Raw genomic sequence first — 230,686 nt, forward strand, 5'->3', positions numbered from 1 at the left:
GCTGGTAGATGCACAAGTTCGACTTCGTCCTCTGTAATCACAGTTGTATGAGCCTCTCGCCACATATGCAAAAGAAGTAATAAAGCTACCACTAATGTGAGAAAGGATAAACTGACTAATATTACCACGGTAATGGGAGGAAGGTGTTTAAAGGAGGAGCTCCCTTAATCCCCCACCATACCAGACCAACGGTTAACATTATGAAAATAAAAATAAGTGAATTGACAAATCTTTTGCTCAATCTCAAACGTCGTGAAGGATGAAGTTCAGTTCGAGTGGGTAAAGAACCCGCTTCGGTAACTGTGCTTTCCTTCTGGTTTGCCGTTTTCTTGGAGCGACTAGGCGCTCGTTCCGGTAATACCGGACTTTCCAGTGCGGATGCACTCGACCCACGTTGTGATCTTGGTAAAGAAATTGAAGTAATTGGTGGAAGCCCCACTGTTTCGGCAGCAACTGCCGTTTCAGCAACGAAACTTGTCTGTGAAGCCGAGTTTCGCCCGGTTTTCTCTTTATTGTCCGAGTGACGCTGACGTTGGCTGCCATATGTTTTCACCCTGCTTAATGGCTGACTCATGATCCCCTCCGAAAACGTATCGCTAATCCAGATACTAGGTCAATGATAAAATGACACAGAATCGGTGCCCATAATGTGCCTGATTGCAAATAAATATAGCCCAATCCATAGCTCGACACAAACACCCATCCTGTAGGAATCCAGTGGCGCAGATAACGAATATGAATAACTGCAAATAAGATACTTGTCCAGTATGGACCAATTGCGTGTTGAATTGCGCCGCGGAAAAGCAACTCCTCACATACAGCCACCAAGGCTGCTATACATACAATATGCCAGATTGGACGTCCGCGAAACAACAGCTCGTTAATGCCACCATCATCCATACTTTCCTGAGGTATGACATAGGACAGTACCAAATCCATGACTAGCATAATCGCAGCGAGCCCAAGACCCCACCATAAAAACTGAAGATGATCAGGCAAGGCCAGAACTTCGAATAGATTTCTTTTCTGCAACAAAATCCATACGATCCCTACGATTAAAGTTAGCCCTTGGGTAAAGTAAAGGTTGATCAAGAGCAGACGTTCTGTTAATTGCTGCGGCTCGGCCTTCTGAATTTTAAACTTCGGAAATTTCTTTTTTTTCATTGCATGCGTCTGTCCTCTTAAGTTATTTGATAAAAATTTCATTGACCAATCCGATAGTATACTAAATGATAGCCAAAAAACCAATCCGGTTCAAGACCTGTCCCAAGTCCCGGTTGATCACATCAAAACGTTACTTCATCAATGCAGTGAACTTTCTTTCACGAAACAGTATGTTCAAGCATATAAATCTCAATAAAAATGATTCTAAGTAGATAGATTACACTCTCAGAAGGTCCGGAAATCACAGCCTTCAACGTCAGGAATTAAAACATTTAAGCCTATTGACATGCTCATGTAAGCCATGATACATTATGAAAAATTAGTTACGTCAAACACGATGATGGAAAAAAGACGTTGCTTTGTCTTTCAGAGAGCCGATGGTTGGTGTAAATCGGTGGCAGGCAGATGATCTTGAGCGCTCCTGAGTTATTGCATTGAAATTGGAGTAGGTGCAATCGGTTTAGACCCGTTATCCTCTTCGGTCTTCATTGACCGCTAAGACTGTCGTTGCGAAACGGCGGTGAATTAGGGTGGTACCACGACAACTCTCGTCCCTTATTGCGCAAGCAGTATGTGGATTGAGAGTTTTTTTGATTGTTTTTGATAAAAGAATCCTGTGGAATCACCCTGTTAGTTTACCCTCCTCCTCTGCTACGACACCGCGTTGTTGGAGGGAAGAATTACTTTGGTTTTAAGGAACGTCTCCTGCCGGAGAACAAACCTTGACGATTATAGATATACAAACCTAAGGAGGAAGAAACCATGTACAAAGTGTTAGTGTCAGATCCAATCAGTGATCTGGGAATTCAGCAGCTGGTGGATGCAAGTGATGTCGTTGTCGAGAAGAAAACCGGACTTAGTGAAGATGAGCTTGTTGCCATTATCGGAGATTATGATGCCCTACTCGTTCGTAGCCAGACCCGTGTTACTGAACGTATTATGACGGCTGGCACCAATCTTAAAGTGATTGGACGCGCAGGAGTTGGCGTAGATAATATTGAACTGGAACCTGCTACACAACGCGGTATCATTGTCATTAATGCACCTGACGGTAATACCATTACGACTTGTGAGCACACTTTTGCCATGATGATGGCACTGGCACGACATATTCCGCAGGCATATGCCAAAACGATTCAGGGTACATGGGATCGTAAAACGTTCCTCGGTGTGGAGTTAAGAAATAAAACACTCGGTGTACTCGGTATGGGAAGAATCGGTAGCGAAGTAGCCAAACGCGCCAAAGCATTCGGAATGGACATTCTCGCTTATGACCCGTTCCTCACAGAGGAGCGTGCCGAGAAACTGCAAGTCAAGCTGGCAAGTGTGGATGATATTATCCGTAATGCAGATTTTATGACTGTGCACACTCCACTCACACCAGAGACACGTCATATGATTTCCCGCCCGCAATTTGAAGTCATGAAAAAAGGCATGCGTATTATTAACTGTGCACGCGGCGGTGTAGTTGACGAAATGGCGCTTGTAGAAGCGATTGATGAAGGAATTGTTGCTGGAGCAGCATTCGACGTATTCGAAAGCGAGCCACCTGCAGCAGATCATCCATTCCTGAATCATCCAAGCATTATCGTTACACCTCACTTGGGCGCATCAACCGTAGAGGCTCAAGAGAACGTTGCGATTGACGTATCTGAACAAGTTCTTCACATTCTTCGCAATGAACCATTTAAAAATGCGGTTAATATGCCAGCTGTCGCACCAACCGTCATGAACAAACTGCAACCCTACTTTAAATTGGGTGAAACATTGGGAAGTTTTGCAGCACAAATTACTCAAAATGCAGTCCAAGAGATTCGCATTGACTATGCGGGTGATCTGTCAGAAGTGGATACATCACCGCTCACTCGTTACATTGTGAAAGGCATTCTAGCAAGACATCTGGGCGGAGAAGCCAATATTGTCAACTCCATGCACTTGGCCAAAATTCGTGATCTGAATGTGGTTGTGAGCCAAACCTCTGCTACAAAAGGATTCACAAACCTAATCACCGTAACACTTGTAACAACACAAGATGCTGAAGAACGCCGCGTGGCAGGTACGCTTCTTGCAGGATACGGCGAACGTATTGTTCGTCTTGATAAATTCCCTGTAGATATTGCGCCGGAAAGCCATCAAATTTTGATCTCGCACAACGATAAACCGGGTATCATTGGACGTGTAGGTACTTTGCTTGGTCAAAATGACGTAAACATCGCATCCATGCAGGTTGGACGTAAAATTATTGGTGGTGCTGCGATCATGATCCTCACCGTTGATAAAGAAGTGCCAAAAGATGTGTTGGTTCAGCTTACATCTCTGCCTGAATTAAATACAGCTGTTGAGATTGTGCTCGGTTAATACAAAGGACTCATTAAATGAAAAAAAGAGACGGGAACATATTGCTCCCGTCTTTTTTGCGTTCTGTGAGATTAAGGACAGTTAACTTAATTGAATAATCGTTAATGTTGCACCTGGTGGTGCAAGTACAGCCGTGGCCACAAGGCCGAAAAGCTGAAGTTGGATTGTCGAACCGGCTGTAGCCGAGACGATAAATTCTGTTTGCAATTGACTCAAGGAAAGCGCGGGCGAGACAACACTGGCTGGAATCGCTGTGCCATTAAGCAACACCCGGGACTGTATCAGGGCTGCAGCTGTTAAACTGATTTTGTAAGAAATAAAGTATCTTCCTGTGTTAGCCAAAGTAAACGTATCGCTAGAGCCATTGACCGTAATACCTGTTCCAATGTTTTGATTGTTTGTCAATGGAATCAATGTACCACCCAAAAGAACAAGGATCGTACCACTCGTATTTTCAGCAAAAGCTGAGGTTGCTGTTACGGACGTACCTGTGGCTCCTGTGGCTCCGGTATCCCCCGTTGCCCCTGTACCCGTAGCTCCGGTTGCGCCTGTAGCACCAGTCGTTCCTGTTGCTCCAGTTGTACCCGTCAAGCCTGTGGCTCCTGTGGTTCCGGTTGCACCCGTAATGCTTGCGCCAGTTGCTCCCGTCACTCCGGACGTACCCGTTACACCAGTCACCCCGGTCTCGCCAGTCGGTCCTGTAACTCCCGTGGCTCCAGTCACTCCGGACGTACCCGTTGCACCCGTCGCCCCGGTTTCGCCAGTCGGTCCTGTAACTCCCGTGACTCCGGTTGCGCCAGTAATGCTTACGCCGGTTGCTCCCGTCACTCCGGACGTACCCGTTGCACCAGTCACCCCGGTTTCGCCAGTCGGGCCCGTTACTCCTGTGGCTCCGGTCACTCCAGCAATACCGGTCGCGCCCGTTATTCCCGTTTCCCCAGTTCCCCCTGTCGCCCCGGCACTTGCTAGTAACGTATAATCCGGCGAGGTGCCTGGCGTGCCCGTTGGCGAGGCTACATTCGTGATATACGTACTGCCATTAAACGTTACCACTTGACCGGCCGGATACGTCGGGGCTACTGCTGGGTCAAATGCCACGATGCCACTTAAACCAACGCCGGTGGCCCCCGTCGCTCCCGTAATACTTGCACCGGTGGCTCCAGTCTCTCCGGCTGTACCCGTGGCTCCAGTCAACCCGGTTTCACCAGTCACTCCCGTTACTCCTGTGGCTCCGGTCACTCCAGCAATACCGGTCGCGCCCGTTATTCCCGTTTCCCCAGTTCCCCCTGTCGCACCTACACTTGCTAGTAACGTATAATCCGGCGAGGTGCCTGGCGTGCCCGTTGGCGAGGCTACATTCGTGATATACGTACTGCCATTAAACGTTACCACTTGACCGGCCGGATACGTCGGGGCTACTGCTGGGTCAAATGCCACGATGCCACTTAAACCAACGCCGGTGGCCCCCGTCGCTCCCGTAACGCTTGCACCGGTTGCTCCAGTATCTCCGGCTGTACCCGTGGCTCCGGTCACACCGGTTTCACCCGTCAATCCTGTTACTCCTGTGGCTCCCGTTACTCCAGCAATACCGGTCGCACCCGTTACTCCTGTTTCTCCAGTGACACCAGTTATACCTGTCGCACCTACACTTGCTAGTAACGTATAGTCTGGCGAGGTGCCTGGCGTGCCCGTTGGCGAGGCTACATTCGTGATATACGTGCTACCATTGAACGTCACCACTTGACCGGCCGTATACGTCGGGGCTACTGCTGGATCAAATGCCACGATGCCACTTAACCCTACGCCGGTGGCCCCCGTCGCTCCCGTAACGCTTGCACCGGTTGCTCCAGTATCTCCGGCTGTACCCGTGGCTCCGGTCACACCGGTTTCACCCGTCAATCCTGTTACTCCTGTGGCTCCCGTTACTCCAGCAATACCGGTCGCACCCGTTACTCCTGTTTCTCCAGTGACACCAGTTATACCTGTCGCACCTACACTTGCTAGTAACGTATAATCTGGCGAGGTGCCCGGCGTGCCTGTGGGCGAGGCCACATTGGTGATATACGTGCTACCATTGAACGTCACCACTTGACCGGCCGGATACGTCGGGGCTACTGCTGGATCAAATGCCACGATGCCGCTTAATCCTATGCCCGTGGCCCCCGTCGCTCCCGTAATGCTTACTCCGGTTGCTCCGGTCACTCCGGCTGTTCCCGTGGCGCCAGTCACACCGGTTTCACCCGTCAATCCTGTTACTCCTGTGGCCCCGGTCACTCCAGCAATACCGGTCGCACCCGTTACTCCTGTTTCTCCAGTGACACCAGTTATACCCGTCGCCCCTGCACTTGCTAGTAACGTATAGTCTGGCGAGGTGCCTGGCGTGCCCGTTGGCGAGGCTACATTCGTGATATACGTACTACCATTAAACGTCACCACTTGACCGGCCGGATACGTCGGGGCTACTGCTGGGTCAAATGCCACGATTCCACTCAACCCTACGCCGGTGGCCCCCGTCGCTCCCGTAACGCTTGCACCGGTTGCTCCAGTCTCTCCGGCTGTACCCGTGGCTCCAGTCACACCGGTTTCACCAGTCACTCCCGTTACTCCTGTGGCTCCGGTCACTCCAGCAATACCGGTCGCGCCCGTTATTCCCGTTTCTCCAGTTAAACCTGTCGCCCCGGCACTTGCAATCAAAGTATAATCCGGCGACGTGCCCGGTGTACCTGTAGGCGAGGCCACATTGGTGATATACGTACTGCCATTAAACGTCACCACTTGACCGGCCGGATACGTCGGGGCTACTGCTGGATCAAATGCCACGATGCCACTTAAACCTACGCCGGTGGCCCCCGTCGCTCCCGTAACGCTTGCACCGGTTGCTCCAGTCTCTCCGGCTGTACCCGTGGCTCCAGTTAACCCGGTTTCACCAGTCACTCCCGTTACTCCTGTGGCTCCGGTCACTCCAGCAATACCGGTCGCGCCCGTTATTCCCGTTTCCCCAGTTCCCCCTGTCGCACCTACACTTGCTAGTAACGTATAATCCGGTGAGGTGCCCGGCGTGCCTGTAGGCGAGGCTACATTGGTGACATAAGTACTGCCATTAAACGTCACAACTTGACCGGCCGGATACGTCGGAGCTACTGCTGGGTCAAACGCGACGATTCCACTCAACCCTACGCCGGTGGCCCCCGTGCTCCCTGTTATACCTGTACTACCCGTTACACCTGCCCCAGTAGCACCTGTTCCTCCTGTGACTCCTGCACTTGCTAGTAACGTATAATCCGGTGAGGTGCCCGGCGTGCCTGTAGGCGAGGCTACATTGGTGACATAAGTACTGCCATTAAACGTCACCACTTGACCAGTTGGATACGTCGGAGCTACTGCTGGGTCAAACGCGACGATTCCACTCAACCCTACACCCGTCGCTCCAGTTGCACCAGTAACTCCTGTCGATCCTGTAGCTCCTGATGGTCCTGCTCCAGCAAGTAATGTATAATCTGGTGAACTTCCTGGTGTACCCGTTGGTGAAGCCACATTGGTGATATACGTACTACCATTAAACGTCACCACTTGGCCTGATGAATACGTCGGGGCAACAGCCGGATCAAATGGTATAACTCCTTCTAAACCTATACCAGTTGCTCCGGTTGCTCCAGTTGAGCCTGCTCCGGCAAGCAACGAATAGTCCGGTGAACTTCCTGGTGTACCCGTCGGCGCGGCGACATTTGTAATATATGTGCTACCGTTAGACGTTACAATCTGACCTGCTGGATATGTCGGCGCTTGAGCAGGATCGAATGGTACAATCCCTGTAAGCCCGACGCCTGTAGGGCCGGTGGCCCCCGTCGTTCCCGCACCGGCGATTAATGTATAATCAGGTGAACTTCCAGGCGTACCTGCCGGTGAAGCGACATTGGTAATATACGTACTACCATTGAACGTCACCACTTGGCCTGATGAATACGTTGGCGCTTGAGCTGGGTCAAAAGTAATAGCACCGTTAAGACCTACCCCAGTAGCTCCTGTCACTCCTGATGCAGCGATCAATGTATAGTCCGAAGATGTACCTGGTGTCCCTGTCGGACCTGCCACACTGGCAATATACGTACTGCCATTATAGGTAACGACTTGACCTGCTGGATATCCAGGTGCAAGAGTAGCATCAAAGGCAACAGCTCCAGAAAGCCCTACACCCGTTGCCCCGGTTGCACCTGTAGAACCAGCAGCAAGCAAAAGCGTGTAATCAGGTGAACTTCCAGGTACACCCACCGGGCCATTTACGTTAGCCACAAAAAGACTTCCATCATAACTAACTACCTGGCCCTGCGCGTAAGTTGATCCAGCTGCAGGGTTAAACGTTGTAATATTGTTTAATCCTACTCCCGGAACTCCTGTCGCTCCTTGTGGACCTTGTGGACCTTGTGGACCCTGCGGGCCTATAGGGCCGACAGCACCCGCAGAACCAGCTGGCCCTGTTGCACCTGTTGGACCAGTAGCTCCTCTCAATCCAGGAACTCCAGGGACCCCTGGTACGCCCGGAACACCGGGAGGACCTGCTGCCCCTGTAATTCCCCCCGTACCAAAAGTCGTTGTGGCTCTGCTTAGCGAGATAGATATGGAGCGAATTAATCCGACTAACCGATCTTTTACTTCGGGAGGTACCTCCAAAAGCAATGTTACACTTAACAAGTCATCCAACAGATTTTGCAAATTCCCTGCGAGATTAATTAAAGCAACAGGAATGACTTCAGAAGAAGCAATGGTCAGTTCTAATACAGCTTGAAGCTCTGCTTTTACCCCAGCTCGGAACTCAGATTCATTCACAAAAGTAAGTAACTGACGTAATCCGTTCTGCAACGCAAGTATATTTGATGCACTCGGCTGACTAATTGCACCGGGAATGGTTACAGCAAGAGAACGAAGAATCGACTCATATTGCTCAAGCTCACTAGCTGTTATGGGTATAAACGGCGAACCTGCCCGGAATGATCTCCCTTCCAAGAACGCTTTAATATTTACTCTTTTACGTCCATCGGACATACTTTAATCAATCCTCCTTAGACATCTTATTTTTCAATCTTATGAAGGAGGAGTTCAAAAATTATCTTGGACATTTTTTTGCGGACAAAAAAAGGATACGATCTTGTTCCACGTTGAACAAGATTAAACGGAATACTTCAACAAAAAAACACCCTCTATCAGAGGGTGTTTCGGCACATTTTGTTTAAAATCAACCTATTTCGAAGATTCTACCGGAAATTGTAATATAAACTCCGTTCCTTCACCTAGCACACTATTGACATGAATCGTGCCCTGATGAGCATCTACGATGTTTTTTACGATCGCCAAGCCAAGCCCGGTTCCCACACTTTCTCCCCGAACGCGAGCTTTATCCGCTTTATAAAAACGTTCAAAAATAAAAGGTAGGTCAGATGTAGGAATACCCACACCCTGATCTTTTATACTTATTCTCGCAAAAGGAGCACGCAAGTTAGTTACAAGTTCAGCAGAAATTTTCACACTTTTACCAACAGGTGTATGTCTGAATGCATTATCCAGTAAATTCGTGAATACTTGCTCCAGCCTGTCTTCATCTGCTTGTTGAAGTGAGATCATCTGCTGTTTGCATTCGAATTGAAGTTGAATCCCCTGTTCCTTCGAGCGCACCATAAATTTGCGATAAATACGTTCGAGAAGTTCACCGAGTTCAACTTCCTTCATGTTCATGTCGGTATGCCCTGCATCCATACGGGCCAGATCAAGTAAATCCTTGACCAATCTACCCATCCGCAGTGACTCATCGTGAATGACCTGAATCAGCTCTTCACTCTCTTCGGGCGATGTTGCCATCCCGTCAAGCAAAGCCTCGCTGTATCCCTGCATCATTGATAACGGTGTACGAATCTCATGAGATACATTGGCAACGAAGTCTCGGCGCATCTTCTCCATTTTCACTTCTTCGGTAACATCTCGCAAAACAGCCACCGCGCCTCGCACCACACTATCTGCATACAAGGGAGCCATTTGAACAGACCATACTCCTTGCTGCACATGAACATTGGAACTCTGGTCCCCGCCTTGCTCCATCACCAGTCTGAATAAGGGGACAAGCGGTTCGGGAACATCACGGGACGGGTTCGCAGAAGGATAACCATCCAACCCCTCATCCTCCTGAGCCCAGTCGAGAGCATACCATGCCTGCATAATTTTCTCACCAGGCGGATTCGTCAAAATGACCTTGCCTTCACCATCAAAAGTAATCACCGCATCCGTCATGCTTCGCAGCACACTTGCCAAATGCTCCTTTTCATGATTCAAATTACGAATGGTATCTTCCAGTTGAACAGCCATGTGATTAAACGTATTGGCAAGTTCACCAATTTCGTCATTGGTACGGAGAGAAAGTCTCGTTCCATAGTTCCCTTTACGGATGGCATTAGCTGCCTGAATTAATTGTTGCATAGGCTGTGTAATTTTGGTGAACAGAAATAATGCAAAAAACGTTGTTAGACTGAATCCGACAATGCAAATATAAGTAAACAGCCTTTTGATGTCCCTAGATTCAGACTCAGCAAAGTTGGTATCGATATAGGGTAGCAGAAAGAGCCCCAGCGCAATCAGTACACAGCCCACAAGGCATATAATTGTAATCCATAACTTTCCAACCAGTGATCTCCAGAAAGCAAAGTTATTTCGGTACTTCCAGTTTATAACCGACACCCCACACGGTTGTTATCATCGCTGCCGATTCAGGTGATACCTTGTTCAGCTTCTCGCGAAGACGCTTCACATGGGTATCCACGGTACGAAGATCACCGAAAAATTCATAGTTCCATACATCCTTAAGCAATTCTTCTCTGGAGAAAACCTTATCCGGCGATGTTGCAAGGTAATGCAACAATTCATATTCTTTAGGTGTCAAACTGATCTCTTCACCACCCGCAGTCACCCGGTGTGCATCGTGCTCAATAACAAGATGCGGGAAAACAATATTGTTGCTTGAATTGCTTTCCTTGGAAAGATACGCTGTTGCCGAAGACCGACGCAGAATAGCCTTCACCCGGTAAATCACTTCACGCGGACTGAATGGCTTCACCACATAATCATCTGCCCCTACTTCAAAACCTTGTACACGGTTAATCTCTTCCCCCTTTGCGGTAAGCATTAATACAGGGGTAGATTTCACCTGACGAAGACGGGTACACACTTCAACACCATCCATGCCCGGGAGCATAACATCTAGCAAAATCAGGCCGTAATCCCCGGCCGTTGCTTTACGAAGGGCTGTTTCGCCGTCTTCCGCTTCATCAATTTCATAACCTTCTTTTTCAAGATACATTTTAAGCAACCTGCGGATTCTTTCTTCATCATCTACGACCAAAATACGATTCTCATGTTCTGACATGCCCACTCAAGCCCCTTTACAATAACTCCTCATCACTTCTATTATGTTCGATCTTGCGAACAATATTTGAATACCTGTTTTAATGAAACGGGTATATCATGAATTACCGTAGTTTTGCCACTACTTTTAACTGACTTTACTAGTCTGCTCCAGCATAGGAATGCAATCCTGCAATGATCAGATTTACACCAACCAGTGTAAACATGACAACCAGGAAACCGAGCACAGCAAGCCAAGCGGACTTCTGTCCCTGCCATCCTTTGGATAAACGCAAGTGCAAATACACACTATAATACAGCCAAGTGATCAGTGCCCATACTTCTTTGGGGTCCCAGCCCCAGAAGCGACTCCAGGCAATTTGTGCCCATATCATAGCAAAGATCAGAGCTCCCAGCGTAAAAATAGGGAATCCAATCGCAATAGCGCGATAACTGATCTCATCAAGGTCATCTGCATCAATTCCATTCATCATCGGTTGCAACGCTTGTCCAAGCGGTCTGCGTACAACTAAACGAATGATTCCGTACAGAATCAGACCCGTAAGGATCGACCAGATGACTGTATTCAGCTTACGTCCTGCATTCACGCCATTCATCCATGAAGGCGTTTCAAGCAACGGTTCCTTCATTCCAAGGAACGGTTTCAGGCTCTCCACTTCACTATTATATGGAGCAAAAATAGGAGGCATGCGATAAATCACTTTCTCTATTGTACTATTTTCCTCTCCCTTTGTGTCAATGGTGACTGTTTTCTGTACAAAAACGGCCTCATAACCGGATGCACGGAAGGCAAACACTGTTCCAATAAATCCGATCACCACAACGATGGTAATGAGCGTGAACTCCACCCATCCGCGCTGACGACGAGAAGATTTGTCTTTTCCACTAAAATCAACGGTACGAAGCAGATACATAAATCCCGCAGCAAAACCTACAGCGAAAAACGCTTCACCCAAGGCTGCCAGCGTAACGTGGATCTTCAACCAAATCGATTGTAATGCGGGAATCAATGGCTGAACTTCCTGTGGAAATACGGCTGCATATGCCATAATGATAATCGTGAGCGGAAGTGCAAACAAGCCCAGCAGAGATTTGCGGTAAATTGCGTACACAACGATAAACGCTACCATAATCATCATGGATAAAAAGGACATAAATTCGTACATATTACTTACCGGAATATGGCCTGCACCAATCCAGCGGGTGATAAAGAAGACCAAGTGTGCTGTCAACGCAACCGTAGATGCGATAAACGCCCGTTTACCCCAACGATTCATATGATCGATCGGATCACGGTTACTCCATTTCTTGCCCATGACGGCAACAGCATATAACAAAAATGCAGCACAATACAGAAAAAAGGATACGATAAATGCATCGCTGCTGAAATCCAGTATACTCATGCTTGGTTCCCCCCGTTATCCAACGACTTCTCATCCACTTCCAGATTCATCTGTTTCAAAATGCCAGCAACTTCTCGTCGGAAGCCGAACCAGTTCTTGTTGGTATGCCCGCCAAGCGTAATTCGCCCGTCATCGAACCGAATCCAAATGCGACGATGATGCCAGTAAAAGCCCATGACAAGACCCAGCATGACAATGCCAGCCCCTACCCATACAAACGGCATCGCTTTGTCCACACGTATATTCAGGTAGCTTACCGATTGAATAAGATCTACCTTGTCCATACTGTCGACCTCCAGTTGTAATGGAAGTTTCCCTCCTACAAGCTGGCGATTGATCGCGTCCTGTTGAAAGCGTTGCTTGTCGATTTGTTTGGCAAAATATAAGTATTGAATCCCCTTCTCTGGCAGATCCGGACCTTCAATATGAAATAGAAATGCAGGTGCATTGGGTGAAGGTGATTTTGATTTCGGTTCACCCTTATCATCCAGAGCAAAATCCATAAATTTTTCTTTCACCGTCAATGTGTATGGTCCCGCCTCAAAGGTGCGTTGCGTATCCATCATGTCAATCTTCAAAGAACCGTATACCTCACCCGTTTTCACATTGACCAGATCCGGTGTCACCGAACGAATCGTCGGGGTTAGGTCATAGTCAAACTGGTATGCTTTAAGACCTTGGTAATTCAGCGGCTGGTTTACCCGCACGTCATGTCTTGCAACCTCGGCAAGCTGAGGTTTTTTGGAGAGATCCGAACAATCGGCTGTGCATTCGTACAAAACAACCTTGGTTTCAAATAACTTGGGAACCGTTTTATTCAGATTTTTGAACTGCTCAGGGACTTCGTCGTCACTATAAAACTCCACATTAAACTTCTCATTTTTCAGATACATGGACGTGTTTGGAATTTTTTTAATTTCCCCTTCAGGAAAAGCAACATGTTCGTCCAGATTTAAACCCGGAAGTCCGCGAGCGAGAACAGCGAGCAGAAAAATAATAAGTCCGATATGAATCACATAAGGGCCCCAGCGGCTAAAACGTTGCTTCTCCGCAAGCAAAGCATCCCCTTGTGTGTGAACACGATACCCCTTCTTACGAAGCGGAGTAACCGCTTTCTTAATCCACTCTTCAGGTGCCTCTTCTACAGAACCTTGATACACAAGTCGCTGCCGCGTCAGGAATTGCAGGTGTTTCCGTATTCGCTGTTTGTTCAGCGCTTTGTACAGTGGAAGCACACGATCCAGACTACAGATCACAAGCGATGCTCCGATCATCACCAGCAGTAGAATAAACCACCAGGATTCATATGTATGAGACAGACCGAGAAGATAATAAATATGGCCTAACTGACCATAAGTTTCTTTGTAATAAACCGAAGGATCAATATTCAGAAATGTACTTTCTTGCGGGTAGATCGTACCTAACATCGAACCAACGAGCGTGAGCACAATCATATAAACTGCAATTTTGACAGATGAAAAGAAATTCCATATGCGATCAATAATATTGGGATTACTTCGCTGTGAACGCCGAGCCATCCCATCATAACGCATCTCTAACACTTCATTTGATTGAGCGGTTTCCTCCTGAAGCGGCTTACCACACGCCTCGCACAATACGGTTCCTACCGGATTCTGATGACCACACTCACATTTCGTATTTTGGAACACAAGTAGACCTCCTGTCAGGGCTGCTTCGCCAGCTGTGAGATTTGAGCGTCAAGTGTGTCCAAATCCAATTGCCCGATATGAATAGTGGAGATTTTTCCCGTTTCAGATACGAAAAACGTTGTTGGCATCGGAGAGATCCCATAGTCTCGAACGGAGTTTTTATCCCGGTCCAACATAATCGGAAATGTAACACCCACCTGCCGTACAAAATTATCTACCGTCATCTGATCTTCTCCAACGTTGATTCCTACAAATTGCACACCTTTATTTTTCCATTTGTCAGCCTGCGCTTGAAGAGCAGGCATTTCTTTCACACAAGGCTCACACCATGTGCCCCAAAAATTGATAACCATCGCTTTTCCCTGATACTCATCAGACGTATGAACTTGACCATCCAGGCCCAGCAGTTCAAAAGAAGGGGCTCGATCCCCTTCCTTTGGCTTGCCATTCGAGCCGGATACCGATGTTGTAATCGCGTATCCACCCAACACCAGGATCAAGCACAAAATAACGATTTGCACCGTTCTTCTTGATTTTCCCATGTGCTGCTCCCCTTTAAAGTGACGATAATATTGATTTGCCTTCTTGTTATAGAAACTGTGAACACTCTATGAACAATTATAGCGAATTTCGTCACAAATCTGCGGCGGTTTTATGAAAATTATGTGTCCTCACATTACCTTTTTTTCATTTTTTTGGCGGGTTCCGATTTTGCGAGCGTAATCAGATTGTTAACTTCCTCTTTGGTCAGATTACGTGTCAGCCCTCTTTTCAGATTTTGCAACAAAATGCCTCCAAACGAAATCCGCTTCAGACGAGTTACCGGATGATTGATTGCCTCAAACATACGTCTTACTTGACGGTTTCGTCCCTCATAAATCGTAATTGAAATAACAGCCTCATTGGTTGCTGTGTCCACATCTTTGTACTCGACCTCTGCTGGCGCTGTCATACCGTCTTCAAGCATAATTCCATTTTTGAGCTTTTCCAGTTCCGTACCATGGGGTACCCCTTTAACCGTTGCCAGATACGTTTTGGGTACGTGATGTTTAGGATGCGTCAGCAGGTGCGCAAATTCGCCATCATTGGTCAGAATAAGCAACCCTTCGGTATCATAATCAAGACGTCCTACCGGATAAACACGTTCCTTAACACCTTTCAGATAATCCGATACAATTTTCCGGCCTTCCGGATCTGATGCGCTTGTAATAACCCCTTTAGGTTTATTCAGCATCAAATACACTTTTTTCTCACTGCGGATCGGTTTTCCATTGACCGTAATGATATCCTCTTCGGGGTTTGCTTTCGTACCCAGTTCGGTTACGACCTCCCCGTTAACTTCCACTTTGCCGGACAGGATCAGTTCCTCACTCTTGCGGCGGGATGCAATGCCTGCCTGTGCGATAATTTTTTGTAATCTTTCCATGTTTGTCATGTCACCTCACACTAATGATACCCATCCAACCGGGAAATCACAAGGATTATCCAATGTTTTTGTAAACGTTCGAGCTTTATCGCTAATTTGTGTGTGCAAGAACAGATATTTTATAGTCTCGATATACAAAAAAAGCTTACCCTCGCCACGGCTGATTTCGATCAGACCACGCAAAAGTAAACCCTTATCATCTATTTAATTCGTATTTCATTTAATTCGCAACTTTGCCTGCCACCACAACCGGCTTTTTCGCTGGAACCGATGCTTCTTTCACAAACGTCTGCAATGTCTTTGAAGAAATAAAATACGTCCGTCCACCATATACAAACGTCATCATGCCAACGACCTGTTTATTCTGATCAAGCACTGGTCCACCTGAGTTGCCTTGAGCCATTGCTTTGACGATGCTTCCAATGCCTACTTTTCCCGGTACTTCACTAGCCAGAGCACTAAATACCCGACTCTTAGCTATCGTGTTGTAAGTTGAAGGCAAATCATCATCTAATATGACAAGATCTCCCGAAGGATTTTTAGGAAATCCAATGGTATACACAACCTGATTGTCCCTCGCATCAGCAAACTTCACCGGTTCAGCGTCAATCGGTTTGTCCAGCTTGAGTAAAGCCATATCCGTTACAGGATCTGTTTTAATAATTTTAGCTTTAACCGCCTTATTAAGCGCTCCTGGGCTCGCTACCGTCAACGTCCCTTTATCTCCACCAGACAGCTCAGCGAATTCCTGAACAACATGGTAATTGGTTAGTACTTCATCTTTGGATATTAGAATCGAAGTTCCTACGTCATAATAAACCATATCCGGTTCATTTGCTTTAACCAAACGCACATTAACAACCGGAAAAGAATCGGCTGTAGTCGCCATTTGAGCACGTAATGATTTGTCGAAGTAACCCGTAAAATGGATCGTCTGTTCAGCTTGAGCACCTGCTAACCCTGTCGAACCTGCAAGCATCGTTATAGCGAGCATACTTGTCAATCCGTAACGGAGCATTCGTTTCCAACTTTTCTGCATGTCTCACTCTCCTCCGTTATTATTCTAGCATAACTAGTATATCGGAAGGAAAGGAGTAATAGTTTAACCAAAAACGATCAAACAAATGGCAAGTGCAGCAATAAATCCAACGACGTCCGAAAACAATCCAACTTTGAGCGCATATCGTCCGTTCCGAATGCCGACTGCCCCGAAATACACAGTTAGCACATATAACGTCGTATCCGTACTACCTTGAATGGTAGAGGCCATCCGGCCAATCATGGAGTCAGGACCGTACGTTTTGATCAAATCCGTTGTAAATGCAAGTGAGCCTGTCCCCGTTAATGGCCGTAATATACCTAGCGGAAGTACTTCTCCAGGCACACCTATCCAGGAGACGAGAGGAGTGAAGAACTGAATCACAAAATCCAGTGCCCCCGATGCACGAAAAACACTAATGGCAACCATCATACCCACCAGATGTGGGATGATGCTGATTGCAGTCGAGAAGCCATCCTTGGCCCCATCAACAAAGGATTCATAGACCGGGACCTTTTTGGTAAACGCATATAATGGAACAAACGCGATAATAACCGGTATGGCCCAGACAGATATCCAGTTAATGAAGGTTAACAAGGTGCTCATCCTTTCATACCAGGATTACCGCTCTTGGATATACGCGGCGATTTGCGGAGAGTTCTATTTCGATACCAGCGATCGGCCATAATGGCAGCAAGCGTAGCGATAATGGTAGCCATTAAAGTTGTGCCTACAATCTCCGTGGCGTTCGCAGAATGATAGTTCAACCTGATCGCTATCAGCGTTGTTGGAATAATCGTAATACTCGCGGTATTCAACGCCAGCAGTGTACACATAGCAGGAGATGCGCTCTGCTTGTCTGGATTCAGTTCCTGCAATTGTTGCATCGCCTTGATTCCCATGGGCGTAGCCGCATTCCCTAGTCCAAGCAAATTTGCACTCATGTTGGATAAGATGTAACCCATAGCCGGGTGGTTTTTCGGTACATCGGGAAAGAGAAATCCGACCACCGGCCCAAGCAGCTTCGCAATCCGTTCAAGAAGGCCGGCATCTTCGGCCATTTTCATCATTCCCATCCAGAATACGAGTACACTGATCAGACCGAAACATACCGTCACTCCGGTTGCCGCACCATCAAATGCTGCCTGAGTGACCACTTCAATCTTCCCGTTCACTGCTGCAAAAACAAAGCCGATCAAGATCATCATTAACCAGATCAGATTGATCATTGAAATCATCCCTCCCAGTAACAGCAAGCACAACAACGATCATTTCCATCCTTAATCAAAATCAAGGCGATAACAGTCGGCTTAATACTGCCTTCCATGCGGAAACCCAAGTCGTAACCTCTCCTATTCCACCTATAGTAGCATCTGCAATGGGCGGCTCTGGCGGAATATAGCTACCTTTGTAATACACAGGTATCGAGCCGATTGGTTCGCCCTTCAACTGCATTTCAATTCGTCCGGCCAGTCCAAACGAAGGATCGGTGGATTGTTTTTTCTCTGTCACAGCGTCCTGTGAACGTTTATCCAGCAGAATCAATTTCTTGGTTATGTCCTCCTGTTCCCCTTTGGCGAGCGGGTATTTAAATCCGCGCCCTGTTACGAGTTCCATGTTCTGAACAGGCTGTTCCTGCTTGGCAATCTCGATTAGTGGAAAATTTTCGAAACCGAAATCCAGCATCTTCGCATGATCGTTCCAGTCATCGCCATCGTTAAGTGTCACCGCGGCTAGCTGTTGCCCGTTACGAGTCGCTGAGCTGACCAGACATCTAAAGGCTTTTTTGGTGTATCCGGTTTTCACCCCATCCGCACCTTCATATAATTGAAGCATTTTGTTTTTGTTATGCCAGGAGTACTCCCAGCTTTCATTCGGATTTGGGGCGGATTTATTTTCTGTTGCCACGATGCGTTTGAATACCGGGTTATGGAGCGCGTAAGCCGTTAACCTCGCCAGATCGTTCGCGGTAGAGTAATGACCTTCGGCATCCAGACCATGCGGGTTCATAAAATGAGAACGAGTCAATCCGATCTGCTCTGCCTTTTTATTCATAAGCAAAACAAAACCTTCTTCCGAGCCGCCGACATGCTCAGCAATTGCCGAAGCCGCATCATTACCTGAGCGAAGCATAAGACCGTATAGCATATTTTCCAGTGTCATCTCCTCGCCCAATTTAAGGTATAGCGAAGACCCTTCTTTGGCAAAAGAAGACGGTGTAACCTTGACCTTTGCATCTAACTTACCTTCTTCAATCGCAACGATGGCTGTCATGATTTTAGTCAAACTTGCGATGCGCGACTCCTTGTCCCCATCTTTGCTATACAGAATTCGCCCTGATGTCACATCGATGAGCGCTGCACTTTGCGCATGAGTAGACGGTCCAGCAATGGTCGCATGAACTGACGATGCACCCATAATTGAAAGTAGCAGTACAGGCATGAGCGTACCTACAATAACCTTCATTAATTTTCGCATCCACATTCCTCCGGGTCGCTTGGAATCTTGTACTATCCTATGTCTGGACAACCCGGAGTATGTCCCGCACAGGAAAAAACAGTAAAAATCCCCCTTGCACCTTAAAGTGCCAGAGGGATCGTTATGTAAGACCTCAGTCATTCAAATCTATTTTCCTATTGTCGTTCTACATATACATTTTATTGGATTGCTCCAGCATCTTAGCTACTTTTCTCATAATTCTGGATACTCTCATCTGGCTGATATCTTCCATATCGGCTGTCTGTGTCTGGTTAAATCCGTCTACTCGATGTTTCAACACCGTAACTTCTTGTTCACTAAGCTTACGCTTCACTGAATCAAGCACAGCATCAACATACATTTTGTCCAACACATTCGCTTCCATATCTTCTCCACTAAAGATGGTTTCCATAAGGGTAATCGATTGAGGATGCTGATCATCTGCACCTACGGGCTCATCCAGGTATTTGACACCCTTGCCCACCTGAAGCGCCTTGTTTACTTTATCTTCTTCCTCATCAAGTAAAACTGCAATATCATGCGCATCTGGAAGATACCCCATATCATGTTCCAAACGATTGATACGGTGAATTAAATCTGTCGCTGTACGTGTCGGACGAATAATATTCGCGCTGTCTCTCAAAAAACAGCGAATCTCTCTAACTATGGCTGTAACAGCAAAAGAACTGAATTTCACACCTCGGGACGTATCAAACGCTTTAACAGCTTTGAGGAATCCCAATCGGCCCAATTGAAGAATGTCATCTTTCTCCACACAGTGATTTTTAGTCAAAAGTTCAGGTCTGCCAATGTATTTGTGCACGGAGTGCCAAATTAGATTTTCATTAACTACAATGCATTCTCCAAGAAAATGTTCATCCGTCTGACAGCGTTCTATATTAGCATTATCGTCCATACTATAATATTTCTTATTTTCTTTTAACTTGCTATGAATATGTTCAGAATATTTTCCCATTTGGATCTCCCTATGTACGTATCTTAATCTATTCACGATCTATAAACTATTCAAACGATCTTAAGAAATTTAACGACACTAAGATTTTTTTGGACATACATTTGCGGTACATATCTTTGACTGTATTAACAATATTTCTTGAGTAACATCCTCCTTTCCATCCCAGCAAATGTTTTTAACTCGCAGCCTGTGACGACATTTCCCCTGAGCACACTCTTGCAAACCTATTCCAGACCCTCCTCTTCCATTAGATTACATTCATGATAACAAATACGAACTTATGTTCGCAAGTTATTTTTTGCAATAACGCTAGAGTAGACCAATTAATAGAAAGGTTGGCCCTAGAAACTGATCCGTAGAAAGTTCTTTTTTCAGGTCTTCAAACAGGAACAAGTGTCGACCACCCTCCTGCCCAGATTCTGTTGATAAAATAAACCATCTCACTTATTATTGTTAAGACTCCTAATCTAGCCCGGTTTAGACTTGCATTTGGGGGAGTTCTGCTCAGATATTCGAACTGACGGAGGGAAATATAATGGCGTACTCGCAGTCAAAGAACGAAACCGTTGCTCATCATTTAAGGGCGAGATTTATGGAAGGTAATGTAGAGGGACACGAGATCGTTGTTGCCTTGATTAGTATGGTAAAAGCAGAAAAAATTGAACTGGATGAGGTAGTTCCCATCCTTCAAACTATTTATTTTGAACAGCCTCAGGGCATGTTACCGGCTCTGGAAAAAGCAAGCACACTGATTGATGATCAATTGATTGATTCCATCCTTCAGGAAGTCAAGTAATAGGGTAACAATACTGTATCTCTATGGCACTACCTTTCACCCTTAAGATCTATTTGATGTTTAGGTTAGGCCGTTCACAGACTTCTGTCTCATCTAAAATAGAATCACCCTAAAATACAATAAATTGTCGTTGAGCAAACAGCAAAAATCCCTCTTGCACTTTTGAAGTGAGAGAGGGATTATGAATTAATCATATGACTTAGCTATACGTTGTATGATCCGTTGTCACTCTAACATCATGTTCCGTTGTGCCATGATTACGGTGGCGGAACATTTCCTGAATGCGATCGAGTACATAAGGTGTCGAATCAATCAATTTTTCAAACAAGTGCGTCGAATTATCAAGCGGCACGATGTGCACACCTTGCTTGCCGACAACCAGAAAAGCGATTGGACGGATGGATACACCGCCACCACTACCACCGCCAAATGGGGAAGCAACCTTTGCGGAATGAGCATGTTCCGTTGTGCTTGATGCGCTGCTACCTTTTCCATCACTTACATTAAAATCACTTCCGCCTGCCGCGAAGCCAAATCCGACTTTACTAATAGGCAAAATGACGGTACCATCCGGTGTTTCTACAGGATCGCCAACGATTGTATTGACATCCACCATGCCCTTGATATTTTCCATTGCAGTTTCCATTAATCCTTGAATTGGATGATCTGACATGTGACTTCCCTCCAGTTTCAATATAAGCTATATCCGTTGAGCTTAAGCAGATTAACACAAACAAGTTGCGTCAATGATTAATCAACTTATATAGGTTTTTGATCTAACCATATCATCCCCAAACTTGCGGGACTTATGTAATCAATGCAGGGAACCGTTATTGCCATTCTCGTTGCAGAACTTTAACACCAATATAGTGGATTCAATCTCCGGTTAGTCAAGCTCCGCATTACCGAGCTTCCTTTTCCGCAATGTGCCTGTGCTTCTTCTTTTGCTTCGATTTGCGACGCTGCTCCCGTAGGAGTTTAAACCACATTCGCCAGCCACCTTCGACCTGCAGCACACGGTTAAGTAGCCTTATCCCTGCAATGACGATGGCCATCATGCGGATTCGCAGTTTGAAATCCAGTTCTGTTCGAAATTCCATCTCCTCGGACCATACGGGAAGAACCTCAAGGTCAGGCACCGTTTTGAAACGCATTTGGTACGTTAAGAAACCAACAATCATGGATTTAATACTCCACAACCAGCCTGTTAGCATTGCCGTATAAGCAGCATCACCTACGCCAACCGCAGTAGACCAGAACAGATTCGTGATATATACCCGTCTTAGCGTCTGTCTGACCCATACTTTCAGAGCCTCTGTTGCCCGAAGCATCACCTTGACTTCTTTTGCCCAGTTTTTTACTTTTCGTTTGTTCACCTGCTCACTCCCTAACACTTCTCCTCGGGAATGGTTCATGGACTGTTCCGTTTTAAGCAAGAAGCCCTCTTTCATATTCCGGAAAACAATGCTCGGAATTTCGTAATTCAGCCGCACGATGCCATACAGCAGTCGAACATTGATATTTGCGTAGTCATCGCTCTTATGTTTGCGAAATATAACATGAACATGAACATTTGAGATGAGGACTGCGGCAATCAGCAGTGCGATGAACAAACCGATTCCTCCAAGCCAGATCCACACAGGCCTTACCTCCAAGCCCTCGATTCTTATCATGTCTAGTATGGCATTCCTTGCTGGAAAAAATTCACGAATGCCATGAAATACTCCAATTTTTGCCGAAATGTACTATCGAACTGCACTATATTGTATAAACCATTCCAGACAACCTCACCGCTGCTTCTGAAAAAAACACAAAAAGACAACGTGGATCGATCTCCACATTGTCCTTATATAGCATTACTTGTTGAGCTTTTATCAGGAGGAGGAACCCGAAGAATCATCGTCTGGATCTACAGCGATATCTTCTTCAGGGAATGCTGCTTCCTCTTGGAAATCAAACACACGTTGCACATCTGTATCCGAGACATCCGGCTGTTTCATGTCCAACTTGTCGAATAACAACTGCGTTTCTTCCTCCAAGTTTTCAGAATCTTCAAACAAACCCGGTTCGGGGAGATCTTTAATCGAAGCTAGTCCGAAATAATCAAGGAATGACTTCGTAGTTCCGTACAAAATCGGACGTCCAATCGCTTCCGCTCTCCCCACTTCAACAATGAGATCCTTGTTCACGAGTGTATGGATCGCACGTTCCGATTTTACGCCACGAATCTCCTCAATCTCCACACGTGTGATGGGCTGACGGTAAGCTACAATGGCCAATGTTTCCAGAGCTGCTTGAGATAACGAGGTACGTGCAGGAGAATAGGCCAGCTTCTCAAAATACGCCGCATGTTCTGGCAATGTCCCCAGCTGCACGACCCCCGCAATCTTCAGAATCTGTACCCCTCTCCCTTGCCGGGCAAAATCACCGATCATATCCTCAATCGCATCCGCAACCAGTTCAACCCGCTGGTCGACGATTTCGGCAATCTGTTTGACACTTAGACCTTCCTCTCCGGACAAAAACAAAAGGCCCTCAATAATCGACTTCAATTTCGGAAAATCCATGATTCGTTGTTTCCCCTCTCCACTCCATAACGATATCCTCAAACAAGCGCTCCTGGTAACAAACAATCTGCTTCATTTTCATCAGCTCCAGCACCGCCAGAAACGTAACCACGATCTCATGGCGATATATCTGATCATCCATAAGCTTGGAAAATAACAAGCGCCCTCCAGGGCCTACACGCTCCAAGGCACCCATAACTTCGCGTATGCGATCCTTGACCGATATTTCGTCCCTTTTGATCCGGGTGACTGTTGTACGCTTCTCCGCTTTACGCAGCGCTTTCTGAAAGGCCGCGATGAGGTCGGAAGTATGCAACCCCTGCACCGGATTCGTTTGCTCCTCCACAGGCATATAAGGGCGTAAATCCTCAGGCTCTTTGGAGAAAATAAGACTGCGCTCCCATTCCCGCTCATGAAGATGCCGCGCAATCCCTTTATATTTGCGATATTCGATAAGACGTGCAATCAGTTCGGCACGCGGATCATAATCCTCGTCTTCCATATAATCATAATCCTCGAAATCCTCGATTACCGGTGGTTTGGGCAGTAAAAGTTTGCTCTTGATGGACAGCAGCGTAGCTGCCATCACCAGAAATTCACTTGTAATATCCAGTTCCAGCTCCTGCATGGAATGCAGATACGCCATGTATTGATCGGTAATATCGCTGATGGGAATGTCCTGGATGTCGATCTCAGCCTTATCGATCAAATGCAACAACAGATCCAAAGGCCCTTCAAAAGTCTCCAGTTTGTATGTAACTACCGTCACTAGACGAATCCTCCCGCCAGAAAAATACAAAACCCTGCCAGCCGTCCGAAACCGGTCTCCCGATTTCGTCTGCGCAAAGCAGGGCACTACTATTAAATAAGCACTATTTTAGCTGTTTCGTCAAGTTCGCCATTTCAATTGCAGCTGTGGCTGCATCCCAACCTTTATTGCCTGCCTTCGTTCCGGCGCGTTCGATCGCCTGTTCAATGTTCTCCGTAGTAACCAATCCGAAGATGGTCGGCACCCCTGTTTTCAGGTTAATTGCCGCTACCCCTTTGGCCATTTCATTGCACACATAATCATAATGTGTTGTTGATCCACGGATAACCGTCCCGAGTGTGATAACCGCATCGTATTTGCCGCTTTCGGCCATTTTCTGAGCGATAAGCGGGATTTCGAACGCTCCCGGCACCCAAGCTACATCTACTTCATTGTCCTGCACGCCGTGACGTTTGAATGCATCCAGCGCTCCGCTAAGCAACTTGCTCGTAATAAATTCATTAAAACGTCCAACTACCACTCCATATTTTAAACCTTCCGATACCAAATGTCCTTCAAAATAGTTAGGCATTATCGTCATCTCCCTGTTGATATATGATGTTATGGTGCTACAATTTGAACATGTGGGATCTCCAATATTTACATATCAGAAAATCATCATGATTCGCTGTAATTACTCTTCATTTTGCTCGATATCATCAAACTTGAGCATATGCCCCAATTTGGCTTGCTTGGTGTGAAGGTAAGCTGTATTATCTTCATTCTCCTGCATCTGAATCGGTACACGCTCTACCACTTCCAGACCGTATCCTTCCAAGCCTTTGATTTTGCGTGGATTATTCGTTAATAATCGAATCTGACGAACGCCAAGATCCTTCAAAATCTGTGCACCAATCCCGTAATCACGCAGATCAGCAGCAAAACCAAGCTTCAGATTGGCATCCACTGTATCCAGACCTTCTTCTTGAAGCTTGTAAGCCTTGAGTTTGTTGATTAAACCGATCCCGCGGCCTTCTTGTCTCATATAGAGCAGTACGCCATTACCTTCATCATGAATCTGCTTCAGCGCCGCATCAAACTGCGGGCCACAGTCACAACGGTGAGAGTGGAACACGTCGCCAGTCAAACATTCGGAGTGAACACGAACCAACACAGGTCTGGAACCGTCAATATCCCCTTTGACCAAGGCAACATGTTCTTTATTGTCCACTGCATTCGTATACGCCACCGCCTGGAATTCGCCAAAATCCGTTGGCATACGCACGGAAACTTCACGTTGCACCAGCTTCTCCTTCTCATTCCGGTAACGAATCATGTCCTGGATACTGATCAGTCTCAAATCATGCTTGCGTGCAATCTCCTGCAGGTCAGGAAGTCTGGCCATCGTACCATCTTCCTTGATCACCTCACAGATGACACCCGCGGGGTAAGAGCCGCACATGATCGCCAGATCAACTGCCGCTTCCGTGTGTCCGGCACGACGCAACACTCCGCCGTCTTTGGCAATGAGCGGAAACATGTGACCCGGCTTGCGAAAATCACTGCTTTTCGCGTTCGGATCAATCAAGCCTTTAACGGTAATGGAACGCTCATGCGCCGAGATCCCCGTCGTTGTGTCTTTGTGATCCACAGAGACCGTAAAAGCAGTCCCGTGAAAATCCGTATTCTGCTGAACCATCGGCTTCAAATTTAATTCGTCTGCCCGCTGTTGCGTAATGGGAACACAGACGAGTCCTCGACCTTCGGTAATCATGAAATTGATGACCTCAGGGGTTGCTTTTTCAGCCAAAGCAATAAAATCCCCTTCGTTTTCCCGATCCTCATCATCGACCACGATTACAGGTTTACCCCGCATCAAATCATAAATGGCTGCCTCAATTGAGTCCAGAATGGATGGCTCGGATTGTTCTGACATTAGCTGCACCTCCTGTTTCCAGTTCTATGTTTTAACCCTGTCTCTTCTAATTTTATGCATACCCGTGATTGGAGAGAAACTCTTCACTAATACTGCTTGGCTTGCCTGTTCTCGTTTCCGCATGACCCTTGCCGTATTGCAACAGATGATCTACATATTTCCCCAAAATATCACATTCAATGTTGACGGTATCTCCTGTCTTTTTGACATTCAAAACCGTTTCCCCAATCGTATGAGGGATAATCGAAACGGTGAATGAACTTTGAGTCGTCTGCACTACGGTTAGACTAATTCCATCCAAAGTGACCGAACCTTTTGGAATTAAATATTTGAAAAGTTCATGGTCATCCGGCCTGATCTCGAAAACAACTGCATTCTGATCCCGAGCAATGCTACCGACAACACCAGTCCCATCCACATGTCCCTGCACAATATGACCACCGAATCGTCCACCCGATAACATGGCACGCTCCAGATTAACCTTGCTGCCGGATTGAAGCTGACTGAGATTGGTGTGCCGATACGTTTCCGGCATGACGTCTGCGGTAAAACCTCCGCCTTCCAGCGTGGTTGCGGTAAGACAAACCCCGTTAACCGCAACACTGTCACCAATTTTGAGATCGTCCATAATGACAGAAGCAGCGATGTTCAGAACCAGAGCCTCACCTTTACGGCCAATGCGCCGGATCTGACCGACTTCTTCCACCAAACCCGTAAACATGCTATCTTCCTCCTATTCTGGCCAAATCGGAATACCGCCAATGCTAATATTATCTCCAACTTGCTCAATTTCCAGCTGATGCAATTGAATCGCCTGACTCATGCGCTCTACACCTTCAAAACGGAAACTTCCCGGGGTATCATATCCACCCACAATCTTGGGAGCGATAAACATCAGTAGACGATCTACCAGCCGCGCTTCCAGCATTGCACCATTTAGTGTACCGCCGCCTTCCAGCAGAATTGAGCCAATATCCCGCTCTCCCAGCTTACTCAGCCCACGCAACAAATCTACGCGTGGTCCAGGCCCACAGCGAATAATTTCAACACCGTAAGCTTCGAGTCGCTCAGCCGCTTCCTGGCTAGCTTCGTCGGTTGTAAGCACCCAAGTTGGCGCAAGTCCGTCCTTGACCATTTTGGAGCCAACAGGCAACCTCAGCTTGGAATCCACAACGATCCTTACCGGACTGATGCCTTCTACCTGCAAACGGGTGGTCAGCTCCGGATTATCGGCGATTACCGTATCCACGCCAACCATAATGCCTTGATGACGATGACGAAGCGCATGCACGATCTCACGGGCCAGTTCGTTGGAGATCCATTTGCTGTCCCCGCTACGCGTAGCAATTTTTCCATCCAGCGTAGAAGCTGTTTTGAGGGTAACGAAAGGAAGGCCCGTTGTAATAAACTTGATAAACTTTTCATTCATACGTCTTCCGCGTTCGCGCAAAACACCCACTTCAACTTCGATGCCTTGTTGACGCAACATACTAATGCCTGTACCGGAAACCTGCGGATTCGGATCTTCACAACAGACCACCACCCGTTTAACCTTCTCATGAATCAAACGTTCGCTACAGGGTGGCGTTTTGCCATAGTGACTACAAGGTTCAAGCGTTACGTAAACGGTACTACCCTCCGCGTCGCTTCCAGCCATGTTCAGCGCATGAACCTCTGCATGGCCTGTACCTCGTTTCAGATGGCTTCCCAGACCAACAACACGTCCTTCTTTAACAACGACACATCCCACGACAGGATTAATTCCAGTCTGTCCTTGTGCCCGTTCTGCCATATCCAGTGCTAACGCCATATAAAATTCATCATTGATCATTTCCATATCCGTTCACCCCGCGGTTATAATCTTGAACTAAAAAATCCCTACCGAACAATCTGTTCAGGTAGGGATGATGGAAGACTACTGTCATCTGCAGGAGAGATGAAACACACCAATACCGACACTTCACCAAAACCGGTTAACAGGTAAGTGAAAACAAACACATACCTTATTGCATACCCATTCGAGCTATAGAATGATATACAAAAAAATCAGGTGAAGAGTTTCTATATAACGGTATTGTGTACCAGAAAACTCATTATAAACAAGCCTTCCACACATCTCATCCAAACGAGCTGAATGCTATGCGACATCACTCCCGCGGAGTGCAACCACACTGGCTTACACCCACTCCTTCTCCCATCCAGACTATACTGTCGGTTCTGGAATTACACCAGATCAGCCATCTGCTATAAGCAGACAGGTCACGGACTTTGCCATGTCGGTAGAAAATAAACCCCAACACGCATCACCGCCGGTAGGGAATTGCACCCTGCCCTGAAGGATCGCTTTCGTTATTAATTGGATGTTAGCACTTTAATGTCAAAAAATCAATTCATTTTTGTTTCTTTTTGTCACATACTAACTTTTAATAAGCATTTATATTACAAAACCCTCATCTCATACGAGACACAGACTTCATCACTATTGAAAAATAAATCAAAGGTTTGGAAAACACCAGCTTGCCATGTGCCTCAAATCCTTCGCAGCGTGAAACGGAACACGCTCAGGTTTGGGCTGGGAAGCATTGGGAACTGGTATATCGCGGGCTACTCTCCTAACCCAACTGGTCGAGTCCATTCCGATGGCCGAACACTGCCAGCGCTCATCCGGCCTTGGACGAACGGTCAGAATAAGGTCTTCTTTTCCCGGCATATCGGGGAACACGCCATCCAGATATTCAACTATGGTACGTTTGTCCTTCACTTCATGACAATATACAGTAACCCAAGAACCACTAAGTACTTTCACTGCATATACGTCTCCAGGCTGCACTTTACCTGTACCGGCATCCGGAGATTTTTTCGGCACCTTCGCCTTGGTGCCTGCACCTCGTCTGCTTTCAAATGCACCAATAACGGTCTCACTCGCCAGTGGATTCGGTTCAGGCTTGTTCTCAAGCGATGCATCACTGCAGTCGAATTTATCAAAGATCAGGTTCAAATTGTGCTCGTTGATCCCTACAGATGAATCCCACCATGCCAAGGGAGCTTGTACCTCAACACGGGTATTAGGTCTCTTGTCGCGTTCCGCATATGAGGTGAAGGCTGTAATCATTCCTGGTTGTTCTGGTGTGTCCAGAATGCCGGTCAGCGCCAGCGTTTCAAGCAGGTCGCGGTAAACATATACCTTTTTCGTAGGTAGCAGTTGTTCTTTTTTGAACGCATCCGCTGCCTTGCTGTACCGGGTCTTGGGCGGCAGATTACGCAGCACCGTTAACACCGCGCGTAACGTCCAGCGATCATACTCATTCGGTACTGGAAGCTCCTGCGAAGCGGCCATTTCTCTCAGAGCCAGTACATGTCCAAAAATGTCTCCATCCAGCGGTGTGCCGTTTGTCATTCGCCAGTACCATTGAAGGGAGGTATCTACTCCGTCATTCACATCCAAGCCACAGATCTGGCACTTATGACTGGAAGGATATGGACTATATTCATGGTCAGGTATACTGGCTGCGATCAGTTTTCCTGTAAGAAGTGAACGCCAGATCATCGGCGCTGACCATAGAGAAGCCACAAACGCCTGAGCAGCCTCCTGAAGTGTCCAACGCTCAGCCAATGTTCTCAGTTCTCGGATCGTCTCCTCATGCTGCGGTCTTTCAAAATGATTAGGCTCATGTCCAGCAACCTCTAGTGCCTGTAATTGTTCCGCCGATACGTCCTCTGGCATATTATGTCTTGAAGCACGCAACTCCTCGTCCCAAATCGTGCTCTCACTATAAATGTGTTGAAGTAATTTAAGCTGCTGTACCACATCTAAAGTCAAAGTAACAACATCCTTTCACAGTAGTTTTGAAAACATGTAAGCTCAGTATATCCAGTGCGCTGTCAAACCTCATGTATTCGGTTTCAACAGTCTGTACCTTGCTAGAATAACCTACGATCAACTTATTCCGCCAGTTCCTTTAAGCTTATTTTTGATAACACATCGCAAGGCAACTATGCAAAATGGTTGTACAATGCACAAAACCCCTGGTACTTCCGTAATAGGAATGTACCAGGGGTTAACTTGATGCCGCCGAGCAGAATTCAGTTGGAATTAAACTTCTACAACTTCAACGGTTTCCATTTTGTCGCGGCCTTCGAAAGCATCAACAAACTCCATGCCTTTGCTTACTTTACCAAATACCGTATGTTGTCCGTCCAAATGTGGCTGTGGTTGGTAGCAGATGTAGAACTGGCTTCCGCCTGTGTTGCGGCCAGCATGTGCCATCGCAAGTGTTCCACGCTCGTGTTTGTTCGGGTTGATCTCACAGTTAATGGTGTAACCTGGGCCGCCAGTACCTGTTCCGCTAGGGCATCCGCCTTGAGCTACGAAGCCCGGAATTACACGGTGGAAAACAAGTCCGTTATAAAATCCGGAGTTTGCCAATTTTTCAAAGTTTGCTACGGTGTTTGGAGCTTCTTGATCGAACAGGTCAATCAGAACTTCTCCGCCGTTTGCCAATTTAATTTTTGCTTGTTTCGCCATATGTAAATGACTCCTTTCAATTTTGAACAAAGTAATTGTGGCGCAATACCAAACTTGTGGTCAAGCATTACAGCACTTTTCTTAGTGTACACCGAAAAGAGCCGAATCGCAAAAGAAAGAGCTATTTTTTTGATTTTTCTACTCTCAAGTACAAACCTATAAGCATACCAAATAGATGCAATATTCACGACAAAGGACGGAAAGGGCAAGCCCTTTCCGTCCTCATCTATTGCTATAGGAACTTGAATTAACGAGTAACTGGCTGTTTGCCAATACGTGCTGGCACGAGGTCATTTTGGATAATGTCCTGATATGACTCACGGCGTACTACTACATCGCCTTGACCATCTTTGACAAACACAACTGCCGGACGACGAATCCGGTTGTAGTTGCTTGCCATGGAATAGTTATATGCCCCTGTGCAAGCAACGGCAAGCAGATCACCACTCTCCACTTTTGGCAGATCCAGATCCCAGATCAGCATGTCACCGCTCTCGCAGCATTTCCCCGCTACAGATACCGTTTCTGTTGCCGCTTCGTTTGCACGATTTGCCAGTACGGCCTCATATTTGGACTCATACAATGCAGGACGTGGGTTATCCGTCATCCCACCGTCTACAGCTACATATTTACGCACGCCTGGAATGTCTTTGCTCGTTCCAACGGTATAAAGCGTTGTACCTGCTTCCCCTACGATACTGCGGCCTGGCTCAACCCAAATTTCAGGCACTGCATAGCCGATTTGTGCAAAATGATTTTTTACCGCGTCGGTAATGGCCTTCACGTACTGAGCCACTTCCAGCGGCGTATCCCCATCAATATAACGGATTCCGAATCCGCCACCGAGGTTTACGACTTTGAATGCCACATTCAGGCGCTCATATACACTTGCTGCAAATTCAGCAACACGTTGAACCGCCATCTGGAATCCTTCAACTTCAAAGATCTGGGAGCCGATGTGAGAATGCACCCCGAGCAATACCAGGTTGGGCTGTTTGGCTGCGAGTTCAATCGCTTCAAATGCTGTACCGTTGCCGATATCAAAACCGAACTTGGAGTCCGTTTGTCCTGTCGAGATATATTCATGCGTGTGCGCCTCGACACCCGGCGTTACACGCAGGAGAATGTTTACTTTACGGTTTTTGTCCGCGGCGACAGCTTGGAGCAGATGCAGCTCGTTAAAGTTGTCTACCACGAAGCATCCAATTTCAGCATCAAGTGCCATTTCGATCTCTTCAATCGTTTTGTTATTACCGTGAAAATGAATGCGTTCTGCCGGGAAGCCTGCTTGCAAAGCTGTGAACAGTTCTCCGTCAGAGACAACATCCAGAGAAAGGCCTTCCTCTGCTGCAAGAGCACACATCGCCATAACGCAAAATGCTTTACTCGCATATGCAACCTGGAAGCCCAAGCCTGAAGCGCGGAATGCTTCCATGTACTCTCTGCAGCGCTCGCGAACCAATTGCTCGTCCACAACATAAAGCGGTGTTCCGAATTGCTCTTTCATATCTGTAACGTCTACTCCACCAATCTCCAGGTGACCTTGCTCATTTATTCTACTTGTACCGTGTAAATACATCGTCTGCATTCCTCACTTTTTGTATACTGGAACAGTTATTATTCCATTGATTTTACACCAGTATATCAAATTAAGCCGGGAGATGAATGGATTTTTCGGCACATCATTTGTGTTTTTTACTTTTTCGCAATTCACCGTCGGGATCCTCTGACATCTTGGTGTTGTCACGTGTTTTGTTGAATGATGGACGTTTCTTGCTGACAAGCAATGGAACCCTGAACAAGAAGTTGCCAAAAGCCTTTGCATTAAACGGTATAAATGGCCAAAGATACGACGAGTTGTACGAACGGTGAATGGTCAACGCCACAATCAGCAACGTAGTCCCAACGACCAGACCCGGCACCTTGAATATCGCAACCGCAACCAGTAGCAATAATCTGACCAATCTGTTCGCCAGTCCTAACTCGTAACTCGGTGTAGCAAACATTCCGATCGCCGCTATAGCCATGTATAGCACAACCTCATTGACAAAATACCCCGTTTTTACCGCAATATCTCCAACCAATATAGCCGCAATTAGACCCATGGCCGAAGCCAGCGGTGTCGGTGTATGAACTGCAGCCATCCGTAACAAGTCTACACCCAGCTCAATGAGCAGAAACTGAACAATAATTGGCAGTTTCACGCTTTCCTGAGGGCCAATAAAATCCAAACCGACGGGTTTCAGCGAAGGCTCGATGACCATCAGCATCCATAGCGGCAACAAAAACAACGAGATCAGGATGCCTGCAAAACGTACCCACCGCAGATAGGTTCCCATAAGAGCCGTTTGCCTGTTCTCTTCCGCATGTTCACATAGATCAAAAAAGGTCGTTGGCAAAATCATCACGCTGGGTGACGTATCTACAAAAATAACGACTCGTCCTTCCAGCAGGTGGGAAGCTGTAACGTCAGGACGTTCCGAATAACGAACAAGGGGAAATGGATTCCATCCTTTGTTGATAATCGCTTCCTCCAACTGTTTATCGGCGGCTGGAATGCCGTCGATATCGATTCGTTGTATTTTTTCCTTTACCGAATCCACCTGCACCTTATCCACTATATCGTCAATATAAACTACACATACATCGGTTTGCGTTCTCCGTCCTACCTGCATGAGCTCAAACTTCAGTCCGGGGTCCCGTATTCTGCGGCGTACCAGGGTTACGTTTGTCAGCAGCGTTTCGGTAAAACCGTCCCGCGATCCGCGAACCACCCGTTCGAGTGAAGGTTCCTCGGGTGAGCGAACAGGGTAACTCCGGGTGTCCATAATCAGAACAGAGCGGTCTCCCTCCACGAAAATGGCGCTCATGCCCATCAATACTTTACTGATGACATTACTCATCTTCTCTACGCGTTCTACCTGGATATGAGGAATGTAGCATTCAAAATAGGATTTAAGCGCGTGATCGGATATTTGATCCGGCGAGAGATACGTTAACCGTTTTAACACTTCAAGCAAAATCCCGTCTTTCGCAAAACCACTCAACATCAGCAGCCCCACATGTTTACCGCCGAGCACCATCTCCCTTAACGTAACATCAAACGATTCACCAAGTCCCAGCACCTGCTTTAGTGTATATTTAATGTCTGCCATGCGAGGAGATATATCATCATTGTGCTGCCAGTACTCAACGGATTCCTCAACGCTGTCGGACATCTCGTTTTGCTTTTTTTTCTGATGGGCTCGTTCCTCTTCTTGCTTCTGAATCTCGTAAGCGGACTTGTGCATCATCTCTTCCGTTACCCCGTCACCTTGCTCGTCATTCCTCTGATCCGTATGTTCGTCCATGTCCATCCTCCTTTAACCTTCATGCCGATTTACCGCTGATATACAAAAAAGTCAAACAGTGAGCCTGTCATTTTCCCCAGAATCATCGCGAGCAATAATCCAAACAAATACGACCGCATGCCCAGCCTTTTAGCCAGAACCGGCAGCACGTTTAGTACTTCTGTCAGGGCTGCAGCCAGCAGGCCAATAAAAACTCCGCAGAACAGTCCGACAATCGGGCTAAGCAACATGACGCCATGCATTTTCCAATGCCAGAAATCAGCTACCGTGCCCAGCAGCGAACCTCCAATGAGAGCACCCTCGTACCAATGCGTTTTGTCATAGGACTGGGTCACTTGAGCCAGTCTGGGAATCATGTCGAGTACAAGAATAAGCGCAATAACACCACTCCCCACAGCGATTCCCCCGGCAATGCCAAGCACAATACTGATCGCTCCGTTAAGCACGCTCATCGTCTTTCAGCTCCCTTTGATTCTGCTCATGCATCCGTTCAGTTTCTTCAATGACGACAAACTGGTCTACATTTTGCTGGTAAAGGAACATTTCCACTTCGAGCGGTGTTGGCTCTTCATTCCACTTTTTCTTAAATAGATGGTTGAAAAATACCGCCATGCCAAAGCCGATCCCAAGGGAATAGGCGAGCTGAAATAAGTACGGATGCTCATCCCGGTGTCCTGTCAGCATCTCTACGATGCGAATCTGTACTTCCTGCATATTCACGTCTGCGTGAAAATTCATAATGGTCAGTGCTGAACCGAAGAATAGCAACAACCATACCAGGATAAACAAGGATTTCGAAGCCTTACCACTACCTGCCATTACTTCAACTAACGTATGCCCGGACCCCATCAGCTCCACATTCACATCCGGCAGAAGTTGCCGAAGCCGGGGAATAATCTGCAAGATGTCAATAAGAATCAGGTTGCCGTCCTCCGGTCCGGGCTGCAACAGCTCAAGTTCCAGCAGCCTTTCTTCCTGATCCTCGGATGAGGCCAGTACGTGGGCAATATCCCTCAGTTTGACCGCTCGCCCTCTCTGAATGCGAATCCGGCTGCGCATGCGAACGTAGACCGTTGGAGTGGGTGTCTGGGACATCCAAAGCACTCCTTTACTGCGTAATTTAGGTTAGTATTTGAAGAATGTGCAAATTTATTACATTTAAATTGGAAAGAGTGTGGAGGGGGCGCTTGACGCTACGGGATGGATCGGTATCGGGCGCTGGTTATCCCCGGATTTCTCGTTTTCTCCTTTTCAAGGAGGAAATCCCGTGATAAACGCGCTCGCTTCGCTCCTTTTACCGATTCCTTCCCTCCGCTGGCTTGCCTCCCTCTCTTTTCCAAACCAAATGAAAGAAACTTGCGGGGGCGGGCAGGGGAAAAAGCTGAATGCTGGTGCATGGAAGGAGAAAGACATGTGGGTGTCGTTAGGCGTACTGAGAGGAAAAAACGTGGAAGGCGCTGGACGCTACGGGATGGATCGGTATCGGGCGCTGGTTATCCCCGGATTTCTCGTTTTCTCCTTTCCAAGGAGGAAATCCCGTGATAAACGCGCTCGCTTCGCTCCTTTTACCGATTCCTTCCCTCCGCTGGCTTGCCTCCCTCTTTTTTCCAAACCAAATGAATGATACTTGCCTGCAGGGGCCGGGGAAGAATGGAAACTCGTGCGCGGAAGGCTAAGGACAGTGGGGTGCCAAAGACGTTGGGAAGAAGAAAAAACTACGTATCTCATTATCCTCATCTTAGCTTCCCTTCTGCTCTTCCCTTCGATACTGTAAAGGCGTTATTTTCATCATTTTTCGGAACTGTTCGATGAAGTAGCTGGTACTGTTGAACCCAACCTCATACGCGATTTCGGTGACACTGCGCTGTGAGAAACGCAAAAGCTCTGTACTTTTTCGGATACGATAATCCAGCACATATTGCATGGGTGTCGTACGCAGTATTTGCTGAAAGTTTCGGCAGGTCTCCGCACGGCTTAATTGACCTACCTTTGCGATATCGTCCAGCCTGAGCGGCTCGGCATAGTTTTGATGAATCCACATCAGCATATGCTTCATACGTTTGCTACGGATCATCTCTGTTTCGTTATGTTCGAGTGAGTAACCATTCATAATTAACCTTTTCCATATCTCCAGCACAGCTCCTGCAATGTTCAGTTCATAATATGGAGCCTGCTCTTCAATTTCTTGTCTCACAAGAGCGATATTCTGAAGAAGCTGCTCTCCCCAGGAGTCAGATTTTTCGATCATAAGATATGGCAAATTCGTTGCTTTTACATACGGGTGTACGTATTTCATGTAAATTTCGGCAGGGGCCAGTGATTGCGGGGACACATTCAAACAGAGATAAATGCTCGGATCGCCCATACTCCAATCCTCTGCCATATGCATCATGCCGCTGTTAATGAATACCCCATTTCCTTCTGTAACCGCTACTTGCTGTTCATTAATATGAAATAACACTTCACCTTGAATCACTGCTACAAACTGCAATTCATCATGCCAGTGCAAAGGAATATACCCTTGTGCATGCTCGGATATAGTGGTCTTGTAACAAGCGATAGACAGATCATCTGTACGATGTTCTGTCATTTCCTTTAGCTGTTGATCGATGTCAAATTTTATTTTCCTCATCGTTCTCATCTCAATATTGTTATATTTTTTTTGTGTAATCTTGATATTAATTAAATTAATCCTGTCCTAGTATATCACTATTCTTATATTTAAGGCGAGGCGAATAAACATGAAATCAATAGTGTCAACACCCAAGTTCAAAGGTATACTTCTGGTTTTGACAGGAGCTGCCTGCTGGGGTGTCGGAGGAACGGTGGCTCAAAATCTATTTCAAATGCACCATATCAATGTTAATTGGTATGTAACCGTGCGATTGTTAAGTGCCGGTATCCTTCTTCTTTTACTGCAATTATTTACACGTAGCCGTTCTCAGATTGTTGAAGTTTGGAAATCGAAACAAACAGCCCTGCCCTTTATTATCTTTGGCTTGGTCGGCATGTTGGCTGTACAATACACTTACATGGCTTCCATTGATCACGGCAATGCGGCTGTCGCCACACTTTTGCAATATCTTTCTCCTGTCATGATCATGGTATACTTGGTGTTGCGTAAACAATCCCTGCTTACAGCCAAACATATAATCTGCGCTGTTCTGGCACTTGTGGGATGCTTCCTTCTGTTAACAAATGGCTCTCTGAATCAGTTATCCGTCTCGAAGCCAGCGGTGATCTGGGGATTGTTGTCGGCTGTATCTGCCGCATTTTATACATTGTATGCGGTCAGACTGCTTAACAAGTTTGATTCTCTCGTGGTTGTTGGCTGGGCTATGGTAATTGGAGGAGTGGCTATGAGCTTTGTTCATGCGCCATGGAAGATCCACTTTACACTGCTGACACCAGAGACCTATAGTTATTTGTTGTTTTCCATATTGATTGGAACACTTCTCGCGTTCTGGTTCTACATTGCCAGCCTGAAATACCTCACGCCTCAGGAGACCAGCTTGTTAGGGAGCGCCGAACCTTTGGCGGCAGTTGGTACTACAGTTCTTTGGCTGAATGAACCCTTCGGTATCTATCAATGGTTAGGTACTGGCTGCATTATCCTTTTAATTGTCATTTTACAGCTCAAACGTTCGTCCTCCGTGTCCACACAAAATATTAAAACGACAAATAACCTCATCGCTAAATAACGCGAATTGAGGTTGTTAGTTGTCGTATTATGATGAATGTACACTCATACCAATGGATGGAATCAGCCCTGAATAATCCTGAATCACTGCGCGATTTGATCGCGTATAGATTGCAGTATTTTTTTCTCCAAACGTGAGACCTGCACTTGGGATATTCCCAGCCTGCTTGCCACTTCGGATTGAGTCTGATCCCTGTAATACCGAAGGTACACGATAAGCCGCTCCCGTTCACTCAGGCCGCCGATTGCTTCATTCAGCGCCAGCTTGTCAAACCACTTCTCCTGAGACTCATCCGCGATCTGATCCATCAGTGTAATCGGATCACCATCATTCTCGAATACCGTCTCATGAATGGAGGTTGGCGGTTTGTTAGCCTCCTGGGCGAATACCACTTCCTCCGGGGTAACCCCGAGTTCAGCCGCAACTTCCTTAATTGTGGGCAATCGATCCAGATGCTTGGACAGCTCATCCCTCTTTTTGCGGACTTTATTCGCCATCTCTTTCAGCGAACGGCTGACCTTTAAGGTTCCGTCATCCCGTAGGAAACGCTGAATCTCACCAATAATCATCGGCACCGCATACGTCGAGAATTTTACGTCGTAACTGAGATCGAACTTGTCCACTGACTTGAGCAGGCCGATACAACCAATCTGGAACAGATCCTCCGGTTCATATCCCCTGTTCATAAAACGCTGCACGACGGACCAGACGAGTCTGATGTTGCAGTTCACCAGCGTATCCCGTGATTCATGGTCACCCGACTGACTGAGCGCAATCAGCCGTTTGACCTCGGCATCGTCCAAGTAGGTCTGTGAAGATGGTTTCACTTCAGCATCCATAAGAACACCAACCCCTAATTATACAATGCTTTCTTGGATTCAATCCTTTTTTTCATCTTGATGGAGGTGCCTCTGCCGGGCTCACTGCTGACTTCGAATTCATCCATAAAATTTTCCATGATCGTAAATCCCATGCCCGACCGCTCAAGTTCGGGTTTGGACGTATACAGCGGCTGTTTGGCCAGATCAAGATCTTCGATGCCTTCGCCGCGGTCCTCTACAATGATCGTGATCATATCGTCACGAATCTCGGCCTGAATGGTCACAACACCTTCCGGATTGTTATCGTATCCGTGGATGATGCTATTGGTCACCGCTTCGGAGACGACCGTTTTGAGATCACTAAGCTCGTCCATCGTTGGATCAAGCTGAGAGATAAAAGCCGCAACGGTGACCCGTGCAAACGATTCATTCTCCGACTTGGCCGCAAATTGCAGATTCATGAAATTTGCCCCTGTTCCTTCATTCATGAGACGACCTCCAGACCTGAGAGAGCAGTGCCCTCATTTTCGTATATCGGCATGATCTTGAACAATCCCGACATTTCCAGCAAACGGTATACCGGCGGATTTACATCACAGACAACCATTTTACCGCCTTTATTTTTGATCAACTTGTATCTTCCCAAAATAACACCAAGGCCTGAACTGTCCATAAACTCGAGGTCTTTCAAACTCAACACCAGATGTTCACATTGTCTGCGCTGTATCGCTTCATCCATCTGCATACGTACCATGTCAGCTGTATGGTGATCCAGCTCCCCGGATAATCGCACAATCAAAATCCCGCGGTGATGCTCCATGTCCACATTCAAGTTCACGTTTGCCCACTCTCCTCCCTGTCTTAGAACAAGGTTTTCTACGTTGCCAAAAGCTTTTCCTGCCCCCCGACAAAACTAGAAGAAAACTCCTATTTAACTACAAAAACCGTTCCAGCCCCAGGGAGAATGGCGTTTCTTGCCAACTAATCGAACAAGTTCGAGGTTGTGCGTTTAAACAGCTTCCACCAGCCTGCCTTACCCACGTCTTGTGGAGCCTGGATATCAAACTCCTTAATCACTTCGTTGCCTTGATATACGACGAGTTTACCTACACTCTGACCAGCCTTGATTGGAGCCCTCACTTCTTTGGCTACAATCAGCTCATGCCGGATATCTGTCGATTTGGCTCCTTTGCGCATCAGAACACTGTAGTTTTGCGCAGCATTCAGCGGCATCTCCGCAACATCACCTTTTTCAATCTTCAAACTGCCCAGCAGATCACCTGCTTTGTACAGTGCCTTCATCGTGTATTGAGCAAAAGCATAATCAAACATGGAGGATACTTCACTGTTCCGGGTTTTTGTATTCGGCTCGCCAAGGACTACCGCAACGACACGCAGTCCATCTTTAGAAGCTGTAGCCGACAGACAGAATTTCGCTTCGGACGTGTATCCCGTTTTCAAACCGTCTGCACCCTGATAGAAACGCACCAGTTTGTTGGTATTCACGAGCCAGAACGGCTTCTCGGAATCTTTACGCAAGTAGTCCTGATATGCACCGGTATACTTCGTAATGCCCTGATGTTTTAGCAGTTCACGGCTCATCACCGCGATATCGTGCGCAGAGGAATAATGATTATCCACCGGCAGACCGTTCGCATTGGCAAAACGCGTATCCTTCATGCCCAGCTCCTGCGCACGCTCGTTCATCATCTGTACAAAAGCCTCTTCCGAGCCAGCAAGCTTCTCGGCCATTGCTACAGATGCGTCATTGCCGGAGGCCATGGCAATACCTTTTAACATATCATCCACGCTCATCTCTTCTCCAGGCTCCAGAAAGATCTGCGAGCCCCCCATAGAGGCCGCATATTCACTTGTTCTTACCTTATCCGTTAACTTCAGTTTGCCTGAACTAATCGCTTCCATGGTAAGCAACATGGTCATAATTTTCGTTATGCTCGCCGGAGGCAGCTGGTCATGACTGTTTTTCTCATAAATCACAGTTCCCGTATCTGCATCCATCAGAATGGCTGAACGTGCTGATGGAGCCAAATCCGCCCCGCTAGCAGTCTTTGGTTTCTCCTCAGCCAAAGCAGGAGATGCCACTAAGGGTAGCAGCATACAAAGGGTCATGAACGATGCCAGTATTCTTTTTTTCACTAGGTTCCCTCCTCAAATGAATAGCGCGGTGGTAAGTCCTCGCATGTACTGCTATCCATTGTCGGCGGGTTTGAAGTAAATTATTCCAGTCTCAGCAGGTTTCCCCTAACTTTTTTTACTATATAAGTTGAACTAAAAATTTTACACGGTCCACTCCGATGACAGAATAACCTGGAGAGTAGCGGTTATCCCCAGATTTTTTGGATTCCCTTTTCCAAAGGGGAAAATCCGGTGATAAAGGCGAAGCGTATGCTTCCGATGGTAGCTTTCTTTCAGAAAGCTTTTAGCTCCGCTTTTTCAGGTTTTTTCTGTCCTCTCCGTTATTGTGTAAAAGAATAGTTCAACTTATATAAGAAGAAAATTATTTATAGGGTTTACCTATGTAATTTATTATTTATATATATTTCTCCAATGAGCAATCGTGGCTTAAGATAGATATGTAACTATTGAAATAATGTAGGAGGATGATTCAGATGTCTTTTTATGATAATAAAGTTCATTTCATCGATGGAGAGCTAGCCGATCTAACCATTTACCGAGGAAAAGTACTCCTTGTTGTAAACACAGCCAGTAAGTGTAGCTACTCTCGTCAATTTGAGACACTTCAACAGCTGTATGAGAAGTACCAGCATTATGGTTTCGAGATTCTAGCATTTCCGTGTAACCAGTTTAATGAGAAAGAGCCAGGGGACAATTCGGAAGTGAAAGCTCACTGTGAAAATCAATTGAAGTTAACGTTCCCGTTATTTGAAAAAATCGAAGTCAGGGGGCTGAACGCTCATCCGATCTTTCAATTTTTAACCGAACAAGCACCATTTCTAGGCTTTGACACCGAAACGGCTAGCGGAGAATGGATGCACCATTTTCTAAACGAAAAATTCCCTGATATCTACAAGGGTGATGGGGTCAAGTGGAACTTCACTAAATTTTTGATCGATCAGAACGGTCAGGTACGAGGAAGATTTGAGACAACGACGGAACCATTGGAGATTGAACCAAGCATTCAATCATTGCTATCCATGTAAAGTGAATATCATCATTCTCATATTCCATATTATAAAAAAAGGAACAACTCATTGAGCAAACATCATTCAATGAATTGTTCCTTATTTAATCCGTCATAAAGATCACTATTGTTTATTCTTCAGTTCCTCATTACATCTTGGGAATAACCGCCAGCACGAGCGCCAGGAAAGCTTCACGTACACGCTCAGTCGTTTCCATTACCTCGTCATGTGACAACGGTTGATCCAGGATACCCGCTGCCATGTTACTGATGCAAGAAATGCCCAGCACTTCAATACCCGCATGGCGAGCGACGATCACTTCAGAAACGGTGGACATCCCTACCGCATCGGCACCGAGAGTACGAAGCATTCTGATCTCTGCCGGAGTTTCGTAGTTAGGGCCAAGCAGGCCTGCATACACACCTTCTCGCACAGTAAAACCTTGAGTTGCCGCTGTATCTTTGGCAAGTGCACGCAGACGACGGCTGTAGGCTTCGGATAAATCCGGGAAGCGTACGCCGAGCGCAGCATCATTCGGACCAATTAACGGGTTTTTGCCAGTCATATTCAAATGATCGGAGATAAGCATCAAGTCGCCCGCTTGATAAGATGTATTTACGCCGCCAGCTGCATTCGTTACCAGCAGACTGCTTACGCCCAGCGCTTTCATGACACGTACCGGGAATGCCGTCAATTCCGGGCCGTATCCTTCGTACATATGAAAGCGGCCTTTCATCATTACAACCGGACGGCCTTGAATCGTACCAAGCAGCAGTTCGCCTTCATGCCCTTCTACAGTGGACACCGGAAAATGCGGAATATCCTGATACGCGATGTTAACGCCATCCTCAATTAGTTCAGCCAGGACGCCGAGGCCTGACCCGAGAATCAAACCGACTTCCGGCTTGATGGAGCTTTTGCTTTGAATATAGGCTGCCGCCTCTGCAATCATCTGTTGGTTTAGTGTTGTCATGAGATGTTGTTCCTCCTTGAGTAGTAACGATCCGTTTATGATTCAGCAGGGTTGTCATGTCTACGTCTGTGTTGGCGCAAGAAGAAATCTAACACGCAACCCGCGTATGTATAACGGCGTTGGTTGGTTTCATGTTGCAAACTATGCATTTAGCCTTATTTTGCACGTGGATGATGGGTCTCATAAATTTCTTTCATCGTCTTGCGTCCATGCTGACTGTATTGCTGCCCGGGCTGTTCGACATGACCAAGCATGTCCTGCACCGCACGAGTGTCAGCTCCGTTTGCAATGAGATGAGCAGCAAATGAATGGCGCAGCGTATGCGGTGTTATCTCACCCGAAATACCCGCATCCACAGCAGATTTTTTTAGCAGCTTCCAGAATCCCTGCCGGGTTAAACGTCTGCCGGATACATTCACAAATAATGCCTGCTCGTCCGCTCCCGCTTTAAGCAATTGTTCACGGAACTCGTCTATATATACGCTCGCCCAGTGGGCAGCCGGTGCACCAATCGGAAGAATACGCTCTTTACCCGCTCCGCCGCAACGAATGAAGCGCATACCAGGCTGTACATCCCGTACATCCAGCGCAATCAGTTCCGACACCCGAATGCCCGTAGCATATAACAACTCCAGCATGGCTCGATCTCGAACGCCTTGGGGTGAGCTGACATCTGGAGAGGCAAGCAACAGTTCGATCTCCGGAATCGTAAGAACTTGGGGAGGTGTCTTATCGGCCTTGGGTGCTTCCACATCAAACGTAGGGTCCTGTACAATCTCGCCGCGCCGCATCAGAAAATGGAAATACGATCGCAAGGATACGATGCTGCGAGCAATCGTTGCATTCGCACGGCCATCCTGTTTGAGCTGACCCACAAATAACACAACATGTGTTCGTCTAACCTCACTCGCTTCGCGAATTCCATATTCCTTTCTCACAAATTCAACGAACTTGTCCACATCTCGAAGATAGGATTCCAGCGTACTGCTCGACTTCCCTTTATCTTCTTCCAGGTATAAAGCATAGGCGTGTATGGTCTGATTCATGTACAACACTCCTCATCTGACAGCAATGCCAAACGGCAGGCTGCTTCCGTATTTGCATCCCTGACGAACGGAGTCACTCTTCACGCCTGCAGCTACTCACCGTACCAATAGAAGAGACGGAGCCGCTCCGACATCGTAGGACGTGCTTCTCCAGTGCCTGGCCAATCCGTTTCCTGAAATACCTTAACCGCATTGCCCATTGGCATCTGATACTGATCCACAGGTGAAATCCATCCGTTGAACAGATCGAGTACGTGGTAGAACAGATACACCAGCGCAGCAAAAAACACAATAAATCGTATAAAACGCAACCCTCTCCGCACAGATATAATCATTGGAACTGTCCCCTCCCGTATTTCAAGTCCAGTATCGTTCTTGAAACAGGGTATGTCCAAATGTCCGGGAATATGCCTTGACGAGTGAACCATAAGCCAGGTTCGTGACCAAAAAAGCTCCCCCGTCAAAACCGCCGGTGAGAGCTTGAAGATAGGCTATGTTATTCTTCATCTTTGGGCTTTTGTTCATTTTTAGCTTTGCAACGATAACAAATTCCATGAAAGTCCAGTCGGTGATCTACTACCGAAAAGTTAAATTCCCGCTCCAGTCGTTCTTCAAGCGGTCCAAGCCAGTCCTCACGTATTTCATCCATACTTCCGCATTGCACGCAGATTAAGTGATGATGGTGATGCTTGGATGTATCTCCGCGCAGATCATAACGCGCTACACCGTCGCCGAAGTTGATTTTCTCTACAACATGCAACTCACTCAATAGTTCGAGGGTACGGTACACGGTTGCCAGACCGATTTCGGGAGCCTTTTCTTTAACGAGCATGAATACATCCTCTGCACTCAGATGATCTTCTTCGTTCTCTAAAAGTACTCTTACGGTGGCTTCCCGCTGGGGCGTTAATTTATAACCTTGGGACTGTAGTTGCTGCTTAATTTTATCGATCCGTGCTTCCATTTTCTCCCTCCCCCTAGGAAATCATTGCACACTGCAACTTAACCCACTCTTTTCATTATAGGGGGAGTTCAATATCAAAGTCAACATTTTAGGACATGTAGTACAAGCTAGACAGGAAGCAACATCGGCGTGACCCAGCGCATCATTGCGGGAGTAATCCATGTTTCAAAAGAGGCCACTCCAAGCAGCAATACCGCCATAACCACCGTCAGAATAATATAGGAAGCAAACGGTCTTTGGCGGCCTGGTGCGCGCTGCATCAAAACCCGATTACGTATGATATATAAGGAGAACGTCATCGCAGCCACACTACAGATCAGTAAGATTGGAATGACGAACAGATTATGCGGCGCTACAGATACAAGTGCAAACAGTAGTCCTTTCCACGAGTACTGCCCAACGAGATAACCTACAGTAAAGCCGATCAGTACCCCTTTTAAAAAATCAAGAACCAGTATGCCTGGTAAACCTACAACAGACAAGCCGAGAATGAAGATCAACCCGACCCATTTAAGATGAAGCATGGCTATATCCCAATAAGCGGTGTGCTCCGTCCCTTGTGAACTATGTTGCACCGTCATAAAGAAGTTGCCCAGATAGGCTTCAAGATCCTGTCGCTGTTCCAAGGAAAGAGCGTTGACCATCAATGCGCCAAAAATGACACCAACCAGAAACAAGACAGCGACGAATACATATAACGAGGTTTGCCCTTTAAACGTAAAATAGGAAGAACGCATACAGGTACGAGTCCCCTTTCCGGTTATCCTGCTCCAAGGAGATAAATCAAACGTTAGACTTGATCATCCTCATGTTTCAGCTTATGAACCTGGGCTCACCTGTATGACTTCTTGTCCGAATTATAACAACCTGCTCTACTCGTCATACTCGTTCTACATTTTCTGAGATGTCTGCTCTTTGGCCGCGACCTTGCCGTATGTGCCCCCACCGCCTGAGGACAATGTCAGTTCACCATTACGAGCCGCTACGATTAATTCAGCGAGCACTGAACCAACTACTTCGGCTAGTTGAGCTTCATCTGTACGATGCAATACAGCCATCTCTGTTCCAAAACGATCCAGTAGTTGACGTAGCTTGGCTTTACCAAGCCCTGGAATGAACTCAAGTGGAACCTGATAATAGTATGGTGGCCTATTTGCAGGAAGCTCCGGTTGCTCACGGTCAGCAATAGCCAGAATACGGTCCAGCACCCCTTGAACTAGCTTGGGGCTACCACAGAGAGAACAACGTTCAGCGGACAAATCCTTCTCATCCATGACGCTGCCACATGCTGCACAATAGGTCCGGTGATACTTTCCGAGTCTTGGATTCAAACCATAATTAGCTGCAATCCTTCTTCCCTCTTCCCCCAGCAAAGCCTTACCGAATTCGTCAAACGAAGGCGAGGCAATCTGTAACTCATTATATTCCCGCCCGATTTTACCTAGCGAATGCGCATCCGAATTCGTTAGAAACGGAACCTGGTCCAGTTCCCGAATATAACTCGCCATAGAAGAATCCGAGCTTAGACCCAGTTCAACCGCATCCACAAGGCTCGTGTCCAGCACATCCGCCATACGTGGCGCTGTGCTACCATAAATGCCCTTGTGCGGTGTAAACACGTGAGCGGGTACAATAAGCCCGCCGCGTGCCTTGATCTCCGCTTGCATCTCAAGAGCAGGTACGTATACCCGCTGGGAGCTGAGATTTACATTTTTCATATAACGCGTCATCCAGGTTGTAAAAGACTTCATTGTATCCAGATCCCGAAAGTAGGCGAGCATGTGGAACTCACGCATCTCAGGCTCGCGAAGCTCGATTTCGGTTCCGAGCAGAATGGTTGTATCCTGATAAGCAATACCACCGCCCTCAACCTCAGACATCGTACCGTTCTCCAGCAGATCCTCAATATCCCTCTGCACAACCGGAGAATGGCAATCAATGACCCCAAGCAAATGAATTCCTTTACGAGTGGATGCCTCCCGAGCTATATTTTCAAAAGTCAAGTCACGGCTACCGCTGATTTTAACCGACTCGCCACGGGACGTACGTCCGATGTGGATATGCAGATCCGCATAACACGGCTCCCACAGCGGTAGCGTTCCCTTTTGATTTTGCATGATTAAAACCGTCCTGTCGTTTTGTAAATATCCCAGGCATACACAGCCATCATCGTTTTGGCATCACTGATTCGATTTTCGTCCATCAGCTGGTACGCTTCCTCCAGCGTGATCTCCGATACTTCAAGAAACTCATCTTCGTCCAGAGCCATCTCTCCAGCTTCCAGTTCCTCGGCAATGTACAGGTGAATGATCTCGTCCGCGAAGCCTGGCGAGGTATAGAAAGACCGCAGATGACGGAGCGACTTGGCTTCATATCCCGTTTCTTCTTTCAATTCACGTGCGGCTGCAGTTTCAGGCTGTTCACCCGGGTCAAGCTTGCCCGCTGGAATTTCAACTTCCGTACGGCCCATCGCCTGACGATATTGATCCACGACCAGCATGCGATCTCCCCTCAATGCCAGTACCGCTACCGCTCCTGGGTGTTTGATAATCTCTCGGGTAGCCGTCTGCCCGTTTGGCAGCTTCACTGTGTCTACCTGAAGTGAGATCACTTTGCCCTCAAAGATCGGCTTGGTGGATACCGTCACTTCGTCAAGCTTGGGATTCGCAGGTTGAGGTGCATGGATCGATGCAGCAGATGTTTTGGATTTCATGTGTAGTTCAGCTCCTTTTAATGTGTGTTGAGTTCAATTGAGCCGAGTTGATTTACACGGACACTCCGATGATGTGTAAAAAATTCACTCAATTGAACTGAGATGTAGTATAAAACTGTGATTTCAGGCATATGGTGAGCCTATAAGAATTTTATCGTGTGTACAAGTCTAATGCGTACAGCGAGAACCAAGGGGGATTCACCAAATGAAAAGTTATCTCACACCTCAGTCTGCGCATGTGGTCGGACAAGCCAGACAAATACAGCTTATCCTTAGACAGTGGATGCGTGAATGGGGCCCAGAAACCAAACTCTGCGACATGCTTGCGGGACGCAAAGGCTAGAAGCTTCACCATTGTTCAAAAAGTCCGAACCCGGCCTGAACCGAATTCGGACTTCATTTTCTTTTTCAAGCGATGCTAAGTTTACATCATATCATCTAATATACGATCGTTTTTTCTGATCGCTTATTTGCCTTTTGCCGTTTCCTGCACAATCGCGATAACGACTTGGGACAACTTCACAATGTCTGCTGCGCGAATGCGTTCTTTGGTGGTGTGGATATCTTCGTACCCTACAGCCAGATTCGCCGTCGGAATGCCGAACCCGTTAAAAATGTTCGCATCGCTGCCACCGCCAGAAGCAAACGTGCTTGTTTCCAGACCCAGGCTTCGAATCGCACGCTGGGCAAGTTGCACTACCTCATGGTCGTCATGGAAGCCAAATGCAGGATATTTAATCTCACTGCGGAACTCTGCGGTTGCGCCATATTTGCGACATGTCGTCTCCAATGCTTCACGCATTTGGGCAATTTGCTGTTCGATTTTCTCTTGCACAATACTGCGAGCCTCCGCATCGATCTGAACAAAGTCACATACTACGTTCAGTGCGGAGCCACCTTGGAATTTACCGATATTCGCTGTCGTTTCGTCGTCAATGCGTCCAAGCTTCATTGCTGCAATGGCTTTGGCTGCAACCTGAATGGCACTGATTCCATCTTCCGGATTCACGCCGGCATGTGCTGACTTGCCATAGATTTTCATCTCAATTTCGGCTCTTGCTGGAGCAGCCACGCAGATCGTACCCACCGCTCCGTTAGAATCCAGCGCATAACCAAAGGAAGCATCGATATCTTTCGGATTCATCGCTCGTGCACCGACAAGGCCGGATTCTTCTCCAACTGTAATCACAAATTGAATTTTGCCATGCGGAATGTTGTTTTCCTGAATAATACGAATGGCTTCAAACAGAGCCGCAATGCCCGCCTTGTCGTCGGCACCCAGAATCGTTGTTCCATCACTGCGAATCCATCCATCCTCGCTCAGCTCCGGTTTGATCCCCTGTCCGGGGGTTACGGTGTCCATGTGACATGTGAAGAGCATCGGCTCTACACCTTCCACACCCGAAGCTTCCAGTGTAACGACCAGGTTGCCCGCGCCATGCCCTGTCTCGTTCATTGTATCGTCCTCATAGACGTGAAGGCCCAGATCCTCAAATTGTTCTTTTAACACCTTGGAAATATTCTGTTCATTTTTTGTTTCGCTATCAATCTGCACCAGATCCATAAAATGCTGAATCACACGCTGTTCATTAATCATTAGACTTTCCTCCCTATCGTAGATACGGTACAATACAGGTACTATGGCTTGTTCAAAAGTTCTGAAAGGAGTTCTCTCTTCATGCAAAATAAGAAATGGTTCAAAATTGTGATCTATCTCATGCTGGCAGCTATGGTTGGCTCCACTCTTTTCATCGCACTGGAACCGTTGCTGTTCGGATAGTCACCCTGATCTGAAGCTCTCTTAACGCGCTGTCTACAGACGCTGGAGGGCTTCTTTTTCTGTACTCCATATCAGATCATATGGGAATATACGCTGAAAATAAGGTACAATATCCCGGGCTACCTGCTCCACTGTGTATGACTTCCCCGTAATATCCTCCAATGAAGTCACGCCATACTGTTCAATTCCGCATGGAATAATGCCCTGAAACCCGGCATGTTGAATGCCTGAGGTGATGTTAAAAGCAAACCCGTGACTCGTCACAAATCCACGTCGATGCTTACACCGATTAAACTTGATGCCGATGGCTGCAATCTTCAAATCACCGATCCATACGCCTGTATATCCCTCTTTACGCTCGGATTCAACGCCCTGATCGGCGAGATAATCGATCATCACCTGCTCCAGCTTACGCAAGTAAGCATGCAGATCCAGTTCCTCATCCCGACCAAGGACTAACAAAGGGTAACCTACCAATTGACCCGGTCCATGATAAGTAATATCACCGCCGCGATCAATTTGAAACAAGGAGATGCCCTGTGCTTTCAACTCTTCCTCACTCCAAAGCAGATGCTCCGGATGGTTCTGTGAACCAATGGTATAGGTTGGCGGATGCTGTAAAAGCAACATTTGTTCAGGACCTTCGCCTTCGTCCAGCTGCTGCACAATTGACTTCTGAAGATTCCATGCCGCTTCATAATCAAGCATCGGTATGTATGCCACATTCAGCGGTTTGCCCATGTTTCCCCACATCCTTCTGCCCATGGTTTAATATATGAAGATACGCCCGTCTCTAGACAGCCAGAAAAGTGCACGGCCCGAGGCACATACACTTTCCCGTCATTCTATCATAAACTTAATACACTTTTGTTTCCATGTTGTAGCCTTCCAGGTTTTCCTTAACACGTTGCAGGAACCGTCCACAGATGACGCCATCCAGAATCCGGTGATCCAGAGAAAGACACAAGTTAGCCATGGACCGCACTGCGATCATATCATTAATGACAACCGGTTTTTTCACAATGGACTCAAATGTAAGGATAGCCGCCTGTGGGTAATTGATAATTGGCTGGGACAGGATGGAACCAAACGAACCTGTATTGTTCACGGTAAATGTACCACCCTGCATATGATCCAGCTTCAGCGTGCCTTCACGGGTTTTACGAGCCAGGTCATCAATCTCACGAGCGAGACCTGCGATATTGCGCTGATCGGCCTGTTTGATGACCGGTGTAAGCACAGAATCCTCTGTACCTACAGCCATGGACAAGTTAATGTCCCGCTTCACAATAATTTTATCAACAGCCCATACCGAGTTCATGATCGGGTAATCTTTAATCGCATTGACGACACCCTTCATCATAAACGAAAGGTAGGTCAGGTTAATGCCCTCTTTCCGTTTGAACTCATCCTTCAATTTGTTGCGCAACATAACGAGATTGGTTACATCCACCTCGATCATCGTCCACGCATGAGGGATTTCAGATACACTTTGACGCATATTACGCGCTATGGCATTACGTACCGGAGTAACATCGATAAAATATTCTGATCTTCCCTGTCCGCCGCCTTCCACTTCAATCTGGGGAATTTTCGGATTTTCGGTCAGATGGATTCCGGAATGACGCACAGGAACGCCCGCATCAGATGCAGGAAGTGTCTGTCCTGCTACGCCGTTCGTAGCTATTGTTGACGTAGTTGCACCAGTATCTCTGATTCCGCTAAACGGGGAAGAAGCCTGTGCAGCAACATTAGATGTTTGTACGGATGCTGATACTGTATTTGCCTGTCCGCCCTGTGCAACATAAGAAAGCACGTCTTTACGTGTAATCCGGCCGCCAGCCCCTGTTCCCTGAACATGCTGCAGATTTAATCCATGTTCTGCTGCCAAGGACTGCACCGCAGGAGAATAGCGATGGCGCATCGGCTGATTGGGATCAAATGCTGCTGCGTTTGATCCGGCAGCCGCCGGAGATTGTCCTGCATTACGCTGTACCTGGGCTTGTTGCGATTGCTGCTCCTGGCTTGCAGCAGGTGTCACTTGTTCAGCGGTGTCTTCATCCGAAGCAGCAACTTGCATGCGGCAGATGGCCTCACCTACCGCGACGGTCGTTCCTTCTTCCACCAACAGATCACCCATAATGCCATCCACCGTAGACGGTATCTCGGCATTCACTTTATCTGTAATGACTTCACAGATCGGCTCGTACTGCTCCACACGGTCACCCGGTTTTTTTAACCATTTGGCTATGGTAGCCGAGACCAGAGATTCTGCGAGTTGCGGCATAATGACCTCGATCCATTTCATACGTTCAGCCATTGATTCATCACTCCAAACTTTGTTCTATCTTTATCGATCAATACGCTGCAAGTTCGCGCATGGCTGTTTTGGCTTTATCCTTGCTCAGCATATAAAATTTCTCCAGCGTAGGACTGATTGGCATCGCTGGTACATCTGGACCGCACAAACGCTGAATAGGCGCATCCAGATCAAACAGACATTCCTCACTGATAATCGCCGCCACCTCTGCGCCAACACCACCGGTTTTGTTATCTTCATGCACGATCAGCACCTTGCCCGTCAACCGGGCCGAATCGATAATCGCTTCACGGTCGAGCGGTTGCAATGTACGGAGATCCAGTACATGTGCCGTAATGCCCTCTTCCCGTTCCAGCTCCTCAGCGGCCTGCATAACAAAATGCAATGGCTGACTGTATCCGATAACTGTAATATCGGCACCTTCACGAAGCACATTGGCCTTACCGATTGGAACGATGTAATCATCTTCAGGCACATCTTCCTTGATCAGTTTGTAGCATTTTTTATTTTCGAAAAAGAGCACCGGGTCCGGGTCGCGGACAGCCGCTTTCAGCAAACCTTTGGCGTCATACGCCGAGTAAGGAGCTATGATTTTGAGTCCAGGCGTACCAAAGAAGATGGATTCCGGACATTGGGAGTGGTACAAGCCGCCGAAGATCCCGCCACCGATTGGCGCTCGAATTACAATTGGACAGCTCCAGTCGTTGTTGGAGCGATAACGGATTTTGGCCGCCTCACTAATAATCTGATTTGTTGCTGGCAGCATAAAGTCCGAATATTGCATTTCCGCAATCGGCTTCATGCCGTACATTGCTGCACCGATCGCCACACCGGCAATCGCCGATTCAGACAGTGGCGTATCCATGACACGCATCTCGCCAAATTGATCCTGCAACCCTTTGGTTGTGGTGAACACGCCACCTTTTACACCGACGTCCTCGCCAAGAACAAAAACATTTTCGTCCCGTTCCATCTCTTCTTTCATTGCGAGACGTATTGCATCAATATATTCCATCATAGCCATGATTACCGTCCCCCTTCTTCGCTGTCTGCATAGACATGCGTCAGCGTGTCCTCAGGTTTAGGATATGGCGCATTGTCTGCATATTCAGTTGCTTCTTTCATTTCCAGCGCGAGCTGGGAAGCCAGATCCGCATCCCGGGCTTCGTCCCAGATGCCGCAATCAATCAAATAATTTTTCATCCGAAGTACGCCGTCTTTCTTCCAATTCTCCTCAACTTCTTCTTTGGTTCGGTAGGCCAAATCATTATCCGAAGTCGAGTGTGGAGACAGACGATACATCATCGCTTCAATCAGTGTCGGACCTTCACCGGCGATAGCACGCTGGCGCGCTTCTTTCACAGCCGCGTACACTTCGAGTGCATCGTTGCCATCCACGCGAAGTCCCGGGAAACCATACCCCAGTGCACGATCAGAGATTTTGCCGCTAAGCTGTTTGTGAATTGGAACCGAGATTGCATATTGATTGTTCTCACACATAATGATAACAGGCAGCTTATGCACACCCGCAAAGTTTGCGCCTTCGTGGAAATCCCCCTGGTTGCTCGAACCTTCCCCGAAGGTAACAAAGGAAACAAACTCTTTCTTCTGCATTTTGGCAGCAAGTGCAAATCCGACCGCATGAGGAACTTGTGTAGTCACCGGGCTGGACCCGGTAACGATACGCAGTTTCTTATGACCAAAGTGACCTGGCATCTGCCGGCCGCCACTGTTTGGATCTTCCGCCTTCGCAAAAGCGGACAGCATCAGCTCACGCGGTGTCATACCTACGGCAAGAACAAAACCATAATCCCGGTAATAAGGCAAAAAGTAATCCTGATCACGGTCCAAGCCAAAAGCCGCCCCGACTTGCGCTGCCTCCTGGCCTACACCGGATACGTGAAAGTTAATTTTGCCAGCCCGCTGCAAGAGCAAGCAACGTTCGTCAAACTTGCGTGCAAGCAGCATGTATTTGTACATATCTAAAACTTCTCCATCGGTAAGTCCCAGTTGTTGATGACGATGAACCGCATCTGCAGTACCTTGTGAACTCATATGAGGTACCTCCTTTTAATCAAAGCCTTTTGCAAGTCCTACTACCCACTCTTATAACCTGGTACTAAGACTTGGCTTAACCTTATTATAATCCCTTTTGCCCAAAAAAGGAAAGTACCTTTCTCACTCGGGGTTATCCGGCTTACATTCCAATCGCTTTTCCATCCACGGCTAACATCGCTTCGCCCATGATTTCAGACAGTGAAGGATGTGGATGAATGGTCTGCCCGACTTCCCATGGCGTTGCATCCAGCATCTGTGCCAATGCGGCCTCTGCAATCAGTTCAGTAACATGAGTACCAATCATATGTACCCCTAAAATATCATTCGTTTTGGCATCCGCTATAACCTTCACGAATCCATCGCGACTACCGTGAATCAAGGACTTGCCGATCGCCTGAAATGGGAACTTGCCGGTTTTGATCTCGTGTCCGCGTTCTTTAGCTTCCTTCTCCGTGAAGCCAATGCTGGCGGCTTCCGGGCGAGTATACACGCAGCGTGGAATCCGATGAGCTTCAATCGGATGCACGCTCTCACCAGCAAGATGATTGACTGCAAGTATGCCTTCGTGACTTGCGGCATGGGCTAGCTGTAACCCGCCGATGCAATCACCAATCGCATAGATATGGCCTTCTCCAGTTTGCAGGTGTTTGTTAACCGCAATAAAGTCTCGTTCCACTTTGATATCGGTATTCTCAAGTCCGATATTTTCAACGTTAGCCTGACGTCCTATAGACACCAGCATTTTTTCGGCAGTCAGCGTCTCTACCTTATCTCCCGCAAGCTGCACATCGATGTTCACGTTCTGGTCTTCGGTGCGGTAGCTGTCGGTCATCAGTTTAGCGCCAGTCAAGAAGCGTACGCCTCGTTTGCCTAGTAAACGTTGCATTTCTTTCGCTATATCCTCATCTTCTGCAGGAAGTACATGAGTTGCTGCCTCAACCACCGTCACACTCACGCCAAAATCATTCAGCATAGAGGCCCATTCCAGGCCGATAACACCTCCGCCCACAATGAGGATTGAAGCTGGCAGCTCGTCCATGCGAAGCGCTTCATCACTGCTCATGATGTATCGTCCATCCGGTTCAAGACCCGGTAGCACACGTGGACGTGAGCCCGTAGCAATAATCAGGTTCGTTGGAACAACCGTGTCCATCTCGCCGTCCTCAAACTCCACCGCTACAGCTCCGCTCTGTGGCGAGAAGATCGAAGGCCCGATAACACGTCCTTTGGCGTGCACGACTTCGATTTTATTTTTTTTCATCAAATATTGAACGCCCTGGTGAAGTTGCTCCACAATCGCATCTTTACGTGCCTGAACCTTCGGAAACACCAGTGTTGCTCCTGTGGTCTCGATGCCGTAGCTCTCGCTATCCTGAATTTCCGCGTACATCTCGGCGCTTTTCAGTAGCGCCTTGCTTGGGATACATCCCCGATGCAGGCAAGTTCCACCTAGCTTGTCCTTTTCTATGATAACGACTTTTTTTCCTAGCTGGGCAGCACGGATCGCCGCAACATATCCGCCCGTTCCTCCACCTAATACAGCAACATCACATGGTATTGGCATCTCTATGTTCTCCTCTATATGCTCATTTTTTTGAATATAAAAAATAATAAAATGACCTATGGTACCTTAATATCTTGCATACCCTCTATATGCCATTGTACTCTCCTTGCGCGGTCAACTCAAAGTTTGACCATTATCGCATGGACAGTCTGTACATTCCAAGCTATGATATAAGCAGGGATCCCTGTAAGCGTAACCTTTATTTTATGTCTACACTGGCAGAAAGGGTATAATGCTCATGAATACAAAAATAGTCTTTGCGCGCTTTCTCGCAATTGTTGTACTCGTTATCCCAGGCTTAATGGCCATGAAGGGCTTTCTCATGATGAAAGATGCCTTATTCCTATATTACGCGGAGCACGGAAACGATCTGGTCGCTCCCGGATTCCAGTGGCTTTCCTTTCTGGGTGGGCTTGTGCTTTTTGCGGCAGGCATGAGTTTTCTCGGCGGCTGGATTCTGTTTCGCGACCGCAAACGCAACTATGTAGGACCACGTTTTCGCTCCAAAAAACAGTCAGAACAGATGGAAACACCCGGAAGCACTTCATGATTCCGGGCTTTTTTGCTTTCTGCGCATAATTTGAAATGCTTCATTCATACAAGGCATCTCGAAGCTTAGTCGACATGCGTGACTCTTTCGAAGAGGACTTCAGAATCGTTCTGCGCAATGTCAGATTGCTGGCTTGTAGTCGCTCTGCTTCTGTGAGTAGTTCTGTAAATAATGCCTGCGCAGCTTCATCCAGCTTGCTTTTTTTATTCAGCTCCTCGTAACGCTGTTTCAGTGAGGTTAATGCTTCGTTCATTGGTAACACCTCTTTTCAGATAACTCTAGCGACTCCAGCTTTCGCAACCAGCATCGTAACCATCCATATCGTAACACAAACCGATTCATATTAGTTCTGGCTCTTTCCAAAGAAGATGTGGTAATCTGTAATGGTCGCTTTTTTTTGAATTCCGTATGCGAGAGGGGTAGCAGCACCGTGCAAACTGGACGTATTACCGTAATTACTGGACCCATGTTCAGTGAAAAATCTGGTGAACTTATTCGCCGTTGTCAGAAACTTATTCAATTTGGCCGTAAAAAGGTCGTTGCCTACAAACCAGCCGAGGATGATCGATTCGCACAGGACGAGATCGTAAGCCGGATCGGCTACAGACTGCCTGCCCATTCCATTCCCCGGCAATTAACGCCGGAATCCGTAGAGACCATTCTGAATCAAACCATAGATGCCGATGTTGTTGCCTTTGATGAAGTTCAGTTTTTCAGCAGCGCCATCATGGAACTCGTTTCCGAACTGGCTTACTGTGGCAAACATGTGATTGTGGATGGACTGAACATGGATTATCGGGGAAAAGAATTCGGATATATCGGTGGTCTGCTTGCCATGGCTGACGATATTGAGAAACTTTCTGCATTCTGCGCAGTCTGTGGCAGCCCGGATGCTGCTTTCACACAGCGAATTGTCAACGGAGAACCCGTCACGTTGGGTCCAGTTGTCATGATTGGCGATTCGGAGGCTTATGAGCCCCGCTGTCGTTGCTGCTTTATTCCTCCTCACAAAGTGGAATGCCCGTCCTAAGATACACTCAGTACCAAAGCCCAATTGGGCTTTTTTTATTTTCAGCAAAGGATAGGCACAAAAAAGCACCGCTGATTGCGATGCTCTCCAAGTCACTTCCCGCTAATCACGGGAAACAAAATATTTGTTGGTCATGTAATATGCGTCGCCACGTGACGTTTCTACCATTCCTTTTTTGGCATCCAGGAATACAATCTCTTTACATTTCGTGCAGTACCATTTGGTACGTTTATAAGGAGATTCCGTGACGTAGGCCGTGCCGCATTTACAATCAATTTTCATCAATAGCTCGGTGGATTTATAAGCACTGGACAGACGTTCCAGGTTATCCTGCTGCTGTGTTGGCATGATCGTCTGCTGATAATCGGATAAATGATTTTGAACCTTAAAGTCTGCGACCAAACCTGCATTTAACCCAAAAAATTCTTTGCCGATCTCGGTTACGAAGCGTCTCTCATTTCTATAACAATCGAGCCATTCAACAATCTGCTTATTAGACAGTGGAACCGTACCCTTGATACCGCTATTTAAGGTGTAGGTCATGATGTATAAAGTATCGTCTTGTCTTCCTGAGTACATTAGAATCCTCCTTCGAATACATTTGCTAATGTACTACAAAAACGCGCATAAATCAAAAAAATATTGTTTCCTGAGCGCATTTCTTCTTATTAAATGGGAAACATACCTCTCTCATCTGCTAATGTCTTACAAGAACTGCATACACCTGTAACATTTCCCTGAGGAGCGGCATAATACACGACGCTTTTCACATGTTTCCTGCAAATGGAACAGTAGTTCCTCCTTTCCTTTTTTGGAGTGTAGTCCGATAGCTTCACTACGTTTTGCCGCCGCCGAAACCTTCGTAAAAAACCTAGCCAATCCATATTCGCTTCACTCTTTCTTATGCGCTTGCCTTGTCGTCGTTTTTTCCTTGGCCTGCAAAATCGCGCCACCTGTTATGTATACGATTCCAAGTTGTGCGTGCCGATCTCATATTTTATTCGACGTTTCGAGTGTTTTTCCTGTTTTAATCTCAGTACATATTAAAAAAAACCGTAGACACCTGTATTCTCTGCACCCGAGAAACAACGGCCTGATCGGTTTTTTATTCATCATTCATTTATAAAATGTGCCCAGTACGTCGAGATCCGATGAACGCTCTATGCGAAAAGGATAGATGAACCCCTGTTTCAGTTTAGCAAACTTTCGTCCCCACAGATCCAGTCCGGATGTAAACTTATATGCCTGATATATGAATTTGGAACAATAATTTCGCTCGACACTTAGGAGATTCGTTTGCAAGCGGTAGAACTTCACCTGCTTATAATGCTCTTGAACCCATTCTGCTGCCCGATCACCCACCTGATGGAGCTTGGAACGGAACACAATAAAGCGATCTCCTTCATAAAAGCGAGTGAGATACCAGTCCAGTGTATCGGCAAAAACCGGTCCGTAAGGATGCACATGATACACCTTTCCGTCCAGACCAATAATGCCCATATGCCCGGCATAATAAGTTGATTCCGAGCTTGGCGTATAGACGATGTCCCCTGGCTCAAGCTTCAACGATTTTAATTCACTGAGAGGCATATCCTGCTGTTGCCTTTTTACAGCGGCACGTTTACGTCGGCCCTCGACCAATAAACGATGCAATGCTCCGGCTGTGGCAAGATAAACCTCGGACCATTTCACTCGTTTTATATTCACGCGTTGAAGCAATCGCTGAATGAAAGTCGAATTTTGTTGTCCGGATGATGAACTTTTTTTCATTGTTGTACTCCACCCTTGTCGAATGTAGTCCGGTTATGAGTTTCTAGGCTAGCATGCATGATGTGAAAACCTGCTATGATTCGTGCGCAAACCTGTTGTAGATTTTGATTATAGACGTTTTAGTGCTGATCTTCAATTCGGAGCCTGTTCAACTTCAGTTCTATCTTGTGCAATTCTCTTTACTTCATACCCGCATGAAGCAAAAAAATAACCCCGGGAAATGGAAATACCCGAAGTTATTTTGAGTTCAGATCTTGTTTTGACGTAATATAACCTACTCTACAACGCCAAGTGCTTTATTTTTCTCTTTGAAGCGACTGTTGTGCGAAGAGACATACGCTACTTTCTCGGCTTCTGGGTCCATGTATAACTTCGCGCTGTTAACGGCCAGAGCTGCATCTGTAAATGTACCCGCGATCAGATACAACTTGCTTCCGTAATCGACGAAATCGCCCGCGGCAAAAACGCCAGGTATGTTCGTTTGCAATCTTTCGGTCGTGCTCACATGCCATTCACCCAGCTCTAATCCCCAATCACGAATGGGACCAAAATCACTCTTCATGCCATGATTGACAATCACCGCATCCACTTCAAGCATCTCCGTCTCTCCGCTTTCCATATGTGTAACGGTTACCTGTTCGATCATATCACCACTTATGCTGTGTAACTTCTCAATTGCATACGGTGTCCGCACGTCAACTGAAGATTCTTTCATACGCGACACGTTCCGTTCCAGTCCTCCGAAGTGATCGCGTCGATGCACGACCGTTACCTGCTGAGCCAGGCTCTCTAGCTCATTCGCCCAATCCACAGCGGAGTCTCCCCCGCCCGAAATTAACACTCGTTTACCGCGGAAAGGCTCGAGCTCTTGGACCGTATAATGTAGATTGGATACTTCATAGCGGTCAGCGCCTTCAAGCTCCAGTTTCGCCATTTTGTATATCCCGTATCCTATTGCCAAAATGACAGTACGTGTCCAGTGTTGCTCACCTGTAGCAGAAGTTAGCAGAATGGTGCCATCCGCTTTACGTTCAAATCCTTCAATCTGTTGTTCAAACACGAGTGTCGGCTCAAATGTGCGCGCCTGCTGCTCCAGCTGTTTAATCAGATCTTCACACAGAATCGGTGTTACCCCTCCAACATCCCAGATCATCTTTTCCGGGTAAAACAGCATTCGTCCTCCCAATCTGTCGCGTGCTTCAATTAATTTCGTTTTCATATCACGCATGCCGCTATAAAAAGCAGAGTACATGCCCGCCGGGCCTCCTCCGATAATCGTCACATCATAAAGTTCCAATTCTTGACTCATCTTTACAGGACCTCCATCCACTCGACTATGGTAATCGATTATATGATATTGATTCTCATTATCGTTTAAGTTTAATGGAAATAGGTTCAAATTACAATGCCTATATCATTTTCGCCTCCTGCGCAACTTTATGTGCACGATCCCTCTTCATTTAGTTTGCTCTCGGAGCAGACAAAAGTTTATCTACAACAAAATCAAGTTGTTTATTGATGGAGTAAATGTCCGAATAATAAAAGAAATCAAAATCAATTTCGATCAACCGACCTTCTTTTACTGCCGGAATACTGCTCCATATAGGGTTATCTGTTAGAACATCTGCCCCTTCATACACAGAGCGAAACACATAGTCACCCATATATTCTGGAAGAACTTCCATTGAAATTGTAGAGCCATCTTCGTCTGAAACGACATCGATTTTGTCTTGCACTACTTTAGGGGCTTTCATCTCCAAATACTCATAGATTGCCTGAGAACCACGTCCGAATTGCTTGCTCTCTACAACGACCATCCCTTTAAGTCCGCCTTCAATAATGGAAATGGTTTTATCCAATATACCTGCGTCTGCAAGAGTTTTTTTACTCTCTTCCACTTTGCTGTTAAGGTTGTTAATCAAGACTTCCGCTTCCTTCTCTTTGCCAAAAATGCTGGCTATGCTGTGAAGTCGTTCTTCCGTTGTCATTTTCTCGTAGGGAATATACACGGTAGGTGCGATATTTTTCAACGTGTTATATGTTTCTTCCGACGGAACAATAATCAGGTCTGGATCGAGGTCAATGACCGCTTCAGGGTTCGGTTCGAACCAGGTACCTAATGAATTCACACCTTCAAGCTCACTCTTGTAAGCTGCCCCGTCATATACATCTGATGTAGCAATCGGCTTGACTCCAAGTGCTACAACATCACCTTGTAGATACAGCACAACAACTCTTTTCGGATTAGCTGGAACAATAACATCACCTTTTATGGTTGGGACCGTGCGTGTTTCATTATCTTTGTTTACTTGACTCCCCGTCTCTGATGTTACTGATGAACTACTGTTAGTGGAACCGGCACCCGCTCCTTCGCCGGTTGTGAGTTGATTGGCGGTACCCGAAGAACAAGCCGTAAGGAGCATCGTTAAACTTAATATTGCAATCATGATCAGACTGGAACTTGATTTTTTTCTTTTCATAGGTGTAGACCCTCCGTTTATATATCGATAATGATTATCATAATCAATATATCCTGCCTTCAATGCCGAGCCAATGGACGATTCGGATACTTGCAATGGACGATCTTCTTTTCGGCCCAACCCCCTCATCTTCTTTTGATACAGGCTCGGAGACATGCCTACATGTTTCTTGAAAATTCTGCTAAAATAATACACATCTGAATAACCAACCTCTGCCGCAATATCACATAGCTTTGCATCAGAGTGGGCAAGTAAATCCTGAGCCTTGGCAATTCGCGTCTGTATTAAGTAATCGATGGGACTATACCCCGTCTTTCGTTTGAATCGCATCGATAGATGACGGGAGCTAAAATTGAATCGTTCTGCTAAAAAATCAAGTGTAACCTGTTCCCTATAATGTTGATGAATGTATTCAAGCGTTTGTTTCACAGGATCGACCAGTTCGGTTTGACCCTCTTGTGCAGCCAGCTGAACCATCAGTTCATGAATGAATTGGTAAAACAGACTCTTCGTATGAAGCAGGTTTAAATTTGATTGTTGCGCCCATGCTATCTCCATCTCATCTAGATATCGCAACAATTTCAATGGACTACTCGGTGTAAATCCATATTGCAAGGATAATGGAGCACCTGGAGCCTGTCCCTGCGACCACCTTTTACGATAATTTGGAAATGCACGAAATGCTCTGTAATACAACATAATATATTCGAAATCTTCATGGTTCTGTATATTCAATATTGATCCTTTGGCTCCATGAAGTATATAAAATGGTTCTGCTCTATACTTATGACCGTTCAATTGAAGGTCGGCCGACCCTCGAATCGAATATACAAAACAAGTAGCAGGCAGTGTATATGATCCCTGTTGTATTTCGTTCTTTAAGACAATGCGACGTATATCCAGCACCTTCACGGCCGCATAATTCCAATGTTGCATCTGTTCGTTTAATTTCATCATTTCTCTCCAATCCCCGTTTCTTCAGAAACAATAACCGCTAAAAATCACACACACTCATTGATAACCATTATCAATTATCCTGATAAAGTTCGCAATACTTTACGTAAAGTAATATTTTTGTGTTCAGAAAGAAGCTTTATTTCTCTCCCTTATCAACCGATATATGTATAAAAGGCCATGACCATACTAAAGAGGGAGAAGGTAAAATGAATTCAATTTCACCTGTAACCAAAAGCAGTTTCACCCCACCAGCCAGCCCTACCTCCAATCGAGATAAAGAAATTCAAGGGTTGATGCAGCAAAAAGTAAAATTGAATGAACAAATTCATGTTGTTCAATCTAATGATGAGCTTGATATCAAAACAAAGGCAGAACGCATAAAATCTCTAACCAATTCTATTGGGCAGGTTGATAGTCGTATTGCCCAGATCAAAGCAGAAGAAATTGAAGAGAAAAACAAAGTAAAACAGAATCAGCAAACGTCGCAACAACAATCCAAGCCGGAAGAACAGCCACAAACGCCGTCGATGAATCATCTTATTAAGCATAGTCAGACGTACGATCAGTTGGGAAAGTTAGTTGGTTTACGAGAAAAAATGCAAAATTCTATACATACGATTGAGGGGGAAACCCGGTTTGACCGGATTGTGCTGGAGAACGATACACACAGCGATCTTGGCAAAACGCAAATGCTGGAAAACGCTGAACGTACCGTTTTTCAGAAAAAAAGAGAAGTGGTGCAGGATTTAGAGTCCCACATAAGTAAAACAAATCAGAAGCTCGGAGAGTTGGTAGACGAAATTCATAAGCCTGGACGTCACGATTTGGAACAGCTTCCCTCATCTGTAGCTTCGCCCAAAGAAAAATCTCAAGAGGTTGACCGTGGAAAATCGGCAGTATCTAAGCCGAAAGATAGTACAACCGATGATGAAAAATCAGAACAAGGACTCGTAAGCAGCTCTGTACCAAACAAAGCAAGTGCATCTTTTGCTTCGGTATATTCATCGGTAGACATTCGTATCTAAGAATGGCAAGATTACGGTAAGACCTAAACGGATGTAGACCAGTAATGAAACGATACATATTTCATGGCAATTTTTATATTACCTTTTAAATCACCAAACGCTCCTTATTGCTTAACATCTGTGACTGTGAATCATATATAACGATCTAAATTGACAACCGCTATTTTTGGGAAGTATTCTCCAAATCTCGGCGGTTTGTATCTTTCAGGTGTTTTTGGTCATTCAGGCCCATTTGACTTTCACGTACATAAGCTTCAACATGGTAACTTCTCTCTAAACGATATACATTAGTTTATGTAGTACCTAAGCTCGATCGCAGTTAACTCCGCACAGCCTCCCCTTCCATGTCATTAGCACAAATGATGCTACCGTTGATGGATTTGCAGCTTTTTTTCACACGAGTCGCCTCATGTACGATTTGATTCATATTTTCATATTTTTGATAAAGATTGGTTACAACTGCGATGGATACCGATACTAAAGGAATAGGTCGATTCAATCCAGAGCGTCCCTCACCCATCACATATTGATTGTTCCAGTCCTGTTCGTTGTAGAAACTTTTTTTGATCTCCTCAAACTGGACAATAACCTCTTCACAGACCTGTTTGTATTGATGGTGGTTTAGAATGGCAATAAAATCATCCCCGCCAATATGGCCTAGAAAAGCCTCTGCTACCCCAAAATGCTCACGGAGTAAAGTGGCCGTTGCTTGGATAAGCTCGTCCCCCATTTTAAAACCATAACTGTCGTTATACGATTTGAACTGATCCAGATCAATATAAAGAACACTGAACTGATCCTGTTTAAGTATTTGAACTAATCGATCATCTATAATTCGATTGCCAGGAAGCCCTGTTAACGGATTCATAAAAATCGCCATTTCCGCTCGAACATCCGCAACCTCTAGCAATAATCGCCGAATGCTCACCGCCCCGTGGAATCGATCTCCAGATGTTACCAGAACCAGATCATACAGATCTGCTTCCTCACGCTTCATCGCTGCGATACTGACATCCGTAATCTGTTCCGAATAATCCACGACCAGTGCGTTTACATTCATAAGTAGCTTTACAGGGCGCCCCATGTAGAGATTATAGCCGTATTGTGAGCCGATCTGTTGGAAAAATCGTGTTCGCATCATCAATGAAATGCCTTTTTTCCCTGTAACCGCTACACCTTCCAGACTGGGATTTGACTTAAACAGTTGATATAAGGCATCACACTTGGTTTCTGGAAGTACGACTGGAATGGGTTCAGCAATTTCACCTATTTGAGTAAACACATAAATCAACCCCTCGCCATATCATCAACCATGTCACTTTTGATCTATCCGTGGTCACATCGTACCACTTTTTACCTAAAAAAGCGTTAACTTCAGGTAAATTTTTTCGAAAAAACACCAATCCTCTGCTTAAATCTGTAAACTTTTTAGGTAAAAAGTCACATTTCCACATTTTCGTGTTGTTCAATATGCTGAGTGACAATACAGCACATTCCGTGTCCAAAATAAAACACACCCCTTCGATACTCGCCTGGAAGCGATTAAACGAAGAGGTGTACATTTTTTTACTCCAAATCCTTTCAGCTCACCTTATGCTCAATTCTCAGCTTGTCAGCGACCATCGCGATGAACTCGGAGTTCGTCGGTTTCGACTTGCTGATGCTCTCGTAATAACTTAACAGTAATCAATATAATCATGTAAAAAAATCCTTTTCCAATAAAACTTAATAGGTTGACTCTTATCACTTCCAAAAGATTGATTATATTTACAAATATATGTTGAATACACCATTCCAATTGGATATTATTAGTACATAATATTAAAAGGAGGACAAAAAAATTGAAGAAGAAATTATCTCTGGTCCTCGCTTCAGTCTTGGCTTTATCTGCTACTTTTTACAGTCTCGCTAGTGCTTCCGAAAAAGAGTTGATCCCCATAAATTCGGGTAAAAATTCTGGCTATGTTTACCTAAATGGGGAACCAATTAAAGAAAACACCACTGTTTACGCTACAGAAAATAATCAGGAAGAACTTATTGAGAAATACGGACTTGAAAAGCCTTCCGAAAGCGCAAAGTTGGTTTCGATTCAAATAGTAAACAATGAATCTGATAACCCTCGAGATTTTGTAAAAGAGCAAGATGACTCTATTAGTCCACTGAACATTTGGGGTTTCAAACTTGTAAAAAGTCCAACCCAAAGTGTTGATGGTTGGACTGAAATTGCAAGAGGTAAATACTTTTGCAATAAACCGAAAACTCAGTCATGCAATGGTGTAGAAATTTCGATAGCTGCAAACGAAAGTGTATCAGTAGAGGTACAAACTTCTGTCAGCCTCGGAGTTAAAGAGTTTGTTGCGGCTGAGTTTGGTCGTAGCCTTAATGAACAAATTGGCGTATCCACATCCGTAATGGTTCCTATGAATGTCCCCGGAGGTAAAACAGGTATAGGAGTTGGCTATCCAATTTATAAATCAACGTATGGTCAAGTTTATCAAAAAGGGCTCTTCGGTGATACGCTTTTGGGTGGAGCAACATATCTTGAACCAAAGCCATCATCCATTGCTGTTACATCATGGATACAAGGATAAAAAGAAAAGAACATCTCATTGAATTCTGATTTTAATATCTCAATTCAAAACATTGTAAAACATTTATGTCTAGAACTGACGTCGTTAATCTTACGGTGTCAGTTTTATTTAATTTACGTTGAGGATTTTCTCTTTTTTTTGAAATAAGCATAGACTTGTTTTGGCTTGACCTTCTCCAGATTTCGTAAATCATACGCCAAACAAAGGAAGCCGATGTCTTGCGGAAAAGATTTTTCGAACTGATATGAAGCATAAATTTGTCGATAAGAAATACCACTTGTTTATGTGATTGTAGAAATCCCATAAACAAGTGGTTTTTGTTGTCTTATTTATTCGATATTATCGGCTCAAAACGTCCTTATTTTTTATAGCCGCAACTAAACTCTAATAGTCCTTAATACCCTCAAAATCTTACAGCTCATCCTTTCAGCTCACCTTATGCTCAATTCTCAGCTTGTCAGCAACCATCGCGATGAATTCGCTATTCGTCGGTTTCGACTTGCTGATGTTGATCGTGTAACCAAACAGGTGACTGATGCTGTCGATGTTGCCGCGTGTCCATGCCACTTCAATCGCATGACGGATGGCACGTTCGACGCGGGATGGCGTCGTTTTGAATTTTTCGGCGATCGCTGGGTACAATGTTTTGGTGATGGCACCCAGAATTTCGATATTGTTGTATACCATCGTGATGGCTTCCCGCAAGTACTGATATCCTTTAATATGCGCAGGAACTCCGATTTCATGTATGATTGACGTGATACTGGCATCCAGATTTTTGTGTTTGCCCATCGGTACAACATTCGATTTATTGATATACATGGAGGAAGAAGAACCGTTGCTTGTAGGCATTGTTGTTTGTGTGCCGACAAGCTGACGCACCCGATTCGCCAGTACTTCCATGTCAAATGGCTTGAGGATGTAATAGGAAGCTCCGAGTTGCACAGCACGCTGTGTGATGTTTTCCTGGCCGAATGCAGTGAGCATGATTACTTTGGGCTGCGGAGACAGGTTCAACCCGCGCAGACGTTCCAACACTCCGAGTCCATCCAGATGAGGCATGATAATATCCAGAATTAATACATCCGGTACATCCCGAGTTTGTTCCAGCAATTGCAGTACTTCCTCACCGTTGTATGCAATACCGGTTACTTCCATATCTTCCTGTTCGGATATATATTCGGCGAGCAAATTTGTAAATTCACGGTTATCATCGGCCAGCAATACCTCAATTTTTTGCAAAACGGTATCCTCCTTTTATTTAAAACCTCGTATTTTACAATTTCGTACATTTCCTTACACGTTAAATTTTCGACACGCCAAGTGAAATTCCTTCTGTCGAAAATTATTTTTCTTTATTTTTTTTTCTTGATCCTTTATAATAAATATTTTATTTCAGCATACGATATAATATGTTTACTTTCGACAAAAAAACCTTAAAGCTGTTTAACCAGCCTTAAGGTTTTTCGCTTGACCTTTTTTCATCATCACACCAGCATCTTGGAGCATCCATTCAATGAAGCATCCATAACCGGATTTCGGATCATTCACAAAGACATGAGTCACTGCGCCAATAAGCTTGCCATCTTGAACGATCGGGCTACCACTCATTCCTTGTACGATGCCGCCTGTCTTATCAATCAGTTTAGGGTCGGTAATACGCAATACCAATCCTTTTGTCGCTGGTTCCGATTGATCGGCAACATGCACAATATCGATGCTGAATCGTTCAACCTGTTGCCCATCCACCACAGTCAGAATTTCGGCTGGCCCCTCCTTCACTTCATGTGAAAAAGCGACAGGAATTCCTTGTGAATACAAGCTATGTTCCGGATTCTGGGACATCTTACCGAAGATACCAAAAGCCGTATTACGCTCAATGTTTCCTAAAATTTTGCTTTCTTTAAGAAAATGGGCTCTTTTTTCACCAGGATCTCCAGTTTCACTTTTTGAGATAGACGTAACATTAGACTGTACGATTTGTCCACTGCCTACAACGATGGAGGTTTGAGTGTTCATGTCCGTAATGACATGACCTAACGCCCCATATACGCCTTGGTCAGGTGCATAGAAGGTAAGCGTACCTACACCCGCTGCCGAGTCTCGAATGTACAATCCCAGTCTCCATGCTTTATCTTCTGCATCATACGCCGGGGTTAACTTGGTTTTAATGGTTTCATTCCCCCGTTTTAGTACAACATCAATACTTTGATTACGTTTACCAGCAAGTTCTACGGCCTCGGATACACCCGATACACCATCCAGACGTTTGCCATCCATATGGGTAATCAAGTCACCTAATTTGATCCCGGCCGCTTCACCTGGTGATTTTTGTTCATCCGGATTAGAACGAACGAGATGATGCCCAACAACCAGGATACCTGCAGATTTAACTTTGACACCAATCGTTTGACCCCCTGGAACAACACGCAGATCAGGAATTACGTTTACATTAACCGTTTTAACGGGAATTTTCCCCCATAGCTTCAAGGTTAGTTTAGCATGTCCCGTCTGCTGAGGATGAAGATGTAAAGGTTCCTGACGAGTAACCTTGAGCGCAGACTGATGATCCAGTCCCACGATATCAGGCCGATCTACGACAGCGCTTGAAGCGGCTGGCACTGCCAGCCTGACGTCTGCCTGCCTGCCTGCAAAGACCTGCACTTCATCAGGCAGAGAAGCATAACTCTGCATCGGCTGTACAACCTGGCTAAGTACACATAGAAAGAAGGCAAATAAAAGACCTAGCAATTTTTTCCTGAGGGGGGAATTCAATGGCTGTCACACTCCCTTTGCTTCTTTCGCTTGACGAAAGGTGGTCGCCAATTGCGTACCTATAAGATAACCCCGCCCCCAGACTTTTATTACTGTCAAACATTACGCCAGCCGTCCGTTTCACCCTTTTCTGGCTTCCGCCAGATTCAGCATTTCCTGTGCATGATGCAGTGTTTTTTCTGTAATTTCCACACCACCGAGCATACGCGCCAATTCCTTCACTCGGCCTTCCTCGGATAGCGATTCCACTTGAGTCATCGTGCGACCGTCGTAAACATGTTTCTCGATCAAATACTGATGATCCGCCATACAAGCTACTTGTGGCAAGTGTGTAATGGAGAATACTTGGCACGTCGAAGACAGACGATGAAGCTTCTCCGCAATGGACTGTGCTGCCCGGCCGCTAACGCCGGTATCCACTTCGTCAAAAATCAATACCGGAATGCGGTCATGACGAGCAAAGATGCTCTTCATCGCCAGCATGATTCTGGATAATTCTCCGCCTGAAGCGATTTTGCCTAATGGCCGAAGAGGCTCACCCGGGTTCGGAGAAATCAGAAATTCCGCATTGTCGGCACCTTGGCGACTGAACCTGATTCGACGTCCATTCCATTCAATTCCCTTTGGATCTTCGGCAGGCACGATCTGAACACGCAGTGACGTTCGTTCCATCTGCAGATCCTTGAGCTCACTTTCTACCTGAGCAGCCAGTTCCTCCGCACATTGTTTACGTACTTTGCTTAGCTCCTCAGCCGATTCCATCACAAGCACAAGCAGTTTGTCACGCTCAGTACGAAGCTTTTCCAAACGCTCATCTTTGTTCTCTAGCTGGTCAGTCTCATGACTGATCTGTTCATAATAATTCAAAATGAGTTCTACACTATCTCCATATTTGCGTCTTAGTCCAGAGATCAGATTTAATCGTTGCTCCACCTCTTCCAGTCTGCCGGGATTAAATTCGATTCGTTCCCGGTAATCCCGCAGTTGAAAGGTGACGTCTTCCAATTGATAAAAAGCAGACTGCAATTGCTCTACAATCGGTTGCAACCTTTTGCTGTCATATCCAGAGATATCCTCAATTTGAGATAACGCAATGCTTATCGCTTCTAATCCACGTTGTCCACTAAGTAACTCGTATGCACCCGAAACACTGTCCATCATTTTCTCGCTATGGGATAGTTTGACCCGTTCTTCGCCAAGTAATTCATCTTCCCCTTGGGTAAGGCTGGCCGCAGCAATTTCTTCCAGTTGAAAACGGTACATATCAAGCAGTTGGTAAGCCCGCTGGCTTGACTCTTGTAGCGCTCGCAATTCCTTCTCTGCTGCAATAAATTTGCTGTATCGCTCCTGATACTTTGCTTTGACGGGGCCGATTATATCGGAGCCATACGTATCCAGCAACCCGAGATGACTTTCTGCACGAAGCAGGCTCTGATGCTCATGTTGACCGTGAATGTTGATCAGCTTCTCGCCCACTTCGCGTAGCATTGTCAAATTCACAAGCTGTCCGTTAATCCGTGATGTACTTTTACCCTGTGTGTTCAGTTCACGCCGAATCACCAGATGTTCCTCCGGCTCACAATGAATACCGAGTTGCTCCAGCGTACTCCACACCGGATGACTGGGTTCCATCTCAAACAGCGCTTCCATCTCAGCTTTGTCACATCCGTACCGAATCAGATCTGCTGAACTACGCCCTCCCGCGATCAAGCCGAGAGCATCGATGATAATGGATTTACCTGCACCGGTTTCCCCAGACAATACATGAAACCCCGGATGAAAGACCACATCGACTTCTTCCACCACGGCGAGATTGCGAATTGATAATGTAACTAACATCTGCAAAAACACCTCCGGCTGATTTAAGCAATATATCCCATGATGCGCTCAATGACAGTGACGCTGTTGTCTTCTGTACGGCAAATAATAAGGATCGTATCGTCTCCACAGATCGTACCCATCACTTCAGTCCACTCAATATTGTCAAGCAATGCCGCAATGGAGTTCGCTGTTCCCGGCAAACATTTCATCACCACAAGATTGTTGGTGTGATCAATGTGCAGGAAATTATCCACAAGCGCGCGCTTGAGCTTTTGAATCGGATTGTAGCGCTGATCGGTTGGCAACGAATATTTATATCGTCCATCATCCATTGGAATTTTGATTAAAAGAAGCTCTTTAATATCCCGCGATACCGTTGCCTGTGTCACCTGAAAACCTGCTTGACGCAATGCTTCAACCAGATCATCTTGGGTCTCTATCTCATTTTGACTAATAATTTCACGAATCTTGATATGTCGTTGTCCTTTCATACATGCCTCCAATTAAAATGTATTGCAAAGATGCAGTATTGATCTTTACTGCAATGCTGTATCATGCCATACTTCAAACTTATTATATATTAATCCAAATCCTCTCCATCATACACGTCTTCTTGATAATCCATAAGCCTGATTACCATTATATCGGAATCATCCGTATCTACATAAAGCAATCCTTCACATCCAGGGTACAATAATAAATAGGGAAGAAAGCGATCCCTTATAGCAGGTCCGCTTCGTTCAAGAGGTTGCCTGCGACGGGAAGTTTTGACCAGATACCGGGCATCCTGCCGCTCAGCAACATAATCAATAAACAACCTGCTGTATAGAACGGTATTATCGGCCTCAAAGGCTAGAGGTACTTTCATTTTCCCGCCAATCACGTCGTATCCGTTTGCCTCAAGTAAAGTCAGGGCAGGAGAATCTTGAATGTTTTCATTAAGTCTCAACTCGGCCAAGCTTACCGGAATCGGACGATTCAGCCAGCTACGCAGTCCGAGAAACAACCATACGATTAAACAGACAGCAAACACACCAATAACGATTGTGTCATATTGACCCTCCATTACCGCTCACCTCAAGTGATATATTCGAGATCGAACACCCGTTTTCCTTTGTCCCAAAATATCTTTCCAGCGAAAAGAAACCCATCCTATGATGAGTTTCCCGTAAAAGTATGAGCGGCTTCCTTGGCGACCTGCTCTGCAAGTCCGTCAAGTGAAGCCTCGTCGTTCTCTGGTTGTGCGGCCTCTGATGCTTCCAGACGCCAGTGTGCGAGAAATTCGATATTTCCCTCCCCACCCGTAATCGGTGAGAAGGTAAGGCCTTTCAGGTTTAATCCAAGTTGACTGGCAAAATGAAGCATGGTCTGCAATACATCCTTGTGCACCTTCGGGTCTCGGACAACACCGGATTTACCCACTTTATCTCGTCCCGCCTCAAACTGCGGTTTAATCAGAGCCACAATATCCGCAGGCCGTTGCAACAGAGCCAGAAGCGGCGGAAGTATAATTCGCAAGGAGATAAAGGATACGTCAATGCTTGCAAAGTTTGGCACAGGTCCACTCAGATCTTCAGGCGTGACATAACGGAAATTCGTACGTTCCATCACGGTGACCCGCTCATCATTACGCAGTGACCAATCCAGTTGATTATACCCTACATCAATGGCGTATACATGGGATGCACCATGTTGAAGGGCACAATCCGTAAAACCACCAGTGGATGAACCAATATCCAACATGACAAGATCATTCATATTCAGGTTGAAATGACGAATCGCTTTTTCAAGCTTTAGTCCACCTCTGCCTACATAAGGATGCACTGAACCTTTTACCTTCAGCTGAGCATCCCTTGGAATTTTCATGCCTGCTTTTTCAATCGGTTCGTTATTGGCATACACAAGTCCGGCCATTATCGCAGCCTTTGCCTTCTCACGGCTTTCGTAGTAGCCCTGTTCCACCAGCAGCACATCGATTCTTTCTTTCGGGAGTGACATGTCTTTCTCCTATCCGCTAATCATTCTAATGTTAGGAAGGAAAACGTGTTTTGGACATTCCGTATGAAGATTGAACAGCCATTTTACGCAATTCGGCACTTACATTCTCCACCGTGAGACCAACCTCTTCACGTTGTTCCTTGATGCTGCCATGTTCGATAAATCGGTCAGGAATGCCCATCAGGTGCACATGAACATCATGTATACCTTGTTCAGCATAGAATTCCAACACCGCACTTCCCATGCTGCCTGCCTGTGAGGTTTCTTCAAGCACAATCAGCTTTGTCCCACGGACAGCCAGATCACGAAGCATCTGTTCATCCAATGGTTTGAGGAAACGAGCATTGATAACTCCAGTATTTATCCCTTCCCGTTTCACCGTATCTGCAACTTCTTCAGCCAGCTGAACCATGGAACCCGAAGCGATAATTGCGTATCCTTCAGCTGGACGTAGCTGTTCCCATGATCCAATTGGAATCGGAACTAAGACATCGTCCATTGGTACGCCAACCACATTGTTACGCGGGTAACGATACGCAATCGGACCTTCGTTATAATCCAGCGCCGTTTTCATCATATGGCGCAGTTCATTCTCATCTTTTGGCATCATAAGTACAATATTCGGAATGTGACGCATAAACGCAACATCGTATACGCCCTGATGTGTCTCACCGTCAGGTCCAACAAATCCAGCACGGTCAATGGCAAATATAACATTTGCATTGTGACGACAGATGTCGTGAACGATCTGATCATATGCACGTTGCATGAACGTGGAGTATACCGCATAAACCGGTTTTAGCCCTTCCATAGCGAGTGCCGCACACATCGTAGCTGCATGCTGTTCCGCAATCCCCACATCAATCATGCGATCCGGGAACTCTTTGCTGAATGGAATCAGACCTGAACCTGTAGGCATCGCAGGTGTAACCGCAACGATACGTTTATCCTCTTTCGCCAGTTCAATGAGCGTCTGACCGAATACTTCGGTGTACATCGGTTTTCCAACTGCTTTGAGCACTTGACCTGATTCAATTTTATATGGCGAAATTCCGTGCCACTTATGCGAATCCGCCTCGGCAGGCTGATAACCTTTGCCTTTGGTAGTAAGCACATGAACCATTACAGGACCATCCACATTGTCAGCCTGTTTGAAAGCCTCAATCAGTTGCGGGATGTCATGCCCGTCAATCGGGCCCAAATACGTGAAACCCAGTTCTTCAAAAAGAACACCGGGAACCATCATATATTTGACACTATCCTTAATCCAGCTCGCCGATTTCGCCAGACGATCACCAATGGCCGGAATTTTTTTGAGAATACCTTCCACATCATCTTTAGCTTTCAAGTAATGACGATCTGAACGAATTTTGCTCAAGTATTTATGCATAGCTCCCACATTGGGTGCGATGGACATCTCATTATCGTTAAGAATAACCATCAGCTTACGCTGTTCATGTCCGATATGGTTCAGTGCTTCAAACGCCATACCGCCTGTAAGCGCTCCGTCTCCAATGATGGCGATAACCTGGTTATCCTCACCTTTCAGATCACGAGCCATAGCCATACCCATAGCAGCAGACAATGAAGTGCTACTGTGCCCGGCTTCCCATACGTCATGTTCACTTTCGTTCCGTTTGACAAATCCGCATAATCCGTTCTGTTGGCGCAGCGTATCAAAGCGATCCATCCGGCCCGTCAAAACTTTATGCACATAAGCCTGGTGCCCCACATCAAAAATCATTTTATCCGTCGGACTGTTGTAGCAGTAGTGCAGGGCCACGGTGAGCTCAACCACTCCTAAGTTCGGTGCAAGATGCCCACCTGTAGCAGATAGCTTCTCAATCAGAAACTGGCGGATCTCTGCCGACAAAAGGACAAGATCATCCTGGGACATCACCTTTAGATCACTGGGTTGTTTAATTTGTGGAAGCAGCACGAGAATCTCCCCGCTTTCCTAGAATGTTGTTGTTCATTAAATGTATATCATTTATTGATTGTAATGGATTGAATAACATTGAATCATTATACCATAAACGAACAAGAATCATAATTTACAGCCTGCTTCAGAGCCGATCAAGAGTCGTTCGCTTACGATTCATATCCGAAGCTCTATAATTATGTATTCTCCTTTCATGAAAAAAGCTTTTGTTTTGTTTATTGGCATAAAGAGACCATTACTATCATTACACTGTTCATTTCACATTGAATCAGCCAGCTACGTTAAATGTTAATGGTCACGACTCATCAGATAATCGGCAATCTCCATTAACCTTGAAGCATCCGGCAATTGCGCTCGTTCAAGTGCATCTTTAGCGGATTGTGTGAGGGACTTCACTTCTGCAACGGAAGCTTCCATTCCGATGAAGTACGGATAAGTTACCTTCTGCTGATTCACGTCACTTTGCGTTTTTTTCCCCATCTTCTGCTCGTCACCCGTCAGGTCCAAAATGTCATCCTGAATCTGGAATGCAAGTCCTAAATCCCGGCCAAATACACTTAGTGCCTCCAATTGTCCTTCTGTAGCTCCTCCGATGCGAGCACCTGCAAGGAGGGAGAAGACAATCAAATCACCTGTTTTATGCAGATGAATATATTGAAGCTGAGACAAGTCTGTCAAGCCTTGCTCGCCTTCCATATCAGCAACCTGACCGCCAACCATGCCTCTGGCTCCTGCAAGTTCAGCTAAATCCTGGACAATAGCTAACAAAGCATCAGCATTTACTCCGCTCTGACGTCCAGCCTGAACAATGCTATAGAAAGCATGGGTCAGCAGTGCATCTCCCGCAAGAATGGCTGTCGCTTCTCCATATACTTTGTGATTCGTTAATTTTCCCCTACGATAATCATCATTATCCATCGCAGGCAAGTCGTCGTGGATCAACGAATATGTATGAACCATCTCCACGGCGCAGGCTACCGGCATCGCGGCTGTACGCTCCGCGCCGAAGGCTTCCGCCGCAGCAACGACCAGAAGTGGACGAAGGCGTTTACCACCAGCCATTAATGAGTACTGCATCGAATCGGTGAGCGAACGAGGCACATCCCAATGCTCGGGAAGGGTATGTTTCAGCGCTTCCGTAACATCTCCAGTAACTTCCTGAAGATAAGCTTCAAATGAAAGACGGTTACTCATTCATCTCACCGCTCTCCTCGTCAGCCGTACCAAAAGGCTTCTTGCGAAGCTCCCCATCTTCTTCTACGATCATCTCGATCTTACGTTCCACTTGTTCCAGCTTCAACCCGCATAACTGGGAAAGCTTCATTCCGCGCTGAAACAAATCAATCGCTTGCTCCAGAGGAACATCCCCATGCTCCAGCTGACCTACGATGTCTTCTAATGCCGCCATTGCCTCTTCAAAATTCAGTTCCGGTTCATTCGCCATGGATGTTATTGTCCTCCTTCATTCCCCAGACCTGACAGTCCAGCTGTCCGTCCGCTAATTTGATCTTCACCGAGTCGCCCGGCTGTACATCGTTTATGGATTTAATCAATCGCTGTTCCTGCTCATCGTAGACTAGACTATAACCACGTGACATCACCTTCAGCGGACTGAGTGCATCGAGATGCCTTACCAGTGACTTCCACTGTTGTTGCTTGCTACGTGTAATTGATCTCATCGCAAGTTCAAGTTGCTTGCGAGCAGCTGCATTGTCCCGGCGTGCTGTATTCACTTGTTCCCGAGGATTAAACCGCTGTAAAGCTGTCCGTAACCGTTCTTGCTTTTCTCCCGTCCATTTCATCCGTGTATCCACACTTCGTTGCAAGCGTTGATGTAACATATCCAGACGTTCTGTATGCTGCATCAACGTTCTGCGCGGATGCACCAGCACCGGGGAGCGCTGAAGACGAGTCAGGCGTTCACGATGATATACGGCACGTTGCTTCAGACTGTTGTGTAACTGGCGCTGTCTTCGTGCAATCTGCTCCAGCAACTCTGCACGATTCGGCACAGCAAGTTCCGCTGCCGCTGTTGGTGTCGCAGCACGTAAATCGGAAACAAAGTCTGCAATCGTAAAGTCCGTTTCATGACCAACCGCAGAGATCACTGGAATGGTTGAAGCTGCAATGGCTCGAGCTACAATTTCTTCGTTAAAAGCCCACAGTTCTTCGAGTGATCCACCGCCCCGTCCTACAATAAGCACATCCGCTTCAGCCATATGGTTAAAATTGTTTATTGCCTTGACGATGGATGGAGCCGCTCCTTTGCCTTGAACAAGCACCGGGTACAATACAACTTTAGCCGATGGATATCTTCGTTGCAGTGTGATCATAATGTCACGAACAGCCGCTCCAGTAGGCGATGTTACAACACCAATCGTTTGTGGATAACTTGGGATGGGTCTTTTGCGAGCAGGAGAGAACAATCCTTCGTCCTCCAGTTTCTTTTTCAGCTGCTCATAGGCCAGATATAAACTGCCTATACCATCTGGCTGCATATGTGTCGCATAAAATTGATACTGCCCGTCGCGTTCATATACCGAAACGTTACCACGCGCAATAACCCTTGCACCCTCCTTCGGTACAAAGGGTAAACGCTGATTATGCGATGCAAACATGATGGATTTGATCCGACTGTCCTTGTCCTTCAACGTAAAATACATGTGGCCGCTGGAGTGATGCGTGAAATTGGATATCTCCCCGCGCAGCCAGACGTCCGACAGAACCTGATCCGATTCCAGTTTCATCCGGATATATCGGTTCAGGTCTTTAATAGAATAAATTTTCTGCTCTGCCACGGACAGTTACCTAGGCCAATCCGTGAGCGCGTTTTGCCGCGATCAGAGTGTTCTGCATCAGCATGGTGATTGTCATCGGACCCACGCCGCCGGGAACAGGTGTAATTGGGCCAGAGACTTCTTTTACACTTTCAAAATCTACATCCCCTGCGAGTTTTCCGTTATCCAAACGATTCATCCCGACATCGATCACAACAGCGCCTGGTTTAACATAATCGGCATCCACAAAATTAGCACGACCGATCGCTACGACCAAAATATCCGCTTGACGTGTAATTTCTTTCATATTAGCCGTACGGGAATGACACATCGTTACGGTTGCATTTTCACGTTGCAGCAACAAGGATACCGGTTTACCTACAATGTTACTACGACCGATAACGACAGCGTGTTTACCGGACATCTCCAGACCCGTGCGTTTAATTAATTCAATGACACCTGCAGGTGTACATGGGAGCAAGCTGTCATCACCGATAACCAAATTCCCCACATTCACTGGGTGGAATCCATCTACGTCTTTATCCACAGCAATCGCATCGATTACCGCTTTCTCTTCAATGTGGCCAGGCAGTGGAAGCTGCACAAGAATACCATTGATGGACTTCTGATTGTTCAGCTTGTCCACGAGAGCTAGCAAATCCGCTTGCGATGTACTTGCATCCAGCCGATGTACTTCAGAGTAAAAGCCGAGGTCATGACATGCTTTTTCCTTATTACGCACATAAACTTGAGAAGCCGGATCTTCCCCCACAAGCACAACAGCCAGACCCGGTACCACTCCCTGTTCGCTAAGTTGTTTTACTTCTGCGGTCATGTTTGCGCGGAGTTCTTGGGATACTTCTTTACCGTTAATAATAGATGCTGTCATTGTACTCTCTCCCTTATATGAACATATATTAGATAAAACGATCTAGATACATCCTTACAGAAAAGCTGGCTTGTCTACTCTAATCCACTCAAGATGTTGCCTTAGGACAATTTTTGCTTGATGCTATCCACTTCCTGAATCATGCGGCCAAGAACACCATTGACGAACTTGCCTGATTCATCTGTGCCAAAATACTTAGACAGCTCAATCGCTTCGTTGACCGAAACTTTGGCTGGAACGTCGTCACGGAACACCATCTCATACGTGGACAAACGCAAAATTTGGCGGTCGACACGTGACAACCGGCTCAGCTGCCAGCCTTTCAAATAATCCACAAGCAAACCGTCAATCGCTTCCTTGTGACTCCACGCACCTTGCACCATTTCGGTAACGTAGCTGCGCATTTTTTCTTCATCACGGATCTCAACTTCGGTTTCATTCTCCTCAGCCGCTTCATTAATCAGCATGTTCACCGCTTCAGCTGCGCTCACTTCGTTCATTTCCATCTGATACAGACTCTGTACTGCAATTTCCCTTGCCAAACGTCTTTTCATGTCCTGCCTCCTGCAACGCTCGATCCCGAGCGTCATCATGCTTATTTTAAAATTCAAGGAAACCACTTCATCACCTTATACAGGATGCCCATGGCTCCTCTCTGATATCGCGATCTCTTTTCACAAAAAAACCTGCAAAACGTTTCCTCCGAAAATCGGGCAACTCAAACTAAAGTTCTATTTTCGGAAGAAACATATTGCAGGGTTCTGATAGGTTTATTTGAACGGACGCCAGCGATCTCCAAGCCATTGTCGCAACTCCCCCCAGGGAATAAACGAGCCTAGCTTCGCATCGCTTCGTCTGCCAAATGTATAACCAATGAACACCAAGAGTGCAAAGAACAACATATCCCAAAAACCGATCCATACATAAAGAAATCCCAATAAAATACCAAAGGCAACGCCAAGAATACGTCCCTTGTAGCTATCCCAAATCTCTTTCCACAACATCAGTGAAACTCACCTCATTCCACGCGACTCTTGTAGTTAGGCGACTGGGTCACATTAGCGATATACACCGTTACAAAGGAAACAGGAATTCCTGTAATCTCTTGCACATGATCATGTATCGCCTTTTGCAGATCCGTAGTCAGCGCAGGAATAGGTGTCTCCCCATCCACAACAGCCCGAATCTTAATCTCCAGCCCTGACTCCACCACGCGGATGCGCGCTTTGACGTCACGTACTCCACGAAAACGGGAAGTGGCCTTCAAACAGAGATTTTCAATTGTCTCCATCGAAATCTGCACATCCCCGAACTCGGTACGTTGATCTACAGAAGGTAACGAGCCACGCTCGCGGCGAATCGAGATGTAGAAAAAACGTAAACTCAGGACAAACAAAATCGCTGCCGCGACAATTGACGCAACAATAACATTTTGTTCCTGCTGGTAATTCAATTCGTATGGCAGCACGCCGCTAATCAGTAAGATGACCGCTGCCGATATTGCTCCTACGCTTATGCTGTATATAAACAACAGAAGCCGATCCAGTATTTTAGCCACGAACTGCACAGCCTCCCTTGCTCACTCACATTGCTTAACTGCTGAAAAGCTTAACGTTAATCACCTTGTCCATCCCAGGTCCGTAACGAAGACCTGTCCAAGACGGGATAACCCCCGACAGAAGTGCCGGGGGAAATCTGTCTTTTTATTTTACACGTTGCGTGTTCAGGTCGATCTCTTCCACTTTTTCAGCACTCTTGAACTGAACGTCATGAATGTGAACATTCACTTCATTCACGTTCAATCCTGTCATGTTTTCAATGGAGCGCTTCACGTTTTGTTGGATTTCAGTAGCAACCTGTGGCAAACGGTATCCATATTCGATAATAACGGAAACGTCCACAGCTGCTTCGCGTTGACCTACTTCAACCTTAACCCCTTTTGAAAGGTTTTTACGGCCGAGCAATTCCGCGAATCCACCTGCAAATCCACCGCTCATTCCTGCTACTCCTTTAACTTCCACAGTTGCAAGTCCAGCAATCACTTCGATAACTTCAGGTGCGATCTGGATTTCACCGATATCCGTACGTTCAAATTCTGTCGGTAGTGTACTCATAAATGTTCAACACACCTTTCGCGAGATAAGTTTGCGGCCATCCGTCAGGGCGCCGGTTCATTTTCATAACATACAGAACCCTTCCGGTCCGGCTTTACCGGAGCTCCTGCAACCATCCGCTAACGGGCGGGCTTATCCGATGCAGGAGACATGCGCTCTTATTATTACATACTATATCATTTGGGCTACATTATGACAAACAAGCCCAATATGACTGTTAAATCTCGTTTTCCTCAAGAAATTTAATATCAAAATCTCCGCGAATAAACGTTGGATGCTCCAAAAGTTTCTGATGGAAAGGAATGGTCGTCGAGATACCTTCAATCGCAAATTCTGCCAAAGCACGCTTCATTTTAGCAATCGCTTCATCGCGAGTTGCACCCCAAACGATCAATTTTGCAATCATGGAGTCATAAAATGGAGAGATCGTGTAACCAGGGTATGCTGCGCTGTCCACCCGAACTCCAGGGCCACCCGGTGCAAGGTAAAAACCAATCTTGCCTGGTGCAGGCATAAAGTTGCGGTCAGGATCTTCAGCGTTGATCCGGCACTCAATCGACCATCCGTTAATAACCACATCTTCCTGACGGAAAGAGAGCGGATTACCTTCGGCAACAGAGATCATTTCACGGATCAGATCAACACCTGTTACCATTTCAGTAACTGGATGTTCAACCTGAATACGAGTATTCATTTCCATAAAGTAGAACTCACCATTCGGACTAAGCAGAAATTCCAGTGTACCGGCTCCCGAATAATTAACCGCAAGTGCAGCACGCACAGCAGCTTCTCCCATGAGATTACGAACTTCCTCGTTGATCACAGGGCAAGGAGCTTCCTCAACAAGCTTCTGACGACGGCGCTGAACCGAACAATCACGCTCACCAAGATGCACGGCATTGCCATGCTTGTCAGCCATGATCTGAATTTCAACGTGTTTCATGCCTGTCAGGAATTTCTCCAGATAGACACCGGCGTTCCCGAATGCCTTCTGAGCTTCCTGTTGTGCAGCCGTGATTTGTTTTACCAGTTGCTCTTCGTCTTCAGCGATCCGAATTCCTTTACCCCCACCGCCGGCGGTAGCTTTGATAATGACAGGATATCCGATATCACGTCCAATCATAATCGCTTCTTCGGTTGTTTCTACAAGGCCGTCCGATCCAGGGATAACAGGCACACCTGCATCCTTCATCGTCTGTTTCGCTACAGCCTTGTCACCCATCTTGGTAATAGCTTCCGGTGAAGGACCAATGAATGTAATGTTGCAGGAATCACAGATTTCCGCAAAATCGGCATTTTCGGCCAAAAAGCCGTATCCAGGGTGGATGGCATCACATTCCGTCAAAGTAGCTACACTCATCAGGTTAGTAAAGTTAAGATAACTGTCCTTAGACAGTGTTGGTCCGATACAGTAGGCCTCGTCTGCAAGACGGACATGCAAGGAATCTTTGTCCGCTTCCGAGTAAACAGCCACTGTCGAGATGCCAAGCTCGCGGCAGGCACGAATAATGCGCACAGCAATCTCACCACGATTGGCAATCAATATTTTATGAAATTTCATTTCGTCTTTGTCCTCCTTCGAAGCTCATGCGGCTGCTATAAACCTGTAAACCGTTATTCCGGTTTTACCAGGAACAGAGGCTGTCCGTATTCGACAAGCTGTCCATTTTCAACCAGCACTTCAACGATTTCTCCCTTGATGTCCGCATCAAGCTCGTTCATCAGTTTCATGGCTTCGATGATGCATACCGTTGTTTTCTCAACAACTTTATCACCCACACTCACAAAAGAACCGGCTTCCGGTGAGGAAGCTCTGTAAAATGTACCTACCATCGGAGATACAATTTTATGTAAATGACTTGTTGTATCGGCTTGTGGAGCAGCCTCACTCACAACTGCTGCAGCTGCAGGTTGTACCTGCGGAGTAGCAATCACTTGCGGTTGTACGGCAGCAGCCTGTACGAACTCCGTTTTACCCGGTTTGCGAATCGACAAACGTGATCCTTCATTTTCAATTTCCAATTCCTGAACAGAACTTTCATCAACCAATTTGATCAGTTCTTTAATTTCGCTCAATTTAAACATTTCCATTATTCACTCCTTCGGCATCATGCCAGTCTCACGAGGACGGTCATATGGCTTTTAGTATTATATCATAATCATTAAAAATGGAAAGAGCCCGAGAGTCGAACAAGCTCCCGGGGCTTCCTTATCACATTTCCGATTACTGTTCTGTGACATATTGCACACTGATTTTGTTCTGGGATACAGACAATTCTTTCATAACCAGATCAACAATAGAAACCGCCTGTTTAACGTCAAGTTTGTCACTCAGAACCACCACTTTGTACTTGTCAGCCTCTTCTTGAACGACTGCATTTTCAAATTGTTGGGAAAGTGTTTCTTCAATGCCTGTAATTTTGGCTTCTTTATCTTCAAGTGCTCGGAGTTGCTCTGTTGCTTTTGCATTTTCTTCCGGTGTTTTACTAAGATCTCCTGCAATGGTCATCAATTCCTCGTACTTGCGGTTGTTACTCTCCTCGCGTTGCCACTGGTAATTCTGGAACTGACTGCTTGCCGACACAGCCGTATTTTGCTGTTCCATTTCCTTCAGCACTTCTTCATCCGTTTTAGCAGCAGTCCCCTCTGTTTTCTCTTCCGTTTCCGGGGTAGTCGCCGCTCCTTTTTCCGCACTACTTTCTGACTTTTGGTCCGTTTCTCCTTCTTTGCTGCCTGGTTCAGTAGCAGGTGTTTTTTCTGCGCTTCCCGCTTCCTTACCTTCTGCGCCAGTTGTGTTTTCAGCCGGATTTGCCGCACCGGAATCACCCGTAACCTCTCCGCTGTTCACGACCTCGTTGATGACCAGACCTTCTGTTGGATCAAGAATACCCGCTGTCTCCTTTGCCTCGCCTTGTTTCATCGCATCGACTTGCTGACTGTCAGCCACAGGGGGATTAACGGGCCCGGAATCTTCAGTGAACAGATAATATGCGGACAAGATAACCATCAGACTCAGCATGGAAACGAGCCATATTGTTTGACGTTTGTTATTCATATAGAATATCCTCCTCGAAATAGGGTTGATTCTGACAACACATCTTTTCTTAATCATTATTCAAAGCTTAATCCTGCTTGCGCGGAACAACCGAGATCCGGTATGCCGCTACGTTCAAGCCTTTTTCAACGGCATCTGTAATCAGGTCTTTCACAACCTTGTTCTCTGCACCTTTTGCCACCACCAGCACTCCGCGGATTTGCGGTTTCAGCTTTTTCGTGACAATAGGTGTCTGATCCCCTGATAATTCATACGTAATGATCTCACCGTCACGGGTATATTGCGTCATATGTCGTTTACCGCCATTGGCATCCGTCTCTTCGGTAAGCTGCTGTGAATCTTTGACGTTCCGCTGCACCACGAGTTCTTCCGTAGAATCCACGGTAACCATCACATCCACAGTGCCTACACCAACGATATTTTCCAGCACACCTTTGATCTTGTCTTCAAATGCCATTTCAATCGCCTGAAAAGGGTTTTCTTCCAACAATCCATTTTGCATCGCCGACATGGAAGTAGCTTGTTCCGGTGGTTCGCGACCGATGTTTTCAGAATCGATCTTTTTGACGTTGACAAAGGAATTAAAGAGCATGATGCCCACACCGATCAGTCCCAAAATGATTAACCACCGTAAGGTTTGACTGCGCTTCGCACCGCCTTCACCGCCACCCATCCAGCTTTCCAGCTTTTTAAACCAGTGTTTCATCGGATCGCCTCCTTTTCAGAGCACTTCTGCATTTTTTGTTTCCGTTACCCGCACTTGGCTCGCATCAACTTCCCATTTCTCTTTGAGCAATGTGATGATTTGTACTGCGTGCTCAGACCGTGAAACACTAGTTTGCTTAACGCTTGAATCCTCACTATCATTCCGCGTAACGTGGGGTTCGGATGCTTGATTGGAAGCCATCTGTTCTCTCGTTGCTTGCTCGGATCGCTGGATTTTTGACTCAATCTGTATATTTTTAATTTCAATCGGATCAATCTGAACAGGTTGAGTACTCGGGTAATTCTCATCATGTTCTAACGAATCTTTGCTTTCTGTCATCGGGCTACTACTCACAGGTTCGGCCGCATCCGCATCCGTTTTTGACCCCCCCTTCCCACTTGCAAGTTGCACCTCCACATGCTGAATGACAGGCAGTTCAACCGAAGTGGTTGCTTGGGTATCCGAATTTGATTTCTTCATCGCCAGCTGCACCTCAACCGACTGAACCTTTGCGCCGGTTGTTTCTTCAATCTGACCTTTCATGACATTGGCAAGCTCCTTTGCCGTCCACTTCAGAGACTGCTGTTGTTCGTTCGCCTGCATCCGCCTTCCCTGAGCCAGAATCTGCTCCAGTGTGGCTTGCCCATCAGGAGGGGCATCCATTGCGGTCATGGCACGTTTCAGTTCGCCTACCGGATCACTTTTCAACAGTTTGGTGATGGGGGATAACAGGGTCAGCAGGATGAGAAGGCTCAGCACAAGCTTGACGTACCGCTCCATAGAACGATTCGGAAGCAGCATATCTACAAACGTTGCCAGCAAAACGATCATGATCAGATCCTGTAGCCAGTTGCTCAGCCACCCCATCCTCTCCAGCCCCTTTCCCTGCAGACAGGTAGTTAACGCATCATCACAGTCAGATTCCCTGCGGTCAGCAGAATCGTAATCGCCAGGAAAAACATGAGTCCAACCGCGGCCAGTGCCGCGAACACATAAATCATGCTTTTACCAATCGCTTGCAGGCAGTCTACAATCGGCGTCTCTCCCAGCGGTTGCATAATTGCTCCGGTCACGTTATAGATCAAGGCCAGCGCCAGAATCTTGATCGCCGGGAACGCACACAGGAACAAGATAATAATGACACCTGTCAGTCCGATTGCATTTTTGACAAGCAACGATGCCGTGATCACGGTATCCGTCGCATCTGCAAATGTCCTCCCTACAACGGGTACAAAGTTCCCTGCAATGTATTTGGCTGCCTTCAAACTGACACCATCGGCAACCGATCCCGAAGCTCCCTGTACCGAAATAACCCCCAGAAACATCGTCAGCAGAATGCCCAGCAAGGCTACACTGATGTTTCGCAACAGATCAGCCATTTGTGTCAATTTGTATTTATCCGAAAGCGAGCTCACCAGATGCAACACAGCCGAGAAGAAGAGAAGCGGGAATACCAGCAGATGGATCAGCGTACTTACGAGATGAATCATGAAAATAATTAGCGGGTGCGTCACCGAAACGGTAACGACATTACCCATCGAAGCGAGCAGCGTGAACAGAAGTGGAACCATCGCCATCATAAAGTTGATCATGCTGGATATAGCCTCTTTTGCATAACCAATCGCTACGTTAAAGCTGTTGATTGCGATGATAATGATGACCAGATAACAGATGGCATAAGCAATTTTACTAATGTTATTTTTCTCAAATGCAGTCTGTAGCGTCTCCAGAATCATGCTCAGCACCGTTAACATTACGATCGTGACCAAAAGTTTGCCGTTATATAAAATTTCATGCAACATAAACGTGCCAATCGCCGAAAATACCGATTTCAGACTGAATCCTTCATTCCCGGGAATTAACATATCCATGAAAGATGGCGTTTTGCCTTCCGGGAAAAAACCACCGTACTGTTTCATCAGTTGATCCCAATATTTCTCCACCTGATCCTTCGGAAGCTGATCAGCCTGCTGCTCTATCCACTCGTTTGAAGGTGTCGTGGCTACAACCTGTCCAATTACACCGAACATGAAACATATCATCAGCACAATGATGAGGCGCCAGCGCGGCTTGTTATGCATCAATTTCATCAGTTATCCGCCCGCCCTTTCTACACTGGCATCAGTTTCATCACGGTTTCGATAATGATGCTAATGATCGGAATCGCGAGTACGAGAATCAGCACTTTGCCAGCCAGTTCAATCTTGGATGCGATGCTCTCTTGCCCGGCATCTCTGACAATCTGTGCACCGAATTCAGCAATGTAAGCAATGCCGATAATCTTCAATACCGTTTTCAGATAGATGCTCTCCATACCGGAATTTTCAGCAAGTCGCTTCAGCACTTCGATGACTGTGCCAATTTTGCCAATCAACAGCATAAAGATCACTACACCAGTGGCTGCCGCAATCAGAAAGGCAAACATCGGCTTTTGTTCCTTAATGACTAAAATCAGTACGGTTGCAATGAGTGCCAGACCAACAACTTGAATAATCTCCACGGGTCACCACCATCCGGCTTCATGACCGATTTCATTGAAAAAGAAATATGGATTTAATCTCTTGTAGCAGGCTGTCCAGCATTCGAACAACCATGAACAGTACAACGACAAATCCGATTACGGTCACCCAGTGAGCCATATCTTCCTTTCCCATTTGTTTCAATACGGTATGAATCATCGCTATAATGATTCCAATGCCCGCAATTTGAAAGATTGCGTTCACTTCTAAATTCATGACCTTGGCACCTCGCTATCCCGGCTATTTCAGAAGATCAGTATGACGATTAACGCTCCGACAAGCATCCCCAGGCTGCGGCTCATTCGTTCGTACTTCACTTGATCGGCCTGTGCGCGGGATTCCTCATGCATAAGTTGCTGAATGGCTAACGAAATATGTTTGGTCTGATCTTGACGATCACTGGTGCCAAGGCTGTAACTCAACTGTAGCATGACCTCCCGCTCGTCTGATTTCATCGCTGATTTCCCCCATGCCTCCTCCACACCGGCTTGCAGACTCTCCCTGGCTGTAAGGCCATGTGGGGGTTCCATCTGTGTGGAGGCGTGTAAAAAAAGAGTTCTCACCGGCTCTTTAGTCTGGGCCCCCATTTTGTTCATCGCATCAGGCAGCGGCGTTAAGCCGTAATTAATCTCCGTCATCAGCCGCTGCAGGGCCGCAATCAACTCACGTAGCTGCCTTGGCCGCAATGCATATTGCCTCGCCTTGTAAAAACCAGCGAGAGTACTTGCTAGCAGGATCAGTAGGGCGCCAAGCATATTAAGCAAAGGCTTCACCTCCTGACCCGGTCTGTTGCAGCCCTCTCATCTTGCCATCGGACAGTCGAAAGCTCATGCCTTTGCTCGTCCGCTGCAGCTGCACATAACGCTGAAACATCTGCTCGGCAATCAGTGTTTTCAAGGCAGGCCTTGCAGATAGTTCAGCCAGATCCCGTGCGTGGGCTGTCGCAATGACAGAAACTCCTGCGTGCAGAGCCTCCATAACCGCCTCGGCATCCTCCGGCCGCCCAATCTCGTCCACAATCAGAACGTCCGGTGACATGGAGCGAAGCATCATCATCATGCCTTCCGCCTTAGGGCATCCATCCATAACGTCCGTGCGCGGCCCTACATCGAAGCTAGGAACACCTTTATAGCTTCCCGCTATCTCGGAACGTTCATCTACAATGCCCACTTTTAGTCGCGGGCGTATCCCCTGCCTCAGTTCACCACCAGCTGTCAGTTTCGTTCCGTTACTGATCTGCCTTGCCAAGTCTCGCAGTAACGTTGTTTTGCCTTGCTGCGGTGGAGATAGTATCAGGGTATGCATCACCTGTCCGTTCCTCATATCTAGCAGGTATGGAAGAATCGGGTCAGCCACACCTTGCACTTCCCGGGCAACACGGACGTTAAATCCGTTGATATCCCGCAAATATTCTACACGCCCTCCACTGAGCACCGTCCGGCCAGCAAGTCCGATTCGATGCCCTCCCGGGATGGTGATGAATCCTTTTCGTAATTCTTCTTCCAACGTATAGAGCGAATGATTGCTTATGAGATCAAGCAGTCTGTGCGTTACTTCTTTCAGAGGAACATATGCTTCCTCTGGTTTTCCCGTTGGTATACCTTCCGGGGTGAGAAAGTGATAGTTGTTGCCTGCATTAATTTCCAGCGGCCTGCCTTCTCGAATACGGATTTCCTCAACTTGTTCCAATAAGGTGGGCGGCATTCTGCCCAGAATGGTACGGATGGGTTCCGGAAAAAGATCCCTCCATTTCACTTTCATGAGTAGGCTCCTCCAACTTGATTAATTTCATCTCTGATGCTTGTTCATATCTCAAGTTTATGCCTGTACATTCATTTTATGACGCTGAAATCTATCAATTCTTCAAGGTCGATGAATGAGAGCCAAAACTCATAGACATCTTGTTCTAGGCACCTGTCTAGACATTCGTGCATATAGTGCTTGCAAACAGATGGACTGTTCCACTGAGAAACCAATGCTCGATCCCGAGGCACAAAAAGGAGTTGTGGGGTGTGCGTGTTGACGTTGTAGGTAACGTAAATGAAGTACGAACGATAGATATTGAAGGGCGAAGTGTGGTTGTTATTGATGTTTTGCGAACAACAAGCACAATCGTGACCGCGCTTGCCCATCATGCTACAGGAGTTATTGCCATGGAGACTGTTCCGCAAGCCAAACAGATGTTGGTAGGAAACAGTATTCGGGGAGGGGAACGCTTTGACAAAAAAATAACCGGATTCGATGCGGGTAATTCCCCCTATGAATATATGAGTGGTGACATCGCAGAAAAAGTCATTATCCTCACCACAACAGATGGTACACGAGCTCTGATCAAGGCATCCAGAGCCAGACATATACTTGCCGGAGCATTGTTAAATGTTAGAGCGGTTGCTTCCACTCTACTGGAATTACAACGGGATATTTTGTTGTTATGTGCCGGAGAGCAGGATGAGTTTGCTTTGGAGGACGGCCTATGTGCCGGATATATTATTGAAGAATTGTATCGTCAGACCCGTTCGCCGCTGCAACTGAATGATCTCGGTATAATCGTGCATCAGGCCGTGTCTCAATCTCATGATCGCATCACAGATCTGGTTCGCACATCAGCCAGTGCACGCAGACTGGATAAACTGGGGATGATGCATGATGTGACCTATTGTTCACAATTAAATCTCCTGGATTGTGTACCTGAGATGATGGAGGGCAATGAACTAAAACCTTACCAGAAATTACGAGGGAGGAACGTGTGCAGACGACTGTAGTTACGAATAAAAGAGGTGAACGTTTGCCCACTGGCAACGTACACCTCTTTTATTTATGCGTTTATTTTTTTATCATTTACATCAATTATCTGCGAACTTGAGGTCCGCCAATGACAGCTTGCTCTGCTGTATCGAGATCATACGCTGTGTGCAATGCTTTAATTACATCATGCAGTTTCTCTCCATCAATAACGCAGGACACCTTAATCTCTGAAGTGCTTACCATCTTGATGCTTACACCTTCACCAGAGATCACTTTGAACATCTTAGCAGCTACACCTGGATGACTCACCATACCCGCACCAACAATCGAGATTTTAACCAGGTTTTCTTCGGAATTCACTTCACGATAAGGCAGACGACTGTGCAAACCTTCAATGACACGAAGTGCCTTCTCACGATCAGACAAGGCAACCGAGAAGGAGAAGTCCGCTTTGCCGTCCTGAACTCCGCTCTGTACGATAATATCCACGTCCAGTTGCTCACTAGCCAGTTCGCCAAATACTTCGGCAAGGACACCAGGGACATCGGGTACACCCAAAATACTGATGCGAGCTACGTTTTTGTCATACGCGATTCCACTTACTACTACTCCTTGTTCCATTGCCGCTTCCTCCTTCACAACCGTTCCTTCATTATGGTTAAAGCTTGATCTTACAATCAGGGGTACACCGGAATGCTTCGCGTACTCCACCGCACGTGGATGCAATACCGCCGCTCCCAGATTCGCAAGCTCCAGCATTTCGTCGTAAGATATTTCCTTCAGTTTGCGTGCCACCTTGACGATCCTTGGATCTGTAGAATAGATTCCGTCCACATCCGTATAGATCTCGCAAGCATCTGCCTGAATAGCTGCTGCCAGTGCAACCGCTGTCGTATCCGAACCACCGCGGCCCAGTGTAGTGATCTCTCCGTCTTCCGTCATGCCTTGGAAACCGGCTACGATAACGATATTGCCTTCAGCGAGCGCAGATTTGACACGCTCAGGACGGATATCCTGAATCCGGGCTTTACCGTGAACCGGTTCTGTTCGGAAACCGGCTTGCCATCCTGTAAAAGATACGGCCTTGCGTCCAAGTGCCTGAATGGCCATGGATAATAAGGAGATCGAAATTTGTTCCCCTGTTGTCAACAACATATCCATTTCACGAGCAGGCAAATCACTGTTTAGCAACTTCGCCTGATCAATCAAATCATCTGTAGTATCTCCCATGGCCGAAACCACGACGACACATTGATGTCCTTCATCTGCTTTTTCTACAACACGTCCGGCTACACGCTTCATGCGTTCTGTATCTCCGACCGAACTGCCCCCAAATTTCATGACGTACAATGACAACGCAAATCCACTCCCTACCTTGTGCAATATGCATCAATTGATATCTTTCGTCATTATTCTCTACGAGAAATGACTTTAACCCAGTATATTACGAAAGCGCCTGATAGGCTAATCTTTTTTCAAAAAAACCCTCTGCCATATTCATGGCAAAGGGTTTTCATTCTTGCTTGAAGCTTACAGCAAGTGAAAGTTACGCACGGGAAGAGTATTTACCTTCGCGTGTATCAATCAGAAGCACGTCGCCTTCATTGATGAACAAAGGAACTTGTACATTCAGACCTGTTTCCACTTTCGCGTTTTTCGTAGCGCCTTGTGCTGTGTTACCTTTAACGCCTGGCTCTGTTTCAATAACTTTCAGCTCAACGCTTGTAGGCAGGTCGATACCCAGGATTTCACCTTGGTAACTCACGATTTTCACGTTCATGTTTTCTTTCAGGAAGTTCAATTCCCACTCCAGTTGATCGCTAGTCAGCGTGAATTGATCGTATGTTTCGTTATCCATAAATGTGTGCTCAGACCCACTTGCATAAAGGTAAGATACACCGCGGTTTTCGATAATTGCACGCGCAATCGTTTCACCTGCACGGAATGTACGTTCAACGGTATTACCGTTACGCAGGTTTTTCAATTTGGAACGTACGAATGCAGCACCTTTACCTGGTTTTACGTGTTGAAAGTCAATTACAGTAAAGATGTCTCCATCTACTTCTACGGTCAAACCTGTTTTAAAATCGTTAACTGAAATCACAAAAAATCCCTCCTGAATATAATTAAAAAGTATGTTCGTATGTTAGCCAATAACGGTGAACTTTTTGTCCGATTTCGTAAGAATATGAATACCTGACTCGGTAATCACAACGTCATCTTCAATTCGTACGCCGCCAAGTCCATCAATATAAATCCCCGGCTCAACCGTAACCACCATACCCGGTTTCAACACATCATCGCTAAGCTTGGACAGACGCGGAGCTTCATGAACCTCCATACCCAGACCATGGCCTGTGCTGTGCCCAAACTGTTCTCCATATCCATAGCTTGCAATGATATCCCGAGCAAGTGCATCCGCTTCGCGTCCGGTCATACCTGGTTTCAGGTTCTCCAGCGTATGTAGTTGTGCTTCCAGTACAATGTCGTAAATCTTACGCAGCTCAGGTACAGGATTACCTGTTGCAATCGTACGTGTCAGATCTGAACAGTATCCGTCCAGCAACGCACCAAAGTCAAACGTGATCAGTTCGTCCTGTCCAATTACTTTGCTACTTGCAACGCCGTGAGGCATGGCAGAACGTTCACCCGAAGCGACAATGGTGTCAAAGGAGGAGCTTGTTGCCCCATGCTTGCGCATGAAGAATTCCATTTCAAGATCCACTTCACGTTCAGTCATTCCCGGTTTCGCAAATTGCAAAACGTGGCTGAATGTGGCATCTGCCAAATCTGCGGCACGCTGCATCACCGCAATTTCGTCTGCATCCTTGAACATCCGTAGCTGCTCAACAATGCCGGATACTGCTGTAAGCTTAACCGATTGCAACGATTCCGCATAGGAAGCATGCGTACCAAATGTGACCGAATCCTGTTCGAAGCCAACTTCGTTGATATTCGCTGCAATCAGCAAATCACGTACAGAATCCATCGGTTTTACACCGTGCTCCACCACGTTGAAACCTTGGGCTTGCGTGGATGCCTGTGCCATATAACGGAAATCAGTAAGCAAATAAGCTTCCTGTTCAGTAATAAGCACATATCCTGCCGAACCAGTAAATCCCGTCATATAACGGCGGTTAATCGGATTTGTAATCAGCATTGCTCTGAGTTCACGCCCGGCCATGGCCTCACGTAACTTGTGTACTCGTTTGTTTTCCATAGGTAACCCTTCTTTCTCTCACATTCCCGGGTTCCCGGCTCAGGTTTGTTTGTCCAGATGACGCACGAGAGCCAGCAATCCCAGTTCATAGCTTACTTCGCCAAATCCGGCAATTTGCCCGATTGTTTCTGCTGCTAGCACTGAATGATGTCTGAACGCTTCGCGTGCATGAATGTTGGATAGATGAACCTCCACGGTAGGAACTTTCACGGCATTGATTGCATCACGTATCGCATAACTGTAATGAGTAAAAGCCCCGGCATTCAGCATGATCCCGTCTGCCTCACCCATTGCGGCATGAATGCGGTCAATAATGTCTCCTTCATGGTTGGATTGATAAAAAGCGATGGAGACGCCCAACTCTTCAGCCTGTCTGCGAATTTTGTCTTCAATATCCTTCAGACTAAGCGTTCCATAGATACCTGGTTCACGAACACCAAGCATGTTCAGGTTCGGGCCATTGATTACAATAATTCGTTTCATCGCTGCTCCACCCTCTCTGCAAATAACCATCTGCTATTTTAACACAGCCATTACCCGATTGAGAAGCTTTTTTGCGTCTAGGCTCCTGCATGCTCTGGCTCCCGTTTCCTTTCGTCGGTGTACTCCATCGCTACGGTGTAACCTATGAACAGCCCCCAAAGAAGGAATAAACAAATTTCCGTGAAAATTGAATCCCATGTCAATTGATTTAACGGTTTCATCATTCCGAGTTTAGGCCCAAGCAGGATAAAGAGGATCACCCACCAGACGACCCCATACACCATGCCGGGAAACGGCCCTTTTAATTTTCGAATGGTAAAGGTATATAACAGTGACGCAAAGATGGAAAACACGATAAAACACAACCAACCTGTCAAGTGACCTGCCGGCGTATAAATATATTTATGCTTGAAAAAAGGCTCCGCCAGAAAACCCACGGGTACAACGGTAAAATGCAGAAAATGAAATAGCCAGTGGATGCCGCCCCAAACTAACCCGGCAAAGAACCCCAGCTCCAGCGCAAAAGAAAACGGATTTGTGAAATAGTGCGCATCTCCCTGCCTTGGCACGGAGCGCCGTTTTGTCACGTCTTCGTCACGTTCTCGGGGACGTTGCCGCTTTGTGCGCCGATCCGTTTTACCTTCGTGATTATGATTCATTAATACGTCCTCATGAATATGATCCGTCATCATAAATGTCCCCTTCTTCTCAAGATGATCTCGCAGGCATGCTAGATATTTTCTCACAGTTCTAGGGCGTAGTATGTTCAAAACAGGACAATCTTAACAGCAACACTTGCCTTTTCTCTCGTAAACTAGAAATTGCTCTCCAAATTCGATACAATAAGGATATTAAACTGCCTTTGATTGTAAAGGCCTAGAACAGAATAGGAAGGTGAATAATTTGCCTCAACAATCCAAGCCTGTCAGCTACGGGGGGCAAGCTGTCATTGAGGGCGTAATGTTTGGCGGCAAACACGTCAATGTTACGGCTGTTCGTAGAAAAGACGGCGAAATTACGTATCTGGAAGTTCCCAAGCAAGACAAGACCTGGGTCATGAAATTGCGGCGGATTCCTTTATTACGCGGAATTGTCAGCATTATAGATTCAAGTGTCAAAGGCAGCAAACATCTTAATTACTCTGCTGACGCTTATGCTGATGATGAACTCGAACCTGAAGAAAAAGCCAAACAACAAGAGAAACAAGGAACTGGCTGGAGCCTTAGCATGATTATCGGTGTAACCGCAGTCGCCATACTTTCTTTCCTTTTCGGCAAAATTGTACTGACGCTGCTTCCTGTCGTGATCGAGGACTTCTTATTTAAAAATGTATTCGACAATCAATTTCTGCATAATGTATTGGAAGGTGTCATCAAACTGATCTTGTTACTGGCTTATCTGTGGTTAATCTCACAGACACCGATGATTAAACGCCTGTTTCAATACCACGGAGCAGAGCATAAAGTCATAAGCGCATACGAAGCTGGCGAAGAACTTACACCGGAAAATGTTCAGAAGTACAGCAGGTTACATTACCGCTGTGGTAGTAGCTTTATCATGTTGACTGTGATCATCGGTATTTTCTTGTACTCCGTATTCACTTACGATAATTTATGGGAACGGATGGGACAGCGTCTGCTCTTGTTGCCAGTCGTACTAGGTATTTCGTTCGAGCTACTCAAGATTACGAATTCGCTTCGTGATATTCCTGTGTTGCGTTATCTGGGATACCCCGGCCTGTGGCTACAATTGCTTACGACCAAAGAACCTACGAACGCTCAAGTGGAAGTTTCCATTGCGTCTTTCAATCGCATGCTTGAACTGGACGCCAAACTTGCCAACGTTTCCACCGCAACGGAAGTTCCTGTAGCATCACTTGATCCTGTGAAAGGGTGAATGAAATGAATAAGCAGGCTATTGTATTTTGGGCATTCATTGTACTGGCTGCTCTTGGGGTTATCAGTTTTATGACTAGAGCCTCATTGTCCAGTATTCTCATCCCTCTGATCGTGTTCGGAGTTGTGTTCCTGCTGTACAAATTCCCGCCTGCCCGTTGGTCACGAAAAGCCAATACACCAAAGATCAAACCTTCGGCTAAAACGATGGCTAAAGTGAACGCACAGAACAATGTCAATACCAGAAAGAGCAGTTCATCCAAGAAACGCAAGGACTATCCTTTTCAGGTCATTCAGGGTCAAAAAGGAAAGAGCAACGACGAGGATATTCCCAAGTATCACTAAGTTGCCATTGTACTGAGGGCTCAAAAATAAAATCCAAAAAGCAATTCTCCATCATACGGAGAATTGCTTTTTTTAGTCTTTATACCGGGATCAGCGGCGGTGCATCCGCCTGTTTCTTTCGCATTTCTTTCCGTTGCTTTTCCAATTGCTCGTTGTACATCTTCATATTCCATGTGGTGAAAAATTCCAGGCCGGAGGCCACTCCTGAGCGATATAAGTTCGTACTGTCTTGAACGGAGAGATTAAATTGTGTCGGTTTAATACCAAGCGTAGGAATTTTGACCGTACGGAATCGGTTAATCTGCTCAATGTAACGCTCATCGTGAGCTGTTAACATGGTCTCGACAAGCGCTTGCAACATAGTCAAAGGCCCTTTGATTCGTGCAGGTTCTACTTCTGTCTTGCCTACCATTTTAAAACCGACTACTGGAATGATCTCTCCCCCTGATTCAGAGCGTTCTCCATCAAACAACCACAGTGGAAAGTTACTCAGTAGTCCTCCATCCACAACATACACAAACTGATCTTGGAAAGGCAGCCCCTTGGACATCACCGGCGATTTCCGAATAATGACAGGATCGAAAAAATACGGAATGCTACAACTCATACGTACAGCTTTAGCAACCTCAAGCTTTGCCGGTTCAATACCAAAGCGCCGAATATCGTCGGGCAAAACGAGAATATTTCCGTTAGAAATATCCGATGCGGTAATGAGCAACTTTCCAGGTGGCAAATCAGCGAAGGTTCGTATTCCTTTTTGTGCCAGCATTTTGCTTATCCATGACTCCAGTGCTTCACCTGAATATAAACCTTTTTTCAAAAACATCCTTGTTGCCGGACCAATCCAGCGTGTATTAAATATAGGCGACCGTTGCAGTAGCGATGCAAACGGCGTACTCTCAATAATTACTTTCATCTCCTCGGCCCGGTAACCTGCAGCCAGTAGGGCAGCAACAATCGAACCGGATGATGTACCAGCAACTCGGTTGAATTGCACTCCGCAGTCCTGTGCTCCCTGTACAGCTCCTGCAAGGGAAATTCCTTTTACGCCTCCACCTTCAAAAACGCCATTAATTAACACAACGAAAACCCCCGTTCTCCAGGCAGCCATGCTTCTACTGCCACTGTATGAGAACAGGGGTTGGACATATAACTATGAGTTGATGAATCCGTGATCGCTAATCCAAAAAAATTCGCTTTGCTACTTACAAGCCATAGTAGGCTTTAAGTCGTTCAATCAAACCCAGCGGGTTCTTCGTAAGATACTGGGAACTGAAATAAATATCCCCGCCAATGGATGGATACTTTTGATTATATGTCAATTGATCTATGATTTCTTGTGATGTCTGCCAACCAATCTCTGGCGTTCCGAGTTTATAAGGAGAATGCCCGATGTACAATTTTACATTGGTATTGGCTACCTCATTAACCCACCAATCGACGACCTTATCGTACCTTGCAGCACTAAGCGTCATGCTCCAGTATACTTGTGGTGCAACGTAATCGATCCATCCTTGTTTGATCCATGTCCGAACATCTGCATTCATGCTGTCATACGCAGTTACGCCTGCTTTGGTGTCTGAGCCAGTCAGATCATTAGCTTTGTTACGCCATACACCAAATGGACTGATTCCATACTCTACATTAGCTTTCACTTGATGAATACGTTGACCTAGTTGCTGTACAAACTGATTAATGTTGTCACGGCGCCATGCTGCACGGTCTGTTGTACCTGACGTGTTATACATTTTGTAAGCAGCATCGTCATTAAAAGTCACATTAGAAGGATAGAAGTAATCGTCCAGGTGCACTCCATCCACGTTATAGTTATTCACCACTTCCATAATGGTATCTATAATATGCTGTCTTGCTTCTGGCACACCTGGGTTAATATAAAGTTTACCCGATGCATTTACAATCCAGTCCGGATGTAGCTTGGATACATGATTAACGGCCAGATTGGCTGTTGTTGCCGAGTTCGTTGCCCGAAACGGATTGAACCAGGCGTGGAATTCAAGCCCACGCTTATGGGCTTCCTCAATCATAAATGCCAGTGGATCGTAGCCTGGATCTTTGCCCTGTGTTCCTGTCAGAACACTATTCCAAGGCACTAGGCTGGAAGGATAAATGGCGTCTGCATTGGCTCTAACTTGTACAAACACAGCATTGATCCCCATGTCCTTCAATTGATCCAGTTGACTTGTGTACTCCTGTTTCTGTTTCTCTACATTGCCTTTCGCGCCAGAAGACGGCCAGTCACCATTAACTGTAGAAATCCAGGCTCCGCGCATCTCATTCATTGCTGGAGGGACACTTCCTCCCGGTTCTGCAGGTGTAGCTGGAGTTGGCTCTGGTGTTGGCGTTGGTTCTGCTCCTGTGTACAGATCAATGGTTTGAGCCACCTGATTCCAGTTCACTTGAATCCCCAAATTCTCACTTACAAAACGAATCGGAACCATCACTCGACCTTGTTTTAGTTGCACGGAAGCATCCAGATCAACCACGGCATTGTCGACCGTCGCTTGCTGACGTCCACTCGTCATCGTAATTGTTGAATCCGATTTCTGAATCGTCACCGTCCGGGTTGCCTGGGACCATAACACTGAAGCCCCCAGTCCTTCACTGATGACCCGTAACGGCACCATCGTTACGTTCACCTTGGGCATGATATATGGTGACACATCTGATTCCAGACGCTGACCATCCAGAAAAATAGAAATCTGTTTTGAACTTGCTGCCTGAGCGGTCAAACCGACTGACTGTAATCCAAGAACAAAAATGAGCAGTAGCAACAATCCTTTACGCAATTTCATGAATACAATCCTCCAACATCATTAGATTTACGGTAAATTCTACTAGTTTAATAGACGCTTGGCAGACTGGTTTAGTTGCGCTATTGACCAAATGTTGGTTGGAAATAAAATATTGAAATTAAAAATGCTCCTCGCCAATCACTTGGCAAGAAGCATTCTCTATTTATTGACATATGAATTCAAGGCTCAAGAGTCCGTGTTACTCATGATTTCCTGAATGTTTTTTAGGTCTTGCAGACGGCTCTCATCCTGACGGAAATATTCCACGAGAGACTCAATACATGTAATGGAATCCCAGCTTAAGTGATGTTCAATACCTTCTACGTCGTTATAAATGTTCTCTTCCTGAACACCGATCGTAGTTAGAAACTGCTCAAGCAGATGATGGCGCTCCATCAACCGTTTGCCCATTTTTTTCCCTTTTGGCGTCAGTACCAGCCCGCGGTACTTCTCATAGATCAGGTACTCGTCCTTGTCCAGCTTTTGGATCATCTTCGTCACGGATGAAGGATGTACTTCCAGTCCTTCTGCTATATCAGACACACGAGCATAGCCCTTTTCATCAATCAATTTGTATATACGCTCCAAATAATCTTCCATACTGGGCGTTGGCATCTGCTTCCCTCTCTTCTCTCTGACCGGTTCTACGTACCTGGTCCCTATCTTCTAATGATACATGTTATCAATGCGCATTGGCAAGTCCTACCCGATTCTGATCGCCTTTCACAAGGATTGGCAGGCGTGACTTCTCTCCATTTGAGGCAAACTAAGTCCAGTTTCGTATTGAAAGGAGTGATTCTGTGAGCACAAGCGTGGCCCAGCCCCCTGTTCGAAAAGCAAAGGGTACAAAACCCTTTATTCCCGATTTGGTGTATTTTGAACCAGGTGCGCTTGAATATGAAAAAGGAAAACGGATTATGGAGTGGGTAACCTCCCAAAACATTCCTTATCAGATGACCACTTCACACAATCGGATCACCAACCTCCCCGGTGAGACAGAACAAGAAAAATACCGGATGGCCAAGCGAACTCTGGTTGTAGGGGTACGTAAAACCCTGAAATTTGACCAGTCCAAACCATCAGCAGAGTATGCTATCCCTATCTCCACAGGTTGTATGGGGCATTGCCATTATTGTTATCTTCAAACCACATTAGGTGCAAAACCATACGTTCGCGTGTACGTAAACACGGAAGAAATCATTGAAGCTGCCAAAGGATACATCGAGGAACGCAAACCCGAAATCACCCGTTTCGAAGCAGCCTGTACCTCCGACCCCGTCGGTCTGGAACATATCACGGAAAACCTAAGCGACCTTATTCGTTTTATGGCTGATGAAGAATACGGGCGTTTACGCTTTGTGACAAAATATCATCACGTCGATCCGCTACTTAACATCAAGCATAATGGCCATACGCGTATCCGGTTCAGCGTCAACTCGGATTATGTTATCAAAAACTTTGAACCCGCCACCTCCCGCTTTGAAGAGCGAATTGAAGCTGCAGGCAAAATAGCCCATGCCGGTTATCCGCTTGGCTTCATCATCGCTCCGATTATATGGTACGACGGCTGGCAAGAAGGTTATGCAGAGCTACTGCAAAAGCTGGCGGATACTTTGCCTGAAGAGGCCACCAAAGACCTTACTTTTGAAATGATTCAACATCGTTTCACCAAAACGGCTAAAGCGACCATTGAGAAACGATATCCAAAAACCAAGCTGGAGATGGATATCGAAAAACGGAAAATGAAATGGGGACGTTGGGGTCAGTACAAATATGTGTATAAGGATGACCAGCAAGATGCCCTGCGCGAGTTCATTACAGAACGTATTTTTGAACATTTCCCGTTAGCCAACATTGACTATTTTACCTAAATGAAAACACATTAGTCTTTCCTGTATCCTCAGACACAAAAGCAGGTCGCATGTTCCAGAACTATTCTGGTTCCTGCAGCCTGCTTTTTGTACTTCATTGTCTTGTCTTTGAAAGGTAACCTTCACGTTAGGTTGATCATCCAATCGGGTGTAATTTGTTGCAGCCAGATTGTTATTTGCGTCATCTGGTCCGTGAATAGCAAAATGCCCATTAAAAGCATTAATGCTCCGCCAATCTTCATCATGAGGTTTGAATACTTCAAAATCCAGCGCGTGGAGCCAATAAAAAATGCAAGAACGAAAAATGGTAAGGCAAAGCCTACCGTATAACCTGTAATCAGTGCCAACCAGGTCGATGGTTCGCTCGCTGCCATAGCGATAATCGTCGCTAGAATTGGTCCGATACAAGGTGACCAGCCTGCTGAGAAACCAATCCCAAAAACAAAGGAACCTAAATACCCTGCCGGCTTCCATTTCATATCCATCTTGCGTTCTTTCATCAAAAATTGCGGCTTAAAAATACCTAACAGAAATAGTCCCATCAACATAATTAAAATTGCGGACAACTGACGAATCAGATCCCGGTTATCATTGAAAAATTGTCCAAATAGTCCTGCACCCAGACCCAGCGAATAAAATACTGCGGAGAAACCGAGAATAAACGCCAGTGTATGCGTTAACGTCTTGAGGCGCACCTCACGCTGATTCCGATCCTCTTTCAACTGTTGCACGGTCATTCCCGTGATGTATGAGAGATAGGAAGGATATAGCGGAAGACAACACGGTGATATAAAAGAAGCGAGGCCAGCAACGAAAGCCAGCCATACATTAACATCAGACATGAAGCAATGTCTCCCTTCCTTGGGCTCACTTGCTCTTACTGTTTTTTTTTAATTGATAGTCGTGTGATCGTTAACTCAGGCTCGGAACCCTTTTTTGGCAATCATCGTTAAAATCAGCATACCAATGAGCAGCAACACAATGGTTGCTCCCGGTGCCAGGTTCCAGATCCCTGCTGTAACCAGTCCAATCACAACAGCAATCTCTCCGATGACCACCGACAGAATAATGGCTGATTTGAAACTTCGAGCCATGAGCAGGCTGACGGCGACAGGAATGGTCAACAAAGCGGATACAAGCAAGGCACCCACGATCTTGATTGCCGTACTGATCACCAATGCTGTCATCACTGTAATTAACATATTCAGCATTCTGACTGGCAATCCGGTCACTGCGGCTGCATCCTCCTCAAAGCTGAGCAGGAAAAACTCTTTATGTAGGAAGCCCACTACAATAACCACGATTAGGGTCACAATACCCACCAGCTTCAGATCCGTTGCGTCCAATGTGTATATACTGCCAAACAAATAGCTCATCACATCCGCATTGTACCCTTTTCCCAGTGTGAAAAACAGCGAAGCCAGCGCTACGCCTCCAGACATAATAATCGCAATAGACAATTCAGCATAGCTCTTGTATGCTTTACGCAACTTCTCAATAGCAAACGATGCCAGTACAGCAAAAATCAATCCTACACCGATTGGATATACCTCGATCAGAAAACCAAGCGCTACACCTGCGATCGTTACGTGTGACAAGGTATCTCCGATCATCGAGAGCCTGCGCAGTACAAGAAAAAGTCCAATCAGCGGAGCGGTGATACCAATAAGCAAACCACCTGCAAGTGCACGCTGAAAAAAATCACTCCATAATATTTCCAAAACTAACACGACTCCTTCGGCCTATCATCTAATGGCCCACATACATAGCTAGCGTACCTGCGCGGTAGTATGCTGCAGGTTGGTTTCTGCACAATCCTCGATCTCATGCGAATGACGCACATGGAAATGGATCTTGCCATTCGTGAGCGCCGCTTTCGCGCCAAGATAACTCTCCATGCGATCCATATCATGAGACACCATCAGAAACGTCATCCGATGATGCTCATGCATATGGGTAATCAGTTCGAAAAAACTGGCTTGTGACTCTGCATCAATCCCTACGGTAGGTTCATCAAGAATCAATAGATCCGGGTGATTAATCAACGCACGGGCCAAGAAAACACGTTGTTGCTGACCGCCGGACAGTTGTCCAATACGTTTGTTTGCAATATCCTCAATTCGCATAACCTTCATCGCATCGATGCATTGTTGCTGACCTTGACGAGAGATGCGGCGGAACATGTTTTTGTTGTTATACAGCCCGGACATGACAACCTCACGAACGGTAGCCGGAAACAACGGATTAAATGCATTTTTTTGTGGAACGTACCCGATTCGGTTCCAATCCTTGAATTTACGAATCGACTCTCCGAACAACTTGATATCCCCCTGTGCAGGTGGAAGTAGTCCTACCAGCATACGAAGCAACGTTGTTTTCCCTGCTCCGTTTGAACCGATAATGCCTACAAAGTCCCGTTGTTGAACCATAAAATTGAGATCTTGAATCACGCGCTGATCCCCGTAGGAAAAAGACAAATTCTCAATCTGGATAATCGGATCATGACATAATGGCATGATTTGCTGCATGGCAAAGCCGCCCTTCATAATAAATAAAAACACGTAAATTTACTATTTAACATTCCAAAAGTCTTCGCCGATGAAACAGCAAAGACTTCTGGATGTTTATCTTCATTCTTCTTATTTTAATGCGATCAGCAGATTTTGCAAATTTTTCTCCATCAGGGTGAAATAATCATCTTTGTTCTTAACCTGTTCCTGCGTCAGGCCCTCCACCGGGTTTAATACCATCGTTTCTACCCCTGCTTCGCTGGCAAGTGTTTTGGCTAATTTGTCGGATACAAGCTCTTCAAAGAAAATGTACTTAATACCTTCATCTTTAACCAGTTTAGCCAGTTTTACAATATCCTGTCCAGTTGGTTCTGCATCCGGGGACAGTCCCATGATGGCATGTTGCTTCAAACCATAATCACGTGCAAGATAACCGAACGCTTGGTGCGACACCACTATTTCCTTCTTTGTCACGGAAGCTAATTCATTCGTGAAACGCTGATCCAGCGCCTCAAGTTTGGTATGAAGCTCCTCATAACGTTGCTCGTAGCCGGCTTTGTGTGTAGGGTCAACTTCGACTAAACTGTTCTTGATATTTTCCGCCATGATCATTGCGGATTTGGGGCTAACCCATGTATGAGGATCGATATGATGGTCAGCTACCTGTTCCTCACTGCCACTCTCGTCTGCATGATCATCGGCATGTTCATCCTCATGCTCTTCACCATGTCCGTGACCATCGTCCCCTTCTGCCGTTAACAATTTGACACCTTCACTGACAGCAACGGATTTTACTTTTGTATCACTGTTCAGTGATTTCAAAAAGTTCGGCACCCATCCTTCCAGACCTGCACCATTGTAAAGGAAAAGCTGTGCCTTGGACGTATTTACAATATCCTGGCTCTTCGGTGTCCAGTCGTGAGGCTCTACTCCTGTAGGCAACAGGTTAATGACGTTGGCATCCTCTCCGCCAATCGCTGCAGTAAACGCATATACCGGGTAAAATGTGGTCACCACATTAACTTTGCCTTCAACAATTTTGGCTGTATTCTCGCTGTTTTGCCCACATGCAGACAGTACAAGCAGACTAAGTATGAGCAGACCGCTCCAAAGTAGCTTTATTGTGCTCCGTTTGCCAAGTTTGCTGGATCGGTCTAATCGTGCCTGTCTCTTCTTTTGAATAAAAGTCATATATGATTCACTCCGCATCTCTTAATCGTAAACATTACTGAAAGAATTATAGGTAACATATCCCCAATTGTCAAGGCTCGTATCCTATTCATTCTTTCCCGAAGTGCGGAGTTCATAACAATATATGCTTGTTCTTCTGTTATCAGCTCTTTTTAGCATAAAAAAAGCGGTCCGAATCACTTCGGACCACCCTTGTTTCAACTTGTGACAATCTCTGTACGATTGATCATCCCAGTTGCTTGCGTTGCTCTTGGAACTGTTTATTTCACTTGCGCGCCATTAGGCATGCTGTCGGGTACGGTTGCCAGGGTCAGCTGATCCCCATGAGAAGCTGCCAGAATCATACCTTGGGACAGCTCTCCACGCAGTTTTACTGGTTTGAGGTTGGTCACACAGATGACTTTACGTCCAACCATCTCTTCTGGCGAATAAAACTTGGCGATACCAGATACAACCTGACGTTGCTCATAACCAAGATCCAGTTGCAGCTTAAGCAATTTATCTGCCTTTTTAACAGGCTCACAAGCGATGACTTGAGCCACACGTAGCTCAACTTTGGCAAAATCATCAATGCCGATCTCTTCCTTGCCTTCAGGTGCTGTTACAGGTTCTGCAGACGCTGGAGAAGCCGATCCGGCTTCTGCCTGGCTTGCATCGGACTGTGCTGCTTTTTGTCCACCTGTCATCGCTTCAGAGATATAAGCAATTTCCTGCTCCGCATCCAGACGCGGGAAGATCGGCTCGCCTTTGTGCAATGCGTTGCCAGCAGGCACGATGCCCCATTGTTTCGCTGAATCCCAAGCTGTCAATTCACCTTCTTGAATGCCCAGTTGTTCCCAGATTTTGCGCGGTGCGCGAGTCAGGAACGGCTGTAGAAGAATGGAAGCAATACGCAAGCTTTCAATCAGATGGGACATCACGGATGCCAGCTCATCCCGTTTCGCTTCATCACGTGCCAAAGCCCATGGCTGTGTTTCGTCGATATATTTGTTGCTACGGCTAACAAATTGACTGATTGCCGTGAGCGCCACAGAAAACTGCAGGTTCTCCATCGCTTGCTCTACTTTTTCCACCGTTGCATGTCCTGCTTCTTCCAGCGAAGCATCAAATTCCGTTACATTGGAAGCAAACGCAGGAGCTTTGCCTTCGAAGTATTTGTCGACCATAGCTACGGTACGGTTCAGCAGGTTGCCCAGATCGTTCGCCAGATCGGAATTCACACGCTCTACGAAGCTTTCCGGCGTAAATGTACCATCGGAACCAAACGGTACTTCACGTAGCAAATAGTAACGAAGCGAATCCAGACCGTAACGATCAATCAGGGTTACCGGGTCCACAACGTTTCCTTTGGATTTGGACATTTTGCCGTCTTTCATCAACAGCCAGCCATGTGCAAATACCTTTTTCGGTAATGGCAGATCCAGCGCCATAAGCATGATTGGCCAATAAATCGTATGGAAACGAACAATTTCTTTGCCCACCAGGTGCACATCCGCTGGCCAGAACTTGTCGTACAATGAAGCATCCGAAGAGCCGTAGCCCAGTGCTGTAATGTAGTTGGACAACGCGTCAATCCATACGTAAACGACGTGTTTCGGATCGCCTTTAACTTTGACACCCCACTCAAATGTCGTACGGGATACCGCCAAATCCTCAAGACCCGGCTTGATAAAGTTGTTGATCATCTCGTTTTTGCGGGATTCCGGTTGGATAAAACCAGGATTCTCTTCGTAATATTTCAACAAGCGATCTGCATATTTACTCATACGGAAGAAGTAAGATTCTTCTTTAACGAGCTCAACCGGGTGTCCGCTATCCGGACTTTTAGCCGAGATAATCTCGCCTTTCTCATTTTTTTCAACATCCACCAGCTGTGTTTCAGTGTAATAAGTTTCATCCGGGATGCTGTACCAGCCTTCGTACTCACCCTTGTAGATATCACCTTGCTTGAGCAAACGATCAAAGATATCTTGAACGACGGTTTTGTGACGCTCCTCGGTTGTGCGAATGAAGTCATCATTGGAGATGTCCAGCTTGTTCCACAGTTCCTTGATGCCTACGACAATCTCATCGATAAAGGCCTGTGGAGACAATCCTTTCTCCTGAGCCTTGCGCTCAATCTTCTGGCCATGTTCATCGGTACCTGTCAGATAACGCACCTCGTATCCACGCAAACGTTTGTAACGAGACATTGCATCACCTGCTACCGTTGTGTACGCATGCCCGATATGTAGCTTGTCGCTTGGATAATAAATCGGCGTTGTCAAATAAAATGTTTTTTGATCCGTCATGAATGACTTCTCCTCCTTCAATTGTTCTAACGAATACATACAAATTGCTCGAATGGAACCATCTTCCTGATCCGAAAATGAACACAAAAAAACTCCCGCCCTGTATGGGACGAGAGTATCTCTCACGTGTTACCACCCAATTTCCCCGCATTTTTCGCAAAACGCAGGCTCTTCCGGTCCTTCGACCGCCCATTAACGCTGGATCACGCCTCAGGCTTACGACAATAGCGACAAATCGCTGATTGCACGCTCGAAAGAGGTTCCTCCGGGACCATCTTCCATCCTCCTCCCAGACCGGTTCTCAGCTTCTCCGGCTCTCTGCACTGGGGGTGTGTCTGTACTTATCCCTTCACTGGAAAATCATATACAAAAAATATACTGAAATGCTGACCTTGTTGTCAAGTATACCACCGAATAGAACCAGGCTTCTGGGTTCCAGCTACCTGCTCTATAACACTTTGATCAGCAAAAATGAACATCAGGCTCGTCCGCACGTTACGGTTCGGATATCACTACATTTTTCTCCACCTTTGGCGGAACCAAATCTACACCGCCCGGATGAAACGGGTGACATTTGGCAATCCGTTTCGCGGCTAGAAGCGAACCTTTGAGTGCACCATGCACTTCAATAGCTTCCATCGCATACGCCGAACACGTAGGGTAGAATCGGCATGTCGGCGGTTTTAAGGGAGAGATATAATTACGGTACACCCGGATCGGTGCTTGCACGATTCTACGCGAAAGTTTCATCTTCAATTCTTCCCATGGCTATGTGCATGCTGATGTGCAGATGATTTCTTGGCTGGAGCATGTTCAGCACAATCCTTGCAGTATCCAAACACTTCAAACTTGTGATCCACCACCTGAAATTGCTCGGGAGCGTCAGCAAGCTGCATTGGACAAAAAACGATCGGGTAAGTCTTCTGACACTTCAGGCAGATCATATGATGATGATGGTGGCCTTCGCTGCAACTCGCTCTGAATTTCACGCCATCTTCAAAGACAACTTGCTCCAGCACACCCAGTTCCTGCATTACACGCAAATTTCGGTACACCGTGTCGAAGCTTAATCCGCTGTAGGTCTTCCCCATATATTCGTAGACGTCCTTGGGTGTAAGATACCCTGGAGATTCGGCAAATAACCGTGCAAGTGTCTTGCGCTGATCGGTTATACGAAGTCCCTGTGAGGACATAGTTGATATAATCTCTTCCGTCGACAGCATGATTTAAAGCACCTCCTGTCATACAAACCTTTAGCATTTTCATCATGCGACAAAATCATTGGCAAAAGCCATTGCTTCTGCTCTTTTTGTATACCTCTAATAATGCATGAAATGAAGAACAGAGTCAACGGAACCCTACAACGCAAGCATTGGCGTTTTGCTTAAACTAAAAACAAAGGACCCCATAAATATGGAGTCCTTCAGGTGACGGTTCAGAATATAGGTCATACAGGTGACTTTTGGGGTGAACGGGTATATAAAATATAAGCTTTCACTCCAAACCGTACGGTTTGATTACTTAGAATATTATTTCTCAATTATTTCTCGGCTGGAAGCGGGGTAAACAGAATGTTTACCGGCAAGTTGCTACCCGGGGCAGCAGAGAAAACGATCGTTACGCTCTCACCGTAAGAACCAGTGCGATACAGCACATTCTGTTCATTCGGCGCACTTAGAGATTGGCTGTTATTCGACAGCTGTACCAGCTGTCCGTTCACAAGTGCTGAACCATAATACTTGCCTCCGCGAGGGTTAAACGAAATCAGTGTACGCGGTGCAACATTGTTCAGGGTGATTTTGTACAGTACACCGAAGTTACCAGCGTTAGAAGCGCTTGTGAAGGCCATCGGGTCTGTGCCGTCGAGATTCGGGTCACTTGCATTATCCCCGAGTGGCAGACGGGAAGGCTTCGTGCCAACTTCCTGATCGTACGTAATGATTCGTGTTGCGTTTGGATAAGTCCCACGGTTATGAACGCCGTCACGGTCCAGAACTGGCAAGGAAGACAATACGGCCATCGGATCTTTATTTTCTTCGATCATCACAATGTTGTAGTCGAGTGTATAATCACTGAAAGTGTCGGAATAAAGGGAGATGACCTGCCCTTCTTTCATTGAAATATTGTTCAGTTCCGTCAGAATCAATTTACTTTCTCCCGGCTGGATGTATACTCTCTTCGAATCTGCCCCCGTTTGCATGGATTTGAACCATTTATCGATGGACAATTTACCCGCAACGGTAGCAAATGGCGTCGGTCCTGCAAAGCCCATGTTTTGCTGTTCGAATACAGCTGTATATGGATTGTTATTGGTCGCAATTACATACATTTTTACTCTTTTGCCCGTATTATTGACATGGTGAATCATGAAACGCGTCTGCCCAAAGGAAGATTCCTTGTAGACGATACCTTCCTGGTTAACGGTTTCCGGGCTGTTACTACGAATAAGCAAGCTTGGCTCATCCGTGTACGTAAATGGTACTTTTTCCATAGCAGGAACTTCCCCGCCGTTGAATGTAAATTTGTCCCCTACCGGTACGAACAATTTGTTGAAATCAGACTGATTATAAAGCGTTTCGCTTGTGATCATAATCTCTTTCGTATAGGTGTTGCTCAGACCATGCTGATCTGTGACAGTCAGAGATACCGTCTTCGGTCCCGGAAGGAAAAATGCGAGTGCATTGTTGCTCCAGTCTCTTTTGACGATCGCGTTCTCGTCATCTGTACTTTGATCAGTGTAGGAGATTTTTTCACCCATTTTGTATTCTTCCTTATCCGTTGTAAACATCGCTACTGGAGGAAGATTCGGACGCTCTACCTTGATCGTAAGCGAATAAGGGTTACTCCACTGACCACTGGAATCTTGAACCGTATAAGTCACCGTGTAAACGCCTGGCTGATCAAAGGAATCCTGACGTCCAGTCCACTGCTCATCCACAATCGGAAGGCCGTTCGGCGAACTGTTTTTAGTCGTGTAGATCACTTGATCTCCTGCAAAAATTTCCTTTTGTACCGTAAAGCTGGCTACAGGTTTCGTGTTAAGCTTCAATACAACCGTCTTCGCAGGCTGATTCACGGTATATGTGATATTCAGCGCTTGTGTGATGGATGTTAATGGAATCATAAACGTATTTTTTTCTTGATAAGCGGGGCCTTTCATCGTTCTGGATTCTCCGTTAACGGTATACACTTTGCTGTTTGTTTTGAAACGAAGTTCGTCGGTACCGCTGAGAATGATCGTTTCTTTGGTTTTATTATCATATTTCACGTCGTATCCTACCCGATCAACCAATGCACGAATGGCTACGTAGGAAACACCATATTTTACAGCCATCGGTTGGCCAGCCAAATACGTTTTTCCATCCTGAACCATCTTGTTGCTATTCATATAAAGTGTCAGGTCTCCGGCGGATCTGACCGTCGCAGCTGTTCCACCAGTCGTTGGTTGCTCTACTTCAGCAGGTGTTGGTGTGTTTGATGTGTTTGTCTCTTCAACTGTTCCTTGTTCCCCGTTTGCTCCTGTTTCCGGGTTTGACGGTGTAGCTTCTGTTCCAGAAGGAGCCGTTGTTCCCTGATTCGTTTCTATGGCGTTTTCATTGTCTGCAGGTGGTGTGTTGTTTGATGGATTGTTAGCAGGATCAGTCGTTGCTCCTGATTTTACTTCAGACTCAGCAATTGGCTGTTCTCTCTTCACAACCTCAACGGATTTTACTTTTGCGGTATTCACTGGCGTAGCTTCGCTTGATTCTGCTGCTTGTGCATTTGCAGGAATGACTGCAAAAGCCTGAAAAACAGCAAAAGCGGTGAGTATGGACAACTTCTTCTTCAAATTCATTCTTTGTCTTTGGCTCCTTCTGCTCCCATTTTATTAATATCCCCTCTAAAAGTCATATGATTAGACGCTCAGAAACGGGAAAAGTTGCTAAAAATAATGAATAAGAATTGTAAACTTTTAATAGAAGCGAAAAACTATGAAAATAGTTATCTGTTAATATAAACAAGCTATAGGATTTAAACGAATGAATTTTACAGCTCCCATGGCAAAAGTCTTTGTTATACCATTCAGGATGAAAAATAAAAACAACCTCTACGAATCAATATTCGTAAAGGTTGCTTGTGAATAACTGCTCGCTTACTTTCCTGAGCAAGTCACGCCAGCTGTTTCTGCACGACCTTGCTCAATCAGGCGATATGCCCGTTCAACTTCTTCTTCGGTTGGAGAAGGTACCCCGTCCAGCGGATAAACTTTACCCAGTGCTTCCCATTTGTATATCCCCATTTGATGATAAGGAAGAATCTCGAACTTCTCTACCCCGTTCAGCGTTCCAATGAAACGCCCGAGATTCAACAAATCCTCTTCCTGATCGTGAATGCCAGGCACGTATACATGTCTGATCCACATTTTACGACCATGATCGGATAACCATCTTGCTGTCTTCAGCGTACGTTCATTGGATTTACCAGTCAGTTTGATGTGTTTCTCGTCATCAATATGCTTTAGATCCAGTAATACAAGGTCGGTGTGGTCAAGCAGATCATGAATGCGATCCGGTTCATTGAACCCGTTGCTATCCAATGTCGTATGAAGCCCCCAGCGACGTTTGACTTCCTTGAATACTTCTGCGACAAAGTGAGCTTGCAGGGTAGGTTCTCCGCCTGATATGGTAAGTCCACCGCCAGAGCTACGATAGTAGGACAGGTACGGCTGAATTTCAGCCAGTACCTCCTCCAGTGTCATCTCTTTCCCACCATCCAGTGCCCAGGTATCAGGGTTGTGACAATACTGACATTTGAGCAGGCATCCTTGCATAAAAAGCACGAAGCGGATGCCTGGGCCGTCAACCGTCCCGAAAGTTTCGAGTGAATGAATATGTCCGTTCATCATGTTGCCTCTTCCTTTCTTTTCGCATCCGCTATGCGTTCATTTTTATGTTGAATCAGAATCCCTGAGAAGGTTACTGAAAAAATGACTTACATCGAACCGTGGAACGTACGGTTAATAACATCCAGCTGCTGCTCACGCGTCAGTTTAATGAAGTTAACTGCGTAACCCGACACCCGTACGGTCAATTGCGGATATTGTTCCGGGTGATCCATTGCATCAATCAGTTGCTGACGATCAAACACGTTCACGTTCAAGTGATGCGCATTTTGACCGAAATATCCATCCATCATCGCAGTCAGATTGGATTTGCGTGTAGCATCTTCTTTACCCAGCGCTTTTGGCACAATGGAGAAGGTATTGGAAATACCGTCAAGGCTGTGTTCATAAGGCAGTTTCGCTACCGAGCCGAGCGATGCCAGCGCACCTTTTTTATCCCGACCATGCATTGGGTTCGCCCCTGGTGCGAATGGTTCGCCTGCTTTACGTCCATCTGGTGTTGTTCCTGTTTTCTTACCGTACACAACGTTGGAAGTGATGGTCAGTACAGATTGCGTTGGCATTGCGTTACGATAGGCTTTGTGCTTGCGAATCATGCTCATGAAGCTTTCCACCAGCTCTACCGCAATGTTATCTACACTGTCATCGTTGTTGCCGTAGCAAGGGAATTCACCTTCAATTTCAAAATCAACGGCAATGCCTTGTTCGTTGCGAATCGGTTTAACTTTGGCATATTTGATCGCGCTTAGTGAGTCCGCCGCTACCGACAGTCCCGCGATACCGCAAGCCATCGTACGCAGAATATCGCGGTCATGGAGTGCCATTTCAATCCGCTCGTAGCTGTATTTATCATGCATGTAGTGGATGACGTTAAGTGTGTTCATGTACAGTTTAGCGAGCCATTCCATCATCGGTTTGAACCGTTTCATAACCTCATTGTAGTCCAATACTTCACTTGTAATGGCAGGATACTCCGGACCAACCTGTGCTCCCGATTTTTCGTCACGTCCACCGTTGATCGCATACAGCAATGCTTTCGCCAAGTTGGCACGTGCGCCGAAGAATTGCATTTGTTTACCGATCTTCATCGCAGATACACAGCAGGCAATACCGTAATCATCGCCATAGATTGGACGCATCAGATCATCATTTTCATACTGGATAGAGCTGGTTTCAATCGATACTTTACTGCAATAATCTTTGAAAGCTTCAGGAAGCTTCGTGGACCACAGGACCGTCAAGTTTGGCTCTGGAGCAGGTCCCAGGTTGTGCAGTGTATGCAGGAAACGGAAGCTGTTTTTGGTTACGCGTGTCTCACCATTGACGGACATACCGCCGATGGACTCGGTTACCCATGTTGGGTCACCACTGAACAATTCGTTGTAATCCGGCGTGCGCAGGAATTTGACAATCCGCAGTTTCATGACGAAGTGGTCAACCAGTTCTTGAGCCTGTTCTTCCGTCAGGATACCTTCTTGCAAATCACGTTCAATGTAAATATCCAGGAAGGAGGACACACGTCCAAGGGACATTGCGGCACCGTTCTGTTCTTTGATCGCTGCAAGGTAACCGAAGTACAACCATTGGAATGCTTCTTTAGCCGTTGTTGCTGGTAATGAAATATCGAAGCCATGCATCTCACCCAGTTGTTTCAGTTCTTGCAGTGCACGAATCTGTTCAGACAACTCTTCGCGCAAACGAATAACATCTTCATCAATTACGTCAACTTCGAGTGCATTGAGTTCACCTTTTTTGTTACGAATAAGGAAGTCTACTCCGTACAAAGCAACCCGGCGATAGTCTCCGATGATCCGTCCACGGCCGTAAGCATCTGGCAGACCTGTGATGATCCCTGCTTTACGTGCTGCACGCATCTCGGCAGTGTAAGCGTCGAATACACCTTGGTTATGCGTTTTACGAATGTTAGTAAATATATCAATGACACCTTGTGGCATTTCGAAACCGTATGCTTCACAAGCATCAATCATCATACGAATTCCGCCGAATGGCTGAATGGAGCGTTTGAATGGAGCGTCTGTTTGAACCCCGACAATTTGCTCTTTGGACTGATCCAGGTAACCTGGTTGATGAGATGTAATGGTTGAAGGTGTGTTCACGTCCACATCAAGCACGCCGCCATTGTCACGCTCTTTTTTGGTCAGATCAGATACGATATCCCACAATTCTTTGGTGTTTTGGGTAGCGCCTGCGAGGAAAGCTTCATCCCCGTAATATGGAGACAGATTGTGTACCAGAAAATCATTCACATCTACGGTCTTGGTCCAAGTTCCTTTAGTAAAGTTTCTCCAGCCTGTTTGTTGTTTGACATCTTTTTCGATCACCGACATCTTAATCCCTCCGCTTTTTTGGATTTCTGGACACATCACATTGTTGCAGTACACGTATCATCAGATGTCCAGATCCGCGATTCATGTGAATTGTTTCACATTATCCAGAACACGATCTCTCTACTTGGGAACCGGAACCGCGGAATGATTGTTTTCTTTACATTTTCAGTATAAATCATGCTGATTTCATCATCTGTGATTTTTATCACAAACTTTGCGACCTTTCTCACTCTGGTTGGGCGTTGTTTTGTTGCACAATCCTACGGTTGTTCACACTAGGCCACTCCGCGGGCAGCACAACTTCAGATCGCTGTTATCCCCGGATTTTTTCGATTCACTTTTTCAAAGTGAAAATCCGGTGATAAAGGCGAACGCTCCGCTTCTTCCGTCTGTCCTGCCCGCTCCGTTATCGTGTGAACCTCTTCTATTGTGCAAACAGCCACCTCCCTCTCCCGTTCCTACCGTTTTGGGGAACCATTGCTCCGCTAAGCTCGGAGCAACTGAAGGCTTGAAGGAGGTTCCTGAAAAACGGATGCTCCGCTTCTCCGTTTTTCTGCCCATTTTGACTTCTACACTTCGCAGCCCTATGCTGTTCCCGTGGTTTTTTACTCCGTTTCTCTGGGAGTAGAGTATCAAGTGCTGAAAATCAGTCCTGAAAAACGGATGCTCCGCTTCTCCGTTTTTCTGCCCATCTTGACTTCTACACTTCAGAGCTCCATGCTGTTCCTGCGTCTATTACTCCGTTCCTCTGGGAGTAGAGTAACAAGTGCTGAAACTGCTCCTGAAAAACGGATGCTCCGCTTCTCCGTTTTTCTGCCCATTTTGACTTCTACACTTCGGAGCTCCATGCTGTTCCCGTGGTTTTTTACTCCGTTTCTCTGGGAGTAGAGTAACAAGCGCTGAAACTGCTCCTGAAAAACGGATGCTCTGCTTCTCCGTTTTTCTGCCCATTGTGACTTACTACACTTTGGAGATCCATGCTGTTCCTGCGGTTTATTACTCCGTTCCTCTGGGAGTAGAGTAACAAGTGCTAAAAATCAGTCCTGAAAAAAGGATGTCTCGCCTCGCCGCTTTTCGGGCTTACCTCTCCGTACACTTGTTCACCCCCCTCTTTCCCACCTCCTTTCCTGTTTCTCTGTCTTTTCGCAACTATACGGCAATCGGGGCTCCCCGATGTGGGGAACCCCTGAATCACTTGCAACAATCTGAAATGGTTATTTGTTGAATGTTGCTTGTTGCTTGTTATTCAAATTTGCCATAGAAAGCGTTGCGGTACACATCAGCCAGTTCAGTTACAAGCGGCAGTTTTGGATTCGCTGTTGTACATTGGTCCTCGAATGCCCGATCTGCCAAGTAATCTACACGCGATTCGAAGTCTTTTGCATCAAATCCGATTTCCTGGAACGATTCTTCGATACCCAGTTTTTTGTTCAACTCACGGATCGCTTTAATCAAGCTATTCACGCCTTCTTCGGTTGTACGTGCTGGCAATCCGAGAATACGGGCGATTTCAGCGTACCGCTCATCTGCCACAAAGTGCGAATATTTCGGGAACGATGCAAATTTCGTCGGTTTTTTCGCATTGTAACGAATGACGTGTGGCATCAGGATCGCATTGGTGCGTCCGTGTGCGGTGTGGTATTGACCGCCCCATTTATGCGCCAAGCTGTGGTTAATGCCCAGGAACGCGTTGGCAAACGCCATACCCGCAATCGTCGAAGCATTGTGCATTTTCTCGCGTGCCAGTTTGTCACCCTGTAATGCGGATTGCTCCAGATATTGGAACACCAGTTGGATGGCTTTGATTGCCAGACCGTCTGTGTAGTCGTTCGCCATCACGGATACATATGCTTCAATGGCGTGAGTCAGTACGTCCATACCGGTATCGGCAACTGCGGTTCTTGGCAAGCTGTATACAAATTCAGGGTCTACAATCGCTACGTCTGGTGTCAATTCATAGTCAGCCAGCGGATACTTGGTATTGCCATGCTCTTTATCTGTAATGACCGCAAACGATGTGACTTCCGAACCCGTACCCGATGTTGTCGGAATGGCTACGAATTTCGCTTTTGATCCGAGTCTTGGATATTTGTAAATCCGTTTACGGATATCCATGAATTTTTGTTTCAGGTTGTTAAAGTCCGTGTCTGGATATTCATAGAACAACCACATCGCTTTGGCAGCATCCATTGGTGATCCGCCGCCGAGTGCGATAATACAGTCCGGCTGGAAGCGTTCCATCATGGCTGTACCGCGGTCTACTGTTGTTGTTGATGGATCTGGCTCAACTTCTGAGAAAACTTCAATGGCTACAGGCGTCTGACGTTGACGCAGGTAATGCTCTACTTTTTCCACATATCCGAGTTTGACCATCACGGCATCCGTAATAATCGCTACGCGAGTAATGTCCGGCATTTTGGCGAGATATTGCGTCGCACCTTTTTCGAAGTAGACTTTGTTCGGCACTTTGAACCATTGCATATTCACGGTACGGCGAGCCACCCTTTTCACGTTGATTAGGTTCACAGCAGTTACGTTGGAAGATGTTGAGTTACGTCCGTACGATCCACAACCCAGTGTCAGTGATGGCATATTCGTATTGTAGATATCCCCGATCGCACCATGTGTGGAAGGTGAGTTTACGATAATCCGTCCCGTTTGCAGGCGATCCGCAAATTGGTTGATCACTTCTTCATTGTTCGAGTGGATAACGGAGGAGTGACCCATTCCGCCAAAAGCAACCACTTCTGCTGCACGCTCAATACCATCTTTAGCAGATTTAACTTTGTAACATGCCAGCACCGGACTCAGTTTCTCGGCGGACAATGGGAACTTGGTGCCCACACCTTCAATTTCGGCTACCAGAATTTTAGTGCCTGCCGGTACTTCAATGCCGCACATTTTGGCAATGTTCACAGCGGACTGCCCTACAATGGTCGGGTTAACTGCACATTTCTCCGCGTTGATTGCACCTGCTGTCAATTTGGCGGCTTCCTCTTTGTTCACAAAGTAACAGCCGTTCGTGATCATTTTCTTTTTCACTTGATCGAAGATCGGTTCTTCAATAATGACCGCTTGTTCAGACGCACAGATCATACCATTGTCAAAAGACTTCGACAGAATCAAATCCGTTACCGCCTGGTTGATATCTGCGGTTTTTTCGATAAAGCAAGGCACGTTACCTGGTCCTACGCCCAGTGCCGGTTTACCACAGCTGTAGGCTGCACGTACCATCGCTGATCCGCCAGTAGCCAGGATGAGAGCAACATCATTGTGGTTCATCAATGCGTTCGTACGATCCATGGATGGATCATCAATCCATTGGATACAGTCGGCTGGAGCGCCGTTTTTCACAGCAGCTTCAAGCAAAATTTTCGCTGCCTCGCGGCTACAGTTCTGTGCGGACGGGTGGAAACCAAAGATGATCGGGTTACGTGTTTTGATCGCAATCAGTGCTTTAAACATCGTCGTGGATGTCGGGTTGGTTACCGGTGTGATCCCCATGATGATACCAACCGGCTCCGCAATTTTCTGGAAGCTGTCGTACTCATTGTCTTCGATAACGCCTACTGTTTTTTCGTATTTAATGCTGTTATAAACATACTCTGTGGCGAATATATTTTTAATAATTTTATCTTCGTACACACCGCGTCCCGTTTCTTCCACGGCCATTTTGGCGAGCATCATATGTTTATCCAGTCCCGCAAGCGCCATAGCCTGCACAATCCGGTCAATTTGCTGCTGATCCATGGACATGAATGCTGCATGTGCTTTGTTCGCTTTGTCGATTAACGTTTGAATATACTGACCTGCTGTCGGTTCTTTTGTTGGGGCGACTTCATTCTTTACAGCCATCTCCCTCATCCTCCTAAAGGTTCGTATTGGTTTGTCTCTCTTGTTTACATCCACATCGTATCATGGGGAAAAGATATATTATGTGATTTTTTTCACAAAGTATGAACAATTTTAATTAAGTTTTTAACAGCCCCTTTTAGACGGGATTTCTCTCTCTATTTAAAATAGTAGATCAACAGCCTCATCCTTCCCCTATAAAAGTGAATTTAATCACAATGTTTGGAATTTCGCCATTTTTAAAGGCTTTCCATGCCCCTCAAACGGTAAGTTTAGGTATATACTGAACTTAAAAATTGAACCACCGCAATTTGTACCGTACCTCCACACGGCCGAGATGACCAGATCAAGGTGGCACAGTTTGCGGCGAACCTCGGGGGCAACATTCAGCTACACTCGCCTGACCGGGGAGATAAAGGGGAGATCAACGTATGGGAGAACTAACAAACGTACTGGAAAAACGCGGGAACACGAACTGCTTCTCGGAAGTGAATTTTAATCATCTGCTCGTAACGATGAAAGACCGCACTTACCCGGAAGGAACACATCTATACTGGGAAGGTGACGTCTCTGACAAACTTTATTATATGAAACGGGGACGTGCACAGATCACGAAATCCACTGACGAGGGTAAAGAACTGATCATGTACATGTACCAGACGGGCGATATGATTGGTCAAGCTGATCCATTCTTCGGCTCCAGACACAGCTTCTCGGCGGAAGTTCTGGAGGATAGCGAGATTGGTGTGCTGGAACACAAAGATCTGGAAATGCTGATCTGTCAGCATTGTGACTTTGCGATTGATTTCATGAAGTGGATGGGCATACACCATCGTTTGACGCAAACGAAGTTCCGGGATTTGATGTTGTACGGTAAACCTGGGGCACTCTGTTCTACCTTGATCCGGTTGTCCAATTCCTATGGGGAAGCACATGGAGACCATGTAATTATTCATAAAAAAATTACCCACACGGATCTATCCAATATGATTGGAGCTACCCGTGAAAGTGTAAACCGCATGCTCAGTGATCTTCGCAAAAAAGATGCCATTGAATACGACAACGGCATGATTGTGATCAAAGATCTGAAAATGTTACAAGGCATCTGTCACTGTGAACTATGCCCGAATGAAATTTGCCGCATTTGACGTGATGGTATTCTAGACGCATGACTCCGGCAGTCGCCTTCGCTTGTGGTTGCGGCTTGTTCAAAGAATTCATCATACGGTAAAAAGCCCAAATTTGATGAACATCAACATTGGGCTTTTCGTGCTTCCTTATATTTGCTCAGGATGCGTTGACAAGTTCGAGTTTCACCGCATCCCGTGGGCTTAATTTCATATCCAATCCGTTCTCCATTAATTCCTTCTCATTCACCTTAATTACCCACCGTTGATTCATGCGAGGCGTAATATTCTCCACAGCTACGACAAATTTGTTATTCTCCGACAGCCGCACAACCCCGCTGGATTTTAATACATCACGGACAGTGCACTCCTGTACATAGATACCCGCATACTGCCGATTCAGAGACGGGTTATCCGTGCCGCCGCTTACTTTCAGCAGGGTTGTCTGATACGCGACACCGTTTCCCCCGCCGTCAGCCGCTTTGACGTATATAATGACTTCATCTTTAGCATGAAGCTCCATATTCCAATTTTCCGGTTCAATATCCTTGCCATTCAACTTGACTGCCCAGCTCAGAGAAGAGTCGAGCGAAACTTCGCCTACGGATTGAATGCGGCTGCCATCAGCCGTAAAATCAACCAGCCCGCTGTTCAGCAAAGCTTTTTTGAGCGTCAAGCCTTCACTGAAATCTCGCTTGATGGACTTCGTCGCATCAGGTAAAAAAGTACTGCCGTCAATGGCAACCGTAATCGTATTGGCTGAATCTTTCTCTGAGACAACCGGCTGTTCGGAAGGCTGTGTCTCTCTGGTACACCCCGTCAAAATGACGAGAACAAGCATACATAGACCTATGTAACCGGGAATCTTCTTCATCATGTAGGTAACACCACCCTGCGTAAAATCATTCACCCTGTTGTCCATACCCTTTATTATGGCACATTCTTCGATAAAAAACAGTGTCAAAGCCGTTACTTTTGTCCTCTCAACGTTTAAAACACCTGCCATTCAAAAAAGGGAGAGTCTGCAAGCAGACCCTCCTATACTGCATTAGCCATGCGTTTGACCAGACCACTATTGAACAAAAGCCTGCATGTAGGTACGGCCTCCGTCGCCGTCCTTCACATAGGGATTAAGGCCAAACGTCTGAGTATCGGATACAAAAACACCAGTAAGCAAACGACCTTCAAGTAATGCACCGTCTACCTGTACGCAGCAGGACGGAGCATCTACGTATTCCTGATATAGTGGAATATGACCGTAGGGCTGATGAATTTTGAACACTTTGCCCTGCTCATGCAATGGGCGATCCGAGAAATACGTCGGAACTATATATCGTGCAATAACTTCCAGTTCTTCCGCAGTGTAGAACGGCTCGTCACCAAGCCAAGGTGCAAACATGCGGATTTTTTCGTATTGTGACCAGACAACGGCCTGAATGAGCATTTCGATCTGGACCAATTTACCGTTTCCGGCCTTCAGACAAATCCGGTCGTTATAAGTTTGCTGTTTTGCATGAGACACACGATCAGGTAACCGCAGTTCACAGCCGATACATTTCCAGCCACTAGGCGCTTGAATCCATTTTTGCAGCACCGCCGGAGACGATCCTGAGCCAGCCCTGTTCATCCAATCCACGTCGTTGTGGACAGGGTCATTACTACCCGAAGGTGTATCAACCGAGCGTTTGAACAGTTCTGCCGTTTTCTGATAAATCAGATGAACCTGAATGGATGCGCTCTCAAGTTCTGCAATATCTTGTTTGCCGTAGCGTATTTCACGGGATAAGCTTTCTTCTCTCATGACAAGTGGCCTCCTTCGCTCCGGCCGTCTGCGGCCATTTTCTATAGATTATACTACATCTGATGACAACATGTGCAACGGATAAGTGAAAAAGTCCCATGTAAGCTGTCACAGAAGACAAAAAACTCTTGATTTCACTGGAAATCAAGAGTTTCTGTACTTTCTGCACACAGCATCAGGCGGTTATTCCACCCAATGCTCCGCCCAGTCTTGAATTTGATTCATAACAGGCTGTAACGCCTTCCCCTTCTCAGTCAGCTCATATTCAATACGCACTGGCGTTTCAGGGTACACATGACGCACCAGAATACCTTCGCTCTCCAGGTCTTTCATCCGTTCAGACAACATCTTGTCACTCATGGACGGTATCAGATTGGAGATGTCTTTGAATCGCTTTGATCCACTCATTAACGTTTGAATAATCAACCCATTCCAGCGCTTGCCCAAAAAAGAAAACGCCGTCTCAAAGCGCGGACACATCCGCAGATCTTGATCTTCCACTTTCATCACCTCTTTAGAGATCACTCAACTTACGTTTTGTTAGTATATTTCATAATAACACATTTGAGCTTTAAAGAAAACGTCTCCCTCAAAAAACTTTAAATTTTAGTAGCAAGACTTGCATCCAAGGCGACTGTACTTTCAGTATACAACACGTTATGGCAGGTAACCATGGAAAATATCGTTTAACAACTGATATCCCTATATTACCCAAAAAGAACCCTTCTACCACAGTCAGACGACTTGGAGAAGGGTTCCCGGTATTACCGTATTACCTTATTAATTTTAATGCAGAGTGTCCATGAATAAAGCTAACGCTTCTGCGGCTTAGACCAGCACGCCACCAATTGGTCTTACGGGTTCGCTCTTGCCGTATTGCGGCTTCGAGCTACGGGCAGGGTAGGCCCATTTTACAGCGTTGCTGATCACTTTCAAGATTTCCGGATTGTAATACGTCGGGTACGTTTCATGTCCGGGCCGGAAATAAAAGATTTTGCCTTCGCCGCGACGGAACGTGCATCCGCTGCGGAATACCTCTCCGCCCTGGAAGTTGCTCACGAACACCAGTTCATCCGGTACTGGAATATCGAAGAATTCACCGTACATCTCTTCTTTTTCCAATACGATCTTGGCGTTGATGCCTTCTGCAATCGGGTGAGACGGATTGACACACCACACGATCTCCTGCTCATCTGCTACACGCCACTTGAGATCACAGCTTGTGCCCATTAACGCTTTGAAAGGCTTCGAGAAATGACCCGAATGGAGCACAATCATACCCATACCGTTCAATACACGTTGCACTACCTTCTGTACAATCTCGTCGCTAACGCGATCATGTGCCATATGTCCCCACCATATAAGCACATCTGTGGAATCCAGTACCTCATCACTCAAACCGTGTTCAGGCTGATCCAGTGTAGCTGTACGAATCGCAAATCCCTCACCGCCAAGTCCGTCAGCAAGTGCACGGTGCAGACCGTCCGGATATACTTCTTTTACTTCATCATGTATTTTCTCATGGACAAACTCATTCCAAATGGTGACGTTAATCATATTCAATTTCCCCCTAGTATAGCTCTAAACCCACCACATATCGCCCAGCGGTTCCTCGATCAATACTTGCTGGAGATTTTGCACGGCTTTAGAGAATCCTTCTTCAACCGACATCAGACCGTCTTCATGTTCAATACTTACCACATAATCATATCCAACCAGACGCAGGGCACTCATAATGTCCGCCCACGTTTTGTTATCATGTCCGTAACCCACAGAGCGGAACTGCCAAGCACGATCCAACATGTTCGTGTAATCCTGCATATCCGTTACCCCGTGTTTATTCACGTTCACCGGATCAATCGTTGTATCTTTGGCATGGAAGTGATGGATTGCATTTTCACGGCCCAAAATGTGGATCGCCTGTACCGGATCAATGCCTTGCCACCACATATGGCTTGGGTCAAGGTTAGCACCAATGACTTCGCCTGCGGCTTCACGTAGTCTCAGCAACGTTGCAGGTGTGTGCACGGAGAATCCACCATGCAGCTCCAGACCTACTTTTACGTTACGATCCGCGGCAAATTTACCCCACTCCGTCCAGTAAGGGATCACTTTGTTCTCCCATTGCCATTTCAAAATTTCTTGAAAATCATTTGGCCACGGCGCCACAGGCCAGTTTGGATACTTGGCATCCTCATGGTCTCCCGGACAGCCCGAGAATGTATTCACAACAGGTACTTCCAGCTTTTCAGCCAGCTCTACCGATTTTACGAAATCATCATGGAAACCCTTCGCAATATCTTTTTGCGGATGCAACGGGTTGCCGTGACAGCTAAGAGCGCTGATCGTCAGACCGCGTGATTCCACCGCATTTTTGAAGTTTTTAAGTGCTGTAGGATTGCTTAACAATTCATCTGGCTTACAATGAGCGTTCCCCGGGTGTCCACCTGTTCCGATCTCTACTGCTTTAAGTCCCTTGGAAGCTACATAGTCAAGTGCATCCTCTAATTTACGTCCACCGAATAGTACCAAAAATACGCCGAGTTTCAAGTGCAATTCCTCCCTGATTTAGATAATGTATGATTGCTGTGTTTTGCTGTTCCGTTCTCATGCTTGTTTAGTTATTGTGGAAAAAGAAGCATGATTCTATCCCGAAAATTCAACGTTATCACTCATGGATCTTCAAGCTCAAAGCTCCATTATCCATTAATGAGATTCAACTGTTTCGTTTTCGGATGGACTGGCATTGGTTGTTACAACGCTGTCATAGGTGCTCTCCAGATGAATGTGCTTGCCTTCCAGAGAAGAACGCTGAAATGCATGCATGGCTTCAAGCACATGATATGCCAGCTTACCGCTTGCTTTATGCTCACGTCCGGCACGAATCGACTCCACCATCTCGGTCAGTCCAATGCCTCTCTCGTTGTGGCCACTTTCGAAGGCCGGCTTAACCGTCTCCCATGTGTCTTGACCATAACGGCGAAGCTTGACTTCACCATTAAAGAAGTTAGGGTCAGGTACACTAAGTGTGCCAGCCGTACCATAGATTTCGATACGTGGCAGATCAGAAGCGCCGCGGATATCAAAGCTTGTAATCATCGTTGCGATAGCTCCGTCCGCAAAATCGATCGTTCCAGCCAAGTGGGTTGGTGTTTCGACACGAAGCGTGGTTCCTTCTTTTGGACCTGAACCAACCTTGCGATCAGCAATCTGAATGCCTGCGGACGCGCTGATCCGGCGGATCGGGCCAAGTAGCGTAATGAGAGCCGTCAGATAATATGGGCCCATGTCAAACATCGGCCCGCCCCCTGCCATGTAAAAAAACTCAGGATCAGGATGCCATGCCTCCGGCCCTCCGCCCATAAAGAAGGAAGTAGCCGCAATCGGCTTGCCAATCAAACCTTCTTCGATGGCTTTGCGAGCAGTCTGGATGCCTGATCCAAGGAACGTATCCGGCGCAGAACCAACGTACAGTCCCTTTTCCTCGGCAAGCTCGACTACTTTGCGTCCATCTTCCAGCGAAATGGCCAGCGGTTTCTCGGCATACACATGTTTGCCTGCTTCCAGAGCAGCCAGATCAGTCATGGCATGACTGCCCGGAATCGTCAGGTTCAGCACAAGCTCAATCTCGTCATTCTGTAACAACTCATCTACATTGTAAACGTTTGCGATATTAAATTCATCTGCCCGTTCCTGAGCACGCTCACGGATCAGGTCAGCGACCGCCACAACCTCGATATAAGGATTGGTTTTAAGATTCTCTAAGTAAATCGCACTGATATTGCCGCAGCCGATGATGCCTGCTTTCATTTTTTCCACGATGATGTTCATCTCCTTACGCATGTAAGAACCATATTCATTTGTTTAAAATGCTTGTTGAAACCATAGTTTGTTTATGTTGCTCAACTCTAAGTCTATGGTATTCTGTTTGCGCTTCAATTAAAATGAATAATATGATTGAAACATGAACTATCTGGTCATAATTTTGGAAACCACACAAGGAGTATACCTATGCCAACAGACTTTTCCTGCCAAGTTCTTACAGCTGGCTTTTCATTTCATCGCAAACCTTATAGCATGGTACAACTGGACGGGGTAAAAAATTACTTGATGCGACTTCAAACGGATGGACGCTGCCGTGCTCGCATTGATGGCTCCATGTCCAGAGTTGACGCAGGAGACTTGCTTCTTTTTGACCCGGATGAGCCTTATGAACTGAGAATAGACAATGAGTACAATCCTATGGGGGAGCGGCTTGTGGAAAGTGGGGACTATCATATTTTCTTCAACGGTTCCTGGGTGGATGAGTGGTGGAAACACCATAAGCGGCCGACTCGAATCAAGGTTGAATTGTCCGAGAGCTTGTTAACTCTGTTCAGACAGTTGATTCTGGAGCAACGTCGCCTTTCCAATCCTTACCCCGAGATTTCGAGTTATTACATGCGTATATTATGTCTGGAAGTGGATCGATTGTTATCCGAGCATCCAACCCATACGAAAACCAATTATGTTGCTTATGAAATTAAAAATTATATCGAGGAAAATGCTTCTTCTCTATTCAAACTGGAGGATGTAGCAACGCATCTGGGCATTAGCGTGTCACGAGGGGTGCATCTTTTTAAAGAAACGTTTGGCAAAAGCATTATGCAATATACGCTCGATGTAAGGCTTAATATGGCCAGAGAACGGATTATTTTTAGTCCGATGACCCTCGAACAAGTCTCCGAATCATCCGGTTTTAACAATTATACATATTTCCATCGTGTGTTCCGTTCCCGGTTCGGCATGTCACCAAAAGAATTTCGCCTGATTCACCGGGAACAGATGTAAGCAATTGCACGTCAAAGACTGTTTAGCGTGCAATTGCTTACCATTATGGTGGTGCAGTAGTATACGCCTTTTACACTTATTTGCGCGCGGCTATGGCCTCGGACACGACCATAGCGAGGTCTTCATTGCCAAACATAGAGAGTACACCAAGCACAGTATCGTCTGGAATATCTCCAGCCTCCTCCTTGGGAACAATCAGCTTCTGTACCTGCTGCAAGCGCTCATTGCTCTGTTGCTCGGGATACGCTTGCCGGTACATCTCTTCCGGGTCCAGCTCGTTATTTACACACCACTGAGCAAAGACCAAAATCATCATCTCTTCTTCCTGCTTATACGACTCAATGACGGCGTCCTCAATTTGTTTGTTGCGTTCCTTTTGATACTCATCCATGCTTTGTTAGCGCTCCTTTATCTCATTCAACTGTACACTGTATTTACTTATCCCGTAATCAGCTTCTCAGCCAGCTCATGACTGTCCATAACATAACTCGCACTGATCTGGCAGTCATCGGGTGTATGCAGACAAGCAAGGAAATGATCTACAGCTCCGGCGAAACCTCTGCGTGCCAGTACGGTATCCCAGCTTCCAAATGTCTCTTTTGTATCCAGTTCCCCTTGTTCTGCATAATAAGCTGTATCCATATTCACGACTTCTACGGATCTTCCTCCGCCGTGCATCTCTACCTTTTCCAGATCAGCGCCTGCGGCACGAATCATTTCAAACCGGGCGAGTGCCGTTTTACCTTGCTTGGCTGTTCCAGCCGCGTGCAGCAACCTACCTTGATCATCTTGGCGAAGCCACTGATGCACAAGTTGCACATCGTTGTCTGCATACCATAACATCAGATCGAGCATATGAATGAGATCATCATAGATGGTCTCAGCGGCCGGGCGATCTTGTAGACCTGTGCGATGTTTGGTCAGGGTGAGTGTTTCGTACCCCTTTCCGCCCTGCATCCATTCTTTTGCCTTTAGATACATCGGTGCGAATCTGCGGTTGAATCCAACAGCGAGTAGCAACCCCTGTGCTTCTGCGAATGCCGTCATCTCTTCAGACTCCCGCAAGGTATAGGACAATGGCTTGTCTACGTAAACGGCCAGTCCCTTCTCCAGACATGCCATCACAATCTCGAAATGGGATTCTGTTGCCGTATGTACAAATACCGCATCCAAATCCCAGGACAGCAGCTCTTTCAGATCGGTTGTGCCCCGCTCAATGCGATGCGCCTGACCAATCTCCTTTACTGGTTCAGGTGACCGGTTCATAATGCCAACAACCTCTACACACGGATGGGCCGTGAGCAGTGGCAAATATACTTTACGTGCGATTCCCCCGAGTCCGATGATTGCAATTCGGGTGCGCTTGATCGTTTCCATGATGAGCATTCCACCTTCAGCTATATTCATTCGTCAGCCTTCATTTGTAATCCGGCCTATGACTTTCTCCGTCCTATAGTGTAACCTCTCCGCCTCTAACTTGCCAGTGATCCGAAGTAATAGCTGTCTACATTGTTCACAAGATGGCCTGTCGTGGTAAACTTATAAGGGATAGCAGAACCGGATGAGACTCTGAGTCTCCAAGGATCTGAATTGAAAGGAGCGTTTGGCTTTTGCGAAAATGGTTAGGGCTCCTCGTTTATGTTTTACTTGCCGGAGTCACGTTTATTTACAGATATGAACTGCTGGCATGGGCCGAGGATCATCAGTCCATACCGCTTTTACTTTCCTTGGCAACACTGTTTGCCCTTGTACCTGTCATTCCCTACAAAATTGTTATTATTGCTTTTGGGTACAGCTACGGTATAACCATGGCAGCATGGATTTGCTGGCTCGGCACAACGCTTGCGGCAATCCTCGTCTATGCTGGAGCAAGAACTATTTTTCGGGAACAGGCTCGTGGTTATCTTGAACGTATCCGTGGATTGAATCGGTTCACAGTCTGGATGGAAGCACATCCGTTCATGGGCGTGATGACGATGCGTTTACTGCCCGTGGTTCCCCAGATGGCTGTTAACATCTATGCGGGCATTACCTATACCCCCTTCTGGGTGTTCTTGGCCGCGACAGCGATTGGCAAAATGCCTGCAATCTTTGTATTTGCCTACGCAGGGGCACAGGCCGGTTCATCGATCTGGCTGAGTTTGGGAATACTTGCGGGATATATGATCGTTATGGCTATGATTTTCATGTTGTTCCGCTATCGGTCACGTAAAAAGGCTTGAGGCCGTACTGAACAACTTTTCCAGTCTGCTTCATGCCTGCTTGCGCGATCCCGCTTGGTTGACTTGACCATTCGGGATATAATAGAAGAGTAAGCCTAATATTTATATTTAGAAATTTAAATATAACGATGATTGCTGGAGCCAAATACAAGCGCCAGATTCTTTCATCAGAAATGGAGTGAATATAGCATGGAACAACAACAGTCATTGGAAAAAGCAACATTTGCAGGCGGATGCTTCTGGTGTATGGTATCCCCTTTTGAAGAACTGCCTGGTATTCATAAGATCGTTTCAGGCTATACAGGCGGACATACCGAGAATCCTACGTATGAGGAAGTATGCTCGGAAACAACAGGTCATGTGGAGGCGGTGCAGATCACGTTTGATCCGTCCATCTTCCCATATGAGAAGCTGGTTGAGCTCTTCTGGCAACAGATTGATCCAACCGATGCCGGTGGACAGTTCCACGACCGCGGATCATCTTATCAGACGGCGATCTTCTACCACAGTGAGGAGCAACGCCAGATTGCTGAAGCTTCCAAAGCTGCGTTGGAGCAAAGCGGACGTTTTGACAAACCGATCTTTACCCCGATTCTGCCGGCCAAACCGTTCTATGAAGCAGAAGAACATCACCAGAACTATCACCGCAAAAATCCTGCTCATTACAAACGGTACAGCAAAGGCTCAGGCCGTCAGGACTTCATTGAGCGCAACTGGTCGGGTAGTGTGGACAAAAGCGGATTGAAGGATCGTCTGACTCCGCTTCAATATGAGGTAACACAGAATAATGCCACGGAGCCCGCGTTCCACAACGAATTCTGGGATCATCACGGAGACGGCATCTATGTGGATATCGTATCGGGAGAGCCGTTGTTCAGTTCTACCGACAAATACGATTCAGGTTGCGGCTGGCCAAGCTTCACTCGTCCGCTTCGGGATTATAATGTGAAGGAAAAAACAGATCTCAGCCATTTCATGATCCGTACCGAAGTCCGTAGCCGCGAAGGGGATTCCCACCTGGGGCACGTATTCCCGGATGGCCCTACGGAAGCAGGCGGATTGCGTTATTGCATCAACTCCGCGGCACTTCGTTTCGTACCTAAAGAGGATCTGCAAAAAGAAGGCTACGGCGAATACCACGTTTTATTCAAATAAATCTGTGCAGAAGCAATGATGTAGTAGCATAAAAGCACCCTCTTACAAAGCCAAAAGAGCAACGGGTTGATCCCTTTGCTCTTTTTTTATTTCAAGTAACATATCGGCTTCGAAACATTCAAGCCACAGTGTACGATCACCTTTTTAGTTCACCATTATTCAAAATATTCATTACATGTTTTAGCCTCCTCAGTTGGATAGAACTTCTTTCGTTCCTACCTGCTCGCCGCTCTCTGCCGCGGCTTCGTGATCATTAAACTGAACTCTTAAACCCGGAATCATGCTCAGGAGCATGATGATGACCGATATCACATACACAAAAATCAAGGAAGTCTGATTCATGATCACACCCGCGAGTGAGGAACCGATCAGCATCGTTCCCATAAATAATGGCATGATAGTTCCATTCACCCTGCCAATGACGTGCTCATGAATCCGGCTGACCATATAAGAAGAGATAATGATGTTAATAAAAGCAAGACTTATGGAGCTCAGGAACGTCAGAACCATCGTTAACCAGAGCCAACTGGATAGGACCTCACCTAGCATGGTAACAGCCAGACACAACAGCCCGATCATTAATGTTTTCGTTTGATTCAACTTATTGCTGACAGCCGCAGCGATTCCCCCGCCAATGAGCAAACCAAGCCCGGATGCTCCCGACAGAAACTGTAGTGCGTTTTGTTCCAATCCCAATCGTTCCGTAACCAAGAAAATGGCTAGTGGATTGATCAGGCCCGCGGAAAGGCCAACACAGCCAAAAACCAGACCCAACATGCGAAGTGAACGAGACTGAGCCACATACTGCCATCCTTCTTTAATATCAGCGAAGAGAGAAGTACCCGTTTCCCGCTTGGCATGATCCTTGGGCAGAAACGTTAGCAAAATAGCAGAAGCGATAAATAAGATGAGCAACACCGTCATGGATGTCTGAATGCCCATAGCAGTATATATAAAAGTACCTACGATTGGCCCCAAAATGAGGAAAAGGGAGTTTGCACTTTGCGTTACGGCGATTGCTGACTGTACATTCTCCTTTTTGACATTCCGTCTAACCATTTTGACAGATGAGGGCTGAGAGAACTGACTGACGATGGAGGAAACGAGCGTTGCTGTATAAAGAACCTGCCAGTATCCAGAGTTAAGAATACCCATGATGATGACAATCGATAAAGCACTTAGAATGTCTCCGACAATCATCGTTCGTTTGGGATTCCACCGATCTGCAAGCGCACCGCCTATGATGGAAAATATAAAGATTGGAGCATATTCCAGTACTGTAATGAGGGAGATTGCCACCGGGTTGCCTTGCGTCTGATCCATAATGTAATAGAGGATTGCCATATTGCGTATCCATATCGCGAGGTTTTGTAACAAATCTGATCCGGTGATGATGAGAAAAGCTCTGTTTCTGAATAACGTATTCATATTCCATCTCCCTTTTTAAACCGACTGTTCGGTTTATTATTATTTAAAAAGAAAAACTGATATTTCATCAGTTTGTTCTCTCATCAACGTTGCTGAATGCCTGTCAGCAGGCTACTTATTCCGATATGGTACAGGCGCCGGATTTCATGCATATCTTTTTCGAAATAAAGTGTACTCAATCCACTAAGCAGGCCGTAAATAATATGCATCATGTCCTGCGGGTTACCCTTTTTAAACTCCCCAGCTTCAATACCTTCCGATAAAATACGCTCGTAGGTCGCATACGGAATCCGAATCAGAGCGAGCATCTCATCCATCATCTCTTGGCTAACCACCTGACCAGAGACAAATTCATTAATCGCATGATTCAGCGGATTCGCCATATCATCCACATAGTGATCAGCGAGTCCGTACAACTTCTCTGTAGCCGTCTTATATTGAGCTTCCTTCTCAAGCCATTCGTCCATCCAGTCTTCGTTGTTCAGCTTGATCAGGTACATAAATAACTCTTCTTTGCTTTTGAAATGATAATAAATACTGCCTTTGCTTCGATTGTTAATCGTACATATGTCTTCCATCGAAGTGGCTCCATACCCCTTCTGGGCAAAAAGCTCTTTGGTGTTACGAACAATATCTTTTTTTATCTGAGCAACGTCTTTTCTCCGTTTGACTTCGATGAATATACCCTCCTTAAAAAACCGACTATTCGGTCTAACAGTAGCACGCACCCTAATTTTTGTCAATGGATAGAAGTAAGTCATCCCTTCTCATTGATTCGTAAGATTGATTCGTAAGCACCCCGAAAAAATGATCACATCATGCTTACGATCCAGCCGATCCAGTAAGCCAAAGGAATCAACAGAAGTTGTGCTACAAGTGTGCCAAAAAGACGAGAGATCAGCATACAACCATAAATTTGGTTCATGCGATTCAGCCGGATTTCACCACGCAAAGATCGGTCACTCAGGAGTGAAATCCGCGGGTCAACCAGAATTGTAAGCAAAATAGTTGCCATACCGTTAATCAATCCTGTCGATTGAGATGCAGCAACAGCCTGATCCGGGTATAGATACGCTGCGTATAAACTGGACAAAACACCTGTCGTATATATGGCAGTTACGGCTACATTAAGCAGCATTAACCGTCTTGGCATGCCATGTTGTACCAATCGTTTGGCCATTTCCCAGGATGGTGCAGTGACGTAGTATGTTGCATTTCGAAGCTTACTGCGTTTCATCAATTGGCGTACCATGCCGGGGATGGAACCTGCCGCTTCAAAATGCACCACCATTCTGGAGGAGAGTTTGACCATCGTCGGGAAACAGAGGATAGCCAATGCCGTTCCTACCGTTGCTGCCCCCATCAACCAATGCAGCTGTACTGCAAAGTACGGATTGGCTCCACGAGTCGCGGCATCCACCAGACTACCGATCATGGGGCCCTGCGCCATATTGGACGTACGGGAGACGAGTAGCAAAATGCCTGCGAGTGATATCGCAAGAGCAATCCGACGCGTACGCAAACCGCCAAGACGAAGTGCATACGACAAGCTATCTGTTGCATGGATTAGCATGGTGAATATCATTGGAAGAGCGAGACTTAGACTGAACATATGTACGTTCTCCTTTATATTGGTTCTAATATTTGATTTTATCCAATTTTTATCACCAACGTATTATACGCCTTATGCCCCCGGAAGTATAGGAAAGAGACGGGAACTGGTTTGGCGTTTATCTAATTTGCCTGAGGGTAATATACTACTAACCCATACTATTTCAGGAGGGATTACCTATGCCATGGAATAAAAACGACTACCCGGTATCCATGAAAAATCTAAAGCCACGGATCCGGCATAAAGCGATCGACATTGCGAACGCTCTGCTTGATGACGGATATGAAGAAGGACGGGCCATTGCCATTGCAACAGCCAAGGCGGAGGAATGGGATGAGAATCACCCTGATCATACGGCGTCAGGTTCCGATTCGTCTTCTCGTACATCATCTCCACCGAAGCATAAAGAGTCGTCACCTTCGAAATCTTCCTCCCGGAATCGGCGCCACTCCGAGCCTGTCTCTTCATCCAAGAGTCATCACAACATTCATGTTGTACCAACAGAATCGGGCTGGTCCATTAAACAAGAGGGCACATCGGACTACCATTCCACCTATGATACCAAAGTGGAGGCTGTTAATGCCGCTAAAGCATGGAGCACCAAACATCATATTCGAGCCATTATCCATAATCAGGATGGACAAATTGCTCGTTCTCTTAAATCGTAATTTTACATCTACTACACTAATGTTCCAGATATTTATTTAAAAGCATTCCAAAAGCAGTCCTAATGCATAACAAAAAATCCCTCTTGTTGCAGAGTCTGCAGACAAAAGGGATTCCTCTCTAAATCAGAGCTTGCTTCAAACCAGTCAAAGCTTGATAAAGCCCGAATACTTTTTATGCCATATAAACTATGGGTTATTCTGAAATGCCTGCTCAATGCGTTACGCCTTGTGCCACAGAAGTCCGTGTTGTAGCCGCATTGACCGCTTTAGCGGCAACCGATGGAATCGGCAATTTTACAGCCGACGTTGTAACCACTGTACCGCGAGCCGGAATGCTGACCACATACGTAATCATTTTGCTGGCAATCCATACAGCCAGAATTGTATATAAAGTTTCTTTTACCGGAAGAAAGAAGAGTGACAATCCTAGAACGAACGCATCACTGACAAAGAAAACCGTTCCCAGCTTCCATCCCTTCCAGCGGCTGACGAGCACGGCGAGAATATCGTCTCCGCCTGTCGCTCCACCAAAGCGAAGTACTATTCCCGCACCAATCCCGGTCAATACACCGGACAGTACCGCAGGAATCCACAGGTTTCCGTTAAAATTCATCACCAGTGTGGAGTAGCGCTCAAAGCCGTCATAGAATAGGGAAAATGCACCCACACCAAGCAACGCTTGGATCATGAATTTCCAGCCTTTAATGAACCAGGCCAGGATCATGACAGGAATGTCGAGCAGCAACATGCCGATCGCCGGCGATAAACCCGTTGCATATTTTCCGAGCAGGGCAAGACCGACAAATCCGCCCTCCGATAAATGATTCTGAAAGTTAATGTGATAATAAGCAAATGCCAAAATAAATGTACCAAGTAACATAATTGCAAACTTGATCGCTTCTGTCTTCACGTGTTGTACGGTTAACGATGTTCTCTTCATACAGGTTCCCTCGCAGTTTGTAGATTGGTTTGTTAGACCGACCGTACCCTGCAAAAGGTAAGCCTGGAAGAAATCATCGTGTACGTCCTTCGAATATTCATCCCAATCCCCTCTTTCGCAGAGTCAGCCGTTTTTTGTAATACGGTTGGTTTACTCTACAAGGGGCGCTATGTGTATGAGAGATCGTAACGTTTCCAGATTGTCCTTGGGGAGATTGTCCTTCGGGGACTCATGGTATCCTGATCCTTTCTGTGTTTTGTGGTTAGCCGTGCTTGGTTAAACGAATGGAAACATTACAGAGATTCAACATTGAACACCTTGTTTCACACCTAACCACTCCGATTGCAGTACCCTCTTTCGATCGCTGTTATCCCCGGATTTTTTTAATTCCTTTTTTCAAAAGGAAAAATCCTGTGATAAACGCGAGCGCTTCGCTTCTACAGATGGGTTCTGCACTCTCCGTTCCTGTGTGAATATAAGTTCAAACGTGACTCCAAACCTGTAATCATTCAATTCCGCTTAAACACCAAAGCTAACTTGCTTGTACTTCTATTATATAACACCAATGTGACCGGGTCTAAACAAGCAACCCAGCAAAAACACGCATAAAACAGCCTCTGGACTGCTCCAGCGGTCATACAGGCACACCGGGATCAGCAAAGCTTACGAATGGTGCAACCTGCTCCTTTATTCTATGACCGAAGCTTTCAAATATAACAGTGCAGTCACCCAACTGTGACAATTACGGGCTTTTTTTTATTTTCTAGTCGATAGCAAAGGAATCCTTTTCCTTATGCACATACACTATAGCGAACGGTATCATCCATACCATTCAAACGTTTCCAGACTTACTCTGCTTTTTATGGTATAATATAACAATTGAATCCCATTACCGTTTAAGCGAGGCGGAGTGATGAAAACGTTAAAGCCGAGAGTCTTTATTGGCTGCTCGCTGGAAGCGAAGCCGATTGCAGCCGCTGTACACGAAAACTTGCGTTTTTCAGCCGAAGTCACCCCGTGGTACTCGGGGGTATTTAATCCAAGCAGTTATACCATGGACGATCTGGAAGCTGAGGTACGCACGACGGACTTTGCCATTTTTATCTTCCATCCGGATGACATATCCAAAATTCGCGGGAAGTACTACGCATCGGTTCGGGATAATACAATGCTTGAAATGGGTCTATTTATGGGCCGTCTGGGACGAAAGCGTATTTTTTTCATTCTTCCTGAAGATATTACGGACATCAAGGATGCTGCCAAAGTCGAAGGATTGCGGATGCCCACCGATCTGCTGGGATTGAATCCGCTGGTATATGAGATTCGTTCTGACGGAAAGTGGGCTCCTGCCGTATCTGTAGCCTGCTCCAAGATCGCAGACAGCATTGAAGAGCAAGGACGCTGGAGTGATCCCGAAGCCGAGCGTATCATCGAGAATCATAAACGCTCCGAAGATCAGGCAAGACTACAGTTATTCAAGCTGCTACGTTTCTTTAGGGAATTGCTGCGTACACGCAAAGCAGATGCCCAGATGCTCGAACGCATGAGTGACGCACTGCGAAGTGCCTTTGTTTCACATCCACCGTTCACTGTACGCGGCACTGCGATCTATCGTACAGATGGTAATGGTTACATTGAGCAATTATGTGGTAATGTTGGAGAACCCGGCAGAAAATACGACTTGTCCGCCAATGATGACAAACCGCCGGATGATCCCAAACGCATTCTTGTTGTCGATTCATATCAAGAAAACAAAATCAAAGTAAATCTGTACGACGATTACCTTGAGAAAGAGTATCTGCTGTGCTATCCTGTAGCCAAGAGGTATGTAATTACCGTTCACATTATTGGTCATATTGAAGCGGATGAGGCGGTGTTTCAGCACATTGACTTGCAAAATCGTCAACTGTTTAACGCCATCAACGATCTGTTAGGAGGCGAACCGGAATGAGACCGGAAATGAAAAAAATAAGCAAGCGCTGGGGCAGCGAGAAGAAAGTTCGCCTTAGTTCTGCGCCTGATTCATCACGACCGGTTCCGGAACCCAAGGAAGAGGATCGTTTCCACAAACCGGCCGTACCGCTCGTTACCATCGGCCCCTCACTGAAGGGAAAGGAGCGGCCTTACAAGGTCATTTTAGAAAAAGAGGCATATTACGAGAAACCTCAATATCTTGCTTAAAATTGGGTACTGACCTGTTGCAGACTTTAGTTTTAGTTGTTTATTTACTAAGTAAACAGCTTATATTTTATTTGTCTGCACATCTAACCTTTAGACTGCCGCTGTATCGGCAGCATATACTCGAGGCCCTGCCGCCCAAGGCAGGGCTTTTTTTGATGCCCTTTTGCAAATTCCTCAATGTGTTCTTTCATTGTTATTTCTAATTACAATATTCGCATATAAGGAACGTTAGCTCTGAATATATGTTTTACCAAGTTGAGGTTTCTTCTGACCTTAGGTTTCCTGCAAAACCCATAAATTATACCTAAATTTTGGAGTCAGCTTGTCCGTTTTTAGCAAGTATTCACCCGTTTGAAAACCACAAACTTCTCAATTAACACATCATATATGTTGTAACGCAAATCATGTGCTCTTACTTGGCAATTAGACTTAAATGAGATGAATGATGCATGCGCCTTACTTCAAACTTAGGTTTCTATATAAACGATTAAAATGGAGTGCAAACCCATTTCCATTATTTCTCGGTTGTATAACGGTTATCTTTTGCATATATTGATTATAATATAGGAACACATGTTCTGTAAACATTAAATTCCAATTATAGGCTAAGGAAGTGAATTGCCATGACATCCTCTTCTACTTCCGCCCCCACCCCTTCCGATGAAGATCACCGCCTGATCAAAGGTATGGTTGTGCGTACGCTTTTGCTTGATGTACTGGAACGGGATATTCGAACACTGGATACGTTGCTTCTGAAAATGCCCGAGGTCTATATTCTGTCGCTCACCCGTATTCAGAATGAGGTGCTTAAGGAGATGCTGGGACTGCGCAAACAGATGAGAACCCGCGGCGTGAAAGTTCTGGAGGAAACGCGGGGAAAGGATGGCATCGAAACCGTTTATTTGTGCAGGGGATACATGCAGCGGTTCTATATGCTCTGGACCTTTGCGCGTAATGAGGTTAAAAAAGAGCTTAGTCGCCATCTTCAGATGGATCTGACCCAAACTTGAATATGATTGGTTATCGGGGTATGAGGCGCGATTGGTTCCCAAGCCAGCAGATGAAAGAAGCAAGGTTCTGCCGAGACTCCATACTCCAGACAAGTGACTGCTGAACAGGTTGACCATTACGTGCTCTGTCATTAAGATGGAGAGACATATCCAACCATTCCAATATGGGAAACGGATATATCTTAAACGTCTTTTCAATCAAGGAGCTGTATTTATGGATAGAAGTTCAAATTCGCAATCACCTTCATTTTTGAAAAATAATACAAATCCACAACCGCTCGTAGCCGCAGATGTGACGGAACTGATCGGCCAGACCCCTGCGGTTCGACTCAGCAGGCTCACAGGTAGCGACTCTGCTGACGTGTTCGTCAAGCTGGAGTATTTCAACCCAAGCGGCAGCGTCAAGGATCGTGCCGCCTACAACCTGATCGCTCAGGCTGAACGAGATGGATTGCTGCAGCCTGGGGCAACCATTATCGAACCGACCAGCGGTAATACCGGAATTGGCCTCGCGATGAACGCCGCCGCCAAAGGATACAAAGCGATTCTGATCATGCCGGACAACATGTCCAAGGAACGGATCAACATTTTGAAGGCTTACGGTGCTGAGGTTGTACTCACCCCTGCTGCCGAGCGGATGCCTGGAGCCATTCGCAAAGCGAAGGAACTTCACGCCGAACTGCCGGGCAGCTTCATTCCCCAGCAGTTTGAGAATCAGGCGAATCCGGATATTCACCGAATCACGACGGCGCCAGAGATTTTGGAACAGATGGATGGCAGGCTAGACGCCTTCATCGCAACAGCCGGAACCGGCGGCACGATCACCGGAACGGGCGAGGAGCTGCGCAAGCAGCTTCCCGACCTCCGCATCTATGCGGTGGAGCCGCAAGGTTCCCCGGTGCTGTCCGGCGGCGAGCCCGGACCGCACAAGCTCGTCGGTACAAGTCCGGGCTTCATCCCGGACATCTTGAATACTGACGTGTGGGATGCCATCATCCAGGTGTCCGATGAGGACGCACTGGATACGATGCGGCAGCTTGCTGCCCGAGAAGGGCTGCTGCTCGGCCCTTCCTCTGGCGCTTCGGTGTGGGCCGCCCTTCGCGTCGCGAAGGAACTGGGGCCGGGGCACCGGGTGCTCTGCATTGCGCCGGATACCGGGGAACGGTATCTGAGCATGGGTATTTTTTAACAAGGCCAAAGGCAATGGATTCATTACACGACAATGTCTAAACAACAAGCTCTACGTTCATATCGCATAACAAAATCGAGAACCAAATGAATAACCGAATAGAAAATCAAAACAAATAAGCCCCTGCTCACCTCGGATCATGTATCCCGGTGAACAGGAGCTTATTTTTATTTTCGCAACACAAAAGTAATCACTCAGAGCACAGGTATCAGATATAAGACATGAGGCATGCAGCAGAGGCATGTAACGGAAACATACATCACAAAATATGAATGACAAATATCAATCACAAAGTTCAATCGCAAAACATGAACCCATCTTGTTATGCTGCATCCATCCTGCACCTACATGTTCGTTTAACGCTTAGAAACGGTGGTTACGGATTAATGTGCCAAGGTTGTCCATTCCACACCCTCCGGGAGCAGAGCCGCAATGCGGTCTTTGGCTTCCTTTTGCGTATAGAGGGATTCATCCAGAATCGCAGCCGAACCGGAATCGCTGCTTGTCCGAATCAAACGTCCAAGCCCCTGCTTCACCCGTAGCAACATATACGGCAGATCAATCTCTTCATATGGCGAAGCCGATGCATTCCGTTTGGCATTGAACACGGGGTCCTGCGGTGGGTATGGAAGCGACCAGATCATGACGTTGGACAGCGAAGGTCCCGGAACGTCAAGTCCTTCCCACAGATTGACGGAGCAGAGTACACTCTCTTCATCCTGCTGGAACGCCGCGATCAGATCACTGATCTCCCGATCCCCTTCATACATAAAACGCAAACCCTGCGCCTCTGGAACATGCACGATATCCTGCTTGAACGCAAGCAGCTCCTCCATCGTACGGAACAGAATCAGTGCGCGACCGCCGCTCTCCTGGAGCAAAGCCGCCGCATCACGCAAACGGTTTTCGTTCGCTGCATGGCCTGGAACAGCTTGTTCGGCAATTTTCATCTGCATTTTATCTGCGTAATCATAAGGAGAAGCGACGGAGAACGATACAAAATCGTCAATCCCCAGACTATCCGCCACATATCGGAATGAGTTGTCCACGGACAGCGTAGCGGATGAAAAGACAATCGGAATACCGGTGTTGAACACACGCTCGTTCAGAATTTCTTTTACGGTACGCGGCATGATCGACAATGTCGTCTCGTCCTCGCTCTCTTCCGCCCAACAGATGTAACCATCCTCCTTGCGGAACAAAGACAAAGCCGTCTGGATCATATCCAAATGCTCTTCCACGACACGCATCTGATATCCATCCAGCGAGAACAAACCACTTTCGAATACCAACTCTTCACCGATGGCATCCAGCACGCTTGTCAGGCGTTCAATCTCACGCAACAGCGGAGCCTCTACCCGTACTTCCTTCCGTTCCGAGCCGGGAATGGCTACCGTATACGTGTCGAGCATACGGAACAAACGCTCACTGCTTTCAATTGCCTCATCCACTCGCTCCGCAAGGGATTCACGAATCTCGCCTTCGAGCAGACGTGTGACCAGTTCCTCGAAGATGCGGTGCTTCAGCTTGTAACTGAGAGCATTCAATGCCGCTTCTTCCAGCAAATGGCCTTCATCAAATACAACCGAGCTGTGATCTGGCAACAAAGGCAGTTGTCCTTCGCGTTTGCGCGCTTCATAGGTCCACACATGCTCCATGTAATAATCATGGGAACAGATGATGATGTCTTTGGAACGACGGTAATGATCACGCGACAGCGTCAGGCCGCAGCGTTGTCTTTTCGGACACACGAAACAATCCTGAAACGGGTCCCAGTTAATCTTGTTCCACTGGCGGTCGTTCAGATGCGGATACTGTTTGCGGTCACCATACGGATGAAAAGCCTGAAGTGTTCCGGGCGTGTTCACGAATTCCGGCAAACTTTCGTACACCTCTTCAATTACTGGCGCATCCTCATCGGCGAATCGGACCGCACTCAGCTTGTTCAGACAGACGTACTGATCTGGCGACTTGCCCAGACGTGCATCCACTTGCAAATCCAGATGTTCAGCGAGCTTCGCGATATCTCCGCCCGGCTTCACCAGCTGTTCAATCAAGGACTCATCGGCACAGGCGATCACCGCCGGTTTGCCCGTATAACGTGCATAACAGACCGCGTAGAGCAGATAAACGAGTGTCTTACCTGTTCCTACGCCGGCTTCGGCCATAATCGTCTTTTTATCTCCATAGGCCCGTTCGAGCTGGTACGCCATAAAAATCTGTTCGTCCCGTACCTCGAAGCCGGACTCTGGCAAAATATCATAAAACACATCGGCAACCCACTCTCCCAGACGGGATACAAAAGGTTCAGCCGGATCATATGCAAAAGGGTAACGTTGTGTAGACAATCCTGGGTCAGCCTCCATTCTTAGACGCGGTCCTCTTTCATTCATTTTCCGTTCAAAAAAGGCCGCAGGGCAAAAGTTAATTATCGCATGTGATAGATCAGGAGACAAGCTTTTTTTCACTTGGTTAACGGAGAAACCTAGATAGGGCTATGTATAGATGTTGTCCACAGGGAAAATATATACAGGAATTCAATTTTAGGAAAGGTGGTATCCCGCTCCATGGATAAACATTCTTCACCATCCGGGCATTCCTCAGACCCATCCAACGAAACGTTGACGGATCGGCAGGGCCATCCCATTACCGACAATCAGAACGTAAGAACCGTAGGCAGCCGTGGACCAACCACACTGGAGAACTATCACTTTCTCGAAAAAATTACACACTTCGACCGCGAGCGTATCCCGGAACGGGTCGTGCATGCCCGCGGGGCTGGCGCTCATGGCGTATTTGAAGCATATGGAACGGCGGGAAATGAACCCGTATCGAAGTATACGAGAGCACGTCTTTTTCAGGAAAAAGGCAAACAAACGCCCGTGTTCGTACGCTTCTCGACGGTCATTCATGGCGGGCATTCTCCGGAGACGCTGCGGGACCCGCGCGGATTTGCCGTTAAATTTTATACCGAAGACGGCAACTGGGATCTGGTCGGCAACAATCTGAAAATCTTTTTCATCCGCGACCCCCTCAAATTCCCGGATATGGTGCACGCCTTCAAACCCGACCCGCTGACCAACGCGCAGGATATGGAGCGGTTTTTCGATTTCGTCTCTCTTAGTCCCGAAGCGACACATATGGTGACCTTTCTATTCTCTCCGTGGGGCATTCCGGCGAATTATCGGCAGATGCAGGGGTCAGGCGTAAATACATACAAATGGGTGAACCAGGACGGTAAAGGTGTGCTCATTAAATACCACTGGGAACCGTTGAAACAAGGCATCCGCAACCTGCTGCAAAAGGACGCCAGTGAAATTCAAGGCCAAAACTTCAACCACGCCACACTGGATCTGTATCATGCCATTGAACAGGGCGACTTTCCCGAATGGGAGCTGTGCGTTCAGGTGATGGAGGATGGCGAGCATCCCGAGCTGGATTTTGATCCGCTGGACCCGACCAAGCTGTGGCCGCAGGATCAGTTTCCGTTTCTGCCTGTAGGTAAAATGACGTTGAACCGTAATCCCGAGGATTATTTTAATGAAGTGGAGCAAGCCGCATTCGGAACGGGTGTACTGGTGGACGGGCTTGATTTCTCGGATGACAAGCTGCTACAAGGACGTACCTTCTCCTATTCGGATACCCAGCGTCACCGCGTGGGTGCAAACTATCTGCAGCTGCCCGTGAATGCGCCGAAGAACCGGGTAGCTACCAATCAAAGCGGGGGACAAATGCAGTATAAAGTCGACCGGGCACCGGGTCAGAATCCACACGTCAACTACGAGCCTTCTTCGCTCGGGGGATTAACGGAAGCTCAATCGCGCGGCAAGGAGCATGAACCGCTGGTGGAAGGCCATCTGGTGCGGGAGAAAATTGAGCGTACGAATGATTTTGGGCAAGCCGGGGATACGTACCGGGCGTTCGAGGATTGGGAGCGGGATGAGTTAATCAGCAACATGGTCGGCGCATTGGCTCAATGCAAACCGGATATCCGGGAGCGCATGATTTCTTATTTTACCCAAGCGGATGCGGATTACGGAAGACGAGTGGCGGATGGACTAGCCGCTGTATCCACTGACGATAGTGAAACAGTACAGCCGAAGCATGATCCGGGGGTTGAGCAGGCTGCAAAGCGTAGTCGGGAGACGGACGGATATTAATTGGCGTTAGACGAGTCGGATGAGTATTGTCCATAACGGGATGAGTATTGACAGCATAAAAAGTGAGATGAAAGTTATCGCCCCATAAGTCTGGTTGCCTGTGTTGGCAACCGCTTATGGGGCTTTTTATTTGGAGGAAGCTGTGGATATTGGAGAAAATGAAGTTCAAAGCGGTGGATTCGGGATAAGTCTCGTCTGATCCACTCTGGAAAAACAGGCATATTCACGTTCATTTCAGACGATGATTCGTTAAAAAAAGGCGATCAGCCAATGATCGGATTACATTTCCCCTGTGGATTGGATGGGATTCGGAGCGCTTATGCCTGTCCTGCCAGTCTTAAACGCAACCTGATCAAATGATTATTGATGATAACGTTTACAACATTTACCATGAAGCTGTGTCCGGGTGGATACCTTTTAGTCAGTAAGCCGGGTAGGACGAAGCGTGTGACGCAGCAGTATGTTCTGCTCTCATTAAAGGTACGCTCTGCTCTGTTCTGCTTTGTTCTGCTTTGTTCTGCTTTGTTCAGTCCAGACACGCTTACCCGCCAGCTCGATATTTTATTCCAATTAACCAAGGAGGCTTGCATCATGAAATTATTCCCTTCCACATCTACTCATGCATCTGCACGATCCCAACGTTCCCTGAAATCCAAAATGACCAACATCTGTCTTAGTGCCGCGTTCCCTCTATTACTGTTAAGCGGTGGTTCGGTGGGTGCCGCAGAACTTCTGGAAGACGGGTTCCCTAATACCTCAGCCTCAGAGTCCATGGTAAGCAGTTCCGATATTACGCTGGCTGCGGGTGATTTGTACGTGTCCCCTAACGGCACTGCCAGCAATCCGGGAACGATTAACAGTCCGACTTCACTAGCTAATGCTCTGACCCAGATCGCTCCTGGCAAAACGATCTATCTGCGCGGCGGAACCTACAGCTTCTCGCAGACGATTACCATTGAACGCGGCAACAGCGGCACCGCCTCGCAACGCAAAAATCTGGTCGCCTACGGATCGGAAAAGCCCGTCTTCGATTTCTCGGCTCAAGCCTTCGCTTCTACGAATCGTGGATTGCAAATGTTCGGAGATTATTGGTTCGTGAAAGGACTTGAAGTCAAAGGAGCCGGAGATAACGGTATCTTCATCGGTGGCAGCTACAACCGTCTAGAGCAAATCGAAGCCCACCATAACCGGGATACCGGCATTCAGATCGGGCGTTATGCTTCCACTGCTGCCAAAAGTGAATGGCCTTCATATAACGAAGTCATTCGTTCCTACTCTCACAACAACTATGACCCGGATGACGGCGAGGATGCGGACGGTTTTGCCGCCAAGCTGACGGTCGGTCCAGGGAACGTCTTTGACGGCTGTATTGCCGCTTATAACGTGGACGATGGCTGGGATCTCTATAGTAAAACAGACACAGGCGCCATCGGTGCCGTCACGATCCGCAACAGCATCGCTTACGGCAACGGCGCCACCGAAGACGGAACGTCCACTTCGAACAGCGATGGTAACGGCTTCAAGCTAGGCGGAGAAAAAATTGCCGTAAATCATATTGTCGAGAACAATATTGCGTTTAATAACAAAAAACATGGCTTCACCTATAACAGCAATCCGGGTTCGATCCAGATGACCAACAACACCTCATGGAACAATGGGCAGAGCAACTTCGCCTTTGACAAAGGTACCCACATCTTCATCAACAACTTGTCCTTTCAGGGCGGCGCCAGCGACAAAACCAGCGGAACCGATGTCAGCAGCACCAACGTCTGGTGGAAAAACAAAAAAAGCGTCAACGACAAAGGCCTGCTCGCCAGCGCAACCGACTTTGTATCCCTCGTACCTTCGGTAACCCGTGCCGCAGATGGCACACCTGTATTGGGTAACTTCCTGAAGCTTGCAGGTGGCAGTGATCTGATTGGGTCAGGTACGCCAGCGGGTAAGAATATTGGAGCGCGGTAAGTATAAGTTGGTGAGAAAAAAGAATAATTTATAAAGCAAATTCCCCTCCCCCATGCCAGCCTGATCGGTGGTAATGGAGAAGGGGATTTTAAAATTGCTGTGTATTGTCTGCTGGCTCATAAGGTAGATAGATACTCACGGTTTGGCTAAAACCTCAATCATCAGTCTTCCGCCTGTACGAAAACCCTGCTCAAACGCCGCTTCCACGTACATGGATGTGGACTGTCCGATCAAGTCGATCAGTTGCTCCAAGGCATCATATTCTGTATCTGGGAGCTTTGTTTTGTAGTTTTGCATGATGTTCGATATTTGGCTGTTAATTTCGTAATACTCGGCCTGTTCAGGATGAATCGACTCGTCTAACCGTAGGTTCCCGTGAAACAAATCTTCGATCAGGTTTGACATGTTATCCCCACCTAGTCTTTTTGCCAACTATTCTCATTCTACTTTAGCGTATTTTCCGCTAAAAATCAATAGCGGATAGCGCGCTAAGATATGATATTAGTGAGGTGATGATCATGTATGCTCGTATACGCAATTTGCGTGAAGATAAAGATTTATCCCAAACACAAATGGCCGCCTATCTCGGCTGTAGCCAACGTGTGTATAGCAACTATGAACGTGGCGAGTTGGATATTCCGACAGCTATATTGATTAAGTTGGCTGATTACCATCAGACCAGTACCGATTATCTTTTGAATCGGACAGATGTAAGGAAGCCTTACTCATAGCAGACATAAAAAAACTGATTTGCCCTAGGACAAACTTAGCAATCCCATTATTAATCTTGCTATCTTTAATCTTTCTAGAGAAAAAACGTGAATAACCTACCGATAGTCATTACTTCTCGGCAGGTTATTTATCTACGCCCCGAAATCACCATCGCGATGTATAACACAATATCTCAGAAAGAATGAATAGCTACGGGTAGAATTAGAATTCTAATCGTAGCTTCATTCTGCTTTATGGCAACTCAGGCAAACCAAGTTCTTGTAAAAATTGATTGTGTTTGGTCTTTGCCTTGATAGCAGCATCTTCAATTTCATGCAAAGTGTCTCTCACAGTTGCAAGATCGACAATTTCTTCTTCTATAGCCGCACTCACATATCGTGATATATTAAGATTATAGCCGTTCTTCTCGATTTCTTCCATTGAGACCCGACGAGAATACTTTTTGTCATCTTCCTTTCGATATTGATATGTGTCAACTATTTTATCTATATGCTCCGGCATGAGAACATTTTGTCGTTTACCTTTACTATAATACTCACTTGCGTTGATAAACAGTACGTCATCAAACTTTTTGCATTTTTTAAGTATAAAGATACAAACTGGAATACCTGTTGAGAAAAACAGATTGGCAGGTAGACCAATAACAGTGTCAATATTTCCATCTTTGAGCAGCTTTGTTCTGATTTTCTCCTCTGCACCACCTCGAAATAAAACACCATGGGGCAAGATGATTGCCATTGTTCCCTCATCACTTAAAAAGTGAAATCCATGAAGTAAAAAGGCAAAATCGGCTGCTGATTTCGGTGCAATTCCATAGTTTTTGAAGCGGAAATCTTCTCCCAAAGTATCATTGGGCTCCCAGCGATAACTAAAAGGCGGATTAGCTACCACTGCATCAACTTCCAACTTTTTCGCTGGGTTCATTTCATTTAGAATATCCCAATCATTTAATAGGGAATCTCCGTGAAATATTTTAAATTCCGAATCTTTAAGACCATGCAGAAGCATATTCATACGAGCAAGGTTATAAGTTGTTATATTTTTTTCCTGACCGTATATCTGACCGATGCCATTAGCACCAAGTTGCTTTCTAACATTAATCAGAAGCGAGCCTGAGCCGCAGGCAAAATCAAACACGTTTTTAAGTTGCTTCTTTTTTCCTGTGCTCGGATCTTGGCTGTCAAGAGTAACTATGCGAGAAAGGATTGTAGATATTTGCTGAGGCGTATAAAATTCCCCTGCCTTTTTACCTGAACCTGCTGCAAATTGCCCTATTAAGTATTCATAAGCATCTCCTAGAAGATCACTTTCGTTAGGGAATTCTGATAACCCTTCTGCAATGGAAGTTATTATTGAGCATAGCTTTTCATTTCGTGATTCATAATTTTTCCCAAGTTTTTCAGAATCCAGATTAACCTCGGAGAACAAACCACGAAATGTACTATCAAATGATTCATTTTCTATAAATTTAAAACCTGCTTGTAAAGTTTTCAAGAGATATTTACTTTGTGTAAGAGCTAATTCATATATATTGCTCCAAAGATAATGTGGTTTAATTACAAAATGTACTTTTCGTCTCATTTGTTTTTCAAATATAGCCACTTGATCTAAATTGTTAATATACCAAACCACAAGAGGTGTCAACTTTCTACTTTCTAACAAGGCCTCATGTTCTTCCACCAAGGCCTCTTTTACTTTACTATCTAATTGCTGTTTATTAAAATATTCTATTATCTGTTTTTTAAGTACATTAATAGCATCATCTTTACTCACTGAAATAGACATATTTTTTATTTGTTTCTCAGACTGCAAATAATCATTTCCAAGCTCTTTTTTTACAGCTTCCTCATAATTATGCGAAAGATAACGTAAAAAGAGAAACGATAGCATATAATCACGAAAATCATCGGCATTCATAGCACCGCGCAGTTTATCAGCAACTCCCCATAAGGTTGCACCTAATCTTTTTTGTTGTGCATCATTCATCATTTTCCCTCGTTTCTTCTTTAAACAAATCAGGGTTAAACCTATATAGATTCATATAACGATAAAAAATATCTCTAAAAGCCTTTTTATTATCTTCTACCATTTCTCTTGGTTCAAATAAAGAATAATTACCGTGACTTAATATATTCACGTACCGTGTATACGTAGCTTCATCTGGGTCGTTCTCTCCTTGCTTGATGCACTCACCAAATTCTTTATATCCGTGAAACGATGCTGCTTTCTCAAGAATATTACGCAAGATATTAAAATGATATGTGTATAACTTCCCTGTTTTCACTGCTTCGCTCAATTCTACAAGGAGTGAAACATGATTAAAAAATGGCGTGTCACTAGTATCTTGAAGTATATATTGACCAGTTTCCTTGTTTTTTTTCAAAAGTAAGTCTTTACCCTTTGATCTTTTTAATTCATTGTGCATTACATTGAAGAATAACGCGTGATGAGAGGAAATAACGACTTTTAAATCTTCTTGATCTTTCAATAACTGCGCTAAATGGCTTGCAACAGCAATTACATTATTATCATCTAAAGAAGAAATAGGATCATCAATATAAATATACTTAACCCAACTGTACGCAGGCTCTTGGTCGATTACAAGTTCCATAATCGCAAGAAAGAAACACCAAATGAAAATATTTTCCTCTCCACGAGAAACTTTAATATTTTCTATTTTTTCATTTGTATCACCATTTATAACGTTTCTAGAAAATTGTACAAACCATTCATCGTACTTAATATCAAATTCAAAATCTGCATATCGACTCAAAAATTTGCGTATACGTTCTTCCATCGCAAGCTCCCTTAAACCGCTGAAGAACTTTGAATTTTTATTTAAATAGAGCCGCCTTTCTGTGTCACCTTCTAAATCATTATCCCAAGTAAACAAGTCTTCCGTAAAAGCATTATAATACAACGTGTCTGTTGGTTTTTCTTCGCTATCGGCAATTGGTTGTTTTCCTAAATCCTTAAACACGCAGGAAAGTCTAGTTTTTCCTGTGCCGTTATAAGCAAAGAGTAGTACATATTTTTTTCTCTCTAAAATACTTCTAAAGTAGGCTGCTAATGCATCTAAATCAGAAAAAGGGAATGCAGATTGATGGCTCATTCTCCCGCCTCCTCTATAGAAGGGAACAACCCCTGTACTAAGCCTTTTTTATGTGATTTCAGATTACTAATTTTTTCTGCCTGTTCGGTTATGAGAGTGTCTAGCGCTGAGAGACATTCAGTAATTTTTTCTTGTTCTTTTTCCTTAGGTAGCGGAATTGGTATAGTATCCAGTTTTGCTCGGTTTAATTTGGGTTGAGCCATACCCGTAAGGAATTCGCTTAAATTAATGTTATTCAAATAGCTTTCCACTAAAACTTGCGTATAGTTATTTTCAAATTTAAGCACATGGGCATGATTATTTACCCAAGTCTTTCCTGAAATGCTAAAAGCAATAGGATATGTGCGAGAAATCAAGTTTGCTCCATCCTCAGATACACACAACAATAATTCATCAAAAATAAAACCATCAACATAATCGACAATACCAGAAGCACCAAAATAAGGCGTGGAGCCTTTTTTTCTATCTTTTTCTGCTATTGGAACCCTTCTTGAATCTAAGTTTTTGCATACTTCACTTAATGGGCTTATTTCCCACTTGCCACTACCTCTAAACTCCGGAAATCGCCATTCGGGAACAGTTTCACCCACGGCGGGGAATAACTTCTGCATCAAGCCTTTTTTATGTGCTTTTAGAGCCTCAAGCTTTTTACCTTCAGCGTGGATCAAGTCATCAAGGGAAGACAAGCAATCAGCAATTTTTTGTTGTTCTTTAAGATTCGGAGTATATATCGGAAACTCCAAAAAACTATCAACTTGAATACGCCTAGCTTTCCTTCCTCCATCCGCCATTTCGCCATATCTTTTGTAAAAGCTAGTACGTTGTACATATTCAAGCAAAAATCTCGCATTAATGTTTTCATTTATATCAAAACAAGGTAAATCAACTGTAGATTCGTAGCCATCTAAATGATCGGGAATTATCCCAAAAGCTTGATTTAAAAAATCCAGCTTACTGTAAATGAATTGCCCAGATTTACGACGATAATATTGCGTATTTTCGCTACCATTTAGTGTTTCTTTTTTTTCAAAAACACCTTGTCCCCATAACTTCACAGTAAGCTTTTTTGCAGTATCGCCTTTATTACCTTTCACTTTACTTTCATGCAAATAATCACTAATATTCGTTTTTTCCCAAGCTTCTTCCTTGTTAAATTCTGAAAATCTCAATTTAGGTACAAGAGTTATTTTTTCTTTTTTATTCATATGCGCTCAGCCCCTCAATTACACGCCCGTTTGCAAGCTTTTTAAGCAATGGAATTAATTCATCCATCAATTCAAGTTCTTTCTTTGTTCTGTCTCTCCAGCCAAGCTCAAGGGGCTCTAATAAATCGCTTAATTTTTCACCGTCGAAAATCATACGCCCTATAATCTCATCTATAAAGACTTGCAATGATTCAGGCTCAATACTGTGTTCGTTAGCGATATAATGTATTACTTTTACTGCTTTCTCCCCCTTGAATTCTTGGTATCCCGTCTTTATTTCGTTTATATCGAGCCCTTTTCCGGCTTCCAATGTGCTGATATAAGCAATAATATCTTCGCGTTCTTCCATCATATTGGAATTGGAACAAAGTAAACTGATGAGTTGCTCACGGCTCATTTTTTCTTTTTTTGGCACATCCGGTTGTGTATATCTCGAAATTAGTGACATGATGTAGTCATAATCAATTATTGCAGATGAAAACAGAACAAATTCAAAATCGATCTGGTCTACCATAGGGTCTTTATCCTTAAAATCTTTGCCTTGCTGTGCTTTTAGCCTTTGAGCTGTTTCAATATATACACCACGAAACGCACGTAAAGTGTCTTCTGGCAATAACTCTTCAACTTTTGCAGCTTGCTCTTCTTTAATGTCCGTATATTGGTCAAGTTGAGTTTTAAGGCGCTGAACTTCTTTGAATTTATTAATAAATTCGCCTCTTGCAGTATCGCCTTTAAGATTATATACTTGTTCCGGTTTGCACTCTAACCCCTGAGATTCCATAAACTGTTCAAGCTCGGTAACAGCTTTATCCAGCTTTTCAACCATAACAAGTGCCGGATCAACAAGCCAAATTTCTTTTGCTCTACTGCTATTTTCTTTTCCTGAGAATAGCGCAATAGCTCTATCTACATCCTTTTCCTGACCTCTAAAGTCAAGAATATTTCCGTAAGGCTTTGTATCATTCAAAACACGGTTTGTTCTCGAAAATGCCTGAATTAAACCATGTTGTTTTAAATTTTTATCAACGTATAGGGTATTTAAATACTTGGAATCAAACCCGGTTAAAAGCATATCTACTACAATAGTTATATCAATTTTATTTACATACGCATAATCGGCATTGGAGTACTTCTGGTCTTTAATACGTTTTTGCACATCTTGGTAGTACAAATCGAATTCGTTTATGCTATGAGTAGTACCATACTGCAAGTTATATTCATCTATAATGATTTTAAGTGCAGATTTTTTCTTATCGGGCTCTTGCTCATTATCCGCTTTTTCTTGCTCTAGGTCTTCTTGTAACTGCTTAACGTCTTTATTTCCTTCAGCCGGTGGAGAGAACACACAAGCAATGTTCAGTGGCTCAAAGCCTACCTCCTTATTCTTTTTACGTTCTTCTTGCAACGACTTGAATATATTAAAGTATTCTATTGCATCATTAATAGAAGCTGTGGCAAACATCGCATTGTAACGTCTACCATTAGTAGCAGCATCGTGTTTTGATAATATTGCTTCGACGATTGCTTTTTTACTTACTGTACCAGATACCTCTGCTACTTTTTTGTCGTCTTCTGGCTTAAAATAATCAATGTGAAAACGAAGCACATTACTATCATCAATGGCATTCGTTATGGTATAAGCGTGAAGTTCTTTTTCAAAGACGTCCTGTGTAGTGATAAGCGTTTTAAATTCACCGTCGATTTGCTTATATGTTGCGTTTTCTTCAAATATTGGCGTTCCAGTAAATCCAAAAAGCTGTGCTTTCGGAAAAAAATTTTTAATTGCTTCATGATTATCACCAAACTGGGAACGATGACATTCATCAAAAATAATAGCAATACGTTCATCGGCGAGCTTTGCTAAGCGCTCTTTATAGGTAAGTTCGCCCCTTTTCTTTTTCTCTTGGTTACGCTTGTTATCTTCATCAAGAGCAAGGCCAAGTTTTTGAATTGTGGTAACTATAACTTTGTCACGATAATCATCCGAAGTCAGACGCTCAACTAAACTTTCTGTATTTGTATTTTCTTCAACGCAACCTTCTTGAAATTTATTGAATTCTAATCGAGTTTGTTTATCAAGGTCTTTTCTGTCAACAACAAACAGACACTTCTTAATCTCAGGGTTGTCTTTCAAAAGGGTGGAAGCTTTAAATGATGTAAGTGTTTTACCGCTTCCAGTAGTATGCCAAATATATCCGTTGCCGCGATTTTGATCGATGCATTCCATTATCGCCTTAACAGCATAAATTTGATAAGGGCGCATGACCATCAACTTTTGCTCACTTACTATAAGCACCATATATCGGCTAATTAGTTGTCCGAGAGTGCATTTTAGCAAGAACTTATCAGAAAAATCATGAAGATGGGTAATTTTTTTATTCTCTATGTCTGCCATTTGATAAATTGGTAAAAAGCGCTCGTCTGCATTGAAACAAAAGTGCTCCTTATGATTGTTGGCGAAATAATATGTGCTACTCTCATTGCTAACAATAAAAAGCTGCATAAAGCAAAGCAATGAGTTTGTATAGCCATTGCCAGGTTCATTTTTATATTCAACAATTTGCTCCATTGCTTTTTTCGGTGTGATCTGCAGTGACTTTAGCTCGATCTGAACAACAGGGACGCCATTAATGAGAATGATAACATCATAACGATGGTTACTATTATCCGTATTAATACGCAACTGATTTATCACTTCAAATTCATTTTTACACCAGTCTTTAATATTAACAAGAGTATATTGCAACGGCGTGTCATCATCACGTTTGAATGTATTGATCTCTCTCAAAGTCTTTGCCGCTGTAAACACATCAGCTGTAATAATATTTTCCTTAAGACGTAAAAATTCAGATTCACTTAAATTTACGCGATTTAATCTTTCAAAATGCTTTTTAAAATTAGCTTCAAGCGATGCCTTGTCTCGAATGTCTTCCCTATATGTGTATTTTAAATCTTGAAGCTTTTTTATAAACTCTACTTCTATTTGCTGTTCAGATTTCATAGCTAATCTCCTCACAAACAAAATTAAATTAACCACTCATTTTATAAATATTCATTGCCTATTTTGTTTTCATAAGCAAATCAAGTAACTCTTAAATATCTTTTTGTTATTAAAAAGCTTTATTGAAATCCAAATTAATCCGGTTTTCCTAATGACTGCTTTTCCACTGGTTGCAAATGTAAAACGCTAAAATTAAGTATACAGGCAAAGGAGATCAATTGGCTAAACTCCATTCAAATTCTCCTCGTTATGTGTAGCAAACCATGATGCATTATATCATAAGCTATGACATTTTACGAAAGCTAATTGACACGATGTACTAAAGGATATACACACCTCAAATAAGTATCATAAAGTCTATTTTCATACCAAAACTACTTTAAAAGCACAAAATAATTTTCCGACAAATACTAATATTGTATTTAATACAATAATTCCCTTAATACAAACCTAGTTCGCGGAATTTTTCACACCAATCCGCGTCCATAACTACTAATTCTGCTTCTTCTTTCAAGATAACATCTCGCTGGCTCTTGTACTGAAAGTTTTCTTTTGCCCATAACACTAGGATCTTTAAATATTCTAACGTTTCCATTTCACATGTATTGTCCTCCTCATCTTCTTCAGCAAAGATATCTTCAAAGTAGTAAAAGACTTGTCTGGTCTTATTAAATTGACATCACCTCCAACTTCATATAACGTTATTTTTCCTTTCAGTAATTCAATTAGATTCCCGATCTCTTCCTGGATCGTGGGGAAATTTCCAAATATATCCGATCCCAAAGAATTCGTAATTAGATAACCATTTTTTAAAGATGAATCAATGCCTAAGTCCAGAATAACTTCGTTGAAATCTTCTTTATATTCAATGGTATACCTATATTTAATCATGTTCATTATCTCCATTCTTCTTAATGCAACGGATAGAAAGATGTAATCATATCAGTATAGCCCACAATATTTATCCAGCCCCTTACTCGCTAACTTCTCGCCTTCTTTACTTACATTCTATACGCGAATAAAGCTCATTCCTCACAATAGTTCAAGTGGGAAGAGCTCTCAGATTTTTTATAAACACCTATCGGGGCTAATAGTAAGTTTTCTAGTGCTTTCGCACCTTACCAAATTCATAACTATACTTAGATTAACATTACTACAACGTATAAAATAAAACGAATATTCGCTGTGCGTTGCATATGATTTTAGATTCACAATCAGTAAGTTAAGAATGTAAACCCAATCTTTTTTTCACTACATCTAATAAATTAAATATCTCCTGTTTACCTTCTGGATGCTCCTCCAAGTACTTCTCACTGTAAATCAACAAATAATTATAAAATTCATCATACTCCATGACTGCCATTACAGCTTCATCGTATGCTGGGGGCTCTCCGATAAAACATACTTCTTGATCACCAATGTACTCTTCTTCTTCTGGCGAATGATAGGATGAAAATTGTACCTCCAATGGACCTGAACCATACCCATGTCTTTCTTGATCTCCGAAGTATGCTAAAGCTCTTGGAAAATCAATAATCCAGAAATAAGATGCAACTAATTGATCTATTTCAACTTTTGTTGTCAGTATTTTGTACATCAATTATCTCTTCCTTAATATTAATCCGAAATGCAGAATCAACATTCTTTATGTTCCCTTTGTCATCATTTAGAAGTTACTCTGTAGGATTTTTATAACACCAATCCGGGTCATACGGTAAAGATTTCAGTTTTTGTATGTCCTCCAAGCTGTATACCCAATCATTGTCTGCAATCCAAAAATAATCATCAGGATTGAGCTTGAGATATTCATGGATAAAGTTAAGTATTAACTCTTGATTACCGTAGATATCTTCAATATGCCCGACCTGGCATAGGGATTCACTAGTATCTAAACCTAAATCTTCGTGATAATAAAATTCAGTACTCGGGCTACTTATGCTGTGAATATGGAAAATTAATGAGGATTCATTATCCCCTGTGAATGACTTACGGTTGATATTAAGCGTTGTATACAAAAACTCTCCTTCGTTTGTATACATTTTGTTGTTATAGAAATAAAGAGCAGAGTCGGAATGAAAAGCTGCAACAATCGTATCAGCCAAGAGTTGCTCTGGAGAATATTTATCTTTGTTCGTTAAAATAACAGCTGAAGTACCCATATTTTACTTCAATACCCCCTTGAGTTCATCTAAAGAGTTCACAACAGTAACACCTTTAGATTTGATTAATTCCAATTTTATCAGATCATTCGGATGTGGATTAGTCAATGGCTTGTCAATATATAAAATGACCTTCTTCTGTTCATAGTTAAAGAAATCTTGGTGTTTTACATTCACGTATTTATCAAACTGTTCCACATCTGTGATAGCTTTCAATGATTTTTTAACTTCAATAATTTCATGTTTCGTTACTACGTCAAAATCCCCTGCAGGATTACCATCAGCCCTTTGAATTTTTTGGCTGAAGGCTGTAACTTCCTTACTTTCTCTTACAGCGTAAGCTGCTTTGGCTTCAGTTGCTTTTCCTGAGTCCTTACTGTTTAACAATTGATCAATGTCTCGATTAATATTTTTGGGATGCTGATCATCCCAATGCAGAACATTTCCAGCTGGATTAGTATATTTCGTTTTGTTTCCTTCTTTAACTAAACTACCAACATTAGAAGACTGTCCGGTAACGCCAGCATCTTCCTTCTTACCATTTGCTTTCCTCGCTTCAGCCGCTTCCAAATTCTTTTTAATCTTCGCCACAGCCGGATCAGATGCAGGTAAGCGAAACGGCCCTTTGCGACCCGGTATACTTTCGCGAACCATCTGGAAAGCCATAACGATCTGGCTGAATTTCAGAGAAGTCAGCATTATCTGAGCATACTTATCAGATACAGGCTCGCCTGTAAAAGGATGTATTCTGTTTTCAAAAGCTTTAATTTGCAACGAATTGATATCTTCCCCCGGCTCTTCCACATGACCTGTTGCTTGCATCCGGTTGATATCCAAATGTCCCTGATCTTTCTCATAAGCCTGTAGAGACGCTTGATCGGGAACGCCATTCTCGTTTACTGGCATCCACATCAGCCGACCATAGATATTGACTTGTGCCATCCGGTAGCCTTTATCCTCTGAACCCGCATCACTTGCTGAGCTCTTCATCATTGCTACCGCACCAACAGCACCAATAACACCGCCCAGACTCCCTTTCTCCGCATCTGCATTCTCAAACCGTGTCGCAATATCCTTCAACTCTTTCGAAGTATACACCATACTCTCCAGTGCTTTCTGTAGTACGGGACGCGACCGCTCAAAATCATCATAAAAACGCTCTTGTGTCACACCCATCCACATGGCTTGAAGGAACATCATCTGCCTGGAGAGATTATTTTGGATATGCTCCAATTGCTGCCTCGCCTGATCCACCTGACTGGATACGTGATGTAACTGCTCAGGTGTTACTTTGATTGTGCTCATCCGTTTTCACCGCTTATTTTGTGTATGATATATCTATGTTAGCAGAAGTTTAATGGCAATTTCATCCGGCTAACTTCCTGATTTTGATACATTATCCTGCAACAGAGTTAATTACAATCGTGCTCAGGTCTTATACATTTTTCTTTTTAGTATGAAAACAATCCATCTAACATTTTGTGTAATTTGTGAATATGCTTGACTTCCTTCAACAACAAGAAGTACTATACGATTATGCATATGGAATATATTTCAATTTAAACAATAATTTTGTAATTTGAAATCAATGATCGGGCTTTACTTCATATATCACTCCAAACTTGCTAGAGCACTCTAGCCTGCAATTTTCTTCCCTCTTCGTGTATCAACAGGAAACAGTAAATATGGGAAGGATCATTCTCATAACGAAAGGAGGATACGTAGGTTTCCATCTGCAAGTTCATTTTTGTTACGAAAATACATGTATCTTTATCTGCTAGTCTACCCATAACAAGAAAGGTGGAATTGATCTCTATGAAAAAATTGTTTAGCTTGGCTCTTATTCTTGTTTTAGTCTGCTCGTTTAATGTAGCTGTTTTTGCAGAGGCTCAGACGGCTCAACCCAAACCTTTAACGAAAGAAGAAGTGGTGAATTCAAAAGCATTCCGTGAAGCTGTAGCGGCAGCCAAAGCGGAATTGAAAGCACAAAAAGACAATGGCGGCCCTGTGCTGCATGCACCTGCGCCAAAGGTATCTCACATTAATTTGTATGCTGTCGTTTCTCCTAACGGCGGACAAGAGATTTATGGGTACAAAAACAATCCGCTCTCCACTGCTAACGATCACGGTGGAAATTGGATACAGTGTATTACGTTCCAGATCGGTTATGACAGCTCTCACTTCGGCACACTCGCAGGAAATAAAATGACAAACAATTGGTCTGAACCTATTGATCTGGACGGTGATCGTGTTATAGATGCCTGGGCTCATTCTTGGGTTTATGAGGCACCTAGTACGGGTGGGCAATTCGTAGGAACGGTGTATTCTATTAATATTCCAACACAGTGGACCGCTTGGATTAATGTTCGTTAAGTTCTAAGGCCCAACCTACAAAAGCTCGATCTTCTTTTTTATGTAACTATGCCTAAGTACGATGATACTGCGTCTGTTTCTTCTTTTAACAATTGAATTAGGACATCATCTTCAGAACAAGTTTTGAAGATGGCTCTCACAAATTTAAAATTACGCAGCATAAAGTATCATCAAATGAAAAAAACTGTACCCGTAAAGAGACATTGTAAAACGTCTACTTTACAGGGTACAGTTCACTTCCCTAATCCATCGATGTTCTGATATTGTTCCTCCGATTAATATTCCATTTTGATTTCTTCCCAATCACCCTGACTCTTTATCTCGTACGTAATATAACCTTCAGTTAAATACCTATTTTTTAGTATCTTACTTTGCGTCTGACTTACTTCATCTTTATTCTAAATCTTGACTCTCTTCCTTGTGTCTTCTAATCATTTCAAGAAGTTCTTCTTCACTATTCAAACGAATGGAATCCGTATATTCCCATCTGAAATATGGAGTGAGACTATTAGCTACTTCTTCCCATGTCTCCCTTTGATGTTTGACAAGTATCTGTTCTATCTTTCTAGTAATCATTTCAAAATCTAACCTATTTACGATAAAATACTTTGATCCTGATATAATATCTACTCCATCTCTAAGTTCTCTTTCGAGCGCTTTCGGAGTTATAATTCCAAAATCAAAATTATCTTCTCCATCAGAATCCTCAGTTCCGATGCATGCTGTACCTGACAAATAAAAGTCGTCTCCAATGTCTTCAGTTTCTGTAAATTGTAATTTTCCATGAATATTAGGATTTCCTGTAATGATGAGATCTTTCAATACTGGTTTGATCACGTTAGTACACCTCTTTAATCAAATAATAATCTGCTATTTTATTTAGTTTATCAAAATCCACTCTTTCTTTTTTACCGTTTGGTACTGGGTGAGAGTAAAATAAAGACCTTGGGGATCAGCGCCCCAAAGTCAATTTCTTAATTAACAATCTGATTTAGCTCTAGTTCAAGAGTGCCTCTGAATTCTGTTAATGATTCAACTGAAACACTAAATCTAAATCCCCTCTGAACGTTCTGAATCTCTCCGTTTGTTCTAGATGTTTCAAATGTCCAAATAGTACATTCAATAAGTTCATCTTCTTTTAGATGAAAAAATTCTAATTCATAATAAAACTCATAAGTTGATATTGCTACCTTTTCAAAATCCTTCTTTGAATGAATATTTTCAATTATCACTCTTAGCTTTGATAACATCAGATTAATCTCATACATATTTAGAGAAGGTGCTACTTCCGGATAGATTTTATATGATTTATCATATACTCTTATTTCAAAATCAATTGGTATCCAGTTATTTATTTCATCGTCATAGCTCTTTATTACTTTGCGGCGTTGATGAAAAGATAAATTCAAACTGTTTTTTCCCGATACATCTAACAACCTAGCCATCCTACACCTCCCTTTTTATTAAAATGGATTCCCTGAATATCCACCGTTGTTATTTAGCATTCTTTCAACAGCCGACCAGTTTTGCAGTATATTGCCTCCTTTTGCGCCTCCAATTACAGAGACAATATTATTAGAACCGTCAAGTATTACTACATGGTAACCATCGTTTTTCCGTAAACATATACGGTCTTTCCTCCTGGTTGATATACTTTATCCGACCAATTATCAACTATATTATCCACCCTTTCAGGCGTATATCCACGTCTATTCGCTTGTAGAGCACCATGCTCTGTGAATTTCCTTCCCCCATTTGTAAGCGACCCAGCTTCACAATTCGTATTATGTACCCAAATACCCAAATCCGTTACATAATACGATGGTAGTCAGCAACCGTAAAGTTATAAACCGTAACTTTTTTCTTCTAGTTTAACGAACTCTACCTGAACAATCGTCAGGTGGCTTCCATTAGCCTTCTGGAGTTTATCGCCCGCTTGAAGTTCATCAGCGAAGACCCACCCTTTACCTTCCACCCAAAACGGATGATTGTATGTCGTCTCGATGATTTGCTCCCCAACATGCAACTTAATAATATCATCACGTTGGTTGCGGTATAAAGCTGCGCGCCTTCCTGTTCACCCTCTCTATCGGAACAGGGTATTTTACAGTTGCGATTCATTTTTGGAAAAATCGTGAGAAAGCGAAGATAACAAAAAACAGGTTGATTATGGTGGTATCTGACCATAATCAACCTGCCCAACGTAACGGAATACCGCTATTTAGGGTATATAATTCAAGCATTGCATGTGCATACAGAGGCATATTATGAGGATTATTATACGGGGGTGATATAGGTTAAGTTCTTTCGAGTCTTGTCGCCCGATTCATTCGGCACTAATGGGGGAAAATTCACAATTATCTTTAATCATAACAAAAAAAGGGTGGTGACTTATAACAGTCACCCCCTCTTATTCAGTACATTAGAAAATTAGTATCATAGATTTCTCCATCTAAAGAAAACAGTAACCTATACTCTCCTACAACTTTACCTTTGTATTCAATCCATAAGTGGGTAACCAAATGATTGTAATTGAATTCCGGGAAATTCTTGAACTCAATTGATACTTTTTTTATATAATAATCCAAATATGCTTCCTTAAAATCCCCAAAATATGAGCGAAACTCATCCTCCTGTTCAACCTTATAATTATTAAATTCTTTCAAAAAATGTTCCTTAGTTTTTTTCTCAACTTGCCACTGATTTATTATATCTTTTAATGAGTCAATTCGAAAAATAGTCAACACCCCACTAATTAATGAGATTTTACAAATTTTGTAAACATAATATGTCCTGTCTTCTCATCGTAATTTCCATAGACTCTGGCATTCCCATATTTACCTACGATCTTAATCTCATATTGATAATACGTATTGCCGATTTTTTCACCACTTCCAGATAGCCTCTTTATACCGTTAGAACCTTTACTATCATTTACAAAGCCTTTATTCATAGCATCACCGAATTTTTTTGCCGCTTCTTTGCCGAGGGATTTTTGTATGTCTTCATGAACATCTCTTTGTATCCAACCTTTAGGACAATTCGTATTATGCACCCAAATCCCTAAATCTGTCACATAATACGTATGGAAGTCCTCAACCGTGAAGTTATATACTGTTACTGGCTTATCTAGTTTAACGAACTCTACCTGATCAATCGTCAGGTGGCTTCCATCAGCCTTCTGAAGTTTATCGCCCGCTTGAAGTTCATCAGCGAAAACCCACTCTTTTCCTTCCACCCAAAACGGATGATTGTATGTCGTCTCGATGATTTGCTCCCCAACATGCAACTTAATAATATCATCACGTTGGTTGCGGTACAAAGCCGTTACTTCCTTGTAAGCCAGTTCACCATCAGGGTTATTCTCATCCTTGGCGAGAAGCTTATCTCCGACTTCGATGTCTTCGATATTCTTCTCCCCTTCGTCTGTTAGAACTTTAGTCCCAGCAACAAAGCAATTACAACCTTTTGATGCAGGAGCTTTCGTTTTACCTGCAGTTTTCCCACTGCCCTTAGAAGCCGCACCTGAAACATTCCCCATGGCAAGTATTGCAAGATATTCTGCTGATTTCCCTTTGATCAACTCACTTACTAACTGTTCAGTTGCCCAGCTGACATTACCTGCAGACTTAGAATAGGAACTCTTACCCAATGCCATATCATACAAGTAATTAAACCGATTTTTATATAGAAAAGAATTAAAGTCATAACGATCTCGTATTGTACTTTTATACAGGCTATACTGTGAACTAGCTTTTCCTCTAGCTTCCTTAAGCAAATATCTGAGCTCTGTTGCATAGTAAGGCTCTGCCATATGACCACTCGGATCTACATACCTTAAAGGATTATTATTCACATACGAATATAGATTCAAACTCAGTGGATCGTTGAGTTCTCCTTCATACGTATCCTCACCGATGAAACGGGCCCCTGTGCATCCTTTAAACTGTATATCTTTCCGCCAAGTTGTTGAGACAGGGATTTACTAAATTTCTTACAATAATAAAAGGGTCGTGAACAATGTATTCTAAGTATATTTAAATAGTATTTCTATATAAGATCATTTGGAATCTGGATATACTGATCTTTATAACCCTATTACGATATTAAAATTACCATTCTTATCATAAAGCAAGCTATAAACCATTGCTAAAAAAACATGCTTCTCCATTTTAAACCTCAAGCATACTTCAAATCCTCTACTATGACATAAAAAAGAAGGGAATTCCTTGGAATTCCCCAATGATTAAAACTAGTTATAATTTGCAAATCAACAACATAAATCATAATATTTAAGTGAAACTTATACTCTTCTCTATGAAAAATATTTCCCTGAATGCAGATCTTCTATTTCTTGAGACAGCTTTTTAGTATATGGCTTCATATAACGCTTCGCTTGCTCCAAAACATGTATATCACCACCAATATTATACAATATTGTAGTGGATAATACTTGCACAATATAAATTTCCGTTTGAGTAGCCATCCATTCAAAAAAAATGAAAAACTTCTCAATTTGTTTTATATCACTATTTTCACGAAGCAAATCTTCAACATGTTTAGATACTTCATCACCAAAAAACACATGTGCTAGAAACTCTTGATTAAAATCTAAGTGCTCTATATAACAATCATGAAATTCAGGGAACAATTTCAGAAAATGATTTACTAAAATGTCATTTTCCATTTGCCATCCTCCTATTTTGCATTCAAAGCCTTTTTCAAATCATTGTAAATCGCATTTGCAAGAGCATAATCATTCTCATCCAATTTACCAGAAGCCATAATCTTCTGTAGATTTCTTAGTCTCTCTTTAGCTTTATTGATATGATCTGTCTGTCCCAGCGATAAACCATATCTAATTTGTTTCCTAACAAAATCAGCTGTACCACCATTACCTATAAAACCTGGTTTCTCAGGTCTCCATAGCTGATTAATTACCTCTTTTAATTTCGGATTCTGGGCAGAGTCCTTCAGAAGTTCTCCAATATGACCCGTTTTTTTACTAGAGAGTAAAGTTGAAAACTCAATTGCTCTTTCTATTTCCCTACCTGATGATGAGGCAAGTTTATAAAACAACTTTCCACCTTATTACAAACTTAGATATAGGTATAAAGTTAGCAGCAGCAAGGGTTTTACTGAAAGTTGAAGCATTTGCATCACGAATTGTGTTGATATCATCCACAATCATAAAATTCGCTACTGCCATAGATGCTTTTAGCGTACCAGAGTAAAACTCATTCCAGCAAGTTTTTATACCAACATTCGTACAATGATTTATAATCTGACGATTTGTGTAGCCCGTGCCTGTAGGAAAAAGTCTATGCCCACTCGGATCAACATATTTCAAAGGATTGTTGTTAACATAAGAATACAGATTCAGACTCAGTGGATCATTGAGCTCCCCTTCGTACGTATCCTCACCGATGAAACGGGCCATGCCTGGGTCGTACCAGCGAGCTCTCAAGTATTGCAGACCTACGGTGTCATCCCAGTATTCTCCTGCGTAACGAAGTACATTTGGTACCGTTTCTTCTTTGGTTAACGGTCCACCCCAGATGTCGTACGTGTAACTGTTTAGAACTTCGCCTGCATCGTCTACAAGACCAACGACATCACCATGTCCGTTCAACTGGTAGTATTCCAGTTTGCCCGTCTTTTTGTCCTGACGAGCCCATAGCTGACCATACAAATCATAGATATAAACGTAAGTAAGCTCTGCTTTTCCTGATGTTACTACAGCCTCAGCCATCAGTTTGGCTTCTTCGTCATAGTAATACCGAATGGTTTGCTCGCCTTCGGTACGTTCGTACAACAATCCATCGCCGTTATAGCTGTAGTTTACGGTCTTACCTTCTCCAGTAGCTTTAACCATACGATTCTGACTGTCATACGTATACTGTGCATCCTTTAAACCGTATATCTTTCCGCTTCCGGTACTGTATCGGTTACCGTTCTGGTCATAGGTGTACGTTTCTTTTTGCGTGCCCGTTTCAGTCTGAATCCGGCTCAATTCATCATAGGTGTATTGATCCGTTTTTCCGTTTTGGGTACGGGTCGTCATGTTTTTGTTACCGTCGTACTCATAGCTAAACTGTTGAACTGCGGAAGTCCCTTGAGAGATCGTAACCCCTGAAAGGTCATATCCGTTAAATTGGTAGCTTGTACTGAGCCCTTTACCAAATGATAGTTTTTCCAGTAAGCTATTCGGTTTGTAACTGAACGTCATACGATCTACCGGTGTTGTTCCCGATGAAGCAAGAGCAGAAGCTCCTCCTGTTCCCGAGGTAATATCCATGGAAGTAACCCGATTCATCGCATCGAGCTCGCCGTGAATACGCAGGGCTTGTCCCTTTACATCGGTCAACGTGTATCCCAGACGTTGCTGTGTATTATTTTCATAACTCAACTGCGTTCCGTCTGGAAATGTTAATCCGTCCAACATTCCATCTGATTGCTGATAGCTGTACGTCGTTTTGCCATGGTCGTCGGTCATGGAGGTTCTGCGCCCAACAGCATCATACGTATAAGATACGCTCGTATCTGGTGCCTTCATGCTTGTGAGCATGTCGTCACTGTTGTACGTGTATTCGATGACTTTTCCAAGTCGATCCTGCTTTTTGATCAGATTGCTTCGTTTATCATAGTAGTAGCTGGTTGCAGAGCCATCCTGAATAGGTGGAGTCTGTTTAATCAGCCTGCCCAGTTCATCATACTGTTTGGTTACCGTCTGACCATTCGCTGATACGACCTGAGTCGTCTGACCTTGATAGCTGTAGAAATAACGGCTTGTCTCTTGCTTCGGTGTGGTGGCCGTTGCAATTTGACCCATAGCATCATACGTATACGTTGTCCGTTCGCCGTTACCATCAATGGATGCCGTCACATTGCCATCCAGGTCATACTCTTTCTGTTGCAATGGAACGTATGCACCGTTCTGATATTCTTCCATCACTGTCACGCGGCCCAGTACATCTCTTGTTTCACGGGTTTTGTTGCCAGCGGCATCTTCATACGTTACCGCTCGATCTACAGCGTTATACGCTGTGTTAGCTGTGGTCGTATCCGGGTATTGAGTCTTGGTTGTTCGGCCCAACGCATCTACGACGAATCGGGTTACATTTCCTTCAGCATCTTCAACCGCAGTGACATTTCCTTCTCGATCGTAGGCATACTTATAGGTAGCCTCTGCTGTCTGTTCTTCTGCCAAAAGACCTAACGGATTATACCGCTCTTTGGTAATCATACCGTCCGGGGCGGTGTTGGTAATGATATTTCTCACGTCATCATAGGAAGTGACTGATTTGGTGCCATCCGCATGGGTGACTTGAAGAACCCGTCCGGCTTGGTCATACTGATACGTTTCTTCTTCACCGGAAGCATCGGTTACTTTTTTCAGTTCACTGGCACCATTATATTCATATGAATCGATATAAGGAGTTGCTTTCCCTGCAATATCATTGACAATGGTAGATTTCGATTGAACTAGATGTCCCGCATTCGCATCATAACTCAGCGTCACCACGCGGTCTTTAGCCAGATAACCGCCTTTATCCGTTGTCGTGACAACTCTGCCTTTTGCGTCGAGTTTGATTTCGGAGTCAGATAATATCTGTCCTCCGTATCCGTTTTTGGTTACACTACGTAATACAGATCCTTGTCCATTATAAGTCGTTTCTGTGTATCTTTCTAACCTGTCATTAATCTTAGTCGTTGTACGAATGGGTTGGATCCAAAAGTACGGAGACTTCCCGGTTTCATAGGCATAAGTGGATTCTTGTCCCGTACTTTGCTTTTCGGAAGTAACCATTCCATTCGTATCATAAGTCACCGTAGTGGTCAGTTTATCTCCTGTACGACCGTTCTCACTAGTCCATTCGGATTGTTCTGTAGGCAGATTCCGTTTATTTTGGCTATCGTATTTGTACTCCGTGTTATAGACGACACCATCTGCACTTAATTCATGCTTGTCCACCCGGATTAAATCCGGCTGTGCAGCTGCACCGAATGATTTGGAGAATTTCCATGTATCCACCGTATTTCCTGATTTCACTTTGGTCGTCCATGAAGCGGATTGACCGTATGACTCCAGATCCTCTCCAGAGTATTCGAAATTAACTTTGTCCAGATCACCTTCGGCATCGGTTGAACTAAAATGACTTTTACGCTCTCTTACTTTGTATACAAAATGTACGGAAGACGTTCCAACCTGCTTCAAAGCCGGTATGTAGGCATAGTCTGTTATCGCTGAGGATGGGCTCGTAATACGCGACAACAGCGCCGTATGCATCAAACCATGTGCACTCTGATTTTGTTGAAGCTCCGGTAAAAAGTTGAATTTGGATTCCGGATAATAATACGTATAGGTCGTTGTTCGATCCAGCGCATCCGTAAACTCTCTCAGAATACGAATATCTCCGTCCTTACGCTGTGTATAGGTCACTTTCCGATCCGTTCCAGCAAGTTGAACAGTCATTTTCAGATCGCTATACGTAAATGTCAGCGCTTGACCTTCGCTATTTTCGATACGAGAGATAACACGGTTACCATTGGAATTCGTATATTTAAAATTCACCGTGTTTCGGTAGGCATCCGTAATCTGCAGTATTTCTCCCGTTTGTGTAAACAAATACTCGTACCCGTTCCGAATGGACAAACGATAACTGCTGGCTACCCCATCCACCGTTACAGTTGCATCTCTTTGAAGTGAAATATCATTCCATACATAACCTTCTAGTTGCAAATTTGCGTTTAAACGATAATAGCCCACATCTGGAACATAAATGTACTGGTTCTCACCACGTTGTTCCATAAAAGGTAGATCCCAACGCCAGCCCTGCCCAAGGCCTGCAGCTGTTTCTTTACGCGGTGTTACCGCATTAGAATACGTTTGAGTCGCTTCGTCATACTTCACACCAAGCTGTCCATTCGCTCTAGCTGTATCATAAATACGTGTCAGATCGAAGGAAATCAAACCCGGAAGGGACAGATCGACACTTTGAATCGTCATCTCCCCTGTAGCAGTTGAGATGGACTCAGCTCCAAAAGACGTCATATACCGGGATGCTTCATCCCGAAGATCGACATGATCAAGCCCTGTTTGATCCACGGTTGTTCCTGTACCTGGAACTTCATCGTCAACTGCAAGGATTGAAAAGGGTTTGAGCTGAGATGAATCATACGGTGTGGATGAGGAAGGGCGTAGCCCCTCCATGGTAATCGGTTCGCTGATTTCCTGGGTTTGAAGCCAGTTCTCAGCAACCGCACCGCCTGAGCGATCTGTCTGTAACGCCTTATACAACTGATACAAGGAGTAACCTTGATCCAGTTTCGCTCTGATCCATTCCTCTTGAATACCAAACTGCTCTTGTAAACTATGAATTGTAATATAGGTAGCTGAAGGAAGAGAATCTCTTCCTTCTGACGACGATGCCGCCGCAGCCTGCCCTTCATACGCAAAAGAGCCAAGCCCAGTAAAAACTAATATCGCACATAACCAAATCAATGTTATTTTCTTAAACACTTCATCACCTCGACCTAGTATTAATAATCATTAATTAAATGGGAAAATTTTCTTAGTTCTTTTCGTTAAATTACCGTTACGGTCATACTCAAATACAATCTGATCTCCTGTGTACAGCACGACTTTTAGTAGCTGATTCGCATAACCGTATTCATAGCTGTTATCATTGCGGATTCGCATAGTAGCCGCTTTTATATTTCCTTTTATCGTTTTTCCATTCTTCTCACTCAGTTTGAGATAATATGTTTTCCCACCCTGCAGATCCCATTCAAGCACCGTATATTGCTCGCCATACACCTGCTCCTGATCTACTGAAGCAACTAGAGGTATGCTGAGTTCCTTGTCCTCATACAATTCAATCCGCGGCTCAATGGAAAAATCCTCTGATTCTTTTATCGCGATACGATATTTGGCTGAGTTGTACGGGCTGAATCGATAGTAGACATTCCCCTGTTGCACTTTGGGAAGCTCTGTCTCTGTATTCTCATACAAAGTTAAAAACTCAACTTCTACTTGTTTGGCCGTAAAATTGCGGTATGGAGCTACGAATTTCAACGTTTGCCCTGACACATTATGCACCTCAATATCCGATCTTCCAGGTACATGTTGTGGTCCTACTGCATTTTCCCCTTCCTTAACAACGACTTGGTTCTGATTACGGATTACGTAATCGTATACCAATCCTCCTACTTGAGATGTAAAAAGCACGGATGAGAAAGAAGATGTGTTAGAGAACACCGCCGTGGTGTTTGGCTCCAAATTCCGTTTAAGGAGTGCGGGCTCCTGACTGGGACTAGCTGTCACAGGCATGCTATATTGAATCGTTACTGGCTCAGAAGATATTGCAGTCATCACGAGTGTTCCGCCAGCAGGTATTTCCCAAGTATCCAAGTCCGAACCTGCAGTTAGATACAAGAATTTATTAGTTCCTTCGTAAACTACAAAATCAACTATGGAGTTGTTTGTCCCTACCCGATTGATTAGTGCCGTTGTTGAACCCCGATTCGTGAAGACTGCACTCTGTCCCTGCTTCACTGTAATTTCCGTTTCAGGTGACGGTACTTCGTCGTCTTGCCCACGGAAAATACGATAAATCCCTCCATACGTTATCGCTTGCTCGGAAATATTCGTAACGACAACTTTTTTACCACCCGAGACAAGGGGATCAAAAGCAACGGCTGTTCTCTTAGAAGATTCCGTTCCATCTGCATTATAGATGATATAATCAAAGACTCTCTGTTGATTACTAGAAGCATCAGTCCTGACCCTCTTGGAATCTGAACTTATATTTGTAAAGGCATAACTCTCTCCTTTGTTTAACGTTGCACGCAAATAAGCGGGTTCCTGGCTATCTACTACAGAAAAATCATCTGTGTATTCAAATAACACAGGTGTGCTTCCTACGACGGTAACAATCGCTTCTCCGCCAGATGGAATATTAGCGAGAATACCATTGTTATTGAATTTGTCACTATATGCTTTGCCATCTGATTTATATACAACAATGTCATAGAGTGAGGCCACCGACTTCGCATTACTACGGATTGGATTCGAAAGTGAACCTCCGTTATGGAATTTCACCGATTGTCCCGGTTCAACAGTAATTTTACTCAAGGCTTCGTTAGGCCGATCCTCCACATCAAAAATCGTATAAATGGCACCCATCGTAACAGGTTGTGAAGATACACCTGTAATTACGGCTTTGTTCCCATAAAATACTACCGGGGCAGTCGAGGTTGATTTTTTGGTGCTGCGCTCCGTACCATCGGGGTAATAAGTTACATAATCAAATAAACGAGATTTGTTACTCGATGAAGCATCACTGTCGAGATATTCCTGACTTTTACCATAGTTCCAGAATGTCACACTTTCCCCTTGGGTCAACGTTACACGGTGATGGGATGGTTCCAGGCTGTATTCAAAGGAAAAATCATCCGTGTAACTAAACTCAATCGGAACTTGTCCTACAACGGATACAACGGCGTAACCTTGGGATCGAATGATTGGATTGATATTTTTGTTAAAGCCGTCAGAATGCACAACATTTTCCGAGGTATACAAGGTGTAATCAAACACAGCTCCGTTGGCGCTACTCGCATTGTTTTTGATTGGATTGGCTAATGATCCATTGTTCCGGAAAATAACAGATTCGCCAGGATATACGGTCACTCTTGTTATCGCATCTCCGCCAGCTCTCTGAACATCGAAAGTTCTGTATGGCACACCGTACGTCACAGGTGTCGAGGTTACCAGTGTCACCACAGCTGTTCTGCCCGCGGCGATCGTCGGCTTTGTGGTTGAATTGGTCCCGGTCGTACTTTCTGTACCATCGGGAAGATAAACAACGTAATCATGTTTATCTTTAGAGGTTCCATCACTCTGAAGCGCATCCGATTTGGAACTAATATTCGTAAACTGATAACTCTCTCCTTGATTCAAAGTTACTCTTGTATACGCCGGCTCGTCACTCCATTCACCTGTGTATACTTCATAGGGGAAACCAACACTAACGGGCTGTGAACCTGCACCTGTAATAATAACTTCATTTCCTCCAGTAACTGAAGGCTTGCCTGTAGTTTGGAAATTTGAACTTACAAGACTACCATCTTCTTTGTAAACAGCGTAGTCGATCTTCTTATCCTGGGTTGTGGAAGTACCCGCACTTAAAGCTCTTGACTGTGATCCTTCATTGAAGAAGCGGTAACTTTCTCCTTTGGATAAAGTCACTCGGTGCATCGCAGGGTTTGTGGACACACCATAGGAAAATTCCGGTCGAACCGTAACGGTGAAAGGATTTTCCCCGCTTGATGTAATGACGATCGTGTAGCCTGAATTTACCGTTATACTTCCGGTAAAGTCTAAATTATCACCTGAAATACTTCCGTCCGGTCTATAATTGGCATAATCATATGCACTGCCTCTTGAGGTTGATGCATTGATACTTAAACTCCTGGCAACGGTCCCGGTATTGGTGAATGTATATGATTCTCCCGGATTCATGACTAGTGTTTCGTTCGCCAAAGCTACTGCTTGGGTAGTGAACATGTGCTCTCCGTATGTATCATCCGTCACCGTCAACGGGTCTGTTTCCTTCCTATGTTCTTCACCTTCATTCACATCCTCAGGTTCTTCATAGAAATCGGGGTCCCAACCCTCTACATCCGCCTGTCCTATCAACAATGCATCCTCCGCAGAACGGTTAACGTCATCACCCGTGCTCTCGGACGGTATTATTGAGGCTGATGGATCTGAAAGTGCATAACCGCTAGTTGGAAGCATGGTTCCAATAGCAAGCCAGAAAACTAGAAAAATAATAAAGCCTTTTCGTAGATTCATGAAATTTCTTTTCCTCCTTTATATTCATCTTCCAGTTCATCCCTTAAAAGAGATAAAGATGGTCGAATTATAAGTATCGTCATTTTCCTTAATTTGGGTAATAGTTAATTAGTCCTTGATTTTAGGGAGTATTTTCCTTTTAAGGGTATAAATAAAACAAAAAAAGCCGCCAGATGGCGACTCTTAGATAAGATAAAACAGATTGTTGCTCTCTTACATATTAAATAAGTTTCACTACTACTTTTCCTCTGAATAAATAAACACATAAGTACGCTCATCCGACATCTCTTCCGAGAAAACAAACGCTAACCGATCAAATCCTTTAATATCCTGCACATCTGAAATCTTCCGCTCTGCCATATACCGTACCATCTCACCTCTCGCCATTTTGGCGCGGGTTGCCTTCTCCACCATTTTCCCACCAACCATCTGTCCAAATACACAAGTGATAAAACGGGTTTCTTCTTTCAGAAAAGGAGTGATGTTTTTGCTATACTCTTTGGATGCCAGATTGAGAATGCAGTTGCTTTCGGATTGGAGCTGATCAGCCAGCTTGCTGCCCCAGAACTGGTAAAGGGATTTGAACCCCGGCCCTTGCAGCTTGCCCTGCATTTCCAACCGATACGGGGTAACCCCATCCAAAGGACGCAACATGCCATACAACCCGGATAATATGCGCAAATGTTGCTCCAGATACGACAGCTCTTCCTGCTGAAAAACGCCAGGCGCCATATATTGATATTGAATTCCTTCGTAGGCATAGATAGCTGGAGTAAGATTGGCCTTTAGGTTCATATCCCGAATCCGCTCCATGTTCAGTTCCGCGATAGCGTCGTTGCACTTCCAGAGCGTTTTGAGCTCGTCATAGGACAACGTCTGAAGCAGACTCAGGAGTTGCTCTGACTCATTTATGAATTGCGGCATTTGTGCGCTAGCCATTAGATCGGTGTCGACCTTCATCTTTTTGGCTGGTGATATAATAATTCGCATCGTTTCTAATCCATCCTTAATCTACCGTTATTATGTCGTTATTCATTGTACAGGATTAGGCAGATGAATCCAATCGTGAGGCATATTAAGCTAGCGCCTTCATAAAAGTTTACGAATTCGGATCAGGCGCCAGCTGAATCCATTCCTCTTCTCTATAGTAGTAGATATGCTCCTCCGGATTGTCTTTAAATTGGACAACAACAGGATACATCGGCATTTTACTACGGCGAGCTGTGATACTTATAATCGCATGCTCATCTATCCCTTTTTCAACCGTTAAATACGTCCTTAAATTATCCTCAAGTTTCTTCATATCACTCTTGTAGGAGCCATACCAAGCAAAAGAAGCAATCACTATGATTGTGAATACAACACCTATTCCTTTCAGGTATTTCATGTTTTCTCCACCTTAATCCTGCCTGTATTTGTTGCCATGTACTAGAGCGTGTAGCTTGCTTGAGAAAAGCTCTAAATAATCCACCTTACTTTGTTAAACACAGCTCATTCTTCTGCATAACCGGGATAGCTTGATCTTTTTTTCAAAAGGACACAACCCAAAAAGAACGCTGCAAATAAAGTACACAAGATATACGGTATCCCCGGCTGAAGTGAGTATAGCGTCGTTCCAATTACCGGGCCTGCAAAAGAACCCACACCCTGTGCTGCAGATGCAAAAGGGGTGACATCAGCCTGCTCATGCACGCTTACTGCAAGTGAACTTGCACTGATATAACCTGGCAGCGTGAAACCTATACCCACACCTACTATCGCGTAAGCAAGCATGTAATCGGATGGTGCGATGGTAAATAAAAAGAAGCCCAACCCCAGGAAAGCAAGACCCAACAGAAGTAACTTGTCAGGCGGCCATTTGGGGAAACGTCCAATCACTAATTGTACAGCAGCAACGATTAATCCGGCAATAGCAGAAGCAAGACCAATCATGCGAGTTGCCTCCTGTGCCGAGACAGAGAGTTTATCCTGAACGTAGAATCCCAGGGTCACTTGCAAAATAATCATCATGGTGGACAACACCAGACCAATACTTATATACAGCCGAATACGATGATCCCACGGAGACAGCTTCACCTTTCTACGAAGGTTGGAATCTGTTGATTGACCAGGAATCATAAAAGCAAACATGATGAACACAATGATTAAAAGAAACGCAGAAATGTACATCGGAGCAGTGAGACTATACGATGCAAAGATAGCTCCCAAGACGGGTCCAAACACAAAACCCAATCCATTGGCTGCCCCGAAAAGAGCCATGCCGCCTGTTCGTTTTTCTGCTGACGTCCATTGTATCAAGTATTCCTGAGCAATGGCCGGGATGGCTCCGAAGAAAAATCCGGCGAGTGCACGCAGCCCCAAAAACACCCAATATAGAGCACCAGAACGAGTCGTCCCTAGTTGGGCACGATCCGCAATAAAGGCAAATAACGTAATCGCTATCGTGTAACCCAATATCGCGAGTAGAAGCTTGGTCTTTCTGCGCATGGTTGTCCATTTTACCCATAGGAAACTCCCAAGGAACCAACAAAACCCGGTTATAGCAACCAAACTGCCAGACTGTATCTCTGACAAACCAAGATTCCGTGTAAGTGGACCGATAATCAAATTAAAATTGGCTATAGAGATCATTGCGGTCAGTACTGTAATAAAGATAACAAGAAAAGATTTTTTCATAACCATGCCTCACTTCTTAAAGACTCCCTGTGTTCCTCACGCGGAAGCAGGGTTAGATCATTCGTCCTTTTCCACTTTGATACAAGAGATATAACAGATAGGGAGAGCCAATCAGAGCCACCATCAACCCGGATGGAATTTCTTTGGGTAATGCAATCAGCCGGCCAGAAATATCTGCCGCTGTCAAAAGGATCGCTCCAATGATTGCAGCGAGAACGACCATCTTTCGATGCTGTTGACCCGTTAAAAGCCTTGCCGCATGTGGCGCTAGCAATCCCACAAATCCAATGGTCCCTACGGTAGCCACAACCGTTGAAGCCAGAGTTACACCTATCGCGGCAGCGATTAATCTGGACCGCTGGACATGCAGTCCAAGCCCCAACGCAACCCCATCATCGAAAGCCAATAGTTCTACACGTTTACCAAGCCACCATGCTATCGGTAATAATAAGAAACTAGCCAGCACAAGGGGAATGGCATCCGACCACCCTCGCGCATACGTGCTGCCTGCCAACCAGATTAAAGCTGCGGAAAAACTCGTTGTTTTCAAAACAAGGAACTGAATCAGAGCCGTGCCTACGGCAGTAACACTGATGCCTCCCAAGATCAGTATTCCGGGGTTGAATCCACTTCTCCAAGCAATGCCGAAGACAATCATGGCCGCGATTACAGCCCCTATAAAAGCAAAGATCGTCAGCACCCACCCGGGTGCATAAGGCCAAATCACCAATATCGTCAAAACGCCGCTACCCGCACCTGACGTTACACCAATGACAGAGGGATCAGCCAGCGGATTACGAACGGCGCCTTGGATCAGCAGTCCGGCGACGGCAAGAGCTGCTCCGCCAAACAGAGCGGCGGTTAGTCGTGGTAAACGCAAGTTCCATACAATATGCCGCAATTGCTCATCTCCATATCCAAAAATGGCAAGCCACAGCTGCTTTGCAGATAACGCCATACCGCCTGTGCGCATGATTCCATAGAGTAAAAGCAGGAACAGCAGTACTCCCAGTATCGTACAAAGTAATGGGAAAGCGATTTTAGTTTGGATAGTCCTCCCGGACATTCCTGTTTTGGAATGCGTTGCATGCCCTCCAGCTTTGGATTTTCTCATGCGCATAATCATCCATATCAACCATGGCCCACCGATGGCTGCCGTTACAGCTCCAACCGGAAGATTCCCGTATGTGGCCTGAAACGGATATGTCAGAGCGTCGGCACCGAGTAAAATGCCAGCCCCCAACACGGCACTTGCTGGCAGAAGGATGTGGTGTTTCCTGATTCCCATAAGCCGGATCATATGAGGAGCAAGCAGACCTACAAAACCGATCGGTCCTGCCAGGCTCACACTGACCGTTGCCAGTAGAACTGCGATGACAAACATCATTAGTTTGGTTTGTAGAACCCGCTGGCCCAATGAAGCCGCAGATTCCTCGCCAAACCCTAGCAGATCCAGTGATTTCATAAATGAAACAACGAACGCCAAAGCCAAAATAATCCAGGGCCAAGTTGCCTGAACCCCGTTCCAATTATTTTGAGCAAGTGATCCTGACCCCCACGCAAATAGACTCTTGGCATCTTCCAAAAAAAGAATTTGAGCTACGCTCGTAAAGGAAGACAACAACAAGGTGACAATCATACCTGCTAACACAACACGAATGGGCGTTGAACGGGAACCTCCTGCCAAAACATAGACCACAAATACGGCTCCAAATCCTCCTGCAAGAGCAAACACCAGCGGAAAACGCGAGATAAACGCAGGAAATGCTATTGTTCCAACAACCACTGCAAAGTAAGCGCCAGCATTGATGCCTAACGTGCCCGCCGAAGCGAGAGGATTACGAAGAACCGTTTGTAACAAAGCACCTGCTACAGCCAGCGCCGCTCCACAAAGCAGACCCGCAACCGTTCTGGGAAGACGAAATTGCCAGATCATCTGATCGGATGCTGTTCCCTGTCCATACAAGAAGGCTTGCATAACATCAGACAACCCCATGTTTACTTGTCCCTGTGAGAGATTGATCATAAGCATCAAGAGCAAAAACAGGATACAGCCCAGTACAATCCCAAATGTCTTCACGCCCTGCCTACCTGCTAATAAGTTGAAAAGATATCTTCTCATTGCTTCATAAGTGCTTTCACCGTTTCTTGCACAAGCAATTTGGCACTGATTGGCCCGCCGTATCCCCAAATCTGTCTGTCTAATGGATACACACGATTTTGCTTGACAAATTCCAGCCCTTTCCACAAGGCATTCTCCTGAAGCTGTCTCTCCAATCCACCACTTGAATCCGTATTAATATAAATAAATTCTGCCTGTTGCAGATCCGTTAGAGCTTCAACATTTGTCGCTGTCCCACCCAGTTGTTCGAATTTCCCTGAATCGTAAACATTGTTCAAACCGATCTTCTCTAAAATATTTACGCCCTGCGAATTGTCTGTAAAAAGCATGATCGTTGGTCCGGATTGGCCCGGCATTAACTGCGCAAGTACAATTTCCTTGCCCTCTATTCCTGCATCTTTCAATTTTACTTCGGCCTCATCATATACGGTCTGCAACGCTTTAAGCTGCTGTTCGGCTTCTTCCTTCCGACCCACCATGTCCGCAATCGTTCGAAACGTCTCGATCATCTCTTCATACTGATCCTTTCCTTCGGGCGGATAGGGATCAAATACCATGGTGGGAGCAATGTCCTGTAACATTCCATAATTCTTTTTCGCAAAATATACATTGGTAAGGATTAGGTCTGGTTTTAATTCCGCAATCTTTTCGAGATTCGGCTCCTGACGGCCACCCACATCCGTTACGGTTGGACCAAGTGCCGGCTCAATGTTAACAATCGTATTGAACCCTGTTTTGGAAGCAATATCGGCTACACCCACGGGTTGAATGCCTAAAGCGAGCAAATCCTCCGTATAATTAAAATCCAGTGTGACGATTCGTTTGGGCGTACCTTTCAACTCCAATGTTCCCAGCGGATGCGTGAACGTCCGAACCTCATCCGATGAACCTGTCGTACTCTCGTCTGTTGCTGTCTTCTCATTGGAACTGGATGCACAACCAGCCAACAACACCAACGTACTGATCAATACCATGATGGTTGAACCAACCTTAAATCTCATCTTGTATGTCCTCCCTGATTTTGTTTTCCAATGAGAATGATTATCACATGTCAAGGGAGGAGCTTTCTACCTGCTGGGGATTTTTATTCACCTGCAGCGGACTGAACCTGAAAAATGGAGATTCGCTAAATGGGAACGAAAAGACCTCCAAAACCACGAGTGAAGTGGGCTGGAGGTCTTCATTTTGCTTTTTCAAGAAAAGCTTTCATTCTGCTTGTGTCGAGTTTGTTGTATAAATTCGCTCGGATTACAGTTATATTTTTTTCGAAAGGCTGAAGCAAAATTACTAGGGTTGCTATAACCCACTGATACCGAAGCCTCACATACCTTCATCTGATTGGTTTCAAGTAGCCAGGCCGCTTTTTGGAGACGTTGATCACGCACCAGGTCGAAGATCGTCATGCCGAACAATTCACGGAAACCTTTCTTCAGCTTCGTCGTGCTTAGCCCAACGGTTTTGGATAATGCCTGAATGGAGAGAGGTTGTTCCAAATGGTTTACAATCACTTGCCGAGCCAGATGTAACTTCTCCAGATCATTTCTGCTCTGAATCGGGATGGTCCTATCAGGTGAATTCCACTCTTCCTGCTCGTTCATGAATAGCAGAATCAGCTCCAACGTCTTACTTTCTATGAATAAACGCTTCATTGCTCCTGTATAGCTGCATGCCAGCATTTCATATACGATCTTTTGGGTCATTGGATTCAAGCGATGATGGCGAATGGTATTTCGATAGTGTTGAATCATCCGTTCCAGCCTGCTGTGTTCCGTTGGTGTCTCGAAATAGTCAACTAATACCTTGGGATCGAGTCTCACTTTTACCCCATAGCTCTTAGTCACAGCGCTTGTCTCTATATATACCTTCGTACGATCTGTAAAAAATACCGTATGTCCCGGAGAATCGGATGTCGTGGTAGGTGTACTGTTCCATTCACAATATCCTTCTCCGCTTAGCCGATAGGCAAGACCCAAAACCTGACAATCCTGATCAATGCGTAGCTTCAGATTCTCCCGTAATACGAGGTTTTCAATGAGTACCTCCATACCTGGTCGGATCATCATACGCATAATAGATCCATGACCCAACCTTTCCGGCAGCTTTAATTGCTGCTCCCACCCTCTCAAAGACAACTGGCTATCCATACCTTCAGATAAATGATCCATATATTGATGAACATCTGTTAATTGGAATTGATGTAACATAGGAGAACCCCTCTTTCACGATGAATATCGAGAACCATTCTCACTATATACGATAAAACATACCTTCTCAAGATAGGTAACACAAAAAAAGCGAAGTGAACACTTCGCTGAAATGGACCCCGAACAAATACCTGCAGATGAGCAGTGTACAGCCAGAGTCCCTTGTTGTATCAAAAATCTACTATTGCCCTATCTATCACCTAATCAGCCACTTCATACAAGCCCACCTTATCCAGTAAACTTATCTCGTAAAATCATGCTGCCCAATCGTCAGCAGTGTCGGTCTGCTCTTGCTCCACTCGGACGTGGCAATTTTCGGATTGTAATAAAATAGCGCGCCATGCGTTGGGTCGACACCGTTGAGAGCTTGGCGTGCAGCCTTGAACGAGGTTGCAGTTGGCTTCAGATTAAATTGACCATCGTCTACCGCTGTGAACTGGCCTTTCTGGAAAATGACTTCGGAGATCGATGACGGGAACTCTCCCGATTGTACCCGGTTTAAGACAACTGCTCCTACAGCAACTTGTCCTTCAAAAGATTCCCCACGCGCTTCCCCATGGATCAGCTTCGCCAGTTGACGCAGCGTTTCACCTTCGGCTTTGACTTTTTGGTTTAGCCTGTTCAGCGTCACAGGCCCTGCTACACCATCGGCGCTTAGTCCCTGCGCTTGTTGGAACTCGCGAACGGCGCTCTTGGTAATCGTACCATAATAACCTGTCACTCCAGCGTCAAAATATCCTAACTCGTTCAGCTGCTCTTGCAATTGCACCACATGTTCACTGCGAATGCCTTGCTCCAATTTTTGTGCCCCAGCCGAAGGCGCGGCAACGGTAAGTCCCAGCGTCATGGCACAGGCACCAAGAAGCATACTGAATCGGCCTGCTCTTTTGTTCGTCTTTCTCCCCCTGCGATGGGTGACTTTACGACTGACGGTGATAGGAGCTAGCTCAATCACATCGCTTCCCGTGTAACCGCTGTGCATCCCACTCTCTTTAATGCTCTCGGTATAGCCATAAATCACATTCACCCCGGCGGCATCATCTATTCGTACCATTTCGTACACGCTATGCTCTTCATTCGCCATATGCTTTTCATTCCATTTTATCTTCTCATCAATGATACCTTCTGAATTTATTTCCTTGATACTTTCTGTATTCATTTGATTCTTTTCTCGCAATACATTCATTACCAACGTCTGATCCATCTCAAATCTATTCTTATTCGTCATTTCATTAACCCTCCATTTTTCTGAATCCAGTTATACGGCTTCCCCCTGAATCCTCTCGGATGGACATCCCGAGTGTCATTATAGGATATCGAAAATAACACGTCTATCGGACCGATGGAGCATGAAAAAATGAGTCCTGCACATATCAAAAAGAGGCATGAGCCCATGGTCGTATCAGGGTCATACCTCTTCTTATATCAACCTTGTTCCGCTTGTCCAGCCGCCATTTTCGTAGGCAAACAGACCCCCACAAAAGTTGCGCTAAAATTTTGTAACGATTATTCGGCGAGTTCCTGCCCTTTCGTTTCCCGACCCCAGAATAGCACGGCAGCTGCTCCAATGAGAATGGTCACGAAGAAAATCGTGAAAATCAGGCTGATCGGAACCGCCCGCTGAACAAGCATACCTACCATAAATGGTGCAAGTACGCCGCCGATCCGACCAACCGATGTAGCTAGTCCAACGCCTGTGGAACGAACCGAAGTCGGATACAATTCAGGGCTGTATGCGTACAATCCGCCCCAGGCTCCAAGGTTGAAGAACGATAAGCAGATTCCGGCGGCCAAAATAGTCGCTTCGGTTGTAGCCAGTCCAAAGGCAATCGCACTGAACGCAGTCAAAGTAAGGTAAACGACCAGTACAAACTTCCGGCCAAATCGTTCAATGAAATACGCAGCAGTAAAATAACCTGGTAGTTGTGCAATCGTCATGATCAGCACATACTGGAAACTTTTGACCAATGTAAAACCTTTCGCCATCACAACCGAAGGCAACCACAAGAACATGCCATAATACGAGAAAATAACAGTAAACCACAAAATCCATAGCATTAATGTGGTCCGGCGATGCGGTGCAGACCAGACGGTCGCAACCTTCTCGCGGAACGTGGTTTTATGCAATTTCGTGTGATTCTTGTACCGCGGAGGATCTTGGATGGCACGACGTAAATACAGCGCGTAGAACGCCGGAAGTGCTCCGATGGCAAATGCAATTCTCCACCCATACTCAGGGATGACAAAATTGGCAATCAGCGCCGATACAATCCAGCCCCCTGCCCAGAAGCTTTCCAATAACACAACCGCACGTCCACGTTCCGCTGTAGGCATCGATTCCGATACCAGCGTAGATGCTACGGGCAACTCGCCACCAAGGCCAATCCCTGCAACGAGACGCAGTGCGCACAAGACCGCAAAACCAGTAGCGAGTGCTGATAGACCGCTTGCAATGGTAAAGATCAGCAACGTCCACATTAGAATCGCTTTTCGTCCAAAACGGTCTGCAAGAGCACCTGCAAGCAAGGCACCCAGTGCCATCCCGATAGAGTTGATACTTGTAAGCACCCCAACTTGTCCGGGACTAAGACTCCACTCCTTCGCGAGTGCAGCTACGATAAAGGAGATCATGCCGACCTCCATCGCATCAAACAGCCAGCTCATACCGGCACTGAACAGCAGCTTGCGCTGCTTGGGGTTCCGCAACACTTCCAATTTACTCATCAGATTATAGCTCCCTTGATCTCTATGTAGTCATTCTGACACTAAACCATTATTATGCAGAATGAACCAGAAATCAATGCAAAATACGAGGTGACGCCAATTTACAACAAATATAAAACGAACTCGATTTTGCGAATGATCTTTCAGTCGTCTTCTCGTCCCTCAGCCTTTAAGGGAACCTGCAGTCAGACCTGCGACAAAATAACGTTGAAGCAGCAGGAACAGCACAATCATCGGGATCGCTGTCACTAGGACACCAGTCAGCATCATCGGGTAATTCGTCACGTACTCCCCGCGGAATTGCATCAGGGCAAGTGGCAAGGTCAGTTTGGACTTGCTAGTGAGCATAAGCATCGGAATAAGCAAGTCATTCCAGACCATCACCAGCAGGAACGTTGCGGTTGCTGCCAGTGAAGGTGCCGCCAGAGGCAGAGCAATCCGGGTAAAGAGTCTCCACTCGTTTGCCCCATCCATACTACCTGCTTCCAAAATTTCTGAATTTAACATACGCATGAAACCCGTCAGCATGAACACGGAAACAGGCATCAACATCGCAGCGGATACGATAATCAAGCCAGTCAGACTATCCGACCAGCCGAGCGTACGTGTAAGGGAATAGATCGGCAACATGCTGACCTGAGACGGCACGATCAAACCTGCTACAAATAGGGCAAACACAATTTTGCCTACGCTACCACCCCAGCGGACAATGGCATAAGCAATCATGCTACTGAGTAGCAGCTCAATCGCCACTGTTCCCAGTGTTACAATCATACTGTTCCCGAAATATTGCCACATCGGCTGATTACGGAACAACCCCGTCACATTATCCCACGTAAACGGGTCCGGCCAGCTGAACGGACTGGTGAAGAAGTTGCTGCTTGTTTTGAACGAAGATACAAATACGAAATACAGCGGTACAAGGATCAGCAGTGCGTACACAAACAGAATTAGTCGATTGAACCATTTTAAAACCATATAAAATCCCTCCTTCCTCTCAACCTCACACTTATAACGAATCTCTGCATTCAACATCAACATTAATATCAACTAATTCATATTCTCCGAACACAGCTCTCGATTTTCAACCATGGTCTCACGAAAAGAAGTAATCATCCATCCGTTAATAGCTCACCCGGTCGGCACGTAGTGCTTTGAACTGTAATAACGTCAGTAGCGCGAGCAGCACCAGGAAGATCATCGAACCTGCAGATGCCAGACCAAACGAGTAGCTGCCAAAGGCTGTATGATAGATATATGTGGTCAAAATTTCAGTGGCATAGTTCGGACCTCCGTCCGTCATTGTGAAAATAAGATCAAAGGCCTTAAACGACTGGATGGTCGTATAGGCTACCACAATCGTTGCCGATGGAGCCAGCAGCGGCCAGGTCACGGTGCGGAATACCTGCCATTTGCTCCCGCCGTCCATACGTGCCGCTTCGTACAGTTCTGCTGGAATGCCTTGCAGACCTGCGATGAACACAATCATCATCTGTCCTGCGTGAGCCCAAACCTGCACCGCAGCGATAGAGAAAATCGCAATCTTCGGATCACCGATCCAGTTACGAGCGATGCTACTCATACCCGCCTCGTTTAACCCATAATTGATCAGTCCAATGGACGGGTCATACATGAACGCCCAGATCAGACCAACGGATACCGACGACAGAATCGCTGGTAGGAAATACAGCGCCCGAAGTACCACTTTTGTCTTGGTATTGCGTACCAGCAGCAGGGCTAGAACAAGTGAAATAAAAGTTTGTGCGATGACAACGGTTAACATAAACTCCACGTTATTGCCGAAGGCTTTGCGAAATACGATGCTGCTGAGACTGTCCTTGTAATTATCCAGCCCTACAAATGCATACGACGGGGATACCCCGTCCCAATCCGTAAAGGAGTAGAACAGCCCCGTCAATGTAGGAAATACGAACAATCCAACGTACAGCAGCAATCCGGGTAACAGAAACAGGGATAGCTGAATACGGTTTTTCATCGTTTATTTCCCGATATGCTGATCAATGATTGCTTGTGCTTGCTGTGCGGCCTCTTCTGGTGAAGTGCCGCTCAGTACAGCCTGAATGGAATTGGTTACCGCCTTCTGGTTGTCTCCGTTCAGGATGGTAAACCGTGGCTGGAACACGGTCTTTTTGTTCGCCCATTCTCCGGCAACCTGAAGCTCAGGTGTATCATACTTCACGTCATTTACCGTTACATTCTGTCCTGTCTGGTTGGCGTATGCGCCAGCTACATCCGGTTTGCTCAGGAATTCAAGGAATTTCTTCGCTTCTTCCGGGTGTTTCGATTTGCTGTTTACCGCAAGCATGAATGTGGTGGTGTGCACTCCCTCATATTTCGCCTGATCGGCACTTACCGTAATCGGCGCAAGTAATTTTTGCTCCAGATTCGGATTTTGTTGTTTGTTCTGAGCAAGTTGATACGATCCACTTGCAAGCATCGCTGCTTTCTCTTGGATAAACAGTGCTCCTGCTGCCGGGTCTTTCGTACCCAGTGCATTTTGCTGGAAGTATCCTTTATCGTTCAGTTCCTTGATTTGCGTCAACGTTTTCACCCAGAACTCATCTGTCAGTTTGGCTTCGCCTGCTTCAACTTTGGTAAAAATGTCGTCACTCGGTGCATTGTTCATCACCATCGTATTCATAAATTGACCCGGACCAATGTCCGCTCCGGCAAAGGCAATCGGAATGATGCCATTGTCTTTCAGCTTCTGGCAAAGAGCGAGAAACCCTTCCCAATCCTTCGGTGGGGTCAGGCCATACTTTTCAAACAGTTTCACATTATAGATCGGGTCGTTATATACAAGCTGGTATGGAATCGCATATTGCTTGCCATCCTTCTGCCCTGCTTCGATCAGTTTGGGATTGTACGCCGACAGGAAGGATGATCCGGTCAGATCCGTGAATAATCCGGCTTTGCTGAATGCTTGGAACTGGGCGCCCGGGAAAGATGCAAACACATCGCCCGTAGAGCCGTCACTGATTTTGGATTGCACGGTGGATTGGTACTGATCCGAAGGCAGCGTCTGCATCTCCACATGGATGTTCGGATTTTCTTTTTCAAACGCGTCAATCGTTTTGTTGAATGCTTCGGAATCCTCGCCGCGCCAGTGCATGAAGCTAATGGTCACTTTGCCTGAACCTGAGGAACCGTTCTCTCCGGATGATGCGTTATTTCCACCGCCGCAAGCGGACAGCAGGATGGACATCACCAGCATACTGACAAGCGGCAGAATCATTTTTTTATTTTTTTTCATGAAAGACGACCTCCTTAGTTGGTAGTAACTGAATGCTGTTCCTGTCTTGTTTTCCATTTTTCGCGGATGATGGGCATCACGGTCTTGCCGAAGATTTCGGCTTCTTCCAGGTGCGGATAGCCGGACAGAATGAAAGTCGTTACGCCCAGGTCTCCGTATTCCATCAACCGTTCTGCAACCTGCTCCGCTGTACCCACGATGAGGATAGCCCCCCCGGAACGCACCACCGACAAACCCGTCCACAGGTTCGGCCCAACTACAAATTGCTGCTTCTCGGACAGTTCCCGGAGTTCATTCTGTCTGCGCTGATTGGTGGCATCCGTTTCGGCGAAAGCAGCTTTGGCCTTTTCAATCGCTTCCGGCGGCACTTTGCTGATGATCTCCCATGCCGCTGCCCACGCCTCTTCTTCCGTATCCCGAATGAGCACCTGTGCACGCATACCATAACGGAGCTGACGATCTTGTCCCGTCTCCTCTTTCACCTGCTCGCGAATAACCTCGATCTCTTCGATCTGTTCCTGAATCCAGTCATGCGGCTCCCCCCACATCAGGAAGGTATCCGCATGTTCAACTGCCACTCGCTTCGCAATCGGAGAACTTCCTCCAAGATAGAATGGAGGGTATGGCTTCTGTACTGTCTCCGGCATGCCTACCGGGCCTTTGAAGTTGTAATATTGACCGTTGAATTCAGGATTTGGTTCGCTGGATGCATCTGCACCTGATTGTGCGCCGCTTCCGGCGAATTCCGTCAGATTCAAGCCTGTCGACTGCGTCCACGAACGCTTCATGACTTCCATATACTCGCTTGCGCGAACATACCGTTCATCATGCGCATGTGCCAGCGGATCACCGAGCTCTTCCAGATCTCGAACCGAGCTGCCCGTAACTACGTTAATCATGGCACGACCGCCAGAGAGCTGATCCAGTGCCGCACCCATGCGAGCCGCGAGTACGGGTGTCACCAGACCCGGGCGAATCGCTACAAGGGGACGCAATGTCTTGGTGTGACTCATTACCGCCGAGCCGACCACCCATGCGTCCAGACAGGCTCCCCCTGTCGGAATCAGTACGAATTCGAATCCGGCCGTTTCCGCCGTCTGTGCCACCTGCACCAGATAATCCAGACTTGGCTCACGTTCCGGCTCTACACCTACATACTTCCCATCTCCAGCCGTTGGTAAAAACCATCCAAATTTCATCTCTTGCTGTTCGCTCACCATCGTCATTCCCTTCTATGGATAAATAAAGTCTCATGTTAAAAATAAGATCGGTGCTCTGCAACATGGCCGTTCCGGGTACGAATCGTTCTTTCGATCGCTGTTATCTCCAGATTTTTTTGATTCCCTTTTCCAAAGGGAAAATCCGGAGATAAAGGCGAACACTACGTTTCTTCAGAATCGATTTCGTCCCCTCCACTACGTTCTCACTCGTTAAACCCTATTTTTAAAGTGGGCCTAATTTCTAATTATTTTGTAAAGTATACATCCAAATACCGATTAATTAACTTGGTTTAATAGGTATGGACATCATATCAATTGATTTGTCTGTGATCAATGTCATTTCGCGGCAATTTATTTTTGTCATTTTGTGGTCGTTTTTCGAATTCATGTTTACCCGATCTTGAATTTATATAAAACCCACCTGTATAATAGGTTATAAATAAATCTTTTAGATGATATCAACGATACTTAATTATTAAAGAGGTGTTCCTGATGACCGAGCTTGAACGCATGAAGGAGGACCACCACGAGTTTTTGGATATTCTATTTTTCACTCCGTCTGAATTCGAGAAAGCCAGCGGTGCATGGCCGTTACGCATTGGTCGTAACATTGCTAAAAGCAATTATCATATAGGTCCTCGGACTACGCCTTATCATTACTTGTTATTTGTGTTGGAGGGGGAAGGTACATTTATTCAGAACGGACAGCAGTACCCCCTGAGGGCCCGAGATGCCTTCTGTCTGTTTCCGCATGTGACGCATGAGTACTGGACAGATCCCGACCATGCTTTGCAAAAAATCTTTATTGCCTTTGACGGAGCATATGCGGCTGAACTGCTTTCTCGCATTGGATTAAGTCCTGACAACCCGTATCGTTCAGGTGTGCTCACACCCGAGACAGCTAGCAGTATGCGGTCATTTATGGAGGATGTTCGCAAAACGCAGGACACTGCCAGTGACTTGGGGCGACTGATCCGGTTTCTCAGCCTTTTCGACCGCATTGCGCGCTCTCCGGCGACCAAAGACTTGCAACCGGATGTTGCCACCCCCTGGCTTCAAAAAGGGAAAGAGTACATTGAACTTCATTTTGCAGGCGGGATATCAGTGGAAGGTGTGTCTGCGCATGCAGGGGTGGATCGAACCCACTTCGCCAAGCAGTTTCGCAAAGCCTACGGCTTGTCTCCTGTTCAGTATATTCAGCAGCTCAAAATGAAGCAGGCCAAGCTTCTGCTCGTGCAGACCAAGCTCAGCTTAACGGAAGTGGCTCATTCCGTGGGTTACCCGGATTTATTTTCGTTCTCCAAAGCTTTTAAAAAGCAAGTCGGCCTGCCTCCCAACCGTTATCGAACAACGGCAACCGAACTGAAGAGTGATTAGATTAGTTGAGTTGGTTAAGAGAACCGGCGAGCTAACGGAGCGATTTCCTGTTTCCATGCACTAAAATATCCTGAATAAGGCAAGTCCCTCGCTCAGCGATCGGGACTTGCCTTATTCAGGTTTTCTATAATTAGAAGAGATAGATTCAGCTTCTGCTGCCTCTGACGAGTCGAAGTGTTTTTTCATATAACACAAGTTATGTACGAAAAATCTCATCTTGCACTTCCTAAAAACTTACTCCCAACATATGTAACTTATGTACCTGTTGTTACGTTAATTCTAATGAATATATCAAAGGAGTGATTAATCATGCGTATTTCCAAGCTTTTAGTTGTGAGCATACTAACTCTTGCTATGGCTGGTTTTGGTTCCTCCGTAAACGCTGCCTCTTCCCCCGCTTCCGGATCAACTGTGAACATCCAATCCAATGTGCTGGGTGAAAAATCATTTACAGGTCTGATTATTAAAGGGCATACCTACGTTGATCTCGACGGATTCGTGAACTGCCTTCCGTTCCAAATTAATTCCAAAGCTTTATCCTTTCAATCCGAAACCAAAACGTTTAAGGTCCTCAATGAAGACTTTGCAATTCCTACTCCAGAATTAGAGTTCAAGGTTGGAAGTGAAACGTTCCAGCACGATGGTGAGTCATTTCGGATGAATAGCCCTGTTCTTCTGATTCAAAATCGCATTTATTTTCCGCTAAAAGATGTCGTTTCGGTCTACGACATTAACGTTTCTTATGACTCGCAGACGAAAACGATACAAGTGAGTAAAGAGTAACTTACGCTACACCTGGTTCAGAAAGATAGAATGTTACCCAAACGGGGAACAAGTTGCACCAGTTGGGACGCTTTTATCTAATCGGAGACTCCAGATGTTTAGGATTATCGCCCGAATAACTGTACTGCTCAATGTGCCCGTCCTTGAAAATGATGTAATGATACTTATTATTAGGATCATCAGCGAATGTTACGGAAGCACCGTAAGGAGCCTCTGAGCTTGTAAAGGAATAGTTCCCCGTTGTATCTATAATTTCCTCAGGTGTATACCCTTTTTGTTGAATTAAGTAGGCCCTCACTTTCTCTTCAGCATCATTCATTTTGATCGGATTACCAAATAAACTTAAGTAGCCCCATCCTGATAGAATTACAACAATGGCAAGTATAGAAAGTAAACTGATTTTCACTTTTTTGGTCATTTAAATCCCTCCGCATCATAAGAGTGAAACTAGAAACAATTCACATTAAAGCCCCCAAAAAAGGGAGCTTTAATGTGAATACAAGTAACATTTAAAGTATTAGAAATTACTTCCCCAAGAACCCGCCAATGTGAAACCTTTTTCATTTAAGAAATGGTACGGTCCATAAATACCACTCCAAAATGGCCCATGTCCATCAACGGATACCCCCCCACCAAAATAATAAGCATCCCAAACTATTTTAGAGCAGTACGTTTCTTTCTCGTAAGATCCAATTGTGTTTATCAATCCGTATTCTACCACACCTACATAATTTTTTTGATAGGAAGCAGCCCATGCACCAGCTTTGCTAGCTACTCCTGAACTTGTGTAGCGCATAATTTTTGTGTTTTGGTTCCTACTTTTCCATTCAGAAATTGAGATTTTCTCTAGTGGCTTGCGGTAACCACTGATTGATACAACACTTCCCCCAGCATCCGTTACAATGCCAGCATGCCCTGTCAAACCTTTTGAACTGGTGCTGTTGGTTACTAGTACATCCCCAACACGAATAGGAGTTGATGTTCCTGGATAATACTCATCCGGTATTGCAAATATCCCTACTGATTCATCTTTTTGTTCTGTAATAACTGTATTATTACTTTTGAAATCTGAAGCTCGAGATTCAACACTTTGTTGTTCGGCATATGTAGTTGTTTCTGCACTAGCCATGCCAATAGAAAAAATAGATAGAATCATTAGAAACAAGAAGCTAGTTAGTAATTTTGTTTTTTTCATTATTATCTCCAAATTAATTATATTTCGAACTTCGGCCGATGTCGATATAGGAATAATATTACAATAGTGATTTACATGTAAATAGTATAATAATACTATTAATATACTATTTGGATATAATTATATAATTAGTTTTAATACTCCACAAATAATATAATCGTAATACATCTTTACAATCACTCAATTCAGGCCTCAAGTCTTGATTAACACTTTTAAAGAGAACTCGAATCCTTACTTTTGACCTATGTCCTGTCCATACAAATTATCTTCGATTTAGTAACAACAATATTGGAATGACGAAATTGGACTAGATGCTTAGAGATTGAAGTAGTCCGAATTAACTTTTTGGGTTTGTTTGTAAACAATATAATTTGAAATGTCATTAATACATATTAATTGTTACATTTAAAAAACTCCTGAGTGCGAGGATCTAACTCCTCGCACTCAGGAGAGAAAGCTTTCATCATTTTATAATTTCTCACAATCTATTATATACACCTCATCTGTGCATCTGCTCAATCAGTCTTCCCGGGCGACTCCTCTTTCGATTCCTCCGTCTTGCGGGCCAGCGGAATCCCGTTTTGCTTGGCATACCAGGCCTCATAATGATGCACAGCCACACCTGCAAACGATGAATGTGAGGCACCGAGTTCAAACACCTTCTGCATCTCTTCGTCCATATTGCTGATGGGTTTGCGGAAAAAGGTCAGGTGATCTCCCTCGTGTGTGTCCGCGAGTTCTGCTCCAATCCAGACCTTCTTGCCCAGATCATCCGCTTCAGCCAACTCTTCCTTGGACAGATCGTACATCTGCTGCCCGCTGTCCCGATAAGCCATAATCGCAACCGCATCGAAACGGGAGATGACCCAGCGACTGAACGTTTCCTTGCCTCCAGCCGACTGACGGGCATCCAGCCAGAATGGAATCGCTGCGCTCATATACAGTCCTGCAGCCTTTCCAGCTTCCGTCCAGACCTCCATATTGTTCTGCCACTCGGCAATGACACTGCTCTCCTCGTTCTCCCAGCGTTTTAACTGGTACGGCTCGACATCGAGCTGAATGCCTTCAAAGCGTTCATTCTTCGCAGAAGAAGAATTGTATGCCCGAACTCGTTCTATAAAAGCAAGTCCTTCTGCGCGGTTCTCGCGGTAAGCCCAGTCGGCATGACCATTCAGCGCGTGCACTTCGATCTCGGCATTGCTCGCAGCCGCAATGAACTTGCGATAAGCCGCATCGGGCACCTCATCCTGAACTTGCAGGAAAATGGTATCCACGCCCTGTTCCTTGGAGAACGCGATAATCTCAGGTGTCTGCTTGATGATGATTGACGTATCCCACAGCCAGGTTGCCTTGTGTTCCTCATGCGAAAACCATTTGAACAGCCAGGACAGGAGCAGCAGGCAGAACACCACAGCCACAATAGCCCATTTAGCCTTACCTGCCCACTTGCCCTGTATTCTCATCAGTCGCCTCAGACGAGAACCGCTTCACTTGGTGCAAACACAGGATGTTGTACCGAGTGACCGATCTTGTAAATGTGTGAATGATTGTACGTGCGGAATGCATTACGTGTATCCAGAATAGGTACACCCAGTTCCGCAATATCATAATAAGGCAAGTCGCTGTGGTTGGTGATCAGCACGATGCAATCATACGTTTTGAACTGCTCCAGGTTAAAGGATTGGCTGTGTACCGTTTCGCCGTGTTTGTCCTTGAATGATTCTGCATGCGGGTCGTAATAGTTAACGTTTGCGCCGCTTTCCTTGAACAGCTCGTATACTTCCAGTCCCGGTGATTCACGCAGATCGGCAATATTCGGTTTGTACGACATGCCGAGCAGGAGAATGTTCGATTTGCGAACAGACTTCGCGTATTCATTCAGGATCGTTGACGTTTTATTCAGTACATAGTACGGCATATTGTCATTGGTGGATTGCGCCAGTTCAATAAATTTACTATAAAAACGGAATCCTTTGGCCTTCCACGACAGATACATCGGGTCGAGCGGGATGCAGTGTCCGCCGATACCCGGACCTGGATAGAATGGCATAAAGCCAAACGGTTTTGTCGCAGCCGCGTCAATAACCTCCCAAATATCGATGCCCATGCGGTCACACATCATCGCCATTTCATTCACGAAGGCAATGTTGACACTGCGGAATGTGTTTTCCAGTAGTTTGGACATTTCCGCTACTTTAGGTGAAGATACCGGAACTACAGTCTCTACATATTTGCTGTACAGCGCTGTGCCAAGCTTCAGGCAAGCTTCGGTTGTACCGCCAATGACCTTCGGTGTATTAAACGTAGTGAAACGACCGTTGGATGGGTCCACTCGTTCAGGCGAGAAGCACAGGAAATAGTCTTTGCCCGCCTCATGTCCGATTTTGTCCAGCTCCTGCTGGATCAGCTCTTCCGTTGTACCTGGGTACGTCGTACTTTCCAATGTGATCAGCATGCCTGGTTTCATATGCAGTTTAATCTGATCCACAACCGTCTCGATGTAAGAGGTATCCGGGTCCTGATTTTCGCTGAGCGGCGTTGGTACGCAAATACTCAGTGCATCAATGACACGCAGCATGCTGTAGTCTGTTGTTGGCTGGAAACGGCCGCTTTGCATCACTTTTTTCAATTCGTCGGACGAAATATCGTGAATATAGGAATCCCCATTGTAGATGCTGTCGACTTTGGAAGCATCCAGGTCGATGCCAATGACGGTAAACCCTTGGTTGACCATCTCCACCGCAAGGGGAAGGCCGACGTAACCGAGGCCGACAACGCCCAGTACTGCTTCTTTATTTTCGATCGCGTTCAGTAAAGTGTGAAATTGTTGATTCTCCATGATATTCCCTCCGCGCAATATATTTGATGTTGCTTATATGAGCTGAACTAAGGGGATTTACACGGACACTTCGATGACAGAATAACCTTCTGATCGCTGTTAATGTGTAAAAAATTAGTTCAGATCATATAGATGTGGTTGTATTTAAGCGTTGTGACTGTAATTCTGCTTATTTGTTAGTGCAGGCAGCGTCTGATCCGGGCGTCCAGCTCCACAGGAGAGAACGGCTTGGTCATATAATCGTCTACCCCGCTGCTGAAACATTGGCTGATCGTCTGCTCCACCCGCTGTTCGGTCAACACGACGATTTTCGGTGGTTGCTCCACCTCCAACTTCTGGATATGGTGAATGAATGGAAGCCCATCGATGCCGTACAGATTCAGCTCGGTCAGCACGAGGTCAGGTGTCACTTTCTCGATCAGGTCGAGTGCGGCGAGTCCATCCACCGCCTCGTAGGTTTCGTATCCTTGCATTTTTAAACGCAGCTGCAAAAATTCTCGAACCGTCGGATCATTATCCACGATCAAAATCCGTTCGGGGTCATCCGCCGTATGTTCCAGCGTATAGATATGAATTTCCGATGAATCCACAAGCTTCGAAGATTCGGCCATATGCTGAATCGTTGCCTTCGAAGGGCGCTCCCCTGGCGGGAAACTGGCCAGTGTAATCTGCGGATCAGCGCCGGGAGCACGCTCTTGCAACTCATGCTTGATGCGAAGTCCTTCATAGTGAACCTCATCAAGCGTAAGCCCTGGAAGCAGCACAGCAATCGCCTTTGTATGACTATCCTGCCATACCTGGAACGACGTATATCCTGCCTGCTCCAGATGTGTCCTGACCTGCTGCTCCGGCTGAACCTGACCTGCACAGTGAATGAACATTAAGCCACAAGCTTCGGCACCCGTTTCCTTCAATCCCTGTTCTACATTGCGGTACACATCAACGGCAGCCTCACGCTGCAATGTCGCCGTATTTGGCATGTTCTTTTCCACCCTTCTATAATGTTGTTACAATTAAGCCGCTTTGCTCGTTTCCTTGGATTCCTCAGACCAGCTTTGGCGGGTCATGGTGCCCCAGGAATTGTTGTTTTGCAAAAACTGAATGTGTCCCTGCAATCTCCACAGCACGCCGAGCTGATGATACCCCACAAATTTCAGGGCGGAGTAGACAAGCATTTTGACCAGATCGGACAGCTTGTTATACCGTTTGAATGCAATCTCCTCCAGAATCAACGCCCCTACACTCAGCAGATATCCGCTCACCAAGTTCAGCAAGCCAAACAAAACGAGGATCGGCCACTGGGTCATGTCCAGAAGCACGTATCCAGCCAGAGCGATCAGTCCGGTAATACGGAAGTACGGATTCAGTGCTTCAAAAATAACGTTATATGGCATGGTGATTAACCCCATGACCTTATATTTCGGATTGAATAACATACCCCGATTTTCCAGCATGTTTTTCAGATTCCCGCGTCCCCAGCGTTTGCGCTGGCTGGACAAAATGCGGTAAGAATCCGGTGCCTGTGTCCAGCACACCGCTTCAGGACAGAAGGCAACGCGGTATTTGAGTTTATTTTCGAGCATATAGCGGTGAAGCTTGATAATGATGTTCATGTCCTCACCCGGATAACCGTCGCGGTATCCACCTACGGCAATCACAGCATCCTTACGGAACATGCCGAATGCGCCGGAGACGATGATCAGACCGTTCATATGACTCCAGCCGATCCGTCCGCCGAGGAAAGCTTTTAAATATTCGATAGATTGGAACATCGGCCAAATCTTGCGTGGCAAGGATACGTCCTGTACCGCACCGTTTTCGATTTTGCAGCCGTTGGCAATCCGGACATCCCCACCAATCGCAACGGTCTCTTCCGGATTCTCCATATACATGCGTGCCATACGGATCAAAGCGTCTTTCTCCAGAAGCGAATCGGCATCAATGGAAGAAATCAACGGATAGTGGGACAAGTTAATGCCTGCATTGAGGGAATCAGCCTTGCCGCCATTTTCCTTGTCAATCACATACAGATCCGGGAAGTCCGGGTTATGATAGATGCCACGAATCTTCTGACAAGAGATTTTTCCGCGAATCTGCGTATTCGGCACCGGCTTCAGCCGGTATTCTTCCAATAACACCTTCAAGGTGGAGTCGTTCGAACCATCATTAATGACAATGACTTCATACGTTGGATAGTTCAGTGTCATGAGGCAGTTTACATTTTCAATAATCGTCAGTTCCTCGTTGTACGCAGGCACCAGCAGGGATACCGAAGGTACCAGTTCCGAGCCGGATAACGTGTTGTACTTGGAGTAATGTGACCTCCGGAAGATCGTCCAGATGTTACGAAATGATAAGGCCAGTATGGAAAAATAAAGCGTATTAACAAACACCACATAATAGATGGCGACCATACCGTAGATGAGTAATAAATCTCTAAGCAGTGTAATCCCCTCCTACTGTTGCAACGCCTGTGCGTTTTTTGGTTGTACGGTTTTCGCTGCCGCGAACCGGGCCAAAATAACGTTCGTACAGCAGTCTTTTTTTGTTATGTGCAATCATCTGCTCTACCGCCTTGTGGTCGGTTCCCGAATGCTGCATCGTACTCTCAATCTGCTGCATCGCAATCTCGCGCTCCGCACCCGTTCCTTGTACCGCTGCCTGACACAAAGCCTCGAATCCCGGTTCGCCCAGTTTGCTTAGGCTTTCCGCACTGTTGTACCGAACTCTCCAGTCTTCATCGCGAAGTGCCTTGCGCAGCAGCGGAATGCTGCCTGATGCATGCTTCGAGCCAAGTGCCTGTACCACTTCGGCACGGACTTCCGGGTCCGAATCCTGAATCAGCTTCAGAATCGTCTCATCCTTGAGCGCCGGGCTTGCACTGAGATACAGTTTCACTGCTTCCGCCCGTACATCCTGATGCTCTGCTCCGACAAGTCTGTCGAGGGCAGGCATCACTTCTGGCACCGCTTGTCCCCACATGGCCACAAGTCCTACTTTGACAAAATCAGGGTTACGATCCTCTAGCAATTCGATCAGTACACGACTTGTATCCAGATTTGCTTCGAGTAAGATATCTGCTGCGAGATGATGAATCGATTTACCTTTCGTTAAAAGCACGGTAAGCATATCTTTCAATTCCCCATGCCGGGTCGTACATCTTGCAATCGAACGTCCAATCATAATGGCCATCGGTCCCGGCTTTTCATCCTTGAGAAGTTCCATTAACCCCGGAACCGCTTCGGGACAACGCATGCCTCCGAGACGATATGCTGCATCAATCTGACGTCCATAACGCAGACGTCCCAGCTCTTTCAGGTCATGCTCAACGAATCCGGCCTCGCGGCACAGTTCAATCAGCTTGTCACGATACTCTCCCTTGAACTGGTCAATCCATTCAATCAGCTTGTCCTGAATAACCCGGCGTTCCAGCGGAGCCAGCTTGCCTGGCGGCAATTTGAGCGGACGGTTTTCCGTCAATGCGGTCTGCAAATACGTGAAATAGTCTCGTTGCTTCATTTCATACAAAGCGGTTTTGCGTCGTTTGCCATTGTGGGACATTTTCATGGCAAACAGCACGATGACGCCCACAATCACAAGTGCGATACAGGCAATCAAAAACCAATAGGCCAAAGCCAAACTCTGGAACATGTGAAAAAGTCCTCCTTTTATACTCGCTTATGATGTTCTATGCTGATTTATTCGATCTGAAAACTAGGCATTTTTTCGTAGCTCTGCCGCATTTTTTCATAGCTTAACTTAAGTCTTTCGCTATATTCTACCTGCTCCCAAGGTTTCCAGCTGTAGACGGGTAAAGTTTTCAAATCCAGCGTTGATTGCTCGCCCCCAGGCCAGGATACCTGCTTCGTGGAACGATCCGTCAACCACGGAACCAGCGTGATACCTTCAACGGTAGTCGTAGAAAACTCCCGGCCGTTTTTCAGCGGTCCGTATTCAATCGCCTGCAAGGAGCTCGGATCACCGAAGCCAAGAAGCATCCACGGAATTCGCATCTCCACCTGATTGCCGTTATACTGCCAGGCTGTTAACGAATCACTGTCTGCCTGTCCTGGAGCTGTCGTGCCTCGCTTTAACATTCCCACGTTCTCCGCCATGAATGGATGCGCTGAGCGGGTATCCGGCGGGGTCATCTTCAGACTGACAGCCAGTTCCCACGGATGGAACGGATCGGCTGACTTCAATTGCTCGTCTGGGATCATGTTATATCCGTCCTTGCCATACAGACGCTGGTTGAAATCATAATCCTTGGCAATCTGTACCTGGGACTCGTTATCCTTGCCTAGTGTAATGACCGTTTCCAGTCCATCACTTAACGTTTTGCCTGACAACATGTTGCTTGGTTGACTGCCTCCGGTAAGGGTATCTGTTCCAATGCGAAGCACAGTCTTCTCCGGGTCAAATGGCTGATTCAGCGTCAAGCCCACATAAAGATAAGCTTCATCATGGGTCATTTTCATCTCCTGAATACCATTCACCTGTCCCTGCCAGACCGTAACTTCTTCATCTTTCAGCTTGTCCCAATCATCCAGCTTGCCATCTATCGTCAGCTGTTCCTGTTTCCCTGGGTCCATGGCCAGCAGACCAAACATCTTCTCGTTGGTTAACACGTTTAGCCAGTATGCCCGGCGATCTGCCGGAATTTCAAGCGGCATCGTGTTCCAGGTTTTTTTGAACCACTCATCCTGCCACATGAACAGAATCGCTCCTGCATAGCCTTCATCATAGATATCCTGCGTAAGCGAAGCATCGATGTCTCCCTGCTGTACCTCGTTATGCCCGCCTTGATTTCGTCCACCCATGCCCAGATGAGATATCCCCAGTGAGGACGGCACACCATACTCTGTAATCATTACAGGCATATCGGAAAACTCGGCTTTTAGTTTTTGCAGATAGCTTTTGTACGTGTTGTACTCGCCTTTTTCATTCTTGATGGTTTGCAGTGTCTTATCTATGTGAAACAGATCCGGGTAATACGGGTACACGTGATAGGCAGCAAAATAACCCCCATCCCATGCTTCCGGCTGAATATGCCGTGCATCTACACTGACCATATCCTCCTCATAGAGCGGCTCGCCCGGATGATCCAGCACATCGGTTGTAACCCAGTTGGTAAACGTCATCGGATGTTCCCATCCATACTTTTTCTCCTGAACCGCCGTGTAGTCCAGCAGCTCTGCTAACCAATTTTCAAACGGTGATGCTGCTGCACTCCCGGAAAAGTGAACACCTTTGTACTGCGGCACATCCGCATGCACCTTATTGGTGTTGTCCACCATCCCCGGGTCCCACTCGGTACCTACATGCCAAGCCATCAAGTATTTTCCGGCATTGGTTCTGTATTTACCGCTGGACTCTCCGTTCTTGGCAGGAATGTCCGCATCGCCGTACACGGCAGATACCGCCTTTTCTATCTCCTGCTTGAACCTCTGTTCAATATGATCGGCGTAGGCATCCTGCTTTTCAATCAATTCCTCCTCGGGTGACCATATGCCTTGTATAAAATATAGCGGCTGCTCCCGGCCGCGATTATAATCGACCAGTGCGGAGTAAAAAATCGGCTGGTGGACGGTATAGACCCGAATCACATTCGCGCCCAAATCCTGAATCTGCTCGAACCAGCGCAGGTAATCCTCCTCGGTGAGCGGAAACTCTCCCGGGTAATGTCCCGGCGAAGTGGCCCCCAGGTTCACCCCTTTAACGAACATTTCCTTCCACGTTCCATCCGGCCCGTATTGCATGAACCGGTCTCCATCGGTCTTGAATTTCATTTCCGTGCCGTTCTCCGCTGTATACGTAACAAGCTTTGGCTGCATGTAATGCCATCCGGCAAGTATTCCGCCAGTCACCACCAAGGCGCCTGTCAAAGCTGTCAGTAACCAGCGTCTTCGTCGTTGTCTGCTCATGACTTCTGATTGCTCACCTCTCTAGTATGCATCCTGCTTCCCCATAGATTAGGTTCATGCACCGCACAAACCCATGCAGGAAACATACGATCATTCCGCTTCGGATGTCCGCTTGGTAGAGATGTCAGCGGTGTAGTTCTCACTATAGCGCTAAGCCTCCGCATTGTAACTAGGCTGATGGAAGCAAACATGATATGGAACGTTCTGCCCATACTCAGACCGTTGAGCCACCCGCCAGCACACCAAGGCAACAATTCCGTTTGCGGTCTTTTTACATTCGTGATCTGCCGAAAAGCACAGATGAACGTCCTGCTTATCCTGCACATCTTCACGTAATATTGTTATGTGCAACGCGGATGCAGGCACTCTTCCCCCGAAAAACATATACCTCATTAAACGCGAGTAACATTTTAAAGTTTCGCGTTTTTTACAGTATTAACCATAAAGATTACAAAATTGATACTATAGTCCGATAACGCATCACTGAAAATCCGCGTCCTATCAAGGTTTTCTGAAAAGTACTGAAAATGAAAAAAGGACATCAGTCCCCCTATCTAGGACTCTATCCATGAACGACACTTTTACAAAAATCAAAATGAACTAGCGGTCATCACCCGGAGGTCATAGATCTCTCACATTAAATGTAAAAAAGCACATCTTATTTCCTATTTCTCGCACCTAGCCTGCCCAGCGTATAATTGTGTCCAATTTGCAAAATAATTCCGGTTGCCGCATTTTGAATTGTCCTTTATGCTTATAAAACAAGAACACTTGTTCCATACTGTAAATAAACTGTAAATGAACAGCTCTCTGCAAGGATCAGACGACAGGAGCAACATCAAGAATTGCAGATAAGGAGAGGAAACATCATGCCCCGCCAAGACAGACGTGTCATCATGCTGGCAGACTGCCAGTCATTTTACGCCAGTGTGGAGAAGTCTGCACATCCTGAGTACAGGGATCGCCCCCTCGTTGTAGCTGGTGACCCGGCGAGGCGTTCAGGTATCATTCTGGCGGCGTGTCCTCTCGCCAAGTCCTACGGTATTACAACCGCAGAACGACTGGGAGAGGCGCTTGCCAAATGTCCAGATGTTGTCGTTATTCGCCCAAGAATGGCCGAATACATCCGCGTATCTCTTCATATTACAAGTATTCTTCAGTCCTATACTGATCTGGTGGAACCCTACAGCATCGACGAGCAATTTCTCGATGTCACGGGAAGCCTCGATCTGTTCGGCAGTCCCGAAACAATTGCACGCAGCATTCAGTCCAAGGTGATGGATGAAACAGGCGTTTACATTCGAATAGGCATCAGCGATACCAAAGTTGTCAGCAAAATGGCCTGTGACCTGTATGCCAAAAAAGTCCCAGGAGGCATCTATACGCTGCCAAGAAAGGATATGCCCTCCACGATCTGGGAAAAACCTGTACGCGATATGTTCATGGTTGGTTCACGCATGGCACAGCATCTCTACAAAATGGGCGTTCATACGATTGGTGATTTGGCGAATACACCGCTATCCCGGCTCAAGGAGCGCTGGGGTGTAAATGGTGAAGTGTTATGGCGTATCGCCCGTGGTATAGATGATTCTCCGGTAAAACCCGGAACATACACACACCAGCAGCAGGGGATCGGACATCAGATGACGCTACCACGGGATTACGAGACTTGGGAAGAGATTAAGGTGGTGTTGCTGGAGCTCGCGGAACTAGTCAGCCGACGTTCCCGGGACAAATCACTCATGGGGCATGTCGTTTCGGTCGGGTGTCGCGGACAGGATTACGACCGGCCAACCGGTTTTTCCCGTCAGATGAAGGTGAATGAACCGACCAACATCACAGATGAAGTATATGATGCGGCGGCAGCTCTGTTTCTGCGCCATTGGGACGGATTACCCATAAGGCGCATCCATGTGTCGCTGAGCGGACTTGTACCCGATTCAGAAGTACAACTGTCCTGGTTTGACGACCGTGAACGCAAGAGAGAACTGGAGCGAGCCACGGATGATATCAAGCGCAAGTTCGGAGATACCGCCATCATGCGTGCCTCATCCCTGTGCTCGTCCGCTCAGGCGCAGGATCGTTCTCATAAAATTGGAGGTCACTATAGATGAGTAAAAAATTGCAACAAAACGGACTTTTTGAATCCTCACGCATGATGCTTCCCGAACATCGGGAGGCATACATTCTTCATCAGGAGCAGCTAGCTCCCCGCACGCGTCCCTCCCTGGATGCCCAAGCGGCAGATGAAATGTCCCGTTTGCTGAGCAACTCCATGGTGCTTGGCGACCGCGTTACGATCACGCTGTTCCACGAACATGATGACGTTTCTTATACCGGACGTGTGCTCCGATTGGATCGCCCCGCCCGTACACTCAGACTGCTAACCGTTGACGGGAATCGGGATCTTCAGATGAATCTCATTACAGGTGTGACTTCCGCAGGTGAATGGATGGATGAATAAACATGTGAGTGATGCAGCAAAATGAGTATTTCTTCACATACGGACATGGAGGGGACCCCTTGATAGATGTAGAAGCTTCACGTTGTGCAGGACTGTATCCCTACTATACTTTAAGAACATCAAAAAGCAGTCGATAAAACCGATGTCCGTGCATCCTGCCTCGTTCAAAAGAAGCAAAACAACTGGAATCCGATTTATCCACTGCCTTAGAAGGGTAGCCATTACATTGCTTTTTTAATATTAGAAGAAACTCCAGTCAAACTCCTTGGACAGACGCTCAAGCAAATGAACGCCAGCCAGGCTGTTGCCTTTGCGATTAAGCGCCGGGCCAACTACACCGATGCCGAATTGTCCCGGAACCAGCGTCAGTATTCCACCGGATACACCGCTTTTGGCGGGCAAGCCAACCTCGATGGCAAATTCACCAGAAGCATTGTACATCCCGCAGGTGGTCATAAACGTTTTGGCGATCTGCACATAACGACGGGGAATGAGTTCTTCGCCGGTAATCGGATCGGTTCCATCATGAGCGAGAACAAGTGCCATGCGAGCCAGGTCAGCACAGGTAACTTCAATAGAACAATGGCGGAAATAAACTGCCAGCACATCTTCCACATCATCTTTGATGACACCGTTATGTTTGAGGAAATAAGCGAGGGAGCGATTCAGGTGGCCACTTTCGGACTCGGAGCGAAAAACGTCTTCGTTATAACCCAATCGTTCATTGTGTGCTAACTTGCGGAAAAATTCGAGAATACGGCGGGACTTCTCTTCCTTGCAGTCACCGCCAATGAGAGAGGATACGGTTATTGCGCCCGCATTAATGAGGGGATTAAACGGAATGCCTGGTTCAACCAGTTCGAGCTTGATCATGGAGTCGTAATCATCGCCGGTTGGTTCTTTTCCTACATTAAAGAAGACTGCTTCTTCCCCATGATCCATCAGGGCCAGAATCAGTGTGAACACTTTGGAGATACTTTGCATGGTAAAAGGAACACCGCAATCCCCGGCAGACACATGGTTTCCTTCCGCGTCCATAATATGTATTCCCAGATCATCCTGCGATGCTTTGACCAGCTCCGGAATATAGGAAGCTACTTTCCCCTGTCCCGTATGCAGGCGGCTGGTCTCCAGCCACTCGGGCAACAGGGCATTCAGTCGTTCTATCGTTGAATCACTCATATGTCATCTCCTCCACTTTTATCAATAGAAGTATCTTACACGAGATACTAGCCCTGCAATACAACGGGGCGCTGTACTCAGGCAAGACACCTTATACTCCTTATTCTATCCTATGCATTACCCTGTGGTACGTAAAGTTACACGAATTTCTACCGGGAAAACAAAAAAGCTGCTAGAGTAACAGCTTTTTTGGGGGAATCATATTTCAGTCTTGTTTTCCTCGCTGGTTAACAAAATCTTCCGCTCTTTCAGCCATAAGCTCCGAATCAATATTGCTAATGCCAATTCTGGCAAGTTTGTGCACGACCTGAGTCGCGGAATGTGCATTTTCAATAATGGTGTTTACGGCTTCATCAGCATCATCGACAACCCGAATATAACGTTTGAATTCCTCTTCTGTCATATTTTTTGTACCGACGAAAAGTTGATGAAGCAAACCCATCACTGGCATGTGCATCCTTTCATCAGGGGTTTCTGAATTTGTCCAGAACCGGCTGTCAAGAAACAGCATTGAAGTAATTGGAGCCTTATTATACGCGTCATTCTCACGGTAATAGACTTGAGCGGCGTCCTGGAACACTTCCTGGATTGTGCCTCCCCGCCCCTCCGAAAAAATGATACCGCATGAAGCCAGTGTAAGAAGCACATCTTCCCGTATGCTATTGAGGAAGTATTTTGCAACGTGGGTAGCAAACGGAGTAAACGGCTCGTGGCCATAATGCCAGGTCGGCAGTGCCAAACTGCAATTGAGTCGGCTGAGTTGATCCTTGAGTTCATTTGCTATTTCCCATGCGGGAAGCATCCATTTATGGAGCTTACTTAATAATTCTTCATTAAAGGTCTGCCCATCTTTACCGATAATATTGCTCATGTTTTCCGGGAATACGTCAAACGGTTCCTCCTCCAAACGTTTCATTGCAGATTCAAGGCAGTCTGCAGACCGTCCAGCGTGAAGAGCACCAAGATGTGTTGCTTCCATACAACCAGGTCCACCACCGCTAACGACAATAAAACCAGATTCTGATAGCTTCTGGGCAATTCGTGCTACTTTACGATAGGTTTCGCTTCCTCGTCTCTCCCGATGTCCTCCCATAATTGCAACAGGACGACGGCCTGCCTGTAACTGCGTTGCCAGAAATCCGTTCATTTCGCGTACAACGGATGTATCATGCACAGCCTCCATCATCGCAGCATAAGGATCTGAGACGGTTGTACCTCCTTGTTGATGAAAATATGTAAAACACCGAAAATCTGGCGTGGCTAATAGGCTCCGTGCATCATCCGCATTAAAACCCTTAAGCAACTCAAAGGGAGTATAAAGCTTATCATGAATAGGGTTAAACGGAGGATGCGTAATCCATTCCAATGATTTTATCATAATGCTCTCCTCTTACATGTAATTTAGGGCGGCTCTATCTTATATAGATTGCACAGAAAAAAGCCGCTTTATAAGCGGCTGCAGCATGTAAATGAAACGATATACTGTGTCTCTGGAAAGGTTAAGAATGGCCATTAGATCATTCAAAGCACAAGTTTGAGCTTGTACTTTCATGTGTTCTAACGTCTTTATCTGTTAGGACGCAGATTCAACTCCAGAATCTCCCCTGGCAAACCGTCGTAGTCTCCCACCCAAGTCGATTCAAAGTTCTGTCTAAGCAAAATCTGACGGGATGCCGCATTGGAAGGATCAATAACGGCATATAGAACCTCAATATCCGCAGCCTGAGCCTGAATAATCAGGCGGGACGCGATAGCCGTGCCCTGACCTTTGCCCCAATGCTCCGGTAGAATCATATACCCCATCTCTGCCCGGCTTGGGTTATCTTCATCCAGAATCAATTTGGCGTAGGCCACACCCGCATCATCCTGCGTGGTCACAAGGTAGTGCCCGCACAAAGAACGAAGATTGTAATCCAGCATGGCATCGAACTGAGTTCTGGCTTCCGCCTCCGGAATCGCACGCTCGGTAATGTGCTTCATGACGTCCTCATTGGAAACGAGTGCATAATAATGTTCAAAGTCCGGTTCTGTGTATTTCACAAAGTTCATGAATATGCCTCCTTGGGATAGATCATTTCAATGTCATCGTGTCGCAGCCGTATATCATTTTATAGCGCGTCATCGAGTACAGTGTTCCTTTGATTCACCTAGAGTATAACAGAAGCAAAGGTAGCAATGCACATCTCGGGATGTACGTCCGCGTGGTCACGTATCTACTACACTCGACAGTGGGGATTTGGGGATTTGTGAAGCTTTTTCAAAAAAGTAAAAACGGCCTCGTCGGAGACCGCTTGCCATTCATCTGTTATTAGCTTTTTGTATTCGTTCTTACCCCAATACGATGTCCATTCGCTACGTCTCTGTGATGCTGTAATACGTAGATATGGATCTGTACAACGGGATAACTACAACTTAACTTGCCCGCGATGACGGGTTGAACTGCATCTGTTTTTTATGGGAATCACGTGCCCGCAGGCTTGTACCCGGAGGTGTGATGATCAGTGCCATCAGCAGTGATACCGCACAGAGCACCGCGATGACGATAAAGGTGAGATGGAAACCACCTAGCAACGCGCTGATGAATGATCCGGCCAGAGCACCAAATCCGAACCCTTGGTAGATCACACCGTAGTTTTTGCTTTGATTTTTCAAACCGAAGTAATCGGCCACAATCGCTGGGAACACGGTAATGTTACCGCCAAAACAGAAAGCAATCGCTGCCACACAAGCGAAGAAAATCCCAAAGTTTAGCGGCACCAGACTGAGCGTCATGACTGCTACGGCTGTAACCAGTAATGCTCCGGCAATGACCTTCATCCGTCCTACTTTGTCCGACAGCGCACCCAGAATAATTCGGCCCGCCGTGTTGAAGATAGCAACCATCGCAACCGCGTTCGCAGCCGTTGCTACGTTAAGACCTGCAAGCTGTACGCCAATGTCTTTGACAATGCCGATCAGATACAGACCGCTCATACATGCTGTGAAGAAAATACCGAAAAGCATATACGCTTCTTTTGTACGAAGCATTTCTTTGACTGTATACTCATGACGGACTTCTGCTGTTTCGTTAACCGTACCCTCTTTAGCACTCGCCGGAGACTGTCCACGAACCACAGCTTCGCGGATCAGGAATGATCCTGCAACAACGAGTACAAGAACGATCACGCCCCAGTACATAAAGGCTTGCACTGGACCAACCGCACTAATTAGCGCGGAGTTCACATATTTAAACAACAGACTGCCGGTACCAAAAGCACCTACCGAAATACCCGAAATCAGACCTTTACGTTCAGGGAACCATTTGATCAGATTGGATAGAGAAGTGATATACGCTGTGCCGTCCGCGAAACCGACCACAAAACCGGCCAGCAGATACAGCAGCGTTAACGAACTCACCTGAGAACTCAAAATAAGTCCCAGCCCGAGCACGATACCGGCTACCCGAATTAGACGCTGGAGACCCCAGCGCTCCTGCAACCGGCCCGCAAACAACGTAGCAAATGCCAGAGCAAAACTCGTAATCGAAAAAGTTATCGCGACCGAGCTGACGTCCCATCCGAAACGATCAGACAACGGTTGATTAAATAAACTCCAGGTGTAGATCGTGCCAAGCCCCATTTGTACAATAATCGTACCCAGTACAATAAGCCAGCGATTCATAGGTATAGATGATGTCTTTGTTGAATTAGATGCTGATGAAGCGGATGAAATAGCTGCTTTCATCGTAATCTCCCCTTTGCCGATGTCTGTGACATGCTGAACGTTCTCTGTACCATTCAAGCATACTTGAATGCGTTCACAAGACCATCATACATGAAAGGGGATTCATCGAGCCGTTTTGAGCATGAGTTGCATCAGAAGCGGAATGAAATGCCGTTATATGCGCATGAGTTGCCTGAATTCTTTGACCTTGCCACGACTGACCGGAACTTCGGCTTCCAGGTCGCGCAAACGAAGCAAATACGTATTGTTAAACCACGGCACAATCTCACGAATTTGGGCAAGGTTAACGAGATAGGAACGATGGCACCGGAAGAAGGTATCTTGCGGCAAGCGGCTGTGAAAATCGGAAATGCTAACCGGCATGGTGAACTCTCCATTTTTGGTATATACCTTGGTGACCTTCTCCTGAGCCTCCGCATAATAGATATCCGCCGAATCGGTGACAATGATGTTGTCGTTGCGTAACAGATTGATTCGTGTTCCTGTCAGATGATCCGCCGCCTGGGTTGAAGAACCAGATGATACCGCTCGTTGCTCCAGCCCTTGCTGTGCCTGCCGTGTGCCAAAACGAACCTGATCTTCTTTGGTGTCATATCCTCGCTGAGCCCCATGATCATTCGTTGGTGAGTGACCCTCGGCATGTCGATATGCCTGATCCTCCATCTGCATTCGGTTATCCATGTTCTCCGTTTGCTCCTGATCCCGCTTGAAGGTCAGCTCCAGCTTGTGCAGCATGGCTACGATCCGTTTCTCGTCATAGGGTTTCAAAATATAATCAAATGCTTCCAGTTCAAAAGCCTCAGCCGCATGCTCCTTATACGCAGTCGTAAATACGATGTAAGGTTTACGTGCAAACTTGCCAATATGATGAGCCAGCATCATACCGTCCAGCGAAGGAATGTTAATATCGAGAAATAGTACATCCACTTCCTGCTCCTGCAAAAACTTAAGCACATCCAGGCCATCTTCCAGACATTCCACAACCTCGATCCGGCTATGCTCCTGAATTAAATAACTCAGTTCCTCACTTGCCGGAATTTCATCTTCTACAATTAGTGCTCGCATTCTTCTTTTGTCTAACCCGTTCAACATGCCTTCATCTAACGCTCTCATCGCTTTATCACCTTGGTATGACATCTCCTTTGGGTACATCAAATAAAATATCTGTTCCTTGCTCTAATCTTCTAATCGTCAGGCCTTGTCCGTAAATCAGCTTCACACGCCGATGCACATTATATAGCCCGATCTGATTGCCCGGCATGCGATCATGGTAGACTTTTTCAATAATATCCGCGCTGATGCCTGCCCCGGTATCACTAACGCTGATTCGCACAAAATCGGGATGGTCCTGTACCCGAATCCGCACAGTTCCAGCACCCTTAACCTTCAGAATGCCGTGTATAATCGCATTTTCCACGAGCGGCTGAATGACCAGACTGGGAATATGCACCGCCACTTCATCAATCTCATAGACAACCGTGAGTCTGCTGCCAAAGCGTGCTTTTTCAATCTCCACATAATTACGGACTTGCTCCAGCTCTTTATGAATATCAATTAACTCGTCCGACAGCTCCAAGTTATAACGCATGTAACCTGAAAGGTTAACAATCAATTCGCGCGCACGATCTGGCTTGGTGCGTATGGACGAAGCGATAGCGTTCAGCGCATTGAACAAAAAATGAGGATGAATCGTCGTTTGCAAAGCGCGCAGTTCAGCCTTGTTCGCCGCTGCCTTAATCTCCTCTACGCGTGAAACCTCCATCTGCGTGGAGATAATCTGAGAGAGCCCTACAGCCATCGTTTGTAACGGATACGTAATTTTGTAAGCTTTACGATAATAGATTTTGAGTGCGCCCGTTACATCGCCACGTTCCTTCAAGGGAATAATCAGTAGCGAGTGAATATCTGGAGTCTTCTCATCCGTCACATCATTACTTATCGTAATTACCCCGCTGGAAATCGTCTTCTTAGTCATTTCACTAATAATCTCATTCCCAATATGATACCGTTCCTCACCAAAACCAACATAAGCCAAAACATTCCGTGTATCGGTGATCGCTACCGCGTCCGCCTGGATATCCTCTTGAATGATTTTGCATATTTTACGCAGGGAATCCTCATCAATTGAGCGGAAATACGGCAATGTTTTATTCGCTATCTCCAAAGCTAGTTTGGCCTGACGGCCTGCAATTAACTCTTTTTCCCCCTCCACACTCTGCACCAAAAGCACGATCAGCCCAATGTTCACCTCACCCAAAATCATCGGCAATGCAATCTTCGAAACGATATCTGCTCCAAGCGGATCAGGATACGAGTAAAGAAGAATCAGCAGCATCGTGAGTGCTTCAATGATCATGCCTGCCCCAATACCGATGATCCAGCGTTTGGATTTTGGGGTGTATTTGTGAATGTAACCCGACACCAACCCCGCCAGAATACTTGTGATCAGGCACGGGATAGCCGTAATGCCATCCATATCGATCAGATAACGGTGTACCCCGGACACGAGTCCCGTAATAATGCCCACCGGTGCCCCAAACAAAATTCCACCCGATAGAATTGCAATAATCCGTACATTAACAAGTGAGCCTTCAACGTTGATGCCTGTATAAGTACCAAAGATGGCAAACGCACAGAATAACAACGTTACCGCAGCATACTCCTGCCATCTTAACTTGCCCTTTTGCAAAATCTGCCTGAACCGCGGCACCCGTGACAGAAAAAACAAAAATATAATCAGCAGCGCCGCCCGCTCGAACAGCCCCAGCAACATCGTAAACATTTCCAACCCATCTTCCTCCACATCTATCTAAAAAATAACAATTACAATTACAGCGCCGGAAAACGCTCATGCATCCCGCAGTGCGACATGTATCCACACTACTCGTATGCAACAGTTTACCCTTCCCCTTGGAGGAAAGCAAAGGATATCCTGTGAAAATCAAAAAAAGGGCTTCATCACAGTGATACAGACTGCTATCCCCTTCTAACATGATCCTTCTCTCTTAAAAGTAACATTCGATAAAATACACACTGAAAATCCAATGTGGTATAATTAGGAAACTAATACCTGCTACATGAAGAATATCGTTAATTCTCCTCAGAAAGGTGCTCATATCCATGCTTGCAATTCTGCTCCTTGGATCACTTCTGCTGTTTAGTCTTATATTCTTTTTGTTAAAGTTGGTCTCCAGGCGATCCCACCATGCTGACCGATCCACAGGACGAGTACTCCAAGTCGTTTTATGTATTTCAATTCTGGTTTTGGTTGTCCAAGATTACATACTCACAGAACTACCTCATAACGGAATATTCATCGCCACATTCATCGCAATGTGGTTTGCAACTATGGTCCCGGAGCGTACTCCCGTTTCTAGTAAGGCCAAAGAGACCAACAGAACATCTGAATGACATTGTTCGACTATGTCTGGGTAGCGCAACGAAATAGCCAAAAGCAAGATTATTGTGATTAACTTTACCATACTGCATCACCAAGCTTCTCCGTTACGATACCCCAAATTCATCCTTTCCTCCTCAACATATCGCTCCGAATTCTAACGATCTCAAATGAGCTTATTTTAGCGATATTGAGCTTTCTGGAATTGTAACGATCACCAGAGAGCTTATTTCGTTGAAAAGAGCGTAAAAATGCCCGCTTACACATCAAATTCCTAAAATAAGCTTCCCTGAGATCGTTAGAAAATAAAAACGTCTGATATCGCCAAAATAACGTCTCTGGTGATCGTTAGAAAAAATCCTCCGAACGGTTCCGGTTCAACCTCTCCATATTTGCTCACTAGTCCACTGTGTAACTAGTTCACGACGTAACTGATGAACGTCACATTTTCCCACCACGCTAAATGTAACAAATACACTCTCCACAACCCATTATTAGCTATAGTGCTCACCGTTCCTTCTCTCACATCGTATCTCTGCACACAGGATGCTGCGCATAAACCAATCTGACTCCTTTAAAATCCAAAAAGGCATTTCATCAAGTCACACATGACTGATGAAATGCCCTTCTTTACATTACCACACTCTTTTGAATGTAATGTGCCTTTCAAAAAAAATCAGTTTACACGTTAACGGAGAGAGCAGAACCAATCTGTAGAAGCGAAGCGGGCGCCTGAAAGCTTTCTGAAAGAAAGCTACATCGGAAGCATACGCTTCGCCTTTATCACCGGATTTTACCCTTTATAGAGGGAAATTCACAAAAAATCCGGGGATAACAGCGCTCAAAAGGGTATTCTGTCCTCGGAGTGTCCCGTGTAAACACCCATCTTTCTTTGCAGGATACCATCACATTCAACCTTACCTGAACATGCCCCACAGCTTAATCAAATGAAACGTATTGTTCGGATCAATCTTCTGCGCGATCACAAAAGTGACAAATTGCTCCTCCTGTGCAGGCGAGAAGTTCTCATTCATAATGACTGCCGACGATTTAATGAGCCTGCGCACCTTCGCTTTATCCTGCAGATCGGCCTTGGTTACGCCATCGATCAGCTTTTTAATCCGCTCTTTGACTGCAGGATTCTTCATCTTTAATTTGATCCGCTCCACCAGCTGCGGACTAATTCCATATTGTTGGTAACCCAAAACGTACAGCACCTCCCAAAAAATGAACTCACTTCTTATTCATATGTCGGGAGGGCTTGGTCACTTGTCACTTTTTACAAAACATGCCTTGAAACAAACGTAGCTCATTCAAAATTAAGCTTTGAAGTAACACATTCCGGTTTGGCATTACTTTACGCTTCACTTTACGATATCACGTTATGAATTCTGGTTACTTATCTCATTACGCATTCAGGCCACGTATCTGAATTACGCAACCTTACGCTTCCAAACAGCATGTCCAGATTTAACATCCAGCGCTAATCAATCAGATCACCCTTAAACACCTGCTGTTGCTGGAGAAAATCACGCAGGGGAGTATAGTCCACAGACGTCCAGAATGTAGCATCCGCAATCAATGCAGATACATCATCCCGAGCCTGCTCCAGTACAGCAAAATCTGCCACCATATCGGCCAGACGGAATTCAGGCAGCCCGCTCTGCTTGGTGCCGAAGAAATCTCCCGGCCCCCTCAGATCCAAATCACGCCGTGATACCTCGAATCCATCCTCGGTTTCGGTCATGACCTTCATCCGTTCCTGCCCAACCTCTGTCTTCGGATCAGCAATGAGCACACAATACGACGCATGCGCACCCCGACCAACGCGGCCCCGAAGCTGATGTAGCTGGGACAAACCAAAACGGTCTGCGTCCATAATCACCATTAGAGTGGCGTTAGGCACATCCACCCCGACTTCTACCACCGTGGTAGACACCAGTAGCTGAATGTCATTGCTGTAAAATTCACGCATCATTTCTTCTTTTTCCGCAGCCGTCATGCGTCCGTGGAGAAGTCCCACTTTGTATTTGGGGAAGTTCTGCTGCATCTGTACATGAAGATCAATCGCATTTTGCACATCAAGCTTTTCCGATTCCTCGATCAGTGGGCAGATCAGATACGCCTGACGCCCTTGATCTACCTCTCTCGAGATAAAACCAAGCACCCGCTCCATCATGTCATGCTTCACCCAATACGTGGAGATCGGAATCCGTCCTTTCGGCCGCTCCGAGATCGTCGATACCTCAATATCACCAAATGCCGTAATCGCAAGTGTCCGCGGGATCGGCGTAGCCGTCATCGTTAATACATCCGGATTATACCCTTTGCGTCTTAAAACGCTACGCTGATTCACCCCGAAGCGATGTTGCTCGTCCGTAACCACAAGACCCAGCTCCCGGAAGAAAACATCTTCCTGAATCAGGGCGTGTGTACCCACCACAATATCCAGCATCCCCATCTGCAAGGATGCGATCAAGTCCTTGCGTTTGCGCCCGTTTACACTACCCGTTAACAGACCCACCGTCACCCCAAAAGGCTCAAACAGCTTCTGCAAAGAACGCATATGCTGCTCTGCCAGAATCTCAGTCGGCACCATAAGTGCCCCCTGAAAGCCGGAGCGCACCGTCGTATAAAGTGCAATGGCTGCGATTACCGTTTTGCCTGAACCTACATCACCTTGTAGCAATCGATTCATCGCATAGGGTGAACGCATATCATGTAATATTTCAAGTTCCACCTTCTTCTGCGCATCCGTCAACTCAAACGGCAGACTACGTACAAACTCTCGAATCGTCGTATTGTCGGTCGTATGCACCATACCATCCATCCGATTCCGATTCAGCGCACGAAATGCCTGCATTTTAAGTTGGAACAAAAATAACTCCTCATAGACCATGCGCTGTCTGGCCCGCTGACCTTCCTGATTGTCCTGCGGACGATGAATACCGGCTATTGCCTGCTTGCGTGGCATCAGATTATATTTTTTAATCAATGCTTGTGGCAAAATCTCCGGGATCATCTCACCGTATTGAACTAACCCCTGGTTGATCGTCTTACGCATCCACTGCTGCGTGACCTTGCCCGTAACCGAATAGACCGGTTGCAGCGTACCTGAACGTCCATCCCCCTTATCCGGGAATTCCGAATCCGATACGGTAAGCTGCATACGCTTTTGTTCCCATTTCCCGGTAAGCACAATTTCCCGGTTGGGTGTAAGCTGGTCCTTGAGAAAATGGCGGTTAAACCACGTTGCCGTAATCATCCACTCTTCCGTCATAATCTTGCAGGTCAGACGGGACTTTTTGCCATAACGTTGCAACACCGGAACACCCATAACCTGACCTTGTACCGTAATTTTGTCTCCGTCCTTAACCTCACTAAGCGAGCGCAGACGATAATCTTCATACCGAAACGGATAATATTCCAGCAAGTCTTTCACACTAGAGATGCCAAAGGCGTGAAGCTCTCCCTCTTTGAGAGCACTCACGCCGTTAATTTGCTTGACTGATATTTCTTCCAAGTTCATGATTAATCCCTCATTCCGGAACAGGCCACATAAAGATCGCAATAACACCGGGTCCCACATGACTACCGATAACGGCACCGATATTCGTATAGATCACTTCATTCAGTGTAAAATGACCCTGTAACTGTTCCGCACAAGCCACTGCTGACGCGGGATCAGCCGTATGACCTACCGCCAGATTGACTCGCTTTCCAGCCAGATCCTTCTGGAACAGTTCAATAATACGTGCCATTGCCTTTTTATGACCTCTGACTTTCTCTACGGCGTAGATGACGCCTTCTTCATCGATAGACAGAATCGGTTTGATGTTTAGCAGCGTTCCCAAGATCGCTGAGGCCTTGCCAATCCGTCCGCCTTTCTGCAGATACTCCAGCGTGTCCACCAGAAAAAACAGCTTGCGGGATTGCTGCATCGCCTGAACGGCAGCTGCAATCTCCGCTACGGATTTGCCTTGTTCGGCAAGCTCCGCGGCTTGCACAACCATTAAACCATACCCGTAGGAAGCCGATTTTGAATCAATGACCGTAAGATCGGCTTCGCGTTCCAGAAGCGACTTGCCGAGCATCGCCGATTGATACGTACCACTCATGCCCGAAGACAAGTGTATGGATACGATAGGTCTGTCAGGGTTTTCGTCCAGCAAACGCTGGTACACGTTCATAAAATCGGTAGGAGAAGGCTGCGAAGTCGTAGGCAGAACTGCGCTCTGCCTTAACTTATCGTAAAACTGCTCCGACGTCAGCTCCACTCCATCCGCATAGTTTTCTTCCCCGAACAACACGCGCAAGGGAACCACATGTATACCGTATTTACGAACCAGTTCCTCAGGAATATCCGCCGTACTGTCCGTTACAATCGCAACCTTGTGGCTCACAGGCTCTCCTCCTCTTTACATCAAGTGCTATCATGCATGTTTAACAAGTCATTCGTTCAGCGTCTAAAATCGATAGTGATTGGCTTGTGAAACAACCGCAATTAGGACTCTACAGAGAACAGATAATAGTAAACAGGCTGTCCTCCCTGATGTACTTCGATTTCCGCATCAGGATACTGCTCTTCCAGCCATGCAACAAGAGAAGAAGTAATCTCAGCGTCAGCCTCTTCCCCTTCAAGAACCGTAACCACTTCATCTCCGCTCTCCATCATCTGCCCAAGCAGACCTTCGCAAGCATGAAGCATGCTCTCATCTGTCGCAACAATTTTGGAGTTATATATCCCGATATAGTTCCCGGCTTTGATATCCAGTTCATCATACTGTGTATCCCGAACGGCATGTGTCACTTGTCCTGACTGCACCCGGCTAATGGCCTCCAGCATCTGTTCACGGTTCGTTTCCGCAGACTCATCCTCCTGGAAAGCAAAAGCCGCTGCCATCCCTTGTGGAATCGTCTTGCTCGGAATAACGGTAATCCGGCGCTCATCCTCCAGCAATTCACGAGCCTGTTCGGCAGCAAGCACGATGTTGGAGTTATTCGGCAAAATAAAGATTTGATCCGCCGCAATCGAACGAACGGCTTTTACAAAGTCTTCTGTACTTGGGTTCATCGTCTGACCACCAGACATCACCACATCTACACCCAGACTTTTGAAAATTTCCGCAATGCCGTCACCTGAAGAAACCGCAATAAAGCCATATGGTGCCATTTCATCAGCCGGAAGCACCGCTTCTTCCAATGTGCTTGTCTTCTCATGCGGAATTTCAGCAAAGATATCCGGTGAAGCTGCGAGATCCATGCCTGCGCTCAGCAGGTCCCGGTGCTGTTCACGCATATTGAGAATATGAATCTGTGTAATCTCTCCATACTTCAAAGCCAGATTCAATACATCACCAGGTGTCTTGGAATGCACATGCACCTTGATCACTTCATCATCGGCAATGATGATGATCGAATCTCCATTTCTTGACAACGCTTTCCGGAACAACTCTTCATCAAATGAAGCTCCTGCATTCTCACCAAGCTCACGATTGATGAAAAACTCCATATCGTACAGGAATTCAATATCTTCTGTTTCCAATCTTGCCTGAGCCGACAAAGGCATCTCGGGCGTAATTACTTGTGCCGCCTTCGTTGCAACCGGTTCGATTGCAGGCGTTTTCACCGGTGTTGCTACTGAAGAAGCAGATTCTTTTTGCAGTGAGGCACGTGAACTACCGTCTGTTTTCAATAGCACGTCCATAAAACCTTCATAAATATATACAAGACCCTGACCACCCGAATCCACCACACCGACCTGCTTTAAAACAGGCAGCAACTCTGGAGTCATCGCCAGCGCTTCTTTTGCTTTTAATAGAACTTCATTCATTAATTCAGTGATATCATTCGTCCGTCTTGCATAGTAGCTGGCATGTTTAGCCGCTTCTTTCGCTACGGTAAGAATGGTTCCCTCCACAGGCTTAACTACAGCTTTGTATGCTGCGTCAACACCATTTTGCAGGGCGGCTGCGAATTGAATCGTATTCAATTCTTCATAAGGAGCTGCTGAACGGCTGAATCCACGGAACAATTGGGATAAAATAACCCCTGAATTTCCGCGCGCACCCATAAGCAAACCCTTCGACAGTATTGCGGCAGCTTCTCCGATGGAAGCAGAGCTCTTTCTTTTGATCTCTGCAACACCAGCAGTCATTGTCAAATTCATATTTGTTCCCGTGTCACCATCCGGCACAGGGAAAACATTCAGGGAATTGACATGTTCTGCGTGCTGCCCTAGTTGTTCCGCTCCGGCGAGAACCATTGCGGTGAAATCTGTTCCATTTAAAGAACGTATACTCAAGTGAGAATTCCCCTTCCTAGCTTGATACACGAACAACTTGCACCAAGAATCAATTTGGTCTGTTCATGCGCTAACGCGGCTGCGTTATTCTTCGTCCATACCTTGTCCGGCACAGGCATACAATACAACATGTCAGCCGGATAAACGGTCTGGGCGGCCGGGCTACCAATATCCTGCATTCTCTGCAACCCGTTATGCGGGCATAGGGATATGCACCGGTATCAGAAGCCGACATGAATGCCGCATGGAGACTGGTGCCAATGATGGAATGCCGCATCTCACAGCGTTGCCAAAAAAGCAAACCTCCAACCTCTACGTACGGTTTTTTCTCCGGCTTCCCGCGGCAACAGCCTATTCGTGGCTGTACTATGGACTATTCAACATTGTACTATATTAGACAAGAGAAATAAATAAAGTTTTTGGATCAGTTGACGAAGCTTTTTTGATTATGATATTATATTTAAGTATTGTTTTATGCAGGTTAAGTAATGGAAATGATCCGGCCACGCCGGCTTGAACAACCCATTAGCTACTGAAGCCTGGTCTTTAGGATCAGGAAAGAACAATTAAGTCCTTATGGAATGACGTTTTGTCTCTCCCAAAGGCACTGGTTATTTTAGGATAGGAGGTGTAATCTATGTCTCGCAAATGTTATGTGACAGGTAAGAAACCGGGCACCGGTAACCACGTATCCCACGCTAACAACCGTAACCGTCGTTCTTGGGGCGTAAACGTTCAGAAGGTTCGTATTCTCGTGAACGGCAAACCAAAACGTGTATACGTAAGCACCCGTGCACTGAAAGCCGGTAAAGTGACTCGCGTATAATCACGCAAAGCTACTATAAATCGGGTAAGCAAAAAGCACCTTGTTCCTTGCAGGTGCTTTTTTGGTGTTCCAAAAAGCACCTTGTTCCTTGCAGGTGCTTTTTTGGTGTTCCAAAAAGCACATGTCCAACACATAGGAATGGCCGCCGCATGGCACATCATACAGATCTGGTTCTCCAGATGAGCGTGGAGCCAAAACGGCGGTATTCGACTAACTGTGCTGTTAATCAGATCAGTTCTTTTGAAACGTATTCAGGATCGCCTTTACAAACCCTCCCAAAAACTTCGGCAGTTTGAATGTGTAAAATTTCATACTTCACCCTCCCCATCATGCTCATGCATCCGCCGTATCCTATGCTTCAGGCCTTTTTCACCCAAACACGACAAAAAAGGCTACATGAGAAACCTGCTCATGTAACCATATTTATGCGGAACCTGCTGTCCCTATTCCACAATGACAAGCCCGAGATCAGCCCATTTACGTTTGAGTAGGGATGTACTGGTACACAGCGATCATAAAAACACTCATGAGATAATACAGTATGCTGAAAATGACAAAAGTAATCCGATGTCCCTTCCGATCAAACTTTCGGAAATACATGATAACTACGGCGACACCAATTAACGACGTTAGCGCATTAAATGGAGCCTGGAGAACTGAAAACAGTGCAAGTACCAGCCCCGTAGTCATGCTTCCCGCCATTGTCAGCAATGTCTCTTTGAAAGTCATGAATTAACCCTCGTAACTGCTACGAATCTCGGCAATTGCAGCAGCGCGGTCTTCACGTCCGAATACGGCACTGCCAGCGACCAGGACATCGGCACCAGCTTCCACAACGAGTGGAGCTGTATCTGCAGCAATACCGCCGTCTACCTCGATATGTACGTCATGACGTCCTCTCTCGTTCAGCCATGTGCGAATCTGCTTGATTTTGTTCATCGTACCGGAAATAAATGCTTGTCCGCCAAAACCAGGATTCACAGTCATGACAAGAACCATGTCTACATCGTCCAGTACTTCCTGAATTGCACTTGCTGGAGTACCAGGATTAAGAGCAACCCCTGCCTTAATTCCCTGCTCTTTAATGAGGTGAATGACACGGTGCAGATGCACGCACGCCTCAGCATGAACCGTAATTACCGCTGCGCCGGCTTTAGCGAACTCTTCCACGTAACGTTCCGGATTTTCAATCATCAGATGAACGTCGAGTGGCAACGTTGTATGAGGTGCAATGGCCTTTACAATAGCAGGACCGAGTGTAATATTAGGGACGAAGTGCCCGTCCATTACGTCAACATGAATCCAATCTCCGCCAGCTGCTTGTGCTTCGGCAACCTCTGCACCCAGCTTGGCAAAATCCGCTGATAATATCGATGGGGCAATTTTTATCATATTAATACCTCCGCTTCTTATCTTTCATTTCAGTCAGGAACTGAACATAATGCTGATAACGACTTTCCGAGATCAAACCTTCCTCCTTGGCCGCCAGCACCTTGCAGGCTGGTTCATGCGTATGCGTACAACCACGGAACTTGCACTGATCAGCAAACTGGGCAAACTCACGGAAACAAGTGGATAATTCCTCCACGCCAATCTCCAAAAAGTCCAGCTGGCTGAATCCCGGTGTATCCGCAACAAATCCGCCATTATCGAGTGGAATGAGTTCCACATGTCTGGTCGTATGTTTCCCGCGCCCGAGACGCATGCTGATTGCACTCGTCTCCAGGGTAAGTCCTGGCATCAATGCATTCAGCATGGAAGATTTTCCAACACCAGACTGACCGGAAAATACACTAATCTTGCCCGCAAGGCGTTCTCTTAGCAACTCACTGCCTTCTCCAGTCCGTGAACTGGTTGATATGACTTCGTAGCCTATCTGCTCGTACATTGCCTTTACTTCAGCCACGATGTCCCGATCCTCAGCTTCTGAATCAATCAGGTCCTGTTTCGTCAGCACGATAAGGGCATCGAGTCCGGCTTGCTCAATATGAACAAGAAACTTATCCAGGAGATTCAGATTCATATCAGGCTCTTTGACCGAAAATAACAGGACTGCCAAGCTGACATTCGCCACCGGGGGACGAATTAATTCGGTCTCGCGTTTGTGAATTTCGTCTACCGTTCCTTCCCCGTTCTCTGTCAGCATGTAACTTACTCGGTCACCCACAAGCGGAGAAGTGCCTCGTTTACGAAAAATGCCTCTGGCTCTGCATTGAACGGCGGAACCTTCAGCCGAAGGAACCCCGTTGTCTTCCACTGGCATGACATAGTAATAACCACTTAATGCTTTAACGATGATACCTTCTGGCACAACTCCGTCGCCCTCCTTCTGATCACTCACATTGTTTCCTTACGTCAGCATAAGCCGTCCTTATGGACGGCCTGATGCGTTGATAACTCCTTTTTTCTTATCCTCTTTATGCTTTCCTGGGCCCTTATCCGTCTTCATTGCTGAAGTGTCGCCTTCCTGATTGTCCCCTTCCCCATCAACAGGGGTGGAGTCAGGTTCTTTTTCCTGGCCATTATCCACGTTGCCCCCATTGTCACCATTCCCCGGATCAGGGGTATTGGCTGGCGGTGCTTGCGTGCTCTGTTCCGGATCGATGGAAGGTACATTCACCGTACCATTCTTCGCTTCACTGTAGGATACGACGTACGTATCCAGAAATTTACCATCACGATAAACGGACACAGCCCCATTTTCATTCGGTGCAAGCACAAGCGGTATCGTCAAGACTTGAGCAGAATTAATTGTGCGTGTGCCCCACTCCTGATTTTTACCGCGCGCATCTTCATAGGTGATGCGAATTTTACTATTTTTACCCACTTCTTTTGGCGATACGTTGATGTTAAACGGATATTCCAGTGCCTGATCCGGATAACCTGTGCTGATAAAAATTGTAATTTTGTCGCCAGGGCTAACATCCGTCCCCGCTTCCACAGGCCATTGCTGGGTTACTTTGCCCTTTTCTACGGTATAACTGGACTCCTCTTGAACCTGTCCAAGCACAAGTCCTTTCTCTTTCAGCATTTGTTCTGCTTCACTGCGCGTATGATTTTTCAAATCAGGCATTTTGACCGTTTCTGCGCCCTTGCTCACCGTTAACTCAATCTCAACAGTTTCAGGATCAAATTCTTCATTTACACCAGGCGTCTGGGAAATGACAGAGCCTGAATCGACTTCATTAGAAAAATCATCTTTACGCTTGATCTGGTCTTCTTTAATACCAAGCGCAGTCAGTTTTTTGACCGCTTCAGTATAAGGCTCCTGCTTGACATCAATCATCTTCACCATTTCTTTTTCCGCGCCAACACTTAGCTGAACCTCAGAGCCTTTTTTGACCACGTCGCCTTCATTCCTGCTCTGATCAAAGACAATGCCTGGATCTACATTTTCTTTGTACTGTCGAATGACTTCGTTGCTCACCACCAAGCCCTGTTCCTCCAGCATTTGGCGGGCTTTTTCTTCTGTCTGATTGACTACGTTAGGCACCGTTACCTCAGGTACAACAAGCATACCTTTGACATACCATACCACTCCAACCATGGCGATCAAAAGAAGAACAGTCAATGATATGATCAGCGTTGGTTTTTTCCAGTTTTTCTGCTTCGGTTTACCTGCGCTCTGTTCATGATCTGTTTCCATCACAGGCACCGCTCCAGTAGATTTCATTCCACGAGGCTCCGGTTTGATGGCCGGCATTACACGGGTCTGATCGATATCATCCTCATCCGGAAAGTCCACCTTGGACTCATTGCGGCGCTCTGGCATAAGACATGTTTCCAGATCATGCTGCATTTCTTTCGCCGATTGATATCGCTCCTGCGGATTTTTACGCATGGATTTCAGAATGACATTTTCCACACTTTGCGGAATGAGCGGATTGAATTTGCGTGGTTCATCAAACTCTTCCTGCAAATGTTTCAAGGCTACACTAATTGGACTTTCCCCAAGAAAAGGAAGCTGTCCTGTAAGCATTTGATAGAGTACAATTCCAAGAGAATATAAGTCCGACTTCTCCCCAGTCACAATACCCTTGGCATGCTCTGGTGAGAAATAATGCACTGAGCCCACGACAGAGCCAGTCTGTGTAATCGTTGTAGAGGTAACAGCACGCGCGATCCCGAAATCTGTTACTTTTACCCGGCCATTCCGGCCAATTAATATGTTATGCGGTTTAATGTCCCGGTGAATAATCTGATTATGGTGCGCGTGATCCAGTGCATCCGCGATCTGGGAAGCAATGTGTACCGCTTCGTCGACCTGCAGAGGCGCACGTTCCTTAATAATTTCATTTAAATTTTTGCCTTCAACGTACTCCATAACAATATAATGCACGTCATCTTCCTGACCCACATCATAGATGCTGACGACATTCGGATGTGACAACGATGCCGCTGATTGTGCCTCTCTCCGAAAACGGCGGATAAACTCTTCATCATGAACAAACTGTTGTCTGAGTACTTTAATTGCCACATTTCGGTTCAAGAGCAAATCTTGAGCTTTGTAAACCAAAGCCATGCCGCCACCGCCGACACGCTCAATGACTTCATAGCGTCCGCCTAGCTGGTGCCCAATCATGACTCACACCCCGTTTCCGCTTCTAGGGCATCTTGTTGCTGAGGTTCAAATAAAGCGACAGTGATATTATCGTCTCCTCCAGCAAGCAGTGCCAGCTGTAGCAGTCGATCGGCACGATCTTCCAGTGGAAGTTCAAGGTTACCCGCAACCTGAATAATCTGCTCATTGCTGACCAGGTTACTGAGTCCGTCACTGCAGAGAAGCAGAACTTCCCCTTCTTCCAGTCGCACGGCATCCATATCCACCTTCACTTCGGCATCAGTGCCAAGTGCACGGGTAAGCACATTGCGACGTGGATGATGAGTTACATCCTCCTTGCTAATCTGACCATTTTTGTACAATTCATTCACCAGTGTGTGGTCTTCAGTCAGCTGGAATACTTCCTTGCCTGCAATTTTGTATGCACGGCTGTCCCCAATATGTCCAATCACACCTTCCGCATCATTTAACAGAGCGGCAACAACTGTCGTCCCCATATTATGATACTTATCGTCCGTGGATGCTGTGCGGAATATGACTTCATTCGCATGAAGAATCGCATCGCTAAGCGCAGCTGACAGGGAAGCATGGGACAAACCTGGCTCAAGTGTTGCCAGATCCTCTACCAGCGTCTCCACTGCAAGGCGACTTGCCGTATCTCCAGCAAGATGTCCACCCATGCCGTCTGCAACGATTCCCAGAATATATCCTGTATCCAGATTCCGAATCCAGGCTGAATCTTCATTCACCGAACGTACTCGTCCGATATGGCTCACATGAACTGTTTTGATCAAAACGCTCTCACCTCAACTCCATATGCTTTGCACGAAGCTGGCCGCAAGCGGCAGCAATATCATGTCCCTGTTCACGGCGAATCGTTACATTAACTCCCTGTTCCGAGAGAATTCTCTGGAAGTTAAAAATATCACTTCTTGATGTTCTAACATATTTGCGTTCAGGCACATGGTTTACCGGAATCAGATTGACATGGCATAACATGTTTTTGAGCACACTTGCCAGTTCTGCCGCATGCTCTGGCTGGTCATTGACACCGCCGATCAATGCGTACTCAAACGTAATTCTTCGGCCCGTCTTAGCCAGATAATAGCGAAGAGACTCCATCACATCATCAAATGGGAAACGACGGTTCACCGGCATCAGTTTCGAACGCAAGGCATCATTTGGTGCATGAATCGAAATAGCCAAATTAATTTGCGTGTCTTCATCTGCAAACTTGTAGATGTTCGGCACAATTCCGCTTGTAGACACCGTGATATGTCGCTGACCAATGTTCAGACCTTTTTCATGAATCATAATCCGCAGGAACGTCATCGTTGCTTCATAGTTTTCAAAAGGTTCACCCGAACCCATGATCACGATGCTGCTGACACGTTCACCGCGCTCATCCAGAATTTTCTGAGCCTGTACAACCTGAGCCACGATCTCTCCGGCTGTCAGGTTACGTTTCAGCCCCCCGAGCGTGGATGCACAGAACGTACAGCCAATCCGGCAACCAACCTGTGTGGTTACACAGATGCTGTTCCCGTAGTTATGTTTCATAATAACCGTTTCAATCGCATGATCATCATGCAGACCAAAAAGGAATTTCACCGTGCCATCCTTGGACTCGAACTTCGTAATTTCCTTAAGGGTTACGAATTCAAACTGCTCTGCGAGCTTCTCGCGTAGCGACTTGGAGAGATTTGTCATTTCACTAAAATCATTAACACGTTTCACATAAATCCAGTCAAAGATCTGACCGCCGCGAAACGCTGGTTCCCCGTTTTCCACAGCCCATTGCTGCAGTTGCTCCAGGGAAAAATCGTATATAAAAGGTTTCATTTTGTTTTCAACACCTATTCCTTTTTTCTTTTCACTTGCACTTCTTTTGCATTTCTTTTACATTTCTTTTGCTTTCCAGCGTTTTACTGCATTCGTCCTATTCTATCACAAACGGCACTTTACATCCATGTATACCCTCGAGACCCGTTCTTCATGCATTATAACATCTCATTGTTACCATCGCATCCTGACATCGTTTTATAAACTAGTTAGTAATCTACCAAGTCGCCTCTCACAAAGAAATCCGCCGAGGGTTTTCCTCGGCGGCCTTCCTTCAGTGCTCTATTAAACGTTTAATTAGCCGTTCTTGTCAACCTTGCGATGTAGAAACCGTCACTGTGAGCATATTGCGGCAAAATCTGAACACCACCATTCACAGCCCTCCAGTCCCTGGTTCCTGGCTGTGACCATGCCGATGTTTCGATAGCCTTATACTCCGGATGACGGTCCAAAAAGTCCGCCACCATATCCTCGTTCTCTGCCGATTCAATGGTACAAGTGCTGTATACCAGAATACCACCTGGTTTGAGCAATGGCGCAACGCAATCCAAAAGTTCTCGCTGCAAACTGGAGATGTCTTCAATGTCGGATGAGGATTTAGTCCACTTCACGTCCGGCTTGCGACGAATGACCCCTAGCCCTGAGCACGGTGCATCCAGCAAAATCCGGTCAAATGATGACTCGGCATAGCGCTGGTTTAAATCAAGTGCATCCCCGGTTACCGCATCAATGCAGCTTAATCCAAGACGTTCAGCCTGATCCAGAATAAGCTCGCGTTTATGAGCATGAACATCGTTAGCTATAATGCGTCCACGGTCCCGCATTTTCTCTGCGATATGAGCTGTCTTGCCGCCTGGAGCTGCACAACAGTCCAGCACGTCTTGTCCCTCTTCCGGCGCTACGGCTTCAGCGACCAGCATAGAACTTTCGTCCTGAACCGAGAAAAGTCCGTCCCGATACCAGGACGTAAGAGCCATATTGCCTCCGCTTCGAACCAGAATACCATCCGGGCTAAGATGCGAAGCTTCAACCACTGCCCCTGTGCTTGCCATCTCCTCCATCAGCTTGTCCCGTGTTGTCATGGTCGTGTTCACACGTACGCTCACTGCTGGAGGTTCATTATTCGCACGGCAGATGGCTTCTGTTGTCTCTTCCCCATATTGAGCAATCCACCGCTCCACCATCCACAGCGGGTGAGAATGCTCCAATGAGATCCGTTCAGCAACCGGCAGATGCGAGGGAACATGCAACTGCTCCTTGTTTCGAATCATATTCCGCAGCACGCCGTTAACCATACCCGAGATTCCCTGATGACCAAGTTTCTTTGCCAGGTTTACTGCTTCGCTGACGACGGCATGTTCCGGAATTCGATCCAGGTAGATCAATTGATACGCACTGATCCGAAGCAAACTACGTACCCAAGGCTGTAACTTTGCTGTTCCTTTGGCAACAAAACGCTCCAGATAATAATCCAGCGTGTTTCGTCTTGCAATCGTTCCATACACCAGTTCCGTAGCGAGTCCTGCATCTGCAGAACTAAGATCTGCTTCTTTGAGACGGCGGTTCAGTTCCAGATTGCTGTATGCTCCGTCCTGCTCCACCGCGCTCAGTACCTTGACAGCGAGTGCACGAGCGGATGTCTTCGGTTTCTGCACACGATCATGAGTCTGACGACGACTGGCTTGGCTCCCTGCGTTGCCGTTGCCTGCTGCCTTACGTTCTTTTCCTGAAGAATGTCCTGATTTTGAAGTACTCATCGCAGCACCATACCAGGTTTCAATGTTCCACCGCGAGCAAAGTCGGCAGCTTGCATTACTTTTTTGCCAGCAGGTTGTACTTCTGTCAGCCACAAAGAACCATTGCCTGTCTTGATTTCTATGCCTGATTTGTTCAATTGCAACACGGTTCCAGGCACGGCTTGTCCAACATTGGAAACAGATGAAGCTTCATTCGCCACCTGATCTGGATTGGCTGCTGCCCAAACTTTAAATACCTGTTCATCCCACATCGTGAATGCACCCGAAAAAGGGACCAGACCACGAATCTGATTGAACAATTCACGGGATGTACGATTCCAGTCCATCTTCTCGTCTTCCCGTGTCAGATTACGAGCATAGGAAGCTTCCTCATCATTCTGTGGAACAGCTGTCGTTTCGCCTGCGATGAGACGCGGCATCTCCGCCTGGAGCAACTTGGAGCCGGCCTCACTCAATTTGGCAAACATCGTGCCGGATGTATCTTCATCCGTGATTGGTACTTCCACACGAGAGATCATATCCCCGGTATCCAGACCTTCTGCCATATACATCAACGTGACCCCTGTGACGGATTCTCCGTTGATGATAGAACGTTGTATCGGAGCTCCTCCGCGATATTTAGGCAGAAGAGACCCGTGTACGTTCACACAGCCGCGAACCGGCATATCTAACACCGCTTTGGGAAGAATCTGTCCAAATGCGGCAGTGACGATCAAATCCGGTTTCCATTCCGCAAGGCGGGCTACCGCTTCCGGATCACGAAGTTTGACAGGCTGAAACACCGGCAGACCGTGGCGTTCAGCTGCGGCCTTGACCGGTGTAGGTGTAAGCACTTTTTTTCTTCCCTGCGGTTTGTCCGGCTGTGTTACCACGCCTACCACACGGTATCCTTCCGCCATCAACATATCCAGAGAAGGAACGGCGAATTCAGGTGTTCCCATAAAGACAATATTCAAATCGATCACTCCTTAATTGCGACGCGGTCCAGTTTGCTCTGGGGTAATTTCATATACTTTTTCAGCGATATCTGTGAAGAGCACACCGTCCAAATGGTCAATTTCGTGCTGAAACGCACGGGACAACAGACCGCTACCTGTAATAATCAGTTCATTGCCTTCACGATCCAGTCCTTTCACGGTAACCGTCTCAAAACGACGGACATCTCCGTTAATCCCTGGAATACTTAAGCAACCTTCAGGTCCGAACTGTTCTCCTTCACTGGAAATAATTTCCGGGTTAATCATTTTGATCAGCCCTTGCTCATCTCCTGCATCAATCACAATCAAACGTTTCAGAATGCCGACCTGCGGAGCCGCAAGACCTACCCCTTCTGCGTCATACATTGTGTCTGCCATATCATCAAGCAGCTTTTGTACATTAGGTGTAACTTTGGTAACTTCCTTGGCTCTTTTGTGAAGCACCTCATCTGGTTCTTTAACGATAATACGAATCGACATGTTGTAAGCACCTTCCTAATTCTCATCATAGTTTCTAGACAATATTCTCTATTTCGTTGTTGATATTAATCTATGTTTATACCGCTTGTTCACATCCACATTTTTCGCCTCAAAATGCTGTAAAATGTCTACATTAACATCTGCGGGTCTACATCAAGGCTAATCAGCAGCTTCTGGGCCTGAACATCATCGTCCATGTGCCGGGCCGTTGCCAGAGCCAGACCGATGGCATCCACATCCCCACGCCATTTTATCATACATTGGAATCGGTATCTATTCTTGATCCTTGGAATTGGAGAAGCTACAGGGCCAAGCACATCAAAGGCTTCGTTACTGAAACGATCCAGACTGCCCAGCCATCCGGCAGCATTCGCCTTCTCTTTCAGCAATCGGGTATAGTTTTCAGCTAGTCGAATCAGAACAGGAAGTTGTTCGTGAGAGAACGTCACCAGAATCAGACGGCAGTAGGGAGGATACTGTAAATTTCTGCGGTGCAACAACTCTTCCTTCACAAAAGATACATAGTCATGCTGGCTTGCATGTCCGATGGAGTAATGCTCTGGCGTATAGGACTGCACAAATACTTCTCCCGGTAATTGATGACGGCCCGCCCGGCCTGCCACTTGTGTCAGCAGTTGGAAGGTTTTCTCGGCAGCACGGAAATCAGGCAAGTTAAGCGCTGAATCCGCGGTGATGACTCCAACGAGCGTCACATCAGGGAAATCGAGCCCCTTGGCAACCATCTGGGTTCCAAGCAACACATCGGCTTTCTTCTCCCGGAACTGTTTTAACAGCTTCTCATGCGCGCCTTTCTCCGTCGTTGTATCCACATCCATACGGATTACCCGTATCCCTGGAAACAGCTTGGCCAGTTCCTCTTCAACCCGTTGTGTTCCTGTACCAAAGTAGCGAATATGCTCACTTCCACAATCCGGGCACGTTTCGGGCGCCGCTTCTGCATACCCGCAATAGTGACAGCGTAAATTGTTGGAACGCTGATGATATGTCAAAGAGATATCACATTCAGGACAGCCCGCCACATATCCACAGCTCCGGCACATCACAAAGGTTGAATATCCGCGCCGATTCAGCAGTAGAACCGTCTGTTCTCCGCGCTCCAGGCGTTCTTCCAACCCTTTGTGTAATGCTCTGCTGAACATGGAACGATTGCCATCCTTCAGTTCTTCACGCATATCGATGATTCGCACAGCTGGCAGATTGTTGCCAAGCGCCCTTGTAGGCATTTCAAGCAAGAGAGGAGCAAAATCATCATTGCTTTGCGAACGCGCAGCATAATAACTTTCCAGCGAAGGCGTGGCCGAACCCAGAACCACCACGGCCTGATGCTGTTGTGCTCTTTTGACAGCCACATCACGCGCATGGTATTTCGGCGTTTCTTCCTGTTTATAGGAGGTCTCATGTTCTTCATCCATAATAATCAGTCCCAGACGGCTGAAGGGAGCGAACACCGCAGAACGCGCACCAATCGCTACCTTCACTTGACCTTCCCGAATTTTACGCCATTCATCATAACGTTCACCGCCGGAAAGACGGCTGTGCATGACCGCAACCTGATCGCCAAAACGTCCTTTGAAACGCTCTACCATCTGTGGAGTAAGAGCAATTTCCGGCACCAGCACGATGGCCTGCCTGTCCTGATTGATGCACTGCTGAATCGTCTGCAGATAAACCTCGGTTTTACCACTTCCGGTAACGCCATGTAACAAAAACACACCGTGACGCTGTTCCTGCAAACGCCCGTTGATGCTGCCGAAAACCTTTTGCTGCTCCTCAGTCAGTGCCAGCGGTTCTGTGGGCTTAAAACGTCTGCCCTGATACGGATCACGGAAAACTTCCACGTCCTCTGTCACAACCAAACCCTTTTCCTCAAGTCCCTTAATCGTTGCCGCCGAAACTTGCAGCGTAGACAACACTTCCTTCAAAGGCATTGGTAGCAAATCCTTCATCTCCAGCAAAAAAGAAAGAATCTCCTTCTGCCGTTGAGCCTTTGCCGGGAACGAGGACAGTGCTTCTTCTGCAGCAGCGAAATCCACCGCCAGATTCACAGATTTCATCGTTTTTTTATTCAGCTTATCCTTAATCGCTTGGCTTTCCAATAGTACACCGCTCAGTAACAGCTTCTTGATCATGGCTGCATGATTCGGGTACTTGCGGCTTAATTGCTGCAGGGGCACCTGTCCTCGGCTTTTGACAAAACGAATAATATCCTGCTGTACCTTCTCGGTTGTCGATTCCTCTCCCCACACAAACAGAACATCCTCGTTTGAAGATTCATCTCCTGCATGTGCATCCAGTGCATCTCCTAGCGAAATGTAGCGCTCCGCTTTTCCTTTCAGCGCGGTTGGCACCATCACTTGCAAGGACAAAATCCGATTGCTCGCATATCGCTCGCTCATCCATTCTGCCAGCTCCACCAGATCCTTCGACAGTGGCGGCACGATATCCAGCAGCTCCTGAATAGGCTTGAGTTTAAATGATTCTTCTCCCGTACGGGGAACCAGATCAACGACGAACCCTTGCACGGTGCGATGTCCAAAAGGTACACCTACCCTGCTTCCCACCTCAATCCATTCCTTCATGGAGTCGGGAACCAGATAATCAAAAGGCCGGTCGGTCTGCTTCACAGGCACATCGACAATGACCTTGGCAATCTCCATCTTTTAATTCCTCCCGGCAATGCGCTCCGCCGCAATTCGGAGCAAACGATGTGCCACTTCTTCCTTGGACATCAGCTCAAGCTCCTCAACCAACCCATCACGGTCATAGATATGCACCGCGTTGGTGTCCGTTCCAAATCCTGCTCCCGAACGGGTGACATCATTGGCTACGATCAGATCACAATTTTTCCGTTCCAGTTTCTCACGTGCATACATTTCGAGCGACTGGGTCTCGGCAGCAAAACCAATCAAATACTGATGGGTCTTCCGTTTGCCCAGCGTCTCCAAAATATCTATATTTTTCACAAGTTCAAGCGACAACGTATCGCCCTTTTTCTTGATTTTTTCCATATAAACTTCTTTCGGGCGATAATCAGCGACGGCGGCTGCTTTAATGACGATATCCGCACCATCCCACTCCTGGGCTACTGCCTCATACATGTCCTGTGCAGACTGTACAGGTATGATTTCTACATTTTCTGGCGGCTGTGCCTGTGTGTTACCCGTAACAAGCTTCACATCAGCCCCCAGATCACGCGCTGCGGCGGCGATGGCAAATCCCATTTTCCCGGATGAATCATTCGTAATATAACGAACCGGATCAATGCGCTCGATCGTACCGCCAGCGGTAACCACAACCTTTTTACCATCTAAAAGCAAATCTTTCCGTGGCATCCGGCCTTGTAACGACTCCTGAATCCCTTCCCGCGCATCACGCTGCGCAAAAAAACGCTCCACCACATCCACAATGGTCTCCGGTTCTTCCAAACGCCCCTTGCCTACATATCCGCAGGCCAGAAGCCCTTCACCGGGCTCAATCATTAACGTGCCCCGTTCAGCCAGCAGATTCATGTTGTGTTTCACCGCCGGATGGTCATACATGTGCACATTCATGGCAGGAGCAATCATCACTGGTGCAGTCGTAGCAAGTAGTGTCGTAGTGAGCATATCGTCAGCCATCCCGTGTGCCATCTTGGCAATGACATTCGCTGTTGCCGGAGCGACCAGCACCAGATCAGCCATGTCTGCGAGATTGATATGAGAAACAACCGCCGGTTCACGTTCATCGAATGTATCTGTATATACTGCGTTTCGGGTCAACGTTTGCAGCGTTAATTCGGTAATAAACTGTGTCGCCGAAGCGGTCATAATGACGTGAACATCCGCTCCCTTTTGCACCAGTTTGCTGCATAATGTTGCTGCTTTATAAGCTGCTATGCCCCCTGTTACGCCAAGCACGATTTTTTTACCGTTCAACATGTTCAATATCCCCCGATAATGTTAAGACATCAATACAAGTGTAAATACTAGTTCGGCTTATTCGTAAAAAAATAACAACCTTTCGGTTGTCAAAATGATTAGGCTATCGCCTTATGCAGTTGAAGAGCAGCCCGGAGGCTTACTCTTCTTCTTCGTCCTGCCCTTTGATCACAACAAGATGATCACCATAAATCTCTTCCAAAGCAACGCCAACCTGTTTATGGGATTTTGCATTTCTTAGGTCGGACTTCTCACCTTCACGAAGCTGTCTCGCACGGCGGGAAGCAGCAACAACCAAGGAATACTTGCTGTCAACTTTGTTCATCATTTCATCAATTGAAGGATACAGCATATTAACAAAACACCTCTTTGCTTTAGTATAATCACAAGTTGCCGCCGGACAGAACCTTATGTTGCGTGTCCTCACGTACAGGAAGCAGTCCAGAATGAACATCAACCTTAACATGATATGACAACTGCCCCATGAATATCGCTGTACGCGGCGGCAAAAGAGATTATTTATTGATCTTACAATGTTCGGCGATAATGATGCTTTCTATTCGTTTGCAAGCCGAATCAATCTCATCATTAACCACGGCATAGTCATAATGCTCTAGCAGATTGATCTCATCGACTGCTACAGACATCCGGTGATCAATCGTCGCTTGACTTTCCGTGCCCCGTCCTTGAATACGATCCTTCAACTCATCCAAAGAAGGAGGAAGCAGGAAGACAAAAATCCCCTCAGGGAATTTCTCCTTCACTTTAAGTGCACCCTGAACCTCAATCTCCAGAATAATATCTCGGCCTTCGTTGATCGTTCTCTCCACAAAATCACGCGGAGTGCCGTAATAATTGCCTACATACTCTGCATGTTCCAGCAGTTGATCCTCGGCAATCATTCTCAGAAACTCATCATGAGAGTGAAAAAAATAGTTTACTCCATGCTCTTCACCCAAACGTGGCTGACGAGTGGTTGCTGAAACCGAATAAGTCAGATTCGGCACTCGTTGGCGCAACGCACTGCATACTGTACCCTTCCCGACCCCGGATGGGCCGGACAACACTATCAGTAATCCCTTAGACATATTACACTCCATTTTATTCGTCGTTATCATCATCTTTCGAGGAAAGACGATGGGCGACCGTTTCAGGCTGAACTGCAGACAGAATAACATGATCACTATCCGTAATAATTACGGCACGTGTACGTCTTCCATACGTTGCATCAATCAGCATGTGACGATCTCTAGCCTCTTGTATAATTCTCTTGATCGGCGCCGATTCCGGACTCACGATGGATATAATCCGGTTCGCCGATACGATGTTACCGAATCCAATGTTAATGAGTTTGATTGCCATAATCAGGTTCTTCCCCCTATACATGCGACTCTTTTGCCGAAATTTAGCCGTTCATTCGATGTTCGCCGCTTGCTCACGAATCTTCTCCAGCTCCGCTTTCATCTCGACAACACGGTTCACCAGAGCCAAGTGGTTGGCTTTTGATCCAATCGTATTAACCTCGCGATTCATCTCCTGAATCAGGAAGTCCAACTTGCGGCCTACCGAATCCTCGCTCTTCAACAATTCTCTACATTGTCCAAAGTGGCTAAGTAAACGCGTAAGCTCCTCTTCAATGTTGGAACGATCAGCAAAGACTGCGATTTCCATACCCAATTTATGCTCATCAAAAGGGAAAGAGCCGTCCTCCTGCAACTCCGTAAGACGCTGTCTCAACTTATTGCGATAATCACTCACCACAGTAGGCGCAAGTGCAAGCATCTCGGTGTGTAGTGACTCCAGACGGGTGATCCGTCGCTCCAGATCATTGGCCAGATGAAGACCTTCACGAGCGCGCATCTGCTCCAAACTGGACAGAGCTTCGTTTAATCCAGCCTGCAGAACCTGCTCCCATTCGTATTTTTGTTCCTCCTGAACGGGGCTTGTCCCATCCGGTTGAACCATGACATCCGGCAGACCCAGCATATCCACAATACTTGGCTTGCCCTGCATTCCAAATTGAGATTCAAGCCGCTCTGCAGCCTGCAGATAGGCCCTGACCGCCTGCTCATTCAGAACAGCGGGGAGAGCCTGGTCTTCCTCTTTTTCTTTCATTACATAAACATCAATCCGCCCACGCTTCAAGCGGCCCTGTACGATCTTTCTCAAACCATCTTCATAATACGTCCACTCTCTCGGCAGACGCATCATCACTTCGCAATAACGATGATTGACTGATTTGATCTCCAATTGTACCTTGTAGCCGCCAAAATGAAAGGCGGATTGACCGTATCCGGTCATACTGAATGACATCGGCATCACATCCGTTTTACTATTGTAATTGATTATTAGGGTTGAAACAAGTAGGACATTGATGCTCCGATTTCTCCCAGACGTATTGAGTCAGTTCTGCCGTCATGCCATAGAACATAAACGGAGTCATCAGATAGATGCCCTTGAAGTGCTCTGTAGCTACATCCAGTAGTTCTTTTGCAATCGTCACTCCCATGGCACGGCCCTCTTCACCTTCCAGTCCTGCCATCCGTGAACGCACTTCATCGGAAAGCTGGATACCTGGAACCTCATTGTGCAAATACTCTGCGTTTCGGCCGCTTGCGAGCGGCATAATACCGACAAAAATAGGAATGTCCAGATGTTTGGTTGCCTCACGCATCTCAACGATCAATTTCGGATCATACACCGGCTGAGTCATAATATAGTCTGCCCCGGAGGCAATTTTCTTCTCAAGCCTTTGTACCGCTTTGTCCAGATGTTTTACGTTCGGGTTAAAGGCCGCTCCAATAACAAAGCCGGCTTTCTGTTTCAACGGTTTACCCGAGAAGGCCACACCATCATTCAGCTGTTTAATCATTCGTATGATTTCAAACGATGTTAGATCGTACACGGAGCTTGAACCGGGCAAGTCACCAAACCTTGCAGGGTCGCCCGTAACGGCGAGCACATGGTTAATGCCGAGTGCATCAAATCCCATCATATGGGACTGAGTTCCGATCAAGTTACGGTCACGGCAGGCAATATGCACAAGTGCACGAAGTCCTGTGCGATCCTGCACCAGATGTCCGAGTGCCATATTACTCATACGTGTTACAGCGAGGGAGTTGTCAGCAAGCGTAAGGGCATCCGCTCCAGCCGCCCTAAGTGTTTCGGCACCCTTCATAAATTTTGCAATGTCCAGATCACGCGGGGGATCAAGCTCTACAATGACCGTGTGACGTTGTTTGACCAGATCCACAATCGTTGGCTGGCCTCCGCGTCCTGCTCGTTCATCCACATGTTCATGAAGCACGATACGTGGCGCTGCTTCCGCAGAATCAGGTTCAGCAATCGGCAGTGGTACGTATTCCGCGAGCGCTTGTTTAATCGAAGTAATATGATCCGGCGTTGTACCGCAGCAACCGCCGATAATACGCGCACCAAGATCCGCAAACTGTATTGCAGTCTGACCGAAGTACTCCGGTGTTGCACCGTAACGGAACTGACCATCCACATAGTCCGCCGCACCCGCATTCGGATATACAGACATCGGAACACCGACACGTCCAGAAACGGTTTCCATCGCGCGCATGATCCCGTTCGGACCAGACCTGCAATTGAAACCGATGACGTCAGCACCCTGTTCGCGCATGATACGAAATGCTTCAGGCATCGTATAACCATCAAGCGTATGACCTACATCCTCTACAGCGAATTGCCCAATCACAGGCAGGTCGCTTAGCTTGCGGGCCTGCAAAAGAGCGATATCCATCTCTTCGATATCATAGAACGTTTCAAGCAGAATGCCATCTACGCCTTCGTCCAGTAACGCAAAAATCTGCTGTTGATAGAAGCGTTTCAATTCACTAGTAGACACATTTGTCCGTTTGCCGCCGCGGATAGAACCTACTGCACCCAGAACGTAACCCTCTGCCCCTGCTACTTCTTTCGCGATGCGTACGCCCGCACGGTTCACATCCTCCACCTTGGACTCTAGTCCAAATTTGGACAATTTGTCAAAGTTGGCCGAGTACGTATTGGTCTCGAATATATCCGTGCCTGCATCACGGTAACGGCGATGTACATCAGCCACAACTTCAGGTGAAATCAAGTTCAACTCTTCGTAAGATATCCCTACCGGAAATCCCATTTGATATAGAAATGTCCCCATGGCCCCATCCCCAACAAGAACACGTTGCTTCATCGCTGTACGTAAATCTGCCTTCATCCCATTTCCCCCCGCCTGACTGTGATCGTTTTCATACTAATGTAACACAAAAAATGCTTAAAAACGAAGAAAAACACAGGTATTTACTGTATGTCCGACTCCAGTGGACATTCCTGCGAAATATGTACTGAATTCGTCCTTTATGACCGGACAACTCGTAACAGATTATCTGCTTTGGACAAAAAAAGAGGCCCTGCAGGCCTCTTCCGTGTAACCTTCTACTTTTCCCAAGAAATTATGAAGTAAATCCTTTGAAAACAACTTCGGCCGGTCCCGTCATATATACATGGTTATCTGCCTCGTTCCACTCGATGTTCAGATCCCCGCCTTTAAGGCTGATTACAGCTGTTCGATCGGTATGACCATTTAACACAGAGGATACCAGTGTTGCACAAGCCCCTGTTCCGCAGGCCAGTGTCGGACCCGCACCGCGCTCCCATACACGCATGTCTACATATCCGCGGTCACGTACCGTCGCGAATTCAACATTGATTTTTTTCGGGAACATCGGGTGAACCTCAAGCAGCGGCCCCCATGTTGTCAAATCGAAATTCACCGCA

The 230,686-nt window shown here is 45.9% G+C and carries 211 protein-coding genes, 2 pseudogenes, 1 riboswitch and 1 other annotated feature (2 of these 215 running past the window's edge); of the genes and pseudogenes, 35 read left to right on the forward strand and 178 right to left on the reverse strand.

Annotated features, from left to right (window positions below):
• A protein-coding gene (locus tag FS818_RS10575; protein WP_222128813.1) for a metallophosphoesterase crosses the window boundary here: on the reverse strand, nucleotides 1-41 show its beginning. The gene continues 697 nt to the left of window position 1, outside the view; 41 of the gene's 738 nt are visible here — the first part of the coding sequence; the start codon lies at nucleotides 39-41; its stop codon lies beyond the left edge, outside the window.
• Nucleotides 42-275: 234 nt separating this feature from the next.
• On the opposite strand from FS818_RS10575, the gene FS818_RS10580 reads away from it, so the two are divergent.
• Nucleotides 276-524, forward strand: coding sequence for a hypothetical protein (locus FS818_RS10580; protein ID WP_145331764.1), 249 nt, complete (start codon nucleotides 276-278; stop codon nucleotides 522-524).
• 46 nt (nucleotides 525-570) lie between these two features.
• Here FS818_RS10580 and FS818_RS10585 read toward each other — a convergent pair whose 3' ends face one another.
• A complete protein-coding gene (locus FS818_RS10585) occupies nucleotides 571-1,164 on the reverse strand; it encodes a type II CAAX endopeptidase family protein (RefSeq protein WP_145331765.1) in 594 nt (197 codons plus the stop codon).
• 328 nt (nucleotides 1,165-1,492) lie between these two features.
• Nucleotides 1,493-1,723 (forward strand) — a binding site (T-box leader).
• A gap of 203 nt (nucleotides 1,724-1,926) precedes the next feature.
• Between FS818_RS10585 and serA the strand changes: the two genes are divergently transcribed.
• The gene (serA, locus tag FS818_RS10590) at nucleotides 1,927-3,522 is read left to right on the forward strand and encodes a phosphoglycerate dehydrogenase (protein ID WP_090917287.1); all 1,596 of its coding nucleotides are present in this window, start codon (nucleotides 1,927-1,929) and stop codon (nucleotides 3,520-3,522) included.
• An 81-nt stretch (nucleotides 3,523-3,603) separates the two neighbouring features.
• Here the strand turns inward: serA and FS818_RS29490 are convergent, their stop codons facing one another.
• The 12 genes from FS818_RS29490 to FS818_RS10660 form a co-directional block, all read right to left on the reverse strand.
• Entirely contained in the window at nucleotides 3,604-8,562 is a 4,959-nt protein-coding gene (locus FS818_RS29490) for a BclA C-terminal domain-containing protein (protein ID WP_186375456.1), read from the reverse strand.
• 195 nt (nucleotides 8,563-8,757) lie between these two features.
• On the reverse strand, nucleotides 8,758-10,155 hold the full coding sequence (locus tag FS818_RS10610; protein ID WP_145332848.1) for an ATP-binding protein: 1,398 nt from the start codon (nucleotides 10,153-10,155) through the stop codon (nucleotides 8,758-8,760).
• Between the two features lie 55 nt (nucleotides 10,156-10,210).
• Nucleotides 10,211-10,927, reverse strand: coding sequence for a response regulator transcription factor (locus FS818_RS10615; RefSeq protein WP_110894386.1), 717 nt, complete (start codon nucleotides 10,925-10,927; stop codon nucleotides 10,211-10,213).
• Nucleotides 10,928-11,066: 139 nt separating this feature from the next.
• Complete coding sequence (ccsA, locus tag FS818_RS10620; protein ID WP_145331766.1) at nucleotides 11,067-12,329, reverse strand: cytochrome c biogenesis protein CcsA; 1,263 nt, start codon at nucleotides 12,327-12,329, stop codon at nucleotides 11,067-11,069.
• Nucleotides 12,326-13,999, reverse strand: coding sequence for a cytochrome c biogenesis protein ResB (gene resB, locus FS818_RS10625; RefSeq protein WP_145331767.1), 1,674 nt, complete (start codon nucleotides 13,997-13,999; stop codon nucleotides 12,326-12,328). The genes ccsA and resB overlap by 4 nt, the downstream gene beginning before the upstream one ends.
• Nucleotides 14,000-14,013: 14 nt before the next feature.
• Complete coding sequence (locus FS818_RS10630; protein WP_145331768.1) at nucleotides 14,014-14,541, reverse strand: redoxin family protein; 528 nt, start codon at nucleotides 14,539-14,541, stop codon at nucleotides 14,014-14,016.
• Between the two features lie 134 nt (nucleotides 14,542-14,675).
• On the reverse strand, nucleotides 14,676-15,425 hold the full coding sequence (locus FS818_RS10635) for a pseudouridine synthase (protein ID WP_123062202.1): 750 nt from the start codon (nucleotides 15,423-15,425) through the stop codon (nucleotides 14,676-14,678).
• A 220-nt stretch (nucleotides 15,426-15,645) separates the two neighbouring features.
• Entirely contained in the window at nucleotides 15,646-16,464 is an 819-nt protein-coding gene (locus tag FS818_RS10640) for a S1 family peptidase (RefSeq protein ID WP_145331769.1), read from the reverse strand.
• Nucleotides 16,465-16,527: 63 nt separating this feature from the next.
• A complete protein-coding gene (locus FS818_RS10645) occupies nucleotides 16,528-17,061 on the reverse strand; it encodes a spore maturation protein (protein WP_145331770.1) in 534 nt (177 codons plus the stop codon).
• A gap of 5 nt (nucleotides 17,062-17,066) precedes the next feature.
• A complete protein-coding gene (locus tag FS818_RS10650; RefSeq protein ID WP_145331771.1) occupies nucleotides 17,067-17,693 on the reverse strand; it encodes a nucleoside recognition domain-containing protein in 627 nt (208 codons plus the stop codon).
• A 61-nt stretch (nucleotides 17,694-17,754) separates the two neighbouring features.
• On the reverse strand, nucleotides 17,755-18,942 hold the full coding sequence (locus FS818_RS10655; RefSeq protein ID WP_145331772.1) for a D-alanyl-D-alanine carboxypeptidase family protein: 1,188 nt from the start codon (nucleotides 18,940-18,942) through the stop codon (nucleotides 17,755-17,757).
• Between the two features lie 166 nt (nucleotides 18,943-19,108).
• Nucleotides 19,109-19,918, reverse strand: coding sequence for a sigma-70 family RNA polymerase sigma factor (locus FS818_RS10660; RefSeq protein WP_145331773.1), 810 nt, complete (start codon nucleotides 19,916-19,918; stop codon nucleotides 19,109-19,111).
• Nucleotides 19,919-20,453: 535 nt separating this feature from the next.
• On the opposite strand from FS818_RS10660, the gene FS818_RS10665 reads away from it, so the two are divergent.
• Nucleotides 20,454-20,714, forward strand: coding sequence for a hypothetical protein (locus FS818_RS10665; RefSeq protein ID WP_145331774.1), 261 nt, complete (start codon nucleotides 20,454-20,456; stop codon nucleotides 20,712-20,714).
• A gap of 199 nt (nucleotides 20,715-20,913) precedes the next feature.
• Here FS818_RS10665 and ytfJ read toward each other — a convergent pair whose 3' ends face one another.
• The 14 genes from ytfJ to FS818_RS10735 form a co-directional block, all read right to left on the reverse strand.
• Complete coding sequence (gene ytfJ / locus FS818_RS10670; protein ID WP_123062207.1) at nucleotides 20,914-21,387, reverse strand: GerW family sporulation protein; 474 nt, start codon at nucleotides 21,385-21,387, stop codon at nucleotides 20,914-20,916.
• A gap of 229 nt (nucleotides 21,388-21,616) precedes the next feature.
• On the reverse strand, nucleotides 21,617-22,354 hold the full coding sequence (locus FS818_RS10675) for a DUF2953 domain-containing protein (RefSeq protein ID WP_186375457.1): 738 nt from the start codon (nucleotides 22,352-22,354) through the stop codon (nucleotides 21,617-21,619).
• Between the two features lie 234 nt (nucleotides 22,355-22,588).
• Complete coding sequence (gene scpB, locus FS818_RS10680; protein WP_145331776.1) at nucleotides 22,589-23,281, reverse strand: SMC-Scp complex subunit ScpB; 693 nt, start codon at nucleotides 23,279-23,281, stop codon at nucleotides 22,589-22,591.
• Complete coding sequence (locus FS818_RS10685; protein WP_145331777.1) at nucleotides 23,250-24,050, reverse strand: segregation and condensation protein A; 801 nt, start codon at nucleotides 24,048-24,050, stop codon at nucleotides 23,250-23,252. Before FS818_RS10685 ends, scpB begins: the two co-directional genes overlap by 32 nt.
• 103 nt (nucleotides 24,051-24,153) lie before the next feature.
• A complete protein-coding gene (gene ribH / locus FS818_RS10690; protein ID WP_090922403.1) occupies nucleotides 24,154-24,621 on the reverse strand; it encodes a 6,7-dimethyl-8-ribityllumazine synthase in 468 nt (155 codons plus the stop codon).
• 102 nt (nucleotides 24,622-24,723) lie between these two features.
• Nucleotides 24,724-25,965 carry a bifunctional 3,4-dihydroxy-2-butanone-4-phosphate synthase/GTP cyclohydrolase II gene (locus FS818_RS10695; protein ID WP_145331778.1) on the reverse strand — a complete coding sequence of 414 codons (1,242 nt, stop codon included), beginning with the start codon at nucleotides 25,963-25,965 and terminating at the stop codon, nucleotides 24,724-24,726.
• Nucleotides 25,966-26,017: 52 nt separating this feature from the next.
• Nucleotides 26,018-26,686, reverse strand: coding sequence for a riboflavin synthase (gene ribE, locus FS818_RS10700; RefSeq protein WP_145331779.1), 669 nt, complete (start codon nucleotides 26,684-26,686; stop codon nucleotides 26,018-26,020).
• Between the two features lie 12 nt (nucleotides 26,687-26,698).
• Nucleotides 26,699-27,802, reverse strand: coding sequence for a bifunctional diaminohydroxyphosphoribosylaminopyrimidine deaminase/5-amino-6-(5-phosphoribosylamino)uracil reductase RibD (gene ribD / locus FS818_RS10705; protein WP_145331780.1), 1,104 nt, complete (start codon nucleotides 27,800-27,802; stop codon nucleotides 26,699-26,701).
• Nucleotides 27,803-28,147: 345 nt separating this feature from the next.
• Nucleotides 28,148-28,309, reverse strand: a riboswitch (FMN riboswitch).
• A gap of 150 nt (nucleotides 28,310-28,459) precedes the next feature.
• Nucleotides 28,460-29,785 carry a hypothetical protein gene (locus FS818_RS10710; RefSeq protein ID WP_145331781.1) on the reverse strand — a complete coding sequence of 442 codons (1,326 nt, stop codon included), beginning with the start codon at nucleotides 29,783-29,785 and terminating at the stop codon, nucleotides 28,460-28,462.
• Between the two features lie 273 nt (nucleotides 29,786-30,058).
• Nucleotides 30,059-30,490 (reverse strand): peptidylprolyl isomerase, encoded by a 432-nt coding sequence (locus FS818_RS10715; RefSeq protein WP_145331782.1) that lies wholly within the window; start codon nucleotides 30,488-30,490, stop codon nucleotides 30,059-30,061.
• Nucleotides 30,491-30,737: 247 nt separating this feature from the next.
• Nucleotides 30,738-32,069 carry a diaminopimelate decarboxylase gene (gene lysA / locus FS818_RS10720; RefSeq protein WP_145331783.1) on the reverse strand — a complete coding sequence of 444 codons (1,332 nt, stop codon included), beginning with the start codon at nucleotides 32,067-32,069 and terminating at the stop codon, nucleotides 30,738-30,740.
• Between the two features lie 103 nt (nucleotides 32,070-32,172).
• Complete coding sequence (locus FS818_RS10725; RefSeq protein ID WP_145331784.1) at nucleotides 32,173-33,840, reverse strand: spore germination protein; 1,668 nt, start codon at nucleotides 33,838-33,840, stop codon at nucleotides 32,173-32,175.
• Between the two features lie 29 nt (nucleotides 33,841-33,869).
• The gene (locus tag FS818_RS10730; protein WP_090922419.1) at nucleotides 33,870-34,292 is read right to left on the reverse strand and encodes a stage V sporulation protein AB; all 423 of its coding nucleotides are present in this window, start codon (nucleotides 34,290-34,292) and stop codon (nucleotides 33,870-33,872) included.
• Nucleotides 34,279-34,935: a stage V sporulation protein AA gene (locus FS818_RS10735; RefSeq protein ID WP_145331785.1), complete on the reverse strand. Its 657-nt coding sequence runs from the start codon at nucleotides 34,933-34,935 to the stop codon at nucleotides 34,279-34,281. Before FS818_RS10735 ends, FS818_RS10730 begins: the two co-directional genes overlap by 14 nt.
• A 172-nt stretch (nucleotides 34,936-35,107) precedes the next feature.
• Between FS818_RS10735 and FS818_RS10740 the strand changes: the two genes are divergently transcribed.
• Nucleotides 35,108-35,464, forward strand: a complete 357-nt coding sequence (locus FS818_RS10740) for a hypothetical protein (RefSeq protein ID WP_145331786.1) — start codon at nucleotides 35,108-35,110, stop codon at nucleotides 35,462-35,464.
• A 114-nt stretch (nucleotides 35,465-35,578) separates the two neighbouring features.
• On the opposite strand, the gene FS818_RS10745 is transcribed toward FS818_RS10740, so the two are convergent.
• Nucleotides 35,579-36,472, reverse strand: coding sequence for an AraC family transcriptional regulator (locus FS818_RS10745; protein ID WP_145331787.1), 894 nt, complete (start codon nucleotides 36,470-36,472; stop codon nucleotides 35,579-35,581).
• A gap of 109 nt (nucleotides 36,473-36,581) precedes the next feature.
• On the opposite strand from FS818_RS10745, the gene FS818_RS10750 reads away from it, so the two are divergent.
• On the forward strand, nucleotides 36,582-37,541 hold the full coding sequence (locus tag FS818_RS10750; protein ID WP_397351736.1) for a DMT family transporter: 960 nt from the start codon (nucleotides 36,582-36,584) through the stop codon (nucleotides 37,539-37,541).
• Nucleotides 37,542-37,624: 83 nt separating this feature from the next.
• Here the strand turns inward: FS818_RS10750 and sigF are convergent, their stop codons facing one another.
• From sigF to FS818_RS10770, 4 genes are all read right to left on the reverse strand, one after another.
• A complete protein-coding gene (sigF, locus tag FS818_RS10755) occupies nucleotides 37,625-38,380 on the reverse strand; it encodes an RNA polymerase sporulation sigma factor SigF (RefSeq protein ID WP_090922432.1) in 756 nt (251 codons plus the stop codon).
• Nucleotides 38,381-38,394: 14 nt separating this feature from the next.
• A complete protein-coding gene (gene spoIIAB, locus FS818_RS10760; RefSeq protein ID WP_145331788.1) occupies nucleotides 38,395-38,850 on the reverse strand; it encodes an anti-sigma F factor in 456 nt (151 codons plus the stop codon).
• The gene (gene spoIIAA, locus FS818_RS10765) at nucleotides 38,847-39,200 is read right to left on the reverse strand and encodes an anti-sigma F factor antagonist (RefSeq protein ID WP_090922436.1); all 354 of its coding nucleotides are present in this window, start codon (nucleotides 39,198-39,200) and stop codon (nucleotides 38,847-38,849) included. The genes spoIIAB and spoIIAA overlap by 4 nt, the downstream gene beginning before the upstream one ends.
• 143 nt (nucleotides 39,201-39,343) lie before the next feature.
• The gene (locus tag FS818_RS10770; protein WP_313960286.1) at nucleotides 39,344-40,480 is read right to left on the reverse strand and encodes a D-alanyl-D-alanine carboxypeptidase family protein; all 1,137 of its coding nucleotides are present in this window, start codon (nucleotides 40,478-40,480) and stop codon (nucleotides 39,344-39,346) included.
• Nucleotides 40,481-40,992: 512 nt separating this feature from the next.
• Here FS818_RS10770 and FS818_RS10775 point away from each other — a divergent pair.
• Nucleotides 40,993-41,544, forward strand: a complete 552-nt coding sequence (locus FS818_RS10775) for a glutathione peroxidase (RefSeq protein ID WP_145331790.1) — start codon at nucleotides 40,993-40,995, stop codon at nucleotides 41,542-41,544.
• A 130-nt stretch (nucleotides 41,545-41,674) separates the two neighbouring features.
• On the opposite strand, the gene FS818_RS10780 is transcribed toward FS818_RS10775, so the two are convergent.
• The 8 genes from FS818_RS10780 to FS818_RS10810 form a co-directional block, all read right to left on the reverse strand.
• A complete protein-coding gene (locus tag FS818_RS10780; RefSeq protein WP_145331791.1) occupies nucleotides 41,675-42,499 on the reverse strand; it encodes a purine-nucleoside phosphorylase in 825 nt (274 codons plus the stop codon).
• Between the two features lie 155 nt (nucleotides 42,500-42,654).
• On the reverse strand, nucleotides 42,655-43,545 hold the full coding sequence (locus FS818_RS10785; RefSeq protein ID WP_145331792.1) for a tyrosine recombinase: 891 nt from the start codon (nucleotides 43,543-43,545) through the stop codon (nucleotides 42,655-42,657).
• A gap of 92 nt (nucleotides 43,546-43,637) precedes the next feature.
• Nucleotides 43,638-43,880: a DUF4227 family protein gene (locus FS818_RS10790; RefSeq protein ID WP_145331793.1), complete on the reverse strand. Its 243-nt coding sequence runs from the start codon at nucleotides 43,878-43,880 to the stop codon at nucleotides 43,638-43,640.
• Between the two features lie 22 nt (nucleotides 43,881-43,902).
• Nucleotides 43,903-44,052, reverse strand: coding sequence for a hypothetical protein (locus FS818_RS28760; protein WP_186375458.1), 150 nt, complete (start codon nucleotides 44,050-44,052; stop codon nucleotides 43,903-43,905).
• A complete protein-coding gene (fur, locus tag FS818_RS10795) occupies nucleotides 44,042-44,509 on the reverse strand; it encodes a ferric iron uptake transcriptional regulator (protein ID WP_090922447.1) in 468 nt (155 codons plus the stop codon). The genes FS818_RS28760 and fur overlap by 11 nt, the downstream gene beginning before the upstream one ends.
• Before the next feature lie 107 nt (nucleotides 44,510-44,616).
• Nucleotides 44,617-45,246, reverse strand: a complete 630-nt coding sequence (gene spoIIM / locus FS818_RS10800) for a stage II sporulation protein M (RefSeq protein WP_145331794.1) — start codon at nucleotides 45,244-45,246, stop codon at nucleotides 44,617-44,619.
• Nucleotides 45,247-45,399: 153 nt separating this feature from the next.
• Nucleotides 45,400-46,626 carry an endonuclease Q family protein gene (locus FS818_RS10805; protein WP_145331795.1) on the reverse strand — a complete coding sequence of 409 codons (1,227 nt, stop codon included), beginning with the start codon at nucleotides 46,624-46,626 and terminating at the stop codon, nucleotides 45,400-45,402.
• A 2-nt stretch (nucleotides 46,627-46,628) separates the two neighbouring features.
• Entirely contained in the window at nucleotides 46,629-47,222 is a 594-nt protein-coding gene (locus FS818_RS10810) for an NUDIX hydrolase (RefSeq protein ID WP_145331796.1), read from the reverse strand.
• A 205-nt stretch (nucleotides 47,223-47,427) separates the two neighbouring features.
• Here FS818_RS10810 and mciZ point away from each other — a divergent pair, with 205 nt between their 5' ends.
• Nucleotides 47,428-47,565, forward strand: coding sequence for a Z-ring formation inhibitor MciZ (mciZ, locus tag FS818_RS10815; protein WP_145331797.1), 138 nt, complete (start codon nucleotides 47,428-47,430; stop codon nucleotides 47,563-47,565).
• Nucleotides 47,566-47,688: 123 nt separating this feature from the next.
• On the opposite strand, the gene FS818_RS10820 is transcribed toward mciZ, so the two are convergent.
• Nucleotides 47,689-48,819: a M20/M25/M40 family metallo-hydrolase gene (locus FS818_RS10820; protein WP_145331798.1), complete on the reverse strand. Its 1,131-nt coding sequence runs from the start codon at nucleotides 48,817-48,819 to the stop codon at nucleotides 47,689-47,691.
• An 81-nt stretch (nucleotides 48,820-48,900) separates the two neighbouring features.
• Here FS818_RS10820 and prli42 point away from each other — a divergent pair, with 81 nt between their 5' ends.
• Nucleotides 48,901-49,002 carry a stressosome-associated protein Prli42 gene (gene prli42 / locus FS818_RS10825; RefSeq protein WP_090922458.1) on the forward strand — a complete coding sequence of 34 codons (102 nt, stop codon included), beginning with the start codon at nucleotides 48,901-48,903 and terminating at the stop codon, nucleotides 49,000-49,002.
• 33 nt (nucleotides 49,003-49,035) lie between these two features.
• On the opposite strand, the gene lipB is transcribed toward prli42, so the two are convergent.
• From lipB to lpdA, 5 genes are all read right to left on the reverse strand, one after another.
• Nucleotides 49,036-49,743, reverse strand: coding sequence for a lipoyl(octanoyl) transferase LipB (gene lipB, locus FS818_RS10830; RefSeq protein WP_145331799.1), 708 nt, complete (start codon nucleotides 49,741-49,743; stop codon nucleotides 49,036-49,038).
• Nucleotides 49,744-49,858: 115 nt separating this feature from the next.
• Complete coding sequence (locus FS818_RS10835; protein WP_145331800.1) at nucleotides 49,859-51,322, reverse strand: dihydrolipoamide acetyltransferase family protein; 1,464 nt, start codon at nucleotides 51,320-51,322, stop codon at nucleotides 49,859-49,861.
• A 37-nt stretch (nucleotides 51,323-51,359) separates the two neighbouring features.
• Nucleotides 51,360-52,346, reverse strand: a complete 987-nt coding sequence (locus FS818_RS10840; protein ID WP_090922464.1) for an alpha-ketoacid dehydrogenase subunit beta — start codon at nucleotides 52,344-52,346, stop codon at nucleotides 51,360-51,362.
• Between the two features lie 2 nt (nucleotides 52,347-52,348).
• Complete coding sequence (locus tag FS818_RS10845; RefSeq protein WP_145331801.1) at nucleotides 52,349-53,377, reverse strand: thiamine pyrophosphate-dependent dehydrogenase E1 component subunit alpha; 1,029 nt, start codon at nucleotides 53,375-53,377, stop codon at nucleotides 52,349-52,351.
• 142 nt (nucleotides 53,378-53,519) lie between these two features.
• Nucleotides 53,520-54,944 carry a dihydrolipoyl dehydrogenase gene (lpdA, locus tag FS818_RS10850; protein WP_145331802.1) on the reverse strand — a complete coding sequence of 475 codons (1,425 nt, stop codon included), beginning with the start codon at nucleotides 54,942-54,944 and terminating at the stop codon, nucleotides 53,520-53,522.
• A 232-nt stretch (nucleotides 54,945-55,176) separates the two neighbouring features.
• Here lpdA and FS818_RS10855 point away from each other — a divergent pair, with 232 nt between their 5' ends.
• Nucleotides 55,177-55,494 (forward strand): DUF2627 domain-containing protein, encoded by a 318-nt coding sequence (locus FS818_RS10855; RefSeq protein ID WP_145331803.1) that lies wholly within the window; start codon nucleotides 55,177-55,179, stop codon nucleotides 55,492-55,494.
• A 40-nt stretch (nucleotides 55,495-55,534) separates the two neighbouring features.
• On the opposite strand, the gene FS818_RS10860 is transcribed toward FS818_RS10855, so the two are convergent.
• Complete coding sequence (locus FS818_RS10860; protein WP_145331804.1) at nucleotides 55,535-55,747, reverse strand: hypothetical protein; 213 nt, start codon at nucleotides 55,745-55,747, stop codon at nucleotides 55,535-55,537.
• Between the two features lie 177 nt (nucleotides 55,748-55,924).
• Here FS818_RS10860 and FS818_RS10865 point away from each other — a divergent pair, with 177 nt between their 5' ends.
• Nucleotides 55,925-56,524 (forward strand): thymidine kinase, encoded by a 600-nt coding sequence (locus tag FS818_RS10865; RefSeq protein WP_090922476.1) that lies wholly within the window; start codon nucleotides 55,925-55,927, stop codon nucleotides 56,522-56,524.
• 102 nt (nucleotides 56,525-56,626) lie between these two features.
• Here the strand turns inward: FS818_RS10865 and FS818_RS10870 are convergent, their stop codons facing one another.
• From FS818_RS10870 to FS818_RS10885, 4 genes are all read right to left on the reverse strand, one after another.
• A complete protein-coding gene (locus tag FS818_RS10870) occupies nucleotides 56,627-57,103 on the reverse strand; it encodes a hypothetical protein (RefSeq protein WP_090922478.1) in 477 nt (158 codons plus the stop codon).
• Between the two features lie 537 nt (nucleotides 57,104-57,640).
• Complete coding sequence (locus FS818_RS10875; RefSeq protein ID WP_145331805.1) at nucleotides 57,641-58,294, reverse strand: hypothetical protein; 654 nt, start codon at nucleotides 58,292-58,294, stop codon at nucleotides 57,641-57,643.
• Between the two features lie 274 nt (nucleotides 58,295-58,568).
• The gene (locus FS818_RS10880) at nucleotides 58,569-59,603 is read right to left on the reverse strand and encodes an NAD(P)/FAD-dependent oxidoreductase (RefSeq protein WP_145331806.1); all 1,035 of its coding nucleotides are present in this window, start codon (nucleotides 59,601-59,603) and stop codon (nucleotides 58,569-58,571) included.
• A 151-nt stretch (nucleotides 59,604-59,754) separates the two neighbouring features.
• Complete coding sequence (locus tag FS818_RS10885; RefSeq protein WP_145331807.1) at nucleotides 59,755-61,728, reverse strand: helix-turn-helix domain-containing protein; 1,974 nt, start codon at nucleotides 61,726-61,728, stop codon at nucleotides 59,755-59,757.
• A 209-nt stretch (nucleotides 61,729-61,937) separates the two neighbouring features.
• Between FS818_RS10885 and FS818_RS10890 the strand changes: the two genes are divergently transcribed.
• Nucleotides 61,938-62,756, forward strand: a complete 819-nt coding sequence (locus FS818_RS10890) for a hypothetical protein (protein ID WP_145331808.1) — start codon at nucleotides 61,938-61,940, stop codon at nucleotides 62,754-62,756.
• Nucleotides 62,757-63,075: 319 nt separating this feature from the next.
• Here FS818_RS10890 and FS818_RS10895 read toward each other — a convergent pair whose 3' ends face one another.
• Both FS818_RS10895 and FS818_RS10900 read right to left on the reverse strand, forming a co-directional pair.
• Nucleotides 63,076-64,038, reverse strand: a complete 963-nt coding sequence (locus tag FS818_RS10895; protein ID WP_145331809.1) for a GGDEF domain-containing protein — start codon at nucleotides 64,036-64,038, stop codon at nucleotides 63,076-63,078.
• A gap of 299 nt (nucleotides 64,039-64,337) precedes the next feature.
• A pseudogene (locus FS818_RS10900) lies at nucleotides 64,338-64,424 on the reverse strand (sporulation transcription factor Spo0A); the annotation flags it as partial.
• A 173-nt stretch (nucleotides 64,425-64,597) separates the two neighbouring features.
• On the opposite strand from FS818_RS10900, the gene FS818_RS10905 reads away from it, so the two are divergent.
• Nucleotides 64,598-65,347 carry a hypothetical protein gene (locus tag FS818_RS10905; protein WP_145331810.1) on the forward strand — a complete coding sequence of 250 codons (750 nt, stop codon included), beginning with the start codon at nucleotides 64,598-64,600 and terminating at the stop codon, nucleotides 65,345-65,347.
• 426 nt (nucleotides 65,348-65,773) lie between these two features.
• Here FS818_RS10905 and spo0A read toward each other — a convergent pair whose 3' ends face one another.
• The 25 genes from spo0A to spoIIIAA form a co-directional block, all read right to left on the reverse strand.
• On the reverse strand, nucleotides 65,774-66,589 hold the full coding sequence (gene spo0A / locus FS818_RS10910) for a sporulation transcription factor Spo0A (RefSeq protein ID WP_145331811.1): 816 nt from the start codon (nucleotides 66,587-66,589) through the stop codon (nucleotides 65,774-65,776).
• A gap of 204 nt (nucleotides 66,590-66,793) precedes the next feature.
• The gene (gene spoIVB, locus FS818_RS10915; RefSeq protein WP_145331812.1) at nucleotides 66,794-68,122 is read right to left on the reverse strand and encodes a SpoIVB peptidase; all 1,329 of its coding nucleotides are present in this window, start codon (nucleotides 68,120-68,122) and stop codon (nucleotides 66,794-66,796) included.
• Between the two features lie 120 nt (nucleotides 68,123-68,242).
• Nucleotides 68,243-69,961 carry a DNA repair protein RecN gene (gene recN / locus FS818_RS10920; protein ID WP_145331813.1) on the reverse strand — a complete coding sequence of 573 codons (1,719 nt, stop codon included), beginning with the start codon at nucleotides 69,959-69,961 and terminating at the stop codon, nucleotides 68,243-68,245.
• Between the two features lie 23 nt (nucleotides 69,962-69,984).
• A complete protein-coding gene (gene ahrC, locus FS818_RS10925; RefSeq protein ID WP_090922497.1) occupies nucleotides 69,985-70,434 on the reverse strand; it encodes a transcriptional regulator AhrC/ArgR in 450 nt (149 codons plus the stop codon).
• Between the two features lie 89 nt (nucleotides 70,435-70,523).
• The gene (locus FS818_RS10930; protein WP_145331814.1) at nucleotides 70,524-71,009 is read right to left on the reverse strand and encodes a hypothetical protein; all 486 of its coding nucleotides are present in this window, start codon (nucleotides 71,007-71,009) and stop codon (nucleotides 70,524-70,526) included.
• 86 nt (nucleotides 71,010-71,095) lie between these two features.
• Nucleotides 71,096-71,941: a TlyA family RNA methyltransferase gene (locus tag FS818_RS10935; RefSeq protein ID WP_145331815.1), complete on the reverse strand. Its 846-nt coding sequence runs from the start codon at nucleotides 71,939-71,941 to the stop codon at nucleotides 71,096-71,098.
• Nucleotides 71,942-71,972: 31 nt separating this feature from the next.
• Nucleotides 71,973-73,880 (reverse strand): 1-deoxy-D-xylulose-5-phosphate synthase, encoded by a 1,908-nt coding sequence (gene dxs, locus FS818_RS10940; protein ID WP_145331816.1) that lies wholly within the window; start codon nucleotides 73,878-73,880, stop codon nucleotides 71,973-71,975.
• A 291-nt stretch (nucleotides 73,881-74,171) separates the two neighbouring features.
• On the reverse strand, nucleotides 74,172-75,077 hold the full coding sequence (locus FS818_RS10945; protein WP_145331817.1) for a polyprenyl synthetase family protein: 906 nt from the start codon (nucleotides 75,075-75,077) through the stop codon (nucleotides 74,172-74,174).
• The gene (gene xseB, locus FS818_RS10950) at nucleotides 75,070-75,327 is read right to left on the reverse strand and encodes an exodeoxyribonuclease VII small subunit (RefSeq protein WP_145331818.1); all 258 of its coding nucleotides are present in this window, start codon (nucleotides 75,325-75,327) and stop codon (nucleotides 75,070-75,072) included. Before xseB ends, FS818_RS10945 begins: the two co-directional genes overlap by 8 nt.
• Entirely contained in the window at nucleotides 75,317-76,681 is a 1,365-nt protein-coding gene (gene xseA, locus FS818_RS10955; RefSeq protein ID WP_145331819.1) for an exodeoxyribonuclease VII large subunit, read from the reverse strand. The genes xseB and xseA overlap by 11 nt, the downstream gene beginning before the upstream one ends.
• Before the next feature lie 10 nt (nucleotides 76,682-76,691).
• On the reverse strand, nucleotides 76,692-77,549 hold the full coding sequence (gene folD, locus FS818_RS10960) for a bifunctional methylenetetrahydrofolate dehydrogenase/methenyltetrahydrofolate cyclohydrolase FolD (RefSeq protein WP_145331820.1): 858 nt from the start codon (nucleotides 77,547-77,549) through the stop codon (nucleotides 76,692-76,694).
• A gap of 101 nt (nucleotides 77,550-77,650) precedes the next feature.
• A complete protein-coding gene (nusB, locus tag FS818_RS10965) occupies nucleotides 77,651-78,103 on the reverse strand; it encodes a transcription antitermination factor NusB (RefSeq protein ID WP_145331821.1) in 453 nt (150 codons plus the stop codon).
• 216 nt (nucleotides 78,104-78,319) lie between these two features.
• On the reverse strand, nucleotides 78,320-78,553 hold the full coding sequence (locus tag FS818_RS10970) for a DUF2273 domain-containing protein (protein WP_145331822.1): 234 nt from the start codon (nucleotides 78,551-78,553) through the stop codon (nucleotides 78,320-78,322).
• A 14-nt stretch (nucleotides 78,554-78,567) separates the two neighbouring features.
• Nucleotides 78,568-79,107, reverse strand: a complete 540-nt coding sequence (amaP, locus tag FS818_RS10975) for an alkaline shock response membrane anchor protein AmaP (protein WP_090922517.1) — start codon at nucleotides 79,105-79,107, stop codon at nucleotides 78,568-78,570.
• Nucleotides 79,108-79,252: 145 nt separating this feature from the next.
• A complete protein-coding gene (locus FS818_RS10980) occupies nucleotides 79,253-79,663 on the reverse strand; it encodes an Asp23/Gls24 family envelope stress response protein (RefSeq protein WP_090922519.1) in 411 nt (136 codons plus the stop codon).
• Between the two features lie 217 nt (nucleotides 79,664-79,880).
• Nucleotides 79,881-81,224 carry an acetyl-CoA carboxylase biotin carboxylase subunit gene (gene accC / locus FS818_RS10985; RefSeq protein ID WP_145331823.1) on the reverse strand — a complete coding sequence of 448 codons (1,344 nt, stop codon included), beginning with the start codon at nucleotides 81,222-81,224 and terminating at the stop codon, nucleotides 79,881-79,883.
• Nucleotides 81,225-81,277: 53 nt separating this feature from the next.
• On the reverse strand, nucleotides 81,278-81,748 hold the full coding sequence (accB, locus tag FS818_RS10990; protein ID WP_145331824.1) for an acetyl-CoA carboxylase biotin carboxyl carrier protein: 471 nt from the start codon (nucleotides 81,746-81,748) through the stop codon (nucleotides 81,278-81,280).
• A 139-nt stretch (nucleotides 81,749-81,887) separates the two neighbouring features.
• Entirely contained in the window at nucleotides 81,888-82,718 is an 831-nt protein-coding gene (locus FS818_RS10995; RefSeq protein ID WP_145331825.1) for a SpoIIIAH-like family protein, read from the reverse strand.
• A 67-nt stretch (nucleotides 82,719-82,785) separates the two neighbouring features.
• On the reverse strand, nucleotides 82,786-83,424 hold the full coding sequence (gene spoIIIAG / locus FS818_RS11000; RefSeq protein WP_123062259.1) for a stage III sporulation protein AG: 639 nt from the start codon (nucleotides 83,422-83,424) through the stop codon (nucleotides 82,786-82,788).
• A gap of 15 nt (nucleotides 83,425-83,439) precedes the next feature.
• Nucleotides 83,440-84,291, reverse strand: coding sequence for a stage III sporulation protein AF (gene spoIIIAF / locus FS818_RS11005; RefSeq protein ID WP_145331826.1), 852 nt, complete (start codon nucleotides 84,289-84,291; stop codon nucleotides 83,440-83,442).
• A 32-nt stretch (nucleotides 84,292-84,323) separates the two neighbouring features.
• Nucleotides 84,324-85,514, reverse strand: coding sequence for a stage III sporulation protein AE (gene spoIIIAE, locus FS818_RS11010; RefSeq protein ID WP_145331827.1), 1,191 nt, complete (start codon nucleotides 85,512-85,514; stop codon nucleotides 84,324-84,326).
• A gap of 20 nt (nucleotides 85,515-85,534) precedes the next feature.
• Nucleotides 85,535-85,924 (reverse strand): stage III sporulation protein AD, encoded by a 390-nt coding sequence (gene spoIIIAD, locus FS818_RS11015; protein ID WP_090922532.1) that lies wholly within the window; start codon nucleotides 85,922-85,924, stop codon nucleotides 85,535-85,537.
• Between the two features lie 31 nt (nucleotides 85,925-85,955).
• The gene (gene spoIIIAC / locus FS818_RS11020; protein ID WP_017687585.1) at nucleotides 85,956-86,159 is read right to left on the reverse strand and encodes a stage III sporulation protein AC; all 204 of its coding nucleotides are present in this window, start codon (nucleotides 86,157-86,159) and stop codon (nucleotides 85,956-85,958) included.
• Between the two features lie 29 nt (nucleotides 86,160-86,188).
• The gene (gene spoIIIAB / locus FS818_RS11025; RefSeq protein WP_145331828.1) at nucleotides 86,189-86,707 is read right to left on the reverse strand and encodes a stage III sporulation protein SpoIIIAB; all 519 of its coding nucleotides are present in this window, start codon (nucleotides 86,705-86,707) and stop codon (nucleotides 86,189-86,191) included.
• A complete protein-coding gene (spoIIIAA, locus tag FS818_RS11030) occupies nucleotides 86,700-87,704 on the reverse strand; it encodes a stage III sporulation protein AA (RefSeq protein WP_145331829.1) in 1,005 nt (334 codons plus the stop codon). The genes spoIIIAB and spoIIIAA overlap by 8 nt, the downstream gene beginning before the upstream one ends.
• A gap of 251 nt (nucleotides 87,705-87,955) precedes the next feature.
• Between spoIIIAA and FS818_RS11035 the strand changes: the two genes are divergently transcribed.
• Entirely contained in the window at nucleotides 87,956-88,705 is a 750-nt protein-coding gene (locus FS818_RS11035; protein ID WP_145331830.1) for a 2-phosphosulfolactate phosphatase, read from the forward strand.
• 85 nt (nucleotides 88,706-88,790) lie between these two features.
• Here FS818_RS11035 and FS818_RS11040 read toward each other — a convergent pair whose 3' ends face one another.
• The 5 genes from FS818_RS11040 to FS818_RS11060 all read right to left on the reverse strand — a co-directional run bounded on the left by FS818_RS11040 (nucleotide 88,791) and on the right by FS818_RS11060 (nucleotide 93,080).
• Entirely contained in the window at nucleotides 88,791-90,044 is a 1,254-nt protein-coding gene (locus tag FS818_RS11040; protein ID WP_145331831.1) for an aspartate kinase, read from the reverse strand.
• A 190-nt stretch (nucleotides 90,045-90,234) separates the two neighbouring features.
• The gene (gene efp, locus FS818_RS11045) at nucleotides 90,235-90,792 is read right to left on the reverse strand and encodes an elongation factor P (protein WP_145331832.1); all 558 of its coding nucleotides are present in this window, start codon (nucleotides 90,790-90,792) and stop codon (nucleotides 90,235-90,237) included.
• 42 nt (nucleotides 90,793-90,834) lie between these two features.
• The gene (locus FS818_RS11050) at nucleotides 90,835-91,908 is read right to left on the reverse strand and encodes a M24 family metallopeptidase (protein ID WP_145331833.1); all 1,074 of its coding nucleotides are present in this window, start codon (nucleotides 91,906-91,908) and stop codon (nucleotides 90,835-90,837) included.
• Between the two features lie 39 nt (nucleotides 91,909-91,947).
• Nucleotides 91,948-92,391: a type II 3-dehydroquinate dehydratase gene (gene aroQ, locus FS818_RS11055; protein WP_090922544.1), complete on the reverse strand. Its 444-nt coding sequence runs from the start codon at nucleotides 92,389-92,391 to the stop codon at nucleotides 91,948-91,950.
• A gap of 77 nt (nucleotides 92,392-92,468) precedes the next feature.
• Nucleotides 92,469-93,080 carry a YqhR family membrane protein gene (locus FS818_RS11060; protein ID WP_260989826.1) on the reverse strand — a complete coding sequence of 204 codons (612 nt, stop codon included), beginning with the start codon at nucleotides 93,078-93,080 and terminating at the stop codon, nucleotides 92,469-92,471.
• Between the two features lie 214 nt (nucleotides 93,081-93,294).
• Between FS818_RS11060 and FS818_RS11065 the strand changes: the two genes are divergently transcribed.
• Together FS818_RS11065 and FS818_RS11070 are read left to right on the forward strand one after the other, a co-directional pair.
• Nucleotides 93,295-94,287 carry a DUF1385 domain-containing protein gene (locus FS818_RS11065; RefSeq protein WP_145332851.1) on the forward strand — a complete coding sequence of 331 codons (993 nt, stop codon included), beginning with the start codon at nucleotides 93,295-93,297 and terminating at the stop codon, nucleotides 94,285-94,287.
• A gap of 5 nt (nucleotides 94,288-94,292) precedes the next feature.
• Nucleotides 94,293-94,631, forward strand: coding sequence for an MraY family glycosyltransferase (locus tag FS818_RS11070; RefSeq protein ID WP_145331834.1), 339 nt, complete (start codon nucleotides 94,293-94,295; stop codon nucleotides 94,629-94,631).
• 79 nt (nucleotides 94,632-94,710) lie between these two features.
• Here FS818_RS11070 and FS818_RS11075 read toward each other — a convergent pair whose 3' ends face one another.
• The 3 genes from FS818_RS11075 to mntR form a co-directional block, all read right to left on the reverse strand.
• On the reverse strand, nucleotides 94,711-95,712 hold the full coding sequence (locus FS818_RS11075) for a patatin-like phospholipase family protein (protein WP_145331835.1): 1,002 nt from the start codon (nucleotides 95,710-95,712) through the stop codon (nucleotides 94,711-94,713).
• A gap of 124 nt (nucleotides 95,713-95,836) precedes the next feature.
• Nucleotides 95,837-97,444, reverse strand: a complete 1,608-nt coding sequence (locus FS818_RS11080; protein ID WP_145331836.1) for a family 10 glycosylhydrolase — start codon at nucleotides 97,442-97,444, stop codon at nucleotides 95,837-95,839.
• A gap of 186 nt (nucleotides 97,445-97,630) precedes the next feature.
• Complete coding sequence (gene mntR / locus FS818_RS11085; protein WP_090922556.1) at nucleotides 97,631-98,059, reverse strand: transcriptional regulator MntR; 429 nt, start codon at nucleotides 98,057-98,059, stop codon at nucleotides 97,631-97,633.
• Between the two features lie 185 nt (nucleotides 98,060-98,244).
• On the opposite strand from mntR, the gene splB reads away from it, so the two are divergent.
• Nucleotides 98,245-99,315, forward strand: coding sequence for a spore photoproduct lyase (gene splB, locus FS818_RS11090; RefSeq protein ID WP_145331837.1), 1,071 nt, complete (start codon nucleotides 98,245-98,247; stop codon nucleotides 99,313-99,315).
• 122 nt (nucleotides 99,316-99,437) lie between these two features.
• Here the strand turns inward: splB and FS818_RS11095 are convergent, their stop codons facing one another.
• The 12 genes from FS818_RS11095 to adhE all read right to left on the reverse strand — a co-directional run bounded on the left by FS818_RS11095 (nucleotide 99,438) and on the right by adhE (nucleotide 116,392).
• Nucleotides 99,438-100,157 (reverse strand): cytochrome c biogenesis CcdA family protein, encoded by a 720-nt coding sequence (locus tag FS818_RS11095; RefSeq protein WP_145331838.1) that lies wholly within the window; start codon nucleotides 100,155-100,157, stop codon nucleotides 99,438-99,440.
• 75 nt (nucleotides 100,158-100,232) lie between these two features.
• Nucleotides 100,233-101,036, reverse strand: a complete 804-nt coding sequence (locus FS818_RS11100; RefSeq protein ID WP_145331839.1) for a metal ABC transporter permease — start codon at nucleotides 101,034-101,036, stop codon at nucleotides 100,233-100,235.
• A gap of 48 nt (nucleotides 101,037-101,084) precedes the next feature.
• Nucleotides 101,085-101,843: a metal ABC transporter ATP-binding protein gene (locus tag FS818_RS11105; protein WP_145331840.1), complete on the reverse strand. Its 759-nt coding sequence runs from the start codon at nucleotides 101,841-101,843 to the stop codon at nucleotides 101,085-101,087.
• A 111-nt stretch (nucleotides 101,844-101,954) separates the two neighbouring features.
• On the reverse strand, nucleotides 101,955-103,016 hold the full coding sequence (locus FS818_RS11110) for a metal ABC transporter solute-binding protein, Zn/Mn family (protein ID WP_145331841.1): 1,062 nt from the start codon (nucleotides 103,014-103,016) through the stop codon (nucleotides 101,955-101,957).
• Nucleotides 103,017-103,276: 260 nt separating this feature from the next.
• Complete coding sequence (gene metG / locus FS818_RS11115) at nucleotides 103,277-105,346, reverse strand: methionine--tRNA ligase (protein ID WP_145331842.1); 2,070 nt, start codon at nucleotides 105,344-105,346, stop codon at nucleotides 103,277-103,279.
• 456 nt (nucleotides 105,347-105,802) lie between these two features.
• Nucleotides 105,803-106,057, reverse strand: coding sequence for a membrane protein insertion efficiency factor YidD (gene yidD, locus FS818_RS11120; protein ID WP_090922569.1), 255 nt, complete (start codon nucleotides 106,055-106,057; stop codon nucleotides 105,803-105,805).
• A 2-nt stretch (nucleotides 106,058-106,059) separates the two neighbouring features.
• Nucleotides 106,060-106,530, reverse strand: coding sequence for a Fur family transcriptional regulator (locus FS818_RS11125; protein ID WP_145331843.1), 471 nt, complete (start codon nucleotides 106,528-106,530; stop codon nucleotides 106,060-106,062).
• Between the two features lie 317 nt (nucleotides 106,531-106,847).
• Nucleotides 106,848-109,142: a stalk domain-containing protein gene (locus FS818_RS11130; RefSeq protein ID WP_145331844.1), complete on the reverse strand. Its 2,295-nt coding sequence runs from the start codon at nucleotides 109,140-109,142 to the stop codon at nucleotides 106,848-106,850.
• Between the two features lie 297 nt (nucleotides 109,143-109,439).
• Nucleotides 109,440-110,192 carry a pyruvate formate-lyase-activating protein gene (gene pflA, locus FS818_RS11135; protein WP_145331845.1) on the reverse strand — a complete coding sequence of 251 codons (753 nt, stop codon included), beginning with the start codon at nucleotides 110,190-110,192 and terminating at the stop codon, nucleotides 109,440-109,442.
• A gap of 86 nt (nucleotides 110,193-110,278) precedes the next feature.
• On the reverse strand, nucleotides 110,279-112,537 hold the full coding sequence (gene pflB, locus FS818_RS11140; protein WP_145331846.1) for a formate C-acetyltransferase: 2,259 nt from the start codon (nucleotides 112,535-112,537) through the stop codon (nucleotides 110,279-110,281).
• Nucleotides 112,538-112,839: 302 nt separating this feature from the next.
• Nucleotides 112,840-112,980 (reverse strand): hypothetical protein, encoded by a 141-nt coding sequence (locus FS818_RS28765; RefSeq protein WP_186331619.1) that lies wholly within the window; start codon nucleotides 112,978-112,980, stop codon nucleotides 112,840-112,842.
• 799 nt (nucleotides 112,981-113,779) lie between these two features.
• Nucleotides 113,780-116,392, reverse strand: coding sequence for a bifunctional acetaldehyde-CoA/alcohol dehydrogenase (adhE, locus tag FS818_RS11145; RefSeq protein ID WP_145331847.1), 2,613 nt, complete (start codon nucleotides 116,390-116,392; stop codon nucleotides 113,780-113,782).
• Between the two features lie 428 nt (nucleotides 116,393-116,820).
• On the opposite strand from adhE, the gene FS818_RS11150 reads away from it, so the two are divergent.
• Complete coding sequence (locus tag FS818_RS11150; protein ID WP_145331848.1) at nucleotides 116,821-117,537, forward strand: Crp/Fnr family transcriptional regulator; 717 nt, start codon at nucleotides 116,821-116,823, stop codon at nucleotides 117,535-117,537.
• A 139-nt stretch (nucleotides 117,538-117,676) separates the two neighbouring features.
• Here FS818_RS11150 and FS818_RS11155 read toward each other — a convergent pair whose 3' ends face one another.
• From FS818_RS11155 to FS818_RS11180, 6 genes are all read right to left on the reverse strand, one after another.
• Complete coding sequence (locus FS818_RS11155) at nucleotides 117,677-118,393, reverse strand: hypothetical protein (protein ID WP_145331849.1); 717 nt, start codon at nucleotides 118,391-118,393, stop codon at nucleotides 117,677-117,679.
• A gap of 195 nt (nucleotides 118,394-118,588) precedes the next feature.
• Nucleotides 118,589-119,317, reverse strand: a complete 729-nt coding sequence (locus tag FS818_RS11160) for a hypothetical protein (RefSeq protein WP_145331850.1) — start codon at nucleotides 119,315-119,317, stop codon at nucleotides 118,589-118,591.
• A 183-nt stretch (nucleotides 119,318-119,500) separates the two neighbouring features.
• Nucleotides 119,501-119,797 (reverse strand): winged helix-turn-helix transcriptional regulator, encoded by a 297-nt coding sequence (locus FS818_RS11165; protein WP_373288427.1) that lies wholly within the window; start codon nucleotides 119,795-119,797, stop codon nucleotides 119,501-119,503.
• Nucleotides 119,798-120,145: 348 nt separating this feature from the next.
• Complete coding sequence (locus FS818_RS11170) at nucleotides 120,146-120,874, reverse strand: ThuA domain-containing protein (RefSeq protein WP_145331851.1); 729 nt, start codon at nucleotides 120,872-120,874, stop codon at nucleotides 120,146-120,148.
• A 24-nt stretch (nucleotides 120,875-120,898) separates the two neighbouring features.
• Entirely contained in the window at nucleotides 120,899-121,867 is a 969-nt protein-coding gene (locus FS818_RS11175; RefSeq protein WP_090922589.1) for a sugar phosphate isomerase/epimerase family protein, read from the reverse strand.
• Nucleotides 121,868-122,023: 156 nt separating this feature from the next.
• Nucleotides 122,024-123,136, reverse strand: coding sequence for a Gfo/Idh/MocA family protein (locus FS818_RS11180; RefSeq protein WP_145332852.1), 1,113 nt, complete (start codon nucleotides 123,134-123,136; stop codon nucleotides 122,024-122,026).
• A 192-nt stretch (nucleotides 123,137-123,328) separates the two neighbouring features.
• Here FS818_RS11180 and FS818_RS11185 point away from each other — a divergent pair, with 192 nt between their 5' ends.
• Entirely contained in the window at nucleotides 123,329-124,147 is an 819-nt protein-coding gene (locus FS818_RS11185; protein ID WP_090922593.1) for an AraC family transcriptional regulator, read from the forward strand.
• 76 nt (nucleotides 124,148-124,223) lie between these two features.
• On the opposite strand, the gene FS818_RS11190 is transcribed toward FS818_RS11185, so the two are convergent.
• Entirely contained in the window at nucleotides 124,224-124,538 is a 315-nt protein-coding gene (locus FS818_RS11190; RefSeq protein WP_145331852.1) for a hypothetical protein, read from the reverse strand.
• A gap of 47 nt (nucleotides 124,539-124,585) precedes the next feature.
• The gene (locus tag FS818_RS11195) at nucleotides 124,586-125,524 is read right to left on the reverse strand and encodes a Gfo/Idh/MocA family protein (protein ID WP_145331853.1); all 939 of its coding nucleotides are present in this window, start codon (nucleotides 125,522-125,524) and stop codon (nucleotides 124,586-124,588) included.
• A gap of 233 nt (nucleotides 125,525-125,757) precedes the next feature.
• Here FS818_RS11195 and FS818_RS11200 point away from each other — a divergent pair, with 233 nt between their 5' ends.
• Both FS818_RS11200 and msrA read left to right on the forward strand, forming a co-directional pair.
• Nucleotides 125,758-126,369, forward strand: coding sequence for a TVP38/TMEM64 family protein (locus tag FS818_RS11200; RefSeq protein WP_145331854.1), 612 nt, complete (start codon nucleotides 125,758-125,760; stop codon nucleotides 126,367-126,369).
• A gap of 189 nt (nucleotides 126,370-126,558) precedes the next feature.
• Complete coding sequence (msrA, locus tag FS818_RS11205) at nucleotides 126,559-127,524, forward strand: peptide-methionine (S)-S-oxide reductase MsrA (protein WP_145331855.1); 966 nt, start codon at nucleotides 126,559-126,561, stop codon at nucleotides 127,522-127,524.
• 189 nt (nucleotides 127,525-127,713) lie between these two features.
• Here the strand turns inward: msrA and FS818_RS11210 are convergent, their stop codons facing one another.
• The 3 genes from FS818_RS11210 to FS818_RS11220 form a co-directional block, all read right to left on the reverse strand.
• Entirely contained in the window at nucleotides 127,714-128,952 is a 1,239-nt protein-coding gene (locus FS818_RS11210; RefSeq protein WP_145331856.1) for an MFS transporter, read from the reverse strand.
• An 83-nt stretch (nucleotides 128,953-129,035) separates the two neighbouring features.
• On the reverse strand, nucleotides 129,036-129,629 hold the full coding sequence (locus FS818_RS11215; protein ID WP_260989870.1) for a TetR/AcrR family transcriptional regulator: 594 nt from the start codon (nucleotides 129,627-129,629) through the stop codon (nucleotides 129,036-129,038).
• Nucleotides 129,630-129,763: 134 nt separating this feature from the next.
• Nucleotides 129,764-130,564, reverse strand: a complete 801-nt coding sequence (locus FS818_RS11220) for a lipid II flippase Amj family protein (protein WP_145331858.1) — start codon at nucleotides 130,562-130,564, stop codon at nucleotides 129,764-129,766.
• A 179-nt stretch (nucleotides 130,565-130,743) separates the two neighbouring features.
• Here FS818_RS11220 and FS818_RS11225 point away from each other — a divergent pair, with 179 nt between their 5' ends.
• A complete protein-coding gene (locus FS818_RS11225) occupies nucleotides 130,744-131,232 on the forward strand; it encodes a DUF2188 domain-containing protein (RefSeq protein WP_145331859.1) in 489 nt (162 codons plus the stop codon).
• Nucleotides 131,233-131,443: 211 nt separating this feature from the next.
• Here FS818_RS11225 and FS818_RS11230 read toward each other — a convergent pair whose 3' ends face one another.
• Nucleotides 131,444-132,172, reverse strand: a complete 729-nt coding sequence (locus FS818_RS11230) for a YitT family protein (RefSeq protein ID WP_145331860.1) — start codon at nucleotides 132,170-132,172, stop codon at nucleotides 131,444-131,446.
• 913 nt (nucleotides 132,173-133,085) lie between these two features.
• Here FS818_RS11230 and FS818_RS11235 point away from each other — a divergent pair.
• The 4 genes from FS818_RS11235 to cysK all read left to right on the forward strand — a co-directional run bounded on the left by FS818_RS11235 (nucleotide 133,086) and on the right by cysK (nucleotide 136,552).
• Nucleotides 133,086-134,123, forward strand: a complete 1,038-nt coding sequence (locus tag FS818_RS11235) for a nucleotide-binding protein (RefSeq protein WP_090922612.1) — start codon at nucleotides 133,086-133,088, stop codon at nucleotides 134,121-134,123.
• On the forward strand, nucleotides 134,120-134,353 hold the full coding sequence (locus tag FS818_RS11240; RefSeq protein ID WP_090922613.1) for a hypothetical protein: 234 nt from the start codon (nucleotides 134,120-134,122) through the stop codon (nucleotides 134,351-134,353). Before FS818_RS11235 ends, FS818_RS11240 begins: the two co-directional genes overlap by 4 nt.
• Nucleotides 134,354-134,976: 623 nt before the next feature.
• Nucleotides 134,977-135,363: a YhjD family protein gene (locus tag FS818_RS11245; RefSeq protein ID WP_145331861.1), complete on the forward strand. Its 387-nt coding sequence runs from the start codon at nucleotides 134,977-134,979 to the stop codon at nucleotides 135,361-135,363.
• Between the two features lie 136 nt (nucleotides 135,364-135,499).
• Nucleotides 135,500-136,552, forward strand: a complete 1,053-nt coding sequence (cysK, locus tag FS818_RS11250) for a cysteine synthase A (protein ID WP_260989827.1) — start codon at nucleotides 135,500-135,502, stop codon at nucleotides 136,550-136,552.
• Between the two features lie 383 nt (nucleotides 136,553-136,935).
• Here the strand turns inward: cysK and FS818_RS11255 are convergent, their stop codons facing one another.
• A complete protein-coding gene (locus tag FS818_RS11255; protein WP_260989828.1) occupies nucleotides 136,936-138,945 on the reverse strand; it encodes an ATP-dependent DNA helicase in 2,010 nt (669 codons plus the stop codon).
• Between the two features lie 174 nt (nucleotides 138,946-139,119).
• On the opposite strand from FS818_RS11255, the gene FS818_RS11260 reads away from it, so the two are divergent.
• A complete protein-coding gene (locus tag FS818_RS11260) occupies nucleotides 139,120-140,712 on the forward strand; it encodes a catalase (protein ID WP_145331862.1) in 1,593 nt (530 codons plus the stop codon).
• A gap of 771 nt (nucleotides 140,713-141,483) precedes the next feature.
• Nucleotides 141,484-142,674, forward strand: coding sequence for a right-handed parallel beta-helix repeat-containing protein (locus FS818_RS11265; protein ID WP_260989871.1), 1,191 nt, complete (start codon nucleotides 141,484-141,486; stop codon nucleotides 142,672-142,674).
• 135 nt (nucleotides 142,675-142,809) lie between these two features.
• Here the strand turns inward: FS818_RS11265 and FS818_RS11270 are convergent, their stop codons facing one another.
• Nucleotides 142,810-143,079 (reverse strand): DUF6809 family protein, encoded by a 270-nt coding sequence (locus FS818_RS11270; protein ID WP_145331864.1) that lies wholly within the window; start codon nucleotides 143,077-143,079, stop codon nucleotides 142,810-142,812.
• Nucleotides 143,080-143,192: 113 nt separating this feature from the next.
• Between FS818_RS11270 and FS818_RS11275 the strand changes: the two genes are divergently transcribed.
• Nucleotides 143,193-143,405 carry a helix-turn-helix domain-containing protein gene (locus FS818_RS11275; RefSeq protein WP_186375460.1) on the forward strand — a complete coding sequence of 71 codons (213 nt, stop codon included), beginning with the start codon at nucleotides 143,193-143,195 and terminating at the stop codon, nucleotides 143,403-143,405.
• A gap of 232 nt (nucleotides 143,406-143,637) precedes the next feature.
• On the opposite strand, the gene FS818_RS11280 is transcribed toward FS818_RS11275, so the two are convergent.
• The 8 genes from FS818_RS11280 to FS818_RS11315 all read right to left on the reverse strand — a co-directional run bounded on the left by FS818_RS11280 (nucleotide 143,638) and on the right by FS818_RS11315 (nucleotide 154,188).
• Nucleotides 143,638-145,392 (reverse strand): type I restriction-modification system subunit M, encoded by a 1,755-nt coding sequence (locus tag FS818_RS11280; protein ID WP_145331866.1) that lies wholly within the window; start codon nucleotides 145,390-145,392, stop codon nucleotides 143,638-143,640.
• Nucleotides 145,385-146,518 (reverse strand): AAA family ATPase, encoded by a 1,134-nt coding sequence (locus tag FS818_RS11285; RefSeq protein ID WP_145331867.1) that lies wholly within the window; start codon nucleotides 146,516-146,518, stop codon nucleotides 145,385-145,387. The genes FS818_RS11280 and FS818_RS11285 overlap by 8 nt, the downstream gene beginning before the upstream one ends.
• Entirely contained in the window at nucleotides 146,515-147,723 is a 1,209-nt protein-coding gene (locus tag FS818_RS11290) for a restriction endonuclease subunit S (protein WP_145331868.1), read from the reverse strand. The genes FS818_RS11285 and FS818_RS11290 overlap by 4 nt, the downstream gene beginning before the upstream one ends.
• On the reverse strand, nucleotides 147,716-150,724 hold the full coding sequence (locus FS818_RS11295) for a type I restriction endonuclease subunit R (RefSeq protein WP_145331869.1): 3,009 nt from the start codon (nucleotides 150,722-150,724) through the stop codon (nucleotides 147,716-147,718). The genes FS818_RS11290 and FS818_RS11295 overlap by 8 nt, the downstream gene beginning before the upstream one ends.
• Nucleotides 150,725-151,163: 439 nt before the next feature.
• On the reverse strand, nucleotides 151,164-151,319 hold the full coding sequence (locus FS818_RS29255) for a hypothetical protein (RefSeq protein WP_260989829.1): 156 nt from the start codon (nucleotides 151,317-151,319) through the stop codon (nucleotides 151,164-151,166).
• A gap of 627 nt (nucleotides 151,320-151,946) precedes the next feature.
• Nucleotides 151,947-152,321 carry a ribonuclease toxin immunity protein CdiI gene (gene cdiI, locus FS818_RS11305; protein ID WP_145331870.1) on the reverse strand — a complete coding sequence of 125 codons (375 nt, stop codon included), beginning with the start codon at nucleotides 152,319-152,321 and terminating at the stop codon, nucleotides 151,947-151,949.
• A 76-nt stretch (nucleotides 152,322-152,397) separates the two neighbouring features.
• Nucleotides 152,398-152,883, reverse strand: a complete 486-nt coding sequence (locus FS818_RS11310; protein ID WP_145331871.1) for a hypothetical protein — start codon at nucleotides 152,881-152,883, stop codon at nucleotides 152,398-152,400.
• A gap of 3 nt (nucleotides 152,884-152,886) precedes the next feature.
• The gene (locus FS818_RS11315) at nucleotides 152,887-154,188 is read right to left on the reverse strand and encodes a WXG100 family type VII secretion target (RefSeq protein ID WP_145331872.1); all 1,302 of its coding nucleotides are present in this window, start codon (nucleotides 154,186-154,188) and stop codon (nucleotides 152,887-152,889) included.
• 510 nt (nucleotides 154,189-154,698) lie between these two features.
• Between FS818_RS11315 and FS818_RS11320 the strand changes: the two genes are divergently transcribed.
• Nucleotides 154,699-155,256, forward strand: a complete 558-nt coding sequence (locus FS818_RS11320) for a DUF4879 domain-containing protein (RefSeq protein ID WP_145331873.1) — start codon at nucleotides 154,699-154,701, stop codon at nucleotides 155,254-155,256.
• Between the two features lie 393 nt (nucleotides 155,257-155,649).
• Here FS818_RS11320 and FS818_RS11325 read toward each other — a convergent pair whose 3' ends face one another.
• From FS818_RS11325 to FS818_RS11420, 21 genes and pseudogenes are all read right to left on the reverse strand, one after another.
• Nucleotides 155,650-156,093, reverse strand: coding sequence for an Imm8 family immunity protein (locus FS818_RS11325; protein WP_145331874.1), 444 nt, complete (start codon nucleotides 156,091-156,093; stop codon nucleotides 155,650-155,652).
• Nucleotides 156,094-156,230: 137 nt separating this feature from the next.
• Nucleotides 156,231-156,701 (reverse strand): WapI family immunity protein, encoded by a 471-nt coding sequence (locus FS818_RS11330; RefSeq protein ID WP_145331875.1) that lies wholly within the window; start codon nucleotides 156,699-156,701, stop codon nucleotides 156,231-156,233.
• A gap of 398 nt (nucleotides 156,702-157,099) precedes the next feature.
• A pseudogene (locus FS818_RS29560) lies at nucleotides 157,100-157,303 on the reverse strand (polymorphic toxin-type HINT domain-containing protein); the annotation flags it as partial.
• A gap of 367 nt (nucleotides 157,304-157,670) precedes the next feature.
• Complete coding sequence (locus FS818_RS29080; RefSeq protein WP_222128814.1) at nucleotides 157,671-158,000, reverse strand: hypothetical protein; 330 nt, start codon at nucleotides 157,998-158,000, stop codon at nucleotides 157,671-157,673.
• Nucleotides 158,001-158,011: 11 nt separating this feature from the next.
• A complete protein-coding gene (locus FS818_RS11340) occupies nucleotides 158,012-159,070 on the reverse strand; it encodes a polymorphic toxin-type HINT domain-containing protein (RefSeq protein ID WP_145331876.1) in 1,059 nt (352 codons plus the stop codon).
• 501 nt (nucleotides 159,071-159,571) lie between these two features.
• On the reverse strand, nucleotides 159,572-159,943 hold the full coding sequence (locus FS818_RS11345; protein WP_090922650.1) for a DUF7674 family protein: 372 nt from the start codon (nucleotides 159,941-159,943) through the stop codon (nucleotides 159,572-159,574).
• 11 nt (nucleotides 159,944-159,954) lie between these two features.
• Nucleotides 159,955-160,335, reverse strand: a complete 381-nt coding sequence (locus FS818_RS11350; RefSeq protein ID WP_145331877.1) for a hypothetical protein — start codon at nucleotides 160,333-160,335, stop codon at nucleotides 159,955-159,957.
• Nucleotides 160,325-164,779, reverse strand: a complete 4,455-nt coding sequence (locus FS818_RS11355) for an RHS repeat-associated core domain-containing protein (RefSeq protein WP_145331878.1) — start codon at nucleotides 164,777-164,779, stop codon at nucleotides 160,325-160,327. Before FS818_RS11355 ends, FS818_RS11350 begins: the two co-directional genes overlap by 11 nt.
• 30 nt (nucleotides 164,780-164,809) lie before the next feature.
• Complete coding sequence (locus tag FS818_RS11360) at nucleotides 164,810-168,115, reverse strand: hypothetical protein (RefSeq protein ID WP_145331879.1); 3,306 nt, start codon at nucleotides 168,113-168,115, stop codon at nucleotides 164,810-164,812.
• Nucleotides 168,116-168,352: 237 nt separating this feature from the next.
• On the reverse strand, nucleotides 168,353-169,105 hold the full coding sequence (gene yaaA / locus FS818_RS11365; protein ID WP_145331880.1) for a peroxide stress protein YaaA: 753 nt from the start codon (nucleotides 169,103-169,105) through the stop codon (nucleotides 168,353-168,355).
• 109 nt (nucleotides 169,106-169,214) lie between these two features.
• Nucleotides 169,215-169,502, reverse strand: coding sequence for a DUF3139 domain-containing protein (locus FS818_RS11370; protein WP_145331881.1), 288 nt, complete (start codon nucleotides 169,500-169,502; stop codon nucleotides 169,215-169,217).
• A gap of 104 nt (nucleotides 169,503-169,606) precedes the next feature.
• Entirely contained in the window at nucleotides 169,607-170,791 is a 1,185-nt protein-coding gene (locus FS818_RS11375; protein ID WP_186375462.1) for an MFS transporter, read from the reverse strand.
• Nucleotides 170,792-170,843: 52 nt separating this feature from the next.
• Nucleotides 170,844-172,871 carry an iron ABC transporter permease gene (locus FS818_RS11380; RefSeq protein ID WP_186375463.1) on the reverse strand — a complete coding sequence of 676 codons (2,028 nt, stop codon included), beginning with the start codon at nucleotides 172,869-172,871 and terminating at the stop codon, nucleotides 170,844-170,846.
• 38 nt (nucleotides 172,872-172,909) lie between these two features.
• On the reverse strand, nucleotides 172,910-173,914 hold the full coding sequence (locus FS818_RS11385) for an ABC transporter substrate-binding protein (protein WP_260989830.1): 1,005 nt from the start codon (nucleotides 173,912-173,914) through the stop codon (nucleotides 172,910-172,912).
• Nucleotides 173,915-174,106: 192 nt separating this feature from the next.
• Nucleotides 174,107-175,117: a helix-turn-helix transcriptional regulator gene (locus FS818_RS11390; RefSeq protein WP_145331884.1), complete on the reverse strand. Its 1,011-nt coding sequence runs from the start codon at nucleotides 175,115-175,117 to the stop codon at nucleotides 174,107-174,109.
• Nucleotides 175,118-175,358: 241 nt separating this feature from the next.
• Complete coding sequence (locus tag FS818_RS29260; protein WP_260989831.1) at nucleotides 175,359-176,345, reverse strand: cell wall hydrolase; 987 nt, start codon at nucleotides 176,343-176,345, stop codon at nucleotides 175,359-175,361.
• A 278-nt stretch (nucleotides 176,346-176,623) separates the two neighbouring features.
• On the reverse strand, nucleotides 176,624-177,841 hold the full coding sequence (locus FS818_RS11400; RefSeq protein WP_145331885.1) for an MFS transporter: 1,218 nt from the start codon (nucleotides 177,839-177,841) through the stop codon (nucleotides 176,624-176,626).
• A gap of 162 nt (nucleotides 177,842-178,003) precedes the next feature.
• Nucleotides 178,004-178,819 (reverse strand): carbohydrate ABC transporter permease, encoded by an 816-nt coding sequence (locus FS818_RS11405; RefSeq protein ID WP_145331886.1) that lies wholly within the window; start codon nucleotides 178,817-178,819, stop codon nucleotides 178,004-178,006.
• Between the two features lie 145 nt (nucleotides 178,820-178,964).
• Nucleotides 178,965-179,837 (reverse strand): carbohydrate ABC transporter permease, encoded by an 873-nt coding sequence (locus FS818_RS11410; RefSeq protein ID WP_186375464.1) that lies wholly within the window; start codon nucleotides 179,835-179,837, stop codon nucleotides 178,965-178,967.
• A 3-nt stretch (nucleotides 179,838-179,840) separates the two neighbouring features.
• A complete protein-coding gene (locus tag FS818_RS11415; RefSeq protein WP_145331887.1) occupies nucleotides 179,841-181,115 on the reverse strand; it encodes an ABC transporter substrate-binding protein in 1,275 nt (424 codons plus the stop codon).
• A 14-nt stretch (nucleotides 181,116-181,129) separates the two neighbouring features.
• Nucleotides 181,130-182,335: an LLM class flavin-dependent oxidoreductase gene (locus tag FS818_RS11420; RefSeq protein ID WP_397351738.1), complete on the reverse strand. Its 1,206-nt coding sequence runs from the start codon at nucleotides 182,333-182,335 to the stop codon at nucleotides 181,130-181,132.
• Between the two features lie 492 nt (nucleotides 182,336-182,827).
• Here FS818_RS11420 and FS818_RS11425 point away from each other — a divergent pair, with 492 nt between their 5' ends.
• On the forward strand, nucleotides 182,828-183,712 hold the full coding sequence (locus FS818_RS11425) for a helix-turn-helix transcriptional regulator (protein WP_145331889.1): 885 nt from the start codon (nucleotides 182,828-182,830) through the stop codon (nucleotides 183,710-183,712).
• A 309-nt stretch (nucleotides 183,713-184,021) separates the two neighbouring features.
• Complete coding sequence (locus FS818_RS11430) at nucleotides 184,022-184,495, forward strand: stalk domain-containing protein (RefSeq protein WP_145331890.1); 474 nt, start codon at nucleotides 184,022-184,024, stop codon at nucleotides 184,493-184,495.
• A gap of 73 nt (nucleotides 184,496-184,568) precedes the next feature.
• Here FS818_RS11430 and FS818_RS11435 read toward each other — a convergent pair whose 3' ends face one another.
• The 8 genes from FS818_RS11435 to FS818_RS11470 all read right to left on the reverse strand — a co-directional run bounded on the left by FS818_RS11435 (nucleotide 184,569) and on the right by FS818_RS11470 (nucleotide 194,453).
• The gene (locus FS818_RS11435) at nucleotides 184,569-184,913 is read right to left on the reverse strand and encodes a DUF3139 domain-containing protein (protein WP_145331891.1); all 345 of its coding nucleotides are present in this window, start codon (nucleotides 184,911-184,913) and stop codon (nucleotides 184,569-184,571) included.
• A gap of 99 nt (nucleotides 184,914-185,012) precedes the next feature.
• Nucleotides 185,013-185,690, reverse strand: coding sequence for a YiiX/YebB-like N1pC/P60 family cysteine hydrolase (locus tag FS818_RS11440; protein WP_145331892.1), 678 nt, complete (start codon nucleotides 185,688-185,690; stop codon nucleotides 185,013-185,015).
• Nucleotides 185,691-186,205: 515 nt separating this feature from the next.
• Nucleotides 186,206-187,153, reverse strand: coding sequence for a hypothetical protein (locus FS818_RS11445; RefSeq protein WP_145331893.1), 948 nt, complete (start codon nucleotides 187,151-187,153; stop codon nucleotides 186,206-186,208).
• Between the two features lie 8 nt (nucleotides 187,154-187,161).
• Complete coding sequence (locus FS818_RS11450) at nucleotides 187,162-188,529, reverse strand: nucleotide sugar dehydrogenase (RefSeq protein WP_145331894.1); 1,368 nt, start codon at nucleotides 188,527-188,529, stop codon at nucleotides 187,162-187,164.
• 176 nt (nucleotides 188,530-188,705) lie between these two features.
• The gene (locus tag FS818_RS11455) at nucleotides 188,706-189,509 is read right to left on the reverse strand and encodes a response regulator transcription factor (protein WP_145331895.1); all 804 of its coding nucleotides are present in this window, start codon (nucleotides 189,507-189,509) and stop codon (nucleotides 188,706-188,708) included.
• A 33-nt stretch (nucleotides 189,510-189,542) separates the two neighbouring features.
• Nucleotides 189,543-190,943, reverse strand: a complete 1,401-nt coding sequence (locus FS818_RS11460) for a glycosyltransferase family 2 protein (RefSeq protein ID WP_186375465.1) — start codon at nucleotides 190,941-190,943, stop codon at nucleotides 189,543-189,545.
• A 22-nt stretch (nucleotides 190,944-190,965) separates the two neighbouring features.
• On the reverse strand, nucleotides 190,966-192,180 hold the full coding sequence (locus FS818_RS11465; RefSeq protein WP_145331896.1) for a HEAT repeat domain-containing protein: 1,215 nt from the start codon (nucleotides 192,178-192,180) through the stop codon (nucleotides 190,966-190,968).
• Between the two features lie 47 nt (nucleotides 192,181-192,227).
• The gene (locus FS818_RS11470; protein WP_145331897.1) at nucleotides 192,228-194,453 is read right to left on the reverse strand and encodes a hypothetical protein; all 2,226 of its coding nucleotides are present in this window, start codon (nucleotides 194,451-194,453) and stop codon (nucleotides 192,228-192,230) included.
• Nucleotides 194,454-195,322: 869 nt separating this feature from the next.
• Here FS818_RS11470 and FS818_RS11475 point away from each other — a divergent pair.
• Both FS818_RS11475 and FS818_RS11480 read left to right on the forward strand, forming a co-directional pair.
• On the forward strand, nucleotides 195,323-196,567 hold the full coding sequence (locus tag FS818_RS11475; protein ID WP_145331898.1) for a DNA polymerase IV: 1,245 nt from the start codon (nucleotides 195,323-195,325) through the stop codon (nucleotides 196,565-196,567).
• The gene (locus FS818_RS11480; RefSeq protein ID WP_145331899.1) at nucleotides 196,564-196,917 is read left to right on the forward strand and encodes a YolD-like family protein; all 354 of its coding nucleotides are present in this window, start codon (nucleotides 196,564-196,566) and stop codon (nucleotides 196,915-196,917) included. Before FS818_RS11475 ends, FS818_RS11480 begins: the two co-directional genes overlap by 4 nt.
• Before the next feature lie 240 nt (nucleotides 196,918-197,157).
• Here the strand turns inward: FS818_RS11480 and glsA are convergent, their stop codons facing one another.
• The 10 genes from glsA to FS818_RS11530 form a co-directional block, all read right to left on the reverse strand.
• Complete coding sequence (gene glsA / locus FS818_RS11485; protein WP_145331900.1) at nucleotides 197,158-198,099, reverse strand: glutaminase A; 942 nt, start codon at nucleotides 198,097-198,099, stop codon at nucleotides 197,158-197,160.
• Nucleotides 198,100-198,304: 205 nt separating this feature from the next.
• Complete coding sequence (locus tag FS818_RS11490; protein WP_145331901.1) at nucleotides 198,305-199,477, reverse strand: LOG family protein; 1,173 nt, start codon at nucleotides 199,475-199,477, stop codon at nucleotides 198,305-198,307.
• Between the two features lie 188 nt (nucleotides 199,478-199,665).
• Entirely contained in the window at nucleotides 199,666-200,148 is a 483-nt protein-coding gene (locus FS818_RS11495) for a GNAT family N-acetyltransferase (RefSeq protein WP_145331902.1), read from the reverse strand.
• 363 nt (nucleotides 200,149-200,511) lie between these two features.
• Nucleotides 200,512-201,759: an L-lactate MFS transporter gene (locus tag FS818_RS11500; RefSeq protein WP_145332860.1), complete on the reverse strand. Its 1,248-nt coding sequence runs from the start codon at nucleotides 201,757-201,759 to the stop codon at nucleotides 200,512-200,514.
• Nucleotides 201,760-201,975: 216 nt separating this feature from the next.
• Nucleotides 201,976-202,887 carry a LytR/AlgR family response regulator transcription factor gene (locus FS818_RS11505; protein ID WP_145332861.1) on the reverse strand — a complete coding sequence of 304 codons (912 nt, stop codon included), beginning with the start codon at nucleotides 202,885-202,887 and terminating at the stop codon, nucleotides 201,976-201,978.
• A 55-nt stretch (nucleotides 202,888-202,942) separates the two neighbouring features.
• Nucleotides 202,943-204,595: a LytS/YhcK type 5TM receptor domain-containing protein gene (locus FS818_RS11510; RefSeq protein ID WP_145332862.1), complete on the reverse strand. Its 1,653-nt coding sequence runs from the start codon at nucleotides 204,593-204,595 to the stop codon at nucleotides 202,943-202,945.
• Nucleotides 204,596-206,136: 1,541 nt separating this feature from the next.
• The gene (locus FS818_RS11515; RefSeq protein WP_145331903.1) at nucleotides 206,137-206,424 is read right to left on the reverse strand and encodes a stage VI sporulation protein F; all 288 of its coding nucleotides are present in this window, start codon (nucleotides 206,422-206,424) and stop codon (nucleotides 206,137-206,139) included.
• A 278-nt stretch (nucleotides 206,425-206,702) separates the two neighbouring features.
• Entirely contained in the window at nucleotides 206,703-208,748 is a 2,046-nt protein-coding gene (gene recG / locus FS818_RS11520) for an ATP-dependent DNA helicase RecG (RefSeq protein ID WP_123062350.1), read from the reverse strand.
• A gap of 10 nt (nucleotides 208,749-208,758) precedes the next feature.
• Nucleotides 208,759-209,622, reverse strand: coding sequence for a DegV family protein (locus tag FS818_RS11525; protein WP_145331905.1), 864 nt, complete (start codon nucleotides 209,620-209,622; stop codon nucleotides 208,759-208,761).
• Between the two features lie 101 nt (nucleotides 209,623-209,723).
• Nucleotides 209,724-211,523, reverse strand: a complete 1,800-nt coding sequence (locus FS818_RS11530; protein ID WP_145331906.1) for a DAK2 domain-containing protein — start codon at nucleotides 211,521-211,523, stop codon at nucleotides 209,724-209,726.
• A gap of 37 nt (nucleotides 211,524-211,560) precedes the next feature.
• On the opposite strand from FS818_RS11530, the gene FS818_RS28770 reads away from it, so the two are divergent.
• A complete protein-coding gene (locus FS818_RS28770; RefSeq protein ID WP_186375466.1) occupies nucleotides 211,561-211,920 on the forward strand; it encodes a hypothetical protein in 360 nt (119 codons plus the stop codon).
• 240 nt (nucleotides 211,921-212,160) lie between these two features.
• A complete protein-coding gene (gene rpmB, locus FS818_RS11540; protein ID WP_024631107.1) occupies nucleotides 212,161-212,349 on the forward strand; it encodes a 50S ribosomal protein L28 in 189 nt (62 codons plus the stop codon).
• A gap of 231 nt (nucleotides 212,350-212,580) precedes the next feature.
• Here rpmB and spoVM read toward each other — a convergent pair whose 3' ends face one another.
• The 18 genes from spoVM to dapF all read right to left on the reverse strand — a co-directional run.
• A complete protein-coding gene (spoVM, locus tag FS818_RS11545; RefSeq protein WP_019424875.1) occupies nucleotides 212,581-212,661 on the reverse strand; it encodes a stage V sporulation protein SpoVM in 81 nt (26 codons plus the stop codon).
• A 165-nt stretch (nucleotides 212,662-212,826) separates the two neighbouring features.
• Entirely contained in the window at nucleotides 212,827-213,078 is a 252-nt protein-coding gene (locus tag FS818_RS11550) for a hypothetical protein (protein WP_145331908.1), read from the reverse strand.
• Nucleotides 213,079-213,081: 3 nt separating this feature from the next.
• Nucleotides 213,082-213,741, reverse strand: coding sequence for a ribulose-phosphate 3-epimerase (rpe, locus tag FS818_RS11555; RefSeq protein ID WP_145331909.1), 660 nt, complete (start codon nucleotides 213,739-213,741; stop codon nucleotides 213,082-213,084).
• Between the two features lies 1 nt (nucleotide 213,742).
• Nucleotides 213,743-214,660, reverse strand: a complete 918-nt coding sequence (gene rsgA, locus FS818_RS11560; protein ID WP_145331910.1) for a ribosome small subunit-dependent GTPase A — start codon at nucleotides 214,658-214,660, stop codon at nucleotides 213,743-213,745.
• Between the two features lie 60 nt (nucleotides 214,661-214,720).
• On the reverse strand, nucleotides 214,721-216,931 hold the full coding sequence (gene pknB / locus FS818_RS11565; protein ID WP_145331911.1) for a Stk1 family PASTA domain-containing Ser/Thr kinase: 2,211 nt from the start codon (nucleotides 216,929-216,931) through the stop codon (nucleotides 214,721-214,723).
• On the reverse strand, nucleotides 216,928-217,704 hold the full coding sequence (locus tag FS818_RS11570; RefSeq protein ID WP_145331912.1) for a Stp1/IreP family PP2C-type Ser/Thr phosphatase: 777 nt from the start codon (nucleotides 217,702-217,704) through the stop codon (nucleotides 216,928-216,930). Before FS818_RS11570 ends, pknB begins: the two co-directional genes overlap by 4 nt.
• A 7-nt stretch (nucleotides 217,705-217,711) precedes the next feature.
• Nucleotides 217,712-218,752: a dual-specificity RNA methyltransferase RlmN gene (rlmN, locus tag FS818_RS11575; RefSeq protein WP_145331913.1), complete on the reverse strand. Its 1,041-nt coding sequence runs from the start codon at nucleotides 218,750-218,752 to the stop codon at nucleotides 217,712-217,714.
• Nucleotides 218,753-219,045: 293 nt separating this feature from the next.
• A complete protein-coding gene (gene rsmB, locus FS818_RS11580; RefSeq protein ID WP_145331914.1) occupies nucleotides 219,046-220,509 on the reverse strand; it encodes a 16S rRNA (cytosine(967)-C(5))-methyltransferase RsmB in 1,464 nt (487 codons plus the stop codon).
• Nucleotides 220,506-221,465, reverse strand: coding sequence for a methionyl-tRNA formyltransferase (gene fmt, locus FS818_RS11585; RefSeq protein ID WP_145331915.1), 960 nt, complete (start codon nucleotides 221,463-221,465; stop codon nucleotides 220,506-220,508). The genes rsmB and fmt overlap by 4 nt, the downstream gene beginning before the upstream one ends.
• Nucleotides 221,466-221,477: 12 nt before the next feature.
• Nucleotides 221,478-221,966: a peptide deformylase gene (def, locus tag FS818_RS11590; RefSeq protein WP_123062359.1), complete on the reverse strand. Its 489-nt coding sequence runs from the start codon at nucleotides 221,964-221,966 to the stop codon at nucleotides 221,478-221,480.
• A gap of 128 nt (nucleotides 221,967-222,094) precedes the next feature.
• On the reverse strand, nucleotides 222,095-224,644 hold the full coding sequence (gene priA, locus FS818_RS11595; protein ID WP_145331916.1) for a primosomal protein N': 2,550 nt from the start codon (nucleotides 224,642-224,644) through the stop codon (nucleotides 222,095-222,097).
• Between the two features lie 3 nt (nucleotides 224,645-224,647).
• Nucleotides 224,648-225,904 carry a bifunctional phosphopantothenoylcysteine decarboxylase/phosphopantothenate--cysteine ligase CoaBC gene (gene coaBC, locus FS818_RS11600; RefSeq protein ID WP_145331917.1) on the reverse strand — a complete coding sequence of 419 codons (1,257 nt, stop codon included), beginning with the start codon at nucleotides 225,902-225,904 and terminating at the stop codon, nucleotides 224,648-224,650.
• Nucleotides 225,905-226,043: 139 nt separating this feature from the next.
• Complete coding sequence (gene rpoZ / locus FS818_RS11605; RefSeq protein WP_145331918.1) at nucleotides 226,044-226,256, reverse strand: DNA-directed RNA polymerase subunit omega; 213 nt, start codon at nucleotides 226,254-226,256, stop codon at nucleotides 226,044-226,046.
• A 163-nt stretch (nucleotides 226,257-226,419) separates the two neighbouring features.
• Nucleotides 226,420-226,992, reverse strand: a complete 573-nt coding sequence (gene gmk / locus FS818_RS11610) for a guanylate kinase (protein ID WP_123062363.1) — start codon at nucleotides 226,990-226,992, stop codon at nucleotides 226,420-226,422.
• 13 nt (nucleotides 226,993-227,005) lie between these two features.
• Entirely contained in the window at nucleotides 227,006-227,266 is a 261-nt protein-coding gene (remA, locus tag FS818_RS11615; protein WP_006209218.1) for an extracellular matrix/biofilm regulator RemA, read from the reverse strand.
• 51 nt (nucleotides 227,267-227,317) lie between these two features.
• Entirely contained in the window at nucleotides 227,318-228,217 is a 900-nt protein-coding gene (locus FS818_RS11620) for a YicC/YloC family endoribonuclease (RefSeq protein WP_145331919.1), read from the reverse strand.
• 19 nt (nucleotides 228,218-228,236) lie between these two features.
• On the reverse strand, nucleotides 228,237-230,126 hold the full coding sequence (locus FS818_RS11625; protein WP_145331920.1) for a bifunctional homocysteine S-methyltransferase/methylenetetrahydrofolate reductase: 1,890 nt from the start codon (nucleotides 230,124-230,126) through the stop codon (nucleotides 228,237-228,239).
• A 235-nt stretch (nucleotides 230,127-230,361) separates the two neighbouring features.
• Nucleotides 230,362-230,686 carry the 3' end of a diaminopimelate epimerase gene (gene dapF / locus FS818_RS11630; protein ID WP_145331921.1) on the reverse strand. The gene runs 509 nt beyond the window's last position, so only the last 325 of its 834 coding nucleotides appear in the window; its start codon lies off the right edge, out of view — the gene reads right to left on this strand; its stop codon occupies nucleotides 230,362-230,364.

Source organism: Paenibacillus xylanexedens (assembly GCF_007680605.1).
GTDB lineage: Bacteria > Bacillota > Bacilli > Paenibacillales > Paenibacillaceae > Paenibacillus > Paenibacillus xylanexedens_B.

Excerpts from the sequence above, each read along its gene's own strand:
- FS818_RS10585 (WP_145331765.1), bottom strand. The coding sequence starts at position 1,164 with ATGAAAAAAAAGAAATTTCCGAAGTTTAAAATTCAGAAGGCCGAGCCG.
- serA (WP_090917287.1), top strand. The coding sequence starts at position 1,927 with ATGTACAAAGTGTTAGTGTCAGATCCAATCAGTGATCTGGGAATTCAG.
- FS818_RS29490 (WP_186375456.1), bottom strand. The coding sequence starts at position 8,562 with ATGTCCGATGGACGTAAAAGAGTAAATATTAAAGCGTTCTTGGAAGGG.
- FS818_RS10615 (WP_110894386.1), bottom strand. The coding sequence starts at position 10,927 with ATGTCAGAACATGAGAATCGTATTTTGGTCGTAGATGATGAAGAAAGA.
- ccsA (WP_145331766.1), bottom strand. The coding sequence starts at position 12,329 with ATGAGTATACTGGATTTCAGCAGCGATGCATTTATCGTATCCTTTTTT.
- FS818_RS10630 (WP_145331768.1), bottom strand. The coding sequence starts at position 14,541 with ATGGGAAAATCAAGAAGAACGGTGCAAATCGTTATTTTGTGCTTGATC.
- FS818_RS10635 (WP_123062202.1), bottom strand. The coding sequence starts at position 15,425 with ATGGAAAGATTACAAAAAATTATCGCACAGGCAGGCATTGCATCCCGC.
- FS818_RS10640 (WP_145331769.1), bottom strand. The coding sequence starts at position 16,464 with ATGCAGAAAAGTTGGAAACGAATGCTCCGTTACGGATTGACAAGTATG.
- FS818_RS10650 (WP_145331771.1), bottom strand. The coding sequence starts at position 17,693 with ATGATCAATCTGATCTGGTTAATGATGATCTTGATCGGCTTTGTTTTT.
- FS818_RS10655 (WP_145331772.1), bottom strand. The coding sequence starts at position 18,942 with ATGCGAAAATTAATGAAGGTTATTGTAGGTACGCTCATGCCTGTACTG.
- FS818_RS10660 (WP_145331773.1), bottom strand. The coding sequence starts at position 19,918 with ATGGGAAAATATTCTGAACATATTCATAGCAAGTTAAAAGAAAATAAG.
- FS818_RS10665 (WP_145331774.1), top strand. The coding sequence starts at position 20,454 with ATGGCGTACTCGCAGTCAAAGAACGAAACCGTTGCTCATCATTTAAGG.
- ytfJ (WP_123062207.1), bottom strand. The coding sequence starts at position 21,387 with ATGTCAGATCATCCAATTCAAGGATTAATGGAAACTGCAATGGAAAAT.
- scpB (WP_145331776.1), bottom strand. The coding sequence starts at position 23,281 with ATGGATTTTCCGAAATTGAAGTCGATTATTGAGGGCCTTTTGTTTTTG.
- ribH (WP_090922403.1), bottom strand. The coding sequence starts at position 24,621 with ATGCCTAACTATTTTGAAGGACATTTGGTATCGGAAGGTTTAAAATAT.
- FS818_RS10695 (WP_145331778.1), bottom strand. The coding sequence starts at position 25,965 with ATGTCAGAACAATCCGAGCCATCCATTCTGGACTCAATTGAGGCAGCC.
- ribE (WP_145331779.1), bottom strand. The coding sequence starts at position 26,686 with ATGTTTACGGGTTTGGTGGAAGAAGTCGGTCAGATCCGGCGCATTGGC.
- ribD (WP_145331780.1), bottom strand. The coding sequence starts at position 27,802 with ATGGAAATGATCAATGATGAATTTTATATGGCGTTAGCACTGGATATG.
- FS818_RS10715 (WP_145331782.1), bottom strand. The coding sequence starts at position 30,490 with ATGGCGAAACAAGCAAAAATTAAATTGGCAAACGGCGGAGAAGTTCTG.
- lysA (WP_145331783.1), bottom strand. The coding sequence starts at position 32,069 with ATGTATTTACACGGTACAAGTAGAATAAATGAGCAAGGTCACCTGGAG.
- FS818_RS10725 (WP_145331784.1), bottom strand. The coding sequence starts at position 33,840 with ATGGACGAACATACGGATCAGAGGAATGACGAGCAAGGTGACGGGGTA.
- FS818_RS10730 (WP_090922419.1), bottom strand. The coding sequence starts at position 34,292 with ATGAGCGTGCTTAACGGAGCGATCAGTATTGTGCTTGGCATTGCCGGG.
- FS818_RS10735 (WP_145331785.1), bottom strand. The coding sequence starts at position 34,935 with ATGTCCCAGACACCCACTCCAACGGTCTACGTTCGCATGCGCAGCCGG.
- FS818_RS10745 (WP_145331787.1), bottom strand. The coding sequence starts at position 36,472 with ATGAGGAAAATAAAATTTGACATCGATCAACAGCTAAAGGAAATGACA.
- FS818_RS10750 (WP_397351736.1), top strand. The coding sequence starts at position 36,582 with ATGAAATCAATAGTGTCAACACCCAAGTTCAAAGGTATACTTCTGGTT.
- sigF (WP_090922432.1), bottom strand. The coding sequence starts at position 38,380 with ATGGATGCTGAAGTGAAACCATCTTCACAGACCTACTTGGACGATGCC.
- spoIIAB (WP_145331788.1), bottom strand. The coding sequence starts at position 38,850 with ATGAATGAAGGAACAGGGGCAAATTTCATGAATCTGCAATTTGCGGCC.
- FS818_RS10770 (WP_313960286.1), bottom strand. The coding sequence starts at position 40,480 with ATGCTGCTACCCTTAGTGGCATCTCCTGCTTTGGCTGAGGAGAAACCA.
- FS818_RS10775 (WP_145331790.1), top strand. The coding sequence starts at position 40,993 with ATGTCTTTTTATGATAATAAAGTTCATTTCATCGATGGAGAGCTAGCC.
- FS818_RS10780 (WP_145331791.1), bottom strand. The coding sequence starts at position 42,499 with ATGACAACACTAAACCAACAGATGATTGCAGAGGCGGCAGCCTATATT.
- FS818_RS10785 (WP_145331792.1), bottom strand. The coding sequence starts at position 43,545 with ATGAATCAGACCATACACGCCTATGCTTTATACCTGGAAGAAGATAAA.
- FS818_RS10790 (WP_145331793.1), bottom strand. The coding sequence starts at position 43,880 with ATGATTATATCTGTGCGGAGAGGGTTGCGTTTTATACGATTTATTGTG.
- FS818_RS28760 (WP_186375458.1), bottom strand. The coding sequence starts at position 44,052 with ATGAAGAATAACATAGCCTATCTTCAAGCTCTCACCGGCGGTTTTGAC.
- fur (WP_090922447.1), bottom strand. The coding sequence starts at position 44,509 with ATGGAAGCACGGATCGATAAAATTAAGCAGCAACTACAGTCCCAAGGT.
- spoIIM (WP_145331794.1), bottom strand. The coding sequence starts at position 45,246 with ATGCGTTCTTCCTATTTTACGTTTAAAGGGCAAACCTCGTTATATGTA.
- FS818_RS10805 (WP_145331795.1), bottom strand. The coding sequence starts at position 46,626 with ATGCAAAATCAAAAGGGAACGCTACCGCTGTGGGAGCCGTGTTATGCG.
- FS818_RS10810 (WP_145331796.1), bottom strand. The coding sequence starts at position 47,222 with ATGAAATCCAAAACATCTGCTGCATCGATCCATGCACCTCAACCTGCG.
- mciZ (WP_145331797.1), top strand. The coding sequence starts at position 47,428 with ATGAAAAGTTATCTCACACCTCAGTCTGCGCATGTGGTCGGACAAGCC.
- FS818_RS10820 (WP_145331798.1), bottom strand. The coding sequence starts at position 48,819 with ATGATTAATGAACAGCGTGTGATTCAGCATTTTATGGATCTGGTGCAG.
- prli42 (WP_090922458.1), top strand. The coding sequence starts at position 48,901 with ATGCAAAATAAGAAATGGTTCAAAATTGTGATCTATCTCATGCTGGCA.
- lipB (WP_145331799.1), bottom strand. The coding sequence starts at position 49,743 with ATGGGCAAACCGCTGAATGTGGCATACATACCGATGCTTGATTATGAA.
- FS818_RS10835 (WP_145331800.1), bottom strand. The coding sequence starts at position 51,322 with ATGGCTGAACGTATGAAATGGATCGAGGTCATTATGCCGCAACTCGCA.
- FS818_RS10840 (WP_090922464.1), bottom strand. The coding sequence starts at position 52,346 with ATGGCTATGATGGAATATATTGATGCAATACGTCTCGCAATGAAAGAA.
- FS818_RS10845 (WP_145331801.1), bottom strand. The coding sequence starts at position 53,377 with ATGAGTTCACAAGGTACTGCAGATGCGGTTCATCGTCATCAACAACTG.
- lpdA (WP_145331802.1), bottom strand. The coding sequence starts at position 54,944 with ATGCCAATACCATGTGATGTTGCTGTATTAGGTGGAGGAACGGGCGGA.
- FS818_RS10855 (WP_145331803.1), top strand. The coding sequence starts at position 55,177 with ATGCTCATGAATACAAAAATAGTCTTTGCGCGCTTTCTCGCAATTGTT.
- FS818_RS10860 (WP_145331804.1), bottom strand. The coding sequence starts at position 55,747 with ATGAACGAAGCATTAACCTCACTGAAACAGCGTTACGAGGAGCTGAAT.
- FS818_RS10870 (WP_090922478.1), bottom strand. The coding sequence starts at position 57,103 with ATGTACTCAGGAAGACAAGACGATACTTTATACATCATGACCTACACC.
- FS818_RS10875 (WP_145331805.1), bottom strand. The coding sequence starts at position 58,294 with ATGAAAAAAAGTTCATCATCCGGACAACAAAATTCGACTTTCATTCAG.
- FS818_RS10880 (WP_145331806.1), bottom strand. The coding sequence starts at position 59,603 with ATGAGTCAAGAATTGGAACTTTATGATGTGACGATTATCGGAGGAGGC.
- FS818_RS10885 (WP_145331807.1), bottom strand. The coding sequence starts at position 61,728 with ATGAAATTAAACGAACAGATGCAACATTGGAATTATGCGGCCGTGAAG.
- FS818_RS10890 (WP_145331808.1), top strand. The coding sequence starts at position 61,938 with ATGAATTCAATTTCACCTGTAACCAAAAGCAGTTTCACCCCACCAGCC.
- recN (WP_145331813.1), bottom strand. The coding sequence starts at position 69,961 with ATGTTAGTTACATTATCAATTCGCAATCTCGCCGTGGTGGAAGAAGTC.
- ahrC (WP_090922497.1), bottom strand. The coding sequence starts at position 70,434 with ATGAAAGGACAACGACATATCAAGATTCGTGAAATTATTAGTCAAAAT.
- FS818_RS10930 (WP_145331814.1), bottom strand. The coding sequence starts at position 71,009 with ATGGAGGGTCAATATGACACAATCGTTATTGGTGTGTTTGCTGTCTGT.
- FS818_RS10935 (WP_145331815.1), bottom strand. The coding sequence starts at position 71,941 with ATGTCACTCCCGAAAGAAAGAATCGATGTGCTGCTGGTGGAACAGGGC.
- FS818_RS10945 (WP_145331817.1), bottom strand. The coding sequence starts at position 75,077 with ATGAGTAACCGTCTTTCATTTGAAGCTTATCTTCAGGAAGTTACTGGA.
- xseB (WP_145331818.1), bottom strand. The coding sequence starts at position 75,327 with ATGGCGAATGAACCGGAACTGAATTTTGAAGAGGCAATGGCGGCATTA.
- folD (WP_145331820.1), bottom strand. The coding sequence starts at position 77,549 with ATGACAGCATCTATTATTAACGGTAAAGAAGTATCCCAAGAACTCCGC.
- nusB (WP_145331821.1), bottom strand. The coding sequence starts at position 78,103 with ATGAAAAGACGTTTGGCAAGGGAAATTGCAGTACAGAGTCTGTATCAG.
- FS818_RS10970 (WP_145331822.1), bottom strand. The coding sequence starts at position 78,553 with ATGTTGTGGAAAGAGATTTGGGATAGCTACAAGGGACGTATTCTTGGC.
- FS818_RS10980 (WP_090922519.1), bottom strand. The coding sequence starts at position 79,663 with ATGAGTACACTACCGACAGAATTTGAACGTACGGATATCGGTGAAATC.
- accC (WP_145331823.1), bottom strand. The coding sequence starts at position 81,224 with ATGAAATTTCATAAAATATTGATTGCCAATCGTGGTGAGATTGCTGTG.
- accB (WP_145331824.1), bottom strand. The coding sequence starts at position 81,748 with ATGTTTAAATTGAGCGAAATTAAAGAACTGATCAAATTGGTTGATGAA.
- FS818_RS10995 (WP_145331825.1), bottom strand. The coding sequence starts at position 82,718 with ATGAATAACAAACGTCAAACAATATGGCTCGTTTCCATGCTGAGTCTG.
- spoIIIAG (WP_123062259.1), bottom strand. The coding sequence starts at position 83,424 with ATGAAACACTGGTTTAAAAAGCTGGAAAGCTGGATGGGTGGCGGTGAA.
- spoIIIAF (WP_145331826.1), bottom strand. The coding sequence starts at position 84,291 with ATGGGGTGGCTGAGCAACTGGCTACAGGATCTGATCATGATCGTTTTG.
- spoIIIAE (WP_145331827.1), bottom strand. The coding sequence starts at position 85,514 with ATGAAATTGATGCATAACAAGCCGCGCTGGCGCCTCATCATTGTGCTG.
- spoIIIAC (WP_017687585.1), bottom strand. The coding sequence starts at position 86,159 with ATGAATTTAGAAGTGAACGCAATCTTTCAAATTGCGGGCATTGGAATC.
- spoIIIAA (WP_145331829.1), bottom strand. The coding sequence starts at position 87,704 with ATGAAAGTGAAATGGAGGGATCTTTTTCCGGAACCCATCCGTACCATT.
- FS818_RS11050 (WP_145331833.1), bottom strand. The coding sequence starts at position 91,908 with ATGGAAAACAAACGAGTACACAAGTTACGTGAGGCCATGGCCGGGCGT.
- aroQ (WP_090922544.1), bottom strand. The coding sequence starts at position 92,391 with ATGAAACGAATTATTGTAATCAATGGCCCGAACCTGAACATGCTTGGT.
- FS818_RS11060 (WP_260989826.1), bottom strand. The coding sequence starts at position 93,080 with ATGACGGATCATATTCATGAGGACGTATTAATGAATCATAATCACGAA.
- FS818_RS11070 (WP_145331834.1), top strand. The coding sequence starts at position 94,293 with ATGAATAAGCAGGCTATTGTATTTTGGGCATTCATTGTACTGGCTGCT.
- FS818_RS11080 (WP_145331836.1), bottom strand. The coding sequence starts at position 97,444 with ATGAAATTGCGTAAAGGATTGTTGCTACTGCTCATTTTTGTTCTTGGA.
- mntR (WP_090922556.1), bottom strand. The coding sequence starts at position 98,059 with ATGCCAACGCCCAGTATGGAAGATTATTTGGAGCGTATATACAAATTG.
- FS818_RS11095 (WP_145331838.1), bottom strand. The coding sequence starts at position 100,157 with ATGTCTGATGTTAATGTATGGCTGGCTTTCGTTGCTGGCCTCGCTTCT.
- FS818_RS11105 (WP_145331840.1), bottom strand. The coding sequence starts at position 101,843 with ATGCAGCAAATCATGCCATTATGTCATGATCCGATTATCCAGATTGAG.
- FS818_RS11110 (WP_145331841.1), bottom strand. The coding sequence starts at position 103,016 with ATGACTTTTATTCAAAAGAAGAGACAGGCACGATTAGACCGATCCAGC.
- metG (WP_145331842.1), bottom strand. The coding sequence starts at position 105,346 with ATGTATTCGTTAGAACAATTGAAGGAGGAGAAGTCATTCATGACGGAT.
- yidD (WP_090922569.1), bottom strand. The coding sequence starts at position 106,057 with ATGAAACTTTCGCGTAGAATCGTGCAAGCACCGATCCGGGTGTACCGT.
- FS818_RS11125 (WP_145331843.1), bottom strand. The coding sequence starts at position 106,530 with ATGCTGTCGACGGAAGAGATTATATCAACTATGTCCTCACAGGGACTT.
- FS818_RS11130 (WP_145331844.1), bottom strand. The coding sequence starts at position 109,142 with ATGAATTTGAAGAAGAAGTTGTCCATACTCACCGCTTTTGCTGTTTTT.
- pflA (WP_145331845.1), bottom strand. The coding sequence starts at position 110,192 with ATGATGAACGGACATATTCATTCACTCGAAACTTTCGGGACGGTTGAC.
- pflB (WP_145331846.1), bottom strand. The coding sequence starts at position 112,537 with ATGTCGGTGATCGAAAAAGATGTCAAACAACAAACAGGCTGGAGAAAC.
- adhE (WP_145331847.1), bottom strand. The coding sequence starts at position 116,392 with ATGGCTGTAAAGAATGAAGTCGCCCCAACAAAAGAACCGACAGCAGGT.
- FS818_RS11150 (WP_145331848.1), top strand. The coding sequence starts at position 116,821 with ATGGGAGAACTAACAAACGTACTGGAAAAACGCGGGAACACGAACTGC.
- FS818_RS11155 (WP_145331849.1), bottom strand. The coding sequence starts at position 118,393 with ATGATGAAGAAGATTCCCGGTTACATAGGTCTATGTATGCTTGTTCTC.
- FS818_RS11160 (WP_145331850.1), bottom strand. The coding sequence starts at position 119,317 with ATGAGAGAAGAAAGCTTATCCCGTGAAATACGCTACGGCAAACAAGAT.
- FS818_RS11165 (WP_373288427.1), bottom strand. The coding sequence starts at position 119,797 with ATGTGTCCGCGCTTTGAGACGGCGTTTTCTTTTTTGGGCAAGCGCTGG.
- FS818_RS11170 (WP_145331851.1), bottom strand. The coding sequence starts at position 120,874 with ATGATTAACGTCACCATTTGGAATGAGTTTGTCCATGAGAAAATACAT.
- FS818_RS11185 (WP_090922593.1), top strand. The coding sequence starts at position 123,329 with ATGCCAACAGACTTTTCCTGCCAAGTTCTTACAGCTGGCTTTTCATTT.
- FS818_RS11190 (WP_145331852.1), bottom strand. The coding sequence starts at position 124,538 with ATGGATGAGTATCAAAAGGAACGCAACAAACAAATTGAGGACGCCGTC.
- FS818_RS11195 (WP_145331853.1), bottom strand. The coding sequence starts at position 125,524 with ATGGAAACGATCAAGCGCACCCGAATTGCAATCATCGGACTCGGGGGA.
- msrA (WP_145331855.1), top strand. The coding sequence starts at position 126,559 with ATGGAACAACAACAGTCATTGGAAAAAGCAACATTTGCAGGCGGATGC.
- FS818_RS11210 (WP_145331856.1), bottom strand. The coding sequence starts at position 128,952 with ATGAATACGTTATTCAGAAACAGAGCTTTTCTCATCATCACCGGATCA.
- FS818_RS11220 (WP_145331858.1), bottom strand. The coding sequence starts at position 130,564 with ATGTTCAGTCTAAGTCTCGCTCTTCCAATGATATTCACCATGCTAATC.
- FS818_RS11225 (WP_145331859.1), top strand. The coding sequence starts at position 130,744 with ATGCCATGGAATAAAAACGACTACCCGGTATCCATGAAAAATCTAAAG.
- FS818_RS11230 (WP_145331860.1), bottom strand. The coding sequence starts at position 132,172 with ATGAAGAGAACATCGTTAACCGTACAACACGTGAAGACAGAAGCGATC.
- FS818_RS11235 (WP_090922612.1), top strand. The coding sequence starts at position 133,086 with ATGAAAACGTTAAAGCCGAGAGTCTTTATTGGCTGCTCGCTGGAAGCG.
- FS818_RS11240 (WP_090922613.1), top strand. The coding sequence starts at position 134,120 with ATGAGACCGGAAATGAAAAAAATAAGCAAGCGCTGGGGCAGCGAGAAG.
- FS818_RS11245 (WP_145331861.1), top strand. The coding sequence starts at position 134,977 with ATGACATCCTCTTCTACTTCCGCCCCCACCCCTTCCGATGAAGATCAC.
- cysK (WP_260989827.1), top strand. The coding sequence starts at position 135,500 with ATGGAGAGACATATCCAACCATTCCAATATGGGAAACGGATATATCTT.
- FS818_RS11255 (WP_260989828.1), bottom strand. The coding sequence starts at position 138,945 with ATGAATGAAAGAGGACCGCGTCTAAGAATGGAGGCTGACCCAGGATTG.
- FS818_RS11260 (WP_145331862.1), top strand. The coding sequence starts at position 139,120 with ATGGATAAACATTCTTCACCATCCGGGCATTCCTCAGACCCATCCAAC.
- FS818_RS11265 (WP_260989871.1), top strand. The coding sequence starts at position 141,484 with ATGGTAAGCAGTTCCGATATTACGCTGGCTGCGGGTGATTTGTACGTG.
- FS818_RS11270 (WP_145331864.1), bottom strand. The coding sequence starts at position 143,079 with ATGTCAAACCTGATCGAAGATTTGTTTCACGGGAACCTACGGTTAGAC.
- FS818_RS11275 (WP_186375460.1), top strand. The coding sequence starts at position 143,193 with ATGTATGCTCGTATACGCAATTTGCGTGAAGATAAAGATTTATCCCAA.
- FS818_RS11280 (WP_145331866.1), bottom strand. The coding sequence starts at position 145,392 with ATGAATGATGCACAACAAAAAAGATTAGGTGCAACCTTATGGGGAGTT.
- FS818_RS11285 (WP_145331867.1), bottom strand. The coding sequence starts at position 146,518 with ATGAGCCATCAATCTGCATTCCCTTTTTCTGATTTAGATGCATTAGCA.
- FS818_RS11290 (WP_145331868.1), bottom strand. The coding sequence starts at position 147,723 with ATGAATAAAAAAGAAAAAATAACTCTTGTACCTAAATTGAGATTTTCA.
- FS818_RS11295 (WP_145331869.1), bottom strand. The coding sequence starts at position 150,724 with ATGAAATCTGAACAGCAAATAGAAGTAGAGTTTATAAAAAAGCTTCAA.
- FS818_RS29255 (WP_260989829.1), bottom strand. The coding sequence starts at position 151,319 with ATGGAAACGTTAGAATATTTAAAGATCCTAGTGTTATGGGCAAAAGAA.
- cdiI (WP_145331870.1), bottom strand. The coding sequence starts at position 152,321 with ATGTACAAAATACTGACAACAAAAGTTGAAATAGATCAATTAGTTGCA.
- FS818_RS11310 (WP_145331871.1), bottom strand. The coding sequence starts at position 152,883 with ATGGGTACTTCAGCTGTTATTTTAACGAACAAAGATAAATATTCTCCA.
- FS818_RS11315 (WP_145331872.1), bottom strand. The coding sequence starts at position 154,188 with ATGAGCACAATCAAAGTAACACCTGAGCAGTTACATCACGTATCCAGT.
- FS818_RS11320 (WP_145331873.1), top strand. The coding sequence starts at position 154,699 with ATGAAAAAATTGTTTAGCTTGGCTCTTATTCTTGTTTTAGTCTGCTCG.
- FS818_RS11330 (WP_145331875.1), bottom strand. The coding sequence starts at position 156,701 with ATGGCTAGGTTGTTAGATGTATCGGGAAAAAACAGTTTGAATTTATCT.
- FS818_RS11340 (WP_145331876.1), bottom strand. The coding sequence starts at position 159,070 with ATGGCAGAGCCTTACTATGCAACAGAGCTCAGATATTTGCTTAAGGAA.
- FS818_RS11345 (WP_090922650.1), bottom strand. The coding sequence starts at position 159,943 with ATGGAAAATGACATTTTAGTAAATCATTTTCTGAAATTGTTCCCTGAA.
- FS818_RS11360 (WP_145331879.1), bottom strand. The coding sequence starts at position 168,115 with ATGAATCTACGAAAAGGCTTTATTATTTTTCTAGTTTTCTGGCTTGCT.
- yaaA (WP_145331880.1), bottom strand. The coding sequence starts at position 169,105 with ATGCGAATTATTATATCACCAGCCAAAAAGATGAAGGTCGACACCGAT.
- FS818_RS11370 (WP_145331881.1), bottom strand. The coding sequence starts at position 169,502 with ATGAAATACCTGAAAGGAATAGGTGTTGTATTCACAATCATAGTGATT.
- FS818_RS11375 (WP_186375462.1), bottom strand. The coding sequence starts at position 170,791 with ATGAAAAAATCTTTTCTTGTTATCTTTATTACAGTACTGACCGCAATG.
- FS818_RS11385 (WP_260989830.1), bottom strand. The coding sequence starts at position 173,914 with ATGAGATTTAAGGTTGGTTCAACCATCATGGTATTGATCAGTACGTTG.
- FS818_RS11390 (WP_145331884.1), bottom strand. The coding sequence starts at position 175,117 with ATGTTACATCAATTCCAATTAACAGATGTTCATCAATATATGGATCAT.
- FS818_RS29260 (WP_260989831.1), bottom strand. The coding sequence starts at position 176,345 with ATGACGAATAAGAATAGATTTGAGATGGATCAGACGTTGGTAATGAAT.
- FS818_RS11400 (WP_145331885.1), bottom strand. The coding sequence starts at position 177,841 with ATGAGTAAATTGGAAGTGTTGCGGAACCCCAAGCAGCGCAAGCTGCTG.
- FS818_RS11405 (WP_145331886.1), bottom strand. The coding sequence starts at position 178,819 with ATGGTTTTAAAATGGTTCAATCGACTAATTCTGTTTGTGTACGCACTG.
- FS818_RS11410 (WP_186375464.1), bottom strand. The coding sequence starts at position 179,837 with ATGAAAAACCGTATTCAGCTATCCCTGTTTCTGTTACCCGGATTGCTG.
- FS818_RS11415 (WP_145331887.1), bottom strand. The coding sequence starts at position 181,115 with ATGAAAAAAAATAAAAAAATGATTCTGCCGCTTGTCAGTATGCTGGTG.
- FS818_RS11420 (WP_397351738.1), bottom strand. The coding sequence starts at position 182,335 with ATGGTGAGCGAACAGCAAGAGATGAAATTTGGATGGTTTTTACCAACG.
- FS818_RS11425 (WP_145331889.1), top strand. The coding sequence starts at position 182,828 with ATGACCGAGCTTGAACGCATGAAGGAGGACCACCACGAGTTTTTGGAT.
- FS818_RS11430 (WP_145331890.1), top strand. The coding sequence starts at position 184,022 with ATGCGTATTTCCAAGCTTTTAGTTGTGAGCATACTAACTCTTGCTATG.
- FS818_RS11435 (WP_145331891.1), bottom strand. The coding sequence starts at position 184,913 with ATGACCAAAAAAGTGAAAATCAGTTTACTTTCTATACTTGCCATTGTT.
- FS818_RS11440 (WP_145331892.1), bottom strand. The coding sequence starts at position 185,690 with ATGAAAAAAACAAAATTACTAACTAGCTTCTTGTTTCTAATGATTCTA.
- FS818_RS11445 (WP_145331893.1), bottom strand. The coding sequence starts at position 187,153 with ATGAGAATACAGGGCAAGTGGGCAGGTAAGGCTAAATGGGCTATTGTG.
- FS818_RS11450 (WP_145331894.1), bottom strand. The coding sequence starts at position 188,529 with ATGGAGAATCAACAATTTCACACTTTACTGAACGCGATCGAAAATAAA.
- FS818_RS11455 (WP_145331895.1), bottom strand. The coding sequence starts at position 189,509 with ATGCCAAATACGGCGACATTGCAGCGTGAGGCTGCCGTTGATGTGTAC.
- FS818_RS11460 (WP_186375465.1), bottom strand. The coding sequence starts at position 190,943 with ATGGTCGCCATCTATTATGTGGTGTTTGTTAATACGCTTTATTTTTCC.
- FS818_RS11465 (WP_145331896.1), bottom strand. The coding sequence starts at position 192,180 with ATGTTCCAGAGTTTGGCTTTGGCCTATTGGTTTTTGATTGCCTGTATC.
- FS818_RS11470 (WP_145331897.1), bottom strand. The coding sequence starts at position 194,453 with ATGAGCAGACAACGACGAAGACGCTGGTTACTGACAGCTTTGACAGGC.
- FS818_RS11475 (WP_145331898.1), top strand. The coding sequence starts at position 195,323 with ATGCCCCGCCAAGACAGACGTGTCATCATGCTGGCAGACTGCCAGTCA.
- FS818_RS11480 (WP_145331899.1), top strand. The coding sequence starts at position 196,564 with ATGAGTAAAAAATTGCAACAAAACGGACTTTTTGAATCCTCACGCATG.
- glsA (WP_145331900.1), bottom strand. The coding sequence starts at position 198,099 with ATGAGTGATTCAACGATAGAACGACTGAATGCCCTGTTGCCCGAGTGG.
- FS818_RS11490 (WP_145331901.1), bottom strand. The coding sequence starts at position 199,477 with ATGATAAAATCATTGGAATGGATTACGCATCCTCCGTTTAACCCTATT.
- FS818_RS11495 (WP_145331902.1), bottom strand. The coding sequence starts at position 200,148 with ATGAACTTTGTGAAATACACAGAACCGGACTTTGAACATTATTATGCA.
- FS818_RS11500 (WP_145332860.1), bottom strand. The coding sequence starts at position 201,759 with ATGAATCGCTGGCTTATTGTACTGGGTACGATTATTGTACAAATGGGG.
- FS818_RS11505 (WP_145332861.1), bottom strand. The coding sequence starts at position 202,887 with ATGCGAGCACTAATTGTAGAAGATGAAATTCCGGCAAGTGAGGAACTG.
- FS818_RS11510 (WP_145332862.1), bottom strand. The coding sequence starts at position 204,595 with ATGTTGCTGGGGCTGTTCGAGCGGGCGGCGCTGCTGATTATATTTTTG.
- recG (WP_123062350.1), bottom strand. The coding sequence starts at position 208,748 with ATGAACTTGGAAGAAATATCAGTCAAGCAAATTAACGGCGTGAGTGCT.
- rpmB (WP_024631107.1), top strand. The coding sequence starts at position 212,161 with ATGTCTCGCAAATGTTATGTGACAGGTAAGAAACCGGGCACCGGTAAC.
- spoVM (WP_019424875.1), bottom strand. The coding sequence starts at position 212,661 with ATGAAATTTTACACATTCAAACTGCCGAAGTTTTTGGGAGGGTTTGTA.
- FS818_RS11550 (WP_145331908.1), bottom strand. The coding sequence starts at position 213,078 with ATGACTTTCAAAGAGACATTGCTGACAATGGCGGGAAGCATGACTACG.
- rpe (WP_145331909.1), bottom strand. The coding sequence starts at position 213,741 with ATGATAAAAATTGCCCCATCGATATTATCAGCGGATTTTGCCAAGCTG.
- pknB (WP_145331911.1), bottom strand. The coding sequence starts at position 216,931 with ATGATTGGGCACCAGCTAGGCGGACGCTATGAAGTCATTGAGCGTGTC.
- rlmN (WP_145331913.1), bottom strand. The coding sequence starts at position 218,752 with ATGAAACCTTTTATATACGATTTTTCCCTGGAGCAACTGCAGCAATGG.
- rsmB (WP_145331914.1), bottom strand. The coding sequence starts at position 220,509 with ATGAGTACTTCAAAATCAGGACATTCTTCAGGAAAAGAACGTAAGGCA.
- def (WP_123062359.1), bottom strand. The coding sequence starts at position 221,966 with ATGTCGATTCGTATTATCGTTAAAGAACCAGATGAGGTGCTTCACAAA.
- priA (WP_145331916.1), bottom strand. The coding sequence starts at position 224,644 with ATGGAGATTGCCAAGGTCATTGTCGATGTGCCTGTGAAGCAGACCGAC.
- coaBC (WP_145331917.1), bottom strand. The coding sequence starts at position 225,904 with ATGTTGAACGGTAAAAAAATCGTGCTTGGCGTAACAGGGGGCATAGCA.
- rpoZ (WP_145331918.1), bottom strand. The coding sequence starts at position 226,256 with ATGCTGTATCCTTCAATTGATGAAATGATGAACAAAGTTGACAGCAAG.
- gmk (WP_123062363.1), bottom strand. The coding sequence starts at position 226,992 with ATGTCTAAGGGATTACTGATAGTGTTGTCCGGCCCATCCGGGGTCGGG.
- remA (WP_006209218.1), bottom strand. The coding sequence starts at position 227,266 with ATGGCAATCAAACTCATTAACATTGGATTCGGTAACATCGTATCGGCG.
- FS818_RS11620 (WP_145331919.1), bottom strand. The coding sequence starts at position 228,217 with ATGTCATTCAGTATGACCGGATACGGTCAATCCGCCTTTCATTTTGGC.
- FS818_RS11625 (WP_145331920.1), bottom strand. The coding sequence starts at position 230,126 with ATGAAGGCAGATTTACGTACAGCGATGAAGCAACGTGTTCTTGTTGGG.